The following is a 172,722-nucleotide window of genomic DNA, read 5'->3' as shown; positions in this document are numbered from 1 at the left end:
GCTAAGTGGGAAACGATGTGGGTTTGCTTTGACAACCAGGATGTTGGCTTAGAAGCAGCCATCATTTAAAGAAAGCGTAACAGCTCACTGGTCAAGCGAACCTGCGCGGAAAATGTAACGGGGCTCAAGCCAGACGCCGAAGGTATGGGTGTGCGTAAGCACGCGGTAGCGGAGCGTTCCGTAAGCCGGTGAAGGTGAGGCGTGAGCCTTGCTGGAGGTATCGGAAGTGAGAATGCTGACATGAGTAGCGATAAAGAGTGTGAGAGACACTCTCGCCGAAAGCCCAAGGGTTCCTGCGTAAAGCTAATCTGCGCAGGGTTAGTCGGCCCCTAAGGCGAGGCCGAAAGGCGTAGTCGATGGGAATCAGGTGAATATTCCTGAACCAGTTGGAAGTGACGGATCTGGTAAATTGTCTAGGCTTATTGGATTGCTCTGGGCAGTGAACAGGTCCCTGGAAATAACTCCAACGGAGACCGTACCCGAAACCGACACAGGTGGGCAGGTAGAGTATACCAAGGCGCTTGAGAGAACTATGCTGAAGGAACTCGGCAAATTGCACGCGTAACTTCGGGATAAGCGTGACTCTTATTTGGGCAACCAGATAAGAGTGGCACAGGCCAGGGGGTAGCGACTGTTTATCAAAAACACAGGGCTCTGCGAAGCCGTAAGGCGACGTATAGGGTCTGACGCCTGCCCGGTGCCTGAAGGTTAAAGGGAGTTGTGCAAGCAGCGAACTGAAGCCCAGGTAAACGGCGGCCGTAACTATAACGGTCCTAAGGTAGCGAAATTCCTTGTCGGGTAAGTTCCGACCTGCACGAATGGCGTAACGACTTCCCCACTGTCTCCAGCATAGGCTCAGCGAAATTGAATTCCCCGTGAAGATGCGGGGTTCCCGCGGTCAGACGGAAAGACCCTATGAACCTTTACTGCAGCTTCGCCTTGGCGTTAGCAACAACATGTGTAGGATAGGTGGGAGGCTATGAAACTTGGGCGCCAGTTCGAGTGGAGCCATCCTTGAAATACCACCCTTATTGTTGTTGACGTCTAACCGCGGCCCGTTATCCGGGTCCGGGACATGGCGTGGCGGGCAGTTTGACTGGGGCGGTCGCCTCCCAAAGTGTAACGGAGGCGCGCGATGGTGGGCTCAGACCGGTCGGAAATCGGTCGTCGAGTGCAATGGCATAAGCCCGCCTGACTGCGAGACTGACAAGTCGAGCAGAGACGAAAGTCGGCCATAGTGATCCGGTGGTCCTGCGTGGAAGGGCCATCGCTCAACGAATAAAAGGTACTCTAGGGATAACAGGCTGATTTTGCCCAAGAGTCCATATCGACGGCAAAGTTTGGCACCTCGATGTCGGCTCATCACATCCTGGGGCTGGAGCAGGTCCCAAGGGTTCGGCTGTTCGCCGATTAAAGTGGTACGTGAGCTGGGTTCAGAACGTCGTGAGACAGTTTGGTCCCTATCTGCCGTGGGTGTACGAGACTTGAGAGGATCTGTCCCTAGTACGAGAGGACCGGGATGGACACACCTCTGGTGGACCTGTCATGGCGCCAGCTGTGCAGCAGGGTAGCTAAGTGTGGACTAGATAACCGCTGAAAGCATCTAAGCGGGAAACTAACCTCAAAACAAGGTCTCGCTGAGAGCCGTGGAAGACCACCACGTTGATAGGCCAGGTGTGGAAGCGCTGTGAGGCGTGTAGCTTACTGGTACTAATAGCTCGATAGGCTTGATCGTTCTTCAGCCAAACCTATGCAAACGCTCTTTGTAGCTAAACATTCGATGTCTTCTTCAACTTGATATAACCAGTGTCCCTCACCGGACACTGCACGCATCCTTTTTGCTGACCTGGTGGCTATGCCGGGGGTTCCCCACCCGATCCCATTCCGAACTCGGTCGTTAAGTCCCCCTGGGCCAATGGTACTTCGTCTCAAGGCGCGGGAGAGTAGGTCGCCGCCAGGTCCGCTAAAAGGATGCACTTCAAGTCAATCAAAGTCCAAATCCCTACCTTGCGATAAAATCACTACCCTCTTCGCCGCGGGGTGGAGCAGCCCGGTAGCTCGTCAGGCTCATAACCTGAAGGTCACAGGTTCAAATCCTGTCCCCGCACCCAAGATCAAGAACGGCCTCCTTCGGGGGGCCGTTTTTGTTTGTGCCGTCCGCAAAGCTTCCAAACACAAACGGCGCGCACCTCTCGATGCGCGCCGTTCAAGTCTTCCTGAATGCTCAGGCAATGGGGATCAGACCGCGACCTCAAAGGCCGCTTCGGTCTTGGCCCTTACTTCATCGACCGTCACACCAGGTGCCAGTTCGGTCAGCCGCACCGGAGTCTTGCCGCGATTGATCTCGAAGACGCCCAGCTCGGTGATCAGCAAATCCACAACCCCGGCGCCGGTTAGCGGCAGCGAGCAGGCCTTGAGCAGCTTGGCCGCGCCAGATTTCTCGCAGTGATCCATCACGACCACGACGCGCTTGACGCCAGCGACAAGGTCCATGGCCCCGCCCATGCCCTTGACCATCTTGCCGGGCACCATCCAGTTGGCCAGGTCGCCCTTTTCAGAGACCTGCATGCCGCCGAGGATCGACAGGGCGATATGGCCGCCGCGGATCATGGCAAAGCTGTCGGCACTGGAGAAATAGGAGCTGGAGTCCAGCTCGGTGATCGTCTGCTTGCCGGCATTGATCAGGTCGGCGTCTTCCTCGCCCTCATAGGGGAAGGGGCCCATCCCCAACATGCCGTTCTCGCTCTGCAGCGTGACGCTCATGCCTTCGGGAATGTAGTTGGCGACCAGGGTCGGAATACCGATGCCGAGGTTCACATAAAAACCGTCGCGCAGTTCCTTGGCCGCTCGGGCCGCCATGTCGTCACGGGTCCAGGCCATCAGACGGTTTCCTCGGTCTTTTGCCCTCTGGGGCGCGTGGTGACGCGCTCAATGCGCTTTTCGAACGTCGCGCCCTTCAGCACCCGGTCGACATAGATGCCGGGGGTGTGGATATTGTCCTTGTCGAGCGCGCCAATGGCGACGATGTCCTCGACTTCTACGACGGTGGCCTTGCCGGCCGTCGCCATCATCGGATTAAAGTTTCGGGCTGTCTTGCGATAGACGAGATTGCCTTCGGCGTCGGCCTTCCAGGCCTTGACGATAGCGAGGTCGGCGGTCAGGCCGCGCTCCATCACATAGAGTTCGCCGTCAAACTCGCGGACTTCCTTGCCTTCGGCCACCAGGGTACCGACACCGGTCTTGGTGAAGAAGGCCGGAATGCCCGCGCCGCCGGCGCGAATGCGTTCGGCCAGGGTGCCCTGTGGATTGAACTCCAGCTCCAGCTCCCCACTGAGGTAAAGCTGTTCGAACAGCTTGTTCTCCCCCACATAGGACGAGATCATCTTCCGGATCTGGCGGTTCTCCAGCAGGATGCCGAGACCAAAGCCGTCCACACCGCAATTGTTGGAGACGACCGTGAGGTCCTTGACCCCCGTCTCGCGGATCGCCGCGATCAGGTTCTCCGGAATGCCGCACAGGCCAAAGCCTCCGGCCATGATGGTCATGCCGTCGAACAAAAGCCCTGATAGGGCCTCGACCGCGTCTGTCTGCACCTTGTCGACCATGGATCCTCCGTCACAAGCCTTTGGCAAGCCGGTGTTTGGCGAAGGGTCTCGCCCGGCGACCAAAGAAATTCAACCCTTGATGAATAAAATTTCACCGCCTGGAGTCGACGCGTGAATCCTGACGAAACTGGCGGTGAAGCTAACATCGGTCGGTCGCCGCCTGCTACCTCTGGTGTGTTGCTGGTCCTGGCCCATCCCGCCCTTGAGCGCTCCCGTGCCAATCGTGCCCTGGCCAAGGCTGCAAAGGGGCTGGCCGGGGTTACGCTCCTAGATCTCTATGAGGCCTATCCTGACTTTGCGATCGACATCGAAGCCGAGCAGGCCGCACTGCGGACCCATGACGTCATTGCCCTGCAGTTTCCACTCTACTGGTACTCGACCCCGGCCCTGATGAAGGAGTGGCTGGACCTCGTATGGCTGCACGGCTTCGCCTATGGCGAGGGTGGCACGGCCCTGCAGGGCAAGCGGCTGTTCGTGGCCTGCACGACCGGCGCGAGCGCCAAGGCCTATCATGCCCAGGGCTATAACCGCTTTGCGATGGATGACTTTCTCCGGCCGCTCGAGCAGACGGCTCATCTCTGCGGCATGGTCTGGGAAACGCCGTTTGTGGTCCACGGTGCGGCCGTCAAGGACGACGCGGCGCTGAAAGCCGAGGCCGAGCGCTACCGCGCCCGCCTCGTCTCGCTGATGCCGGCTGAAGTAGAGGTCTGAGCCTTGCAATCCTTTCTCACCCAGACCCTGTTCTATCTCGGGGCCGCCGTCATTTCGGTGCCGATCGCCAAGCGCCTGGGGCTCGGCTCCGTGCTCGGCTATCTGATCGCCGGCGTCATCATCGGGCCTCACGCCCTGTCCCTGATCGGGGCCGAGGCCGATGTGATGCAGTTTGCCGAGTTCGGCGTCGTGATCCTGTTGTTCCTGATCGGTCTTGAGGTACAGCCCTCGACCCTCTGGGACATGCGCAAGGCGATCTTCGGTTTCGGCGGTGCCCAAGTCGTCGCCACCTCGGTCGCGATCGCCGGCGTGGCGGTCCTGCTGGGCCTGCCCTGGCAGACAGCCCTGGCCGTCGGCATGGTCCTGGCCATGTCGTCCACGGCCATCGTGCTGCAAACCCTGGACGAGAAGGGCTTGCGGCAGGGACCGGTCGGTCGGGCAGCCTTCGGCATTCTTCTGCTGCAGGATCTGGCGGTCATCCCGATGTTCGCCCTTCTCCCGTTTCTGGCCACCATTGCTCCGGAAACCCACGGCGAAGCCGCAGGGCATGGGGCGAGCCTGGTCTCTCATCTGCCGATCTGGGCCCAGGGCCTGTCGGTGCTGGCGGCCGTCGGTGCCGTGGTTGGGGGCGGGCGCTATCTGGTGCGGCCGCTGTTCCGCTTCATCGCCAAGGCCCGTCTGCGCGAGATCTTCACCGCATCGGCCCTGCTGATCGTCGTCGGCGTGGCGAGCCTGATGCAGACCGTCGGCCTGTCACCGGCCCTTGGTGCTTTTCTGGCCGGCGTGGTCCTGGCCGAAAGCGAGTTCCGCCGTGAGCTAGAGACCGATATCGAGCCGTTCCGCGGCCTGCTGCTCGGACTTTTCTTCATTACAGTAGGCGCGGGGGTCGACCTGCCCCTGATCGTCCGCCAGCCCCTAACCCTGGCCGGCGTCGTGATCGGCCTTATGGTTCTGAAGTTTCTGGTCATGCTGGGTCTGGCGCGCCTGTTCGGAGCTCCCTTGCGCGGTGCCGCCGCCGTGGCGACGGCCCTGGCCCAGGGCGGCGAGTTTGCCTTCGTTCTGCTGACCTTTACGGTCGGGGCGGGGGTGATTGGTGCTCCGCTGGCGGCCCTTCTGACCGCCGCCGTCGCGATTTCCATGGCGCTCACACCCCTTGCCATGATCCTCTATGAACGGGCCGCTGCCGCCCTCGATGCCGCCATTCCGGATGTGACCCCGGAAACCGGAGATTTCGACGAGGGCGAGCCTGACATCATCATCGCGGGTTTCGGCCGCTTTGGTCAGATCACGGGCCGCCTGCTGACCGCCAACGGCTTTCGTTCCACGGTTCTGGACAGCGATATCGAGCAGATCGACCTGCTGCGCCGCTTCGGTCGCCGGGTGCATTATGGTGACGCGACGCGGATGGATCTGCTGCGGGCCGCCGGGATCGAGCGGGCCCGCATGCTGATCGTGGCGCTCGACGACCGCGAAAAAACCGTCGAACTGGTCGAGACCGCCCGCAAGGCCTTCCCTGATCTGGTCATCCTGGCCCGAGCCTGGGATCGGCGGCATGCCTATGACCTTCTGGCCAATGGGGCGGATGCGGTCGAGCGGGAAACCTTTGAGTCCGCGCTGTCCCTGGGCGAGACGGCCCTGCGCAAGCTGGGCTTCCGGGCCCATCGCGCCCATCGCGCCGCCTCCTTCTTCCGCCGTCACGACCGGCGCACTTTCGAAGAGCTGCGGCCGATGTGGGGCCAGGAGGAGGCCTATATTCTGGCCTCGCGCGATGCCGCAAAGACCATGGACCGGCTGCTGGCCGCCGACCTGTCGCGCATGCGTCCAGGCGATTCCGGGGGCTCCTGGGATACGGCCAGCCTGGAACAGGAGTTGCGTGAACGGGCAGAGCGGGAGGGGGCCGACTAGGCCAGGCCCTCCCCCTGTCGGGGAAGGGCCTGCGAAGCCTGACCCTACTGCGTCACCGGCCGCAGGATGATCTCGACACGCCGATTCTGGCTGCGACCGGCCGCCGTGCCGTTGTCGGCGACGGGCTGGCTTTCACCCAGTCCGGCCACGAAGACCCGACCGCCCAGAACCTGGCCCGTACCGACCAGATAGGCGGCGACCGCACTGGCGCGCAGCTCTGACAGGGTCTGGTTATACGCGTCCGGCCCACTGGAATCGGCATGGCCGACCACGTCGATGGTGGTCTGCGGATAGGCGTTCAGGGTGCGGGCGACGTCGTCCAGAACCCGGGTGAACTGGGGCTGTACGTCCGATTGATCGACGGCAAAGGTCACGTCGCTGGGCATGACCAGAATGATCTGGTCGCCGTTGCGGCGGATCATCACGCCTGAGCCTTCAAGGCTGCGGCGAAAATCGGCCTGCTGCCGGTCCATGTAGTTGCCCACCGCGCCGCCCGCCAGGGCACCGATGCCGGCACCGATCAGAGTATTTTTCCGGCCCTGTTCTCCCGAATTGGTGTTGGTCAGATAGCCCAGGACGGCCCCGACGCCGGCTCCGGTCAGGGCGGCCGTCCCGGTATTGTTGCGTACCGGCATGCCGGTATAGGGGTCGGTGGTGGTGCAGGCCGCCAGGGTGGTGGCGGCTGCCAGCAGGGTCGCAAGGGCGGTCTTCTTCATCGTCATCATGGCCGTGGTGTTCCGTCTTCAGATCCGGCGTGTGTCGTCACGCTTGTACATCGAAGGGGCAAACGCCCACCTCAAGGTCAAGTTCCATCCTTCGACCTGACTGGGCGATGAACGGCCCTTCGCTCACGGCGGTTCCCGGTGTAGTAAGTCGCGACTTACTAGTTTCCGACCGACTTGCTGAAGGCTTGCCCAACGTGTCCACGTCCGCGATCGAACCGGTTTCGTTCACCCTCTATCAAAAAGACTTTGCCGGTTTTGCCCAGGCCCTGGGGGCCTCGTTTGAGCGCTACGGTTTTGCCGTGCTGTCGGACTATGACCTCGACCAGGACCGGATCGATGCGGCCCTCTCCGATGCCAAGGCCTTCTTCGCCCTGCCCGTCGACATCAAGAAGCAATATGCCGGGATCAAGGGCGGTGCCCGCGGCTATATCCCGTTCGGTGTCGAGACCGCCAAGGGCGCGACCCATCATGACCTCAAAGAATTCTGGCACATGGGCCGCGACCTGCCAGCCGGCCACCGGTTCCGCGCCACCATGGCCGACAATGTCTGGCCGGCCGAAATCCCGGCTTTCAAACATGACGTCTCCTGGTTCTACAACGCGCTCGACACCATGGGCGGCAAGGTGCTTGAGGCCATTGCCGTCTATCTGAAGCTGGATCGCAGCTTCTTCAAACCCACCACTGAGAACGGCAACAGTGTCCTGCGGCTGCTGCACTACCCGCCGATCCCGCTCGATGCCACGGGCGTCCGGGCCGGGGCGCATGGCGACATCAACACCATCACCCTGCTGATGGGAGCCGAAGAGGGCGGGCTGGAACTGCTAGACCGCAATGGCCAGTGGCTGCCGATCAATCCGCCGCCGGGCTGTATCGTCATCAATATCGGCGACATGCTCGAGCGCCTGACCAATCACGTCCTGCCGTCGACCATCCACCGCGTGCAGAACCCGCCGCCCGAGCGCCGCCACATCCCGCGCTACTCGACTCCGTTCTTCCTGCATTTCGCATCAGACTATGAGATCAAAACCCTGCCGGGCTGCATCACCGCTGAAAACCCGGACCGCTATCCGGACTCGATCACTGCCGATGAATTCCTTCAGCAGCGCCTGCGCGAGATCAAGCTGGCCTGACGGTCTGCTGATCCAAATCCGAGAAGCCCCGTCCAGACCGGCGGGGCTTTTCTATTTGGATATCCGCAGCGACGAGATCTCCTGGGCGATGGCCTTGAAGGACGTCTTCAGTTCAGAGCCGGTGGCCGGGAAGAAGGCCTTGGAAGAGTCGGAGGCACAATCGGTAAGGAAGGTCTTGGCGGTCGCATCCGAGCCGACGTCAAAGCCGACCGTGTACAGAGTGATGTCATAGGCACTGTTCTTGATTGCCGTGCACAGCGCCCTGGCCTGAGTGAAGGGGTCGCCATTGGTGGCGTTGCAGTTGATGTGGTCTTCGTCGCTGCCGCTGCCGCTGCCGGCGTTGGCCGCGATCACGCCATTGCAGTAGGGCGTGTTGAAGGCACCGTCGGTCATCATGATGACCACCTTCATCAGGTCCTTGGTCTTGTAGGCCGCGGGGCGCTGCGAGGCGCTCGGCCAGAGATAGCCGAAGTTCGGCGCAACCATGTACCAGCCCCAGGCAAGCCCGATCTGACCGGCCGTCGAGCCGCCCGCAGCGAAGCTGTTGATCTGGGCCTTAAGTGCGGTTTTGTCGCTGGTCAGCGGCGTGATCGTGGCGGTAGGGCAGGGGTTCGCGGAATTGGTGTCTGGCCAGACCGACGGATAGTTCGTCCCGACATAGGCGGTGCTGGGTGCCGCGTCTGTATAGGCGTTTGCCCCCGTGCGCTCGCTGACGCAGGTGCTGATGGCGCGAACCTCGTCCGTGTTCCAGTTGCTGACATAGGAAAGCTGCCGACATCCGGGGTTCGTGCTCTGCTCACAGGTCGCCGTGCCGCCACTGGTGTAGGCGGCCGTGCCCAGGCCCGCGACACCCGTGTCAAAGGTTGTACTGGTCAGGCTGGTGATCGAGACGGTCTGGCCGTTCAGCGTCGTCGTGCCGCCGATGCTGGCGAAGCTGACCTGGTCGCCTGTCGAAAAGCCATGTGAAGCGCTGGTCTTCGCCACCAAGCTGCAATCGCTGGTGACGCACTTCTGGATCTTGCCGCCGCTCGCGTAGTTTGACTTGGATCGGGTGTCCGCACCGCCCAGCGACACCTGACTCGAGCTGACACGCGTGACCGTATAGTTTTTCCCGTTCAGTGACGCCATGCCGCTGGTCGCATTGCCGTTGATCCCAGAGATATAGACTCTGTCGCCCGTCACCAGGCCATGGCTCGATGAGGTCACCACCGCTGGCGAGGCCTTGCTCACGCCCGAAATCGAGGTCCCTGTCGCCAGCCAGTCAACGCCACTGATGCTTCGCACCGGGATCGGACCCCGCACGGCGTCCGCATAGGTGTCGACGTTCACCCCGGCGGCATAGGGCACCAATGCGATCTTCGAATAGAACGGCGTCTGCGTATCGCGGACGATGATGTCGACCAGGTCCGAGGCGGCGACCTTCAGATCGCTGATCCGCGTGCCGCTCATCGAACCCGTGATGTCCAGCACCAGCGAGACTTCGAGATCCTTGGACGAGCGGACGACTTCAGACGTCGCGGTGACAGTGAAGTTACCGCTCTGCCACAGGTTGGCGACGATGGGCTTAAGGGTCGCTGTGGCCGAGCCAAGGACCCGATTGTTGGTCCCTGCCGAGAACGTCGAGCTCGACGCCGTAAGGCCGAGGTTCATGCCCGAAACCTCGACCAGGAAAGCCGCGTCGCCCACGGTTTCAAGTTCGGCATTGGTGACCGCCGTCGAGCGCGCCGCGATCAGGGTCGCCGCATCCAGGGCGTCCTGCATTTCGCGGCGCTGCTGGTTGATACGGCTCAGATCGATCAGGCCAAACACCAGGATCGCCAACGGGATAATCAGAAAGGCGAACTGTACGGCGATGGCTCCCCGGTCATCGCGCGCCAGCCGACGGGCGAAGCGGCGAAGGCCATCGCTCAGGCTTTGAAGGGGGCGGCTGTTGGCGGGCATTGACGTTCCGGACGGCAGGCTTTGCCAGACCTTGGCCCATGTTGGTGAAGAAGGTGAAAACAGGGGCCGTAAACCCGCCCGCGGGGCGGCGCGCTTCGACAATTGGCGTTTGCGGCGCTAAAGAGCGGCCATGCCGTTCACTGCCACCGTCATGACCATGTTCCCCGAGGCCTTTCCCGGCCCGCTCGGCGTCTCGATGATCGGGACGGCCTGGAAGGACGAAGACCTGTGGCGATTGGAAACACTGGACATTCGGGCCTTTTCCAAGGATAAGCGCGGCTTCCTCGACGACACCCCTGCGGGTGGCGGCGCGGGAGCCGTTCTGAAAGCGGACGTTATCGCCGCCGCGCTCGACAGCGTGGAGGTCGGTGGACGGCCGCTTTTGTATATGAGTGCCCGGGGTCGGCCCCTGACCCAGGCGCGCGTAAGGCAGTGGAGCGAGGCGCCCGGGATCATAGTCCTGTGCGGCCGTTTCGAGGGGGTGGACCAGCGGGTGCTCGACGCCCGGGGGTTCGAGGAGGTCTCGGTCGGAGACGCGGTCCTTGCCGGTGGCGAGGCGGCGGCGATGGTCGTGATCGAGGCGTGCGTTCGACTTGCCCCGGGGGTTCTGGGGAACATCGAGAGCACGCTGGAAGAAAGCTTCGAGGACGGCCTCCTCGAGCATCCGCAGTACACGCGACCGCGGACGTTTGAAGGGCTGGATATCCCCGAGGTGCTGCTGTCGGGCGACCACAAGCGGGTCGCGCAATGGCGGTCCAGTATGCGTGAAGAGACGACACGCGAGCGGCGGCCCGATCTTTGGGAAGCGCATCTCGCCAATCAACAGGCAAAAGGCGGCCCGAAAACGGGTAAGCCCAAAGGAGACTGAAGACATGGCTATCAACATCATCAAGCAACTCGAGCAGGAAGAATCCTCGCGTCTGCTGGCCGCCCGGGCGATCCCGGACTTCCAGCCGGGCGACACCCTGCGCGTCAATGTGAAGATCAAGGAAGGCGAGCGCGAACGCGTTCAGGCCTACGAGGGCGTCTGCATCGCCCGCGCCGGCGCCGGCATCCATGAGAGCTTCACGGTCCGCAAGATCTCGTTCGGCGAAGGCGTGGAGCGTCTGTTCCCGCTGCTGTCGCCGAATATCGAAAGCATCGAAGTCAAGCGTCGCGGCGTCGTCCGTCGCGCCAAGCTCTACTATCTGCGCGACCGTCGCGGTAAGTCGGCCCGTATCGCCGAGCGCCAGACGATCCGTAAGGAAAAGGGCGCCGCTGAATAAGCCGCCTTTCCTGAAGATCGAACGAGGCCCCGGTGGAAACGCCGGGGCCTTTTTCTTTGGTGATTTTCGGCTGCGCAGTCGCTCAATCCGGGCGACATCGCCCTTAAGTGCGTTCACACGCACCTTGACAGGCTGCCAGTGCGGGAGGACGCTGCCCTCACCCCCGCCGCACAGCGACGGGCTTCCTGACCGCTCCCTCTCAGGGGGTGGCCCGCTTCAGTCGACGTTCGCCGTCACTGGACAAAAAGCGAAACGAGGGCGCGCCCGTCATGCCTGCGGGACCTGGGCGTGCCCTCTGTGCGGGGCAGCTGCATCACAGCGCGCAAGAAATGGCCGCTGGCCCGGTCCAAGGCTGGATTTCAACGCACGATCCGCCCTATATCCCCGCCATGTCCGGCAAAACCCTTTATGACAAGATCTGGGACGCTCACGTCGTCAGCGAGGCTGACGGCGAGGCCATCCTCTATATTGACCTGCATCTGATCCATGAGGTCACCACGCCCCAGGCCTTTGCCGGCCTGCGCGCGGCGGGCCGCAAGGTGCGTCGCCCCGACCGCACCCTGGCCGTGGCCGATCACAATATCCCGACCGAAGGCCAGGCCCTCGGCGTCGATGCCGTGGCTGACGAAGAGGCGAGGCTGCAGCTGCAGACCTTGGGCCGCAACGTCAAGGACAACGGCATCGAGTTCTTCCCGATGGGCGACATCCGCAATGGAATCGTCCACGTGGTGGGGCCTGAGCAGGGCCGCACCCAGCCGGGCATGACCATTGTCTGCGGCGACAGCCACACCTCGACCCACGGGGCCTTCGGGGCCCTGGCCCATGGTATCGGCACCTCCGAGGTCGAGCACGTCCTGGCCACCCAGACCCTGCGCCAGAAGAAGGCGAAGAACATGCTGGTCCGCGTCGACGGCCAGCTCGGCCCCGGCGTCACCGGCAAGGACGTGGCCCTGGCCGTGATCGGCGAGATCGGCACCGCCGGCGGCACCGGCTATGTCATCGAGTTCGCCGGCGAGGCCATTTCGGCCCTGTCGATGGAAGGCCGTATGACCCTTTGCAACCTCACCATCGAGGGTGGGGCAAAGGCCGGCCTGATCGCGCCTGACGACAAGACCTTCGCCTATATCCAGGGCAAGCCCTCCGCCCCCAAGGGCGCGGCCTGGGAGATGGCGCTCAGCCACTGGAAGAGCTTCTCCACCGACCCGGACGCCGTCTTCGACCGCACGGTGACGATCGACGGCTCGGCCCTGGTACCGATGGTCACCTGGGGCACCTCGCCCGAGGACGTCATTCCGGTGACAGGCAATGTGCCGGATCCCGAAAGCTTCGCCACGCCGGACAAGCGTGCCGCCGCTCATCGGGCGCTCGACTATATGGGCCTGACCGCCGGCCAGCCGATCTCCGCGGCCCGCATCGACCGCGTCTTCATCGGCTCCTGCACCAATAGCCGGATCGAGGACATGCGTGCCGCCGCCGCCGTGGTGCAGGAGGCTTTCCTGCATGGCCGCCTGGTCGCTGACCACGTCAAGGCCATGGTCGTGCCGGGCTCGGGCCTGGTGAAGGAACAGGCGGAAGAAGAGGGCCTGGACGCCATCTTCAAGGCCGCAGGCTTTGACTGGCGCGAGCCGGGCTGTTCGATGTGCCTGGCCATGAACCCCGACAAGCTGGCCCCGCAGGAGCGCTGCGCCTCGACCAGTAACCGCAATTTTGAAGGTCGTCAGGGCCGCGCCGGTCGCACCCATCTGGTGTCCCCCGCCATGGCGGCGGCGGCGGCGATTGCGGGCCATCTGGTCGATGTCCGCACCTTTCTGGAGGAGACCGTCTGATGCAGGCCTTCACCCGCCTTGACGGCCGTGCCGTCCCGCTGTCCCTGGCCAATATCGACACCGACCAGATCATCCCCAAGCAGTTCCTGAAGACCGTGGAGCGCGAGGGCCTGGCCAAGGGCCTGTTCTACGACTTCCGCTTCGACGGCGAAGGCAAGGAGATCAGCGACTTCGTGCTGAACCGGCCGGAGTACAAGGGCGCGTCCGTGCTGATCGCCGGCGACAATTTCGGCTGCGGTTCCTCGCGCGAGCACGCCCCCTGGGCCCTGATGGATTTCGGGATCATGTGCGTGATCTCGACCAGCTTCGCCGACATCTTCAACAACAACTGTTTCAACAACGGCTTGCTGCCGGTGGTGCTGGCACCCGAGGAGATCGCCGTCCTGATGGACGAGGCCAAGGGCGGCAACCACATGGTCAGCATCGACCTGGAGGCTCAAACGGTGGTCTCGCCCTCGGGCAAGACCTTCAGCTTCCAGATCGACCCGGTGCGCAAGGACAAGATGCTGCGCGGCCTCGACGCCATCGGCGAGACCCTGCTGCACGGCAGCGACATCGACGTCTTTGAGAGCAAGCGGGCGCTGGACCGGCCTTGGCTGGAAGCTTGAGTTAAGCGCCTGTCATCCCGGACGAGCGCGTCGCGCGAAGATCCGGGACCGACGCCTGAGCGCCGCGTTCCAGGTCGGTCCCGGATCGGCGGCCCTGACGGCCTTGTCCGGGATGACAACCTTTTTTGAGACTGAACCCATGACCCTGATCCTCGCCGGTACCGTCCGTATCGCCCCCGAGCGCCTGGCAGAGCTTCGCCCGCATCTGCGGGCCCAGGTCGAGGCCACCCGGTCTGAGCCGGGCTGCCTGGACTATGCCCTGACCGAAGACCCGCTCGATCCGGGCCTGATCCGGGTCTATGAGCATTTCACTGACGAAGCCGCCCTGGCCTTCCACCGGGAGACGGCGCACATGGCCACCTGGCGGGCCGCCTGCGCTGCCCTGGGCGTCCATGACCGCAACCTGTCGTCCTTCGACGTTTCCGATTACCGCAAGATCTAAGGCAAGTTCCGATGTCCATGCTTCTCCTCCTGCCGGGTGACGGCATCGGCCCCGAGGTCTGCGGCCAGGTGCGTCGCGTTGCGGCCGCCCTGACGCCCGACCTGATCGTCGAAGAGGCCATTTATGGCGGGGCCAGCTATGACGCCCACGGCACGCCCCTGACCGACGAGGTCCGGGACCGAGCCCTGGCCAGCGGTGCGGTCCTGATGGGGGCCGTCGGTGGTCCGAAATGGAAGGACGCACCGCGTCACCTGCGGCCGGAAGCTGGCCTACTGGGCCTGCGCAAGGCGATGGACGTCTATGCCAATCTGCGCCCGGCCTACTGTTTCGAAGCCCTGGCCGGGGCTTCCAGCCTGAAGACAGAGCTGGTCTCGGGCCTCGACATCATGTTTGTGCGCGAGCTGGTCGGCGGCGTCTATTTCGGCGAGCCGCGCGGCATCGTCGACCTGCCGGACGGTCAGAAGAAGGGCTTCGACACGGCCGTCTATACGACCAGCGAGATCGAACGCGTCGGCCGTGTGGCCTTCGAGCTGGCCCGGGGCCGCACCAACAAGGTTCACTCGGCCGAGAAGTCCAATGTCATGGAGTCGGGCCTGCTGTGGAAGCAGGTCATCACCGAGCTACATGCCCGCGAATACCCCGACGTCCAGCTGGAACACATCCTGGCCGACAACTGCGCCATGCAGCTCGTCCGTGCGCCCAAGCAGTTCGATGTCATCGTCACCGACAACCTGTTCGGCGACATCCTGTCGGACGCGGCGGCCATGCTGACCGGCTCGCTGGGTATGCTGCCCTCGGCGGCCCTGGGCGTGGCCGGCAAACCCGGTCTTTATGAGCCCATCCACGGCTCGGCCCCGGACATCGCCGGCCAGGGTGTGGCCAATCCGCTGGCCGCCATCCTGTCGTTCGAGATGGCCCTGCGCTGGTCCCTGGGCCGGGCCCAGGCCGCCGATGTACTGCTGGCCGCCGTCAAGGCGGCGCTGGACGCAGGGGCCCGGACGCGCGACCTCGGCGGTTCGCTGTCGACGGTTGAGATGGGCGACGCGGTACTCAAGGCGCTCTGATTTAGATCCTCCCCCAGAGGGGGGAGCATCTATCGCTTCAACCTCTTCCCCAACCCCCGCACTACGCCCTAGGCTCTTCCCAACGATAAGAGGGAGCGCCGCGCATGTTACCGGGCCTGATGCAGACCACGCCGCTGATGATCAGTGGCATTCTGACCTATGCTCAGCAGGCCCATGGCACACGCGAGATCGTCTCCAAGCTGATCGACGAGCCGATCTGGCGCTATGACTATGCGGGCCTGGCCCGGCGCTCGGCCCAACTCGCCCATGCGCTGCGGCGGCTGGGCGTCCAGCCCGGTGACCGGGTCACCTCCATGGCCTGGAACACCCACCGGCATCTGGAGCTGTTCTATGCCGTGCCCGGTCTCGGCGCGGTGCTGCACACGGCCAATCCCCGCCTGTTCGACGAGCAGATCATCTACACGATCAATCACGCCGAAAGCGGTGTGCTGTTCTTCGACCGCAATTTCGCGGCCCTGGTCGAACGGATCGCCCCGCACCTGACCACGGTGAAGACCTTCGTCATGCTGTCGGATGAAGAGCGCACGCTCCCCGGATCGGTCGGGGCGCTCAGCTATGAGAACCTGATTTCCGGCGAGGCGCAGGCCATCGACTGGCCCAGCTTCGACGAGAATGCCGGGGCCTTCCTTTGTTACACCTCGGGCACCACGGGCGACCCCAAGGGGGTACTCTACTCGCATCGCGCCGTGGTGCTGCACGCCATGGCAGGGGGCCTCAACAGCGCCTTTGGCTTCACCGCCTTCGACGTGGTGATGCCGTGCTCCAGCCTCTATCACGCCACCGCCTGGGGCCTGCCGTTCAGCGCCCCGATCTGCGGAACCAAGCTCGTCCTGCCGGCCGACAAGATGGACGGGGCCTCGCTGCATGCCCTGATCGAGGGGGAGGGCGTCACCTTCACCGGCGGCGTGCCGACCATCTGGACCATGTACCTGACCTGGCTGGAACAGACCGGCCAGCGGCCGGACAGTCTGAAGCGCGTGGTGATCGGCGGCAGCGCGGTGCCGCGTGCCATGGCCGAGACCTTCAAGCGGCTCTACGACGTCAGCGTCCTGCAGATCTGGGGCATGACCGAGACCTGTCCCATCGGCGTGGTCGCCACCCCGACCCCTTCGCTGGCGGCCCTGGGTGAAGAGGCCATGGACGAGGCCATCTGGACCCGCCAGGGCCGGCTGCAGTTCGGCATCGAGCTGAAGGTCGAGGCCGAGGACGGCAGCGACGCCCCGCGCGACGGCGAAAGCTCCGGCGCGCTCAAGGTGCGCGGGCCCTGGGTGGTGAAGCGCTATTTCCGCCAGGAGGCCGACGCCGCCGAGGCCGACGGCTGGTTCGATACCGGCGACATCGCCACCCTCGATGGTCACGGCTTCATGCGCATCACCGACCGCCAGAAGGATGTCATCAAGTCCGGCGGCGAGTGGATCAGCTCGATCGATCTGGAGAATGTCGCGGTCGGCTGTCCGGGCGTGAAGATCGCCGCCGTGATCGGGGTGCCGCATCCCAAGTGGGAAGAGCGGCCGCTTCTGGTCATCGAGCCACATGACGGCGTCCAGGTCTCCAAGGCCGAGGTGCTCGATTACCTGACCCCGCGCATCGTCAAGTGGTGGACGCCGGATGACGTGGTGTTCGCTGCCGTGCCCCTGACCGCGACCGGCAAGATCGACAAGAAGGTCCTGCGCGCCGCGTGGCGCGAGCATCTGCTCGGCCAGACCCCCGCCGGTTCTTGACGAACGGCGGTTTTCCAAGCCTGATTGCCTCGGCTGGACAGTGAGGGGGCACGCCATGCGAAAGGTCTTGTTGGCCTTGGGCCTGAGTGCGGCTGTGGCCTTGCCGGCCATGGCGCAGCAGGTGCCGACTGCCCCGGTCCAGCCCGTTACGGATGTCTATTTCGGTGAAACCGTCGTCGACGGCTATCGCTGGATGGAGGCCCGCCCGCCCGAGTTCGACGCCTGGATGAAGGCTCAGGACGCAGTCACCCGCAGCGAGATCGCCGCCCTGCCCGGGCGCAAGGCCCTGGGGGACGAGATCGCCGCGATCAGCGCTGCGGCGGTCGTGCCGTCGCGGCCCGTGCAGCGTGGCGACCAGCTCTATTTCCAGAAGCGCCCGTCCGGCGCGTCGGTGAATCGGCTCTATGTCCGCAACATTGCCGGGGGACCGATCCGCGAGCTGATCGCTCCCGACAGGCTGTCGGACGAGGGCGGTGCGGCCAGCCTGCAGGCCGTCTCGCCGTCGCCGGACAACCGCTACCTGGCCTATACCATTGGCCGGGGCGGCTCTGAGGATGCGGTCCTTCACGTGATGGAGATCGCCACCGGCAAGGTCCTTGCCGAGGCCATCGACGGGACCCGGTTCGCCCTGCCGGAGTGGGCACCTGACAGTAAGAGCTTTTACTATTCGCGTCTGAAGGCCCCAGGGCCCGGCGACGATCCGGAGGACCGCTTCAAGGACCAGGCCCTCTGGCGGCATGTGGTCGGCGAGGATCCTGCCCGCGACCAGCTGGTATTCGAGGCCAGCCGCCCGGACAGTACACTCGGCCGTGACGGCGGGCCGTTGCTCTACTGGCCGGCCCGATCGAACTGGGTGTTCGCCTTCATCTTCGATGGTGTCTCGCCCTATGGTCTGGCCTGGGTGTCGCCAGCCACTGCGGTTGCGGCCGGCAAGCCGGTCTGGAGAAAGATCGCCGCGGCTGAGGACCGGCTGATGCTGGTGGGCCTGGGCGGTGATCAGGCTGCCCTTCCTGTCGTTCGCGGGGACCGGGCCTGGGTCGCGACGACCCTGAATGCGCCGCTGGGCCGGTTTGTCGACCTTGATCTCAAGGCCCCGGACTTTGCCCGGGCCTCTGAAATCGCCTCCGGAACCGGCGGGGCCCTTGTCGCGGCCACGCCGGCGACGGACGGGCTCTATGTCGTCCGGGCCGAGGGCGGAGCCTATGATGTTCAGCGCCTGGGCTGGGATCGCAGCCTGACACGCCTTGCGACGCCGTTCCCGGCCAGCATCGGCTTCAGCACCAGCGATCCGGACCGGTCCGGAGCGGTCATGGGCCTGGAGTCCTGGGCCCGGCCGTCGGAACTCTTCCAGTTCGCGGGCAATGGCCCGGCGCGCAGCCTGGCCCTCGCCGAGCCCATGCCGGTCGCCCTGTCCGACATCGTCATCGAGCGGATCGAGGGGCGAGCCGCCGACGGGACCCGCATCCCGGTCGACATCATGCGCCTGAAGTCTCTGAAGCTGGACGGTCGGTCTCCGACCATGCTGGAGGGCTATGGGGCCTATGGCGTTTCCAGCGATCCGATCTTCTCGGCCCGCCTGATCCCGTTCGTGAAGCGCGGCGGGATCTACGCCTCGGCCGTGGTCCGGGGCGGCGGCGAATATGGCGAGGCCTGGCACCTGGCCGGCAAGGAGGCCAGCAAGCCCAACACCTGGCGCGACTTCATTGCCGCAGCCGAGGCCCTGATCGACAAGGGCTATACCTCGAAAGACCGCCTGGCCGGATCGGGCACCAGCGCCGGCGGCATCCTGATCGGCCGGGCCGTCACCGAACGTCCGGACCTGTTTGCTGCCGCCTTCATGGGCGTACCGATGACCGACATGCTCCGTTTCGAGACCACGCCCGGCGGTCCGGCCAATGTCGCCGAGTTCGGCTCCATCGCCACGCCGGAGGGCTATCGCGCCCTCAAGGTCATGAGCCCGCTGGTCCATGTCGCTGACGGGGTGCGCTATCCGCCGATCCTGATCACCGCCGGCATGAACGATGGCCGGGTGCCGGCCTGGGTTCCGGCCAAGATGGCGGCGCGGCTGCAGGCCGCCAGCACCGGCGGTCCCGTGCGCCTGCGGGTCGATTTCGACGCCGGCCACGGCATCGGCTCGACCAAGGGCCAGCGCGATGCCCAGGCCGCGGACATCCAGGCCTTCCTGCTACAGGCCCTGGGCGAACCGGATTTCCAGCCGAAACGGCCTTAGGGCGTGGGGGAAAAATTGCCGCACCCGGCCTGTTCTATCAGGGCTCGCAGAAACCCTTGCCTTGCCTCGGGCGCTTTGGGGGCGTAACGGGTCGCCATCTTCCAGGGTCGGAAGACAATCGAATTGGAGACCGCTATGGGTTACCGGGTCGCCGTGGTCGGCGCCACGGGCAATGTTGGCCGTGAGATGTTCAACATCCTCGAGGAGGTGAAATTCCCCGTCGAGAAAATGCACGCCATCGCCTCTCGTAAATCCATCGGCGTCGAGGTCTCGTTCGGCAACCAGATCCTGCGCTGCGAGGACCTGGAGCAGTTTGACTTCTCCAAGGTCGACATCGTGCTGATGAGCGCCGGCGGGTCGATCTCCAAGGCCTGGGGCGAGAAGATCGGTGCGGCCGGTCCGATCGTGATCGACAATTCCAGCCACTTCCGGATGGATCCGGACGTGCCGCTGGTGGTGCCGGAGGTGAACCCCGATGCGGTTGATCACCTGCCCAAGAACATCATTGCCAATCCCAATTGCTCGACCGCCCAGCTGGTCGTGGTCCTGAGCGCCCTGCACAAGGAAGCCAAGATCAGGCGCGTCGTCGTCTCGACCTACCAGTCGGTGTCGGGCGCGGGCAAGGAAGGCATGGACGAGCTCTGGGACCAGACCAAGGGCGTGTTCGTGCTGGGCGCGCCGCCGCCCAAGAAGTTCACCAAGCAGATCGCCTTCAATGTCATCCCCCACATCGACGTCTTCATGGACGACGGCTTCACCAAGGAAGAGTGGAAGATGACCGTCGAGACCCACAAGATCCTCGATCCGGCCATCAAGCTGGTCGCTACCTGCGTGCGCGTGCCGGTCATGGTGGGTCACTCGGAGTCGGTGAACATCGAGTTCGAGACTGCCCTGGACGAAGATGATGTCCGCGAGATCCTGCGCGATACCGACGGCGTCGTGGTCGTCGATAAGCGCGAAGACGGTGGCTACATGACGCCGAAGGAAAGCGCCGGCGAGTTCCCGGTCTATGTCTCGCGCATCCGCAACGACCCGACCGTCGAGCACGGCGTGGCCCTGTGGTGCGTGGCCGACAACCTGCGCAAGGGCGCGGCCCTGAATGCCGTGCAGATCGCCCAGCTTCTGCACGAAAAGGGTCTGATCAAGCAGAAGCTCCCGGCCTAGGATATCGCCCGCTACAATCGGGTGGAAGTTTCAGGGGCTCCCGGGGCAGACCGCTCCGGGAGCCCTTCTCATCTTGGACCTAAGGACGACGCCATGTCGGCGGACTTGAACCCGCGCCCGGACGAAGCCCGGACCGCTCTCATCGCCGCCCTGGGTTGCTACCTGCTGTGGGGCTTCCTGCCGCTCTATTTCCATCTGCTGGCCAGTCTGGGTGTCGGCTCATGGGAAATGATCGCCCATCGCACCCTGTGGTCCGCGCCCTGGGCCTTTCTGGCGGTTCTGCTGGCCCGGCAGGCTGGCCAGGTGGCGTCGGTGCTGCGCCAGCCGCGCACCCTGGCGATTCTGGCCTGCTCGACAGCGGCCATCTTCATCAACTGGTCGATCTATGTGTTCGCGGTGAACGCAGGGCAGGTGATCGAGGCCAGCCTCGGCTATTACATCAATCCCCTGATGAACATGGCCGCCGGGGCCCTGCTGTTCCGTGAACGGATCAGCCGCGAGGGGGGCATCGCCATCGGCCTGGCCGTGATCGGCGTCGCGATCCAGACGGCGGCCCTCGGCCATTTGCCGGTGATCTCATTGGGTCTGGCCTTGAGTTTCTGCGCCTACGCCATCCTGCGCAAACAGGTGAAGGCCGACGCCCAGACGGGCCTTTTCATTGAGTGTGCCTATCTGGCGGTGCCGGGGCTGATCTATGTCCTGCACCTGCAGTCGACGGGAGCCGGCCATTTCGCCGGCGGGGCCAGTGTGACGACCCTGCTGCTGCTGGCCGGTCCGGCTACCGTGGTGCCCCTGGCGCTCTTTGCCTGGTCGGCGCGCCGCATGCCGCTCAGCGCCATGGGCTTTCTGCAGTTCCTGGCTCCCAGCATCCAGTTTCTGGTCGGGATCGCCCTGGGGGAGGCCCTCACACCCTTGCGGGCCCTGTCCTTCCTGTTCATCTGGTTAGGTGTCGCCGTGTTCGCTTACGGGGCCTGGAAGCGGACAAGGGTCGTGCCCAAGGCCTAGGCTCCTATCGCCCCTGATGGCGTCATCAGGGGCGTGCGACCTGGGCTCTAGATCGAGGCGTAAGCCGCCTCGATCAGACGGACGGCGCGGGGATCGCCGATCAGGGCGCTGCCCTGCTTGTTCATCACATAGGCCCCGGACACCCCGCGTGCCGGATCGGCGAAGGCGCAGGAGCCGCCCCAGCCGGAATGTCCGAAGGTCTCGGGATTGGGGCCGTAGAAGAAGTTCGGCGTATTGCGCATGAAACCTGCGCCCCAGCTGATCACGAACGGCAGGACCAGGTCCTGGCCGACGATGCGCTCGGCGGTGGCGGCGCGAATGCCGGCCGGGGTGATCAGGGAGCGCCCGTCGAGCGTGCCGCCACAGGCCAGGGCCCCCATCAGTCGGGCCAAGGCCGGGGCGGTGGCATGGCCGTTGGCCGAGGGGATCTCGACCCGGCGCCAGTCGGCCGTGCCGCGTCCGCCCGGGGCGGCCCACGGAGTCAGGAAGGCGGCCTTCACCGCGTCATTGATCTCACCGAACCTGGGCAGGGCCGAGGGCCGCATCAGCTCGGCGCAGCGGTCGTGCTCGCTGTCGGGCAGGCCGATCCACAGGTCGAGGCCCAGCGGCTCGCAGAGGTCTTCGCGCAGGGCCGTACCCATTGTGCGGCCATCGACCCGGCGGAAGATTTCCCCGGCCAGATAGCCATAGGTCACCGGGTGATAGCCGCTGGCCGAGCCGACCGGAAACAGCGGGGCCATGGCCGCCAGCTTGGCGCAGGTGGCCTCCCAGTCGAACCAGATGGCCGGATCGGTCTCGTCGGGGAAGCCTGACAGGCCGGCCTGATGCGAAAGGGCCTGCTCGACCGTGATGGTGGCCTTGCCGTTCTGGGCGAACTCGGGCCAGACGTCGGCGACGGGCTGGTCATAGGCCAGGCGGCCCTCGTCCACGAGGCGGGCGACCATCAGGGCGGCGACCGCCTTGGTGGTCGAGAACAGGGCCGTCAGGGTGTCGGGGCCGAACGGCTTCGTGCGCTGGCGGTCGGCAAAGCCGCCCATCAGATCGACAACGATCTCGCCGTCGATCGCGAAGGCAAAGCGGGCCCCGAGTTCGCCGCCGTCTGCGAAATTGGCCTCGAAGGTCTCGCGAACCCGGGCGAACCGGTCGGGACAGGTTCCGGAAATCTCGACGGTCATCAGGGGATTCTCTAGGCGAGGCGCTCGATGCGCACCGTGGGCGAGGTCTGCTTGATCCGTGCGCCCATGCCGACGATCGGCAATTCCGGAGCGTTCCAGATATTGGCGGCCGTCACCGTCTCGGCCACTCCGCCGACGGCGCGTGCCAGACCATAGGACAGGGTCTGGCCCTCGAGGATGGAGGCCGCATAGAGGGCGGTCAGAAGGTCGCCGGTTCCGCTGGGCGAGCGATCCATCTTGGCGTGGGCGGCCAGCCAGGCCTCCTTGCGGTCGGCCAGGACGACGCCGATCTCGGCCCCTCTTTGTACGGAGGAGACCAGGGTCGGCTTGCCGAGCAGGCGCGCGGCGCGCATGGCCGACTGCGGATCTCGCGCGTCGGCACCGGTCAGCTTCTGCAGTTCCCAGGCGTTGCAGGCCACGACATCAGCCCGCGGGATCAGTTCGGCGGCGATCGCTTCGGCGACTTCGGGGAGGACATAAAGGCCCTTGCCGGCATCACCCATGGTGGGGTCGACGACAATCGCCGGCTTGCGGCTGGCGGCTCCGTCACGGGGCGCTTCGCGCACGGCGTCTATGGCCCTGGCGGCCGCTCTCACCTGGGCGGCGCTGGCGAAATAGCCGGTGATGACAATGTCGGTCAGGCCGAACAGGCCATTGGCCTCCATGCCGTCGAGCATGCCTTCCAGCACCTCGATCGGCACCGGCGCGCCACCGGGCACACCCCAGCCGGGGTGCCGGCCGAACAGGACGGTCGGGACGACCATCGAGTCGATACGGAACTGCACCAGAGCGGTGGCCTGGGCCGAAGCCCCGACCCGGCTGCCGGCGACATGGCTGGAAATGATCAAGGCAAGCGGCATGGCAAGCGGCTTAGCGGACGATGGCGGCCTTGAACAGGGTGACGTGCTGTCAAAACAAAGGGCCCGCTGCGGTGCAGCGGGCCCTCGTTCGATTTTAGGCGGAAAACGACCTAGTAGCGGTAGTGATCCGGCTTGAACGGGCCGTTTTCCGGGACGCCGATATAGTCAGCCTGATCCTTGCGCAGGGTCGAGAGCTTGGCGCCCAGCTTCTCCAGGTGGAGGAAGGCGACCTTCTCGTCCAGGTGCTTGGGCAGGGTGTAGACCTGGTTCTCGTACGAGGCCTTGTTGGTCCACAGTTCGATCTGGGCCAGGGTCTGGTTGGTGAAGCTGGCGCTCATCACGAACGAGGGGTGACCCGTCGCGTTGCCCAGGTTCACCAGACGGCCTTCGGACAGCACGATCAGCTTCTTGCCGTCCGGGAATTCCACGTGGTGGACCTGCGGCTTGATCTCGTCCCACTTGTAGTTGCGCAGGGCGGCGATCTGAATCTCGCTGTCGAAGTGGCCGATATTGCAGACGATGGCGTTGTTTTTCATCGCCCGCATGTCGTCCAGGGTGATGACGTCCTTGTTACCGGTGGCGGTCACGAAGATGTCGGCCTTGCCGGCGACGTCCTGCAGGGTCTGGACCTCGTAACCTTCCATCGCCGCCTGCAGGGCGCAGATCGGATCGATTTCGGTGACGATCACGCGGGCACCGCCCTGACGCAGCGAGGCGGCCGAGCCCTTGCCCACGTCGCCATAGCCGCAGACCACGGCGACCTTGCCCGAGAGCATGACGTCGGTGCCGCGACGGATGGCGTCGACCAGGCTTTCGCGGCAGCCATAGAGGTTGTCGAACTTGGACTTGGTGACGCTGTCATTGACGTTGATGGCCGGGAACGGCAGGTCGCCCTTGGCCGCCATCTGGTACAGGCGGTGGACGCCTGTGGTGGTCTCTTCCGACACGCCGGTGATGGCTTCGCGGATCGCGGTATAGAAGCCCGGCTTCTCGACCAGGTACTTCTTCATCACCGCATAGAGGGCTTCTTCTTCCTCGTTCTGCGGGTTGTTGAGGATCGAGGGATCCTTCTCGGCCTTGGGGCCCAGCACGCAGAGCAGGGTGGCGTCGCCGCCGTCGTCGAGGATCAGGTTCGGATAGCCGCCGTCGTGCCACTCGAAGATCTTGTGGGCATATTCCCAGTACTCGACCAGGTTCTCGCCCTTGAAGGCGAACACCGGCACGCCCGAGGCGGCGATGGCGGCCGCGGCGTGGTCCTGGGTCGAGAAGATGTTGCACGACGCCCAGCGGACTTCAGCGCCGAGGGCGGTGAGGGTCTCGATCAGGACGGCAGTCTGAATGGTCATGTGCAGGCTGCCGGCGATGCGGGCACCCTTCAGAACCTGAGCCGGGCCATACTCGGCGCGGGTGGCCATCAGACCGGGCATCTCGGTCTCGGCGATGGCGATTTCCTTGCGGCCGTAATCGGCGAGCGAGATGTCCTTGACGATATAGTCGGCCACGGTCGGCTCCTGCGGTCGGTGAATGTCTTGCCGGCCTTATACAGCGCGCGACCCTTCTGGGCAATTAACGCATAAAGATATCTTTATATGCAGCGCAATCACCAGAACGGCCTGGCTTCAACAAAGGCTTTTCGGGCCTTGCAGGCGTCGCGCAGCAAGGCGGCCTCATCAGCGCCGTCCGCCAGGCTGGCGGCGGCCAGCTGGGCTTCGGTATCGCCACTGGCCGAAGCTACGCCTTCGACCAGGCCGCTGCGGACATGCAGGTCGTTGAGGCGGCCCAGGGCGTCCTGAAGGGCCTTTGCAGCCTCGATGAACCGGTCCGCCCGTTTGGGATGCTCCGGGAACAGGGTCGACAGGTCGGCTGCGGCGTAGCGGAGAACCTTGCCCTTCAGGCGCAGGCGGTGCCGGGCCTCGGCGTTCATGCGGTGAAGGTGCTTGCTCCTTTTGACGAGACCCATGCGCAGATGGTCGAGCAGAGCCGCAGCAAAGTCTGTGGCGGCCTGGTCGCGGTCGCTGGCCAGGTCCGGTGTGGCGGTCCAGGCTCCGGCCTCAAGCCAGGCGGCGGTCTCCAGCATCAGGGCGCGAGCGCGCGGGCTGACGAGGGCAGCCTCCATGCGCAGATAGGCCTTGGCCTGGGCCGCCAGCAGGGCCCGGCCGAGGGCTGTCGCGCCATTGGCCTGGAGGTCCTGGCTAGCGGGCTGCCAGACCTCGGTAATGAAAACATCCAGTTCCCGGGCCAGATCCAGCTCGCCCGACAGCCATTTTAGTTCGGCGTCAATCGCCTTGGCGTCAGGTCCTGCAGATAAGGGCCTGAAGGCCTTGAGCAGGGCCCGCATACGTCGCGCGGCCACCCTAAGCTGATGAACCCCTTCGGGGCTCGGCCGCTCCCGCAGGGCTTCGACATTGCCGCAGAGTTGGGCCAGGGCCGCGCGTCCTACCGCCTGCAAGGCCTGAGCGGTGGTGAAGTCAGGGCTCAAGACCGCCGGTGACCGACTCAAGGTCGTTGCGGGTTTGTCCGGCAAGGCCAGATCGTAGCCACGCTCGGCCTTGCTGACCAAGGACAGACGCAACGAAACCCGCCCCGCCAATTCCCGCGCCAGGTCAAACAGGGCGACCGGCGCACCCGCCTTGAGCTCAAGTTCAAGTTCGCAGACCTGGGCGCGCCGCGTTTGGCCAATCAGTTCGCCCCGGTCCACGACGGCCTCGATCAAGGTTTCGCCGCGCCGGATCATGCGCACCTTGCGCTCGACCTGGGTGGTGAAGACCGGACTCAGAGGCTGGCCCTTGACCACGCCGGCGGCCGGTGTGGTCGCCAGGGCTGTGCTGTCCGGCCCCGGGCCGGCGATAGAGGTTTCCCACTCGCCGCGGGAAAAAACGCCCCCGGCCGAGGCCGATTTCAGGGTCTGTTTGCGACCGCCTTCGCCGTCGCGAACCCGGAGGCCAAAACCCGCCTTGCGAAGGGCGTGATCGGCCGTGTCGAAATAGGTGGCGGTCAGCTGGCGAACGTGGCTTTCGCCGTCCAGCAGCGCCAGGATGTCTTCGGCCGCTTCGGGTGCGATCAGGAATTTCAGCTCGATTTCTCGATCCATGTTCCTCAGTTCCAACCCTGCCGGACGCCAGGCGCGCCGATCAGCACCAAAGGCCTATGACGGAGCGGCAGCGACTTGCCAAGCCGTCAGGCCCGGTTCAAACGTGCGCGCCATGACGCGAATCCCTACTGCACAACCCCGTCACGATTGGACCTTGCCGCAGGTCGAGGCTCTTTTCGACCTGCCCTTTATGGAGCTGGTGTACCAAGCCGCAAACGTTCACCGCGCCTGGTTTGATCCCAGCGAAGTTCAGCTCTCGCAGCTTTTGTCGGTCAAGACCGGCGGCTGTGCCGAAAACTGCGGCTATTGCAGCCAGTCGGCTCACTTCAAGACCGGTCTGAAGGCCGAGAAGCTGATGGAGGCCGATGATGTCATCGCCAGGGCCCGTGCGGCGCGGGACGGTGGTGCCCAGCGCTTCTGCATGGGCGCGGCCTGGCGCGAGCTGAAGGACCGCGATCTGCCGAAACTGGCGGCCATGATCGGTGGCGTAAAGGCCCTGGGGGTGGAGACCTGCGCCACCCTTGGCATGCTGACCGCCGATCAAGCCCGCGAACTGAAGGCAGCGGGTCTCGACTACTACAACCACAACCTCGACACCGGTCCCGAGTACTACGCGGACGTCGTGACCACCCGCACCTATCAGGACCGTCTGGATACCCTGGCTCATGTGCGCGATGCGGGCATGAGCACCTGTTGCGGCGGCATTGTCGGCATGGGCGAGACGCGCCGTGACCGGGCCAGCCTGCTACATCAACTGGCCACCCTGCCCAGCCATCCCGACAGCCTGCCGATCAATGGGCTGGTACCGGTCAGCGGTACCCCTCTGGGCGACAAGGTCCTGAAGGCGGGCCAGATCGACTCTCTCGAGTTTGTTCGCACCATTGCCGTGGCGCGCCTGGTCTGTCCCAAGGCGATGGTGCGGCTTTCGGCCGGCCGCGACAGCATGAGCCGGGACCTGCAGGCCCTTTGCTTCCTCGCCGGTGCCAATTCGATCTTCGTCGGGGGCAAGTTGCTCACCACGCCTCTGCCGGGTCAGGATGAGGACAGCGCCCTGTTCCAGGACCTGAACCTGAGGCCGATGGGCGTGCACCCCACCCCGGAGTCGGTGGCCGCGGAATAGGGTTTTCCGCCACGTCCCTGGCCGAAGTCGGGGCCGCTTGGCCGCGCTCGCCGAGTGATGCAGCTCGTCGGCGTTCGAGCATAGGCTCTGAAGGGCCGGGCCTAGTAGGGCAGGTTATCCGCCGGGGGCGAGGTCGATTCCGGGACCTCGGCGCTGGGGCCGTCCGGGGTGGCTGACGGGTCGATCAGTTCGCCGATCGGGTCTTCGCCAACGATCGGCGGCGGCTCGATGACACCGCCCGGGATCGGGGTGGACTTCAGGCGCGGCAGGGCAGCGGTCATGAAGTTGCGCCAGATCTCGGCCGGGGCACCGCCACCGGTGACCCTTTTCATCGGTGTGTTGTCGTCCTTGCCGGTCCAGACTGCCGTGACGAAGCCGCCGCTGTAACCGACGAACCAGGCATCGCGGTAGTCGCTGGTCGTTCCGGTCTTGCCGGCGATGTCATAGCCGGCGACCTTAGCGCGCGTGCCCGTGCCGGAGATCACCACCTGGCGCATCATCTGGTTCATGTACTGCAGGGCCGGCGAGCCGATCACCGCCGGGCGGGCGGTCTTCTCGACACCGTGGTCGTAAAGCACCTTGCCGCTGGCGGTCCGGATACGCTCGATGCCGTAGCCCTTGGCCAGGAAGCCGCCGTTGGAGAAGGGGGCATAGGCCTGGGACATTTCCAGGGGGCTGACCTCGACGGCCCCCAGGGCCATGGAGGGATCGAGCTGGATCTTGCTGGCTATGCCCAGCCGCCGGGCCGTTGAGGCCACATTGCTGGTGCCGACCTCATTGGCCAGGCGGGCCGCAACGGTGTTGATCGACTGAGCCAGCGCCGTCTGCAGGGTAATCGGACCCAGATACTTGTTGGTGTAGTTCTTGGGTTCCCAGTCGCCGATCTTCACCGGCTCGTCGACCACGGTGAGATTGGGCGTGCGGCCCTGCTCCATGGCCGTCAGATAGACAAACGGCTTGAAGGCGCTACCGGCCTGACGACGGGCGGTGGTGGCACGGTCAAACTGGGTTTCGCCATAGTCGGCACCGCCGACATAGGCGCGGATGCGGCCCTCGCCGTCGATGGCGACCAGGGCAGCCTGCTCGACCCCCTGCTTGATATGGCCGTCGACCCCCAGCTTGACCGAACGCTCGGCAGCCACCTGGATCGGCAGGTCGAGGGTCGTCTCAACGACCAGGTCCTCGGTCGGCTCCCCAACGAGGGACCGCACCTGGGCGTCGACATAGTCGGTGAAATACTGGGCACGCTGATTGGCCAGGGTGGCTGAAACCCGCACCGGTTCGCTGATCGCCGCTTCCATTTCGGCGGCGGTGATGGCCTTGATCCGGACCATCTCGTCCAGAACGATGGTGGCGCGGCGGGCCGCACGCTCGCTGGCCGAGACCGGCGAATAGCGGGTCGGGGCCTTCATCAGCCCCGCCAGCAGGGCGGACTCGCCAATGGTCAACTGCGCGGCCGGCTTGTTGAAATAGCGCTGCGATGCCGCCTCGATGCCATAGGCACCGGCCCCGAAATAGACCCGGTTCATGTAGAGGGCGAGGATCTGCTTCTTGGAGAACTTCAGCTCCAGCCAGATGGCCAGGATCAGCTCCTGTCCCTTGCGGCGATAGTTCTGGGCCGGGCTCAGAAACAGGTTTTTCGCCAGCTGCTGGGTAATGGTCGAACCGCCACGCTGCGGCCCGTCATGGGTCAGGTTCCAGGCCATCGATCGGATGATGCCCCAGGGGTTGAACCCGAAGTGATGGTAGAACTGGCGGTCCTCGATCGCGACGAAGGCGGCGGGCACATATTTCGGCAGGGCGTCGATATCGACCGGCGGCGCATACTGGCTGCCGCGAACGGCCAGCAGGGCCCCCGAGCGATCCAGGTAGTTGATCGAGGGCTGGCGCTTGACGTCATAGAGCTTGGACGTGTCGGGCAGGTCGCTGGCGAATACGGCAAAGAAGGCAACGATGAAGATCAGGCCCCAGATGCCGAGCACCGCGCTCCAGTAGAGAGCGGCCTGCAGCGGGGTGCGTTGTGGCTTCGCCGGCCTGTTCCCGCCGAAGGTACCGTTGGCCATGTCGTCTCTATCCCTGGGTGCGTCGAAGGGCGCGCGCCAGCGTCCCGTTTAGCCGAAGCCCACAAAACGCGCGACAAGATTGACGAGAGGTGAACGCCGGGCGCGGCGGGGCATTCCAATCCTGCCTTGGCCATGGCCCATAGTGGGGTATGGGCCCGCACAAGCGCGCGCCGGCTAGGAATGGCTTGGCGCTGACCATCCCCGCTGTCACAAGTCCGCCGTGCCTTCGATTGTTGATTCCTCTCCCCTCGATACAGCGCGCGACGTGTTGCGCCGCACCTTCGGCCATGCCGATTTCCGGGGCCTGCAGTCGGGCGTGATCGGCGAGCTGCTGGCCGGGCGCAGCGCCATGGCCGTGCTGCCGACCGGCGGGGGCAAGAGTCTCTGCTACCAGATCCCGGCCCTGATCCGCCCGGGCCTGGGACTTGTCGTTTCGCCGCTGATTGCGCTGATGGCCGATCAGGTCGCCGGCCTGCAGCAGGCCGGTGTTGCGGCCGAGCGGCTCGACTCCAACACCCTGCCGGACGAGCGACAGGCGATCTGGCGACGGATCGAGGAGGGCCGGCTGGACCTGCTCTACCTGTCGCCTGAAGGTCTGATGCAGCCGTCGATGCTGGACCGCCTGTCGAGACTCAATCTGGCCCTGGTCGCCGTCGACGAGGCCCACTGCGTCAGCCAGTGGGGCCACGACTTCCGGCCCGAATACCGGATGCTGGGGCGCATCGCCGAAGTCTTCCCCGCGGTTCCGCGCCTGGCGGTCACCGCCACGGCCGATGCCCGGACCCGCGATGACATCCGGGCCGAACTGCGCCTGGAGGGCGCGGCCGAATTTGTCGACAGCTTTGCCCGTCCCGAGCTGGCCCTCAGTGCCGAGCGCAAGCGCGGCAAGGGGCACGACCGGGTCGTTGAGCTTGTGCTGGAGCGTCCGGGCCGGGCCGGGGTGGTCTATGCCGGTAGCCGGGATTCCACCGAGAAACTGGCCGAAAAGCTGATCGCCGAGGGCGTTCCGGCGCTCGCCTATCACGCCGGGCTCGACAAGGGCGTGAGGGCCCGCCGGTTGGAAGAGTTCCTGGAGGCCGACGCCGCCGTGATGGTGGCGACCATCGCCTTCGGCATGGGGGTCGACAAGCCCGACGTCCGCTTCGTGATTCATGCCGATCCGCCGGCCGCCATAGAGGCCTACTGGCAGGAAATCGGCCGGGCCGGGCGCGATGGCCAGCCGGCCGAGGGCATTACGCTCTATGGATCGGCCGACATGGCCTGGGCCAGCAAGCGGATCGAGGCCCGCGAGGCCCCCGATGAGGTCCGGCAGGTCCAGAGCCGCAAGCTGCGCCAGTTCTATGCCATGCTCGAGGGGCTCACCTGCCGGGCGGCCGCCGTCCGTCGCTATTTCGGCGAGGAGGGCGTGGCCCGCTGCGGGGTCTGCGACATCTGTACCTCGCCGCCGAAGGGCGTCGATGCCAGCGAGGCCGCCCAGAAGGCCCTGTCGGCGGCTCATCGTCTGGGCGGACGTTTCGGGCGTGGCCGGCTGATCGATCACCTGCTGGGCAAGACCAAGGACGTCACGCCGCAGGAGGCCCAGATGTCGACCTTCGGCATCGGCCGCGAGTTCAGCCCCGCCACCTGGCGCGACCTGCTCGACACCCTGGTCTTCGAGGGCCTGCTGCGCGAGGACCCCAATGATGGCCGGCCCCTGATCGGCCTGGGCGAGGTCGAGGGCGTCAAGGCGGTCTATCGCGGCGAGCGCAAGGTCAGCCTGCGCCAGCAGGTCGAGGCGTCCGATCCGGGCCCGCGCTCCGGTGCGCCGCGCAAGCGCCGCGAGGGCAAGGCCCTGACCGTGCCGCTCGAGAACCAGGCCCTGTTCGAGGCCCTCCGGTCCTGGCGCAAGGAACAGGCCCAGGCCCAGCATGTGCCGCCCTATGTGATCTTTCACGACGCCACCCTGGCCGAGATCGCCGCTGCCCGGCCCTCAAGTCTTCCCACCCTGGCCAAGGCCGGCGGGGTCGGGCAGGGCAAGCTGGACCGTTATGGCGAGGCCGTGCTGAAGGTGGTTCGCGACAATTGATGTTTTCTCGGCCTGTGCGCTGGGGATGAAGTTAGAGCTGGTCGGCCTTGACGCCACTGGCCCGCATGGCGCCCAGCCGCGCAAAGCCCAGGGTCAGGGCCTTGCGCCGGGCCGGGGCCAGGGGCGCGACCGGTGCCTCGCGGACCACGGCACCGCCGAAGCCATCGGCGACGATCAGGCCCGGTTCCTCCGGCAGGACGCCTTCCGGGAAATGCGGGGCGACCGCGAAATAGAAGGCGTCGCAATAGGGCCCATAGTCCGGCCATTTGCGATCGATGCGGAAGTCCTCGAGGCTGGACTTCACCTCGACGATCAGCAGGTCGCCCTTGGGGCCCAGGGCCATCAGGTCGGCGCGCCGGCCATTGGGCAGGGTCACCTCGGCCAGGGGCGCATAGCCCAGCGACACCAGGAACCGCGCCGTCCCGCGGGTGACCGCATCAGTGGTTTCGGGCCGCGAGGGCCGCAGGTCGATCACGACGTCCATGTCGTGATCCTGTTCCAGCTTTGTTCGCAGATCAAGCCCGGGCGCCAGAGCGTCTTCCGATAGGTGTGAAACGGTTATCGGATCGAAAAACGCTCTAAACTTCTGATTCAGAGCCCTTTTCGTCCGACCCTGATGACGCCATCAGGTCGGAAAGGGCTCTAGGGCGCGGGCTGCTTCGTCGGCCGCAGCATCGTCACGTCATAGCCGAGCGCCTTGGCCCGGGCGGTGAGGGCCTCACGTTCAAGGTCGGTCGGCGGCTGTCGGGTCAGGAGCCAGAGATACTGGCCAGAGCCCTCGCCGACGATGCTCCAGCTGTAGTCCTCGGCGTGGTCCATGACCCAGTAGTCGCCCCAGAACGGACCGAAGAACGACACCTTGAGCTTGGCATTGCTGGCCGTATCGACGACCCTGGCCTTGCCCTCGGCGGTCCTGACCGGCCCGTCGACCGCGCCGTCGCGGCAGGTGTTCAGAACCCGGATCAGACCGTCGGGCCGCTTTGAATATTCGGCGGTGACGCCTTCGCAGCCCTTCTGGAACCGCATGTCATAGCGGGCGACCTCGTACCACTTGCCCAGATAGCGATCGAGCACGACGGCCTTGGCCGGCTGGGGCGGGCGGGGATTGCCGACGGGTCCTCCGACGCAGGCGCCGAGAGACAGGAGAAGCGGAAGGGCGATCAGGGCGGCGCGCATGGCGACTCCGGTTGGGGCAGGGCGGACCCGCGACGGTCTGGAACGCCCCCGCAGATGAGGACGCCCCGCCTGAAACGCAACGCGCCCCGCCGCAGTTCCGGCGAGGCGCGTCCAGATCCGGTTGTGTCCGTCGCCTATTCGGCGGCGATGCTGACGGCGGTGACCGGCCGGTCCTTGAAGTTGATGGCCTGCAGGTGGCGGATGCCTTCCTCGGCGATGTCGTCGCCGACCATCCGGTCTCCCTCACCCTTCAGTTCGTCGATGTCGACATACATGGCGTAGAAGGCCTTGGTGCGGTCGGTGATGATGCCGGCATTGAGCAGGGTCTTGACCAGCACGCGGAAGATGTTGGTCTGCTCCTTCATGTTCTCACGACGGACATCGTCGGTCATGATCTTCCCGTATTCCTCGACCACCTTGTTGGGATCCAGGCCAAATTCGGCATAGAGATCCAGCTGCTGGTGCGGTGAGACGAGGTTGAACAGCAGGGTCTGGAAGCAGTGCGCCGCCCAGTCCTCGATGATCGCATGCTCTTCAGGCGACAGCTTGGGCACGGTGCGGTCCGCCCAGATCTTGCCGAACTTGTGGTGGAAGGCCTCGTCGGTCATCACCAGCTGCAGCATCTTCTTACCCACCGGGTCATTGATGTGCATGTAGAAGGTGGCGAAGGCCCCCATGGCCAGACCCTCGACCAGCATCTGCATGCCGATGATCTTCTTGTAGACCTCGGGCGCGCCGATGATCTCGACCAGCAGGGTCTTCAGGGCCGGGCCGCACTCGACCGGCCGGCCCCACCGGGCCTTGATGTATTTGGCGAAGGCCGTGACGTGGCGGGCCTCTTCGCGGGTTTGGTTGGCGGCATATTCCTGCGCGCCCTGATCCTTGAGCACGTGGCAAAGCGAGGCCGAGAGGTTCAGCGCCCCCTGTTCGCCATGCAGGATCGACGAGAAGCTGCGCAGGACCGACTGGTTGATGAAGCGGATGCGCGTCTTGGGATCGCTGAGGTGGTTGGAGACGTAGTCGGTCGACAGGGCGATGACCATTTCTTCGGGAACCAGGGCCTGGTTCTCCATGTCGAAGGGCTCGTCAAAATCGATATAGGCCTTGTCGAGCGGATCCCAGAAATGGTCATGGGTCGCCGAAATGATCTTGTCGAAGGCGGTGGAGCGGTTGTTGTAACGGTCCAGCTCCAGCATCGCTACGAAGTCGTCCGGCGCCACGGCGTCGTACATGGCGTCCTTGGTGATGTTCTTGTCGGTCATGGGAGCTCCTCCGGTGGCCAGGGTCGGGGCGGGTCTTGCGCCGGCTCCCAACGATCTAAACACTGTCAACTCAATCTCGATCAGGGGTCAAATTAAAAGTGACGGGCGCGTCAGGTTCGCTTGGGAGGTGACATGGTCCAGCCGCTGAACATCTTCATCCTCACCGGCGCCGGCATATCCGCCGAGAGCGGCCTGAAGACCTTTCGTGATTCCGACGGTCTGTGGACCCAGAACGATCTGGCCCAGCTGGCGACGCCGGAGGGCTTTGCCCGCAACCCGGCCCGGGTGCGCGACTTTTACTCCGCGCGCCGCAAGATCCTCGAGATCGCTGCCCCCAACCTCGCCCATATCGCCCTGGCGCGACTGGAAAGGGAGATGACCGCCCTGGGCGGCTGGGTCTTTCTCTGCACCCAGAATGTCGACGACCTGCACGAAAAGGCCGGCAGCCGCCGTGTCATCCATATGCATGGCGAGCTGACCCGCACCCGCTGCACCCAGTGCTCGGGCGACTGGAGCGACCGGAAACCACTGACCGCTGACCAGGTCTGTCCGGAATGCGGAACGGTCGGCGCGACCCGGCCGCATGTCGTGTGGTTTGGCGAGTTGCCGATGCACATGGCCCAGATCAACCAGGCCCTGGAAGAGGCCGACCTGTTCGTCGCCATCGGCACCTCCGGCTCGGTCTATCCCGCCGCTGGCTTCGTGGCCGAGGCCCGGGCCCTGGGCATCCCGACCTGCGAGATCAATGTCGCCCGCTCGGACAATGCCCACGCCTTCGACCGGCGGATCTATGGTCCGGCTACGGAAAAGGTCAGCCAGTGGGTGGACGAGGTGCTGGGGGATTGAGGCGGGTCCTTGTTTTCAGGGGCGCCACTCGCCCCCTCCTGACCGCTACGCGGTCGTCCTCCCCCGGAGGGGGAAGATGGGTTCGCGCCTTTCATCTTCCCCCTGCGGGGGAAGACGGCTGCGCAGCAGCCCGTAGGGGGCAAGTCTGGCGGAGACAGCTTCTCGACCCCGCGCCTTCGCTGCGAGGGTGATGGAAAGGGTCGCGGAGCGTCCGGACGACGTCCGGATGAGAGATAGAGATTACCGTTTCGACGAAGCCGTCCGCTCCGCGTGGTCGTTTTCCGTCAGCCTCCCGCCAGGTGGCCCTGTTGAGGCCTTACCGGGACCCGGACCCCGCCGTTTCCAGCGCGTTCCGGCGGTCGAAGAGGACGGGCCTACAGCCAGACACGCCCTTTTGCCTTCAACCACGCCGACGGCGGGCGGGCCTGGCCAGCAACCAGGTCCCCGGACGCGCTTCAGTATCCCCCTGAAGCCCAGCCCCGCTCGATCACCCCCCGCCGCCGCAATGGTCGCTGGCCTTGCGCCCTTTCCTCGCGACGAGGTGGGTTGATTATGCGGCAGGTTTAGGGGCGTCGGACGGGCGCGGTGGTTGTTTTTGCAGGGTGTTGAATGGGCTGGGGTTTGTTCGGGAAGGCGCGAGGATAGAGGGCAGTCTTTCCCCGCACTTGCCCCCTACGGATCGCTTCGCGATCGTCTTCCCCCGGAGGGGGAAGATGTAGGGCGGCGATCTCGTCTTCCCCCCGCAGGGGGCGAGGACGACCGCGAAGCGGTCAGGAGGGGGCCAGCGGCGGTGGCCGGTCGGTCACCAGCCTCACCGCCAGGTCAGGGTCCGGCCCCGCACCTCATAAAACTCCCGCCAGTCCGGAAAGCTCAGACCCCGCCCCTGAAGGCGACCCGTACGCGGTTCGAAACGCCTTCCAGGTCGTCGGCATAGGCGAAGCCCAGGGCCAGGACGGCGACGATGGCACCCCAGATCGCCGCGTGGCGCAGATGCTGGGCGAGCTGCAGCCGGTCGCGAAAGCTGAACAGGCCGGAGCTGACCAGCACCAGCAGGCCCAGGCTGTAGATCACCGAACTCCAGTCCTCGGGCGTGCGCACGGCTTCGGGGAAGGCGCGGGTCATGGCGATGACGATGCCGATGATGGCGGCGATGAAGATCAGCCACAGGACAGGGCGGTCACGCTCCTCCTCGGGCTCCGGGGGATCTTCTGGCGCTGGGGCTTGGTCCGGCTTCGGCATGGGGACTTGCTCTCTGTCTGGTGGAGCCTGGCGCGTCAGGGGCAACACAATCGGAAATCAGAACCCCTGTGCAAGCGTCTGTCGGCGCAGCCGTGGGGTTTCAGTCGTCTCGGTGACCCTCAAGCCCCGCCAGCACATCCGGCCGCGATCGGGCCAGCTCGACCAGCCGCTCGATCAGGGCGTCCTGGGCTTCCAGGGCCAGGCCGTCGCGCAGGCGGGCCAGGCGGGCCTGTGCCTTCTGCAGGCCGGCCGCGTCCAGGCCATTGACGGCGGCCGCGACCCCGACCTGGTGCTTGCAGGCCCCAAACTTCTCGAAGGCCGGGCAGGTACAGGTACCCTCGGCGGGCGACCTGAGTTCGACGACATAGAGCGCGCCGCCCTGGACATGGGCGGTGACGATCTCGTCCTCGACGGCGATCAGGGCGACCGAGCCGTCCTGGGCCAGGTCAAGGCCGTTGGCAAACGCTCCCTCGCTTATCCGGTCGCGCAGGATCTCAAGGTCGAAGCGGGGCGGGCTCATCAGGCGTCATCCTCGATGCGGTGGATGTCGTCGTCGGACAGGCCGAAATGGTGGCCGATCTCGTGGACCAGAACGTGGCGGATCAGGTCGTCGAGGGCGACGTCGCCGCGTTCGCACCATTCGTCGAGGATCGGCCGGCGATAGAGGAAGACCATCGAGGGCTGGACACCGGAGTCCAGCACCGAGCGGCGCGACAGATCGACCCCCTGATAGAGGCCGGTCAGCTCGAACGGATCCTGGATGCCGAGACTGTCGAGCACCTCTTCGGTGGCGAAGTCCTCGATCCGGATCCCGACCTCGGCCGACAGGGCGGCGAACGGCTCGGGCAGGGCTGCCAGGGCGGCCTCGGCCAGGGCGGCGAATTGATCCAGCGAGGGCGCGAGGCGAGCGGTCCAGTCCATGGCTCTGACATAGGGTGATTGGCTGGTTTCGCCAGCCTCTGAAGGGATCCCGTCAATCGGGACCTGCGACAGCCGTGCCGGTCGCGCTCTGGTCACGGCCCGACTAATCTGTGATTCTGATTCGCAGTCCCGTCTCCGCGGGCTGACGGGGGCTTTAGCGACCGGCCTGATGACTTCGCATGAATTAATCCTCGCGGCGGCGGCCGGCGCGGTCTGTCTCGCCATCTGCGCGACGCTTTGGGCCCTGGCCCAGCGCCGCCGGTTCGAGGCCAGGCTCGCCCTGTTGCAGGGCCGACTGTCCAGCCTCGAGACCGGAGCCCTGGCGGCCCAGGCCTCGGCGGAAGCCTTCGACAGCGCCCTGATCTCGGTCGAGGACGGCCGCGCCGCCCTGATTGCCGGGGAGGACAGCCTGTCCGCCTGCGCCGCCGTCCTGGCCTGTGAGCCCCAGGCCCCGGCCGTGGTGGCCGCCCTGATCCTGGCCGATCCCGACCATGCCCTGCGCCTGCGCGGCCTGTTCGAGCGCGGCGAGCCCTGCGCCTTTGAGGCCCGCGGTACCGGCGGCTCGGTCCTGGTCGAGGGCCGGGCGGCGGGTGCCCTGGCCTGGCTGCGTCTGGCCGCCGGGGTGGCGGACGAGGCCGGCCTGCCCTCGGCGGCCCGTTTTGCCGCCTTTGTCGATGGCCTGGTCGAGCCGGCCTGGATCTCGAGCGCTGATGGCGCGCCGGTCTGGGGCAATGCCGCCTATCTGCGCGCCGTCGAGGCCCCGTCGGCAGCGACCGCCGCCCTGGCCGGCAAGACCTTCGACCGCGCCGCCGATGCCCTGGCCGCCGAGGCGGCCAGCTCGGGCGAGCGCCGCGAGGCCCTGCGCTGGGTCAATGTCGACGGTCGACGCCGGGCCTTCCGCGTCGCCGCCAAGTCGCTCGACGGCGGCGGGGTGGGGGTGTTCTGCAGCGACGTGACCGAGATCGAGGATGTCCGCGACGCCCTGCGAAAGCATGTCGAGGCCCATGACGAAACCCTGAACCACATTGCCGACGCCGTGGCGATCTTCAGCCAGACCCGGCGACTGGCCTTCCACAATACCGCCTTTGCCGAACTCTGGGGCCTGGAGCCGGCCTGGCTGGCCGACCGTCCGACCCATGGCGAGATCCTCGATCGCCTGCGTCAGCGTCGCCGTCTGCCCGAGACCATCGACTATGCCCGCTGGAAGGCCGACGAACTGGCCCACTACGAGGATCTCGGGCCCCAGGCCGACGACCTGTGGGGCCTGCCCGATGGCCGGACCCTGAAACTGGTGCGCCAGCCCCACCCGCTGGGCGGCATGCTGCTGCTCTATTCCGACATCACCGGCGAGCTGAAGCTGAAGGCCCAGTACAATGCCCTGATCCAGGTGCAGCAGGCGACGCTCGACAAGCTGAACGACGCCGTGGCCGTGTTCGGGTCGGACGGCCGGCTGCGCCTGCACAATGACGCCTTCGAGAGCTTCTGGAATGTCAGCGCCCAGGCCCTGGAGGCGGCGGTCGATTTCGAGGGCGTGGTCGATCTCTGCGTGCCGCGCCTGCACGACCTGTCCTTCTGGCGCGAGCTGAAGGGCCGGGTGGCCGATCCTGATCCGCAGATGCGGGCCCCGACCTCGGGCGAAGTGCGGACCTCGGACGGCCGCATCGTGCTCTATCAGTCGCGTCCCCTGCCGGACGGCGCGACCCTGATCGGCTTTACTGACGTCACCGACACCCGCGACCTGCAAAGCGCGCTCGCTGACCGCTCCGCGGCCTTGGCCGAGGCCGAGCGCCTGAAGCGCGACTTCGTCGGCAATGTGTCCTACGAGCTGCGGACCCCGCTGACGACGATCATCGGCTATTCGGAGCTGCTCGAGCGGGCGGACGGCCTGCATGAGCGGGGCCGCAACCATGTGGCCGCCGTCCGCGCCGCCGCCACCCAGCTGGCCCGCTCGATCGACGACGTGCTGGACATGGCCCAGATCGATGCCGGGGAAATGGCTCTCGAGATCCAGGACATCCGCGTTATGGACCTGCTGGTCGAGGCTCGCGAGCGCGCCACCAAGGACGCCACCCTCGGCGGGGTCACCCTGAACATTGCCTGCGACGAGGATGTCGGCCTGATCCGCGGTGACCTGAAGCGTCTGTCCCAGACCCTGGACCATCTGGTCGAGAACGCCCTGCGCCAGACCCCGCCGGACGGCATTGTCACCCTCTCGGCCCGCCGGGCCCTGGGCGAGGTGCGGCTGGACGTCAAGGATACCGGCCGCGGCGTGCCGTTCCATGTCCAGGCCCACATCTTCGACCGCTTCGTCGGGCGCGATCGTGGCGGCCCGGGCCTGGGCCTGGCCCTGGTCAAGGCCCTGGTCGAGCTGCACGGCGGCTGGGTGGCGCTGGAGAGCGAGCCGGGCACCGGCTCGACCTTCACCTGTCACCTGCCCGAGACCCAGCAGCCGGGTGCCATGCAGCCGGAACTGTCCTTCTAGACGAGGTCACCCCATGCCACTCGCCGCTGACATCGCCGCCGGCCTCGTCCTGGTGATCCACGTCTATATTGTGCTGCTGGAGACCGTGCTGTTCGACAGCCGCGGCAAGCGGGCGTTCGGCCTGACCGACGAGGCGGCCGCCGTGCTCAAGCCGGCCCTGTCGAACCAGGGCTGCTACAACGGCTTCCTGGTCGCGGCCCTGGCCATCGGCCTCTTCTATCCCGACCCGGTGACCGCCTCGGCCTTCAAGACCTTTGGTCTGGTCTGTGTGACCATTGCCGGGGTCTGGGGCGCTCTGACGGTGAAGAAGTCGATCCTCTTCATCCAGACGGTGCCGGCGGTCGTGGCCCTGGTCCTGGGCTATCTGGCCTGAGGGGCAGGCCTCAAGCCCAGTCCAACATTAAGCACCGTCATTCCCGCCACAAGGGCGGGAATGACGGGAGAAAGAAGAGGGGCGGCCGTCGATACCGCTTACCGCTCACCCTTCGGCTTCGGCGGCAGGCCAGTGACCGGGTCGCGGGGCAGGGGGCGGAAGTCCTCGGCCACGAACAGGTCCATGCGCCGCACATGCTTGCGATCGAGGCGGACGCGGACGATCTCCAGGCCTGAGGTGCGGCCGAAATCCTGCTCGATCTCGGGCCGGTAGTCGCCCTCGAGGCTGGCGATCAGGGCGCGGCGGCCGAACGCGGGGTTCAGCGGGGCCTCGGTCTCGGCCTGGTTCTGCGGCCGGGCCTCATGCACCCACATTTTCAAAGGCGGGGCCCCTGGGACCCGGAAATAGTCACGGCCATAATAGGCGGTGACATTGAACAGGAAGCGGTCGTCCATGGCGATGCTGGTCAGGCCGCCGGCGGCCTGTTCCTCGCGGGCCCGGGCGATGATGGCCTTGGCGCCCTGTTCCCAGCCGCGCACCCGCTTGAAGCTGTTGGCTGCGCCCAGACTGTCGGCGAGACGCGGATTGACCATGCAGGCCATGAAGAGGGCGCAGAAGCCGGTCTGCAGGACCAGGGCGGCGACCAGCCAGCGGCGGGCGTTCCAGCGCAGCAGCCAGGCCGCCGCCAGCACCGAACCGGCCAGATAGGCGACTCCGGCCCAGTTGGCATTGGCGCGCGACACGAAGGCCTGGGCCGTCACGGTCAGCAGGGGCGGCGCGGCCAGGCACAGCAGCAGCAGGTCGGCGGGCTGCAGCCTGCGCTTGACGCCCAGCCAGATCGCTCCGCCGGTCAGGACCGCGAACGGCACCGGACCGAAGACGGCAAACTGCGAGACCAGGAATTCAATCAGCTCACGGATGTTAAACAGCTGGGCCGCATTCCAGTTGGCATTGGAGGCGGTGTGCTCGAGCGTCGCGAACCGGTGTGCCAGGTTCCAGGCGAGGTTGGGCGCAAAGACCACGGCGAGGGCGGCGAGGGCGGCCAGGGCCATCGGCCAGGTCCAGACCTTGCGGGCCCCGGGCGAGGTGGCCAGATGCAGGGCTAGGCCGACCAGGACATAGATGGCGGCATATTTCGACAGGAAGGCCAGGCCGAGGGCCGCGCCGAGCGCTGCCGCGACCGCCAGTCGCCGCCGGCCCTCCAGGGCGGGCAGGCTGACATAGGCCCAGATCGTCAGGGACAGGAACAGCAGCAGGGGGGCGTCGGTGGTGATCACGCCCGAGGACAGCTGGATCGCCGGCATCAGGGCATAGAGGGCCGCCGCCACAAGGCCGGTCCAGCCGCCATAGAGCCGGTCGGCGATGCGGCTGATGACCAGTGCGGTGCCGGCGTGCAGGAACAGGGCCGAGATCCGCACCCAGGCCTCGGAGTCCCCGCCGATGGCGGTGGTGGCCCAGATCAGCCAGGCGATCATCGGCGGCTTGGAGAAATAGCCGAAATCCAGGCTGCGCGACCACAGCCAGTACTGGGCCTCGTCCGGATAGAGCTCGAAGGGCGTGGCGAACAGGGCGGCCAGCCGCAGGATCGTCAGCACGCCCACCAAACAGAGGGTTAGCCGCCAGGCCCGGGCGCTGTCCGTTGGGGTCATGACGTCAGGCACCACGCTGCGATCTCCGGCACAAGTAAGAAAACCCTGACCAAATGTGTTGCAATGGCGCCGATGGCGGACGGTTTCTCGTCACCCGTTGCGATTCCGTCACCAAACCTTCGAAAAGCGAGTCTAAGGAAGCCGCTAACATGGGGCGTGATGTTTCTCTTGTGTGTCGAGAGCGCGCCAGAATCAGGGGATTGCAATGATTTCGATGAAAAGGCTCGCCGGTGGGGCAGCCCTTACCGTGCTCGCGCTCGCTGCGTCCAGCGCGGTCTATGCTCAGGAAACGACGGCCGCTGTTCGCGGTTCGGTGACGGGTGATGGCGGCGTGCCGGTGGCCGGCGCCACGGTCTCGATCCTGCACACGCCGTCGGGCACGCGCTCGACCACGGTTTCCAGCGCCAACGGCACCTATGACGCCCGCGGCCTGCGCGTCGGCGGTCCCTACGAAATCACCGTCCAGGCCGCCGGCCTGGAAGGCAAGAAGGTCACGGACATCTATCTGTCCCTGGCCGACACCCAGCGCGTCGACATCGACCTGGGCTCCACGGCTGTTGAAGCCGTCGTGGTCACGGCCTCGGCCGCCGGCAACACCGAAGCCGGTCCCAAGACCGTCCTGAACCGCGACTCGATCGAAGCCGTTGTCTCTATCAACCGCGACGTCCGCGACCTGGCTCGCCGCGACATCCTGGTCTCGCAGAACGTCCGTGGCGACGGCGGCATCTCGATCGCCGGCTCGAACCCGCGCACCAACCGCATCACCATTGACGGCGTCGCCGCCCAGGACCCCTACGGTCTGGAAACCGGCGGTCTCCCCACCGCCCGCGGCCCGATCTCGCTGGACGCCGTTGAGCAGTTCAGCATCGCCGCCGTCCCGACCGATGTCGAGAACGGCTCGTTCACGGGCGGCGCCCTGAACATCGTCCTGCGTTCGGGTGGCAATGATTTCCACGGCAGCGCCTTCATCAACTATCTGAACGAAGGCCTGATCGGTCGTAACATCGGCAGCCTGCGCGTCACGCCGCTGATCAGCCAGAAGAACTACGGCGGCTTCCTGTCGGGCCCGATCTGGAAGGACAAGCTGTTCTTCGCCGGCTCGTACGAAAAGTACCAAACCCTTGACGTCACCGGCACCGGTCCGGCCGGCGCGGGCTTCGCGAACTCGTTCGCCAACGGCCTGACCCAGGCCACGATCGATCAGGTCGTCGGCATCTACAACAGCAACTACAGCAGCAAGTTCGCGCCCGGCTCGATCCTGCGCTCGACCCCGGTCACCGACGAGAAGTACTCGGCCAAGATCGACTGGAACATCAACGACCAGCACCGCGCCAGCCTCAGCTATCGCCGCGCCGAGTCGCTGTTCACCTCGCGGACCGACCTGGGCACCACCACCGCCGCCCTCGACTCGCACTGGTACGACGCGACCTATCTCGACGAAGGCACCACCCTTGAGATCAACTCGGACTGGACCGACCGTCTGTCGACGACCGTCCGCGCCACCTATCGCGACTGGGTCAAGGGTCAGGATCCCAAGAGCGGTCAGAACTATTCGGACGTGACCATCTGTGCGGCTCCGAACGCTGATACCGCCCCGACCAACTCGACGATCACCAGTTGCGCCAGCGGCTTCTCGTCGGTGCGCTTCGGACCGGACGCCTTCCGTCACGCCAACCGCCTGGACATCCAGGAAGCGGTGTTCCAGGGCACGGCGACCTATTCGCTGAACGATCACGTCTTCAAGTTCGGCTACCAGGGCTCGAAGAAGGAAGTGTTCAACGTGTTCGTGCCGAACTCGCGCGGCACCTACTACTTCGACTCGATCGCCGACTTTGCCGCCGGCCGCGCCAGCTCGCTGACCTACAGCAACTCGGTCACCGGCAATGCGGTCGATGCCGCCGCTGACTTCAAGTACTGGCAGCACTCGCTGTACGGCCAGGACTCGATCGACGTCACCGACGACATCAAGGTCACGGCGGGCTTCCGCTTCGACTGGATCGACATGAAGGACGTTCCGGCGACCAACCCGAACTTCACGGCGCGTAACGGCTTCACCAACACCACGACCCTGGACGGCCTGAGCATCCTGATGCCGCGCCTCTCGGCGACCTGGCGCGTGACCGACACCCTGAAGCTGAACGCGGGCTTCGGTCTGTTCTCGGGCGGCCAGCCTGAAGTGCTGTTCGCCACGCCGTTCTACAACAACGGCTACGAGATCGCCGGCACCACCATCCGTCGCTGCATCACCGCCGCGTCGAACTGCACCGGCGCCAACGGTTATCTGGAATCCTCGACCTCGTCGGCGGTCACCCCGGGCTTCAACGCCGCTGTCGGCGCCGCGGCCCTGGACAACCTGCGCACCTTCTCGGGCTTCGGCTACGAGATCCCGACCATCGTGAGGTCGTTCCAGGAAGGCAAGCTGGCCGGTACCCCGGGCATCAACCCTGCCAACGAAGTCATCGCCCTGAACCCGGCCTTCCAGCTGCCGGCCGAATGGAAGCTGTACTTCGGCGGCAACTGGGAAGTGTATGACGGCTGGAACCTCGACGTTCAGTACGTGGCCACCCAGGCCCAGGACGCCGTGACCTTCGTCGACACCCGCGCCCAGCCGCTGGTGATCAACGGCCAGCGCGCCCTGACCCCGGACGGTCGTCCGCGCTATGACGGTCTGACCCTGTCGGCCGCCGCGCGTGCCGCCCAGGGCGTCTCGTCGGCCAACCCCGGCGACAACCGCGACCTGATCACCAACAATATCGACAAGGGTCAGGCCTTCACCTTCGGCGTCGGCCTGTCGAAGTCCTTCGACTTCGGTCTGGACCTGGGCCTCGGCTATGCCCGTCAGAACATCGACGAGTCCAATGCCGGCCTGCGCTTCGGCACGACCGCCGGCTCGCTGTACAACAGCGTTCCGGCCGGCCTGGATCCGGCTCGCGACGCCTATGGCACCGCCCTGGAAGAGATCAAGGACCGCTACAAGCTGGAAGCCGGCTACCGGAAGAAGTTCTTCGGCGACAACGAGACCCGCATCTCGCTGTTTGCTGAGCGCACCTCGGGTCGCCCCTTCGGCTTCACCATGGGTGACGCCGCTTCGGGCCGCAGCCAGGTGTTCGGCGTGAACCGCGCCGCCCAGCTGCTGTACGTGCCGGACATCAAGGCCGACACCAACACCGCTGACCTGCAGATCGGCAACGTCTTCTTCATCGACGCCGCAAACCGCGACCGGTTCATCGGTTATGTGAACCAGTTCGGCCTCAAGCCGGGCATCCTTGAGAAGTATTCGAACACCAACAAGGACATCAACCGCGTCGACCTGCAGCTGAGCCAGGAACTGCCGACCCTGATCGACGGCCACAAGCTGAAGGTCCAGTTCGACATCCGCAACCTGCTGAACCTGATCGATCGCGACTGGGGCAAGGTCGAGGAATACGGCGATGCCACCACCCTGGCTCGCGCAGCCTGCGTGAGCGCGACGGGCACCGCCCTGGCCGCCACCGCGACCGCCACCTGCCCGGCCTATGTCTACTCGCTGGTTCCGACCTCGATCACGAAGACCCGTGGCGATGTCAAAAACTCGCTGTGGACCATGCAGATCTCGCTGCGTTACGAGTTCTAACGAACCCGTCATCGCGACGAACAGGAAGGGCGGCCCCGCAACGGGCCGCCCTTTTTGTTTTGTCGCAGGGATTTGCTAGAACCCCCGCTTGACCCCCGGCCCGCCAGGGGCCATCTGCGCCACCCCTCATGATCCAGGCCTTCGACACATGACCCCGACTGTTCCCGCCGAATGGGCACCGCACCGCGCGATGTGGGTGGGCTTTCCCAGCCATGCCGAGGTCTGGAAGGACGACCTGCCCGTCGCCCAACAGGAAGTGGCCGATCTGGCCCGTGCCCTGGCCGGCCCCGGCGGAGAGCGCGTGCGGCTGATGGTGGCGGGCGACGAGGCCGAGGCCGCCGCCCGCGCCCTGCTGTCCGACACCGCCGTCGAGATCGTGCGCGGCGTGTTTGGCGATATCTGGCTGCGCGATACGGGCCCGATCTTCATCGAGACCGCCGAAGGGCCGGTGGCCGCCGGCTTCGAATTCAACGGCTGGGGCGGCAAGTATGAAATGGAGGGCGACGAGATCGTCGCCGAGCAGATCGCGGCCGCCTCCGGCACCCCCCTGACCCGCAACGGCTTTGTGCTCGAAGGCGGCTCGCTGGACCACGACGGTCTGGGCACCGTGCTCAGCACCCGCCAGTGCCTGCTGAACGAGAACCGCAACGGCGATTTCGACGAGGCCAAGGCCTTTGCCGCGCTGTCGAAGGCCCTGGGCGTCAAGAAGGTGCTGTGGCTGGGCGATGGCCTGCTGAACGACCATACAGACGGCCATATCGACAACCTGGCCCGCTTCGTCGCCCCGGGCGTCGTGGCCTGTCCGATGGCCTTCGGGACCGATGACCCCAATGCCGAGGTCTATGCCGACACCGCCCGTCTGCTGGCCGGCATGACCGACAGCCGCGGCTCGCCCCTGCAGGTGGTCCGCGTCCCGTCTCCGGGCCGCATCCTCAACGAGGACGGCGAGATCGTGCCGGCCTCGCACATGAACTTCCTGATCGCCAATGAGGCGGTGATCGTGCCGGTCTATGCCGAGGAGTCCGGGGCCTTCGCCGTCGAGGTGATCCAGGGCCTGTTCCCCGAGCGCGAGGTCATCGGCCTGCCGTCGACCGCCATCCTGACTGGGGGCGGATCCTTCCACTGCATCAGCCAGCAGGAGCCCGCATGACCCGGACCCTGAACGTCGCCGCGATCCAGACCTCTTACGGGATGGATCTGCAGGCCAATATCAAGAAGACCGAGGCCTTCATCCGTCAGGCCGCCGCCGGCGGCGCGCAGGTGATCCTGCCCTCCGAGCTGTTCCAGGGCCCCTATTTCTGCGTCACCCAGGAAGAAAGGTGGTTCGCGGAAGCCCATCCGTGGCGTGAGCATCCGGTGGTCAAGGCCATTGCGCCCCTGGCCGGCGAGCTGGGCGTGGTGATCCCGATCTCGATCTTCGAGCGCGAAGGCCCGCACTATTTCAATAGCGTGGTCATGGCTGACGCCGACGGCTCGATGCTGGGCCTCTATCGCAAGAGCCACATCCCCGACGGCCCCGGCTATCAGGAAAAGTACTATTTCCGGCCCGGCGACACCGGCTTCAAGGTCTGGGACACCCGCTTTGGCCGCCTCGGCGTCGGCATCTGCTGGGACCAGTGGTACCCGGAAGCCGCCCGGGCCATGGCCCTGATGGGGGCCGAGGCCCTGTTCTATCCGACCGCGATCGGCAGCGAACCGCATGACCCGACGCTGAACACCACCCTGCCGTGGCAGAGGGCCATGCAGGGCCATGCGGTCAGCAATGTGATCCCGGTGATCGGGGCCAACCGCATCGGTTTCGAGCCCTGGGACAACTATCCCAATGGCGGCCAGCTGTTCTACGGCTCCAGCTTCATCGCCGACCATCGCGGCGACCTGGTCAGTGAGCTGGGCCGGGACGAGGAGGGGCTGGTGGCGGCCTCGTTCGACCTCGACTACCTGCAGACCCACCGCGCGGCCTGGGGTTTCTTTCGCGACCGTCGTTCGGACCTCTATTCGGCCCTGGCCAGCCCGCGCCCGGCCTGACGGGCGGCCTGCCCGGCTTTCAGGCAAGGTGAGGCCGTTGAGCCGGAGCGTCAGTGGACGCTTGACGAGTCGATATGTTATTTCATAACACTTCGCCATTCCGATCGCCGTCGCTGGTCGGAAGCCTGGAGTTTATGATGTCCCGCCGCGCCTGCCTGTCCGCCGTCAGCCTTGTGGCCCTGAGCCTCGCCACCACCGCCCAGGCCTGGGCTGCCCCGGCTGCCCCGGCTGCCCCGGCTGCGCCGGCTGCGCCCCCTGCAGCTGTCGAGGCGGACTCCGAGGTTTCGAAGGTCGTGGTCACCGCCGCCCCCTATGCGGTGTCGGCCGACAACCTGACGGCCAGCGTGGCCATTGTTGACCGCACCGATCTGGACCTGGCCCCGCCCACCGGCCTGGGCGACCTGCTCAGCGGCATGCCGGGCGTCCGCTCGACCGCCTTCGGGGCCGGTGCGAGCCGCCCGGTCGTGCGCGGCCTGGCCGGGCCCCGCGTCCAGGTCCTGACCAATGGCGTCGGCCAGATCGATGCCAGCGCCCTGTCGCCCGACCACCAGGTGGCCACCGATCCGGGCGAGGCCGAGCGTATCGAGGTGCTGCGCGGCCCGGCGGCCCTGGCCTATGGCGGCTCGGCCATCGGCGGGGTGATCAATATCATCGACGACCGCATCGCCAGCCGCGCCCCGGAAGGCGGCTATAGCGGCCGGCTTCTGGCCTCCGGCGCGACCGGCGATGACAGCTATGCCGTCTCCAGTGCCATCCACGCGGCGGTCGGGCCCCTGGTCCTGACCCTGGACGGCCTGAAGCGCCAGGCCGACGACTATGAGATCCCGGTCTATGCGGAATCGCGCCGCCTGCTGGCCGCCGAAGGCGAAACCGCCGAGGGCGGTGGCGGCAAGCTGGCCAATACGGCTGTCGAGCTCGAAGCGATCGGGGCCGGCGTCTCCTATATCGGCGCTGACGGCTTCATCGGGGTTTCGGTCAAGACCACCGACACGACCTATGGCGTCCCCGGCCACGCCCACGAGGACGGCGGAGAAGACCCTGTCACCATCGGCCTGACCCAGACCCGCATCGACCTGCGCGGCGAGTATGACAAGGCCTTCGGTCCGTTCGCCAAGCTGCGCCTCTCGGCCGGCCATGCCGACTATGAGCACACCGAGTTCGAGGGCAAGGCGGTCGGCACCAAGTTCATGTCCGACGGCTATGAGGGTCGGCTGGAGCTGGTCCAGGCCGAGCGCGGTGGCTGGAAGGGCGCGGTCGGCGTCCAGGCCCTGCGCCGCAACTTCGACGCCCAGGGCGACGAGGCCTATGTGCCCAAGACCAGGATCACCGAATTTGGCGCCTTCACCCAGCAACGGGTCGAGAAGGCCGGCTGGGGTTATGAGGGCGGGCTGCGGATCGACTATCGCGAGCTCGACAGCCTGAAGGGCCAGGCCGATTTCACCAACCTCTCCGGCTCGGTCGGCGTCTTTGCCCGTCCGTCCGACGCGGTGTTCTTCGGCATCGCCCTGTCGCGCAACAGCCGGGCCCCGACCGAGGCCGAGCTCTTTGCCGAGGGCCCGCATGCGGCGACGCGCGGCTTCGAGATCGGCGATCCCAAGCTGAGCGAGGAGGTCGCCTGGTCGGTCGAGGCCACGGCCCACTATAGCGGCGAGCGCCTGAGCGCCGACCTGCACCTGTTCACCGCCCGCTATGACGGCTTCATCGACCTGCGCCCGACCGGCGATGAGGAAGACGGCCTGGCGGTCTATCGCAATGTCCAGACCAAGGCCGACTTCCGGGGCTTCGAGGTCGAGACCAGCTACAAGGCCTGGCACAAGGACGACCAGAGCCTGACCCTGGAGGCCTCCGGCGACTTCGTGCGCGGGGCCACCGATCTGGGCCCGCCGGCCCGCATCCCGTCCTATGCTCTGAGCGGCCGTGCGGTCTATGAGGCCCGCTACTGGTCCGCCCGCTTCGAGGCCCGCCGGGTCGGCGAGCAGGACCGGGTCGCCCAGGGCGAACTGGCAACCGACGGCTATACGACCCTGAACGCCTCCGTGGCCTGGAAGCCACTGGGCGACGGCCAGCTGCGCCTCTTCCTCGACGGCCACAACCTGACCGATGAGGAGATCCGCGAGCACGCCTCGTTCCTCAAGGATCTGGCCCCGTCGGCTGGGCGCACGGTCCGCGCGGGCCTGGCCTGGCGGTTCTAGGCTCGCCCGGCAGTGGAATGGACGGGGGCGCTTATCCCCGTTCTGGACGGGTCGATTGCCGGGCTGGCCGGGATCGGCTAGAAGCGCCCAGCCCTCTACGGCCGCTCGCGCGACCGTCCTTTCAGCTTTTTTGTAGAGCTATCAATGGAATCGACTCAGTCCGCCGGCGGCATCACCGGCAACGTTCTGTTCTACGTCTCGCCTGAGCCGCTGAACCGCGAGCAACATGCCAAGCTGGCCCTCGTCCATAACGACAAGCCCTATGGCTTCGCCAAGACCGGAACGGCCGTGCCGCTGACCGTCACCGAGTTCGCCCCGGCCGCCCTGTCCTTCCCGGTGATCTTCGCCGGCGAGGACCGCGTTCCCCTGGCCGTGATGGGCCTGAACAACGGCGAGAACCTGTTCGTCAATGCCGACGGCTCGATCGATCCGGGCGTCTATATCCCGGCCTATATCCGCCGCTATCCGTTCGTGCTGGCCAATGACGAGTCCCAGGACCGTCTGATCGTCTGCATCGACAAGGGCTCCAGCCTGCTGTCGGACACCGGCGACACCGCCCTGTTCGACGACAAGGGCGAGCCCACCGAATACACCCAGAACTGCATCAAGTTCTGCGACGACTTCGAAGCCGAACGCCGCCGCACCGACTCCTTCGTGCAGCTGCTGAAGGACAACGACCTGTTCGAGCTGAAGTCGGCCATCTTCACCCCGACCGACGAAGCCGGCCAGCCGGGCCAGCCCCAGACCGTCGCCGAATATTACGGCGTCTCGGAAGAGAAGCTGAACGCCCTGCCGGTCGAGAAGCTGAAGGAACTGCAGGCCAATGGCGCCCTGGCCCAGATCTATGCGCACCTGGTGTCGCTGGTCGGCTGGGACCGCCTGATCGCCGTCGCCATGGTCCGCCAGGCGGCCGCGGCTGGCGTGGTCGTCAACTAAGCAAGCTTCCTACGGGAGGTTCGAGACCAAGGGCGGCGAGGCTTCGGCTTCGCCGCCTTTTTTCTTGGGCAGGGCTAGCTCGCTCCCCAGCCGTCCCCGCTGGGCGCCGAGCGCCTGGGGATAGGCGACGTAGCCGGCATGGTAGCGCGTGCGGACAGGGCGGACCGCCTCGGGTGAGCGGTCAAGATATCGGAACGGGCCCTTCATCCCCGGCCACCATCGGCTCAAATTGGGGTCCCCGAAACCTGGGCTGCCAATGCCCCTCGGGCTTGCAAGGCCAGCCTGTCGCATCGCCGCCGGATGACGTATCAAGGATGCCTGGGTTCAGAGAGGAACGGCATGAAGGACTGGGTGATCGGCGTCATGGGCGGTTCGGGCCTGTACGACCTAGACGGACTTTCGGATCGGGAGACCCTCCGCCTGGAGTCGCCGTGGGGCGCGCCATCCGACGATCTGGTCACCGGAACCCTTGAAGGGGTCCGCCTGGTCTTCCTGCCGCGCCACGGCCAGGGCCATCGCATTCCACCAAGCGCAATCAATGCCCGGGCCAATATCGATGTTCTGAAGCGGGCGGGCTGTACTGACCTGGTCTCGGTTTCGGCGGTCGGCTCGTTGCGGGAAGACCGGCCGCCCGGGACCTTCGTCGTGGTCGATCAGTTCATCGACCGGACCGTCGCGCGGCCTGCGTCCTTCTTCGGCCCGGGGCTGGTCGCCCACGTCTCGATGGCCGATCCGGTCTGTCCGAGCCTGTCGTCCGCAGCGGCGACGGCGGCGCGCGCGGCGGGCACCGTGACGGTCGAGGGCGGCGTCTATGTCGCCATCGAAGGCCCTCAGTTCTCGACCCGCGCTGAAAGTGAGCTCTACCGCGCCTGGGGATGTTCAGTGATCGGCATGACGGCGATGCCGGAGGCCCGCCTGGCCCGTGAGGCGGAGTTGCCCTATGCCAGTGTTTGCATGGTCACCGACTATGACTGCTGGCGAGCCGATACGGCCCATGTCGAGGTCGCGGGGGTCCTGGCCACCATGAAGGCCAATGCCGAGACGGCGCGGCGGATGCTGACCGAGCTGGCGCGCGGCCTGCCTCAGGCCCGGCCGGCCTCACCGATCGACACGGGCCTCGACCAGGCGATCGTCACCGATCCTTCGACCTGGGATCCGGTCCTGGCCGGCAAGCTGGCGGGGATCTGCCCCAGGCGGTTCAGCCCCGGCGCGCTTGGCTGAGATAGCGCCGAAGCGACGGCCCGTCATCGACGTCCTCCTGAAGCCTTAGCAGGGCGACGGGGAGGGTCTGCATGTTGGCCACGGTGTCGGCGAGGGCGTGCTGGGTCGACCAGCGGACGCCTTCAAACGGCAGATGCATCCGTGGCCGACGGCGAAGACCGATCAGCCAGTAGCCGCCATCGCGGGCCGGGCCGAACACGGCGTCGTGCTGGCCGAGCGCAGCAAAGGCCCTTGCGACGTCCTGACGTGTCACGGTCGGGGTGTCGGCGCCGAGGATGACCACCGGTCCGCGCGGCAGGGCCCGGACGACCCGTTCCAGCTTCTCGCCCAGATGGCCTGGTCCCTGGGGAATGACTCGGGCCGGTGCCGCCCAGTCCGTCGGCCGGTCTGGCGAAACGGCAATCCACAGGGTCCAGCGCGGGTCGCGGCCCAGGGTGCGACGCAGACGCGCCAGAGACGCCCGGGCGAACCGGACAGCCTCCAGGTTCCCGACATCTGCGGCGAGCCGGCGCTTGCCCACGCCGTAGCGCGGCTGCCGGCTGAACAGCACCAGATGCTGCTGGGTTGGTTCAGCGCCCATAGAGCGTCGCGATCCGGGCCGGGGCGACGCCCAGAAAATAGAGCGCCAGGCAGCGCAGGTTCAGGGCGCTCTGGCGGACCCAGCCGCGGCGACGCCAGCGCTCGGCCGAGGTCACGGCTGCGCCGTCGAGCCCGCGAAGTCGGTGGCGGCCCAGGCGGCGCGCCAGGTCGACATCCTCCATCAGGGGCAGGGCGGCAAATCCCCCGACCTCGGCATAGAGGTCGCGATGGATCAGAAGGCCCTGGTCGCCATAGGGCAGGGCCAGGAGGGCGACCCTGAGGCCGACGCCCCATTCCAGCAGTCGAGCCTGCCAGGCGGCGTCGTCGAGCTTGAAACGGAAGGCGCCAGCCCATCCCTGCCGCTGGGGGGCGGCGATATGGTCGGCCAAGGCCACCCAGGCCGCCGCGTCGAGCCGGGTATCGGCATGCAGGAACAGCAGCCATGGGCTGGTGGCGGCCTCGGCACCGAGGGCGAGCTGAAGGCCGCGCCCTGGGGCAGAGTGCAGGACCCGCGCGCCCTGGGCGGCGGCGCGGGCGACGGTGTCATCGACAGAGCCGCCGTCCACGACAATCACCTCACCCACCGCAGGCAGGGTAACCAGGGTCTGGGCCAGGCGTTCGCCAGCATTGAGCACGGGCAGGATCACGGCAAGGTCCTCCAGCCCAGGGCCAGGTGACGTCATGGCGCGCTGCAGCTCGCACCGCCCAGGACGCAAAACTGGGCACAGAAAGGATGGTTCAGCTGAACGGCGCAGGAGGCCTGTGCCAGGGTCCGGCCCAGTTCGAACTGGGGATCGTATGGCGTCAGGGTGCAGGCGACGACGGCGGCCTCGGCCGCGTCCTTGCGGCGCACGACCATGCGGCTTGTGGCGCACATCATCTGGTCGGGTGCCCGATCGAGAATTTGCCAGCAGGCCTCGGTGATCTCCGGCACGGCGCGGTCCGCTTCCATCTCGGGAAACAGCACCAGGGTCGACCGGTCCTCGGCGTCGACAGCCTGGCCGCGTGCGCGAAACAGCTCGCCATAGGCCTGCCGCGCGGCGGCCTCGCTCTCGTCGGCCAGTCGACGACCGGCGATCGCGACACGAAGGCCTTGGTCGCGCAGCCAGTCCAGACCCTCCCAGGCCTTGTCCCAGGATCCTGTCCCGCGCTCGGCGTCGTGGACCGCCTGGGTGTGATGGTCGAGGCTGACCCGGAAGGTCAGGCGGTCGCGATGCGGTCGCGCCAGATCGCTCAGACGCTCGCCCCACCGCAGCATCGGGCGCATGGCATTGGTCAGGACCAGAACCTGATGGCCCGCACCGAGGGCGGCGTCGAGCATGGCCAGGATGTCCGGGTTCATGAACGGCTCGCCGCCGGTAAAGCCGATCTCGCGGGTCGGCAGGCCGGTCTCGGCAATCTCGGCGAGATAGCGGGTGACGTCTTCCAGGCTCAGATAGGCCAGGGCGTCATTGGTCGGGGAACTCTCGATATAGCAATTGACGCAGGCGATGTTGCACAGGGTCCCGGTGTTGAACCACAGGGTTTCCAGCGCGGTCTGGACGACCGAGGCACGGGGCGATCCGTCCGCCGTGACGAAAGGGTCCACGAAGCGGCCGGGCCCGGCGGCGGCACGATGGGTTGCGAAGGGCGAGGCGGTCGTGGTCATGGCGTCCATTGTGCCAGTTTCGAGCCTTTCGTCCCAGAGCCGAGCGGGTCGACCGACCAGATTCAGCCTGGGCGGTGCAAGGGTTTCACCGGGTCGTCTGGAAATCGGGCTCTGGCGTCGCGGCGAGGTTCGTGGAACGGTCGCCGGACAGAGGAGAACCATCATGCTGTCGAGATCGAAATTCGCCGGGATAGCCCTGACCTTGTCCCTGCTGGTCCCCGTCTGGTTCCTGGTCTCCGCCCTGGGGGTGAAGTTTGGCCTCTGGTCCTGGCGCATCGGGCTTGGCGTGCTGATCATTCAGTGGGGACCGCGCCTGCTGCTGGCCGCGGCTGTAATCGCCCTCGTCGCCCTGATCCTGGTTCTGATCCGCCGTCCCCGGGCCGCATGGGCGGCGGCGCTGGTCGCCCTGATCATTCCCGCGAGCGGCCTGGGCTATCTGGGCTGGGTGCGGGCCCAGGCGGCAAACATCCCGCCGATCCACGACGTCACCACCGACATTGCCGATCCGCCGGCCCCGAGCCCGGCCCTGCTGTCCATCCGGACGGCGGCGGAGGCCAATCCCGTCGCGGACCTGCGGGCACCCCTCACCGCCGTAGACCCCTACCGCGATCCCCGGTTCGCCAAATATGGCAGCAAGAGCCTGGGGCAGGTCGGCCATGACGCCTATCCGGGGCTGCGGACGGCCGCTTTGGATGCCGCACCTTCAACAGCCTTTGCGGCAGCGCTCAAGGCGGCCAGTGCCATGGGCTGGACGGTAGTGACCCAGGACCCGAAATCCGGCGTGATCGAAGCAACCGCGGGGACTTTCTGGTTCGGTTTCAAGGATGATGTCGTCGTGCGGGTGCGTTCGGGCACCGGAGGGCAGGGCTCCAGGGTCGATGTGCGCTCCATCTCGCGCGTCGGGTTGAGCGATCTGGGTGCCAACGCCAAACGCATTGAAACCTATCTGGCGCGGGTTTCGGCAGGACTGAAAACCTGAGACGCGCGCCGCGACAGGGCGTTTCCATCTGCGTTCTTGAGGCGCGGCTCGCGTGACGGCGCGATCGGTGACCCTGGTCGGGGCGGGCCACGCCCATCTGCACGTCGTGCGGCAAGCCGCCCGGCTGCGGGCCGCCGGGCTGACGGTGACCCTGATCGCGCCCGAGTTGTTTCACTATTCGGGGCTGGCCAGTGGCGTGCTCTCAGGCGCGCTGGCTCTGGATGAGGCGCAGATCGATGTGGCGGCCCTGGCGGCGGCATTCGGCGTGCGCCATCTGGCCCAGTCCGTTGTGGCGGTTGATCGTGCCGCACGCATCCTGACCCTGGCCGATGGCACCACCGAAACCTATGACCGCCTGTCGCTGAATATCGGCAGCGTAACCGCTGATCCTCACGGCCTGGTCGGCAGCCCTGGCGTCTGGCCGGTCAAGCCTCTGTCGCAGCTGTTGACCCTGCGCGCCCGAATCGAGGCGCAGGCGGCGGCGGGCGCTGCGGCGCCGCGGATCGTGGTCGCGGGGGGCGGCCATAGCGCGCTGGAACTCGCCGCCAGCCTCTGCGGCCTTGTCGCGCGGTGTGACGGACGGCCCCAGGTCACGGTGATTGCGCCCAGCCACGGGGTTGGGCTTCCGCCCGCCGCCTGGTCCCGGCTGTCGGCGGCCCTGGCTGAGCGGGGGACCGTTTTTCGGTCCGGCCTTGTCGTGGCGCGAACGGTCGACAGCGTTCGACTGGCCGATGGCGCGCTCGAGCCCTGTGACATCCTGGTGTTGGCGGCCGGGCTCTCTGCCCCGCCTCTGATCGGCCAGCTCGGACTGCCGCTGGACGGACAGGGCCGGCTGCGGGTCATGCCGACCCTGCAGGCCATTGGCGACCTCGCCATCTTCGCCGTCGGGGACTGCGCCGTGATCGAGGGCTACGCGCGGCCGGCGGCAGGCGTCTTCGGCGTTCGCGCGGCACCGGTCCTGCTCAACAACCTGGCGGCCCAGGGTCATGACCGGCCCACCCGGCCCTACCATCCGCAGGCCCGCTGGCTGGCGATCATGGATCTGGGCGATGGTCAGGGCCTGGCGGTGCGCGGCCGGCTCTGGCTGCTGGGCCGGGCCGCGCTGGGGTTGAAGCGTTATCTCGATCTCGGCTTTATCCGGCGCATGCGGGCACCGCCGGCTTCAAGACCTCAGAGCATTTTCCGATAAGTGTGAAACGGTTATCGGATCGAAAAATGCTCTAAACTTTTGATTTAGAGCCCTTTTCGCCCGACCCTGATGAAGCCATCAGGTCGGAAAGGGCTCTAGCCAAGGCCGCGCGGTCGCGGCCCTTCCATCAGGCGAAATGCTTCAGGATCGCCACCAGCCTGCGTGTGCGGTCAGAGAACAGGGCCGGGGTGTACCATTGGCCGGCCAGACGCTTGCCGATCTCGCCCCGGGTGGGATAGGGCGCAATCATGCTGGTGATCTGGCTGAGCTTGAGCCCCGCCGACATCACCAGCGACCACAGATGGATATGGTCGCCGGCCTGACGGCCCACGAGGGTGACGCCGAGAATCTTGCCCTTTTTCGTCGTGACCAGCTTGCCGAAGCCCCGCGTGTCGCCCTCGGCGATGGCCCGGTCATTTTCAGCAAAGTCGAAGTGCTCGACGCGCAGGTCATCGCCATGGATCGCACGGGCCTCGGATTCGCCCAGCCCGATCGAGGCCAGTTGCGGATCGCAATAGGTGATCCTCGGCGTCTGCAGGGCGTCGGCATTGACCGGCAGGGCGAAGATCGTCCGGCGCACGACCAGCGAGGCATGCGCGCCGGCCAGATGCGTGAACTGACCGCGACCGGCGGCGTCGCCGACCGCATAGACGCGCCGGTTGCTGCTGCGCAGGGACTTGTCGGTGATGATGCCGTTGCGGTCGGTCTCGACGCCCGCCTTGTCGAGGTCCAGTCCGCTCAGGGCCGGGCTGCGCCCGACCGCGACCAGAAGGTGCGAGCCTGTGACCGTGCGGGTCTGGCCATCGGCCTCCACCTCAACCACGGGACCGGACGTGATCCGCGTGGCCTTGCTGCCGGTCATGACCTCGATGCCGTCTGCGCGGAGCTGGGCCAGAACCACAGCGGCGGCCGCCGGGTCTTCGCGTCCCAGCAGGGCATTGGCCTCGATGATCACCACCTCCGAGCCCAGGCGGCGGAAGGCCTGGCCGAGCTCGACGCCGATCGGGCCGCCGCCCAGGACGATCAGGCGTTCGGGCAGGGTCGTCAGGCCAAACAGGGTTTCATTGGTCAGGTAGGGGACGGTGTCGAGGCCGGGAATCGGTGGCACGGCGGCATGGGAGCCGGTGGCCACGATGATCTTTCGCGCCCTGACGCGCAGGCTGTCGCTGGCGACGATCCGATCACTGACGAAGCGGGCGGCCTCGCGCACCACATGCACGCCCAGCCCTTCGAAGCGCGCCTGACTGTCATTTGGCGCGATGGCCGCGATGGCGGCGTGGACATGGGCCATGACCTTGGAGAAGTCGATCGACACCTCGCCGACCTGGATGCCGAGCGCCGAGGCGGCGTGAGCCTGATGAGCCGCGTCGGCCGCTGCGATCAGCGCCTTTGAGGGAACGCAGCCATAGTTGAGGCAGTCGCCGCCCATTTCCCCCTTTTCGAACAGCACCACCTTGAGGCCCAGTTGAGCGGCCCCGGCAGCGACGGACAGGCCACCCGCGCCCGCGCCGATCACGACCATGTCGACCTTGAGGGTTTTGGATGTCACAGGGCGTTTCCGGTTCTGGCGCGGCGGCGTTGATAGAGGGTGGTGCCCAGCGAGAGCAGGCCGAGGCCGATCAGGGGCAGGAGGACTCGGGGCTCGAAGATCGCACCGGCGTTCGGCGTTTCGCCGCGGGCGATCAGATCGCCGATCCCGGCACCGATGCCGCTATAGATGAAGGTGGCGGGCATGATGCCCAGGAAGGTGGCCAGGGCATAGGCACGCAGTGGCGCATGGGCCAGGGCGGCGGCGATATTGACCATCCAGAAGGGTGCCAGGGGCACCAGCCTGAGGGTCAGGATATAGCCGAAGGCCCCGGCCTGAACGCCATCGATGACCGCCTTGAGCGTCCCACCCGAGGCCTCGGCGCGCCGGCGCAACACCTCGCCCAGCGAGGTGCGGACCGCATAGAACACCAGAATAGCCCCGATCGTGGCCCCGACCACGGTCGCCCCGCCGCCGATCCAGGGGCCAAACAGATAGCCGCCCGTGAGGGTCAGGACCAGGCCCCCGGGCAGGCTGATCGCCGTGGCCACGGCATAGACGGCCATGAAGCTGAGCAGGGCCAGGATCAGGTGTTCGCCGACAAAGGCCCGCAAGGCCGCTTCATGGGTCCGCAGGGCCTCGAAATTGAGGTAGCGGGTCACGCCGCTGGCAAACACGGCGACCACCAGGACCGCGAGAAGCAGCAAGGGAAGAAAGCGTCTCAGCAGGCTCATCAGCGGTTTTCCATGGCATTGATCGACCAGTTATAGGTGTCGCCAGCGATCCGGTCGACCTGGAGAAGGCGGGCCTTGAGGGGCGCTGCCGCATAGGCGGCGAGGTGGCCGATGATCCGTGGGTCAGACCCGCCGAAATCACGCGAATACCATTTGTAGATTGAGGACACGGTGAGCGCCGCGCCCTTGAAAGTCACGCCGCGGGGATGATTGACATAGGCGCGCGCGGCGGTGTCCAGCGTCGGACCCAGTCCCGCACCCCGCCAGGCTTTCCGTGGCAGATTGGGGCAACTGAACGAGGCGCAGTTGACCGCATAATGGACGCGCGGATCCGACCATCCCTTGCGCAGAATTCCGTGCTCGATGTCATCCAGCGAGAGGTCGACACCGCGAACCCGGGCGACGGTCTTCTTCCACGGGCCGGCGACCAGCAAAGATGAACGAATGTCCCGGATCGACCTGACCGGCCAGGCGTCGATGACCTCGCGAAGGGTCAGGGCGTTGTAGAGATTGGCCCAGAAGGCGAACTGTTCCGGCCGGTTCAGGGCTCGGGGATCCACGGCCGACAGGCTGTCGATATAGCGGCCTAATCCGGCGCGGTCGGGGTTGGATCGACGCCAGCCGGCATAGTCGACCCGCACCACCCCGTCGTTTGCATCGTGGGTCCAGCGGGCCAGCAGGGCGTCAAACGCGGCATGGTCCACCGTGGCGCGCCCGGCCTGACCGTCTGCGAAGACCGCCAGATCCCGGGCTGCGGCGGGACGGGCGATCAGGCCCGTCGCCAGTCCGGCTCCGGCGATGATCAAGCCGCGTCTCTTCAGGTCGGCCATGCTCGGAACCTCGCAGGTGAAGACTTTAGAGTCGGCCGCCCCGACGCCACAGTCTCCGAGCCTAACTGGACGTTAGACCAGATTAGGCCACCGCGCCTTCAACCTTCGGCGAATGCGATGCTCAGAACCGCCCGCTGATGGTCAGGCGCGCATTCAGCGGCGCGCCTGTCGAGATGTTGGCATTGTTGTGGGCGTCCGGGAAATAGGTCTCATCGAACAGGTTTTCGACATTCAGCTGGACCTGCACGCTGTCTGAAAGATCATAGAAGGCGGCGGCATCGACGCGGACGAAGCCGGGCAGTCGCGTGGTCGCATGACTGGTCCGGATCGCTGCAAACTGGTCGGACTGATGGGTGACGCCCAGGCCGAGACCAAGCCGGTCGGTCAGGTTGAACCGGTTCCAAAGACTGAACTGCTGCTCGGGTACCTGGGCAAGCCGCACGAAGTCATTGCCTGCGAGCACGGCGTCCTGCCACACATAGCCGGCGCTGACCTGCCATCGGCTGTTGATATTCCCCGTCGCGGCGAGTTCCAGCCCTGTCGTCCGGGTCTCGCCCACATTGATGCTCAGCGCGGGGTTGTTCGGGTCGGGGGTCGTGGCGTTTGTCCGGTCAAGTTCGAACACGGCCGCCGTCAGGATCAGGTTCGACCGCACCTGCCATTTCAGACCGAGCTCCCTGTTGTTGAAACGCTCAGGCTCAAGGTTCTGTTGAATTGTCGAGAGGGTGAGAAACTGGTCGCCCGCGCGGGGCAAAAAGGAACGGCTGTAGCTGGCATAGAGTGACATGCCAGGCTTCGGCTTGAAGATCAGGCCAAGACGCGGCGACACCTTCTCGTCCGTGCGCGAAAACGGGCGGTCGACAGCGGGCTGAAGATCGACGCCGTCGATAACGAACCGGTCGAACCGCAGACCGGCGACGATGTCGAACCGGTCTCCAACGCTGACCTGGTCCTGGACATAGGCCGATACGGTCTCGACGGTCGAAACCGTGTCGCGGGTCAGAGCGCCAAAGGTGACAGCCGGAAACACCGGATTGGCGAGGCTGAAGGTGGCGTTTGCCAGGACCCCGTTGCGGCGCTGATTTGCGGAGGTCTGATCGCCGTACTCAAGTCCAAACAGGATGCGGTGGTCCAGGGGCCCGGTGTTCGTATCCCAAAGCAGATTGCTCTGAACGAGAAGGTTCTCGCGGGTCGTCGGGTCGGTATAGGCCGCCAGGGGCACGCCCCCCGTCTGGCTCGTCGCCGGGCCATTGGGGTAGACGTTGGTATAGACCTTGTCGAAATCGCCGAAGAGAACGGTGGTCGAAACCGAAAGGCCCGGGGCAATTTCGCCGTCGATCCGGCCCTTTAGGATATGGGCTTCCAGGCTTGCCTGATTTACGCCGGGCACCCCGAAAAACTGGTCGCGGTACCCCTCGATCGGTCGGCCGTTCAGCGATGGCACACCCCGGTCGGTGACCCGCTCGTCATTGACATATTCGTAGGAGAGGCCGGCGCGCCAGCTGCCACCGAGATCCGCAGCCAGATAGGGGTTTACGGCAAACCTCTGGCCCTCAAAGGCGTCCCTGTGGTTGGCCATTTCCTCGTAAACGGCATTCAGTCGGAAGGCAGCCCTCTCGCCCAAGGGCGTATTGACGTCAGCCGAGATGTCAAAGGCCCCGAAGCTGTTGGTCGACAGCCGGCCACCGGCAAATGGAGCTGCCCCGTTGGGCGTTTTCTGGACCCGGTTGACGATGCCGCCCCCGCCGCCCCGGCCGAAGATCAGAGCATAGGGTCCCTTCAGCACCTCGACACGTTCGAGGTTGTAGAGGCCTCGGTAGTACTGGACGTCGTCGCGCACGCCATCGAGGAAGAAGTCGGCGGTCGTGTTCTGGCCGCGGAGCGTGATCTGGTCACGGTTGCCTTCGCCCTGGCCTATGGTCACGCCGGCGACGTAGCGCAGGACATCGGACAGGCTGTGGGCGGCCTGATCATCCAGCTGTTCTCGCGTGACCACATTGATGCTTTGCGGCACATCGATCAGCGCGGTGTCAGTCTTCGTGGCCGTCACGGAGTTGACCGCGACATAGCCCCGTGTCTTGCCCGTCACGATGATGGTTCCCACCTCCGTGGCCATATCCCGGGCCATGGCGCCTGTCGGCAGGATTGCAGCCATAGCGGCTGAGGCCACAAGAAAACGCATCGCGAGTAGATACCTGACCAAAGAAAGCGCGGCCCTTCTACTGCGACCGATTATCAATATCAATACGAACGCCTGCGTAATTTGTGGCCAGGTCAGGTATCGCAGGGACGAAGAGTAATCGTAGCGAATGGGTCAGCGTGACCCTTGGCAGGGCGCGCGACTGACTTGATCACTGCGTAGAATTTCCGGTTCCCGGAGCGATTCCAGTGTCTGCTGATGGCGCAGCCCCGATCAGCGGCCAGCGCCCATGGCGGGCGGGAATGTTGACCTCCAGGTCGTCAGGACGGGGTGGTTGCAGACCTTTCCGACAACGGCACAGCGGACGCTGATCGCCGTTCAAGACCGCTTCGCGTTCCTAGCCTCAGCGGGCGAGCGGCTTTGAGCTGCGCCCAATCCATCCACGTCGTTTTTCGAGCGCTGTGCACTAACCAGCCCTGGAGCCCGAGGCGGCGGACGCGCCTTCTCGACGGGGGACGGAGATCTCTGACGCCGCCCTATCAGGCCTTGAAAGCAGAAGGCGCGGGAGCGCTCGGCCGTTGCTGTCCCAGGGCGCGTGGCAGGGTCACGCGGAAGCAGCCGCCGCCGCTCGGGTGTTCGACACAGCACACATCGCCACCGTGGCGACCGACGATCTGGCGCACCAGGCTAAGGCCGAGGCCATAGCCGCCGTCAGCTTCGCTGGCGCCGGGTGCCCGATAGAAGGGTGCAAAAATGGCCTCGCGCTCGCTCTCCGCCACGCCGGGTCCCTGATCGCAGATCTGGAGCAGGACACCTGCGGGCGAGCACGACGACAGCCTGGCGCTGATCGGCGTCGAGCCGCCATGACGGCGCGCGTTTTCGAGGAGGTTGCGAACCATCCGCCTCAGCAAGGCTGGATCGCCCTCGACCTCAATGGGCTCGGCGGAGAAGTCTGCTGCAACACGGGCGCATTCCTCGGCCACCAGCGCCGTGAGGTCGACGCACACCACGGACCTGCCTGCATCGGTCGCCGCCTCGAGCCGACTTGCGAGCAGCACCTCTGCGATCAGCTGATCCAGTTCCGCGATGTCGCGCGTCAGCTCAGCGCGGATCCCCTCAGGGGCGCTGTCCTGCAACAACTCAATCGCCATGCGAACCCGCGCGAGCGGCGACCGCAATTCATGGGAGACATTCGCCAGCAGCGTCTTCTGCGCGCCCATCAGCGCCTCCACGCGAGCGGCCGAAAGGTTGAAGCTGATCGCAAGCTGCGCCACTTCATCGCGCCCCTCGACGGCGACCCGAGCTGACAGGTCGCCCGCGCCCCAGACGCCGACGCTCGCCTGCAGACGCTCCAGGCGGCCAGTCAGGCGGCGCACAACGGGATAGGCGGCTGCCGCGACCACCATGGCGATCACCGCCAGCAAGACCAGCATGGCGGCATGGGCGTGGACGCCCAGCAGCAGCACGGCCGGTGGCCGGCCGTAGCGCAGGTGCGCCATCCCGAACAGGACGGCGGCGGCCATCAGGCTGGCCACCAGCGCCAGGTAGATCCGCACGTAAAGGCGCTGACCGAGCTGCGGACGCCGAATCCCGACCGGAGCGTCGCTGGGCTCAACCATCCTGCACCCTCGCAAAGACATAGCCCGAACCGCGCACGGTGATGATCCGCTGAGGATGCTTGGGATCGTCCTCAATAATGGCGCGTAGACGCGCGATGTGGACGTCGATCGATCGGTCAAAGGGTTCGTGCGCCTTTCCCTTCAGCGCGTCGATCAGCTGGTCGCGCGACAGCACGCGTCCGGCCCGCTCGGCGAGAACAGTCAGAAGGTCGAACTGATAGGCGGTGAGCGTACAGGGACGTTCATCAAGCAGAACAGCGCGCGCGCCGCGATCGATCTCGAGGCTGCCGAAGCGAAGCGGTGCTGGGGTCGTCGAGTTTGCCAGCCGCGGCCGGCGCAGGACTGCGCGCAGCCGAGCCAGCAGTTCCCGTGGCTCGAAGGGTTTGGGAAGGTAGTCGTCTGCGCCCATTTCGAGCCCGATGATGCGGTCGAACGGATCCCCCTTGGCGGTCAGCATGACGATTGGCATCGAATCCGCGGGCGGCACGAGCGCGCGGATACGCCGGCAGATGTCGAGACCGTCGCCGTCTGGCAACATCAGGTCCAGCAACACTGCGGCGAAACGCCCGGCTGCATCACCGCTCAGTGCCGCCAGGCCTGCCTCACCGTTCGCGGCATGAACGACCGCATAGCCATTCTGGACGAGATAGGTGTCCACCATTGTCGCAAGGCGCTGATCGTCCTCAATCATCAGAATGCATTGGACCATGAGGGAACTCTCGACCGCGGTAGGGCTGTCTCTCAAGGAGCCTACAGGCTTCGCTCGCCCCGCGAAGCCTGTAGGCCCGTTCCGCTGCCGTGGACGTCCACGGCATGGACTGCGGGTGTGCCTAACGCCCTTTGTGACCTGCGGCCAGCCGCGCGCGCTGATCCGGCGTCAACACCTCGGCTGCATCGGCGAGCGCGCCGAACATGTGCTTGGACAGGCCATCGATCTGACGCACCTGCTCGACACGCAAGCTTTCCAGTGCGGCCCGGTCGATCGTCGGCCGTAGCAGCAAGACGTGGGTTCGCCTGTGCGTCTCCTGAAACTGCTCATGGAGGGCGCTGACATCCGCGTGGACAGTTCCTGCGAGTGCGTTCAGGCGGTCCCTTTGGTCTGGTGTGCCGTCGGGCAGCATCTTGTGAAGATGGCGGTCCATCGCCGCCGGATCGGTCGCCCGACGGTGTTCCGCCATCCCGTGCAGCCCGTGGCGGGTATGGCCCTCCTGGGCCAAACCTGCGCCGGCCAGGCAAGCCGTTGCGCCTGTCGCAGCCAGCAAACCCGCCAGCATCACGCGCCGTCCCAAAGTCCTGTCCATCATCAAAGCCTTTCGGTGGTGAACTGCCGAAGACAGTCCTCCGGCATGACCTGTATGGCGGCGCGCCTTTGCTGGCGGATGTGTGCAGGGTTAAGTTTTGTAAAGTCGGGCAGGCCCGCCGACGACCCTCTACAACCGGTTCCGACGCTGGACGATCAAGGGCGTTTGGCGGTGGCTGTTTGCGGCTCTGGTCGAGTACAGCCCCGACAACCCGATCCGGGAGCCTACAGGCAGCGCCATCTCGTCGAGGGGGTGTTCTGCAGACTCAAGGACCGCACCGCTTCGCCACTCGCGACGACGAGCTTGCAGCGACCTAGGCCAGCACCGTGTCCATCGTCGCCATTATCCTGTGGTGGACCCAGCGAGTCTGGAGCCTAGGCTTGGCGCGACAGGGCTTCGGGCCTGCCGGCATCGGTGTTGGCCGGATCCGTCAGAGCTAAAACTTGAGCCCGAGACTCACGACCAATGCGGCGCTGCTCTGGTTGCTGTCGACGTAACTGGCCGAGGCCTGAACCTGCCCAAGCTGGCGACTCGCCGTCAGCGACCAGTCGATCTTGTCGGAGGCGAAGGCACCGTCTTCCTTGCCAAGCCGCGCTGAGACCGCAACCGGCAGGCCCGAGCCGTCATGGTCCAGGCCCAGCCAAGCATAGCGATTATCCCGATCGAGGGCGTGCTGTTCGGGGCTGTAGGCGAGCCCGACAAGGCCGGTCCACGACCCGAAATCGCGTGAGGCCTGCACCGGGAACTCGAGGTAGTTCACGTCCTGTCCACCGGGGTAGGTGTAGGCGGCTGCGGATATATCGAAATCCAGACCGGCGGCCGCGAAGGTCCAGCCGATCGAATAGTCGAGTTCGACGGTGGCACCCTTCCCTTCGAGGTCTTGGCCGTACTCATCGATGGTCGAGGCAAACACGTTGCCATACACGCCGCTACCGTGGCTGATGGTCAGATTGGCCTGAAGCGCAGGCTTGCGATCGGACAGCGAAAGGCCGCGAAACCGATAATCGGTGACGGTGCCAATCTCGGCCTCGATGTCCAGCGGCCCCGCCAGAACGGGCTCCGCGGCCAGAAAGCCCAGGAGTGCGGCAATCGTCGCGGAGAGTCGAAAAGATGACATGAGAAGCCCGCCCTGTAGCCCTTCTTACCGTAAACAATTAGGGGTCATTGGATAGGATTGGAAAGTCGACGTGCGCCATCTCACCTTAGAGGTTGTTAGATAGTTCGAGCCCTATTGGCTCGTGAGGGGACTATGCCAGACGGAGCCGAGCGAAATCGTTTGCAAGTGCGACGAATTGCGGCTGCCGCCTCTTTGGCGGCCTTGGTCGTGTTCGCAAGTGTGACGGTGTTGGCCGCCTTTGCTGTGAGAGCTGTCGATGACGCACAGCGGGCCAGCGAAACCAGATTGCTCCAGCGTCGAGTGGATCGAACGCTCGAAATCCTGCGTGAAAATGTTGTCTCGGCCAGTGTCTGGAACGACGCTGCAGCGGCAATGGCTCGACGTGACTGGGTCTGGGTCCAGGCCAATTTCGGCGACTACTACGCGGATTACATGAAGCATGACCTGACCTTGGCGTTCGATGCCGATGGTCGCCTGGCCTATGCCTCGCGTTACAGTGAGCAGACTTCCTTGGAGAGCGCGCGCGCGTTCGCCGCTGCGGTCGCGCCCCTCGTGACACAGGTTCGCGCGCGCGGCGCGACGATGAAGCAAGCCAGACGAACGGGGCTCGAAAGTGTTTCCACGCGTGAAGCCTTCATCGTCGCGGAGGGCGCTCTTTACGCGGTTTCGGCCTCGACGATCGTCGCCGAGGACCAGGAACACCAGACGAAGGCCCGGTTCGACCCTGTCGTCGTGTCCGCGCGGAAAATGTCAACTGTAGTCGGTGAGCTTGAGCGGGAGGTATTGGTGCAGGGGGCCCGCCTTTCGCCGGTGGACGCACCCGCTGGCGCTGCCGTCGAACTGGACGGCATAGATGGCCGGCCCCAGGCGAAGATCACCTGGCAGCCCGCCAAGCCGGGCTGGGACACGCTGGCCGACAACGCGCTGATCCTTCTTTTGATCTCCGGCGTGCTGGTTGCGGTCTGTGTCGCGGCGGTCTGGCGCGGCGTAGGCCTGATCAAACAGCTTGAGCGGAATGAAATCGCCCGCGATCTGGCCCTGGCCAAGGCGCAGGAGGCGTTGGCGGCGAAGACCGTGTTCCTGGCCAATATGAGTCATGAGCTGCGCACCCCCCTGAACGGCGTCATCGCCGTCGGTGAGATGTTGCGTGATCGTCAGGCTGCGGACGAAAGCCGGAACATGGCCGAACTCATTGTGGCGTCGGCCCGGGTTCTGGAGCGTCTGATCAATGATGTGCTGGACACCGCCAAGATCGATGCAGGCCATATGCGGCTTGATCCCGCGCCGTTCGTTCTTGAGCATCTGGTCCGCGACGTCGCCGACCTGCATGCTGCTGCTGCAGGCCGGAAGGCGCTGACCCTGACCTGGAAGGTTAGCTCGCGGGCGAAAGGCGTTTATCTCGGTGATCAGACACGCCTTGCCCAGATCCTCTCGAACCTTCTCAGCAACGCCGTCAAGTTCACCCTGACGGGCCAGATTAGGCTGACCGCTCGGCCCACGGCGGACGGCGTGCGCTTCTATGTCTCGGACACTGGTGCCGGCTTCGAGCAATGCGACGCGACACGACTGTTCCGTCCCTTTGAACAGGCCGATGCTTCGACCACCCGCCGTTACGGCGGCACGGGTCTGGGTCTTGCGATCTGTCAATCGCTCGTCTCGCTGATGGACGGGCAGATTGCCGTGCGGTCGGCTCCAGGCCGGGGTGCCGTCTTCGCGATCACCATTCCGATTGCGCGGACCAAGGGTCAGGGAGACGTAGACCAGAATCGACTCGAGGCCGTGAGCCACGGGCCGGGGTCCTTGCGGATCCTGCTGGCGGAAGATCATCCCACCAACCAGAAGGTCGTGGCGATGATCCTGGAGCCCATCGGGGCCGAACTCACCATCGTTGGCGATGGACGCGCGGCGGTGGAAGCGGCCGCCAGCGGAGCGTTCGATCTGATCCTGATGGATATTCAGATGCCTCTGATGGACGGGTTGGAGGCCATGACGCTGATCCGCCAGGCCGAGCGGGCGAAGGGCCAGCGAACGCCGATCATCTGCCTGACGGCTAATGCCGGGGAGTTCCAGGCGCGCGCCTGCCTGGACGCGGGGGGCGATATGCATGTGCCCAAACCCTTCCGCGCGAAGACCCTGCTCGAGGCCGTTGATCGGATGTTGTCGAATGGTCCCGGCGATCAGGTCTAGCGGCAGGCGGTTTGCCAAGGTCCGCCTGCCGGCCAACGGCAGCTCATGCAGCTACCGCGTCATTCAGAGTGGCGAGCCCGTACGACCGTCGCGACCCCGAACGGACTATCCTCACGACCGCCCCCGTTGGCGGCGGAGGGCATGAAGCCAAAACCTGTCTCGTCTCCCTGAACCAGCCCGCCCCCTATCGCGCGAAAATGCTCCGGGTCAGGCACGAGAAGACCAGCCGGCCCGCCTCGTCGAGCAGGTCGTGCTGGGCGATGATCATGCCCTTGCCTTCGCCGACCGGGTCCTTGCCCATCACCGTCATCCGGCCGCGCAGCAGTTCGCCGACCGGCGGATTGCGCATCCAGCGCAGGGCGTCGACGCCCAGGCGCTTGGTCTGGGGCCAGGCGGCGCTGGACTCGGCGTCGAGGCGCGACCAGATGGCGAAGATCATCACATCGGGGGCCCCGTTCTCGACCGGCCAGCCGGGGGCGAAGGCGGCGATGAAGCCCTCCAGCGCCTTGGCCTCCACGGCCCGCGTGCCCAGGGAAACGACCTGGCCAATCTCGATATCGTCGAAGGCGGCGGGCATGGCTGAGGTCTCATGATGAATCGTCATCGACTGTCCATGCTCGCTCGGCGCTTGTCGAGAGCGTGTGGGCGGGCCATGTGTCGCTGACGCGGTTTGGCTCGGGCAGGCTTCATGTTGATCCGGAAACTTCTTGTGGCGGTGCAGGCCGTGTTTCTGGCCGGCCTGATCGCCGGCTCGGGCGGCGGGGCGGCCCTGGCCGGGCCGGTCAATACCGGCCACATCGAAGCCGAACTGGTGGCCCAAGACGCCGCCGCCGTGCCCGGCGCGACGATCTATGTCGCCCTGCGTCAGAAGATCCAGCCCGGCTGGCACACCTATTGGCGCAATCCGGGCGATGCCGGTGCCGCCACCGAGATTGTCTGGACCCTGCCGGCCGGCTGGAGCGCCGGCGACATCGTCTGGGCCACGCCCGAACAGACCCGGGTCGGGCCGCTGCTCGACTATGCCTATAAGGGCGAGGTGCTGCTGCCGGTGCCGATCACCGTGCCGGCCTCGGCCAGGCCGGGCTCCACCGTCACCCTGAAGGCCGCGGCCAACTTTCTGGTCTGTGAGGAGATCTGCATCCCCGAGGATGCGGTCCTGACCCTCGACCTGCCGATCGTGGCCGGAGTGCCCGGTCCCGATCCGACATGGGGCGCGGTGGTGGCCAAGGCCCTGGCCGATGCGCCCAAGCCCGCCGGGCTCAAGGCCGTGTTCAAGCGCGACGGCACCGCCCTGACCCTGGCCGTGACCGGCGCGCCCCTGAAGGGGGCCGACCTGGCCGGGGCCTATTTCTTCCCCTATTCCGGCAAGGTCATCGACCATGCCGCCGCCCAGACCATCGAGCGCGGACCCGAGGGCCTGACCTTGGGCCTGACCCCGGGCTATGACTTTACCAGCGGAACGCCGCCGACCGAGCTGGCCGGGGTTCTGGCCCTCAAGGGTCAGGCCTATGAGATCACGGCGACGCCCGGCGAGCCGCCCGCCACGGCCGCCGGGCTCGGCCCGCCGCCGGCCGCTGCCGGACCCCTGGACGTCAAGGCCCTGGCCACGGCCCTGGTCTTTGCCTTCCTGGGCGGACTGATCCTCAACCTGATGCCTTGCGTCTTCCCGGTGCTGTCGATGAAGGCCGCCAGCCTGGCCGGTCATGCCCATGATCCGGGCAAGACCCGCCTGCAGGGCCTGGCCTTCCTGGTCGGGGTGGTCGCCACCTTCCTGGCCCTGGCCGGACTGCTGATCGCGGTGCGGGCCGGGGGCGCGGCCGTCGGCTGGGGCTTCCAGCTGCAGTCGCCGGTGGTGGTGGCGAGCCTGGCCCTGGTCATGCTGCTGGTGGCCCTGAACATGTCGGGGGTCTTCGAGTTCGGCACCTCCGTCCAGGGCGTCGGCGGCAGCATCTCGGCGCGCGGCGGCGTCACCGGCGCCTTCTTCACCGGGGCCCTGGCCGTCGTGGTCGCGGCCCCGTGCACGGCACCGTTCATGGCCGGGGCTCTGGGCTTTGCCCTGACCCAGCCGCCCCTGATCTCGCTGTCCGTGTTCCTGGCCCTGGCCCTCGGCTTTGCCGCCCCGTTCGTGATCCTGGCCTTCGCCCCGTCGCTGCTGGCCCGCCTGCCGCGACCCGGCGTCTGGATGGACACCCTGAAGAAGGGCCTGGCCTTCCCGATGTATGGCACGGCCGCCTGGCTGGTCTGGGTGTTCAGCCAGCAGGCCGGATCGCTCGCGCTTGGCCAGGTCTTCGCCGCCGCCGTGCTGGTCGGGTTCGGGGCCTGGTTGTGGGGTCATGCCCAGACCCGGCGCGCCGTGGGCAAGCCCAGCCGGGTTTCGCTGGTTCTGGCGATCCTGGCCCTGGCCGGGGCGATCGCCCTGACGGCCCTGACCGTTCAGGCCGCGCCGCCGGTCACGAGCCAGGCCGCCACCGGGGCCGCGTCGGCCCCCAGCGGCCCCGGCCTGACCGCCGAGCCCTGGTCGCCGGAGCGGGTCGCCGCCCTGCAGGCCGAGGGCCGGCCGATCCTGGTCGACTTTACCGCCGCCTGGTGCGTGACCTGCCAGGTCAATGAGAAGGTCGCCCTGTCCGGGGCCGCCGTCGCCCAGGCGTTCCGGGACCGGAATGCCGTCCTGCTCAAGGCCGACTGGACCAATCGCGACGCCACCATCGCCGCCGCCCTGGCCGAGCATGGCCGGGCCGGGGTGCCGCTCTATCTGGTCTATCCGGCCAAGGGCGGCCCGCCGGTGATCCTGCCGCAACTGCTGACCGAGGGCCTGGTCATCGAGGCGATCGAAAAGGCCGCCGGCTAGTTCCAGAGACCGCTGAACCATGGCAGTCTGGCCGGGCGAGGGGGAACTCTGTCTTTTCTGGAGCTCGCTATGTCCAAGATTACCCGCCGTCTCGTGGCTGCCGGTCTGCCGCTGGCGGCCCTGAGCCTGCCCGGTCTGGCCCACGCCCGGCCCGCGCCGGCCTTCACCGCTGTCGATCTCGACGGCAAGACCCGCTCCTTGGCCGAGTTCCGGGGCAAGACCGTGGTCCTCGAATGGGTCAATGAGGGCTGCCCCTATGTGAAGAAGCACTATTCCGGCAACATGCAGGGCCTGCAGCAGGCCGCCACGGCCGACGGTGTGGTCTGGCTGAGCATCGTCTCGTCCGCGCCCGGCAAGCAGGGCCACTTCGCGGACGGCAAGGCAGCCCGCACCTGGATGACCGCCAGGGGCGCGAAGCCGACCACCCTGCTGCTGGATCCGGACGGCGTGGTGGCAACGGCCTACAAGGCCAAGACCACGCCGCACATGTTCGTCATCGATAGGGCCGGGACGGTGGTCTACGAGGGCGCCATCGACGATATCCCCAGCAACAAGGTCGAGGACCTGCCCCGGGCCAAGAACCTGGTGGCGGCGGCCCTCGCCGACGTGAAGGCCGGCCGCAAGGTGGCCACGCCCTATGTCCAGCCCTATGGCTGCGCGGTGAAGTACAAGGACGCCTAGGGGGACGCGTAGGGGATGCCGCTCAGGCCGCCGGTTGCGGCGGGGCGGTGATCACCTCGACATTGTCATTGAGCAGATAGACCATGTCGCGCAGGGCCAGGTCCTGCTCCTTGACGGTCCTGGCGGCGCTCATGGCCGCCAGCTTTTCCGGCAGGTCCTGGCTGATGCCGCGCAGGATGCATTTGAGGTCGTCGACCGCCCCGCGCGCCTTCAGGGTGAGGTGGCCCTTCATGTCGAGGGCCGACAGTTCGGCGATCCCGGTGCCGAAGGCCTCGGCGCCGGGCAGGGCCACGGCCGGGGCGGCGGGGTCGGCGGCAAGCGACTTGCGATAGGCCTCGGCCTGGGCCTTCAGCCCGCCGGCCCGGCGCACGATGTCGGCAAACAGCGGCTCGCCGGCCACCGAGGCGGGTGCGCTGAGGGCCGGCACGGCGTTCGGCGCGGCGGCCGGGCCGGTCGAGGCCAGCCACAACAGGGCGGAAAAGGCGATCGCATCGCAGGACATGGGACTCTCCCCGCGAAAAACGTCATTGGTCTGCATGACGCCGCGGCAGGGGTTTGATAAGTCCGCCCCGGTAAACGCCGATTTACCAAACCCGCAAGGAACTGACCCATGGCCGATCTCGACGCCGCCTGGACCCGCCTGGAAGCCGCCGCCCGGGCCGCCGGTGACAAGCGCATTGTCGAGATGTTCGACGCCGAGCCCGACCGCCTGGCCAATCTGACGCTCGACGTCGCCGGTCTGCATATCGACCTGTCGAAACAGGCCTGGGACGAGGCCGGTCTGGAAGCGGCCCTCGACCTGGCCCATGCCGCCGATGTCGAGCGGGCCCGGGCCCGGATGCTGGCCGGGGAGGCGATCAACAGCTCCGAAGGCCGGGCCGTCCTGCACACCGCCCTGCGCGCCGCCGCAGATGCCGACATCAGGGCCCAGGGCGTGCCGGTCATGGCTGAGGTCGAGACCGTCCGTCAACGGATGAAAGCCTTTGCCGAAGCCGTCCGCTCCGGCGCGATCCGGGGCGCCACCGGCAAGCCGTTCAAGGCCATTCTGCATATCGGCATCGGCGGCAGCGACCTGGGTCCCCGCCTGCTGTGGGACGCCCTGCGCCCGGTGAAACCCGAAATCGACCTGCGTTTCGTGGCCAATGTCGACGGGGCCGAGTTCCTGCTGACCACGGCCGATCTCGACCCGACCGAGACCCTGGTCATCATCGTCTCCAAGACCTTCACCACCCAGGAGACCCTGGCCAATGCCGGGGCCGCGCGGGCCTGGCTGGCTGAGGCCCTCGGCGAGGAGGCGGCCGGCCAGCACCTGGCCGCCATCTCCACCGCCCTCGACAAGACCGCCGCCTTCGGGATCAGCGACGAGCGGGTGTTCGGCTTCTGGGACTGGGTCGGCGGCCGCTATTCCCTGTGGTCCTCGGTCAGCCTGTCGGTGGCCGTGGCCTGTGGCTGGGAGGTGTTCGAAGGTTTCCTGGCCGGTGCCGCCGAGATGGACGCCCACTTCGCCGGCGCCCCCCTGGAGCGCAATGCCCCGGTCCTGCTGGCCCTGGCCCAGATCTTCAACCGCAACGGCCTCGACCGCCGGGCCCGCTCGGTTGTTCCGTACTCGCACCGCCTGCGCCGCCTGGCCGCCTTCCTCCAGCAGCTGGAGATGGAGAGCAACGGCAAGTCGGTCGGCCCCGACGGCCAGCCGGCCAGACGCGGCACGGCCACCGTCGTGTTCGGCGACGAGGGCACCAATGTTCAGCACGCCTATTTCCAGTGCATGCACCAGGGCACCGACATCACGCCGATGGAGCTGATCGGCCTGGCCCGATCCGACGAGGGCCCGGCCGGCCAGCATGAAAAGCTGCTGTCCAACCTTCTGGCCCAGGCCGAGGCCTTCATGGTCGGCCGCACCACCGAGGATGTCCGCGCCGAGCTGGTCGCCAAGGGCGTGCCGGAAGCCGAGATCGCCACCCTGGCCCCGCAGCGCACCTTCGCCGGCAATCGTCCGTCCACCCTGCTTCTGCTCGAGCGCCTGACGCCCCGGACCTTCGGGGCCCTGATCGCCCTCTATGAGCACAAGACCTTCGTCGAGGGGGTGATCTGGGGCATCAACAGCTTCGACCAGTGGGGCGTCGAGCTGGGCAAGGTCATGGCCGGCCGCATCCTGCCGGAGCTGGAAAGCGGTGCCGTGGGCCGCCACGATCCCTCGACGGCAGCCCTGATCGGGCGGCTGAAGGTCTAGGCAACGCCGACCACTCGCCCCCTCCGCGCTGACGCGCTCCTCCCCCGGAGGGGGAAGATGAGAGCGTCTTCCCCCTCCGGGGGAGGACGACCGCGAAGCGGTCAGGAGGGGGCGAGTCTGGCGGTCACAGGTCTCCGTCCTCTCCCGCCCAAGACCGATTGACTCCGGCGCGCCACGGAGGGAGAACAAAGCGCGAACCAAGGAGCCCTTCATGCCCACCCAACGCCCCCGCCGGCGCGTGCGAACCCGCGTGTGCCCGCCATGAGCCCGCGCAACAGCCGCGCCGGGATCGCCGACCCGGAACGCTTCTTCGACGGCCTGCGCCCGGCCCGCCAGGCCTGTATCGACCAGCTGCGCAACCTGCCGCCCACCGGGCCGCACTATGCGATGATGCGGGTGATCATCGCCGCCCTCGACGTCGCCGCCGAGTTCTTCACCCATCGCCGCGACTTCTTCCTCAGCGCCAGCCCGGACATGCTGGGCAGCCGGGCGGGGCGGGGGGAAGCGCCGGAATAAGCCCTTCTCCCCTTGCGGGAGAAGGTGTCCGCGAAGCCGACGGATGAGGGGTTGAAAGTCCGACCGGAAAGACCCGCGCGACCCCTCACCCGACCCCGGACTTCGCCGGGGCCACCCTCTCCCGCAAGGGGAGAGGGGATGCGACCGCCCCCGATCGCCCCAGGTCGGAGCCTGCCTTACAGCTCTTTCAGGCTGTGCTGGCCAAGCTTCGGCAGGCTTGCCATCCGCCACCCCTTCCCCCCCGTCGCCCTATCCGCTATAGCCCGCCCGCAATGACCCGCACGCCGCACCATCACGGCCGCCACCACCATCCGACCTCGCCTCGCGGGATCGGCCGGGTCCGCTCGCTCTAGAAGCAAGCCCCCTGCCTGAGCCCCGCCTAGCGGATGGGGCTTTGCTGCAAGCGCCATCCGTCGAAGCCTTTGAGTATCCAAGGACCGACGATGACTGATCCCGTAAAGACCGACGAAGCCCAGACCTTCCGCCCCGAAGCCCGCGCCCCGCGCGGCTTTGCCGACAAGCGCGCCCGCGACCTGCGGGCCGAGCGGGCCATTCTGGAGGCGGTGTCGAAGGTCTATGAGCGGCACGGCTTCGAGGCCCTGGACACCGGGGCCTTTGAATATGCCGACGCCCTGGGCAAGTTCCTTCCCGACAGCGACCGTCCCAATGAGGGCGTCTTTGCCCTGCAGGACGATGACGACCAGTGGATGGCCCTGCGCTATGACCTGACCGCGCCCCTGGCCCGGTTCGCGGCCCAAAACTGGGAGACCCTGCCCAAGCCGTTCCGCCGCTATGCCTATGGGCCGGTGTGGCGCAACGAGAAGCCCGGCCCCGGCCGCTTCCGCGAATTCATCCAGTGCGATGCCGACACCGTGGGCTCGGCCCGGCCCGAGGCCGATGCCGAGATCATCGCCATGGCCGTGGCCGGTCTGGAAGCCGCCGGCCTGCCAGAGGGGCAATCTGTCATCCGGATCAATCACAGGAAGTTGCTAAACGGCGTTCTGTCAGCAAACGGGATCACAAGTGCTGCTCAAACTACGACGGTGCTTAGGGCCATCGACAAGCTCGACAGGCTAGGGATCGAAGGAGTTAGGCTTCTTCTGGGAGAGGGCAGGAGGGATGAAAGTGGCGACTTCACTCGGGGAGCCCAACTGGGCGCTGCAGCAAGCAATGCAATAGTTGAATTCCTCTCCGTAGCCACATTCGAAACTGCTCAGTTCGAGCCTGCGACGTTCCCAATAGAGACGCATCAGCCTGCGATTTTTTCTTACAATACGTTTGATAAAGTCGCTGCGCTCAATGTTGCCTCGCCCGAGTACGACGCCGCGCTCTCGGAAATTGACAGCATTATGAGTACGCTGAAAATGCTGGGCGTATCCCCGCGTCAAGCTGTGTTCGATCCCTCCATCGTCCGGGGACTGGAATACTATACCGGCGCGGTGTTCGAGGCCGAGCTGTTGCTGTCGACCACCGACGAGAAGGGCAACAAGGTTTCGTTCGGCTCAATCGGCGGCGGCGGCCGTTATGACGACCTGATCGCCCGCTTCACCGGCCAGCCGGTGCCGGCCACGGGCTTTTCGTTCGGGGTGTCGCGTCTGGCCTCGGCCCTGCGGGCGGCAGGACGCGAGCCCGGCGGCACGGCGCGCGGGCCGGTGGTGATCATCAATTTCGACCAGGCCCATATGGGCGAGTATTTCGCGGTCGCCGCCGACCTGCGCAATGCCGGGATCCCGGCCGAGGTCTATCTGGGCACATCCGGCATGCGGCCGCAGATGAAATATGCCGACCGCCGGATGTCGCCGGCCGCCATCATGCTGGGCGGTGACGAGATCGCGGCCGGCACGGTGACGATCAAGGACCTGGACCTGGGCCGGGAACTGGCCGCGGGCGTGGCCGACAATGCCGCCTGGAAGGCCGAGCGTCCCGGCCAGCAGACCCTGCCGCGTGGCGAGCTGGTCGCTGCGGTCCGCAAGATCCTGGAGGGCTAGGTCATGAGGCTTGAACCGTCCCTGCCGGCCGAGGTCCTGGCCGCCATCCGTGCGCCCTTTGCGGGAGCCGGCGCGGTCCTGACCGACGCCCCGGTGCTGCAGCCGCTGGGCCTTCTGCTGGACCTGGCCGGCGAGGCCATGCGCGCGCGGCTGTTTGTGGTGTCCGGCGACGGCGGCGAGGAGGCCTGCCTGCGGCCCGACTTCACCGTGGCCATTGCCCGCGAGCACCTGGCCTCCGATCGGGCCTCGGGCCGCTATCTCTATGAGGGCAAGGCCTTTCGGGTGGCCCCGCGCGGCAGCGACCGGGCCGAGGAGTTCCTGCAGATCGGGGTCGAGGCCTTCGAGGCCGGAGATCCGGTGGCCGCCGATGCCGAGATCGCCGCCCTGGCCTGGGCTGCCGCCGCTGCCGGTGGCCGCGCAGACCTGACCCTGGTGCTGGGCGATGTCGGCCTGTTCGCGGCCTTTGTGGACACTCTTGACCTGGCCGCGCCCCTGGCGGCGCGCCTGAAGCGGGCCTTCACCCGGCCGCGCCAGCTGAAGCTGGAACTGGAGGGCGGCGCGGCCGCCGGGCCGGCAGGAAGCGACGACCAGGGCCGGATCGCCGCTCTGCTGGCCGGCCTGCCCGAGGGCGAGGCCGCCGCCGTGCTGCAGGAACTGTGGTCCCTGGCCGGGATCGAGCCGGTCGGTGGCCGCAAGCCGGCCGAGATCGCCCACCGTCTGGTCGAGCGGGCCGAGGCGGCGCGGGCCGGTCGTCTGTCTACTGAGCAGATTGAGGTCGTGCGGGCCTTCCTGGCGGTTAGTGATCGTCCGGATGCGGCCCTGGAGGCCATTGCCGACTTGGCCGGGCCCCGACGCGGCGCGCTCGAGCTCGCCCTGGCGGGCTGGCGGGCGCGTCTGGCCGGCCTGATCGCCCGGGGCGTGCCCGAGGATCGCCTGGTCCTGACCGCCGCCTTCGGCCGGGCCTTCGGCTATTATGACGGCTATCTGTTCGAGGTGCGCAGCGCCGCCCTCGGCGACGAGCGTCCCGTGGCGGCCGGGGGTCGCTATGACGGTCTGCCGGCCCGGCTGGGCGCGGCCAGAACCACAGGCGCGGTGGGCTGCATGGTCCGTCCGGCCCGAGCCTATGCGGGAGGCGGCGAATGACGGCTCAGATGATCTTCGCCATCCCCTCCAAGGGGCGCCTGAAAGAACAGGTCGAGGCCTGGCTCTCCGAATGCGGCTTCAAGCTGGAAATGACCGGCGGTTCGCGCGGCTATTCGGCCGAGCTGTCGGGTCTGCCGGGCGTCTCGGTACGCCTGCTGTCGGCCGGTGACATCGCCGCCGGCCTCGATGCGGGCGAGCTGCACCTCGGGGTCACCGGCGAGGACCTGCTGCGCGAGCGCGGCGACGACATGGACAGCCGGGTGATGCTGCTGCGGGCCCTGGGCTTTGGCCGCGCCGACCTTGTGGTCACGGCTCCCAAGAGCTGGCTCGATGTCGACACCATGGCCGATATCGATGCGGTCGGGCACGCCCATCTGGCCCGCACCGGCCGACGCCTGCGGGTGGCGACTAAATATGTCACCCAGACCCGGGCCTTCTTCGCCCGCCACGGGGTGGCCGACTATCGCATCGTCGAGAGCAGCGGCGCCACCGAGGGGGCCCCGGCCGCCGGGGCGGCAGAGCTGGTCGTCGACATCACCACCACCGGGGCGACCCTGGCGGCCAATGGCCTGAAGATCCTGGCCGACGGGGTGATCCTGAAAAGCCAGGCCCAGCTGACCGCCTCGCTGATCGCCGACTGGTCGCCCGTCCAACTGGCCTCGCTGCAGAGGCTGCTGGCGGTGGTCGAGGCCAAGGGCCGGGCCCGCACCCTGGCTACCCTGGTCTGGCCCGCCGAGCAGGACGCGGTCGCCCAGACCGCCGTCGCCGGCTTCGTTGCCCGGGGCGGCTCTCGCCGCGCCAATGGCGCCCTGCTGGCCACGGCCGACCTGTTCGACGCCGCCGCGGCCCTGGCCCAGGCCGGGGTCGAGCCGGTCACCGTCTCGCGTCCCGACTATGTGTTCGAGTCGCGGTCGCTGGTGCTGGACCAGCTCGCGGCTCGCCTGGCCGGTAATATTTGACTCTAATGTCAAAAATATTCTGAGAGAACAGTGATAAGTTTGACTTCTGCGTCCAATCTACCGCGTGCCCGTCAAAAAAACGTCCAGCCCGTTACAGAAATGGGTTTGGTTGCGTTGACACTACCCCATTTATGACGTTTCTACAGCCTGCAAGGAAGAACAGAGCCCATCAGAGAGCTCCCTTCCTTCGGCGTTTCGGGGAGGAAACGCCCGCCTAGATCGAATGATCGAGAAATAGCCAGCCCGTCGCGATTATCCCCCGCGGCGGGTTTGGTGTATCTGGGCCCTGCTTCAAAAATTTGACGCGCGAGTCAAAATGTCGTCGGCTCCTGGCCACGGATCTGGCCGCGACTCTTCAGTGCCTTGCGGTCCTGGCCCCCGGGCGGAGATGATCGATCCGCAGCCGAACCGGCCGCCCGTCGATTCGCCCGCATCCGATCCGGAGGGAGCCTGTTGAACCCCTTGGCCCTGCTGATGCCGGCCCTGATCCCGTCCTGGAACTTCTTTGACGTGATCGCGCCCTCGCCGCGCATCGAATATGCCCTGAGGCCTTCGTCCGCCGTGCCGGAAGACGGCTGGCGCGAGTTCCGGCCCCGGCCAGAGCGCCTGACCGTCGCCGAACGGCTGCGGCGGCTGGTCTGGAATCCGCGCTGGAACGAGACCCTGTTCCTGGTCAGCTGCGCTGAGCGGCTGATCCAGGCTCCGACCGACCACAGCCAGGATGAGATCTTCGCCCGCCTGGCCGCCGACCTGAGCGCTGAGGCAGGCCTTACGGGCAATGAGCCCTGGCTGAGCTTCCGCCTGGTCTTTGTCAGCCGCGAGGGCCAGGAGTTGCAGCGCGAGGTGCTGTTCCAGTCTGCTCCGCGCCGCCTGGCTGGGGGCTCGGTCCCATGAGCCTGGACAGCGTCGCCCGCCTGACCGAGGCCCTTCTCGCCCTGGCCCTGATCCAGCAGAGCCTGGAACATCTGGCCGGGCCCCGCCGCGACCGCCCGCTGTTCTGGGGCCGGATCACTTTATGCGGCCTGGTGATCATCGGGGCCGGGGCGGCCTGGCCGGTGGTCGGCCTGATCGGACTGCTGGGTCTGGCCATCGTCTCCCTGCCGATTCTCGACCGGTTCCAGGGCCCCTATAATGGCGGCAGTGACCGGATGGGGCTGCTGGCCCTGTGGTGCCTGGTCCTGTCGCGGGTCATGCCGAGTCAGGCCCTGCAGGAACTGGTCTTTGCCTATTTGGGCCTGCAGCTGATGCTGTCCTATTTCATCTCGGGCTGGGTCAAGGTGGTCAATCCGGACTGGCGCAACGGCCGGGCCCTGGCCGACGTGTTCCGGTTCTCGGCCTATCCGGTCAGCGAGGACCTGCGCCGCTGGGCCGGCCGACCACAGCTGCTGCAGGTCATGGCCTGGGGTGTGATGCTGTTCGAGCTGACCTTTCCCCTGACGTTGCTGTCGCGGGAAAGCCTGATCGTCGGACTGGTCGTGGCCGCGACCTTCCACCTGGCCAATGCCTGGCTGTTTGGCCTCAACCGCTTTTTCTGGACCTGGCTGGCGGTCTATCCGGCCATCCTGTGGCTGCAGGATCGGCTGTTCTAGAGCGGTATTCGGAAGGTGTGTGGCGGCTGCCGGACCGGGCAAGGCTTGGCTCCATGAGGGGCCGGTTGCGATGCTGGTCCCAGGGGGCAGCCACGAAAAAGGGCCGGTGCTTGCGCACCGGCCCTCGGTCGTCTGACGGTTCGTGGAGACTACCAGATCTTCACGCGCTCTTCCGGCGCGACATAGAGCTTGTCGCCCGGCTTGATGTCGTAGGCCTTGTACCAGCCGACCATGTTACGAATGGTGCCGTTGACGCGGTAGTAGCCCGGCGAGTGGGGACCGGCGATGATCTGCTGCTTGAGGGCTTCGTCCCGCTGCTTGCCCCGCCACACCTGGGCCCAGCCGAGATAGACGCGCTGGTCGCCGGTGAAGCCGTCGAGGATCGGGGCCGGCTGGCCCTTCAGCGAGGCATGGTAGGCGTCGAGGCCGAAGGCCAGGCCGCCCATGTCGCCGATGTTCTCGCCCATGGTCAGGGCACCGTTCAGCTTCATGCCGGGCAGGGGCTCGAAAGCACCGTACTGGGCACCCAGACGGTCGGCCTGGGCCTTGAACTTGGCGGCGTCTTCCGCCGTCCACCAGTCGCGCAGCACGCCGTCGCCGTCGGACTTGCGGCCCTGGTCGTCAAAGCCGTGGCCGATTTCGTGGCCGATCACCCCGCCGATGCCGCCATAGTTGATGGCCGGGTCGGCGTCGGGGTGGAAGAACGGGGCCTGCAGGATGGCGGCCGGGAAGACGATCTCGTTATTGACCGAGTTGTAGTAGGCGTTGACCGTCTGCGGGGTCATGCCCCATTCGGTCTTGTCGACGGGCTTGAACAGCCGCTCGACGTCCTTGCGCCAGGCCCAGACGCCGACGCGCTGGGCGTTACCGAAGGCGTCGTCGTCCTTGATCTCGAGCTTGGAATAGTCTTCCCAGACGTCAGGATAGCCGATCTTGACCGTGAACTTGGCCAGCTTGTCCTGGGCCATGACCTTGGTCGGAGCGCTCATCCAGTCGAGGTTGTCGATCCGCACCTTCATCGACGCGCGGATATTGGCCACCAGGTCGAGCATCTTGGCCTTGGACTCGGGCGGGAAGTAGGCCGCGACATAGTCCTTGCCGACCGCTTCGCCCAGCATGCCGTTGACGGCCGAGACGCCGCGCTTCCAGCGGGGGCGCTGCTCGGGCTGACCCGACAGGGTCTTGGCCCTGAACTCGAAATTGGCGTCCACGAAACGCTTCGACAGCAGCGAGGCCGAGCCATCGGTGACCTTGAAGGCCTGCCAGGCCTTGAGGGTCTCAAGCGGGGTTTCCGAATAGATCTTGGCGTACTTCGGGAACGAGGTGTTGGTCGTGACGATGAACCGGTCGACCTTGGGCAGTTCCGAGGTCGCCAGATAGCGGTTCCAGTCATAGCCCGGGGTCAGGGCCTGAAGTTCGGCCAGGGTGGCCGGATTATAGGTCTTGTCCCGGTCGCGGCGCTCGGCACGGGTCCAGGTCGCCTCGGCCAGCAAGGTCTCGAAATCGACGACGGCCTTGGCGCTCTCAGCGGGCTTTTGCCAGCCCACCATGGTCAGCATCTTTTCGACATAGGCCAGATAGGCGGCCTTCTTGTCGGCGAACTTGGGGTCCAGATAGTAGTCGCGATCCGGCAGCGAGGTGCCGCCCGTTCCGACATAGACCGCATAGGCCTTGGGGTTCTTGGCGTCGGTCTGGATGCCCGCCCCGATCAGGCTGGTAAAGGGCGTGGTGCTGCTCTTGCCCATCAGGGCGGTGAAGTCGGCCTTGGTCTTGACTGCCTTGATCTGGGCCAGCCAGGGCGCGAGCGGCTTGGCGTCCAGCGCCTCGATCTGGGCCTCGTTCATGAAGGCGCGATAGGCTGCGCCGACCTTGGCGGTGTCGCCGGTGGCGGCAGTATTGGCGGCCGCAGCCTCGATGATCGCCTTGGTGCGGGCTTCAGACAGTTCCGACAGCTTGTCGAAATTGCCATAGCGGGTGCGGTCCGACGGGATCTCCGTCCTGGCGTCCCAGGCGCCGTTGGCGAACTTGTAGAAGTCTTCGCCGGGCTTGACGCTGGTGTCCATGCCGGAGGTGTCGAAGCCCCAGGCACCATAGCGCGGCGACTCCAGCGAGGTCAGGTCGCCGGCCGCGCCGGCCGAGGCCGAGGCAAACAGGGCCTGGGTGGTGCAGGCGTCATCAAGGCACTGATGGTCATCGTGGGCTTGGACCTGGGCTTGGGCACCGAAGGCCGACAGCGACAGGGCGGCCACAGCGGCAGCAGCGAACCAGACTCGTTTCATGGATCTCGTATCCGTTGGTGTGAGTTGGCGGCAATCTGACTCGCTGTGGGCCTTTTTACTCCCTTACAAATTTGTCATGTAGCCCGAAGGGACCCGATCAGTGATGGTGCGGCTCGGCGGCAGATCCTTGTCCCGCCTGGGGTGCCGCGCTCTGGGCGGTCAGTTCGACCGCAGCGCGCCGGCCATTGTCGAACACCAGGGTCAGGGGCACCTTTTGCCCCTGGGCCAGGGGCTGCTTCAGCCCCAGCAGCATCAGGTGATAGCCGCCGGGCGCAAAGGCGACGGAGCCCCCGGCCGGGATGACCACGCCGTCGTCCTGGCGACGCATGCTCATGACGCCATTGGCCATGGCCGACTGATGGATCTCGACCTTGCCGGCCACCGGGCTTTCGGCGCTGAGCAGCCGAACCGGTCGCGGACCGGCATTGGCGAAGGTCATGAAGCCGACGCCGTTCATGTTGATCAGGGCCGGTCGGGTCCAGGGCGACTTGATGGTCAGGGCCCCGACCTTGTAGTCGCCGGCCAGGGCCGGTGTCGCCAGGGCGAGGGTGAGGGCGGCCGCGAGGCCCAGGAAGCGTGCGCTCGGCATGGAAGGTCTCCTTGGGATCAGTGCTGGTGGGTGGCGGGCTGGGGCTCGACCGGCGTCAGTCGAAGGATAGCGGCGGGACGGGACAGTTTCTCGCCCGGGGTGTCAGGGGAGGTCACCTCGGTCCACTGGCTTTCCCCCTTCTCGCAGGTCTGGATCACCGGAAACACCAGGGTATCGCCGGTGGCGGGGAGTTTCATCAGTAGCGCGAACTCGTCAAAGGCCTCGTCGGGCAGGCGGCCGCTGAAGGTCACGGCCGAGGGCGCGGCCTTGGGATCGGCACCGGCCTCGCGCTCGATCTCATAGGTCCAGCCGGGCTTGGGCTGCGGGCGGGCCGAGACAACGCCCGGCGGGATCTCGATCCGGACCTTCAGGGTGACGTCGCCCGCCGAGCAGGCATGGCCCACCCGGAAGGCGACGGCGGCATAGGAGCCCGCCCGCGCCGTATCCGGCGCAGCGACCACATGGGCCAGGGCAGGCAGGGGGGCGGCGAGCGCCAGCAGGGCGAGGGCGAACCTGTGCATGGGAACTCCTAGAACTTGCCCGAGACGCCGACGAAGACGCTGCGTCCCTCGCCCGGCCAGAAGGCGGCCGTGTTCTGGACAGTCGCCGCCGTGACGGCCGCCGGATTGGCCAGGGGATTGACGGTGGCGACATAGCGCTTGTCGAGCAGATTGCGCGCATCGAGGAACACCGTCACCCCGTCCCGCACATAGCCGGCCCCGAGCGAGGCGATGGCATGGTCCGGGGCGCGGACCTTGTTGCGGTAGTCGACGAACGGGCCACGCGGCGACCATTCGAGGGCCGGGGCCACGAACCAGCCAGCCGGGTGCTCATATTTCAGCTCGGCGCGGTACAGGTGCTCCGGCACGATCGGCAGGCTGTTGTCGCCGTACTGGGGGTCGCCCTCGAAATGGAAGTCCGACCAGGCCCAGGTCTGGCGCAGGCGCAGGCGCTTGGAAAACCGCCAGTCGAGGCCGGCTTCCAGGCCCTGGTGCACCGTCTCGTCGGCGTTGAAGGTGGCGGCCGGGTGGGCGGGATCGACCACGAAGCTCAGCAGCTCGTCCTTCAGCTCGGCGCGATAGAGGGCGAGGTCCCAGGTCAGGGCTCCCTTGCGGCCGCGCGCACCGATCTCACCGGTCCAGGCCGTCTGGGGCACGACCGGCGCAAAGCCCGCCGCTGCGCTGGGCGAATAGGCCCCAAAATTGGGCGGCTCGACCGAGCGGGTCAGGTTGGCAAACATCTGGCTGTCCTGATCCACCTGGAAAAGCAGGCCGAAGCGCGGGGCCAGCCAGTCATAGTCGCGGCGGGCGGTCAGGTCGAAGCTCGAGGCGACCCCGGCCTGCCTGTAGGCGCGATAGTCACGCTCGGCGGTGCCGTAGGTGGCACCGGCCACCAGGGCGACGCGGGGCGTGACAAAGAACCGGCCCTCGGCAAAGACGTCGAGCGCCTGCGCGTTCTGACGGGAAAAGGCCTGGGCCGCGCCCCGGGAGCCGCGCAGGTTCAGCCACTGGCGGGCGTCCAGATCGCCTGCCCGGTAGGACAGGCCGGCGAACAGGTCGGCGGCGTGGCCGGCGATCTGACCGGTCCAGTCCAGCCGGCCGAAGGCCCCGAAGTTGCGGCTTTCCTGATCGATGACCTGGAAGATCGGGTGGTCGAGGTCGCGCCAGGCCCCATAGACCCCGCCTTCGAGGACAGTGGTGTCGGAGAGCCGCCAGGTAGCCTGCAGGCTGGCCCGGGCATTGCGCATGTTGCGGCCGTAATTATTGGCCAGATTGGCAGCGGCGGCCTTTTCCGGGCTGTTCAGCGCCTGGGCCAGGGTCAGGGAGCCGCCGATCTGCTGGCGCAGGTCCGCGCCGCTGACATAGAGCCGAACCTCACGGTCCTCGCCGAAGCTGTGACCGATATTGGCCGACAGCCGGGCGGCGGAGCTATTGCTCTGCTGACGCCAGCCGTCGCCGTTCAACAGGGTGGCCCCGACGAAGAGGTCACTGTCGCCGAACTGGCGGGCGACCTCGCCATGCAGGCGGGCGGTTCCGAAAGATCCGGCCTCGACGCGAACCAGATTGTCAGCACCGGCGGTCTTGCCGGTCGGGGTGACGAAATTGATCGCCCCGCCCAGCAGGGCGCCGCCGAAGCGCAGGGCATTGCCGCCCTTGTAGACCTCGGTAAAGCGGGCCAGCAGCGGGTCGATCAGCTGATAGTCGCCATAGCCGTCGGCGTCGTTCAACGGCACGCCGTCCTGGGTCAGCAGGGTGCCGCGATTATGGTTGGCATTGCCGATGCCCGAACCCCGGATCGACAGGCGCGTATCCTCGCCGAACTTCTTCTGGGCGAACACGCCGGGCACGTCGCGGACGGTGTCGTTGAGGCCCAGGGCGAAGCGGTTGGCATAGGCTTCCGAGGCGATCACCGCCACCGCTCCGGGGGTTTCCGACAGGCGCTTGCGGGCCAGGGCGACGGCGGGTGGATCTTCCGGATCCGGACGGGCAGTGACCAGGACGGAATCGACCTGGGTCTGGTTGGCATCGGACGCCTGGGCGGCGGAGGCCAGGCAGAGGGCGGCGGCACCCAGCAGGAGGGCGCGGCGGAACGGGAGAGGCATCGTGAAAGGAGACCTGAAAACGTGACGAGGCGCGCGACGGCTCCAGCCGTGGCGCGGGCTTTTGGGGGTCAGGCGTTCAGGAAGGCAGGCGGGCCCTGGCCGGGCGGTCGGGGCGGGGCGCGGGCATGGCCGCGAACGCCGAGGACGCGCACAACAGCGACCTCAAGGCGGACGGCATAGCGGACGGGCGCGATGCTGACGGCCGGGTCCGTGACGAGGGCGGCGGGGATGGCGGCCACGCACTGGCCGCACTTGAAGCCGCCGAAGATCTTGGCCGGTGTCGGGGGCTCGTCGCCGCCGAGCCGGACCAGCTTGGCCCCCTCTGCGGTACAGATGATGATCGCTTCGCCGCCCTGGGTCGAACGGGCCATGGCGGCGCTCGGGGCCAGGGTCTGGACCATCACCGCAAACGCCGCCAGCAGGGCGACGAGCAGACCAGGTCCGGAGTGTTCACGACGGGCGAGCATGATCCTGCGTCCCTAGGACCTGGCAGCGACGGGGTCAATCAGCGGTGACCCGGACCGGATCCGGCGCGATTACTTAAGGACGGGCGCAGGCGAGAGGCTCGCGGCCCATCGCTCGCGGGCGATTGGTCTCGCCGGGTCTGAGCTGTTAAGGCTCGCCGCCATGCTGTCCGATCCCTTCTTCTATGCAGTCGCCATCCCGGCCGTGATCCTGCTGGGCCTGGCCAAGGGCGGTTTCTCCGGGATCGGGGTGGTGGCAACCCCGCTGCTGGCCCTGGCCGTCTCGCCGGTTCTGGCCGCCGCCATCCTGCTGCCGATCCTGATCGTGCAGGACGTCGTCAGCGTCTGGGCCTTTCGCAAGATCTGGGACAAGGGCCTGCTGAAGCTGATGTTGCCGGCCGCCGCCGTGGGGATCGGCCTTGGCGTGGCCCTGGCGGCCTTCGTGTCCACGGCCGCCGTCGAACTGGCCGTCGGCCTGATCGCCATCGTCTTTGCCCTGCAACGGCTGTGGGCCGAGCGGGTGGTCAAGGTCTCCGACCAGGTCGGGACCACGGCGGGCCGGCCCTGGCTGGGCGTGCTGTGCGGCCTGGCGACGGGCTTTACCAGTCAGATCGCCCATGCCGGGGGACCGCCGTTCCAGATCTATGTCCTGCCGCTGCGCCTGCCGCGCGACCGCTTCATCGGCACCAGCGCCGTCTTCTTCGCGGTGGTCAACTGGATGAAGGTTCCGGCCTATCTCGCCCTGGGCCAGTTGACGCCCGGCGTCCTGGCTACGGCCGGCGTGCTGCTGCCCCTGGCCATAGCCTCGACCTGGGCCGGGGTCTGGCTGGTGCGCAGGGTCCCGGCGGAGGGTTTCTACCGGGTGATCTATGTCCTTTTGGTCGCGGTCGGCGGAAAGCTGGCCTTTGACGGGGTCCACGGATTGCTTTCCTGACGACCGTCCGCCCTTTCGGCGCCATGATCATCGTCGTTCTTACGTCACTTGCTGCGGTTAGACTGGGCCCATGACCGACATTACCACCCACTACCCGACCGCCGGTGCCAAGTGCGCCGACCTGATCGTTCACCTGGCCGGCCTGGCCTGCGCCCTGCTCGGCGGCGGCATCCTGCTGGGCCTGGCCTTCGGCATGGGCGACCTGCAGCGCGTGGCGGCAGTGTCGGTCTATACGGTCGGCCTGATCCTGATGCTGTCGCTGTCGACGGCCTACAACTTCGCCAAGGCCCGCTGGCGGCCGCTGCTGCGCCGCTTCGACCATGCCGGCATCTTCGTGATGATCGCCGCCTCCTATACCCCCTTCACCACCCAGAACCTGCATGGCTGGTGGGCGATCGGCATGACCTCGGCCGTCTGGACCGTGGCCGGGATCGGCGTTCTGGCCAAGCTGTTCCTGCCGGGTCTCGACAAGCGCTTCTGGGTCGGCCTGTACCTGGCCCTCGGCTGGCTGGTGCTGGTCGCCATCAAGCCGATGATCGACGGCCTGTCCTGGGTGGCCCTGCTGCTGCTGGCCATCGGCGGCGTGGTCTATTCCACAGGCACGATCTTCTATCTGATGCGGCAGCTGAAGTTCCGCCGCGCCATCTGGCATGGCCATGTGATCGGCGGAGCGGGCCTGCACTATGCCGCTGTGCTGGTCGGGGTGGTGCTGGCCGGTTCGCACGCGTGAGGCCCGCTTGAGCCAACCGCCCGAGCCTGCCCGGAACGCGATCCAGGAGCTGTTCCGCGACCTCAAGATGCCCGACCCCCTGAAGGGCAAGCGGCTCAACGCCCCTCCGGCTGAAAGCCTCGCCAGTATTGTCGGCTTTCCAGGGGTGCGCCTGACCGCCGACCAGGCCGACCAGGCCCTGAACGCGGTTGCCGACCGCCTGGCGCCGACCCGCTCCCTGCTGGGCCGCGACGACTTCAACATCCTCGCCCTGTCAGGCGGTGCGTCCGGCGGGGCCTTCGGGGCCGGCGTGCTGACCGGCCTGTCCAAGGCGGGGACACGGCCCGAATTTGCCATCGTCACCGGGGTCAGCACCGGGGCCCTGATTGCGCCCCTGGCCTTCCTCGGCTCGGCCTGGGACGAACGCCTGACCGACGCCTATGTCGGCGGCCATGCGGCTGAACTCCTCAGCCTCAAGGGCTTTGCCGGCGGTCTCGGGCCCAGCCTGTTCAAGGGCGAGGGCCTGGAGGCCCTGGTCGCGCCCTTCATCGACGAGGTGGTGATCAATGCCGTGGCCCGCGAGCACGCCCGCGGCCGTCGCCTGCTGATCGCCACGACCAATCTCGACAACCAGAAGGCCACCATCTGGGACATGGGCGCGATCGCGGCCAAGGGCGGCGAGGCTGCCGTGCGCCTGTTCCGGGACGTCCTGGTCGCCTCGGCGACGGTGCCGGGTCTGTTTCCGCCCAAGCTTTTCGACGTCGAGGCCGGTGGCGAGCGCTATCAGGAGATGCATGTGGACGGCGGGGTGGCCGCGCCCCTGTTCCTGATGCCCGACGCCCTGCTGCACTGGCGCAATCTCGGCCAGCGCCTGCGGCGCGGGCGGGTCTATGTGATCGTCAATACGGTGCTGGAGCCCTTGCCGCGCTCGACGCCGCCGGGTGTGGCCTCGATCATGGGGCGCAGCTTCGAGACCATGCTGCGCTTTTCCTATCGTCAGGCCCTGAGCCTGGCCTCGGGCTTCTGTGCGCGCCACAACCTGCCGCTCAGCGTGACCTCGATCCCGTCGAGCTTCGACGGCCTGAACCTGCTGAAGTTTGATACGGCTGCCATGCGCAGCATCTTCGACGAGGGTGAGCGCCTGGCGGCGGCCAATGCCATATGGGCCAGCCCTTCGGCCGAGCCCAGCGGCTGGCGCGGCCTGTTTCGCCGCCAGCCGGCCCGGGCCGACAGCGATCCGGGACCGACCGACGTTCTGGACTAGGATGGATGGACGAGGGCGGGCCTCTCGCTTCAGGCCTTCTTCAGCCAGCGGGCCCGCAGCTTGTCGACATTCGGCGGTTCGGCGCGGAAATCGGAGGCTAGGCCCAGGCGGGCATTGCACGACGGGCAGCGCACGGAGTCGTCGTCGGCCAGGTCGGGCGAAGGGTCAAAACGTGTCCCGCAGGGCTTGCACTTCCAGTCGCCGACGGCCGGTGGCGGCGGGGGTGGCGGTTCAGGCATGACCGGGCGCGTCGGCCGGGCGATGCGCTCCAGCGGCTTGGGGCCTCCGGGAGCGGCGATGCCGCTCTTGAGGCTCAAGATCTTGCGGCGCGGGGGCTCGCTGTCGCTCATGTCTTCGGACGGCTCGTGGACGGGGTCGAGGCTAGCTGCATGATCGCGGCCGGAAACTCAAGCCTTGGCGCAGGCCGGGCCTACCAGTTCGGCTTCAGGCTGAAGGACAGGGCGACCATCGAGTCCTTTTGGGTGGCCATGCCCATGATCACGTCCTTGGCCTTCATCTCGCGATGGATATAGCCGACGGACGCCTGCATCGGCCCCTTGCGCCAGGCCACGCCGGCCTGGGCGTCACCGATCAGCTTGCTGTTGACGTCGGCGCTCATGCCGGCCCGGCTCCAGTCGCCGTTCTGGCCGCGCAACATGTTCAGACCCACGGCCCGGCCGCTGGCGGCGGCGAAGACGTACCAGCGTCCGCGCGGACCAAAGGCCTCGTCGCCGTCGCGCAGACCCAGGGAGTCGGTCACGCGATCTTCGATATTCTTGCCCAGACGTACCGTTGCCCCGGCTTCGGCCGAACCGCCGGCGTCGCCAAAGCCAAAGCCGGCATGGGGCGAGACATCCAGGGCGAACTTGCCGGCCGCCAGCTTGACCGCCGAGGGCCAGCCCCGGGTCAGGGTGACGTCGATGTTTTCGGCGTCGAAGGCGTGAGCGTCGGGGCGCACCAGGCTGAGCGGAGCGACGGCGGCATTGCGGGCCACTGCCGCGACCGAGACCCGGACCGAGTCCACGGCACCGCCATCGGATTCGCCGACCACGAAGGCATTTGACCGCCAGCTCACCGGGCCGCGGCCGTCGTAATAGCGATCGGCATCCAGCAGGCGCACATCGCCATAGGTGGCGGCGGGCGAGAGGGCGAACTGGCCTTCGACCTTGGCCTCTGGTGAGGCGATTTCACGCGGGGCGAAGCCGGCGGCGTCGGTCGGACGGACCTCGCGCAGGCTCAGCTTCATGGGTTCAGCGGCGACGGGGGAGACCTTGAACCGGTCAGACTCGGTCTGAACGGGCCTGGCGGCCGCGGGCTTGCCCGGCTTTGCAGACTTGGTGGCCTTGGGCGCGGCCTCGGCAACGGACAGGGACGCGGTCGCCGTGACGGCGGTCACGATCGTCAGACAGAGCGAGGAAAGAGACGTTTCCCTGATCCGCACCTGGATTCCCCAATCCCAATTGACAGGAGCCTATCGCGTTATTTCCGGCTGTCTACCGCGACGAAAGCTCACAGGATTAACAGCCTCGTCCCGAAACTGTTCCCGAAAAGTAAACGGCGGCAGGAGATTGCCTCCTGCCGCCGCTGAACTCTGTCCGGAATCCTCTCTGCCTATTGGCAGGCGAGGCATTCCTCGTAATCGGTCTTTTCGGCGACATCGAAGCCGCCGGAGGTCTCTGCCGCGAACTCAGCGCCGGCATAGGAGGCCCGCTGAACTGACTTGGAGCGCAGATAGTAGAGGGATTTGACGCCCCGCTCCCAAGCCTGCCAGTGCAGCATGTGCAGGTCCCACTTGTCGACGTCGCCGGGCAGGAAGATGTTCACCGACTGGCTCTGGCAGATTTCCGGCGTGCGGTCGGCGGCCAGTTCGACCACCCAGCGCTGATCCAGCTCGAAAGCCGTCTTGTAGACGTCCTTGTCGTCCTGGCTGAGGAAGTCCAGATGCTGGACCGAGCCTTCGTTCTCCAGGATCGAACCCCACACCGCATCGGTGTTCTGGCCCTTCTCCTCGAGCAGCTTCTCCAGATAGGGATTCTTGACGGCAAAGGAGCCCGACAGGGTCTTGTGGGTATAGATATTGGCCGGGATCGGCTCGATGCCGGCCGAGGTGCCGCCGCAGATGATCGAGATCGAGGCGGTCGGGGCGATGGCCAGCTTGTGCGAGAAGCGCTCCATCGAGCCCCGGTCGGCGGCGTCGGGGCAGGGGCCCTTTTCCTCGCCGATGGTGATCGACGCCTTGTCGGCCTCGCGGCGCAGGTGCTTGAACATCCGCATGTTCCAGCTCTTGGCCAGGGCGCTCTCGAACGGCACGTTCTGGCTCTGCAGGAAGCTGTGGAAGCCCATCAGGCCCAGACCCACCGAACGCTCGCGCATGGCAGCATAGGCGGCGGTCGAGGCGGCATCGGGTGCGCGGTCGATGAAGTCCTGCAGGACGTTGTCGAGGAAGCGCATGATGTCCTCGATGAACATCGGATGGTCGCGCCACTCGAGGAAGGTCTCGGCATTGACCGAAGACAGGCAGCAGACCGCGGTGCGGTCATTGCCCAGATGGTCGACCCCGGTGTGCAGCATGATCTCGCTGCACAGGTTGGACTGGCGCACCGACAGGCCCAGCTCGCGCTGGTGCTGGGGCATGGCGCGGTTCACGGTGTCGGAGAAGATCAGATAGGGCTCGCCGGTCTGCAGGCGCAGTTCCAGCACCTTCTGCCAGAGGGCGCGGGCATCGACCTCGCGCAGCACTTCATTGGTCTTGGGCGAGCGCAGGCCGAACTTCAGGCCGTCGCGGACCGCGTGCATGAATTCGTCGGTGATCGAGATGCCGTGGTGCAGGTTCAGGGACTTGCGGTTGAAGTCGCCAGACGCCTTGCGGATTTCCAGGAACTCTTCGATTTCCGGGTGGTGGATGTCCAGATAGACGGCGGCCGAGCCGCGGCGCAGGGAGCCCTGGCTGATCGCCAGGGTCAGGCTGTCCATGACTCGGATGAAGGGGATGATGCCGCTGGTCTGGCCCTGGCCCTTGACCTTCTCGCCGATCGACCGGACGCCGCCCCAGTAGGTACCGATGCCGCCGCCATTGGCCGCCAGCCAGACGTTCTCGTTCCAGACGCTGAGAATGCCGTCGAGGCTGTCGGAAACCGAGTTCAGGAAGCAGCTGATCGGCAGGCCGCGCTCGGCTCCGCCGTTGCTCAGCACGGGGGTCGAGGGCATGAACCAAAGCTGGCTCATATAGTCATAGACGCGCTGGGCGTGGTCGGCATCGTCGGCGAAGGCCGTCGAAACGCGGGCGAACATGTCCTGGTAGGATTCTCCGGGCAGCAGATAGCGGTCTTCCAGGGTGGTCTTGCCGAAGTCGGTCAGCAGGGCGTCGCGCGAGCGGTCCACCTGGACCTTGCGCACCAGGGCCAGTTTCGGCCGTTCAGAGACCTTCATGCCCCCGGTGCGGCCCTGGGGGAGCACCGTCGTCTTCGCCGCTTCACTGCCGTTCATGACCAAAATCCATAATCAATCAGCGAGTTCCGGAGAAGGAAACGCCCCGCCCAGCCGCTACATCTTGTGGCTGAGGCGCCCCCTCAGCCCACATATGGGGCCACAGTGGCTAATGACTCGTCAACGCCCCGGAAGCGAGTTTTTCGTTAACAAGCTGTGAACGCCTCCAACTTAGCGGGCAGGATCAAGGGGTTGCCCGGGCGAACTTTTTTTGGCTGCGACAGACCGTCACAAGGCCCTCCAGGCCCTCCGCCCCCTGACATCGTGATCCGTCCACAGGTCAGGCTTTTGCGGACAGGGGCGGTCCCTATGTAGCCTCGGGCGGCGGAGGCCCGGGCGAGGTCCGATGGGCCGGGCCACAGCAGGCCAGCGCCCAGAAGGAAAGGCTGTCGGCACCTGGGTGCTGATTGAGGTGGGGGAGCCGCCCTGGTCCTTCGACAAGCTCAGGGTGAGGACGGCTGCTGGCCCAGGCGCACTCAGAATCCTTCTCCTGAGCTTGTCGAAGGACGAGGACTTCGGTCGGGCCTGCACCGACACCCAAGGTCAAAGCGGCAAAAGAAAAGGGCCCGGCGTTGCCGCCGGGCCCTTCCCAGATCGTATTGATCCAGATCCTAGAACTTGATCGAGATCGTGGAACGGCGGTTCAGCGGTTCCTTCACACCATCGCCAGTGGCGACGGCCGGGGCGCTTTCACCCTTCCAGTCGACGGCCACGGCCGACGAAGCAACGCCGAGACCGACGAGCGCGTCAGCAACAGCCTTCGCACGACGCTCCGACAGGCGGGCGTTGTACTTCGGCGAGCCCGACGTGTCGGTGTGACCGACGATGATCAGGTTGGTCGCCTTGCCGGCGTTGGCGTAGTTCGCAGCTTCCGAAACCACCGACTGGGCTTCCGGCGTCAGAACGGACTGATCGAACGGGAAGTAGACGATGAACTCGCGAGCCTCAAACGCCGGCGGAGGCGGCGGGGGAGGCGGCGGGGGCGGAGGCGGCGGGGGCGGCGGGGGAGGCGGCGGCGGCGGCGGCGGCGGCGGCGGGGGCGGCGGAGCCGCGAAGGAATAGCGGAGACCCACGGTCACCGACTGGTCCTTGTACTCGCCAGAGAACGCGCCGGGCTGCAGAGCGCCCGAACCCTGCGACTGCCAGCCGTGGTCGTTGGCGGCGCCGAGGTAGCGGTAGGTGACGTCGATATTCAGCTTGTCGGTCGCCTTGATCGAGGCACCGGCAATGGCTTGCCACGAGATCGACAGATCATCGTCATCAACGGACAGGTTCTGGATGGCAGCATTGCCAGGACCAACGGTGCCGACGCCGCTGAACTGGCCGAGGGCCTTGACGTCCAGACGGTTCAGGCCGAGGCCTGCGCCGACGAAGGGGTTGATCCACGAACCCGGGGCGAAGTCGTACAGGACGTTCGCGAACAGGGTCCAGGAGTCGATCGAGCCGTCCGGCGAGCCGCACTTGGCAGCGGCCGCGGTGCGGATCACGCCGGGGGTGCAGAGACCGCGGGGCTGCTGACGGGCAGCGTTGCCGCGAACCGAGGTCAGGTCGCCGGGGCGATAGCCGCCTTCGAGTTCAGCGCGCCAGTTCGGGGTGAACTGGTAGCCGAGACGAACGAAACCGGTCCAGTCGCTGTCCGACGCCCACTCGTAGTGGTAGGTCGAGCCGTCCGGAGCGAACGCATCGGACTCGGTCTTCAGACCGGTCGGGAAGTGGTAGCCAAGATCGACCGCGCCATACCAGCCGGTCTCTTGAGCGGAGACGCCCGACGCGGCGCAAACCGCAGCCAGAGCGACTCCCGCCAGGAGTTTGAATTTCATATCAAGAGCCCTCTATTGCCCTGCTCCGGCCGAAAACGACCGAGCATCGTTATACCAAGGCGAACGTCCCGGGAAAGTGTCAGCAAAGCCACACTCGTCAGGTTTCGCTGACCTGGATATACGCTCCAGGAAGCCAAACAAGACCGCCCCACAAAATCAACTTCCGAGCGTATCGGCTGAAATCTTCCGCTGAGAGCGCCAGTCTTTTCGTTCGCACGTGAAACCCGGTCGCGCAAGGGCTTGCAACATGAAAAGGCGGCCCATTGTCGCAGTGCGGCCACAGCTATGCTGTTCTTCGCGCATCAGGCGAGATTTTGCCTCAAGGCGCGCCCCTGGTCCCGGTCGCGTTCAGTTCGCACCCCCGTAGCCGGGTGGAGCGGGGTCGAAAGGACCCCTGGGGTGCCGTCAGGGTGTCTAGCGCAGTGTGGCGTCGCGCAGGCGCCGGCGACGGCCGCCGAGGGCGTCAGGTCGGTTGAGGACCTTGCGGTATTCATCCCGCCGCTCATGAATCGAAGCGATGACCAGACCCATCGGCACGCCGATATCGACCAGAACCGCCTCGGACAGCTGCAGGCTGGCCTCGATGGTCTCGGGTACGGCGTCCGTGGCCCCCAGCTCATAGAGGCGGGCCGCATGGCGCGCGTCGCGGGCCCGGGCGACGATGGCGAGGTCCGGGCGCGCCCCGCGGGCGGCGGCGACCACGGCCTCGGCGGCCTCCGGGGCATCCATGGTCACCACCACGGCTCTGGCCGTGGCCAGGCCGCAGCGCTCGAGCAGCTCCAGCCGGGAGGCGTCGCCATAATAGATTCGATGGCCGTTGCGGCGACCCTGTTCGACCAGGCGGGCGTCGCGTTCGACGGCGATCCAGGCCAGGTCGTGGCGGCTGAGCATGTCGCCGACCAGCTTGCCGACCCGGCCATAGCCGATGACCAGCACCTGGCCCGAAGGCTCGGGGCCCACGCGATCCGGCGCGGCCGGCTGACCGCCGTCCGGCGGGGTTTCGCTGATCCTGGCCGCACCGCCCTTGCGGCCGAGCCGGGCCCCGAGCGCGGCCAGTGCCGGGATCAGGAACATGGTCAGGGTGGCCGACACCAGCACGGCCTGGCCGACATCGCGGGGCACGACCTGGGCCCCCATGGCATTGTCGAGGATCACGAAGGCGAACTCGCCCCCGGCCGCCAGGATCAGCGCCGCCTCGGCCGAGGCCTTGACCCCCAGCTTCATGGTCCATCCCAGGCTGAAGACCAGGCCGGCCTTGATCGCCAGCAGGCCCAGGGCGATGCCGAGGATGACCACCGGCTCGGCGACCAGCAGCGACAGGTCCAGGCGAATGCCGAGCGATACGAAGAACAGGCTGAGCAGCAGGCCCTTGAAGGGTTCGATCTTCACCTCGACCTCGTGGCGATACTCGGTTTCGGCCAGCAGCACCCCGGCGACGAAGGCCCCGAGCGCCATGGACAGGCCTGACAGGGCGCTGACCATGCCGGCACCAATGATCACCAGCAGGCAGGCGGCCATGAACATTTCTTCGCTCTTGGCCTTGGCCACCGATTTCAGCATCGGCCGCAGGGCCAGGCGCCCGACCAGGACGATGCCGCCGAGGCCGAGGGCGGCCGGCACCAGGGCCAGCAGGTCCTTCATGGCAAAGGTCCCGTCGCCCTGGCCCAGAATGGTCAGGGTGATCAGGATCGGGGCGACCGCGAGATCCTGGAACAGCAGCACCGAGAAGGTCGCCCGTCCGCCTTCGGAATGCAGGCGGCGACGCTCGGCCAGCACCGGCACGGCAATGGCGGTCGAGGACAGGGCCAGGGCCGCGCCAATGGCCAGGGCCGAGACTGGCGGCTGACCCAGGGCCATGGCCCCCAGGCCCAGGGCGAGGGAGCAGCCGATCACCTGGGCCGCCCCCAGGCCGAAGACCAGCTTGCGCATCAGGCGCAGGCGTTCCCAGGACAGTTCCAGCCCGATCATGAACAGCAGGAAGACGACCCCGAACTCGGCCAACTGGGCGATCTCGTCCGGATTGTCGACCGTGACATAGTCCAGCCACGGTGCCACGCCGATGAACCGGCCGAGGCCGTAGGGCCCCAGGATGACGCCGGCCAGCAGGAAGCCGAGGATCGGGTTGAGCTTCAGGCGCTTGAAGAGCGGCGCGACGACGCCTGCGGTGGCCAGGAACAGGACCAGGTCCTTGTAGTCCGCTGGTGAAACCTCGTGCGGCACGCTTGCTCCTTCCGATCGCTCTAGGCTGGCCTTTGCAAACGAACGCCTGGACCCGCTGTTTCGGCCACAATCAATTCGACGCCACCGGCCTCCAGGGCCGTGATCAGGAGGCGTTCGGTGCTGGGATGCAACGCATGACGCCCGGTTTCGAAGTCCTTGACCGTGCTGCGCGAGACGCCCGCCTGCTCGGCGAGCTCACCCTGCGACCAGTTGAGCAGTCCGCGGGCACCGCGACACTGGGCTGGCAGAAGCTGTTTTACCTTGAACATAGATGGGCTCCTATGTCACCCATTTTGGCCGATCACAACCTAAAACGCTGACTTGGCTCAGGCCTGCATCCCGGCAGTCCCGACCTGCGAACCGCGAACTACAACCGTCATGTAAAAGCCCATGGCCTCGAACACCTCGAAACCGTGGAAACCGGGCCGGCCTTCGCTCGGATTGATCAAATAGAGAGACTTCGCCAAGAGAGCTTCCCGCAACGCACCAGTCGCACTGGCAATGATGGTGCGCAGGTTCTGGCGGAACGGGCTACAGTCGCGGGAGGGCGCGAGAGAAAGAACCGGCGGGACCGTCGCCGGCGGGAGATTAGCGCTCTTCGTCGAACCGGTTGGCGACCAGCTCGCAGAGCGCTTCCAGGGCGGCCTCGGCCTCGGGGCCTTCGGCGGCGATATCGATGGTTGAACCGATGCCGGCGGCCAGCATCATCAGGCCCATGATCGAGCGGGCATCAACGCAGGAGCCCTCGCGGCTGACCTTGACCTCGGCGTCGAACCCGGCCGCCATCTTCACGAACTTGGCCGAGGCCCGGGCGTGCAGGCCCCGTTCATTGACGATTTCGACCGTCCGCTCCGCCATGCGACTCATTTTTCTCCAGCCAGCACATAGGAGGCCACGGAGATGTATTTCCGTCCAGCCTCCTGGGCATGGGCGACGCAGGCCTGCAGGGTCTCGCGCTGGCGGACGCTGGCCAGCTTGATCAGCATCGGCAGGTTCAGTCCGGCGATCACCTCGGCCCGCGTCTGTTCCATCACCGAGATGGCCAGGTTGCTGGGCGTGCCGCCGAACATATCGGTCAGCAGGATGACGCCGCTGCCGCTGTCCACGGCGGCGCAGGCCTTCAGGATGTCGGAGCGGCGACGCTCCATGTCATCTTCCGGACCGATGCAGATCGCCTTCACCGCGGTCTGCGGGCCGACGACATGTTCCATGGCGGAGACGAACTCCTCCGCCAGACGCCCGTGCGTAACGATCACGAGCCCGATCATGCCTGATTTCTCAAACGGGATCCCCATTACCCTTAACGGCCGGGAGGAGCCGCGCGGGCGGACTTGATACGCTCGTTAGGGAGCGACTCCAAGATGCTCCAGCATGAGTTTGATTTTCGCCGGGGCAGCGGGTTCCAGAGGCCACAGGTCGAAAACGGGAACATCCTGACCGCAAATGCTTGCGAATTGCGGCGGCGGAAGGCGCTCAACGTCGCCAGGGGCCGCAAGGCAGCGCACGACCAGGGTGATTTCGGCGAAGGCGAGAGGCAGAGTCTGGATCACGCCCAGGCCCCGCACCTCGATCAGACCGGCCAGCGAATCAGGGGCCCGGCCATAGGGCCGACCCCCGGAAGCGAAGACCAGGGTGCGATCATCGGCCACCAGATGAAAGCCTTCGGCGAGGGCGCGCAGGGTCAGATCGCTCTTGCCGATCCCCGAGGGGCCCTCGATCAGCACCCCGCGCCAGCGGCCGGCCAGGCGTCGGGCGATCAGGCCGGCATGACGGATCACTCGCGCGATTCCGGCAGGTCGACCGTAAACCGCGCGCCCAGCCGGGTACCGTCGGGGCCCATGCGATTCTCGGCCTTCAGGTCGCCGCCATGGGCCTCGACGATCTGGCGAGCGATGGACAGGCCCAGACCGGAATTGCCGCCGAACGCCCGACCCTTGGGCCGCGAGGTGTAGAAGCGCTCGAAGATGGTCTCGAGGTTCTCGCTCGGTATCCCCGGACCGTCGTCGTCGATTGTGGTGATCAGCCGGCCGCGCGTCCGGGTCAGGTTCACGCGGACCTCGCCGTCGGCGGGGCTGAACGAGCGGGCATTGTCGATCAGGTTGCGGAACACCTGTCCGATCGGGGTCTCGCGGGCCATCAGCCGGGCCGGGGCTCCCAGATCGCCGGTCGAGACGCTGACCCTCACGCTGTCGGGCGCCTCGCCCGGTCGAAGCTGGGCCTCATAGAGGCTGGCGACCTCGGCCAGCAGCCGGGCCAGGTCGAGGGCCTTGGGGGCCTCGCGCGACAGTTCGGCATCGAGCCGCGAGGCGTTGGAGATGTCGGTGACCAGCCGGTCCAGGCGGTTGACGTCATTCTGCAGGATAGCCAGCAGCCGAGCCCGGGCGACGGGATCACTGACCAGGTCCAGGGTCTCGATCGCCGAGCGGATCGAGGTCAGGGGATTCTTGATCTCGTGGGCGACATCGGCGGCGAAACGCTCGATGCCGTCCATCCGCTCCGACAGGGACCGGGTCATCTCCTCAAGGGCGCGGGAGAGGTCGCCGATCTCGTCCTGGCGACGGGCGATGTCGGGCAGGGAGATGGCGCGCGCACCCTGCAGCCTGACGCGGTCGGCGGCACGGGCCAGGCGCAGCACCGGCTGGGCGATCAGGCGGTGCAGCAGGATCGACGAGATCAGGGTTGCGGTGATGGCCACCAGGATGAAGGGCAGCAGAGCCCGCCGTTCGGCGGCGATGATCGCATCGACATCGCCGGCCTCGAGGGTCAGGACCCCCAGGACGGCGCGTACATGCTGGATCGGGATCGAGACCGACACGACCCGGTCGCCGTTCTCCGAAATGCGGGTGCCGGCCACCATGGCTCCGCGACGGGCCTGGGCGACCTCGTCGACCAGGGCCTTGCGGGCCTTTTCGGCCTTGGCCTCGGCGGCCGGATCCTTGTGGGCGGACGGGTCGCTCTGTCCGGGCTTGCGGGCCGGGGGCAGGACCTTCCACTCGACGCGGTCGGCGACCACGAAGCTGTCAGCCAGAACATGCCCCTCGGCGTCGAACAGCCGCGCCCGCTGCGAGCGCGGGATGAACAGCAGCTGGAAGATGGCGCTGGCCGCATAGGGGTCGAGGCCCGGCTCCGGCTCGCCCACCGTCGCCGACTGGTCGATGACATTGGCGATCAGCTCGCCCTGGGTGGTCAGGCTGTCGATCCGCGCATTGACCAGGCCACTGCGCAGCTCGTTGAGCACCAGGGCCCCGATCACCAGGATCGCCAGGGCCATGATGTTCAGGCCGATGATCAGCCGACCCAGGCGCGAGCCGCCAGGCCAGGCCCAGCGACGGCGCGGCGGCGCGGCGGGATCAGGCTTCGCGATAACGGTAGCCAACGCCGTACAGGGTCTCGATGGAGTCAAATTCAGGATCGACCTGGCGGAACTTCTTGCGCATCCGCTTGATGTGGCTGTCGATCGTGCGGTCGTCGACATAGACCTGATCGTCGTAGGCGGCGTCCATCAGGTTGTCGCGGCTCTTCACGAAGCCCGGGCGCTGGGCCAGGGATTGCAGCAGCAGGAACTCGGTGACGGTCAGACGGACAGGCTTGCCGTCCCACAGGCTGTCATGGCGGGCCGGGTCGAGGGTCAGCTTGCCACGCTTCATCATCTTCGAGCCGGCCAGACCGGCGGGGATCGAGGGCTCCTCGTCCTCGGGACGGGCCCGGCGCAGCACGGCCTTGACCCGCTCCAGCAGCAGACGCTGGCTGAAGGGCTTGTGCATATAGTCGTCGGCCCCGAGGTTGAAGCCGAGGATCTCGTCGATCTCGTCGTCCTTCGAGGTCAGCATGATGACCGGGATCTCTGAGGTCTGGCGCAGGCGGCGCAGCACTTCCATACCGTCCATGCGCGGCATCTTGACGTCGAGGATGACCAGGTCCGGGGCCTGGCTCTCTACCGCCTCGAGGCCCGAAGCGCCGTCATAATAGGCCTTGACCGTATGGCCATGGCTTTCGAGGGCCAGGGAGACCGAAGCGACGATGTTTTCGTCGTCGTCAATGAGGGTGATAGCGGCCATGGAGCCTGTCTTGTCCTTAAAGTCCGTCTGCGATGCGATCCTATCGACCGCCCGTCCTGGCTTCAACGCGTTGCGCGGCAAAGCTTTCCAGAACCTTTGAGGCCCCAGAATGGCGCGATTGCGGCTATCGCGCCCCAGGCCGCCCGGGGTCGGGCCGTTACCGGCCTCAACCTCGCTTTAAGGTCTTCTATCCCATAACCGGGGCTCGGGGAGCCCCTAGCCCATGAGCGATGTCCATTACGAGCTTTTCGTGCGCCGCAGGGTCGGTGCCCAGTGGACCCTGGAAATGGCCACGGAAGTTCGCACGGCTGCGCTTCAGAGCGCCGAGGAGTGCCTGATTTCGAACCGCGCGGTCGCCGTTCGGGTCAGCAAGGAAACCCTCGATCGCGAGACTGGCGAGTACAAGTCCATCGCCATCTTCACCAAGGGCATGGTCGACGGCGGCAAGCCGAAGAAAGAGGTCCAGGATCTGGATCCGCTCTGCGTCCAGCCGGCCGATCTCTATACCGCCCATGCCCGTGACCGGATCGGTCGCCTGCTCGAAGGCTGGCTGGCCCGCAACAATGCCACCCCGTTTGAACTCCTGCACCGGCCGGACCTGGTCGAGAAGCTGGAAGCCTCCGGTACCGACCTGCAGCACGCCCTGCAGAAGATCGCCATTCCCGAGGCCGAAGCCCGGGGCATGTCGGTCCATGAACTGATCCGCACCTTCCAGGCCCTGGTCGACCGCACGGTCGCCAACCTGATGAAGGCCTTCAAGAAGGGGCAGCTGCCGGATCTGGACAAGGAAGGTTTCGCCAAGGCCGCCAATCGCCTGGCCGGCGATCCCGACCGCGCCTTCCTGCTGGGTGCCGGCGTGGCCGCCTCGATCGCGCCGGGCGTCAGCTGGTCCGACAAGATTTCCCGCCTGCTCGATCTGGCCGACGCCGCCCCGACCGAGCCCGGTCCCCGCGCCCTGGCCCTGCACGCCATCGAACAGCCCCTGGCCGAGATCATCGGCTCACGCGCCGGCATGGCCGATCTCCTGGGGACGGCCGACGACCTCGGCTCGACCCTGGCGGCCATGACCCGCCTGACCGGCGGGGGGCAGGTCGAGGCCCTGATCCGCATGCAGTCCCAGGTGCGGGCCTGCATGCCCGAGCTGTCGGGCACCGCCAAGCGGCTCAGCGAATGGCTGAATGGCGACCATTTCGCTCCGGTCCGCGCCTCGATCGCGAGGCGGGTCCTGGCCGAACTGAACGGCGTGCGCCGGCTCAAGCCCACCGATGCCGAGGCCGAGATCGAGTTTCTCCGCGCCCTGGCCATGAGCCTGACCGCCGCCGCCGGACGCATCCTGCCGCCGGAAGACATCCAGGCCGCCTTCACCGTCCGCTCCAAGACCCTGCTGAACGGCGAGTTCATCGAGGCCCTGCTCGGTCGTGACCGCTCGGCGCGCGACGAGATCGCCCTGCTGATCCGCCTGGGCGAAAACGTCATGGGCGCGGTCAACAAGCGTCAGGCCGCCCGCTGGCTGAGCGCCAATATCACGGCCCTGAGGTTCGAGAAGGAACTGCGCCAGGGCCCCGACTCGCCGGCCGCCAAGCTGTCCAGCCTAGCCGCCCTGCAAAAATCCATCGTGCGCTCGGGTCTGGTTCGCGAAGACTACGAGCCCCTGTGCAAGAAGCTGGGTGAACTGGGCTCGCTGGTGGAGGCTGACAGCCGGCTGCTGGCCATGCTGGTCCGGGCTCCGGCCCCCCTGGCCCACCGCCTGGCCCTGCTGGTCAAGCTGGCGACGGGCGAGGCGGGTCCGACCGGCCCGGTCGCCGACCGCGCCAAGGTCGAGGCCTTCAAGCTGGCCCGTGACCCGGCGGCCCGCGAGGAACTGGCGGCCTCACCGGCGACCATGGAGCTGCTCAAGGGCCTGATGCAGAGCGCCCAGGCCGCCTGAGGTCCTTGCGACCAGGCCCGCAAGGCCTAAGCTACCCGCCAGACGGCACCGTTGCGGTGTCCGACAGGGGGCGGAACCATGGTGATCCTGAGCGTGCTCTATGCGGCGACCGATGGCGCGCATTTCGACCACGACTATTATAACGCCACCCATATTCCGCTGGTTCACGAGGCCTTCGCGGCCACGGGCCTGACGGGCGTCCAGGTGTTCAGGGGGCTGTCGGCCGGCGATGGTGGTCCCGCGCGCTATATTCTCATGGCCCACCTGGCGTTTCGGGATGCCGCGGCCCTTCAGGCCTCGATGGGCGGGTCGCGCGCTGCCGAGGTGCTGGCAGACGTGGCCCGGTTCACCAATGTTCAGCCGACCACCCAGGTCAGCGCCCTGATCTAGAGCGCCAGAACCCTGGCGAGGGCCTCGACCACCCGGTCGACATCACTGTCGTCCATGGCCGGATAGAGCGGCAGGGTCAGGCAGCGGTCGTACCAGGCCTGGGCACCGGGCAGGTCGAGCGCCCCATAACGCTGCACATAATAGGGCTGCTGGTGGACCGGGATATAGTGAACCTGGCTGCCGATCCCGTGCGCCTTGAGCCCGTCGACCGCCTTCCGGCGGCTGGTGCCCAGGGCGTCGAAGTCGATCAGGACGGTCAGCAGGTGCAGGGCCGGGTCGGAATGGTCCGGGCGGGAGGCCAGCCCCACGTGAGGCGACAGGGTCTGCAGCCGCTCGGCATAGAGGGCGGTCAGGGCGCGACGCCGCGCGACGAAGCGGTCCAGCTTGGCCAACTGCGACAGGCCCAGGGCGCAAAGAATGTCGGGCAGGCGATAGTTGAAGCCGAGCTCCGGCATCTCGTACCACCAGGGATCGCCGCCCGCCGGACGTAGCATGCCGTGCCCACGCAAGGACCTCGCTCGCGCGGCCAGGTCGGCGTCGTTGGTGGTCAGCATGCCGCCCTCGCCGGTGGCCAGGGTCTTGACCGGATGGAACGAGAAGCTGGCAAAGGCCGAATAGGCACCGTCGCCGACCGGGTGGGCGACGCCGTCGAAGGTGGCGATCGAGCCCAGGGCATGGGGCGCGTCCTCGACCAGCACCGCCCCGGCCGCGCTGGCCATGGCCCGCATCGCCGGCAGATCACAGACATCGCCGCGCAGGTGGACCGGCAGGATGGCCCTGACCCGGCGGTCGCCGCAGCGCGCCAGGGCCTGGGCCAGGGTGTCCGGCGTCATCAGGCCCGACTGCGGATCGACATCGGCAAACACCACCTCGGCTCCGACATAGCGGGCACAGTTGGCGGTCGCCAGGAAGGTGATCGACGGCGCGATACAGACATCGCCCTCGCCGATGCCCAGGGCCAGCATGGCCAGGTGCAGGGTGGCGGTGCCGTTGCTGACGGCGATGGCATGGGCGGCGCCGACCTTGTCGCGAAAGGCGGTTTCGAAGGCCTCGACCGTCGGGCCGGTGGTCAGGAAGTCGGCGCGCAGGGCTGCGGCCACGGCGGCCAAATCGTCATCCTCGATGGTCTGGCGGCCGTAGGGGAGGAACGACGTCCCGGTCATGACCCGGCCTTTTCCTCCAGCATGGCCAGCAGGCCCTCGGCCGACAGCCAGTCATCATTGTTGTCGCTGCTGTAGCAGAAGCCCTCCGCCGCCGGCCGGGCACCGTCCTCGGGCCCGAAGCGCTTGCGCGGATATTCGACGAAGGTCGGCTCGATCACATAGCGGTCGGCCAGTTCGACCGTGGCCCGGGCGTCGTCGGCGCTGATCATCATCTCGTGCAGCTTCTCGCCGGGCCGGATGCCGATCACCTTGACCCCGGCGGTCGGCGACATGGCCTTCACCAGGTCGGGCATGGTCATGGACGGGATCTTGGGCACGAAGATCTCGCCGCCGCGCATCAGGTCCAGCGACGAGAGCACGAAATTGACGCCCTCGTTCAGGGTGATCCAGAAGCGGGTCATGCGTTCGTCGGTAATCGGCAGTTCGGTCGCGCCCTGGGACAGCAGGCGCCGGAACAGCGGCACGACGCTGCCGCGCGAGCCGACCACATTGCCGTAACGGACCACCGCGAAGCGGGTGCCGATGTCGCCCGACAGGTTGTTGGCGGCCACGAAGGTCTTGTCCGAGGCCAGCTTGGTGGCCCCATAGAGGTTGATCGGGTTGCAGGCCTTGTCGGTCGACAGGGCGACGACCTGTTTGACGCCATTGGCCAGGCTGGCCCAGACTACATTCTCGGCCCCCAGCACATTGGTATGGATGCACTCGGAGGGATTGTACTCCGCCGCCGGCACCTGTTTCAGGGCGGCGGCGTGGATGACGATATCGACCCCGCGCAGGGCCAGGGTCAGCCGTTCGCGGTCGCGCACATCCCCGAGGAAGAAGCGCATCTTGGCATAGGTCGCGTCGTCGAACTGCTCGCGCAGTTCCAGCTGCATGTCGCTCTGCTTCAATTCGTCGCGGGAGTAGACGATGACCTTTCGCGGGCTCGACAGCTTCAGGACCGTCTCGATGAACCGTCGGCCGAAAGACCCGGTGCCGCCGGTGACCAGGATCACCTTGCCGTCGAGATCCAGGGATTTCGGAGAGAAACGGCTCATGATCAGCCTCCTGTCGCCCCCGCCGCGAAGATCCGCGAGGCGTGCGATTCGTGGTTAACGCCCCAATGTCGCGCGGAGGCGTAAAGAGGACGTCAACCACGTTGCGCTAAGCGTGGGCCATGCGTCGCGCCCTGACCCTTCTTCCGCTCATCCTTGCCAGCGCCCTGATGGTGTTGCCGGCTCCGGCCCTGGCCAATTCCGGCAAGAAGGAGGAGAAGGGCCCCGCCGTTACCTACTTTGCCCTGCAGCCCCTGACGGCGGTCGCCCTGCGGCGCGACGGCCGGCGCGGCGTCCTGACCCTGGAGGCCGGCATCGAGGCCAAGGATCCCAAGGTGATGGAGCGGGCCCAGCAGTCGCAGCCGCGTCTGCGCGCCGCCTTTGCCCAGGTACTGATGACCTATGCCGCCGGCATGCGCCGTGGCGACCCGCCGGATGTCGACTATCTGTCGCGCGAAATGCAGAAGACCGCCGACAGGGTGCTGGGCAAGCCGGGGGCCCGCGTCCTGATCGGCTCGGCGCTGATGAACTAGGCCGACTTCCCGCGCCGGGCGCGGAAGAAGCCCCGCAGCAGGTCGGCGCTCTCCTGCGCCAGCACCCCGCCGGTCACCGCCGGCCGCCAGTGGCAGGTCGGCTGGGCAAAGAACTGCGGTCCATGGACGACGGCACCACCCTTGGCATCCTCGGCCCCGAACACCACCCGGCCGATCCGGGCATGGCTGATCGCCCCGGCGCACATGGCGCAGGGTTCCAGGGTCACGACCAGGGTGAGGTCGGTCAGGCGATAGTTGCCCCGCTTCGCGGCCACCTGCCGCATCACGGCGATCTCGGCATGGGCCGTCGGGTCGTGGGCGGCGATCGGGCCATTGCCGGCCGTGCCCAGAACCTCGCCGGTCGCCGGATCCAGGATCACGGCCCCGACCGGGGTCTCGCCCGCTGCAGCGGCCGCTCGGGCGGCCTCCAGGGCCAGCCGCATCATGGCCTGGTCTTGATCGTCCTGAGGATCGGTGCGCATTTGCCCAAAAGCCCATCGTGAGATGCGCCCAGCCCCCCGAAGGAACGCGAATGACCAGCACGCCCCATGACCCCCTATACGATCCCGGCCAGGACGGCGACCTCGACGATCCGTCGACGGGCGAACGCGTGGCCAAGGCCCTGGCCCGCGCCGGTGTGGCCTCGCGCCGCGAGGTCGAGCGGCTGATCGAGGCCGGTCGTGTCGCCATCAATGGCAAGGTCCTGACCACGCCGGCCGTGAAGATCGGCCCCGGCGACTTTCTGACCGTGGACGGCAAGCTGGTGGCCGAGCGTGAGCCGACCCGGCTGTTCCGCTACAACAAGCCGACCGGCCTGATGACCACCCACAATGATCCCAAGGAACGCCCGACGGTGTTCCAGGCCCTGCCGCGCGAGCTTCCGCGCCTGATCTCGGTGGGCCGTCTGGACCTCAATTCCGAAGGCCTGCTGCTGCTGACCAATGACGGTGAGCTGTCGCGCAAGCTGGAGGCCCCGAACAATGGCTGGGTGCGCCGCTACCGGGTCCGCGCCTTCGGCAATACCGACCAGGCCCGCCTGGATCGCCTGAAGGACGGCGTCACCATCGAGGGCATCCGCTACGGCTCGATCGAGGCCCGGCTCGACAAGGCCCAGGACAAGGCCGGCGGCAAGAATGTCTGGATCACCATCGCCCTGACCGAGGGCAAGAACCGCGAAATCCGCCGGGTGCTCGAGCATCTCGACCTGAAGGTCAATCGCCTGATCCGCCTCTCCTACGGCCCCTTCGCCCTGGCAACCCTGATGCCGGGCCAGGTCGAGGAGGTCGGTCCCCGGGTGATCCGCGAACTGCTGGCCGGCCTGGTGGCCGAGGAAGACATGCCCACGGGCGACAAGCCACAGTTCATCGGCGTGGCCGATCCGCTGCACGCGCCGGGCACGCCCAAGGGCGGTGAGCTGCAGCGCCGGGCCATCAAGTCGGCCCCCCTGCCCAAGGTCGCCGAGCCGGGTGAGCGCACGGTCGAAAAGCCCGTCTACAAGCCGGGCTGGGCCAAGCCGAAGAAGAAGGTCGTGATCGCGGGGGCCAAGCCGGTCAAGCGCGCGCCCAAGTCGATCGAGACCAAGATGATCGGCCCCAAGCCCGATCACCTGGCACCGCGCGGGGCCAAGGGGGCGACGGCCGCCAAGTCGTTCGGGGCCAGGGCCGCTGGGGGCGTGGCGACAGCCAAGCCCTTCGACCGCGCCACGCCCAAGCCTTCCTCGGCCAAGCCCACCACAGCCAAGCCCCTCGCCGGCAAGCCAGACTGGCCCCGGTCTGCCGGCAAGCCGGCCGGGGCCAAGTCCGGTGGCAAGCCGACCCGCTCGGGTCCTGGCGGCTTTTCCGGCAAGCCCGGGCCGAAGGGACCGGCCAAGGGGCCCAAAACGCCACGCTAGCGGTCAGCACGTTCCGGCGGTGAGGCTGTTCAGGAGGTCGCCGGGCTGCTGCCGCCGAAGGCGCGGGTGATGGCCGGCCAGCGCACCACGGCCTCCGCCAGCAGGGCATAGCCGACCCCGAGGCCCAGGGCCCCGATCAGGGCGGCGGCCTGCAGGGGCTGCGCGGTCTCGGGCGTCAGGGACAGGGGCCGGATCAGCAGCAGGATGATGACGTTGTTGGCCGCATGGGCCCCGATTGCCAGTTCGATGCCGCCGGTGCGCAGGGTCATCCAGGTCAGGCCCGCGCCCATGGCCGCCCGGATCAGGAAGGCCCCGGGACTGGGGTCGAAATGGATGGCCGCGAACACCAGGCCGTTGACCGTCATCAGGATCAGCGGATTGCGGGTGAAGGCCCCGCACTGTTTCAGCAGCCAGCCCCGGAACACGACCTCCTCGGCGGCGGCGGCAATGACCAGAAGCGCGATGGCGAAGGCGACATAGGTCGCGCGGCCAAGGCTGGTGGAGGCCAGGTCCAGCACGGGCGGCCTCGGGGGCTCTGCACCCAGCAGCCCGGCGGCCAGGACAAGGACGATCATCACGGTTCCGACCATGACCAGCCCCGCCAGGATCAGGCGGGTACGGAGCAGCGGCGCTCCGGCGGCATAGAGACGGATGGGGCGGTGCATCAGACCGCCGGCGACGCCGATGAAGGCCAGGGCGGCGGCACCATTGGCACCCGCCAGCACCGACAGCAGGAAGAGCGAGGACATCCCCTCGGTGGTCGCCCTCTCCGGATCATCGAACACCGCAAACAGGGCCGCGGCCGTCGGCGCGCCGTCCAGTCCGCTGACCACGACCATGACGATCAGACAGGCCAGGGCCGCTCCCAGCAGGGCCGCGACGAAGCCGGCCAGCAATCCGACCGGCAGGGTCAGGGCCACCAGCCGCCCGTCACGATCACGCGGGGTCAGGTCCGCGAAGAACCGCGATTCCCGCATTGCCTCGAAGATCACGCCCATGGCCATTGCGTCGTCGACATCCCTGCTCCTGAAGCGACTAAGAAAGCGCCCGGGCAGGGTTGTAAAGGCGCCGACCTTGCCCTCCAGCGCGGACAACGGCACACATCGGTCGGAAGTTCAGGGGATGATCATGAGCGGCACTGATCCGGGCGAGGCGCACCTCCATCGACTGGTCCTGTTTTCGGACGCGGTCTTCGCCATCGCCATCACCCTGCTGGCCATTGAGATCCATCCCCCTGAGCACTGGAACGGCATTCCCCACCTGCTGTCTCTGATGGCGCCGAAACTGGCCGCCTACGCTGTCAGCTTCGCGGTGATCGGGATCTACTGGGTCAGCCATCGCCGGATCTTTTCACGCCTGGCCAGCGCCAATGGCATCCTCGACACCCTGAACTTCGTGGTGCTGGGCCTGGTGGCGTTGCTGCCGCTGGCCACTGAACTGCTGTGGGAACAGGTCGGCGGCCAGGCCTATCCCGTCTATGTAGCGCTGGTTGGGGCCATCGGCCTGGCCTTGGCCGCGACCTGGGGCTACGCGGCCTTTATCGGCAAGCTGGCCAAACCGGTGCCCTGGCCCGAGGCTGTCTTCATTCTGGAGCGGGTTGCTGTTCTGCCGGGCCTGATGTGCGGGCTGTCGTTCTTCAGCATCATCTATCCCTGGGGCTGGGCACTGATGGCGGCCCTGGTGGGCGGGTTCTCCCTGCTGGGGCGCTGGATCTCGCGCCTTGCGGCATCGCCGGCACCGGACACCACGACCTGATGCGTATCGTTTCCGGCCAGTATCGCGGCAAGGCCATCATCGCCCCGCCCGGCGACGCCACCCGCCCCACCTCCGACCGCGCGCGCCAGGCGGTGTTCAACATCCTGGAGCACGCCGCCTGGGCCCCGGAGCTGCATGGGGCCCGGGTCCTCGACCTCTTCGCCGGTTCGGGGGGCCTGGGGCTGGAGGCCCTGTCGCGCGGCGCGGCCTTCTGCCTGTTTGTCGAGACGGCCGACCCGGCCCGGGGCGCGATCCGTGAGAATATCGACGCCATGGGGCTGTTTGGCGTCAGCCGGGTGCATCGCCGCGACGCCACAGACCTTGGCCTGCCGCCGTCCAGCGCCGGCGCGCCGTTCGATATCGCCTTCCTCGACCCGCCCTATGCCAAGGGCCTGGGTGAGAAGGCCCTGGCGCAGTTGCTGGCCCATGGCTGGCTCAAGCCGGGCGCGATCGTGATGTTCGAGCGCGGTCGTGACGAGCCCGAGCCCAGCCTTCCCGGCTACACGGTTCTGGACAGCCGGGACTATGGTGCCGCCCGTGTCCTGTTCCTGCGGTTGACCTGAAGACGGCTCTGCCCCGCCCGGCCCGGGGCCCGGCGGACCTGTCTCAAACTGCGCCAGGTCCTGCGCCTTGGCCTCAGGTCCTAGTAGACGATCCCGAGACTGCTGAGGCCAATGGCCGCCACCACGAAGGCCGCAATGGCAAACAGTTCATAGCGCTTGAAGAAGGGCTTGGTCGGCGTACGCATGTGTCAGGATCCCCCGTCCCAATTTGGCTCGTTGCGACAAGAGGCCCGCAAGGTCCAGGCCATGGACGGGGCGGGATTCACGGCTGTTTTCCCGGCCAGACCAGAAAGCCCTGGGCGTCGCGACCGGCCACCCGGTACTCGACGCGATGCGAGGGGCCGGGACTGTAGCGGGTCTCCTGCCGCTCGATCGCCCCGTAGCCAGAGCCGTAGTCGCTAGCGTAGCCGCTGCTGTAGCTGTAGCGGCTGGCCTCATAGGCCTCTGTGTACTGGGATGAGGCGGTTTCGACCTCGAGCGGCTGCCCGCCATAGCCATAGCCATAGCCGTAGCCAGCGCCATAACTAGCGCCATAGTCAGAGCCATAACCAGCGCCATAGCCACCAAGGCCGGAGGCCTGGCTGCCGGGCTCGCATTCGACGCGCTCCCAGCGAGAGGCCCCGCCCGGTCCCGTCATGCGGCGGATCACGCACTGGCCCGGCTGAATGTTGGGCGGCAGCTGTTCGGCCTCCGGCGGCAGGCCCGGCCGCACCAGGGGCGGTCCGCCGCTCAGCCCGTGACCTGGCCCTCCCGCCATGGCGGTGCCGGCGGACAGAAGACTCGCTGCGGCGAGACAGAGAGACAGGCGGGGCAAGGTCATGAAACGGCTCCTGAGCCGTTAGGAAAGCATTAAGGAACATGAACGGCCTGCGGGTTCACCTGCTGGGCGAGCAGGGAGTCGCGGGCGGGGACCCTTGCCTCCCGCCAAGCTGCGCCCTACCGTCGATCAAACGGTTGTTTGAGGGCGGTATGGCGATCGAGGCGGTGATCTGGGACTTTGGCGGGGTGTTCACGACCTCGCCCTTCGAGGCCTTCCGGCGCTATGAAGCCGAACGCGGTCTGCCCGGCGATTTCATCCGCACGGTCAATGCCACCGATCCCGACACCAATGCCTGGGCCCGGTTCGAGCGGTCCGAGATCGATGCAGCCCAGTTCGACCCCCTGTTCCTGGACGAGGCCACGCGCCTGGGCCACGCGGTGCGCGGTGCCGACGTCCTGCCCCTGCTGTACGGCGATCTGCGCCCCCGGGTGCTGGCGGCGATGCGGGCCTGCAAGGCCCGGTTCAAGGTCGGCTGTATCACCAACAATGTCTCGGCCGGACACGGGGCGGGCATGGCCTCGTCCGAGGACAAGGCCGCCGCCGTCAGCGCGATCATGAGTGACTTCGAGGTGGTGATCGAAAGTTCCAAGGCCGGGGTCAGAAAGCCCGATCCGCGCATCTATCTGATGATGTGCGAGGCCCTGAACGTCGCGCCGGAACACTGCGTCTATCTCGACGACCTGGGGGTCAACTGCAAGCCGGCGGCCGCCCTCGGCATGACCGCGATCAAGGTCTCCAGCGAAGATCAGCTGCTCGCCGACCTTGCGAAGGTGACCGGATTGGCGTTCTGAAGAGGGATCATCCCCTTCGCGTCAGGACCTGCCATGTCACGCCCCAAGATCGGTGCCGCCGCCGCTGTTGCACAGCTTTCGGGCTGGAGCGCCGCGCCGGACAAGGACGCCATCACCAAGACCTTCAAGTTCGCCGATTTCAACGCGGCCTTCGGCTTCATGACCCGGGTGGCCCTGATGGCCGACAAGCTCGATCACCACCCTGAATGGTTCAATGTCTACAACCGTGTCGAGGTGTTGCTGACCACCCATGACGCCGACGGGGTGACGGCGCTGGACCTCACCCTCGCGACGTTCATGGACGCGGCGGCTGGGTAGGACAAAACCGGGTCGGATCAGGTTCCCGGTCGGGACCAAAAATCCAGCCGTCACCCGAAGCCGGACCTTCGACCATTGGTCCGGGGGCGAATGTCGGACTAGGAGGCGGGGCTGGCTTGCGGGGGCAGGTCGGCGATGATGTCCGTGCTCATCCGCATCATGCCGTCCGGCTGACGCTTGAAGATCCCGACCCAGTTGCCGATCTCAACGAACGGCTGCTTCGTCTCGGGGTTCGTGAAACTGAACCTATAGGTCGCATGATAGACGGCCAGATCGCCAGATGCCGCGACATCGACAGTCTCGTCCGACACCTCCAGCTTGACGTCCGGCAGCGCCAGTTGCGCCTGCAGCGCCGCCTGAGCGGCTGCCATGCCGACCACGTTCGGCTCACCGTGGAAGAAGGTCTTGATATCGGGTGCCAGGATGCTTGCCGCCTTGGCCTGGTCGCGGGACGCATAGGCATCGACCTGTGCACGGATCGCGGCCTTGACCTCAGCGGCGACGGCTTCCGAAGACGGCGGGGTCGGGGCAGGGGCCGGGGTCGGAGTTTGGGCACTGCATCCTGCCACGGCGATCACCGCGAAGCAGACCAAGGGCACGCTCACAAATCTCTTAGATTTCATCCTGATGGCCCTAACTGCATGCAAAGAAGGTCTGAGTATCTGTTCGCAAAACAGTGATGTCCGCAATGGGTCGAGATGGGCCCGTCGCTCAGCCTCCGAATGCGGATCGTCAGATCGGCTCCAGCGCCACGATCGTTTCCCCCTTCCGCCTCCGCCCCTTCCGGTTCAAACTAATGTTTGAAACATTCGGGAGGACGCCAAATGGCGCAGAACACGGGCCGGGTCGCCGGCAAGAAGGCTTTCATCACCGGTGGAGCCCAGGGTCTGGGCGCGGCGGCGGGGCGGATGCTGGCCAGCCAGGGCGCCAAGGTCAGCCTGGCCGACATCAACCTGGCGGGCGCCCAGGCGGTCGCTGACGAGATCAATGCCGCCCACGGGGCCGGCACGGCTTTCGCCTTCGAGCTGGACGTCACCCAGGAAGACGAATGGATCGCCGTGCTTGAGAAAGCCACCGAGGCCATGGGCGGCCTGTCGGTGCTGGTCAACAATGCCGGAATCGGCGGCGACGGCCCGATCGAGAGCCTGGATTTCGCCCTCTGGAAGAAGGTGATGTCGGTCAATGTCGACTCGGTCTTTCTCGGTGCCAAGCACGCCCTGACCCATATGCGGGCCCATCAGCCCGGCTCGATCATCAATCTCTCGTCGATCGCCGGTCTGATCGCCAACGGCAATTCCCCGGCCTACAACGCCTCCAAGGCGGCGGTCTGGCTGCTGTCCAAGAACATCGCGCTCTACTGCGCCAAGATGAAGCTGGATATCCGCTCCAACTCGATCCATCCGACCTTCATCGACACCCCGATCCTCGACGGCTTCACGGCGCGGTTCGGAAAGGAAGAGGCCCACGCCAAGCTGGCGCGGCAGGTGCCCCTCGGCCGGATCGGCGAGCCCAACGACATCGCCAATGCCGTGCTCTATCTGGCCAGCGACGAGAGCAAGTTCATGACCGGGGCCGAGATCAAGGTCGACGGCGGCATCTCGGCGATGTGATTTAGAAGGGCCAGATCCTCCCCCTTTGGGGGAGGTGGCCCGCAGGGCCGGAGGGGGCTAGCTGAGCCTAGGCCGAGATGGCCCCCTCAGTCGGCTTTGCCGACAGCTCCCCCAGTTGGGGAGCATCCACCCTTCGACTACCGCGGTGCGCGCTTGGCCAGGATGCGCTGCAGGGTCCGGCGGTGCATGTTCAGACGGCGCGCCGTCTCCGAGACATTGTGTCCGCACATCTCATAGACCCGCTGGATATGCTCCCACCGCACGCGGTCGGCGCTCATCGGGTTTTCCGGCGGGGCAGGGGCGGCGTCCTTGGCGGCCAGCAGGGCGCGGGCCACATCGTCGGCGTCGGCCGGCTTGGAGAGGTAGTCGACCACCCCGGCCTTCACGGCCGCGACGGCGGTGGCGATATTGCCATAGCCGGTCAGCATGATGATCTTGGCATCGGGTCGGGCTTCGCGCACCGCCTCGACCACCTTCAGACCGGTGCCGTCCTCCAGCCGCATGTCGAGCACCGCATGGGCCGGGGCCTCGACCCGCAGCACCGCCAGGGCCTCGGCCACCGAGGCGGCGAGGGTCACCACAAACCCGCGCTGCTCCAGGGCGCGGCCCAGGCGCGTGCGCAGGGGCGCGTCGTCGTCGAGCAGCAGTAGCGTCTTGTCGGGCAGGGCCGCGACCAGCTCACTGATATCCGCCATGAATTCAGCGCCTCCCCGCGCCTAGACCCAGCCGTGTACACTCACAAGTTATCATGTCGTCCTTCCGGGCCAGGCTTCAAGCCCCCGTGTAACCAGGGGCTTCAAGTGCTGACCTCGGCCAACGCGCCGAGACCACCGCCCCGCCGCGCCGACCATTGCGAAAATCCACCGTCGCCCCGGTCCGTTCGAGCAGGGTCTTGGCGATGAAAAAGCCCAGGCCCATGCCGATATGGCCCGTACGCGAGCCCTCGGCCCCCGGCCTTGTGGTGACATAGGGTTCGCCCAGCTTGGCCAGCACCTCGGCGGTAAAGCCCGGCCCGTCGTCGCGAACCTCGATGACCACCGAGCGCTGGTCGAAGCGGGCGATGACCAGCACCTCCGCCCGGGCGAAGTCGACGGCGTTTTCGACGATCGAGGTCATGGCGTGGATCACTTCCGGCCGCCGCCAGATGTCGGGGGCGGTTTCCCCTGACGGCCCATTGACCACGGCCTCGACGCGGACCCCGTGCACCAGGTGCGGCTCGATCACGTCCTGGACCAGCTGCACCAGGCTCATCCGTTCGTGCACGGCGTCCTGGGCTTCGGGCATTTCGGTCAGGCGCTGCAGGATCTCGCGACAGCGGGCCGCCTGACCGATCATCAGTTCGGCATCCTCGCGCGTCTGGTCATCCGGCGCATTGCGGGCCATTTCGCGGGCCACGACCGAGATGGTGGCCAGGGGCGTACCGAGCTCATGGGCGGCGGCCGCAGCCAGGGCCCCGAGGGCCGACAGCCGCTGTTCGCGGGCCAGCACCGTCTCGGTGACATTGAGGGCCAGTTCCATCCGGGCGGACTCGCTGGCCGCCTGCCAGGCATAGGCCCCGGTGATGATAATCCCGAGTATCCGGGCCGCCACCATGGCGAACAGCACCGATGGCGGGGGGGGCGGCATGGCCGGGGTCCCCGCCAGGGTCGGCATGGGCATGTGAAAAAAGGCGAGGGCGATTTGGCAGCCTATGGCCAGCAGGGCCAGGCCGAGGGCGAAACGGGCCGGCAGGGTGGCCGCCGCCAGGGTCACCGGCGCAATCAGCAACAGGCAGAAGACGTTCTGCGCGCCCCCGGTCAAATAGAGCAGGCCGGTCATCTGCAGGATGTCGAAGGCGATCTGGGCCGTGGCCTCGCCTTCGCGGGCCATTCTCTGGCCGGTCGAGGCCAGGCCCAGCAGGACATTGAGCCAGGCCGACAGGGCGACCAGCGAGAAACACAGGGCCCAGGGGGCCTGCAGCTTCAGCACAAGCGCGCCGAACAGCAGGGCGGCGGTCTGACCGGCGATGGCCAGCCAGCGCTGGGTCAGCAGGGAGCGTACACGAAGGCGGCCGCGACGCAGCCCGGGTGCGGCCCAGGACCAGTCGTCGTCTTGCGCCGGATCTTCACCCGGCTTATCGAGCCCGTTCGACCGCTGGTCGCTGGGCGTTCTCGCGAACGACACGTCAGCCATACTGCAGGATTGTCCAGATTTTCGCGTCTGGCGAGAGCCAAAGGAAAGATGCCCATGCCTCGTCACCGTATTGTCCTGATCCTGGCCTGTGTTGTCGGGGCGATCTTCGCCACCGGCCTGGCCTTCCGGGCGGGCATGTTCAAGTCGGCCGAGGGACCTGCGGCGGTCGGCGGTCCGTTCGCGCTGGTGGACCAGAACGGGGCCCCGGCGACGGAAAAGGTGCTGAAAGGCCAGTGGAACGCTGTGTTCTTCGGCTTTACCTATTGCCCTGACGTCTGCCCCGGCACGCTGCAGGGCCTGGCGGCGGCCACCGACCTGCTCGGCCCGAAGAAGGCCGAGAATCTGCAGATCGTCTTTATTTCGGTCGATCCGGGCCGCGACGACGTGAAGCAGATGAAAGCCTATCTGTCGGCCGACTATGTGCCCAAAACGACCCTGGGCCTGACGGGCACGCCCCAGCAGGTGGCGGCGGCCGCCCGGGCCTATCGGGTCTATTATGCCAAGGTCGGTGACGGCCCCGGCTATACCATCGACCATTCGACCGCGATCTATCTGATGGACCCCAAGGGCCGCTTCAGGACGGTGATCCCCTACAGCCTGCCACCGGAAGACATTGCCCGCCGGATCAATGACGCCATGCGCGAGGGCTGATCGGGGCCCGGCCGGTGCTCCGCGCGGAACAGCGGGGCGGCGGCCTGTTTCTTCGGTGGACTTTGTTAGGTTTCGGCGTGCTATGCTGCGGCGCAATATATCGGATGCGCCATGCTCTACGCCCTTCATGAAGCGGCCTATTATGCCTCGTCTCCCCTGCGCGAAGCGGCCCGCGTCGCGCGTGACTTCTGGGGCTCGCCGCTAAACCCCGTCTCCGCCACGGATCTTGGTCGCCGGATGCACGCCGGTGCCGACCTGTTCACCAACATCACCCGCCGCTACGGCAAGCCGGCCTGGAACATCAACACCGTCAAGGTCGGCCAGGTCGACGTGCGGGTGCGTCCCACCGTGGTCTGGGAAAGCCCCTGGGCCCGGGTCGTGCAGTTCGACCGCGACATGGCTGACATGCGCCGGGCCGGGAAGTTCAGCCTCGACCCCGCCGTGCTGATCGTCGCGCCCCTGTCGGGCCACTATGCCACCCTGCTGCGCGGCACGGTCGAGGCCTTCCTGCCCGACCATGCGGTGTTCATCGTCGACTGGACCAATGCCCGCGAAGTTTCGATGCTCGAGGGGCGTTTCGACTTCCACGACTATATCGATCACATCATCCAGATGCTGGCCGTGCTGGGTCCGCGTCCCAATGTCGTGGCCGTCTGTCAGCCCGGCCCGCCGGTCCTGGCCGCCGCCGCCCTGATGGCCGAGGACAATCACCCCTCACGCCCGGCCAGCATGACCTTCATGGGCTCGCCGATCGATGCGCGCCTGTCGCCGACCGTGACCAACAACCTGGCGGAGGAAAAGCCCTTCACCTGGTTCCAGTCGAACATGATCTACACCGTGCCGCCGCCCTATGTCGGGGCCGGCCGGCGCGTCTATCCGGGCTTCGTGCAACTGGCCAGCTTCATGAGCATGAATGCCCAGAAGCACCAGGACGCCCATCGCCGCTACTTCCAGGACCTGGTCAAGGGCGACGGCGACGGTGCCGACAAGCACCTGGAATTCTATGACGAGTACCTGTCGGTCCTCGACCTGACCGAGGAATTCTACCTCCAGACCATCGACATCGTCTTCCAGCAGCACCTGCTGCCCAAGGGCGAACTGATGCATCACGGACGGCGGGTGCGGCCCGACCTGATCACCGATATCGGCCTGATGACGGTCGAGGGCGAGAACGATGACATCTCGGGCATCGGCCAGACCCAGGCCGCCCATGGCCTGACCCCCAACCTGCCCGCCGAGATGAAGACCGACTATGTCCAGCCGGGCGTCGGCCACTATGGCGTCTTCAACGGTCGGCGGTTCCGCGAGGAGATCTATCCGCGGGTCCGCTCGTTCATCCGCAAGAGCGATCCCAACTTCGGCGACGAGATCTAGCGCGCCCGCACGGGCGTCAGCCTTGCGCCGGCGCGACTCCGGCGCGATGTAGGGCCCATGGCTTTGTTCACGGCGGCGCAGCGCTTTTCCGACGGAGACCGGCTGGACGTGGCCGGTTGCCCCGTGCGGCTGAAGGTCGACGGCCGGGCGCGGCGGGTGTCGCTGCGGGTCGATCGCACTAAATCCGAAGTGGTGGCCCTGGCCCCCAGCCCGCGACGTCTGAACGAGGCCGTGGCCTTCGCCCACGAAAAATCCGCCTGGATCGCGGGTCAGCTGGCCGCCCTGCCGGGACAGACCCGGATCGCGCCGGGCGGAACCCTGCGACTCCACGGTGAGGCCTATCGTCTCGAGGTCGGACCCGGCCGGGCCCGCATCGACGGCGACCGTCTTGTCGCGCCCGATGACGCCAACTGGGGGCTGAAGATCCTGCGTCTGGCCAAGCGCGAGGCCCTCACGGTCCTGACCGAGCGCACGGCCCTCCATGCCGAGGCCCTCGGCCGGCCGATGCCGACCGTGGCCGTGGCCGATCCCAAGGCGCGCTGGGGCTCCTGCCGCCCGGCCCGGCCGGGAACGCCGGCGGCGATTCGCTACAGCTGGCGGCTGATCCTGGCCCCGGCGGCGGTGGCCGACTATGTCGTGGCCCATGAATGCGCCCACCTGATTGAGGCCAATCACGGTCCGAAATTCTGGGCCCTGTGCGAGCGGCTGGTCGGGGATCCCGCGCCGCACCGCGCCTGGCTGCGGGCCCATGCCGCCACGCTGCACGCCCTGTCGGCCTGACGTCATCCCGGCCCGGCGCGACCGGCCGGGATGACGGTCGCGGGCTCTTATTGCTCCAGCATGACTTCGGCGATCTGCACCGCGTTCAGGGCCGCCCCCTTGCGCAGGTTGTCGCCGCTGACGAACAGGGCGAGGCCGTGGGCCACGGTCGGATCGGGGCGAATGCGACCGACAAAGACCGGGTCCTGACCCGTGGCGGCCAGCGGGTTGGGCACATCGTCCAGCACCACGCCCGGCGCGGTGGCCAGCAGGGCCGTGGCCTGCTCGACCGACAGCGGCCGCTCGAACTCGGCATTGATCGACAGGGAGTGGCCGGTGAAGACCGGCACCCGCACGCAGGTGGCCGAGACCGGCAGGCCCGGGATCTCGAGGATCTTGCGGGTCTCGTCGCGCAGCTTCAGCTCTTCCTCGGTATAGCCGTCCTCGGCCAGCACATAGTTCAGCGGCACGACATTGAAGGCCAGGGGCACGACCCACTTCTCGGGGGCGGGCAGGGGCGCGGCCTCGGGGCTCAAGGCCAGGCCTGCGAGATCACCGCGCGACCCGGCGGCCAGCTGCCTGGCCAGCACCTCGATGCCGGCCACGCCGCCGCCGGAGGCGGCCTGATAGGTGCTGACCGTCAGGCGCTTGAGGCCGGCGGCCTCATGCAGCGGCTTCAGGGCCGGCATGGCGGCCATGGTGGTGCAGTTGGGATTGGCGACAATGCCCTTGGGGATATGGTTCAGGGCGTGCGGATTGACCTCCGACACCACCAGCGGCACCTCGGGATTGCTGCGCCAGGCCGAGGAGTTGTCGATCACGATCGCCCCGGCCGCGGCGGCCTTGGGGGCCAGTTCGCGCGAGGTGTCGCCGCCGGCCGAGAAGAACACCAGGTCGAGGCCCGTGAAGTCGGCGGTTTCGGCGTTCTCGACGGTGATCTCGCGGCCCTGGAACGCGATCTTGGTCCCCGCCGAACGGGGCGAGGCGAACAGGCGCAGGGAAGCCAGCGGGAAGTTCCGCTCCGCCAGCAGCTCGCGCATCATGCCGCCGACCAGACCGGTGGCGCCGACGACGCCGACATGCGGCGGATTGGAACGGGAAAACTTGAAGCTCACGGGGGTACGTCTCCTGGAAAGGGCGGAGGCGCGGGGGAGTTTCAGGATCTCTGGAAGATGAGAGCCGCCCCGCGCATCGGCGGGGCTGAGTTCGGGATGCGGACTAGATCGCGCACAGACCCGAAGACGCCCCACCGAAGCGGGTCGTTTTTGGGGTCATAATAGTGGTCGCGGCGATGTGCATCGGCGGGGTTTCTAGCGGTGAAGGTGGGCGGCGTAAAGGGCTGGGTTTGGGGGAGGGGCGCCCCTTCCTCCGCTCTCCCCGGCGAAAGCCGGGGCCCAGATCGAACCCGCTGACCTCGAAGCGTTTGCGGGGCTGAAGGCGCGAACACCCCGGCCGCTCCGGCTGAATCTGGGCCCCGGCCTTCGCCGGGGAGAGCGGTGGTTTTGAGTTCGCGTGTGGCTGTCCTTCTCCCCAGAGAAGGAGCCCTCCCTAAATCTCACGGCGAGACGATCATCTCCTCTCAAGACCGCCCGCGTCGGCGAGGCCGCGCCTTAGACCCTTGCTGGCGAGCCTGCTCTGGCGCCTGACCGTGTCAAGGACGACGCTCCGCGTCGCCGCGACGCGGCCGCCGGAGGCGGTCCTTGACACGGTCAGGCGCCAGAGCTCCGATCCACTAAGGGTTTAAGGCGTGGCCGGATCCGGGGCGGATGGCGGGGGCGACGAGGACGGTTCTCTGACACTCGCCGTCTGAGCTAGAGTGAGCTGATGAACGATCTCGAAAATGCCTCCTCGGATCTGTTGTCTCTGGAAACTATCGTCGATGGAGCCACGCGCAACGCTCTTGCGCTTCGTCTCGCTGAGGCAAAGGCCGCTGGGGTCGATGAGGTGCTCGTACGCCTGATCCAACGGCCGGATCTAGTCAAAAATCGGGGTACGTTAGTCCACGCGCTTCGACACTACGACTGTGCGCCGCATGTAGCTTTGCTGGTCGATTTAGTTGTCTCGGGGGGCTTCGAGGTGGCCCACGAGGCCTTAGAGGCTATTGAAACAATTGAGCATGTGGAGGGTGACGGCGTGCACGCTGCGTTTGAGAAGGTCGAGTGCGTTCTGAAGGCTAACGACATCGAGGGCTGGCGAAAGCCTCTGTTGGACGACCTATTCGAGAAGTTTGACTGAGTAGCGGTCCGAAAGCGGAATCTAGCCGTGCGCGCCCCCTAACCCGCCTGCTGCCCCAACCGCTCCCACCCGTCAAAAAACGGAAACCGCTCCGCCCAGAACGCCGCGAGCCGAGGATCGGCGTCCACCCGCCGGACCACCTCCGCCATCTTCGGCGCGACCTCGTAGAACCGCACGCGCCGAGGCCCCCAGCGGCTGACGACTGCGACGTAGAGGTCCAGCACGGTCATCTGGTCGCCCAGCAGGTAGCGGCCCGGCTCAAGCTGGCGCTCCATCATCGCCCAGCAGTCGAGGATGCGCTCGGCGGTGGCGGCCTTGACCCGGGCCTGCATCTCGGGGTCGTCGCCGACCAGGCGCGAGGGATCATCGCGCACCCAGAACAGGCTGTAGATCGAGGCCGGGATGAAGGTCATCCAGCGCAGGAACTGCGCGCGGAGCGGTGAATCCAACGCCGGGGACAGGCCGGTCTGCGGGTGGCGGTCGGCCAGCCAGATCAGGATGGCGGCGCTTTCGGTGATCGTCTCGCCCGTCGGGGTGACCAGGGCCGGGATCTGCTTCAGCGGGTTGACCACGGCCACCTTGGCCTGCTCGGCCTCGCCTTCCCAGGTCGGCGCCTCTATGACCGCATAGGGCTGCCCCAGCAGGGTCAAAGTAGCTTCGACCGGCACGGAACCCGAGCCAAGCGCGCCGTAGATGGTGTATGCTGCGTTAACCATCGATTAGTAATCTACCCACAACATGTTGTGTGCTGCGACCAACTGACCACTAGATGAACCTGTTGGCTGCGGTACGAAGAGAGCCTAACTCGTCCGTCCGATTCGTGTCCGCCCGTCCCTGGAGCCGCTGCCGATGTCCGCCAAGCTTATCACCCTTCCTGGCCTCCTGACGCCCTCGGCAGCCTACAAGCCCTTCCGTTATCCGTGGGCTCACGAGTTCTGGAAGAAGCAGCAGCAGGTCCACTGGATGCCCGAAGAGGTGCCGCTGGGCGAGGACCTCAAGGACTGGGCCGTCAAGCTCAATGACAAGGAACGGAACCTGCTGACGCAGATCTTCCGCTTCTTCACCCAGGCCGATATCGAGGTCGCCGACAACTACATGGAACGCTACGGCCGGGTCTTCAAACCCACCGAAGTGAAGATGATGCTGTCGTCGTTCGCCAATATGGAGACCATCCATATTGCGGCCTACGCCCTGCTGCTCGAGACCATCGGCATGCCGGAAAGCGAGTTCGGGGCCTTCCTCGAATATGAGGCCATGCGCGACAAGCACGACTTCATGCAGAAGTTCGGCGTCGAGACCAATGCCGACATCGCCCGCACCCTGGCCATGTTCGGTGGCTTCACCGAGGGCCTGCAGCTGTTCGCCAGCTTCGCGATGCTGATGAACTTCCCGCGCTTCAACAAGATGAAGGGCATGGGCCAGATCGTCTCGTGGTCGATCCGCGACGAGAGCCTGCACTGCGAAGGCATCATCAAGCTCTACCACGCCTTCAACGCCGAGACCGGCGCGGTGACCAAGGCCGTGGCCGACGACATCGTCGACTGCTGCAAGACCGTGGTGGCCCTGGAGGACAAGTTCATCGACCTGGCCTTCGAGGCCGGCGAGGTCCAGGGCATGACCCCGGAAGACATCAAGAGCTATATCCGCTTCATCGCCGACTGGCGCCTGCGCCAGCTGCAGCTGCCGGAAGTCTACGGCATCAAGGAAAACCCGCTGCCCTGGCTACAGAGCCTGCTCAGCGGTGTTGAGCACGCCAACTTCTTCGAAGCCCGCGCCACGGAGTATTCCAAGGCCGCGACCCGTGGCCAGTGGCACGGCGGCGAGGGCGTCTGGTCCAGCTTCGACCAGCTGATGGCCAAGCGCGCGGAGCATTCGCTCCCGGCGGAATGATCTGACGAGCCTTCTCCCCCTGCGGGAGAAGAGCCTGCCCCGGCGAAGGTCGGGGCGACCCTCTCCCGCAACGGGAGAGGGCTTTGTTTTGACGGGAGGTCTCCATGACCAGCCTTGCCCTGATCGGCCCCGGTGCGGTCGGCGGTACGGTGGCCGCCTGGCTGGCCCAGAACCCGGCCCTGTCAGTGACGGTCTGCGCGCGGACGCCGTTCGAGGGGCTGGAGATCGAGACGCCCGGCGGCCTGATTTCGGCCAGTCCCGTCGTGCTGACCGATCCGGCAGCGGCCCATCCTGTCGACTGGGTGCTCATCGCCACCAAGACCTATGACACCGCCTCGGCCGAGGCCTGGCTGGACGCCCTGGTCGGTCCGGAGACCCGGCTGATGGTGCTGCGCAACGGGGTTGAGCATGTCGCGCCGTTCCTGGCGCGCCTGCCGGCGGCCCGCATTGTCCCGGCGGTGGTCGACATTCCCGCCGAGCGCCGCGCCCCGGGCCGGATCCTGCAGCGCCGCGATGGTTCGATCCTGACGCCCGATGACGCGGCCGGCCGGGACGCCGCCGCCCTCTTTGCCCATACCCCCATCGCCGTCTCGACAACGCCGGATTTCACCACGGCGGCCTGGACCAAGCTGGCCCTCAACTGCGCGGGGGCGGTCAATGCCCTGATCCTCAAGCCCTCGGGCGTGGCCCATGACGAGGGGGTGGCCGAGGTCATGCGCACCCTGGTGGCCGAGTGCGTGGCCGTGGGCCGGGCCGAAGGCGCTGACCTGGGCGATGACCTGGCGGATGCGGTCGTGGCCGGCTATCGCGCCGCGGCCCCGGACGGGATCAATTCCCTGCATGCCGACCGCCTGGCCGGCCGGCCTATGGAGCTGGACGCCCGTAACGGGGTGATCGTCCGGCGCGGAGCCGCCCATGGCATTGCCACCCCGGCCAATGCCATGGTTGTGGCCCTGATCCTGGCGGCTGCGGCCTAGAGCGTTTTCCGATAGGTGTGAAACGGTTATCGGATCGAAAAACGCTCCAAACTTTTGATCTAGAGCCCTCGTCCTTCGACACGCTCAGGACGAGGTATTTGCGTCCGGAGGTCGGGCCTAGGGCCTGTCCTTCTTGGGGATCGCGGCGATTTCCTCGGGCGTCAGCTTGGTGATGGTCTTGGCGCGGATCGGCATGTCGATGCCGAAGCCGTCCGAGACGCGCAGGTCCAGGTCGATCGGTGTGCAGATCCGGTCGCTGCCGCGCACGACGCTGACCAGATGGGTGCCCGGCGAGCGCAGCTGGTTGGAGCCGTGGGCCAGGTCGAGACGATAGACGTCCCTGTTGCGGATCTTCATGTAGAGCACGTCGCGGCTGGGCGAGCTCCAGCCATGCCAGTCCGACAGCGAGAAACAGGGCGGGCGGGGCTTGGCGGCGGGGGCCTGGGCCTGGGCCTGGGCTGCGCCGGCGACAGCAGAGACGAGGGCGAAGCCGGCCACGGCCGCGGTCCGCGCAAGGAAGGTGAGCTTGGTCATCGATCCTGTCCTTATGGCCCCCTGGTGCCAGATTGGTCCGGTGCGCGCGCAAGTCAATGGCGCGCCGGCCTCAGGGCTTGGCGCGGCGACGCTGGTGACGGCCGGGAAGGTGGGTCTCGCCGATGGCGGCCTGAGCCGCCGCGTCCAGCTGTTGCAGGCTGGAGACCGGCAGGCTGATGGAAAATCCGGGTGACAACAGGATCCGGGCGTCCAGATCGCCGACCTGGCAGATCTGGGCCGGTTCATGGCTGACCAGGGCCAGATGGGCGGCCGGCGAGCGGATATGCCGGACCGGATGGCTCAGATCGATGCGGTAATAGTCGGTCAGGCGCACGCGCAGCAGAAGGGTTTGATCGCCGAGGGCGGACCAGTCGCGGACCTCGCGGCTGTCGAAACAGGCGCGTTCGGCGGCCTGGCCCGGTCCGGCCTGCAAGGCGAGGGCGGCGATCCCGAGCAGTCCGGCGATCAGGCGGCGCGACAGGGGCAGAGCTCCGGCGGGAGGGAGCTCCGCAAGGGGTGAACCTCTCCCGCCGTCCATGAAGGCATCAGGCCTTGGCGGCCTTCGCGGCCTTGGCCTCGTCTTCGGGCATGTCGTCCAGCTCGCCCTCCCACTTGGCGACCACGGCGGCGGCGACGCTGTTGCCGACGACATTGGTGGCCGAGCGGCCCATGTCGAGCAGGTGGTCAACGCCGAGGACGAGGGCGATCCAGGCTTCCGGCAGGCCGAAATAGGTCAGGGTGGCCATGATCACGACCAGCGAGGCGCGCGGCACGCCGGCAATCCCCTTGGAGGTCACCATCAGCAGCAGCAGCATGAAGATCTGCTGCTCGACGGTCAGATGCACGCCATGGGCCTGCATGATGAACATGGTGGCAAAGGTGCAATAGAGCATCGAGCCGTCGAGATTGAACGAATAGCCCAGGGGCAGGACGAACGAGACGATCCGGCGGCGCACGCCCACCTTGGGCAGGCTGTCGAGAATGCGCGGATAGGCGGCTTCCGAAGAGGCCGTCGAGAAGGCCAGCAGGACCGGGTCGCGGATCACGCCGAACAGCGGGAAGACCCGCTTGCCCAGCACCACGGCCGCAGCGATGAACAGCAGGGCCCAGAGCACGCCCATGGTGGCATAGAAGCCGAGGACAAACTTGCCGTAGGTGGCCAGCATGCCCAGGCCCTGGGTGGCGATGGTCGAGGCCAGGGCCGCGAAGATGGCCAGGGGGGCCAGCTTCATGACGAAGCCCGTGACCTTCAGCATGATCTGGGCGGCCTGTTCGACCAGTTCCAGAACCTGCGGGGCCTTGTCGTCCAGGGCCGCCACGGCGGTACCCACGAACAGCGAGAAGACCACGATCTGCAGGATCTCGTTCTTGGCCATGGCGTCGAAGATCGAGGTCGGCACCAGGTGGGTGATGAAGCCCTTCAGGGTGAAGGCGTCGGTGCTGGCGGCGGTTTTGGTGCCGGCCACGTCCATATGCGCCATGTTCAGGCCCGCGCCGGGATCCAGCAGGTGAACCATCAGCAGGCCGAGAAGCAGCGACACAGCCGAGGCCCCGATGAACCAGGTCATGGTCTTGGCACCGATCCGGCCCACGGCGGCGGCGTCTTCCATATGGGCAACGCCGGCCACCAGGGTCGTGAAGACCAGGGGCGCAATGATCATCTTGATCAGGCGCAGGAAGATGTCGGTGATCATCGACAGGTTGTCGGCCGCGGCCTTGGCACCGGCCGGATCGAGGTACTGGTTGCAGACCCAGCCCACGGAGACCCCGAGGATCATCGATGCGATGATCAGAAAGGCAAAACGCTTGTTCATGACACTCCCCTGGGCCGCCCCCGGCATTAGCAGTCTTTTTGGCCCTGACCGATCCGACGAAGCACGGGCATGAACCCGCCATGGCCGGCCCTGATCTTGAGCCTGTCTGCCCTTGTGGCCGACAGGCGCGGGTTCGTCCATGCCCTTCGCACGGGAAGTGGCGACCGAACGGCCTAAGGCTGAGCAGCGGTGGGATGTCGCCCGGTGGCGATGCAGGCGGCGGCCAAAGCCGCCTGGCGTTGCGCCCTGGCCAGGCACCCTGCTCCGCGATCCGGACCCCGGGCCGTCCAGGGTGGGGCGAAAATAGCGGGGTTCGGCTGAGGGGCGTCACCCCGGTCAGCCTGTCAGAAAGGAGGCTGGGCCCAGCCCCGCCTCAGACACGGCGCTGCGGCTCAAGTAATAGAATTATTATTTAGCGGGGGCGGCGTCTCGCCAAGGTCACAAAACATCGCTATAAGGCGCCATGTCGAACCAAGAAAAAGCCATCGCTGTCGTCGAACAGCTGAACCAAGAATACGAGCGCGCCGTGGGCGCCCTCCGCACCGCCCTCAAGGCCTATCTCGAAACCGGTGCGCGGCCTGATCCCGCCCAGCGTTTCGACGGGACCTTCGCCTATCCCGAACTGCGGCTGATCTATGATCCCGAGGCCCTGCCGCCCAAGCTGGCCCGCTCCTATGCGCGCGTCAGCCGTCCCGGCGTCTATGCGACCACGGTGACCAAGCCGGCCCAGTTCAGGGACTATCTGGTCGAGCAGTTGACCCTGCTGATGAACGACTTCGACGTCGAGATCGAGGTCGACCGGTCGGGCCAGGAAATCCCCTATCCCTATGTCCTGGATGCCAGCATCGACCTCAACCAGGCCGATGTGCGGTCAGAGGATATTGCCCGCTTCTTCCCGACCACGGACCTGGCCTTCATCGGCGACGAGATCGCTGACGGCGTCTGGGACGCAGCCCTGGAAGAGACCCGGCCCCTGGCCCTGTTCGATGGCCTGCGCACCGATTTCTCCCTGGCCCGTCTGCGGCACTATACCGGGGCCCCGGCCGAGGACGTGCAGCAGTTCATCCTGTTCACCAACTATCACCGCTATGTCGATGAATTCGTCCGCTGGGGCATCGAACAGCTGGGCCAGCCGGGCACGCCCTATACCGGCCTGTCCTGTTCGGGCGGCCTGACCATCACGGCCAATACGGTCAATCCGGAACTGGCGGTGGCCGAGTCGACCTGGCGCAAGCACCAGATGCCGGCCTACCACCTGATGGCGCCGGGCGGCACGGGGATCACCCTGGTCAATATCGGCGTCGGCCCGTCCAACGCCAAGACCATCTGCGACCACCTGGCGGTGCTGCGTCCGCAAGCCTGGCTGATGATCGGCCACTGCGGCGGCCTGCGCGACACCCAGACCATCGGCGACTATGTGCTGGCCCACGCCTATCTGCGCGACGACCATGTGCTGGACGCCGTCCTGCCGCCGGAAATCCCGGTGCCCTCGATCGCCGAGGTGCAGCGCGCCCTCTATGACGCCTCCAAGGCCATCAGCGGCGACAGCGGCGACCAGCTGAAGAAGCGCCTGCGCACCGGCACCGTGGTCACCACCGACGACCGCAACTGGGAGCTCCGCCACAGCCTGTCGGCCCTGCGCTTCAACCAGAGCCGCGCGGTCGCCATCGACATGGAGAGCGCCACCATCGCCGCCCAGGGCTATCGCTTCCGGGTGCCTTACGGGACGCTGCTCTGCGTGTCCGACAAGCCGCTGCACGGCGAGATCAAGCTGCCGGGCCAGGCCAATGCCTTCTATGAGCGGGCGATCAGCCAGCACCTGCAGATCGGCATCCTGACCTGCAAGCTGCTGCTCGAGGAAGGCGCCAACCTGCATTCCCGCAAGCTGCGGGCCTTCGACGAGCCGCCGTTCAGGTAGGGGAATCCGGGGGCCATCACTTGCCCCCACCTGACCTGCTTCGCAGGTCGTCCGCCCCCGGAGGGGGCAGATGAGATCGTCTTCCCCCTCTGGGGGAGGACGGCTGCGAAGCAGCCAGGAGGGGGCGAGTGGCTCCTAAGCCTCCTCCACCCAGGCCTTGATCAGCTGATGGGCGATTGCCAGGGCCGGCGGGGCGAAGGTGCCTTCCAGCTCGCCCCGGATCAGGGCCCCGGCCTCTTCCTTGGTAAACCAGCGCACCTCTTCCAGTTCGGTCTGGTCGGGCCGGGCCTCTGCACTGTCGACCTGGGCGATCAGGCCCATCATCAGGGATGACGGCCAGGGCCAGGGCTGGCTGGAATGGTAGCGCACGCTGGTGGCCGTCAGCCCGGCCTCTTCCATCAGCTCGCGGGCGCAGGCCTCCTCGATGGTCTCGCCCGGCTCGAGGAAGCCCGCCAGGGCCGAGAACATGCCGGCCGGCCACATCGCCTGGCGACCCAGCAGGCACTTGTCCTCATGCACCGCCAGCATGATCGCCACCGGATCGGTGCGCGGGAAATGTTCGGCCTTGCAGGCGGGGCAGACGCGCTTCCAGCCCCCGTCACCGACCTCGGAGGCCTGGCCGCAGGCGCTGCACCAGCGGTGGCGGCGACGCCATTCGAACATCGAGCGGGCCGTGGCCAGTATGCCGGCATCGGCCGGTGGCATCGAGGCGGCGATGCCGCGCAGCTCCTCGAACCGGCCCAGCCCCTGCAGGGGGCCCTCGGCCGGATCGGCCGGGCCGTCCAGATCGACCGCGAACACCGCCAGATCCTTCCAGAGCCCCAGGAACAGCAGCTTCTCGGTCCCGGCCGCCAGTTCCTGGGCCATGTCGGCGCGCAGATAGGCGATCTGGACGCCCGTCGGCTTGCCATCCTCGCCCAGGTTGTCCTCGACCAGGGGCTTGCCGTTCCAGATGGCCACGGCCAGGGAGGCGGGGTCGGCCAGCTTTTCGGCCAGCCAGGCGGCATCGCCGCGCCGCTCGCTGGAACGGTCCAGGGGATTGCCGGCGAAGGTGTTGGTGATGATCGAAAGAGCCATGTCCTGTCTCTAACCCAGCGAGGAAGAGTCGTCACGACGTCGCACGGACTTGCATCGTCGGTCATGAGTCGCGATATAGGCCTCGGAGATCGGTGACGGGCGGAGCCCTCGCCAAACTGGTCAGGGCCGAGAGGCAGCAGCCACAACGAGCCAAGCTTCGGGTCGTCCGCCGGTCTCCACCTTTTCTCCTAAAACTGTCAGCAGATGCCCGCCGCGCGCGCGCGAGCCTTTTGCTGGGCGCTCCGGCGCTCTACACTGACGGCCATGGCCGACCACGACGACCTCCAGACTGATTCCGCACCGCCGTGGGACGATGAACCCGCCGAGCGTGACGAGAACACGGCCGACATTTTCGGCGCGGCCCCGGCTGTGGTCGCCCCGCCGGTGGTCCAGCCCTCGCCGGAGCTGGTCCATGACGACGCCGGCGCGGCCTATACCGTCCTGGCCCGCAAGTACCGGCCGCGCAATTTCGAGGACCTGATCGGCCAGGAGGCCATGGTCCGGACCCTGGCCAATGCCTTTTCCAGCGGCCGTATCGCCCATGCCTTCATGCTGACCGGCGTGCGCGGGGTGGGCAAGACCACGACCGCCCGTCTGCTGGCCCGCGCCCTGAACTACGAGACCGAGACGGTCCACCAGCCCTCGGTCGACCTGACGGTCGACGGCCGTCACTGCAAGTCGATCATCGAAGGCCGGCACATGGACGTGCTGGAGCTGGACGCCGCCAGCCGCACCAAGGTCGACGAGATGCGCGAGCTGCTGGACGGGGTGCGCTACGCCCCGGTCGAGGCGCGCTACAAGGTCTACATCATCGACGAAGTGCACATGCTGTCGACGGCGGCGTTCAACGCCCTGCTGAAGACGCTGGAAGAGCCTCCGCCGCACGCCAAGTTCATCTTCGCCACCACCGAGATCCGCAAGGTGCCGGTGACCATCCTGTCGCGCACCCAGCGCTTTGACCTGCGCCGGGTCGAGCCTGATGTGCTGGTCAAGCACTTCGACCGGATCGCGGCCAAGGAGGGCGCGCGGGTCGATGCCGACGGCCTGGCCCTGATTGCCCGTGCCGCCGAGGGATCGGTGCGCGACGGCCTGTCCCTGCTCGACCAGGCCATTGTCCAGGCCGAGCGCGGCGCGACGGTCTCGGCCGCCGTGGTCCGGGACATGCTGGGCCTGGCCGATCGCGGTCAGACCATCGCTCTGTTCGAGTCCGTGATGGGCGGCAAGCCGGCGGAGGCCCTCGAAGGCTTCCGTGCCCTGTGGGGTTTCGGGGCTGACCCGGCGGTGGTCATGCTCGACCTGCTCGACCATTGCCACGGGGCGGCGGTGGCCAAGGCGCTGGGGCCCGACGCCCTGACCCTGCCCAAGGAACAGGCCGCGCGCCTGGCTGCTATCGGGGCCCATACCTCGGCCGGCACGCTGTCGCGGCTCTGGCAGATGCTGCTCAAGGCCCATGACGAGGTGCGCCGCGCGCCCGACGCCATGGCCGCCGCAGAAATGGCCCTGATCCGGCTGTGCTATGCCGCCGACCTGCCCGGTCCGGAGGAAGCCCTCAAGGCCCTGCGGGACGGCAATGCACCCGGCGGCCTCGGCGGCGGCGGTGGCGGGTCTGCGGGTGGCGGCGGGTCCGGCGGCGGCGTCAGCGCCCAGATGGTCTCCATGGCCTCACCGGCCGCCCAGGCCCTGCCGGTCCTGGCCTCGTTCGACGATGTCCTGGCCCTGATCGCCGCCAAGCGCGACATCGGCCTGAGGCTGGATGTCGAACAGTTCGTGCGCCCGATCAGTTTCCGGCCCGGTGCCATCACCTATGAGCCCGCGCCCGGCGCGCCCGGCAATCTGGCCGGACGTCTGGTTCGCGCGCTGAAGGAATGGACCGGCCAGCCCTGGCTGGTGGCGGCCGAGGGCGGCGGCGGGGCCGAGAGCCTGCTGGAGCGCCAGAAGCGCGAAGACCGCGAGGCCCTGGCCGAAATCAAGGCCGATCCTTTCGTGGCCTCGCTGCTGGCGGCCTTCCCCGGTGCCGAACTGGAGGTTCGCAAGATCCCCGGCCCCAGCCTTGCACCGAGCGAGCCGGACGAACTCGAGGACTAAGAGTCACTGCAAGCGGCACCGGTTTCCCGGTACGGCGTCGCTTCGCTCCTGGACCGGGAATGACGGAATTGACGGCATGAAAGACCTCGGCGGCCTGATGAAGCAGGCTCAGGAGATGCAGCAGAAACTGGCCGATGCCCAGGCGCGCCTGGCCGAGACCCTGGTCGAGGGCACCTCGGGCGGCGGCATGGTCACCGTCACCCTCAAGGGCACGGGCGAACTGGCCCGGGTGGTGCTTGACGAGAGCCTGGTCGAGCCGGGCGAGGGCGAGGTCATTGCCGACCTGATCGTCGCCGCCCATGCCGATGCCAAGAAGAAGCTCGACGCCAAACAGGCCCAGATGATGCAGGAGGCCGCCGGACCCATGGCCGGCATGATGGGCGGTCTGCCGGGCATGAAGTTCTAGGCCAGGGAGCCGCCATCCTCGTCCTTCGACAAGCTCGGGATGAGGATGTCTACTGAGTCAAGAATCGCCCTCATCCTGAGCTCGTCGAAGGACGAGGGCGACACCTCACCTTAGCAAGAGACCTGATGGCCGCCTCCGCCGGACCCGAGATCGAGCGCCTGATCGCCCTGCTGTCCAAGCTGCCGGGGCTGGGGCCGCGGTCTGGCCGGCGGGCGGCCCTGGCCCTGCTCAAGAAGCGCGACACCCTGCTGGCCCCGCTGACGGCGGCCATGGTCGATGCCCAGGCCAAGGTGCGGACCTGCACTGTGTGTGGCTCGCTGGATACCACCGAGCCCTGCGCGGTCTGCAGCGACGAGACCCGCGACGGACGGCTGATCTGCGTCGTCGAGGAGGTTGGCTCGCTGTGGGCCATGGAGCGCGGCGGCCAGTTCAAGGGCCGCTATCATGTGCTGGGCGGTCTGCTTTCGGCCCTGGACGGGATTGGACCCGAGGCGCTGCGGATCGCCGAGTTGCTGGCGCGGGTGACCGGAGGCGAGGTGGCGGAGGTCATCCTGGCCCTGCCGGCCACGGTCGACGGCCAGACCACGGCCCACTATCTGGCGGACCGGCTGGCGGCGGCCTCGAATGTTTCGGTGACGATGCTGGCGCGCGGCGTTCCGGTCGGGGGCGACCTGGACTGGCTGGATGACGGCACGATCGCCCAGGCCCTCAGGGCCCGCCGACCGGCCTGAGGTCTAGAAGAGGGCGCGGAAGGCGAAGGCCAGGCCGACCCAGAAGGCCAGACAAACGCCGATCAGGGCGATGCGGCCCCAGGCCAGGCGCGGAGCGGCGACGCGGGGAGCGGCGGAGACGGACGGCGAATGCTCGACGCTGATATAGGCCATGGCTTCCTCCATGCCCCCGTTCCGGAGGCTTGATGCTTGGGCATCCGACCTCACGCAACGCCCTGATCCTTTAACAAGTCCCTACCGCGCGCACGGCGGGCGGTGCGTCAAACCGTCCCATCCTGGCGGGTTTAGCCGGCGTTCGGCCCCTGATTCACGAGTCGCCCAAATGGAGAAATCCTGTGTGTGGTAAACACGCGTCGAGCGAACCAGGCTCCCAGGCGGCAAGCCGTTGCTTGTTAAACGCATTGTCGCGTGATCTTCTCCCGCCAACTGGGGGAGGCGGGGGCAAAACGACCATGGCGGCTGCTCCGACCCCTTATCACGTCAAGGTTAGTGCATGAATATCGTCATCGCCCTGGGCATACTGGTCACGCTCGTGACCGGCATTCCCGTGCTTATCCAGCTTCTCCGAGAGCATCCCAAAGGACTGCTTATCCTGTTCTTTGCCGAAATGTGGGAGCGTTTCTCCTACTATGGCATGCGCGCCATCCTGATCTTCTATCTGACGCAGCACTTCCTGTTCGATCCCAAGGCCGCTTCGGCCCATTATGGTTCCTACACTTCGCTGGTCTATCTGCTGCCCCTGATCGGCGGCTTCCTGGCCGACAAGTATCTGGGCACCCGCAAGGCAGTGGCGTTCGGCGCGATTCTTCTGGTCGCCGGCCACCTGACCATGGCGATCGAGGGCAAGCCCGCCGTCCAGACCCTGACCTATCAGGGCGCGACCTATGACTTCCAGGCCGAGGGCCGGGGTCAGGAACTGGTCGCCAAGCTGGTGGTCGACGGCAAGCCCTATGACGTGGCCGCCACCAAGGCCGGTGATTTCGAGGTCAAGGGCCTGCCCGCCAATGCCCCCCTGCCCAGCGTCCTGCCCAAGGCGGACTACAAGCTGGACGTCAAGGATCGCGATCCGACCTATCTGAACATCTTCTGGCTAGCCCTGTCGCTGATCATTGTCGGCGTCGGTTTCCTCAAGCCCAATATCTCGACCATCGTCGGCCAGCTCTATCCCCAGGGCGATCCGCGCCGCGACCCGGGCTTCACCCTTTACTATTACGGCATCAATCTCGGCTCGTTCTGGGCCTCGATCCTGTGCGGCCTGCTGGGCGTCACGGTCGGCTGGTGGGCGGGCTTCGGCCTGGCCGGCATCGGCATGCTGGCCGGCTTCATCGTCTTCGTACTGGGCAAGCCCCTGCTGATGGGCAAGGGCGAGCCGCCGGAACCCAAGGTCCTGAAGACCAAGGTGGTGGGCCCGATCGATCGCGAGATGCTGATCTATATCCTGTCGCTGATCGGCGTGGCCGGCGTCTTCTATCTGGTGCAGCGCAACCCCGTGGTCGGTGCGGCCCTGATCGCCGGCATCGTCGCCTCGCTGGGCTATATCGTCTGGTTCATGTTCGCCAAGTGCGGCAAGGAAGAGCGCGAGCGCCTGGCCCTGGCCGTATTCCTGATCTTCGGCGCTGTGGTGTTCTGGACCCTGTTTGAACAGGCCGGGTCGTCGCTCAGCCTGTTTGCGGCCACCAATGTCCAGCTCGACCTGGTCAAGGCACCGGTCCAGTGGTTCGGCGGCGCGGTCACCCTGGCCACGCCTGACCAGCTGGTTGCGGCCGGGATCGACAAGGCCTCGACCTTCTGGGTCAATACCAGCTTCAACGCCCCGCAGACCCAGGCTCTGAACGCCGGCTGGATCCTGATCTTCGCCCCGGTCTTTGCCTTCCTCTGGACTTGGCTGGGCAAGCGCGGCCGGGATCTGAACCCCGTCGTCAAGTTCGGCCTGGCCCTGTTGCAGGTCGGGGCCGGCTTCCTGCTGCTGCAGGTCGGGGCCACCTTCGCCGACGGCGCCTTCCGCATGCCCCTGGTGTTCCTGGTGGTCATGTACATGCTGCACACCACCGGTGAGCTCTGCATGTCGCCGGTCGGCCTGTCGCAGATGACCAAGCTGTCGCCGCCGACCGTCGTGTCCTTCATGATGGCCGTCTGGTTCCTGGCCGTGGCCATCGCCCAGTATGTCGGCGGCATCATCGCCGGCCTGACCACCACCGAGACGGTGGGTGGCCAGGTTCTGGACCCCGCTGCGGCCCTGGCCACCTCGCTGCAGGTGTTCAATGTCATCGGCCTGGTCTCGATCGGCATCGGGATCCTGTTCCTGATCCTGTCGCCCTGGCTCAAGAAGTGGTCGCACGGCTCGGACGACACCGACGCCCCGACGACGGCCCACTAGTCGTCAGGCACCAGAAACGACAAAGGCCCCGGAGCGATCCGGGGCCTTTTTTGGTTGGGGGCTCGAGGGGGGCGGACCCACCCATAGGCCTGTCTTCCCGAGGGCCTAAACCGCCGTACCGCCCACGGTCAGGCCGGTGATCTTCAGGGAGGGCTGGCCGACGCCGACCGGCACGCCCTGGCCGGACTTGCCGCAGACACCGATGCCGGGATCGAAGTCGAAGTCGTGGCCGATCATGGTCACCCGGGTCAGGGCGCTGGGGCCGTCGCCGATCAGGGTGGCCCCCTTGACCGGAGCAGTGATCTTGCCGTCCTCGACCAGATAGGCCTCGGTGCACTGGAAGACGAACTTGCCGTTGGTGATGTCGACCTGGCCGCCGCCGAAATTGGCGCAGTAGAGGCCGCGCTTCATCGAGGCGATCATCTCGGCCGGATCGTCGTTGCCGGCCAGCATGCCGGTATTGGTCATGCGTGGCATCGGCATGTGGGCATAGGACTGGCGGCGGCCGTTGCCGGTGGCCTCCATGCCCATCAATCGGGCGCTCATCCGGTCGTGCATATAACCCACCAGGATACCGTCCTCGATCAGGATGGTGCGTTCGGTCGGGGTGCCTTCGTCGTCGATGGTCAGGGAGCCGCGTCGGCCGGGCAGAGAGCCGTCGTCAAAGACGGTGACGCCCTTGGCCGCGACGCGTTCGCCGATGCGGCCGGAGAAGGCCGAAATGCCCTTGCGGTTGAAATCGCCTTCCAGGCCATGGCCGACGGCTTCGTGCAGCAGCACACCGTTCCAGCCCGACCCCAGGACCACGTCCATCTCGCCGGCCGGGCAGGGGACAGCGTCGAGATTGACCAGGGCCATCCGCAGGGCCTCGTCGACCTGGCCCTGCCACTTGTCGGGGCTGATCCAGGCGGCGAAACCGGCGCGGCCACCGGCCCCGGCCGACCCGCTCTCGCGCTTGCCGTCCTTCTCGACCGTGACCTGGACATTGACCCGGACCAGGGGGCGGACGTCGCGGACCAGCTTGCCGTCGGCGCGGAGGATCTCGACCACCCGCCGTTCGCCGGCCAGTGAGGCCATGACCTGGACGACGCGCGGATCGCGGGCCCGGGCGAAGGCGTCGATTTCCTGTAGCAGGGCAACCTTGTCTGAAAAGGCGGGCGAGGCGAGGGGGTCGTCCTCGCCATACAGCCGTTCATTGGTCGAGCGGGGGCCCTCGGCGCTGACGCCGGCATAGCCGCGCTTGGCCAGGCTGGCCGAGGCGGCGGCCCGGCCGAGGGCGGCCTCGGAGATCTCGGCGGCATGGGCGTAGCCGGCGGTCTCGCCGGCCACGACGCGCAGGCCGAAGCCCTCGCCCGAATCATAGGAGGCACTTTTCAGGCGACCGTCATCAAAAACGAAGGCCTCGCTCTCGGAGCGTTCGAGGAACAGCTCGCCGTCATCGGCCCCGGCCAGGGCCTCGCCCAGGATCCTGCGGGCCTGGTCGGGATCGACGCCGGCGGCGTCGAGCAGGGAAGGGGCGTTGAGAAGCGAGGCGGGGATCGGAGCGTTCATGCCCCTATAGCTAGGCGCTTGCAGCGCTTTCGTCACCCCGCCCCTTTGGTCTTGGCCGTTACTCGTAGTCGTGCTGCACGGTGCCCGAGCCGCTGGTATTGGCCGTGAGGCTGGCCGGCTGGGCCTGCAGGCTGACATCGCCGCTGCCCGACAGGGCTATGGTGACGACGTTTTTCGCCGTGACCACGGCATTGCCGCTGCCCGAGATCATCAGGTCGGCATTCTTGGCGGCCAGGTCGTCCAGTTGGGCTTCGCCCGATCCGGCCGAGGTCAGGGACAGGACCGCGACCTTGCCCTCGGCGGAGACATCGCCGCTGCCATTGATCGCCAGGCTCAGGGTCGGCTGGTCAAAGGCCTGGATCTCGAGATCGCCGGACCCGTCCAGCTTGATCTGGCTGATGTTTGGCGCGGTGACGACGATCCTGGTCTGGTCGGCATAGCTGTGAACGCGGATGCCGTTGCGGTCGATGGTCAGGCTGTCGGCGTTCAGGTTGCCGTCACCGTCCGCCAGACTGATCCGGCCGGCATCGACCCGCAGGCGGTCGACGACGGCGGCAGGACCGCTGACCTCGATCCGGGCGACCGGGCCCTGGACATAGGTGACGTCGATCGGCAGGTCGAGGGTCAGGGTGTCACCGGTCCAGGCCAGCTGTCGGGAGACGATCGGTGAGGCCTGCTTGCCGACCGAGCCCAGATGACGGCTATGGATCTGCCCTCTGTCTTGGCTGTCGAACGGAATGGTCCAGCCGTCCTTCAGGATGACGGGTCCGGCCAGGGCGGCGACGCCGGCGGCGCTGCCGAGCATCAGCACAAAGCTGGCCCCGCCGATGATGAGCGCATTACGGATCATGACGGGCCCCTCAGCCTTGATTGTTGATGGCCGGCTTCAGCAGCCGGAAGTGCAGGCGGCCGAACCAGACCACTGCGTTGAAGATGCCAACCGTGGCGATGGTCAGCAGCGAGCCCAGGAAGGTCGCGCCGGCCATCAGGGCCACACCGGCCAGGAAGGCGGTCATGGGGCCGCCCGGAGGTGCCGCCAGCGGACCCATGGCGAAGACGAAGCCGCCCGAGACGAACAGGGCCACCACAGCGACCAGGAAGCCGAACAGGGCCGCAAGAACGCCCATCAGCATCGGCAGCAGGAACATGATGTCGATGGCACCCAGGCCGATCAGGGCAATGATCGCTGCCCCGGCCGCAGCCGGATTCTTGGTCTCCTCCCAGCGCCGGAGCCCGGCATCGGCACGCAGTTCGCGGGCCAGACGGTCGGGATCGCCGAGGGCGGCGGCTGCGTCCGACTCGCTGCGGCCTTCGGCCATGGCGTCGGCGAAGTGGGCCTCATGATCGGCGACGATGTCGGCGATCGTGGTGGCGGGCAGGCCGGCCAGGCCCCGGCGCAGCCGGGTCATGAACTCGAGACGGGTCATGCGGCAGCTCCCAGTATGTCTTCGACGGCCGTGGTGAAGGCGGCCCATTCGGCCTTCTGCTGCGTGAAGCTGGCGCGGCCAGCCGAGGTCAGGCGGTAATATTTACGCGGCGGGCCGCTCTGGGATTCGACCAGATAGGTCTCCACCAGCCCGTCCGACTGCATGCGGCGCATCAGCGGATAGATTGTTCCCTCCCCCATATCGATGTCCTTCGCGAGCTTGCTGGCAATCTCATAGGCATAGCTGTCGGCGCGTGAGAGCAGGGCCAGCACGCAGAGCGCCAGCACGCCCTTCTTCAGTTGAATTTCAATGGCTTCCGGCACGTTGTCCTCGCCGCGGTTGATGCACTCTTCTATCGCACGGTACTGATCGGTACAAGGTACCTGTCAATGAATGTTACGTAATGAACCGGAGCGCCGGGAGCGGCCTTTTTGAAACTGGTTCGCAGCTGGGAACCCAAACCGTTGTGCCGACGGGTTTGGCGGGGGTTTGAGGCGCTTGGCAACCGCTGGCGATGCGCGTATGCAGCCAACAGAATGGTCAGTTGGGCGGGCGCGACCGCGACTCTCTCTATCGAGTCGATTGCGCGATACCGCGAGCCTGACTGTAATGTGCATGTCGGCGCGGCGTGACGTTGATCAAGGTCAAATGATCGACGGCAGGTCGCCGCTGAAACGGGCCGTGAGGAATATGAAGGCGCAATTTCAGGGGATTCGGCGGATTTTGACGGGCGCTGGCGCCCTCGCCGCCACGATGATGTTCGCGGGGCAAGCCCTTGCTGACGATCTGATGGGCCAGCCGACGCCGGGGGCGATCGACCTCCAGCCGGCCGCCTCGTCGCTCAAGCACGATGCGATCTGGTTCCACAATGTGATCCTGATGCCGATCATCACGGTCATCACCTTGTTTGTGCTGGCGCTGATCATCTGGATCGCGATCCGCTATAACAAGAAGGCCAACCCGGTCCCGGCCAAGTTCAGCCACAACACCACCATCGAGATCATCTGGACGGTCGTTCCGGTGATCATCCTGATGGTGATCGCGATCTTCTCGTTCCGGCTGCTGTTCGCCTATAACGACATGCCCAAGCCGTACATGACCGTAAAGGCCACCGGCTATCAGTGGTACTGGGGTTATGAGTATCCCGACCAGAAGATCAGCGAAATCATCTCGGTCGGCCTCTCGGAAGCCGATTCCAAGGCCAAGGGCGTGCCCTATCGCCTGGCGGCCGACAACGCCCTGGTCGTGCCGGTCAATCAGGTGGTCCGCGTCCAGGTCACCGGTGCCGACGTGATCCACGCCTTCGCCCTGCCGGCCTTCGGCCTGAAGACCGACGCCATTCCCGGCCGCCTGAACGAAACCTGGTTCAAGGCCGAGAGGACCGGCGTCTTCTACGGCCAGTGCTCGGAGCTGTGCGGCGTCGACCACGCCTTCATGCCCATCGAGATCAAGGTCGTGACCCAGGCCGAGTTCGACGCCTGGGTGCAGTCCAAGACCGCTCCGCCGGCGGCCGCCCCCGTCGCTGACGCCGCCGCTCCGGCTGCCGCTGTCGCGACCCCGGCCGCCGCTCCCGCCACCGCCCCGGCCGCGGCTCCCGCCGCGCCGGCGGTTTAAGATACGATTGCAGGATTAGTCCGATGGCTCACGCCGCTGACACCCACCACGACGACGCCCACGGCGCCGACGACAAGCCGCCCTTCTTCCAGCGCTGGTTCTTCTCGACGAACCACAAGGACATCGGCACCCTCTACATCCTGTTCGCCATCATGGCGGGCCTGGTGGGCGGGGCCCTGTCGGGCCTGATCCGCTGGGAGCTGATGGAGCCGGGCATCCAGGTGTTCTCCGACACCGGCGTCCTGGCCCAGATGGGTCTGTTCAAGGGCAAGCACGGCTATAACGCCGTGGTCACCGCCCACGCGCTGATCATGATCTTCTTCATGGTCATGCCGGCGATGATCGGCGGATTCGGCAACTGGTTCGTTCCGATCATGATCGGCGCGCCGGACATGGCCTTCCCGCGGATGAACAACATCTCGTTCTGGCTGCTGATCGCTGCCTGGGTCCTGCTCTGCGTCTCGATGTTCGTCGACGGCGGTCCGGGCCACGGCTTCGGGGGTGGCTGGACCATCTATCCGCCGCTGTCGACCATCGGTCACAAGGGTCCGGCCATGGACCTGGCGATCCTGTCGCTCCACCTGGCCGGTGCCTCGTCGATCCTCGGCGCGATCAACTTCATCACCACCATCTTCAACATGCGCGCGCCGGGCATGACCCTGCACCGCATGCCGCTGTTCGCCTGGTCGGTGCTGATCACCGCCTTCCTGCTGCTGCTGTCGCTGCCCGTTCTGGCCGGCGCCATCACCATGCTGCTGACCGACCGTAACTTCGGCACCCACTTCTTCGATCCGGCCGCCGGCGGCGACCCCGTCATGTTCCAGCACCTGTTCTGGTTCTTCGGTCACCCGGAAGTGTACATCCTGATCCTGCCAGGCTTCGGCATCATCAGCCACATCGTCTCGACCTTCTCCAAGAAGCCGGTCTTTGGTTATCTGGCGATGGCCTATGCCATGGTCGCCATCGGCTTCGTCGGCTTCGTCGTGTGGGCGCACCACATGTACACTGTCGGCATGAGCATCAATCTGCGTGCCTATTTCGTGGCCGCCACGATGATCATCGCCGTTCCGACCGGCGTGAAGATCTTCTCCTGGATCGCCACGATGTGGGGCGGGTCGATCAGCTTCAAGACGCCCATGCTGTGGGCGATCGGCTTCATCTTCCTGTTCACGGTCGGCGGCGTCACCGGCGTCGTCCTGTCCAATGCCGGCATCGATTACAGCCTGCATGACACCTATTACGTCGTCGCCCACTTCCATTACGTGCTGTCGCTGGGCGCGGTGTTCGCCATCTTCGCCGGCTTCTTCTACTGGTTCGAGAAGATGTGGGGCGTGAAGTACAACGAGTTCCTGGGCTGCGTGCAGTTCTGGATCATGTTCGTCGGCGTCAACCTGATCTTCTTCCCGCAGCACTTCCTGGGCCTGCAGGGCATGCCGCGTCGCTATGTCGACTATCCGGACGCCTTCGCGAAGTGGAACTATGTCTCGACCGTCGGCTACCTGATCACGGTCGTTGGCGTGGTGGTCTTCCTGATCATCCTGATCGAGGCCGCTGTCCGTCGCCGCAAGGCCGAGGACAATCCGTGGGGCGAAGGTGCCACCACCCTGGAATGGACCCTGTCCTCACCGCCGCCGTTCCACCAGTTCAGCGAGCCGCCGGTGATCAAGGAAGACGATCACCACTGATCGCCGACCTGACGACAGACTGAAACGCGGGGGCGCGGTCTGGACCACTTAAGGGTCCGGGCCGCGCCCTTCGCCCATAAAGACCGCTATAAACAGACGCCGATGCCCAAAACCGCCGCCCTGACTCCAGAAACCGACCAGACGCCCACGGCCCCGGCCGCGGCGCGCTGGCAGGATTTCTTCCAGCTGCTGAAGCCCCGCGTCATGTCGCTGGTGGTCTTTACGGGCCTGACCGGCCTGCTGGCGGCGCGCGCGCCCGTGCATCCGGTTCTGGCCGCCGTAGCGGTGCTGTGCATCGCCGTAGGTGCCGGGGCCTCCGGGGCCCTGAACATGTGGTTCGACGCCGACATCGACAGGCTGATGCGCCGCACCCGCGGCCGCCCCGTACCCTCGGGCAAGGTGCGCGGCGACGATGCCGCGGCCCTGGGCGTGGTCCTGAGCCTGCTGTCGGTCATGCTGCTGGGCATGGCGGTCAACTGGCTGGCCGCCGGCCTGCTGGCCTTCACCATCGTCTTCTATGCCGTGGTCTACACCATGTGGCTCAAGCGCTGGACGCCGCAGAACATCGTCATCGGCGGCCTGGCCGGGGCTCTGCCCCCCGCCATCGGCTGGGCGGCCGCAACCGGCTCGGCCCCGCTCAATGCCTGGCTGATGGTCGCCATCATCTTCTTCTGGACCCCGCCCCACTTCTGGGCCCTGTCGCTGTACATCACCACCGACTATGCGAAGGCCGGTGTGCCGATGCTGCCGGTGGTCAAGGGTGCCAAGGCCACCCGCCTGCAGATCCTGATCTACAGCCTGATCCTGATCCCGATCTGCCTCTCGCCGGTCCTGACCGGCCTGGGCGGGCCGCTTTATCTGGCGGTCGCCGGCCTGGGCGGCGCGGTGTTCCTGCTGCTGGCTGTCCGCGTGTTCCTGAGCAAGGCCGGCGATGCGGCAGATCCGCGCGCCGCCGACCGCGACCTCTACGAGGTGACCGAAGACATGAAGGCCGCCGGTGCGAAGGCGGCCCGCAACCTGTTCGCCTTTTCGATCCTGTATCTGTTCGCCCTGTTCGCCGCCCTGCTGGGTGAGGCGGTCTTGGGCGTCAAAGCATTGGAGCTTCTGCGATGAACAAGCTTGTCGAGGACGATGCCGCGCGGGCCCGAAAAGGGCGCAATATCGCTCTGGGCCTGGGATTGCTGGCCTTTGTCATTCTGGTTTTTGTTGTCACTGTCGTGAAGCTTGGTGCCAATGTCGCAAACCGTCCCTTCTGATTCCGGCCAGACCCCGGCCCCCGCCAGGGCGCTCAAGTCGGTCAAGGACCTCACGGCCCGGCGCAATGCCCGTGTCGGCCTGCTGTGCGCAGCGGCCTTTTTCGGCATGGTCGGCGCGGCCTATGCCTCGGTGCCGCTCTACAAGCTGTTTTGCCAATTGACCGGCTTTGACGGCACGGTCCGCAAGGCGGATCTGGCCCCGACTCGCATCCTCGATCGCAAGGTCACCATCCGATTCGATTCCAACATCCGCGAACTGCCCTGGACCTTTTCGACCGAGCAGGTCAGCCAGCAGGTCCGGATCGGCGACACGGGCCTAGCCTTCTTCAAGGTCACCAATAACAGCGACCAGCCGATGACCGGCCGGGCCATCTACAATGTGGTCCCCGAACAGGCCGGGCCCTATTTCCAGAAGCTGGAGTGTTTTTGCTTTAGCAATCAGACGATTGCGGCCGGCCAGACGGTCGAATTCCCGGTCGTTTACTTCGTCGATCCCCAATATGCGGACGATCCGGAGACCAAGGGCAAGGGCGAGATCACGCTGTCCTACACCTTCTTCCCGGCGGTTCTCGACGATCCGAAGCAAAAACAGACGGCTTCGACGACGCCGCGCATCGTGCAACCCCTTGGCGGCGCGCCGTCTAGGGGGCTATAGCGTTTCATCAAGACGCGCGAGGGCGGGGGGACCGGCCATCGCGACCAGAGGGATATAAGGGTTAGCACCACCATGGCCCACGGCGCCGTCAAACACGACTACCACATCCTGCCACCCAGCCCGTGGCCCCTCGTGGGCTCGGTCGCCGCCACCGTCATGGCTCTCGGCCTGATCGGCTGGCTCAAGGGCGGCGTGCTCGGCATCGAAAAGGGCAACTGGGCGATCTTCGCCGCAGGCTTTGCCGGCATCCTCTACACCTTCTTCGGCTGGTGGTCGGATGTCGCCAAGGAAGCCAAGGCCGGCGATCACACCCCGGTCGTCTCGATCGGCCTCCGCTACGGCATGATCCTGTTCATCGCTTCGGAAGTGATGTTCTTCGTCGCCTGGTTCTGGATGTTCTTCGAGATGGCGCTCTTCCATGAGCACCGCACCCTCTCGTCCATCGAGGAAGTCCGCACCGCCTGGGCCGCCTGGCCGCCCGCCGGTGTCGAGACCGTCTCGCCCTGGCACCTGCCGCTGATCAACACCCTGACCCTGCTGCTGTCGGGCACGACCGTCACCTGGGCCCACCACGCCCTGCAGGTCGGCGACCGCAAGGGAGCCAAGTGGGGCCTGATCCTGACCATTCTGCTGGGGGCCCTGTTCACGGCCATCCAGGTCTATGAATATGCCCACATCAACCACGAGCAGCTGTTCTATTCGGAAGCGGCCGTGAACTCGGGCCTGTACGGCTCCACCTTCTTCCTGGCCACGGGCTTCCACGGTTTCCACGTGTTCGTCGGCACCCTGTTCCTGCTGGTCTGCCTGATCCGCCTGATGAACGGTGCCTTCACGCCCAAGCAGCACTTCGGCTTCGAAGCCGCCGCCTGGTACTGGCACTTCGTCGACGTGGTCTGGCTTTTCCTGTTTGCCTTCATCTACGTGATCTTCGGCGCCTCGGCGCACTAGGTCACACGCTTCGAGGGGGCCCGGAACGCCAGACGGTGTTCCGGGCCTTTTTCATTTCCGGGAGGCCGCATGGCCCAAGTGAACCCCTATCTCGCCGGCGCGACCGGGCACTGTCCCAAATGCGGCGAGGGCTTTCTGTTCGAGGGCTTCCTGAAGATCGCCCCGGCCTGCGAGGCCTGCGGTTTCGAGCTGGGCCGCCACGAGACCGGCGACGGGGCCTCGACCTTCATCATCCTGATTGGCGGCGGTGTCGGGGCCTTCGGGGCGCTGTTTTCGATGTTCGCCTGGCACTGGCCGATCTGGCTGCTGTTGCTCGTCTGGCTGCCGGTGACCCTGGGCCTCAGCCTGGGCCTGATGCGACCGGCCAAGGGCCTGATGGTCGCCGCCCAGGTCGCCAACAAGGCCTCTGAAGCGGGCCGTCGCGATGTCTGAGGTCCCTGCCGCTGCGAAGAAGGCCGGCTTTCCGTTCGGCCTGACGATCGCTGTTGCGATCAGCTTTGTCATTCTCTGCGGCCTCGGCGGCTGGCAGATCCAGCGCATGGCCTGGAAGGAAGACCTGCTGGCGCGGATCGAGACCCTGAAGACGGCCTCGCCGACCCCGATCGGACCCGTCCTGGCCGAAGCGGCCGGCGGCGGCAATGTGGCCTGGACGCGGGTCCAGGTCGACTGCCGCCCCCTGGCCCTGCCGGCCTTGCCCCTGGCCTATGGCGTCCGCGATGGCGACATGGTCTGGCGGGCCCAGGCCCTCTGCGGCCTGACGGGCGGGCCCTATGACCTGATCCTGATCGACCGCGGCGTCGTCCCCGCCCTGACCGGCCAGGTCAAGGCCCCGGAGCGCCGTTTCGGCGAGCCTGGCCAGGTAACGGGCATCCTGATCCCCCTGGCCCAGCTGGGCGGCGATCGGGCCCGGGCCGTGACCGGCCTAGCCGGTCAGAAGCCGGCCCCCCTGGCCCTGATGGCCGAGCGCGAAACCCCGGCTCCTGCTGACATTGTCCCGGCCCCGCTTCCGGCAGAAATTTCCAATCGGCACCTCGAATACGCCCTGACGTGGTTCGGTCTTGCCGTAACCCTGCTCTTTATCTATGCCGCCATGCTCTGGCGGAGACTGAGACCCTGATGCGCTACGTTTCGACCCGCGGCGAGGCCGCGCCGATCGGATTCCTCGATGCCGTGCTGGCGGGCCTGGCCCCGGACGGCGGCCTCTATGTCCCGTCAGAGTGGCCGAGCTTCACCAAGGCCGAGATCGCCGCCTTTGCCGGCCAACCCTATGCCAAGGTCGCCGCGGCCGTGATGGGCAAGTTCGTCGGCAATGACATCCCCGCCGAGACCCTCGCCGACATGTGCGAGGAGGCCTATGCCACCTTTGCCCACAGCGCCGTTACGCCCCTGAAGCAGCTGGGCCCCAACCGCTTCCTGCTGGAGCTGTTCCACGGTCCGACCCTGGCTTTCAAAGATGTTGCGATGCAGCTCTTGGGGCGGCTGTACGACTATGTGCTGGAGCGCCAGTCGCGCAAGATGACCATCATCTGCGCCACCTCGGGTGACACCGGCGGCGCGGCCGTCGAGGCCTTCCGGGGTCGCAAGAACGCCCGCATCGTTGCCCTGTTCCCCGAGGGCCGGATCAGCGAGGTCCAGCGCCGGTTCATGACCACGGCCACCGACGACAACGTGGCCTGCGTCTCGATCCTTGGCTCGTTCGACGATTGCCAGGCCATCGTCAAACAGGCCTTCCAGGATGACCAGTTCCGCCACGCGGTCGACCTGTCGGGCGTCAACTCGATCAACTGGGCGCGGATCGCGGCCCAGAGCGTCTATTATTTCACCGCCGCCGTGGCCCTGGGCGGACCGGAGCGGCCCGTGGCCTTTGTGGTGCCGACCGGCAATTTCGGCGACGCCTATGCCGCCTTCGTGGCCAGCAAGCTCGGTTTGCCGATAGCCCAGATCACCTGCGCCACCAATTCCAACGACATCCTGGCCCGAACCTTCGAGGAGGGCCGTTATGCCCGGGGCGCGGTGGCCGCCACCCAGAGCCCGGCCATGGATATCCAGGTCGCCTCCAATTTCGAGCGCCTCTATTTCGAAGCGGTGCGTCGTGACGGGGTCGAGACCGGCCGCGCCTTCCGCGGATTTGGCGACAGTGGCCTGATCGACATCCCGCCCAGCGCCTTTGCCCTGATGCGCGAGCTGTTCCGTGGCGCGGCGGTCAGCGAGGCCGACACCGCCAAGACCATGCTCTCGACTTTGAACGAGACCGGCGAGGTCATCGATCCTCATACCGCCGTGGGCGTGGCGGCAGCGGCCCGCGTCCAGCTGGACGACCCGACCATCCCGGTGGTGGTGCTGTCGACCGCCCATCCGGCCAAGTTCCCCGAGGCCGTGGCCGCCGCCTGCGGCCTGACCCCGGCCACGCCGCGGGCCACGCCGGACCTGTCGCAGAAGCCCGAACGTTTCGAGCGCCTGCCGGCCAGCGGCGAGACGGTAAAGGCCTTCGTTCGCACCTTCGCGGCCCAGGGCTAGCGCTTTGCCCTATTGGGCTGGGTTCTGCGCGAGCAGGCGCGCGATCTGTTCAGGCTCGATGTAGACGGGCGGACGCAGGCCGTAGTTGACCACAATCGGATGACCCGCGCCCGTCGCGAGCGCCTGACGGCCGGAGAGTGATAGCCAGGGCCATTCACTTTCGTTGTGCAGGCTTTGACGAAGACGAGCCTGGCTGGTGTAGACGACCATGGCATTGGGGCGTCCCGTTTCGATCGGCAATCTCAAGAAGGTCACTTTTGTTGGGTCAGCCTTCGTCTCTGCAACGCCTTCCCTAGTGGTCGGCAAATAGACCTTGGATGATAGTAGGGCGATCTCGAAGGCGCGTTCGGTCTCTTTTGAAGGTTCACGCGCGAGGGCGACCATGGCTTCTTCGAGATCATTCGCGGGCGCGATGAAGGGCTGCTCGGTCAGGATGATCGCGTTGAAGGCCATGCCGTAGCGTCGGCTCTCAGCATCTTTCATCCTCTCGGGCGGCTTCATGCGATAGTCGCCTCGCGCGATGGCTGCACGGGCGTCGCGACGAGCAACACTTTCAGGTCCGGCGCAGGCAGCGGTGAGGCCAGCCACCGCCAGAATCGCTATCAACGAACCCCGCATTACCGCTCCCCGAACAGCACCAGGACGCTAACGTCGTCTGCCTGCTTGTCTAGGTAGCATTGGCGAGACGTTGACCCCCCGCCCGGTCCCGCGTATCGCCGGAGGCTTCATGAACACCTCCGCATCCCTCCACACCCTCCCCAACGGCGTCCGGGTTGTCTGCGACCCGATGCCGGGCCTCGAAACCCTGGCCTTGACCGTGGTCGCCGGGCGCGGCGCGGCCAATGAGGATCCGGCCCGGTCGGGCTGGGCCCACCTGCTGGAGCACATGGTCTTCAAGGGGGCCGGTTCGCGCAGCTCGCGCGACATCGTCGAGGTCATCGAAAGCCAGGGCGGCTCGATCAATGCCGCCACCGGCTATGAGCGCACCAGCTTCCAGGTCCGGGCCCTGAAGGGTGGACTGGACCTGGGCATGGACGTCATCGCCGACCTGCTGCTGCGCCCCACCCTCGACGAGGCCGATCTGGTCCGCGAGAAGCAGGTGGTGGCCCAGGAGATCGCCGAGGCCGCCGATGCGCCCGACGACTATGTCTTTGACCTGATCCAGACCGCCGCCTGGGGCGAGCATCCGGTGGGCCGGCCGATCCTCGGCTCGGTCGAGACGGTCAATGCCGCCACCAATGCCGCCCTGTCCGACTGGCGGGGCGCGCTCTATGCCCCCGACCGGCTGGTGATCAGCGCCACCGGTGCGGTGGACGAGGCCCAGCTGATGGCCGCCGCCGAGCGCGCCTTTGGCGGCGTGCCCGTCGGCGAGTGCCTGGCCGAACCCGTCGCTGCGCCCTTCATCGGCGGCCATGCCGGCGAGGTGCGCAAGCTCGAACAATCGCATCTGGTGTTCATGCTGCCGGCCTGCGGCGCGCGGGAGCAGGACTATTTCGCCCTGCGGATCTTTGCCGAGTGCCTGGGCGGCGGGATGTCCTCGCGCCTGTTCCAGGAAGCCCGCGAGAAACGCGGTCTGGCCTACAACATCGACGCCTATTCCGACACCTATGCCGACCACGGGGCCCTGGGCATCTATGCCGGCTGCGCGGCCAAGGATGCGGTCGAGACCGCAAAAGTCTGTGCCGAGCAACTGGTCGCCCTGGCCCGCCACATCGAGCCGGCCGAACTGGCCCGGGCCAAGGCCCAGCTCAAGGCGCACATGTTCATGGCCCGCGAGCAGCCCCTGTCTCGGGCCGAGCAGGCCGCCGGCCAGGTGCTGCTGTTTGACCGTCTCTATCCGCCGGCCGAGCTGGCCCATGAGGTCGACGCCGTGACCCCGGCCGACATCGTGCGCCTGGGCGAGCGCCTGCTGGGCTCACGCCGTTGCGCCACGGCCATACTCGGGGCCAAGTCGGCGCTTAAGGCCGGTCCCGCCTTCGAGGCGGCCCTGTTCGCGGCGGCCTGATCGCCCCTTCGCCCCGCCCGGAGTCTGCTGGAGTGCCTGTGCCGACCCTACTGCAGCTGTTTCGCAGCCGGCCTGGCCTGAAGCTCCAGGGCAGGGGCGTCTATCTGCGTCCCCCGCGCCTTTCGGACTATCGGGACTGGGCGGACCTGCGGCGAGGTTCGCGCAGCTTCCTGGAGCCCTGGGAGCCGACCTGGCCGGAGGACGACCTGGGGCGGCGGGCCTTCCGCGCCCGCCTCGGGGCCTATGCCCGTGAGCTGGAGACCGGCGAGGCCTGGCCCTTCTTCGTGTTCCGCAAGAGCGACGACGCCCTGATCGGGGCCGTGAGGCTGTTTCACGTCCGGCGGGGGGTCTCGCTGAGCGGCACGATCGGCTACTGGCTGGGCCAGCCCTATGTCCGTCAGGGCCATATGAGCGACGCGGTTTCCGCCGTCATTCGCTTTGCCTTCGACGGCCTGGGCCTTCATCGCCTCGAGGCCGCCTGCATGCCGGAAAACACCCCTTCGGCCGCTCTTCTGCTCAAATGCGGTTTTTCCGAAGAAGGTTACGCCCCGGCTTATTTGAAAATTAACGGCGAGTGGCGAGATCATCGTCTGTTCGGACTGGTCGCGCGATCCTAGCGCACGGTCCGTGCAGAAGCGCCGGTGTGGCGTTGGGATCGAGTATGTCGTTTCGGGCTACGGACCGCAGGATCTGGGACACGACCGCCACGCTGGAAGCGTTGGGCGCGGCCGATGTTGCCCTGTGGGTCTGGGAGCCCGAGGCCGACCGCCTGAGGATCAATGGCGCGGCCCGCGCCCTGGGCCTCGGCCCCCTGGCCCCGGAATGCTCCTCCGCCGCCTTCCGCGCCCTGGCCCTGCCGCAGGATCGCGCCCAGGCCGAGGACGTGCTGAAGGTCCGCGAGCCGGGCTCGGAAGTCATGGCCCGTCTGCGCCTGCGCGGGTCCGAGACCTGCATCTGGCGGGGCGTCTGGCTGGAGGAGGGGGTCCGCGCCGCCGGCGTCGTCGCTCCCGAAGTGAAATTCGCCGCCTCGGGCCGCTGTGACCTGACCGGCCTGCTGGATCGGCGCAGCTTCATCGCCCGCGCCCGCGAACGTCTGCGCCATGAGGGTGTGCATGAACTGGTGGTCGCCGATGTCGATCGCCTGCGCCGCCTGAACGAGGCCCTGGGCCACGAACGCGCCGATCTGGTGCTGGCCGCCCTCGGCTCGCGCCTGGCCGCCGCCTTTCCAACCGGCTCGATCCTGGGCCGGATCGGCGAGGACGAGTTTGCCGTGCTGTGCGAGCCGCGGGGCTTCGAGCCCGCCGAGCTGCTGCGCAATGCCCTGGAACAGCCGCTGCGGGTCGCCGGCTTTGATATCCATCCGACCCTGTCGATCGGGGCCGTCAATGCCGAGGGCGGCGAGGATGCGCCCGAGGCGACCGAGCTTCTGCGTCGCGCCGAACTGGCCGTCGAGGCCGCCTCGGCCGCCGGTCGCGGCGGGGCCGCCGCCTATGGCCGGTCGATGGAAACCGACGGCCTGTCGCGTCTGGCGCTCGAGGCCGATCTGCGCGGAGCCATAGCCCGCGGCGAGATCACCCCCTATTTCCAGCCGGTCGTACGCCTGTCGACCGGGGCCCTGTCGGGCTTCGAAGCCCTGGCCCGCTGGCTGCACCCGCGCCGGGGCATGCTGCCGCCCGACGAGTTCCTCCCGCTGATCGAGGAAATGGGCCTGATGAGCGAGCTGGGCGAGCACATGATGCGCACCGCCGGCGCGCAGCTGGCCGCCTGGCGTCGCAGCCATCCGGCCGTCGGGGCCCTGACCGTCAGCGTCAACCTGTCGACTGGCGAGATCGACCGTCCCGGCCTGGTCCATGACGTGGCCCAGGTGCTGAAGACCAACAACCTGCCGCGCGGGGCCCTGAAGCTCGAGGTCACCGAAAGCGACATCATGCGCGATCCGGAACGGGCTGCCGTGATCCTCAAGACCCTGCGCGACGCCGGCGCCGGCCTGGCCCTGGATGACTTCGGCACCGGCTTCTCGTCGCTGCAATATCTGACGCGCCTGCCGTTCGACACCCTGAAGATCGACCGCTATTTCGTCCGCACCATGGGCGGCAATCCCGGCTCGGCCAAGATCGTCCGCTCGGTGGTCAAGCTGGGCCAGGACCTCGATCTGGAAGTGGTGGCCGAAGGCGTCGAGAACGCTGAAATGGCCGCCGCCCTGCAGGCGTTGGGCTGCGACTACGGCCAGGGCTTCGGCTATGCCCCGGCCCTGTCGCCGCAGGAAGCCGAGGTCTATCTCAATGAGGCCTATGTCGATGGCGCGGCGCCGGTGAAGGCGCGGGGCTGATCGGCGACTACTGGCCCCCTCCGGGCCTTCGGCCCTCCTCCCCCGTAGGGGGAAGATGAGGTCATCCGCCCCCTACGGGGGCGGACGGTCGCGAAGCGACCCGGTGGGGGCAAGTCGACAGACCCCCTAAGCTCTACCCGCCTGGCTCGACAGGTGATCGGCCGAGATCCCCAGCTTGGCCAGGGCCCGCGTCCATTTGTGGGCGTGGTCGTCGTCGAACAGCAACTCCTCGTCGGCGTCGCAGACCAGCCAGATATTGTCGCGCACCTCCTGCTCCAGCTGGCCGGGGCCCCAGCCGGCATAGCCCAGGGCCAGGATCGCCCGGCGCGGCTGGCGCTCATGGCTGCCCAGGGCGTCGAGGACGTCGCGGGTGGCGGTCAGGGCCAGGCCGTCGTGCAGGGCCAGGGTCGAATCGGGCGAGTTGAAATCGTCGGTGTGCAGGACAAAGCCCCGCTCCAGCTCCACCGGCCCGCCCATCAGGACGAGATGGCCCGGAGTCCTGATCTCGGACCGGACCCCCAGCTTGTCGAGCAGTTCAAACACCGTCAGGCCCTCGACCGGGCGATTGACGGTAATGGCCATCGCCTGGTCTTCGTCATGGGCGCACATATAGAGGACCGCGCGCTCGAAGCGCTCATCCTCAATGCCCGGCATGGCCACCAGCAGCCGGCCGGTCAGGAAGTCCGCCTCGTCAGGGGTGTCGCGGTTCATGGCCTCAGGATCGTGACAGAACGCGACGGTTTCAAGTCGAACCTTTGGCTTGGCGCGTTGTCTTCCGACCTATATTCGAATTCCCACCCCCAAAAGGACAGGACCAGACCCATGACGATCAAGGTTGGCGACACGCTTCCCGCGGCGACTTTCATGACCAGCACGGCCGAAGGGCCTGCACCGGTCACCACCGATGACCTGTTCAAGGGCAAGACCGTCGCCCTGTTTGCCGTTCCCGGCGCCTTTACCCCGACCTGTTCGGCCAAGCACCTGCCGGGCTTCAAGGAGCACGCCGCCGAGTTCAAGGCCAAGGGCGTCGACACCATCGCCTGCGTCTCGGTCAACGACCTGTTCGTGATGAAGGCCTGGGGCAAGGACCAGGGCATCGACGGCGAAGTGCTGCTGCTGGCTGACGGCAATGGCGACTTCACCCGCGCCGTGGGCCTCGACTTCGACGGCTCCAAGTTCGGCATGGGCTCGCGCTCGCAGCGCTATTCCCTAATCGCCAAGGACGGCGTGGTCACCGCGCTGAACGTCGAGGAAGGCGGAGAGTTCAAGGTCTCGTCGGCCGACTACATGCTGGGTCAGCTCTAATTTTTTAGCCACTCGCCCCCTCCTGGCTGCTGCGCAGCCGTCCTCCCCCGCAGGGGGAAGACGGGATCATCTTCCCCCTACGGGGGAGGAGCGCCGCAGGCGCGGAGGGGGCCAGTCTTCGCCTACGCCCCCAGCATCTCCGGCGTCGTCGCGGCCAGATCCGCCGCGCCCAGGGTGACACCCGCAGCCTGGCCCGGGACCTGGGCCAGGACCGTTTCGGCATAGATCCGCGCCAGGGCCAGTTTGGTTCCCAGCCAGCCGGCATCGCCCTCGCCCGCCGCGATCGCGGCCGAAGCGGCCAGGGCCCCCTTGGCCAGCATCCAGCCGCCGACCACATCGCCCAGCAGTTTCAGATAGGCCGTGGCCCCTGACAGGGCGTCAGGCATGGCCCGCGCCCGACGCTCGATCAGCCAGGCCGTGGCGGTGCTGGCGGCGTCCAGGGCGGTCTCCAGGCGTCTGGCCAGGGTGCCGAAGGCCGGATCGCCCGCTGCATTGAGGGCGTCGATCGTGTCGCGCATGTCGTCCATCAGGTCGCCGATCGCCTGGCCCTCGCCGAGGCCCAGCTTGCGGCCGACCAGGTCGATGGCCTGGATGCCGTTGGTGCCCTCATAGATCGGGGCGATCCGGGCGTCGCGATAGTGCTGGGCCGCGCCGGTTTCCTCGATGAATCCCATGCCGCCGTGGATCTGGACCCCCTGGGATGCGACCTCGACCCCGATGTCGGTCGACCAGGCCTTGGCGATGGGGGTCAGGAGTTCCTCGCGCAGGCGGGCGGCAGAGCGGTCGGCCTCGGTCGCGCCATGGCTGGCCAGGTCGGCGGCGACGGCGGTCGACAGGCAGATGCCACGGGCGGCCTCGATCCTGGCCTTCATCAGCATCAGGGTCCGGCGCACGTCCGGATGGTCGAACAGCCGGGCCGAGGCCTCGCCGGTCCAGGCCGAACGGCCCTGGCGGCGCTCCAGCGAGAAGGCGAGGGCCTGCTGATAGGCGCGCTCGGCAATGGCCACGCCCTGGGTGCCGACCTGCAGGCGGGCGGCGTTCATCATCGTGAACATGTGGGCCAGGCCCGAGCCCAGCTGGCCGACCAGCTCGGCCTTCGCGCCCTCGAACAGCATCACGCAGGTGGGCGAGCCGTGAATGCCCAGCTTGTGCTCCAGCCCGCCGGCCCGCAGGGCATTGGCCGCGCCCAGAGTGCCGTCAGCCTCGACCAGGACCTTCGGGGCCAGGAACAGGGAGATGCCCTTGACGCCGGGCGGGGCATCGGGCGTGCGGGCCAGGACCAGATGGACGATATTGTCGGCGACGTCGTGATCGCCCCAGGTGATGTAGATCTTCTGGCCGGTGATCGACCAGCCGCCGTCTCCGTCCGGCGTGGCCAGGGTGGTGATCGTGCCGAGGTCCGAGCCCGACTGCGGTTCGGTCAGGTTCATGGTGCCGGTCCACTCGCCCGAGACCAGGCGGGGCAGGTAGAGGGCCTTCTGGTGGTCGGAGCCGTGATGGGCCAGGGCCTCGATGGCTCCCAGGGTCAGCATCGGGCACAGGCCGAAGGCCATGTTGGCGGCATGGACCATCTCGAAGACGCCGATTTCCAGGCTCTTGGGCAGGCCCTGGCCGCCATGGTCGGGATCGGCCGCCAGGCTGTTCCAGCCGCCTTCGGCGAACTGACGATAGGCCTGGCCAAAGCCCGGTGCGGCGCGGACCACGCCGTTTTCCAGGGTCGCCCCAACCAGGTCGCCCTGGCGGTTCAGGGGGGCCAGGATGTCGCCGGCCAGGGCCCCGGCCCCTTCAAGCACCGCCTCGACCGTGTCGGAATCCGCGTCCGGAAAGGCTCCGGCCAGGCGCTCGAAGCCGGCCGCGTGCCGCAGGGAGAAGGCGATGTCGCGAACGGGCGCTCGGAAAGTCATGGGGGCAGGGCTCCGGAGGATCGGTGTTCTGTTTAGGCGCGTGACGCCGTAGCGCCAAGTCGGCGGCGAGTCATGTCCTCGCCTCACGACTTCGTGATCCCTCGGCCCTTTTTCGCGCCCAAGGGGTTCCTACCTAGGCCTAACCGTAACCGCTTCGATGACAGTTTGGAGATCTAACCGATGATCCGTCCCTTCGCCTATGCCGCGCTCGCCGCCGCCCTGCTTTCGGCCCCCGCCGCCATGGCCGCTCCGGGCGTGACCTCGACCAAGCCCGCTGATCTGCCGGCCGGCGAATACAGCCTCGACAAGACCCATGCCGTGCTGACCGCCAAGCTCAAGCACATGGGCTTTTCCAACTACACCCTGCGCTTCACCCGCCTCGATGCCAGCTTCACCTATGATCCCAAGGCCCCGGAAGCCTCGAAGATCAATGTCACGGTCGACCCGGCCTCGATCGACACCTCGACCGGTGCCGACGCCTTCGGTCTGAAGTTCAACAAGGAACTGGCCGGCGACGGCTGGCTGGAAACCGCCAAATATCCGACCATCACCTTCGTCTCGACCAAGGTCGATGTGGGCAACGGCCAGACGGGCAAGGTCACCGGCGACCTGACCTTCCACGGCGTCACCAAGCCGGTGGTGCTGGACGTCACCTTCAACGGTGTCGGCGGCGGCTTCATGCCTGGCAGCGTCAAGACCGGCTTCTCGGCCTCGACCACGATCAAGCGTTCGGAATTCGGCGTTTCCAAGTATGTTCCGCTGGTCGGCGACGACGTGACGCTGAACATCGAAGTCGAGTTCAACAAGAAGTAAGACCGTCAATTCGGATCTGGAGACCCTGATGGCCGCGACACGCACGCGCTACACCACGGTGGCGATCGTTCTTCACTGGCTGATCGCCGCGGCCATCATCTTCCAGATCATTCTCGGCTGGAGGGCGGGGGACGGTCCCAAGGGACCGACGACCTTCGCCCTCTTCCAGCTGCACAAGTCGATCGGCATCACCATCCTGCTGCTCAGCCTGGCGCGGCTGGGCTGGCGGCTGTCCAATCCGCCGCCGCCCGCACCCGAGGGTCAGCCGAACTGGGAAAAGACCGCGTCGCACGTCGTGCATATCGGCTTCTACGTGATCATGATCGGCCTGCCGCTGACGGGATGGATCCTGGTCTCGGCCAGCAAGACCAATATCCCGACCCTGCTGTTCGGGACCATTCCCTGGCCGCATCTGCCGCTGATCCCCGACCTGGCGCCGGCGGCGAAGCATGTCTGGCACCAGATCGGCCTGATCGGCCACGAGGTGATGGTCAAGCTCACCTATCTGCTGCTGCTCCTGCACCTGGGCGCGGTGGCCAAGCACCAGGTGCTCGATAAGGACGGGGTGTTCGGCAACATGGCACCGGGGGCCATGCCGGGCCTGAAGGAGCCGCGCGCCTGGCTGGCCGCCGCCGGTCTCGCGGCGGTGATCGCCGCCGGCTATCTCTACATGCCCAGCGCGAAGCCTGCCGCCAAGCCGGCCGTGGCCGCAGAGCCCGCGCCGGTTCCCGCCCTCGTCCCGGCCGCGCCGGTGGCGACAGCGCCGGACACTGCTGTCGCCGTCCCGGCAACAGCCCCGGCCCCGATCCTGAAGGATCCCGTCGCCTGGACCGTGAGCAAGGGTTCGACCCTGGGCTTTACGGCCTCCTGGTCCGGCGAAGCCCTGGAGGGCAGCTTCACCCGCTGGAGCGCCGACATCCTGTTCTCGCCTGAGGCCCTGGACCGCTCGAAGCTGACGGTCAGCATCGACATGGCCTCGGCCAAGACCGGCGATGACCAGCGCGACGCCAGCCTGCCCGGCGAGGATTTCTTCGCCACGGCCGCCCATCCCAAGGCGGTGTTCAGCGCCAGCAAGTTCCGCAAGACCGGCGAGGGCCGGTTCGTCGCCGACGGGACTCTGGACCTGCGCGGCGTCAAGAAGCCACTCAGCCTGCCGTTCAGCCTCAAGATCGACGGCGACACGGCCACGGCGCGCGGTGTAACCACCCTCGACCGGACGACGTTCGGGGTCGGACAGGGTGAATGGGCGAGTACGGATCAGATCGCGGCGAAGGTGAAGGTCAGCTTCGCCCTGACGGCCAAGCGGAAATAGGCCCTCAAGCGGCGATAGAGGGGGCCGCGCGCGCCCTCGCGGCCGGTGAGCTGGTGCTGCTGCCGACTGAGACCGTCTATGGCCTGGGTGCCGATGCCGCCAACCCGACCGCCGTGGCGGCGATCTTCGCGGCCAAGGGCCGACCGCGCTTCAATCCGCTGATCGCCCATGTCGCCGACCTGGAGACGGCCGCCCGTATCGCCGTGCTGGATGACCGCGCCCTGGCCCTGGCCCAGGCCTTCTGGCCCGGCCCCCTGACCCTGGTCGCGCCGATCCGGGACACAGAGGCGGTCTGCGACCTCGCCCGGGCGGGGCTCGACACCGTGGCCATCCGCCTGCCGGGACATCCCCTGGCCCGTGCCGTGCTGGCGGCGTTCGGCGGAGCGGTGGTGGCCCCCTCAGCCAATCGCTCGGGCCGGCCCAGTCCGACCACCCATGCCGACGCCGTCTCCGAGACCGGCGAGGCCTGCACGGTCACCCTCGATGGCGGGCCCTGCGAGGTCGGCCTGGAATCCACCGTCGTCGCCGTGCTCGACGGCCCGCCGCGCCTGCTGCGCCCCGGGGCCGTGACCCGGGCCCAGCTCGAGGCCGTGGTCGGGCCCCTGGCGGAGGCCGCAGACGACGCCAGGCGCTCACCCGGCCGCATGGCCCTGCACTATGCCCCCGATGCCCCGGTGCGGATCGACGCCGTCGGGCCGCAGATGGGCGAGGCCTTCCTGGCCTTCGGTCCGTGGCCGGACGGGGAGGGCGTGTTCAATCTCAGCCCGACCGGCGATCTCGCCGAGGCCGCGGCCAAGCTGTTCTCTTATCTCCGAGCCGCCGACCGGACCCGTCCGGTGGGCATCGCCGTGGCCGCCATTCCCGATCAGGGCCTGGGCGAGGCGATCAATGACCGTCTGCGCCGCGCCGCCGGGTTCATAGGATAGACCGATGAAGTTCCGGATCATGTACCTTGAGGACAAGTCGAAGGGGCTGAACGGCCCGGCGCGGATCGGGCGGGTGCGGTCGTCGAAGACCGGTGAGACCCTCTATTATGCCGGCCGCACTTTCGAGGCTTTGCGCAATTCGGGCCTGAAGGCCAATTTCCGCGACCTCGAAACCGGCCAACCGTTCTGGATCGCCAGGGCCCGCAAGGACGGCGGCGACCGGCTCTACAAGGGCGCGGGCGATCCGGCGGTGATCGATGATGACGTGCGCGAGGAATACTGGGCCAAGATCCGGGGCATCCCCGATCCGGCGGTCGGCTAGGCGTCCAGCGCCGAACGCACGTCGGTCAGCGGAAAGTCGTCGCCCTTGTACAGCAGGGGCGCATCCAGCGATTTGGCCAGGGCATAGGCGAAGCAGTCGGCGAGATTGAGCCTGGCCGGGTGGTGGCCCTTGCCGAAGCGAAGATAGGCGTCGAGGGCGACGGCGTCGACGACGGGCTCGGACGCGATCATTACCCGATAGTCGGCAAGCCAGGCGTCGAAACTGTCCCGCGACACGAACACACCTTTCCCCGTCAGGACGATGCCGGCTTCGACATAGTTCATCGGCGAGATCAGGATCTCGGCGGCGGCCTCCATGGCCTGCATGTAGACGGCCCTGTCCGCCTCGAAGGTGGCGATCGCCACAAGCACCGAGCTATCGACGACAATCCTCACGTTTCAGAGCCGTCGTAGCCGGGGATTTCGTTGAGGTCGTCGAAGTCGGTCTTGGTGATGGGCGGCAGCAAGCCCGCCAGAGCTTCAGGTGTCAGGTATTTGCGGGTGATCGCGTCCATCTCGGCGGCGCTGCGCGGACGATGCGGCCTGGCCTCGCGCCGCTTGGCCGCCAGCCGTTCCCGCACGGCGATCTCGACCGCTGTGGTCAGGCTTTCGCCGGTCAGTTCCGCCAGTTCCCGCACCGCGCGTTCGGCGTCGGGATTCTTGATCAGGATGCCCACGTTTGTCTCCGTATAGACTTCAGTATATACTGACAGGGGCGCCTCATAAAGCGTATCCTCCTGTCCCATGACCAAGCCCGTTCCCGCCGATACCCTGTCCCGCCTGAAAGCCGTGCTCGGCGAGGGCGGGTGGAGCCAGGACCCTGAGCGCCTCGAGCCCAAGCTGCTGGAGTGGCGCGGTCGCTGGCGGGGCGAGACGCCGTTGCTGGTGTTGCCGCGCACCACGGGCGAGGTGGCCGCCGTGGTCGGCATCTGCGCCGCCGACGGCGTGGCGATCACCCCGCAGGGCGGCAATACCGGTCTGGTGGCCGGCCAGATCCCCCAGGGCGAGATCCTGCTGTCGACCGAAAAGCTGCGGGCCGTGCGCGATGTCGACGGGCTGGATGACGTCATGGTGCTGGAGGCCGGGGTGACCCTGTCGGAAGCCCATGCCCGGGCGGCTAGCGTCGGGCGTCGCTTCACGGTCGGGGTGGCCTCGGAGGGCTCCTGCACGATCGGCGGCCTGGTCTCGACCAATGCCGGCGGCACGGCCGTGCTCCGCTACGGCATGATGCGCGAGCAGGTGCTGGGTCTTGAGGCGGTACTGCCCAATGGCGAGATCTGGAACGGCCTCAAGCGGCTGCGCAAGGACAATACCGGCTATGACCTCAAGCAGCTCCTGATCGGGGCCGAGGGCACGCTGGGCGTGGTCACCGCCGCCAGCCTGAAACTGCATCCGCTGCTCGCCTCGCGGGCCGTGGCCATTGTCGGCCTGGGCTCGCCGGAAGACGCCATCCAGCTTCTGGCGCGGGCCAAGGACGAGACCGGCGGGGCCGTGGAGGCCTTCGAGCTGATGGGCCGGCTGGGTTTCGAGCTGACCGTGCGCAACGTGCCGGGTCTGCGCGACCCGCTGCCGTCCATCCATCCCTGGTACGTGCTGATCGAGATCGCCAGCGGCGAGCCCGGCGCAGCCGAGGCCGCCCTGGAGCGCCTGCTGACCAGCGCCCTTGAGCGCGGCCTGATCAGCGACGCCGCCGTGGCCCAGACCCAGACCCAGATGAAGGCGTTCTGGCACATCCGCGAGGGGCACTCGGCCGGCCAGAAGCCGGAAGGCGCGGCCTGGAAACACGATGTCAGCGTGCCGGTCTCCAAGATCCCGGTCTTCATCGCGCGCGCCAATGCCGCTATCGCTGCGGCCTATCCGGGCACGCGGATCGTCGCCTTCGGCCATGTCGGTGACGGCAATGTCCACTATGACGTGATCAAGCCCGCCGGCGGCGATGACGACGCCCATGACGCCCAGCGCGACGCCGGGGCGAGCATCGTCCACGACATCACGGCCGATCTGAACGGCTCGATCAGCGCCGAGCACGGTCTGGGGGCGATGAAGACGATCGAGGCGGTGGGCTACAAGGATCCGGTCGAACTGACCGCTCTGAGGGCGATCCGCTCGGCGCTGGATCCGCAGCGGATCATGAACCCCCGGGTTTTGTTCTAGACCGCCAGGCCAGGGTCAGGGCGACGATCGCCCCGATCGGGATCGTGGCCTTGAGCAGGCCCGCAGCGTGGCCGGGGCCCAGCAGGTTGACGGCCATCGGCACGAAACCCCAGCGTCCGCTCCCGAGGTCCATCCAGAAGGCACCGACCCCGACGAAACAGGCGGCGGCCCAGGCCAGGCGATAGGGCAGGCCGCGGCTGCTGGCGACCACGGCGGCGGCCAGCAGCATGGCGAGGGTCCAGGGGAACTGGGCGAGGAGAGCGAGGGTTTGCGGGGTCATGCCACGCTGCCTTCGGCCCCGGCCATCAGGGCCCGTAGCGCCGCCAGGTGCCCCTTCAGGGCCTTGCGGCCCGGGCCGGTCAGGGACAGCCAGGTTCGAACCCGGCCGTCGGACGGGGTCTTGCGGATCTTCAGATAGCCGGCCTCTTCCAGGGTCTTGATGTGCTTGCTGAGCACCGACTCGCTGACATCCAGGGCCTCGCGGACCGTGGCGAAGTCGATGGTGTCGACCGCGGCCAGCATGCAGCACATCTGCAGGCGGTTGGGCGCGTGGATGGCGGGGTCGAGGCCCGCGCTCACAGGCCGCTCTCGTCGCGCAGGTCGCGGCGGAAGGCCGCCTCCCAGACGAAGCCGCCGACGGTGGTGATCACGGCCACGATCGCGCCGCCGATCAGGGGAGCCGAGACCATGCCGGCCGTGCGTTGCAGCCAGAGCGAACCCAGCGCCACCATCGTGCACGTCGCCGCCAGTCCGATCGCCACGACGCGGGTGCGACCGGCGCGGTAGCCATTGACCCAGAGGCCCGTGTGTTTCTTGTAGGCCGCGACCAGCATGACCAGGGCGATGCTGAACAGGGCATAATAGGCTCCCATGAACGGCAGGGAGGCCCCCTGAAGGCCGATCAGGCCGCCGAGCAGCAGGCCCAGAGCCGGATGATACCAGACCGGCGCCACGGCGCGCCGGGCCAGGTCTTCATTGGCGGCGCGAAGTTCGGCCAGCAGGTCAGTGGGGTCAGGAGGCGACATCTCAGGCTCTTTGGTTTCCATAGTGGAAAGTTACCTGTGACTTTCCGGTCTGGCAAGTGACAAGTTTCCGATGTGGAAAGTCTGTGACTTGCCTGCCTCTGTACCGGGACCGTCGCGGTGACGCGGTCGGCGGTGTTTTCCCGGCCGACGCCGCAGGCCCCCTCCTGACCTGCTGCGCAGGTCGTCCTCCCCCCTGCGGGGGGAAGATGAAACGCGCCAACCCCATCTTCCCCCTTCGGGGGAAGACGATCGCGAAGCGATCCGTAGGGGGCAAGTGCGGGGATAGAGACCAATCAATCCCCGGGGCTTTCAAGGAAAAGCTCAACCCGATCAGCACCCTGCAAAAACAACCACCGCGCCCGTCCGACGCGCCCAAACCGGCCGCATAATCAACCCACCTCGTCGCGAGGAAAGGGCGCAGGGCCAGCGACCATTGCGGCGGCGGGGGGTGATCGAGCGGGGCTGGGGTCGAGGGGGATACTCGACCGGTCCGGGGACCTGGTTGCTGGCCAGACCCGCCCGCCGTCGGCGTGGTTGAAGGCAAAAGGGCGTGTCTGGCTGTAAGCCCGTCCTCTTCGACCGCCGGAGCCCGCCGGAAACGGCGGGATCCGGGTTCCGGTAAGGCCTCAACAGGGCCACCTGGCGGGAGGCGGACGGAAAACGGTGACGCGGAGCGGACGGCTTCGTCGAAACGGTATTTTCTATCTCTCATCCGGACGTCGTCCGGACGCTCCGCGACCCTTTCCAGAACCTCAGCGAGAGATCGCGTGAGGTTGAAAGCCTGTGTCCGCCAGACTTGCCCCCTACGGGCTGCTGCGCAGCCGTCTTCCCCCGCAGGGGGAAGATGAAACGCGCCAACCCCATCTTCCCCCTCCGGGGGAGGACGACCGCGTAGCGGTCAGGAGGGGGCCAGTGCGGGCCAATCGCCAACCTCCCGCTAGCGAACCCCCTTCGGACCCTCTATCTCCCCGGGTATGTTGATGGTCATCTCCCCCGCCAAGTCGCTGGACTACACCGCGCCCGAACAGGTGCTGCCGCTGACCACGCCCGAACTGAAGGGCAAGATCGGCGAGCTGGCCAAGGTGACGCGCAAGCTGACCGCCGCCGATCTGCGCCGGCTGATGCACATCTCCGAAAAGCTGGCCGACCTGAACCGTGAGCGGTTCCAGGCCTTTGATCCCGAGGTCGAGGAAGGCCTGCAGGCCGTGATCGCCTTCAATGGCGACGTCTATGCCGGCCTGGCGGCCCGCGAGCTCGACCGGGCGTCCCTCGACTGGGCCCAGGACCGCCTGCGGATCTTGTCGGGCCTCTATGGGGTGCTGCGTCCGCTGGACGCGATGCAGCCCTATCGCCTGGAAATGGGCACCCGCCTGAAGACCAAGCGCGGGTCCAATCTCTATGATTTCTGGGGCGAGACCATCGCCCAGACCCTGAACGCGGCCGCCGAGGGCCATGCCGACCGGACCCTGGTCAACCTGGCCAGCCAGGAATATTTCGGGGCCGTCGATGCCAAGGCCCTGAAACTGCCGGTCGTCACCTGCCACTTCAAGGAAGAGAAGGCGGGTCTGCTGAAGGTGCTGGGCTTCTTCGCCAAGAAGGCGCGCGGACGAATGGCGCGCTACATCATCGATAATCGCCTTGAGCAGTCGCGGGACCTGAAGGGCTTCAATCTCGACGGCTACCAGTTCCGGCCGGCGCTCTCTACGGACACCGACTGGGTTTTTTCTCGCCCACAACCCTGAATTCATCTATCGATGAATTTATAAAAGCTCGCCCTTCGCGGAAGCGAGCTGTATGTTGCATTGCAGCATAGATTAGGGCGTAGAGCAGGGAGCGCGTCGTCATGGCCGTTGATTTCGGGTTGCAGGGTCAGGTCGCCATCGTCACCGGCTCGACCAGCGGTATCGGCCACGCCTTGGCCGAGGCCCTCGCCGCCCAGGGCGTCAATATCGTCCTCAACGGGCTGGGCGAGATGACCGCCATCGAGCGCACCCGCGCCGAACTGGCGGAAAAGCATGGCGTCGAGGTGCTGTACAACGGTGCCGACATGACCAAGCCCGATCAGATCGCCGACATGGTGCGGGCCGCCAAGGCCGAATTCGGCGAACTGGACATCCTGATCAACAATGCCGGCATCCAGTATGTGGCCCCGGTCGAGGACTTTCCCACCGACAAGTGGGACCAGATCATCGCCATCAACCTGACCTCGGCCTTCCACGCCACCAAGGCCGCCGTGCCGATCATGAAGGACCAGGGTCGGGGCCGGATCATCAATATCGCCTCGGCCCACGCCCTGGTCGCCTCGCCGTTCAAGGCCGCCTATGTGGCCGCCAAGCATGGTGTCCTGGGCCTGACCAAGACCGTGGCCCTGGAAGTCGCCACCTTCGGCATCACCTGCAACGCTATCTGCCCGGGCTTTGTGAAGACCCCGCTGGTCGAGGCCCAGATCGCCGACCAGGCCAAGGCCCGCGGCATCAGCGAGGAGGCGGTCATGCGTGACGTCATCCTGGCCAGCCAGCCGACCAAGCAGTTCGTCAGCTTCGACCAGCTTTCGGGCATGCTGCTCTATCTGGTCTCCGATGCGGGAGCCTCTGCCAATGGCGCGGCGTTCCAGATCGACGGCGGCTGGACCGCGCAATAGGGGAAGCGGGCCATGCCCATAGGCCCGTTTCGGAAAAAGCCTGCCGGTCCCCGGCCCCTGAGCCTGGCCCTGCAGGGCGGCGGGGCCCACGGGGCCTTTGAATGGGGCATTCTCGACCGTCTGCTCGAGGAAGATGACCTCGAAATCCGGGCGGTGACCGCCGCTTCGGCCGGGGCGATGAACGCGGTTTGCCTGGCCCATGGCCTGGCCCTGGGCGGGCCGGGTGACGGCGGGCGCAGCAAGGCCCGCGAGACCCTGGAGGCCTTCTGGCGCGGGGTGAACCGGGCCGGCGGCCAGAACGTGTTCGGCGATTCCAGCATCTGGACCAAGGCCTTTGCCGGTCCCGACTGGCTGAAGAATACCCCCGGCTGGCGCATGGCCGAGACCCTGGCCATGAGCCTGAGCCCCTACGAGTTCAATCCGTTCAATCTCAATCCGCTGCACGACGTGCTGGAAGAGACCGTGGACTTCACGGCGATCCGCGAGCGTTCGCCGATCAAGCTCTATATCGCCGCCACCGCCGTGCGGCTCAGCAAGGCCAAGATCTTCCGCGAGGGCGAACTGACGGCCAAGCACATCATGGCCAGCGCCTGCCTGCCGCAGGTGTTCCAGGCGGTCGAGATTGACGGCGAGCCCTACTGGGACGGCGGCTTTCTGTCGAATCCGCCCCTGTGGCCGCTGTTCTATGACGACACGCCCGACGACATCCTGATCGTCAGCCTCAACCCCTTTGTCCGCGACGAGACGCCCAGATCGCCGGGCGAGATCATGGACCGGCTGAACGAGATCACCTTCAACGCTTCCCTGGCCTCGGAACTGCGGGCCATCGGCTTCGTCCAGAAGCTGCTCGATGAGGGGCTTCTGAAGGACACCGCCAAGGGGCGCTATCGCCGGATGCTGGTCCACGCGATCACCGCTGACGGGCCCCTGGCGGACCTGTCGCTGTCGACCAAGTTCAATACCGAGTGGAGTTTTCTGCAGGATCTCAAGGCGCGCGGCCGCACTGCCGCCCAGACCTGGCTGGACGATTGCGGGACCTGTATCGGGGTCAAGTCGAGCCTCGACCTGAAGGCCGGATTCCCATGAGCCAGCCCGTGCCGACGGTCGGCGTCGTCTGCCTGCGCGGCGACCAGGTGTTGCTGATCAAGCGGGGCACGCCGCCCAGGCTGGGCCAGTGGAGCCTGCCCGGTGGCCGGATGGAGCTGGGCGAAACCACGGTCGCGGCCGCCCTGCGGGAACTGAAAGAGGAGACCGGGATCGAGGCCGAGATCCTCGGCCTGATCGACGTCGTCGACGGGATCTTCCCCGCAAGGCCTGGCCCGGACGGTACGGCCGGCGAGATTACCCGCCACTATGTCCTGATCGACTATGCCGCCCGCTGGGTCGCCGGCGAGCCGGTGGCCGGCGACGATGCGGCCGAGGCCCGCTTCGTCTCCCGTGACGAGGCCATGGTCCTGGTCGACTGGGACGAGACCCGGCGGATGATCACCGAAACCTATGAGCGGTTCGGCCTCTAGGAGCCGCACGTCACGGCACCCTTGACGCCGGCCCTGGCTACGCCTCTCATTCAAACAAACGTTCACGGGAGAAACGCCATGGCCTATGCGCCGTTCAATCTGGCCGGCAAGGTGGCCCTGGTCACCGGCGGCAATCGCGGCATCGGCCTGGGCATGGCCACGGCCCTGGCCCAGTCGGGGGCCGACATTGTCATCTGGGGCTCCAATGCCGAGCGCAACCAGGCCGCCGAAGGCGAACTCCTGAAACACGGTGTGCGGGTCAAGGCCCAGACCGTCGACGTGTCCGACGAGTCCCAGGTCGCCGAGGCCATGGTCGAAGCCGTGACGGCCATGGGCCGGATCGACTCGGTGTTCGCCAATGCCGGGGTGGGCTTTGGGTCGCCGTCCTTTGTCGACATGCAGACTGAGACCTATCGCAAGATCCTGGCAGTCAATCTGGACGGCGTGTTCTTCACCCTGCGCGAGGCCTGCCGGCACATGGTTGACCGGGCCAAGTCGGGCGATCCCGGCGGCTCGCTGGTCGGCGTCGCTTCGCTGGCGGCCATCGAGGGGGCGGCCCGCAACGAGGCCTATGCGGCCACAAAGGGGGCGGTGATCTCGATGATCAAGTCCGTCGCGGTCGAGCATGCCCGCTACGGCGTCCGCGCCAATGCCATCCTGCCGGGCTGGATCGCTACCGACATGACTGCCGGTGCCCAGAGCGCCCCCGCCTTCGCCGAGAAGGTCATCCCCCGGGTTCCGGCCCGTCGCTGGGGCGAGCCGGCCGATTTCGGCGGCATGGCGGTCTATCTGGCCTCCGACGCCTCAACCTATCATTCGGGCGACACCCTGGTGATCGACGGTGGCTATTCGATCTTCTGATTCCGGATTGATTTCTGGACTCAATCGTCGAAGAAAACCCTATCGAAATAAGGGTCTTGCGTGAGGGCAGGGCGGGTGAGAAGCTTTCCTCGAAGGTAGGCTGGACGTCAGATCCGGGTGCCTTTCGAGGAAACGCAACGATGACCCCGCAAGACGTCGTCACCCTGGCTCCGCCCCGTGGCATGCTGGCCCTGATCGCCATGATGCTGACCGCCATGGCCGCCTGCTTCTTCACGACCGAAGCCACGGCCGAGGCCGTCCGGACCGACCGGATCTGAGGGCCCTGCCCTCGCGGCACGCTTGCTAGGGCCGCGACCCGACGCCCATCCTGCCGGAAAATTACGGGAGGACGGGTTCCATGGCACTGCATACGCCCCTTTGCGATCTACTGGACATCGAGCACCCGATCCTGCTGGCCGGCATGGGCGGGGTCTCCTATGCGCCCCTGGCGGCGGCCGTCTCCAATGCCGGCGGCTATGGCGTTCTGGGCATGGCCGGCACGACGCCGGACTTCATCCGCGACCAGATGCGTCAGGTCCGCGCCCTGACCGACCGTCCGTTCGGCGTTGACCTGCTGGCCGCGACCCCGGACGCCCTGACGGCCAGCGTAGAGGTCATCATCGCCGAGGGCGCATCGGCCTTCATCGCCGGCCTCGGTGTTCCGATGCCGATCATCGAACGCCTGAAAAGCGCCGGCCTGAAGGTCATGGTGGTCTGCGGAGCCGTGAAACATGCGGTCAAGGCCGAGCAGGCCGGCTGCGACGCAGTGATCTGCCAGGGCGGCGAGGGCGGTGGCCATACCGGTCTGGTCGGGACCCTGCCCCTGGTCGCCCAGGCCGTGGATGCGGTGAAGATCCCGGTGGTCGCCGCCGGTGGCCTGCACGATGGTCGCGGTCTGGCGGCGGCCCTGGCCCTGGGCGCCCAGGGCGTCTGGATGGGCACACGGTTCATCGCCTCCACCGAAGCCCATGCCGGTGATCTCTATCGCCAGGCGGTGGTCGAGGCCGCCGACGAGGATACGGTCCGCACCCGCTGCTATTCGGGAAAGCCGATGCGGGTGAAGAAGAACCCCTATGTCGAGGACTGGGAATCCCGCCCCGGTGACATCCAGGGCTTCCCGCAGCAGGCCATGGTCTCGTTCCGCAATGGGGCCATGGGCGGCATCGGTGGCCAGATCGAGGGCCTCGATGCGGAAAGGTCCTGCTTTGCCATGGGCCAGAGCGCGGGCGGCATCCGCGAGGTGCTGCCGGCGGGCGTTATCGTCGAGCAGCTGGTCACCGAGGCCCAGGCCGCGATCCGCCGCATCTCGGCCCTGAACGCCTAGGTTCCGGGCGTCCAGACAGAGGGCTGTCCCACAGGTCCCGCTGGCCCAGTTTCCCGTCGACGCGGCCGGGCTTCCGAGGCAGGCTCACCGCCGGCACGGGGAGAATGGCATGAGCACCGGCGAAATCCTGAAGACGCGGCTCAGCGAATACAGCGCGCTCTGGCTGGCCTCGTTCGTCCTGGTCCTGGCCGGCGCGGGGTTTGTCAGTGTGGCGCTTGGACGGGATCTTGTGGAGGTCGCCGACAAGGTGCTTCCGGTCAGCTTTGCCCTGCTGGGCGTTGCGGTGGTGATCGGTGTGGGGGTCACGGTGGTGTCCCGGGCCAGCTTGATCGCCAAGTGCCTGGTCACCCTGCTGGCCCTGCTGCTGGTCCTGCCGCTGCTGTGGTCGCCGGTCCTGGCGGTCCTGATCCTCGCGACGATCGGCCGGGTCACGATCGAATACTCCGAGGCCTATGCCCAGTTCCGGATCATCGTCAGCCAGTTGATCTATCCGGTGGTCTCGATGGTCGTGGAGGGCCCGCTGGTCGCGGCGGTCTGGAATGCCTTCCAGATCATCGCCTCGATCGTCGGCTTCGTGGCCTCAGCTCTTCAGGTCTGGCGGGTGGTCAAATCCTGGATGGCCGGCCAAGGCACCGAAGCCTGAGGGCGTTCAGCCCAGCCGGGTCGGCGCGGGCAGGGTGAAGTCCTCGTGCTGCACCGCCAGCAGAACGGACATGCCGACGCCGGTCGATTGCTCGGCCAGCCGCGCCGCTGCCTTGCTGGCCAGGGCCTGGCTGGCATAGCGCCCAAAGCGCAGGTGTTCGCCCACGATGGACCAGTGATCTTCGACGCGCACGACGCCATAATGCACTTCAGTCATGATCGACCTCCTTGCAGCCGGCCCAGCCTTGCTGCCGACCCGTGGCGGTAACAAGGCCGGATTGGCTTTCCGGTTGCCAAGGACTCGCGTGCCGGGCGCGTGATCGTGACATTGGCCCGTCGTTTGGGAATAGTGGGCTCATGCTTCGCTTGCCTGTTGCCGCCCTGATCATCGCCAGTCTGGCCACCGCCGCCCTCGCCCAGGAGCGTGAGCCGGAAGAGCGCCAGCGCCTGCTGGACCTGGCCTATACGCTCGGTGAGAGCCATGCCCTGCGGCAAACCTGCGAAGGCCTCAATGACCAGTTCTGGCGCTCGCGCATGGTCCGCCTGACCGAGGTGGAACAGGCCGAGCAGGCCTTTGACGCCCAGCTGCGCGAGCGGTTCAACACCGGCTTTGCGGCCCGCCAGGGCGAGTTTCCGCTGTGCGATGCCGCCAGCCGCAAGGCCGAACAGCAGTCAGCCCGCAAGGGCCAGGCCCTGGCCCTGAAGCTCTCGCAATCGGTCCGACTGGTGCCGCGCGGCGAGATCGTACCGGAACCGATGGCGGAGGTCGCCGCACCGCGCTAACCTGCGCCTCTCGGTTGTGCAGGGAGCGTCGTCTTGGCCTCGTATCTGGTTCCTCTGGTTCTCCTGGTCCTGGCCCTGCTGCTGGTCATCAGCGTTATCAAGATCGTGCCCCAGGGGCGTGAGTTCACGGTCGAGCGCTTTGGTCGCTACACCCGCACCCTCAAGCCCGGCATCACCATCCTGATGCCTTTCGTCGAGACGATCGGGCGCAAGGTGAACATGATGGAGCAGGTCCTCGACGTGCCCCAGCAGGAGGTCATCACCAAGGACAACGTGTCGGTGAAGGTCGATGCCATTGTCTTCATCCAGGTGATGGATGCCGCCCAGGCGGCCTACAAGGTCGACAACCTGATGTACGCCATTACCCAGCTGGCACAGACCAATCTGCGCACCGTGGTCGGCTCGATGGAGCTGGACGAGGTGCTGAGCCAGCGCGACCAGATCAATACCCGCCTGCTGTCGACCATCGACCACGCCACCGGGCCCTGGGGCGTCAAGATCGCTCGCATCGAGATCAAGGACCTGACCCCGCCGGCTGACATCACCAATGCCATGGCCCGGCAGATGAAGGCCGAGCGCGAGCGCCGTGCCGTGATCACTGAAGCTGAAGGCGAGAAGCAGGCCCAGATCGCCCGGGCCGAGGGCCAGAAACAGGCTGCCATCCTTCAGGCCGAGGGCCGCAAGGAAGCCGCCTTCCGCGACTCCGAGGCGCGCGAGCGGGAAGCCGAGGCCGAGGCCAAGGCGACGGCCTTTGTCTCGGAGGCCATCTCCAAGGGCGACGTCAACGCCATCAACTATTTCATCGCTCAGAAATATGTCGAAGCCTTCGGCGATCTGGCCCGCTCGCCCAACGCCAAGACCGTCATCGTGCCCGCCGACTTCGCCGGCCTGACCGGCACGGTCGCGGGGGTGGCCGAACTGATCAAGACCCTGGGCAGCGGCGGTTCTGTGGCCCCCACACCGCCGGTTCCGCGCACCAATACGCCGACGGGTGGCGTCAAGAAGGTCTGAGTCGATGGAAGCCCTGGCGACCTTCTATGCAATGCACCCCTTCTGGGTCTGGCTCTCGGTGGCAGCCTTGTTCCTGGCCGTAGAGGTCGGGACCGGCAGCGGCTGGCTGCTCTGGCCTGCCGCCGCCTCGGCCCTGGTCGGTGTCCTGAGCCTGATCCTGCCGACGAACCTGCCCGTCGAGATCGCGCTGTTCGCGATCCTGACCATTGCCGCCACCTATCTGGCCCGGCGTTATCTGAAGCCGGTCCTCGAGGGCGACGCCCCGGACCTGAACGATCCCCTGCTGCGCCTGATCGGTCGCGATGGTGAAGTGCTGTCGACCTTCGAGGCGGGCATGGGCCGGGTGTTTGTCGACGGCAAGGAATGGCAGGCGCGGCTGGACGGCGGTCCGCCCCTGCCGGGTCAGCGCATCCAGGTGGTGGGCGTCGAGGGGGCGACCCTGACGGTGCGGGCCTACTAGATCATTTCCGGGCGCGCCGGTCGCGTCTGGCGCCAGGTCGGGAACGTCCCTATCTGGCCCATGCCCCGCCGCTTGCATCGCGCGGGGTCTGCGAGGGGGACCCGTGAAGGGCATTATTTCGGTATCGGGTCTGACCAAGACCTATGCTTCAGGCCATCAGGCCCTGAAGACGGTGGATCTGGACATCCGCCAGGGCGAGATCTTCGCCCTGCTGGGGCCTAACGGGGCGGGCAAGACCACCCTGATCAGCATCATCTGCGGGATCGTCAATCCCAGCACCGGAACCGTTCTGGCCGACGGCCATGACGTGGTGACGGACTACCGCGCCGCCCGGTCCAAGATCGGCCTGGTGCCGCAGGAGCTGAACACCGACGCCTTCGAGACCGTCTGGGCGACTGTGCGCTTTTCCCGCGGCCTGTTCGGCAAGCCGCGCGATGACGCCCATATTGAAAAGGTGCTCCGCGACCTGTCCCTTTGGGACAAGAAGGACGCCAAGATCATGACGCTGTCGGGCGGCATGAAACGGCGGGTGATGATCGCCAAGGCGCTCAGCCATGAGCCGTCCATCCTGTTCCTCGATGAACCCACCGCCGGCGTCGACGTCGAGCTGCGCCGGGACATGTGGGAGATGGTGCGGGCCCTGCGGGCCAGCGGCGTCACCATCATCCTGACCACCCACTATATCGAGGAGGCCGAGGAGATGGCCGACCGGATCGGGGTGATCAGCAAGGGCGAGATCATCCTGGTCGAGGACAAGGCCGTGCTGATGCGCAAGCTGGGCAAGAAGCAGCTGACCCTGCAGCTGCAGAACCCCCTGGCCACCGTGCCCGCCGCCCTGTCCGACTATGCTCTCGAGCTGGCGGCCGACGGTCATGAACTGATCTACAGCTTCGACGCCCAGGCCGAGGAGACCGGCATCGCCGAACTGCTGCGCCGCCTCGGCGACCAGGGCATCGACTTCAAGGACCTGCGCACCAGCCAGAGCTCGCTGGAAGACATCTTCGTCAGCCTGGTGAGGGACGCGGCATGAACCTCTTTGCGATCAAGGCCATCTACCGCTTCGAGATGGCGCGGTGGTTCCGGACCCTGGCCCAGAGCATCGTCTCGCCGGTGCTGTCGACCTCGCTCTATTTCGTGGTGTTCGGCTCGGCCATCGGCTCGCGCATGCAGGCCATCGACGGGGTCAGCTACGGAGCCTTCATCGTGCCCGGCCTGATCATGCTGTCGCTCCTGGGTGAAAGCATCTCCAACGCCTCGTTCGGGATCTACATGCCCAAATGGGCCGGCACGATCTATGAGCTGCTGTCAGCTCCGGTCTCGTGGCTCGAGACGGTAATCGGCTATGTCGGTGCGGCGGCCACCAAGTCAGTCCTGCTCGGCCTGCTGATCCTGGCCACGGCCCGGATCTTCGTGCCGTTCGAGATTGCCCACCCGTTCGTGATGCTGCTCTTCCTGGTGCTGACCGCCATCACCTTCAGCCTGTTCGGCTTTGTGATCGGGGTCTGGGCCGACGACTTCCAGAAGCTGCAGATCGTGCCCCTGCTGGTGGTCACGCCCCTGACCTTCCTGGGTGGCAGTTTCTACTCGATCAACATGCTGCCGGAGGTCTGGCAGAAGATCACCCTGTTCAATCCGGTGGTCTATCTGGTCAGTGGCTTCCGCTGGAGCTTCTACGGCGTCTCCGACGTCGGGGTGGGTGTCAGCCTGGCCATGACCGTAGCCTTCCTGGCCCTTTGCCTGACGGCTGTGTGGTGGATCTTCAAGACGGGCTATCGGCTGAAGAGCTGAGGCGGGCGCTCTCAGGCTTCCGGGGCGGTCGTCGGAAGCCCCCTGGCGACCATAGACGCCTCGGCGCTGCGGACCATGGCGCGCTCGCCATTGAAGGTCGCCAGGGTCTGCCAGGCCTCGAACAGGCCCGGATCAGTGCGGGTGTCGATCGCGGGCTGCACGACGACCAGATGCAGGTCGCGGGCCTTCAGCTGCTGGATCACGTCCAGCAGGTCAACCATGGAGCCGGCCAGGGCATGGAGGCTGGGCACGGCCAGCACGCCGCCTGGGACCAGGGCGGCCAGGGCCCGCTCCAGGCCGGTCCGCAGGACTGCGCCGGCCAGACAGCGGTCGCTGAAGACCTCTTCGCAGCCCAGCAGCAGGAGCCGCTCCTCCTGGGCCGGACTGAAATAGACCCCGCGCACGGGCGGCAGGCGATAATAGCCGACGAAGTTCATACCCGGGGTCGCCCTAGCCCCGCCGCTCGCTCAGACCCTGATTGGCCAGTTCATCGGCCCGCTCATTGAGGGGATGGCCGGCATGGCCCTTGACCCAGCGCCAGTCGACCTCGTGGCGGTTGCGGGCGGCGTCGAGGCGTTTCCACAGGTCGTCGTTCTTGACCGGGCTCTTGTCGGCCGTGCGCCAGCCGCGGGCCTTCCAGCCGTGGATCCACTGGGTGACGCCCTTCATCACATACTGGCTGTCGGTATGCAGCTCGACCTTGCAGGGCCTGTTCAGCGTTTCCAGGGCCTGGATCGCCCCCATCAGCTCCATGCGGTTATTGGTCGTATGGGCCTCGCCGCCGCAGATTTCCTTCTTCTTGTCGCCATAGAGGAGGATGGCCCCCCAGCCGCCGGGGCCAGGGTTCCCCTTACAGGCGCCGTCCGTATAGACGACCACCTTCGGGGTCATGCAGGGGCACCGAACAGGGTCAGGCCTTCGCGGTGCACCGCCAGCTTGCGTTCGTACTCCATCGGGTCATGGGGCTTGACCAGGGCACCGGCCGGGGTCGCCTTCCAGTCGGCCAGACGGGTCAGGAAGAACCGCATCGCCGCGCCGCGCGCCAGGATCGGCAGGGCCTGCTTCTCGGCGGGGCTCAGCGGCCGCCGGCGCTGATAGCCGGTCAGCAGGGCAGCGGCGGCGGTGGCATTGAAGCTGCCGTCCGGCTCGAAGCACCAGGCATTGAGGGTCACCGCCACGTCATAGGCGTAAGCGTCGTCACAGGCGAAATAGAAGTCGATGGCGGCGGCGAACTTGCCGTCCGGCCGGAAGAAGACGTTGTCGGGGAAATAGTCGGCGTGGATCACGCCTGACGGCAGGCCGCGCGGCCAGGCCAGGGCCAGCTCGGCCAGGTCCTTGTCGATCGTCGCCGACAGCCCGGGCTTGAGGTCGTCGGCACCCTTGCGGTGCTTTGAGAACAGCGGGGCCCAGTAGGGCTGGCCCAGGTCATTGACCCGGCGACCGGCATAGCCTTCGCCGGCCAGGTGCAGCTGGGCCAGGCCCTCGCCGGCTTCACGGCAATGGGCGACGGTGGGCCGACGGACCGACAGGCCGGACAGGAACTGCACCAGGGCGGCGGGCTTGCCGCGCAGGGTCTTCAGGGTGCGACCCGCGCGATCCGCGATCGGCGTAGCACTGGGAAAGCCGCGATCCGCCAGCCAGCGCATCAGGTTGAGGAAATAGGGCAGGTCTTCCGGCGCGGCGCGCTTTTCGTAGACCGTCAGGATGAAACGCCCGGCCTCCGTCTCCAGCAGGAAGTTGGAGTTCTCCACGCCTTCGGCGATGCCCTTGAACGCCAGGGCTTGCCCCAGGTCGAAGTCGGCCAGGAAGGCGGACAGTTCTTCGTCGGTGATGTCGGTATAGACGGCCATGACCGGGGGATGCGGGACCCGGCGCTGGCGGTCAAGAGGTCGCCTAGGTCGTCAGCAGCCTTGGCAGCTTGAAGGTCACCGTTTCCCGGGCTTCGACCAGGTTCTCGAGGGTGACGTCGAAGCGTGCGGCGATGGCGTCTATGACTCCCTGGACCAGGTCTTCCGGCGCCGAGGCCCCGGCGGTTAGGCCGATGCGCGAGACCCCTTCGAACCATGACCAGTCGAGGCCGCTGGCGTCATCGATCAGCCGGGCGTCCCTGGCACCGGCCTTCAGGCCGACCTCGGCCAGGCGCACCGAGTTGGAGGAATTGCGCGAGCCGACCACCAGCACCAGTTCGGTGCCCTGGGCCAGGGTCTTGACCGCATCCTGCCGATTGGTGGTGGCGTAGCAGATGTCTTCC

The 172,722-nt window shown here is 66.8% G+C and carries 168 protein-coding genes, 1 tRNA gene, 2 rRNA genes, 1 other RNA gene and 1 pseudogene (2 of these 173 cut by a window edge); 95 read left to right on the top strand and 78 right to left on the bottom strand.

Annotated elements, in window-relative coordinates:
* From ACW17U_RS16315 to ACW17U_RS16305, 3 genes are all read left to right on the top strand, one after another.
* A 23S ribosomal RNA gene (locus ACW17U_RS16315) occupies positions 1–1,735 on the top strand (it extends 1,051 nt beyond the left edge of the window).
* 110 nt (positions 1,736–1,845) lie between these two features.
* Positions 1,846–1,960: ribosomal RNA gene (gene rrf / locus ACW17U_RS16310) — 5S ribosomal RNA — on the top strand.
* 74 nt (positions 1,961–2,034) lie between these two features.
* Positions 2,035–2,111 (top strand) — tRNA-Met (locus ACW17U_RS16305).
* A gap of 127 nt (positions 2,112–2,238) precedes the next feature.
* On the opposite strand, the gene ACW17U_RS16300 is transcribed toward ACW17U_RS16305, so the two are convergent.
* Together ACW17U_RS16300 and ACW17U_RS16295 are read right to left on the bottom strand one after the other, a co-directional pair.
* Entirely contained in the window at positions 2,239–2,880 is a 642-nt protein-coding gene (locus ACW17U_RS16300; RefSeq protein WP_492053829.1) for a 3-oxoacid CoA-transferase subunit B, read from the bottom strand.
* Positions 2,880–3,605 carry a CoA transferase subunit A gene (locus tag ACW17U_RS16295; RefSeq protein WP_062142837.1) on the bottom strand — a complete coding sequence of 242 codons (726 nt, stop codon included), beginning with the start codon at positions 3,603–3,605 and terminating at the stop codon, positions 2,880–2,882. Before ACW17U_RS16295 ends, ACW17U_RS16300 begins: the two co-directional genes overlap by 1 nt.
* Before the next feature lie 144 nt (positions 3,606–3,749).
* Between ACW17U_RS16295 and kefF the strand changes: the two genes are divergently transcribed.
* Positions 3,750–4,316, top strand: a complete 567-nt coding sequence (kefF, locus tag ACW17U_RS16290) for a glutathione-regulated potassium-efflux system oxidoreductase KefF (RefSeq protein ID WP_062151086.1) — start codon at positions 3,750–3,752, stop codon at positions 4,314–4,316.
* 3 nt (positions 4,317–4,319) lie between these two features.
* Positions 4,320–6,221 (top strand): monovalent cation:proton antiporter-2 (CPA2) family protein, encoded by a 1,902-nt coding sequence (locus ACW17U_RS16285; protein WP_492053826.1) that lies wholly within the window; start codon positions 4,320–4,322, stop codon positions 6,219–6,221.
* Between the two features lie 44 nt (positions 6,222–6,265).
* Here ACW17U_RS16285 and ACW17U_RS16280 read toward each other — a convergent pair whose 3' ends face one another.
* Positions 6,266–6,946: a YiaD family glycine zipper/OmpA-like lipoprotein gene (locus ACW17U_RS16280; RefSeq protein WP_492053824.1), complete on the bottom strand. Its 681-nt coding sequence runs from the start codon at positions 6,944–6,946 to the stop codon at positions 6,266–6,268.
* A gap of 194 nt (positions 6,947–7,140) precedes the next feature.
* Between ACW17U_RS16280 and ACW17U_RS16275 the strand changes: the two genes are divergently transcribed.
* Entirely contained in the window at positions 7,141–8,076 is a 936-nt protein-coding gene (locus tag ACW17U_RS16275) for an isopenicillin N synthase family dioxygenase (RefSeq protein ID WP_492053822.1), read from the top strand.
* 51 nt (positions 8,077–8,127) lie between these two features.
* Here the strand turns inward: ACW17U_RS16275 and ACW17U_RS16270 are convergent, their stop codons facing one another.
* Positions 8,128–10,017 carry a ubiquitin-activating E1 FCCH domain-containing protein gene (locus ACW17U_RS16270; protein WP_492053820.1) on the bottom strand — a complete coding sequence of 630 codons (1,890 nt, stop codon included), beginning with the start codon at positions 10,015–10,017 and terminating at the stop codon, positions 8,128–8,130.
* A 130-nt stretch (positions 10,018–10,147) separates the two neighbouring features.
* Between ACW17U_RS16270 and trmD the strand changes: the two genes are divergently transcribed.
* The 10 genes from trmD to rarD all read left to right on the top strand — a co-directional run bounded on the left by trmD (position 10,148) and on the right by rarD (position 21,363).
* Positions 10,148–10,885, top strand: a complete 738-nt coding sequence (trmD, locus tag ACW17U_RS16265) for a tRNA (guanosine(37)-N1)-methyltransferase TrmD (protein WP_062142850.1) — start codon at positions 10,148–10,150, stop codon at positions 10,883–10,885.
* A 4-nt stretch (positions 10,886–10,889) separates the two neighbouring features.
* On the top strand, positions 10,890–11,282 hold the full coding sequence (gene rplS / locus ACW17U_RS16260) for a 50S ribosomal protein L19 (RefSeq protein ID WP_492053818.1): 393 nt from the start codon (positions 10,890–10,892) through the stop codon (positions 11,280–11,282).
* 389 nt (positions 11,283–11,671) lie between these two features.
* Complete coding sequence (leuC, locus tag ACW17U_RS16255; protein WP_492053816.1) at positions 11,672–13,108, top strand: 3-isopropylmalate dehydratase large subunit; 1,437 nt, start codon at positions 11,672–11,674, stop codon at positions 13,106–13,108.
* On the top strand, positions 13,108–13,716 hold the full coding sequence (gene leuD, locus ACW17U_RS16250) for a 3-isopropylmalate dehydratase small subunit (protein ID WP_492053814.1): 609 nt from the start codon (positions 13,108–13,110) through the stop codon (positions 13,714–13,716). Before leuC ends, leuD begins: the two co-directional genes overlap by 1 nt.
* A gap of 139 nt (positions 13,717–13,855) precedes the next feature.
* Positions 13,856–14,158, top strand: a complete 303-nt coding sequence (locus ACW17U_RS16245; RefSeq protein WP_492053812.1) for a putative quinol monooxygenase — start codon at positions 13,856–13,858, stop codon at positions 14,156–14,158.
* A gap of 11 nt (positions 14,159–14,169) precedes the next feature.
* On the top strand, positions 14,170–15,222 hold the full coding sequence (leuB, locus tag ACW17U_RS16240; RefSeq protein WP_492053810.1) for a 3-isopropylmalate dehydrogenase: 1,053 nt from the start codon (positions 14,170–14,172) through the stop codon (positions 15,220–15,222).
* A gap of 104 nt (positions 15,223–15,326) precedes the next feature.
* Complete coding sequence (locus ACW17U_RS16235; protein ID WP_492053809.1) at positions 15,327–16,964, top strand: long-chain fatty acid--CoA ligase; 1,638 nt, start codon at positions 15,327–15,329, stop codon at positions 16,962–16,964.
* A gap of 55 nt (positions 16,965–17,019) precedes the next feature.
* Complete coding sequence (locus ACW17U_RS16230) at positions 17,020–19,194, top strand: prolyl oligopeptidase family serine peptidase (RefSeq protein WP_492053807.1); 2,175 nt, start codon at positions 17,020–17,022, stop codon at positions 19,192–19,194.
* A 135-nt stretch (positions 19,195–19,329) separates the two neighbouring features.
* Positions 19,330–20,358, top strand: a complete 1,029-nt coding sequence (locus ACW17U_RS16225; RefSeq protein ID WP_062142870.1) for an aspartate-semialdehyde dehydrogenase — start codon at positions 19,330–19,332, stop codon at positions 20,356–20,358.
* A gap of 93 nt (positions 20,359–20,451) precedes the next feature.
* Positions 20,452–21,363 (top strand): EamA family transporter RarD, encoded by a 912-nt coding sequence (rarD, locus tag ACW17U_RS16220; protein WP_492053805.1) that lies wholly within the window; start codon positions 20,452–20,454, stop codon positions 21,361–21,363.
* 47 nt (positions 21,364–21,410) lie between these two features.
* Here the strand turns inward: rarD and ACW17U_RS16215 are convergent, their stop codons facing one another.
* The 4 genes from ACW17U_RS16215 to ACW17U_RS16200 form a co-directional block, all read right to left on the bottom strand.
* Complete coding sequence (locus ACW17U_RS16215; protein ID WP_492053804.1) at positions 21,411–22,538, bottom strand: serine hydrolase domain-containing protein; 1,128 nt, start codon at positions 22,536–22,538, stop codon at positions 21,411–21,413.
* A gap of 11 nt (positions 22,539–22,549) precedes the next feature.
* Entirely contained in the window at positions 22,550–23,398 is an 849-nt protein-coding gene (locus tag ACW17U_RS16210; protein ID WP_062142876.1) for a pyridoxal kinase, read from the bottom strand.
* A gap of 110 nt (positions 23,399–23,508) precedes the next feature.
* Positions 23,509–24,900, bottom strand: a complete 1,392-nt coding sequence (gene ahcY, locus ACW17U_RS16205; protein ID WP_062142878.1) for an adenosylhomocysteinase — start codon at positions 24,898–24,900, stop codon at positions 23,509–23,511.
* Positions 24,901–24,998: 98 nt separating this feature from the next.
* The gene (locus ACW17U_RS16200) at positions 24,999–26,489 is read right to left on the bottom strand and encodes a CYTH and CHAD domain-containing protein (RefSeq protein ID WP_492053802.1); all 1,491 of its coding nucleotides are present in this window, start codon (positions 26,487–26,489) and stop codon (positions 24,999–25,001) included.
* Between the two features lie 112 nt (positions 26,490–26,601).
* Here ACW17U_RS16200 and bioB point away from each other — a divergent pair, with 112 nt between their 5' ends.
* On the top strand, positions 26,602–27,609 hold the full coding sequence (gene bioB, locus ACW17U_RS16195; RefSeq protein ID WP_492053800.1) for a biotin synthase BioB: 1,008 nt from the start codon (positions 26,602–26,604) through the stop codon (positions 27,607–27,609).
* Positions 27,610–27,710: 101 nt separating this feature from the next.
* Here bioB and ACW17U_RS16190 read toward each other — a convergent pair whose 3' ends face one another.
* Positions 27,711–29,672, bottom strand: a complete 1,962-nt coding sequence (locus tag ACW17U_RS16190) for a transglycosylase domain-containing protein (protein ID WP_492053798.1) — start codon at positions 29,670–29,672, stop codon at positions 27,711–27,713.
* Positions 29,673–29,892: 220 nt separating this feature from the next.
* On the opposite strand from ACW17U_RS16190, the gene recQ reads away from it, so the two are divergent.
* The gene (recQ, locus tag ACW17U_RS16185; protein ID WP_492053796.1) at positions 29,893–31,737 is read left to right on the top strand and encodes a DNA helicase RecQ; all 1,845 of its coding nucleotides are present in this window, start codon (positions 29,893–29,895) and stop codon (positions 31,735–31,737) included.
* A gap of 31 nt (positions 31,738–31,768) precedes the next feature.
* On the opposite strand, the gene mmcB is transcribed toward recQ, so the two are convergent.
* The 3 genes from mmcB to ACW17U_RS16170 all read right to left on the bottom strand — a co-directional run bounded on the left by mmcB (position 31,769) and on the right by ACW17U_RS16170 (position 34,175).
* Positions 31,769–32,221, bottom strand: coding sequence for a DNA repair putative endonuclease MmcB (gene mmcB, locus ACW17U_RS16180; protein WP_062142893.1), 453 nt, complete (start codon positions 32,219–32,221; stop codon positions 31,769–31,771).
* 158 nt (positions 32,222–32,379) lie between these two features.
* Positions 32,380–32,913 carry a lipocalin family protein gene (locus tag ACW17U_RS16175; protein ID WP_062142895.1) on the bottom strand — a complete coding sequence of 178 codons (534 nt, stop codon included), beginning with the start codon at positions 32,911–32,913 and terminating at the stop codon, positions 32,380–32,382.
* 134 nt (positions 32,914–33,047) lie between these two features.
* Positions 33,048–34,175 carry a ferritin-like domain-containing protein gene (locus ACW17U_RS16170; protein ID WP_062142899.1) on the bottom strand — a complete coding sequence of 376 codons (1,128 nt, stop codon included), beginning with the start codon at positions 34,173–34,175 and terminating at the stop codon, positions 33,048–33,050.
* Positions 34,176–34,307: 132 nt separating this feature from the next.
* Here ACW17U_RS16170 and ACW17U_RS16165 point away from each other — a divergent pair, with 132 nt between their 5' ends.
* Positions 34,308–35,021, top strand: coding sequence for an NAD-dependent deacylase (locus ACW17U_RS16165; protein ID WP_492053794.1), 714 nt, complete (start codon positions 34,308–34,310; stop codon positions 35,019–35,021).
* Positions 35,022–35,891: 870 nt separating this feature from the next.
* Here ACW17U_RS16165 and ACW17U_RS16160 read toward each other — a convergent pair.
* The 3 genes from ACW17U_RS16160 to ACW17U_RS16150 all read right to left on the bottom strand — a co-directional run bounded on the left by ACW17U_RS16160 (position 35,892) and on the right by ACW17U_RS16150 (position 37,181).
* Positions 35,892–36,260 carry a hypothetical protein gene (locus tag ACW17U_RS16160; protein ID WP_492053792.1) on the bottom strand — a complete coding sequence of 123 codons (369 nt, stop codon included), beginning with the start codon at positions 36,258–36,260 and terminating at the stop codon, positions 35,892–35,894.
* A gap of 100 nt (positions 36,261–36,360) precedes the next feature.
* A complete protein-coding gene (locus tag ACW17U_RS16155) occupies positions 36,361–36,780 on the bottom strand; it encodes an SWIM zinc finger family protein (RefSeq protein WP_492053790.1) in 420 nt (139 codons plus the stop codon).
* The gene (locus ACW17U_RS16150; RefSeq protein ID WP_062142911.1) at positions 36,780–37,181 is read right to left on the bottom strand and encodes a metallopeptidase family protein; all 402 of its coding nucleotides are present in this window, start codon (positions 37,179–37,181) and stop codon (positions 36,780–36,782) included. Before ACW17U_RS16150 ends, ACW17U_RS16155 begins: the two co-directional genes overlap by 1 nt.
* 169 nt (positions 37,182–37,350) lie before the next feature.
* Between ACW17U_RS16150 and divL the strand changes: the two genes are divergently transcribed.
* Together divL and ACW17U_RS16140 are read left to right on the top strand one after the other, a co-directional pair.
* The gene (divL, locus tag ACW17U_RS16145) at positions 37,351–39,663 is read left to right on the top strand and encodes a cell cycle protein kinase DivL (RefSeq protein WP_492053787.1); all 2,313 of its coding nucleotides are present in this window, start codon (positions 37,351–37,353) and stop codon (positions 39,661–39,663) included.
* Between the two features lie 13 nt (positions 39,664–39,676).
* Positions 39,677–40,036: a DUF1304 domain-containing protein gene (locus ACW17U_RS16140; RefSeq protein WP_062142917.1), complete on the top strand. Its 360-nt coding sequence runs from the start codon at positions 39,677–39,679 to the stop codon at positions 40,034–40,036.
* 98 nt (positions 40,037–40,134) lie between these two features.
* On the opposite strand, the gene ACW17U_RS16135 is transcribed toward ACW17U_RS16140, so the two are convergent.
* A complete protein-coding gene (locus tag ACW17U_RS16135) occupies positions 40,135–41,685 on the bottom strand; it encodes an ArnT family glycosyltransferase (protein ID WP_492053785.1) in 1,551 nt (516 codons plus the stop codon).
* Positions 41,686–41,890: 205 nt separating this feature from the next.
* Here ACW17U_RS16135 and ACW17U_RS16130 point away from each other — a divergent pair, with 205 nt between their 5' ends.
* The 6 genes from ACW17U_RS16130 (at position 41,891) to mtnP (ending at position 51,672) form a co-directional block, all read left to right on the top strand.
* A complete protein-coding gene (locus tag ACW17U_RS16130) occupies positions 41,891–45,298 on the top strand; it encodes a TonB-dependent receptor (RefSeq protein ID WP_492053783.1) in 3,408 nt (1,135 codons plus the stop codon).
* A 148-nt stretch (positions 45,299–45,446) separates the two neighbouring features.
* On the top strand, positions 45,447–46,448 hold the full coding sequence (locus ACW17U_RS16125; protein WP_492053780.1) for an agmatine deiminase family protein: 1,002 nt from the start codon (positions 45,447–45,449) through the stop codon (positions 46,446–46,448).
* Positions 46,445–47,323: an N-carbamoylputrescine amidase gene (gene aguB / locus ACW17U_RS16120; protein ID WP_492053778.1), complete on the top strand. Its 879-nt coding sequence runs from the start codon at positions 46,445–46,447 to the stop codon at positions 47,321–47,323. The genes ACW17U_RS16125 and aguB overlap by 4 nt, the downstream gene beginning before the upstream one ends.
* 137 nt (positions 47,324–47,460) lie before the next feature.
* Positions 47,461–49,515, top strand: a complete 2,055-nt coding sequence (locus ACW17U_RS16115) for a TonB-dependent receptor (RefSeq protein ID WP_492053776.1) — start codon at positions 47,461–47,463, stop codon at positions 49,513–49,515.
* 144 nt (positions 49,516–49,659) lie between these two features.
* The gene (locus ACW17U_RS16110) at positions 49,660–50,451 is read left to right on the top strand and encodes a SapC family protein (RefSeq protein WP_062142929.1); all 792 of its coding nucleotides are present in this window, start codon (positions 49,660–49,662) and stop codon (positions 50,449–50,451) included.
* A 339-nt stretch (positions 50,452–50,790) separates the two neighbouring features.
* Positions 50,791–51,672 carry an S-methyl-5'-thioadenosine phosphorylase gene (mtnP, locus tag ACW17U_RS16105; protein WP_492053774.1) on the top strand — a complete coding sequence of 294 codons (882 nt, stop codon included), beginning with the start codon at positions 50,791–50,793 and terminating at the stop codon, positions 51,670–51,672.
* Here mtnP and ACW17U_RS16100 read toward each other — a convergent pair.
* From ACW17U_RS16100 to ACW17U_RS16090, 3 genes are read right to left on the bottom strand one after another with little or no spacing between them, the layout of a single operon-like run.
* A complete protein-coding gene (locus tag ACW17U_RS16100; RefSeq protein ID WP_492053772.1) occupies positions 51,650–52,252 on the bottom strand; it encodes a TIGR04282 family arsenosugar biosynthesis glycosyltransferase in 603 nt (200 codons plus the stop codon). The genes mtnP and ACW17U_RS16100 overlap by 23 nt on opposite strands.
* On the bottom strand, positions 52,242–52,934 hold the full coding sequence (locus tag ACW17U_RS16095) for a TIGR04283 family arsenosugar biosynthesis glycosyltransferase (protein ID WP_492053770.1): 693 nt from the start codon (positions 52,932–52,934) through the stop codon (positions 52,242–52,244). The genes ACW17U_RS16100 and ACW17U_RS16095 overlap by 11 nt, the downstream gene beginning before the upstream one ends.
* Positions 52,931–53,899, bottom strand: coding sequence for a radical SAM protein (locus tag ACW17U_RS16090; RefSeq protein WP_492053768.1), 969 nt, complete (start codon positions 53,897–53,899; stop codon positions 52,931–52,933). Before ACW17U_RS16090 ends, ACW17U_RS16095 begins: the two co-directional genes overlap by 4 nt.
* A gap of 163 nt (positions 53,900–54,062) precedes the next feature.
* Between ACW17U_RS16090 and ACW17U_RS16085 the strand changes: the two genes are divergently transcribed.
* Together ACW17U_RS16085 and ACW17U_RS16080 are read left to right on the top strand one after the other, a co-directional pair.
* A complete protein-coding gene (locus ACW17U_RS16085; RefSeq protein ID WP_492053766.1) occupies positions 54,063–54,878 on the top strand; it encodes a DUF1499 domain-containing protein in 816 nt (271 codons plus the stop codon).
* A gap of 52 nt (positions 54,879–54,930) precedes the next feature.
* Entirely contained in the window at positions 54,931–56,067 is a 1,137-nt protein-coding gene (locus ACW17U_RS16080; protein WP_492053764.1) for an NAD(P)/FAD-dependent oxidoreductase, read from the top strand.
* Between the two features lie 127 nt (positions 56,068–56,194).
* On the opposite strand, the gene ACW17U_RS16075 is transcribed toward ACW17U_RS16080, so the two are convergent.
* From ACW17U_RS16075 to ACW17U_RS16040, 8 genes are all read right to left on the bottom strand, one after another.
* Positions 56,195–57,616, bottom strand: a complete 1,422-nt coding sequence (locus ACW17U_RS16075; RefSeq protein WP_492053762.1) for a dihydrolipoyl dehydrogenase family protein — start codon at positions 57,614–57,616, stop codon at positions 56,195–56,197.
* Positions 57,613–58,329 (bottom strand): TVP38/TMEM64 family protein, encoded by a 717-nt coding sequence (locus tag ACW17U_RS16070; protein WP_062142948.1) that lies wholly within the window; start codon positions 58,327–58,329, stop codon positions 57,613–57,615. The genes ACW17U_RS16075 and ACW17U_RS16070 overlap by 4 nt, the downstream gene beginning before the upstream one ends.
* The gene (locus ACW17U_RS16065; RefSeq protein WP_492053760.1) at positions 58,329–59,135 is read right to left on the bottom strand and encodes a DUF547 domain-containing protein; all 807 of its coding nucleotides are present in this window, start codon (positions 59,133–59,135) and stop codon (positions 58,329–58,331) included. Before ACW17U_RS16065 ends, ACW17U_RS16070 begins: the two co-directional genes overlap by 1 nt.
* 145 nt (positions 59,136–59,280) lie before the next feature.
* Positions 59,281–61,287 carry a TonB-dependent receptor gene (locus tag ACW17U_RS16060; RefSeq protein WP_492053758.1) on the bottom strand — a complete coding sequence of 669 codons (2,007 nt, stop codon included), beginning with the start codon at positions 61,285–61,287 and terminating at the stop codon, positions 59,281–59,283.
* A gap of 551 nt (positions 61,288–61,838) precedes the next feature.
* Positions 61,839–62,918 (bottom strand): sensor histidine kinase, encoded by a 1,080-nt coding sequence (locus tag ACW17U_RS16055; protein WP_492053756.1) that lies wholly within the window; start codon positions 62,916–62,918, stop codon positions 61,839–61,841.
* Positions 62,911–63,609 (bottom strand): winged helix-turn-helix domain-containing protein, encoded by a 699-nt coding sequence (locus ACW17U_RS16050; RefSeq protein WP_492053754.1) that lies wholly within the window; start codon positions 63,607–63,609, stop codon positions 62,911–62,913. Before ACW17U_RS16050 ends, ACW17U_RS16055 begins: the two co-directional genes overlap by 8 nt.
* A gap of 139 nt (positions 63,610–63,748) precedes the next feature.
* Positions 63,749–64,222, bottom strand: a complete 474-nt coding sequence (locus tag ACW17U_RS16045; protein WP_492053752.1) for a Spy/CpxP family protein refolding chaperone — start codon at positions 64,220–64,222, stop codon at positions 63,749–63,751.
* 433 nt (positions 64,223–64,655) lie between these two features.
* Entirely contained in the window at positions 64,656–65,336 is a 681-nt protein-coding gene (locus ACW17U_RS16040) for a TorF family putative porin (RefSeq protein WP_492053750.1), read from the bottom strand.
* A 132-nt stretch (positions 65,337–65,468) separates the two neighbouring features.
* Here ACW17U_RS16040 and ACW17U_RS16035 point away from each other — a divergent pair, with 132 nt between their 5' ends.
* Complete coding sequence (locus tag ACW17U_RS16035; RefSeq protein ID WP_492053748.1) at positions 65,469–67,523, top strand: hybrid sensor histidine kinase/response regulator; 2,055 nt, start codon at positions 65,469–65,471, stop codon at positions 67,521–67,523.
* A gap of 184 nt (positions 67,524–67,707) precedes the next feature.
* On the opposite strand, the gene ACW17U_RS16030 is transcribed toward ACW17U_RS16035, so the two are convergent.
* Positions 67,708–68,100: an acyl dehydratase gene (locus ACW17U_RS16030; RefSeq protein WP_492055752.1), complete on the bottom strand. Its 393-nt coding sequence runs from the start codon at positions 68,098–68,100 to the stop codon at positions 67,708–67,710.
* Between the two features lie 111 nt (positions 68,101–68,211).
* Here ACW17U_RS16030 and ACW17U_RS16025 point away from each other — a divergent pair, with 111 nt between their 5' ends.
* Both ACW17U_RS16025 and ACW17U_RS16020 read left to right on the top strand, forming a co-directional pair.
* On the top strand, positions 68,212–70,371 hold the full coding sequence (locus ACW17U_RS16025) for a protein-disulfide reductase DsbD family protein (protein ID WP_492053746.1): 2,160 nt from the start codon (positions 68,212–68,214) through the stop codon (positions 70,369–70,371).
* A gap of 69 nt (positions 70,372–70,440) precedes the next feature.
* A complete protein-coding gene (locus tag ACW17U_RS16020) occupies positions 70,441–71,052 on the top strand; it encodes a redoxin domain-containing protein (RefSeq protein ID WP_492053744.1) in 612 nt (203 codons plus the stop codon).
* A 22-nt stretch (positions 71,053–71,074) separates the two neighbouring features.
* On the opposite strand, the gene ACW17U_RS16015 is transcribed toward ACW17U_RS16020, so the two are convergent.
* Entirely contained in the window at positions 71,075–71,554 is a 480-nt protein-coding gene (locus ACW17U_RS16015) for a hypothetical protein (protein ID WP_492053742.1), read from the bottom strand.
* A 108-nt stretch (positions 71,555–71,662) separates the two neighbouring features.
* Here ACW17U_RS16015 and pgi point away from each other — a divergent pair, with 108 nt between their 5' ends.
* The 7 genes from pgi (at position 71,663) to ACW17U_RS15980 (ending at position 79,477) form a co-directional block, all read left to right on the top strand.
* On the top strand, positions 71,663–73,282 hold the full coding sequence (gene pgi, locus ACW17U_RS16010) for a glucose-6-phosphate isomerase (protein WP_492053740.1): 1,620 nt from the start codon (positions 71,663–71,665) through the stop codon (positions 73,280–73,282).
* 261 nt (positions 73,283–73,543) lie between these two features.
* On the top strand, positions 73,544–73,798 hold the full coding sequence (locus ACW17U_RS16005; RefSeq protein WP_062142969.1) for a hypothetical protein: 255 nt from the start codon (positions 73,544–73,546) through the stop codon (positions 73,796–73,798).
* A 443-nt stretch (positions 73,799–74,241) separates the two neighbouring features.
* Positions 74,242–75,786: a histidine--tRNA ligase gene (hisS, locus tag ACW17U_RS16000; protein ID WP_492053738.1), complete on the top strand. Its 1,545-nt coding sequence runs from the start codon at positions 74,242–74,244 to the stop codon at positions 75,784–75,786.
* 3 nt (positions 75,787–75,789) lie between these two features.
* Positions 75,790–76,929 carry an ATP phosphoribosyltransferase regulatory subunit gene (locus ACW17U_RS15995; protein ID WP_492053737.1) on the top strand — a complete coding sequence of 380 codons (1,140 nt, stop codon included), beginning with the start codon at positions 75,790–75,792 and terminating at the stop codon, positions 76,927–76,929.
* Positions 76,926–77,888 (top strand): ATP phosphoribosyltransferase, encoded by a 963-nt coding sequence (gene hisG, locus ACW17U_RS15990; RefSeq protein ID WP_492053735.1) that lies wholly within the window; start codon positions 76,926–76,928, stop codon positions 77,886–77,888. Before ACW17U_RS15995 ends, hisG begins: the two co-directional genes overlap by 4 nt.
* A 453-nt stretch (positions 77,889–78,341) precedes the next feature.
* Positions 78,342–78,782, top strand: coding sequence for a hypothetical protein (locus tag ACW17U_RS15985; RefSeq protein WP_492053733.1), 441 nt, complete (start codon positions 78,342–78,344; stop codon positions 78,780–78,782).
* Complete coding sequence (locus tag ACW17U_RS15980; protein ID WP_492053731.1) at positions 78,779–79,477, top strand: HTTM domain-containing protein; 699 nt, start codon at positions 78,779–78,781, stop codon at positions 79,475–79,477. The genes ACW17U_RS15985 and ACW17U_RS15980 overlap by 4 nt, the downstream gene beginning before the upstream one ends.
* Positions 79,478–79,626: 149 nt before the next feature.
* On the opposite strand, the gene ACW17U_RS15975 is transcribed toward ACW17U_RS15980, so the two are convergent.
* The 5 genes from ACW17U_RS15975 to ACW17U_RS15955 all read right to left on the bottom strand — a co-directional run bounded on the left by ACW17U_RS15975 (position 79,627) and on the right by ACW17U_RS15955 (position 85,414).
* A complete protein-coding gene (locus ACW17U_RS15975; RefSeq protein ID WP_062142983.1) occupies positions 79,627–81,756 on the bottom strand; it encodes a M13 family metallopeptidase in 2,130 nt (709 codons plus the stop codon).
* A gap of 97 nt (positions 81,757–81,853) precedes the next feature.
* The gene (locus ACW17U_RS15970; RefSeq protein ID WP_492053729.1) at positions 81,854–82,345 is read right to left on the bottom strand and encodes a copper chaperone PCu(A)C; all 492 of its coding nucleotides are present in this window, start codon (positions 82,343–82,345) and stop codon (positions 81,854–81,856) included.
* Between the two features lie 17 nt (positions 82,346–82,362).
* Complete coding sequence (locus tag ACW17U_RS15965; RefSeq protein ID WP_492053727.1) at positions 82,363–82,866, bottom strand: YcnI family protein; 504 nt, start codon at positions 82,864–82,866, stop codon at positions 82,363–82,365.
* A gap of 8 nt (positions 82,867–82,874) precedes the next feature.
* On the bottom strand, positions 82,875–84,947 hold the full coding sequence (locus ACW17U_RS15960) for a TonB-dependent receptor family protein (RefSeq protein ID WP_492053725.1): 2,073 nt from the start codon (positions 84,945–84,947) through the stop codon (positions 82,875–82,877).
* 68 nt (positions 84,948–85,015) lie between these two features.
* A complete protein-coding gene (locus ACW17U_RS15955) occupies positions 85,016–85,414 on the bottom strand; it encodes a DUF2946 family protein (RefSeq protein ID WP_492053723.1) in 399 nt (132 codons plus the stop codon).
* A gap of 160 nt (positions 85,415–85,574) precedes the next feature.
* Here ACW17U_RS15955 and ACW17U_RS15950 point away from each other — a divergent pair, with 160 nt between their 5' ends.
* The 3 genes from ACW17U_RS15950 (at position 85,575) to ACW17U_RS15940 (ending at position 88,318) form a co-directional block, all read left to right on the top strand.
* Positions 85,575–86,345, top strand: a complete 771-nt coding sequence (locus tag ACW17U_RS15950; RefSeq protein WP_492053721.1) for a sulfite exporter TauE/SafE family protein — start codon at positions 85,575–85,577, stop codon at positions 86,343–86,345.
* A 70-nt stretch (positions 86,346–86,415) separates the two neighbouring features.
* Positions 86,416–87,075: a PAQR family membrane homeostasis protein TrhA gene (gene trhA / locus ACW17U_RS15945; protein WP_492053719.1), complete on the top strand. Its 660-nt coding sequence runs from the start codon at positions 86,416–86,418 to the stop codon at positions 87,073–87,075.
* A 7-nt stretch (positions 87,076–87,082) separates the two neighbouring features.
* Complete coding sequence (locus tag ACW17U_RS15940) at positions 87,083–88,318, top strand: patatin-like phospholipase family protein (protein WP_492053718.1); 1,236 nt, start codon at positions 87,083–87,085, stop codon at positions 88,316–88,318.
* A 29-nt stretch (positions 88,319–88,347) separates the two neighbouring features.
* Here ACW17U_RS15940 and ACW17U_RS15935 read toward each other — a convergent pair whose 3' ends face one another.
* The 3 genes from ACW17U_RS15935 to ACW17U_RS15925 form a co-directional block, all read right to left on the bottom strand.
* Positions 88,348–88,668, bottom strand: a complete 321-nt coding sequence (locus tag ACW17U_RS15935; protein ID WP_062143003.1) for an FmdB family zinc ribbon protein — start codon at positions 88,666–88,668, stop codon at positions 88,348–88,350.
* 80 nt (positions 88,669–88,748) lie between these two features.
* On the bottom strand, positions 88,749–89,759 hold the full coding sequence (locus tag ACW17U_RS15930; RefSeq protein ID WP_492053716.1) for a lipid A-modifier LpxR family protein: 1,011 nt from the start codon (positions 89,757–89,759) through the stop codon (positions 88,749–88,751).
* A 170-nt stretch (positions 89,760–89,929) separates the two neighbouring features.
* Positions 89,930–91,810: a ribonucleoside-diphosphate reductase subunit alpha gene (locus tag ACW17U_RS15925; RefSeq protein ID WP_166504106.1), complete on the bottom strand. Its 1,881-nt coding sequence runs from the start codon at positions 91,808–91,810 to the stop codon at positions 89,930–89,932.
* Between the two features lie 420 nt (positions 91,811–92,230).
* Here ACW17U_RS15925 and ACW17U_RS15920 point away from each other — a divergent pair.
* Positions 92,231–92,317: pseudogene (locus ACW17U_RS15920) on the top strand (hypothetical protein); the annotation flags it as partial.
* Positions 92,318–92,415: 98 nt separating this feature from the next.
* On the opposite strand, the gene ACW17U_RS15915 reads toward ACW17U_RS15920, so the two are convergent.
* The 9 genes from ACW17U_RS15915 to chvI form a co-directional block, all read right to left on the bottom strand.
* Positions 92,416–93,624: an OmpA family protein gene (locus tag ACW17U_RS15915; protein WP_062143008.1), complete on the bottom strand. Its 1,209-nt coding sequence runs from the start codon at positions 93,622–93,624 to the stop codon at positions 92,416–92,418.
* A gap of 414 nt (positions 93,625–94,038) precedes the next feature.
* Positions 94,039–95,844: a cation:proton antiporter domain-containing protein gene (locus ACW17U_RS15910; protein WP_492053713.1), complete on the bottom strand. Its 1,806-nt coding sequence runs from the start codon at positions 95,842–95,844 to the stop codon at positions 94,039–94,041.
* Between the two features lie 20 nt (positions 95,845–95,864).
* A complete protein-coding gene (locus ACW17U_RS15905) occupies positions 95,865–96,113 on the bottom strand; it encodes a helix-turn-helix domain-containing protein (RefSeq protein WP_062143014.1) in 249 nt (82 codons plus the stop codon).
* A 57-nt stretch (positions 96,114–96,170) separates the two neighbouring features.
* Positions 96,171–96,311, bottom strand: a complete 141-nt coding sequence (locus ACW17U_RS15900; RefSeq protein ID WP_492053710.1) for a hypothetical protein — start codon at positions 96,309–96,311, stop codon at positions 96,171–96,173.
* A 121-nt stretch (positions 96,312–96,432) separates the two neighbouring features.
* A complete protein-coding gene (locus ACW17U_RS15895) occupies positions 96,433–96,711 on the bottom strand; it encodes an HPr family phosphocarrier protein (protein ID WP_062143017.1) in 279 nt (92 codons plus the stop codon).
* Entirely contained in the window at positions 96,708–97,112 is a 405-nt protein-coding gene (locus ACW17U_RS15890; RefSeq protein WP_062143021.1) for a PTS sugar transporter subunit IIA, read from the bottom strand. Before ACW17U_RS15890 ends, ACW17U_RS15895 begins: the two co-directional genes overlap by 4 nt.
* A gap of 75 nt (positions 97,113–97,187) precedes the next feature.
* Positions 97,188–97,622 carry an HPr kinase/phosphorylase gene (locus ACW17U_RS15885; protein WP_492053709.1) on the bottom strand — a complete coding sequence of 145 codons (435 nt, stop codon included), beginning with the start codon at positions 97,620–97,622 and terminating at the stop codon, positions 97,188–97,190.
* The gene (gene chvG / locus ACW17U_RS15880) at positions 97,619–99,220 is read right to left on the bottom strand and encodes a two-component sensor histidine kinase ChvG (protein ID WP_492053707.1); all 1,602 of its coding nucleotides are present in this window, start codon (positions 99,218–99,220) and stop codon (positions 97,619–97,621) included. The genes ACW17U_RS15885 and chvG overlap by 4 nt, the downstream gene beginning before the upstream one ends.
* Positions 99,195–99,902 (bottom strand): two-component response regulator ChvI, encoded by a 708-nt coding sequence (chvI, locus tag ACW17U_RS15875; RefSeq protein ID WP_062143030.1) that lies wholly within the window; start codon positions 99,900–99,902, stop codon positions 99,195–99,197. The genes chvG and chvI overlap by 26 nt, the downstream gene beginning before the upstream one ends.
* 223 nt (positions 99,903–100,125) lie before the next feature.
* On the opposite strand from chvI, the gene ACW17U_RS15870 reads away from it, so the two are divergent.
* Together ACW17U_RS15870 and ACW17U_RS15865 are read left to right on the top strand one after the other, a co-directional pair.
* Positions 100,126–101,829: a hypothetical protein gene (locus tag ACW17U_RS15870; RefSeq protein ID WP_492053705.1), complete on the top strand. Its 1,704-nt coding sequence runs from the start codon at positions 100,126–100,128 to the stop codon at positions 101,827–101,829.
* A 78-nt stretch (positions 101,830–101,907) separates the two neighbouring features.
* The gene (locus ACW17U_RS15865) at positions 101,908–102,219 is read left to right on the top strand and encodes an EthD family reductase (RefSeq protein WP_492053704.1); all 312 of its coding nucleotides are present in this window, start codon (positions 101,908–101,910) and stop codon (positions 102,217–102,219) included.
* On the opposite strand, the gene pseC is transcribed toward ACW17U_RS15865, so the two are convergent.
* The gene (pseC, locus tag ACW17U_RS15860; protein ID WP_492053702.1) at positions 102,216–103,382 is read right to left on the bottom strand and encodes a UDP-4-amino-4,6-dideoxy-N-acetyl-beta-L-altrosamine transaminase; all 1,167 of its coding nucleotides are present in this window, start codon (positions 103,380–103,382) and stop codon (positions 102,216–102,218) included. The two genes, ACW17U_RS15865 and pseC, sit on opposite strands and share 4 nt — an antisense overlap.
* The gene (pseB, locus tag ACW17U_RS15855; protein ID WP_062143042.1) at positions 103,379–104,419 is read right to left on the bottom strand and encodes a UDP-N-acetylglucosamine 4,6-dehydratase (inverting); all 1,041 of its coding nucleotides are present in this window, start codon (positions 104,417–104,419) and stop codon (positions 103,379–103,381) included. The genes pseC and pseB overlap by 4 nt, the downstream gene beginning before the upstream one ends.
* A 119-nt stretch (positions 104,420–104,538) precedes the next feature.
* Here pseB and ACW17U_RS15850 point away from each other — a divergent pair, with 119 nt between their 5' ends.
* A complete protein-coding gene (locus tag ACW17U_RS15850; RefSeq protein WP_062143044.1) occupies positions 104,539–104,949 on the top strand; it encodes a hypothetical protein in 411 nt (136 codons plus the stop codon).
* Here ACW17U_RS15850 and ACW17U_RS15845 read toward each other — a convergent pair.
* Positions 104,946–105,431, bottom strand: coding sequence for a nucleoside deaminase (locus tag ACW17U_RS15845; RefSeq protein ID WP_166504107.1), 486 nt, complete (start codon positions 105,429–105,431; stop codon positions 104,946–104,948). The two genes, ACW17U_RS15850 and ACW17U_RS15845, sit on opposite strands and share 4 nt — an antisense overlap.
* Positions 105,432–105,481: 50 nt before the next feature.
* Between ACW17U_RS15845 and ACW17U_RS15840 the strand changes: the two genes are divergently transcribed.
* Positions 105,482–106,840 (top strand): pseudouridine synthase, encoded by a 1,359-nt coding sequence (locus ACW17U_RS15840; protein WP_492053700.1) that lies wholly within the window; start codon positions 105,482–105,484, stop codon positions 106,838–106,840.
* A 29-nt stretch (positions 106,841–106,869) separates the two neighbouring features.
* On the opposite strand, the gene ACW17U_RS15835 is transcribed toward ACW17U_RS15840, so the two are convergent.
* The gene (locus tag ACW17U_RS15835; RefSeq protein WP_492053698.1) at positions 106,870–107,844 is read right to left on the bottom strand and encodes a CPBP family intramembrane glutamic endopeptidase; all 975 of its coding nucleotides are present in this window, start codon (positions 107,842–107,844) and stop codon (positions 106,870–106,872) included.
* A gap of 124 nt (positions 107,845–107,968) precedes the next feature.
* Between ACW17U_RS15835 and ACW17U_RS15830 the strand changes: the two genes are divergently transcribed.
* On the top strand, positions 107,969–108,595 hold the full coding sequence (locus ACW17U_RS15830) for a TMEM175 family protein (RefSeq protein ID WP_492053696.1): 627 nt from the start codon (positions 107,969–107,971) through the stop codon (positions 108,593–108,595).
* Positions 108,595–109,158: a 16S rRNA (guanine(966)-N(2))-methyltransferase RsmD gene (rsmD, locus tag ACW17U_RS15825; RefSeq protein WP_492053694.1), complete on the top strand. Its 564-nt coding sequence runs from the start codon at positions 108,595–108,597 to the stop codon at positions 109,156–109,158. The genes ACW17U_RS15830 and rsmD overlap by 1 nt, the downstream gene beginning before the upstream one ends.
* 262 nt (positions 109,159–109,420) lie before the next feature.
* Here rsmD and ACW17U_RS15820 read toward each other — a convergent pair whose 3' ends face one another.
* A complete protein-coding gene (locus ACW17U_RS15820) occupies positions 109,421–109,978 on the bottom strand; it encodes a hypothetical protein (protein ID WP_492053692.1) in 558 nt (185 codons plus the stop codon).
* A 149-nt stretch (positions 109,979–110,127) separates the two neighbouring features.
* Between ACW17U_RS15820 and ACW17U_RS15815 the strand changes: the two genes are divergently transcribed.
* Positions 110,128–110,769 carry an HAD-IA family hydrolase gene (locus ACW17U_RS15815; protein ID WP_492053691.1) on the top strand — a complete coding sequence of 214 codons (642 nt, stop codon included), beginning with the start codon at positions 110,128–110,130 and terminating at the stop codon, positions 110,767–110,769.
* Positions 110,770–110,802: 33 nt separating this feature from the next.
* Positions 110,803–111,087 (top strand): 4a-hydroxytetrahydrobiopterin dehydratase, encoded by a 285-nt coding sequence (locus ACW17U_RS15810; protein ID WP_492053689.1) that lies wholly within the window; start codon positions 110,803–110,805, stop codon positions 111,085–111,087.
* A gap of 98 nt (positions 111,088–111,185) precedes the next feature.
* On the opposite strand, the gene ACW17U_RS15805 is transcribed toward ACW17U_RS15810, so the two are convergent.
* Positions 111,186–111,692 (bottom strand): YybH family protein, encoded by a 507-nt coding sequence (locus ACW17U_RS15805; protein WP_492053687.1) that lies wholly within the window; start codon positions 111,690–111,692, stop codon positions 111,186–111,188.
* 219 nt (positions 111,693–111,911) lie between these two features.
* Here ACW17U_RS15805 and ACW17U_RS15800 point away from each other — a divergent pair, with 219 nt between their 5' ends.
* The gene (locus tag ACW17U_RS15800) at positions 111,912–112,697 is read left to right on the top strand and encodes an SDR family oxidoreductase (RefSeq protein WP_419253071.1); all 786 of its coding nucleotides are present in this window, start codon (positions 111,912–111,914) and stop codon (positions 112,695–112,697) included.
* A gap of 137 nt (positions 112,698–112,834) precedes the next feature.
* Here ACW17U_RS15800 and spdR read toward each other — a convergent pair whose 3' ends face one another.
* Positions 112,835–113,392, bottom strand: a complete 558-nt coding sequence (gene spdR, locus ACW17U_RS15795) for a stationary phase response regulator transcription factor SpdR (protein ID WP_062143065.1) — start codon at positions 113,390–113,392, stop codon at positions 112,835–112,837.
* 76 nt (positions 113,393–113,468) lie between these two features.
* Entirely contained in the window at positions 113,469–114,869 is a 1,401-nt protein-coding gene (locus ACW17U_RS15790; RefSeq protein WP_062143068.1) for an ActS/PrrB/RegB family redox-sensitive histidine kinase, read from the bottom strand.
* Positions 114,870–114,923: 54 nt separating this feature from the next.
* On the opposite strand from ACW17U_RS15790, the gene ACW17U_RS15785 reads away from it, so the two are divergent.
* The 3 genes from ACW17U_RS15785 (at position 114,924) to ACW17U_RS15775 (ending at position 117,674) form a co-directional block, all read left to right on the top strand.
* On the top strand, positions 114,924–115,520 hold the full coding sequence (locus ACW17U_RS15785) for an SCO family protein (RefSeq protein WP_492053684.1): 597 nt from the start codon (positions 114,924–114,926) through the stop codon (positions 115,518–115,520).
* Positions 115,521–115,631: 111 nt separating this feature from the next.
* Positions 115,632–116,894 carry a polyhydroxyalkanoate depolymerase gene (locus tag ACW17U_RS15780; RefSeq protein ID WP_062143073.1) on the top strand — a complete coding sequence of 421 codons (1,263 nt, stop codon included), beginning with the start codon at positions 115,632–115,634 and terminating at the stop codon, positions 116,892–116,894.
* A 57-nt stretch (positions 116,895–116,951) separates the two neighbouring features.
* Positions 116,952–117,674, top strand: coding sequence for a M48 family metallopeptidase (locus ACW17U_RS15775; protein WP_492053682.1), 723 nt, complete (start codon positions 116,952–116,954; stop codon positions 117,672–117,674).
* Between the two features lie 47 nt (positions 117,675–117,721).
* Here the strand turns inward: ACW17U_RS15775 and ACW17U_RS15770 are convergent, their stop codons facing one another.
* Entirely contained in the window at positions 117,722–118,768 is a 1,047-nt protein-coding gene (locus tag ACW17U_RS15770; protein WP_492053680.1) for an aspartate-semialdehyde dehydrogenase, read from the bottom strand.
* Positions 118,769–119,477: 709 nt separating this feature from the next.
* Here ACW17U_RS15770 and ACW17U_RS15765 point away from each other — a divergent pair.
* Entirely contained in the window at positions 119,478–119,888 is a 411-nt protein-coding gene (locus ACW17U_RS15765; protein WP_492053678.1) for a hypothetical protein, read from the top strand.
* Between the two features lie 38 nt (positions 119,889–119,926).
* On the opposite strand, the gene ACW17U_RS15760 is transcribed toward ACW17U_RS15765, so the two are convergent.
* A complete protein-coding gene (locus tag ACW17U_RS15760) occupies positions 119,927–120,604 on the bottom strand; it encodes a glutathione S-transferase family protein (RefSeq protein ID WP_492053676.1) in 678 nt (225 codons plus the stop codon).
* A 133-nt stretch (positions 120,605–120,737) separates the two neighbouring features.
* Here ACW17U_RS15760 and ACW17U_RS15755 point away from each other — a divergent pair, with 133 nt between their 5' ends.
* Both ACW17U_RS15755 and ACW17U_RS15750 read left to right on the top strand, forming a co-directional pair.
* On the top strand, positions 120,738–121,778 hold the full coding sequence (locus ACW17U_RS15755; RefSeq protein ID WP_492053675.1) for a ribonucleotide-diphosphate reductase subunit beta: 1,041 nt from the start codon (positions 120,738–120,740) through the stop codon (positions 121,776–121,778).
* Positions 121,779–121,882: 104 nt separating this feature from the next.
* A complete protein-coding gene (locus ACW17U_RS15750; protein ID WP_492053673.1) occupies positions 121,883–122,755 on the top strand; it encodes a 2-dehydropantoate 2-reductase in 873 nt (290 codons plus the stop codon).
* Between the two features lie 117 nt (positions 122,756–122,872).
* On the opposite strand, the gene ACW17U_RS15745 is transcribed toward ACW17U_RS15750, so the two are convergent.
* From ACW17U_RS15745 to ACW17U_RS15735, 3 genes are all read right to left on the bottom strand, one after another.
* Positions 122,873–123,289, bottom strand: a complete 417-nt coding sequence (locus tag ACW17U_RS15745; RefSeq protein ID WP_492053672.1) for a DUF6491 family protein — start codon at positions 123,287–123,289, stop codon at positions 122,873–122,875.
* Between the two features lie 70 nt (positions 123,290–123,359).
* Positions 123,360–123,827, bottom strand: a complete 468-nt coding sequence (locus ACW17U_RS15740; protein WP_492053671.1) for a hypothetical protein — start codon at positions 123,825–123,827, stop codon at positions 123,360–123,362.
* Positions 123,828–123,834: 7 nt separating this feature from the next.
* Positions 123,835–125,103: a dicarboxylate/amino acid:cation symporter gene (locus ACW17U_RS15735; protein ID WP_492053670.1), complete on the bottom strand. Its 1,269-nt coding sequence runs from the start codon at positions 125,101–125,103 to the stop codon at positions 123,835–123,837.
* Between the two features lie 463 nt (positions 125,104–125,566).
* Between ACW17U_RS15735 and ACW17U_RS15730 the strand changes: the two genes are divergently transcribed.
* Positions 125,567–127,021, top strand: a complete 1,455-nt coding sequence (locus ACW17U_RS15730; protein WP_492053668.1) for an AMP nucleosidase — start codon at positions 125,567–125,569, stop codon at positions 127,019–127,021.
* 135 nt (positions 127,022–127,156) lie between these two features.
* On the opposite strand, the gene nudC is transcribed toward ACW17U_RS15730, so the two are convergent.
* Positions 127,157–128,098 (bottom strand): NAD(+) diphosphatase, encoded by a 942-nt coding sequence (gene nudC, locus ACW17U_RS15725; protein WP_062143102.1) that lies wholly within the window; start codon positions 128,096–128,098, stop codon positions 127,157–127,159.
* An 87-nt stretch (positions 128,099–128,185) separates the two neighbouring features.
* Here nudC and ffs point away from each other — a divergent pair.
* The 4 genes from ffs (at position 128,186) to recR (ending at position 131,320) form a co-directional block, all read left to right on the top strand.
* Positions 128,186–128,276: signal recognition particle sRNA small type (gene ffs / locus ACW17U_RS15720), an RNA gene on the top strand.
* An 86-nt stretch (positions 128,277–128,362) separates the two neighbouring features.
* The gene (locus tag ACW17U_RS15715) at positions 128,363–130,183 is read left to right on the top strand and encodes a DNA polymerase III subunit gamma/tau (RefSeq protein ID WP_492053665.1); all 1,821 of its coding nucleotides are present in this window, start codon (positions 128,363–128,365) and stop codon (positions 130,181–130,183) included.
* A 76-nt stretch (positions 130,184–130,259) separates the two neighbouring features.
* The gene (locus ACW17U_RS15710; protein ID WP_062143107.1) at positions 130,260–130,589 is read left to right on the top strand and encodes a YbaB/EbfC family nucleoid-associated protein; all 330 of its coding nucleotides are present in this window, start codon (positions 130,260–130,262) and stop codon (positions 130,587–130,589) included.
* A gap of 125 nt (positions 130,590–130,714) precedes the next feature.
* The gene (recR, locus tag ACW17U_RS15705; protein WP_492053663.1) at positions 130,715–131,320 is read left to right on the top strand and encodes a recombination mediator RecR; all 606 of its coding nucleotides are present in this window, start codon (positions 130,715–130,717) and stop codon (positions 131,318–131,320) included.
* 3 nt (positions 131,321–131,323) lie between these two features.
* Here the strand turns inward: recR and ACW17U_RS15700 are convergent, their stop codons facing one another.
* Positions 131,324–131,473, bottom strand: coding sequence for a hypothetical protein (locus ACW17U_RS15700; RefSeq protein WP_492053661.1), 150 nt, complete (start codon positions 131,471–131,473; stop codon positions 131,324–131,326).
* Positions 131,474–131,813: 340 nt separating this feature from the next.
* Between ACW17U_RS15700 and ACW17U_RS15695 the strand changes: the two genes are divergently transcribed.
* Positions 131,814–133,697 carry a peptide MFS transporter gene (locus ACW17U_RS15695; protein WP_062143112.1) on the top strand — a complete coding sequence of 628 codons (1,884 nt, stop codon included), beginning with the start codon at positions 131,814–131,816 and terminating at the stop codon, positions 133,695–133,697.
* A gap of 105 nt (positions 133,698–133,802) precedes the next feature.
* Here ACW17U_RS15695 and tldD read toward each other — a convergent pair whose 3' ends face one another.
* Genes tldD through ACW17U_RS15675 form a run of 4 tightly spaced genes read right to left on the bottom strand, consistent with a single transcriptional unit; the run spans position 133,803 to position 136,998 of the window.
* Positions 133,803–135,248 (bottom strand): metalloprotease TldD, encoded by a 1,446-nt coding sequence (tldD, locus tag ACW17U_RS15690; protein WP_492053659.1) that lies wholly within the window; start codon positions 135,246–135,248, stop codon positions 133,803–133,805.
* Between the two features lie 58 nt (positions 135,249–135,306).
* Positions 135,307–136,098: a GIN domain-containing protein gene (locus ACW17U_RS15685; RefSeq protein WP_492053657.1), complete on the bottom strand. Its 792-nt coding sequence runs from the start codon at positions 136,096–136,098 to the stop codon at positions 135,307–135,309.
* A gap of 10 nt (positions 136,099–136,108) precedes the next feature.
* A complete protein-coding gene (locus ACW17U_RS15680) occupies positions 136,109–136,675 on the bottom strand; it encodes a DUF1700 domain-containing protein (RefSeq protein WP_062143123.1) in 567 nt (188 codons plus the stop codon).
* Positions 136,672–136,998 (bottom strand): PadR family transcriptional regulator, encoded by a 327-nt coding sequence (locus ACW17U_RS15675; protein ID WP_062143126.1) that lies wholly within the window; start codon positions 136,996–136,998, stop codon positions 136,672–136,674. Before ACW17U_RS15675 ends, ACW17U_RS15680 begins: the two co-directional genes overlap by 4 nt.
* Before the next feature lie 367 nt (positions 136,999–137,365).
* Between ACW17U_RS15675 and coxB the strand changes: the two genes are divergently transcribed.
* From coxB to thrC, 9 genes are all read left to right on the top strand, one after another.
* Positions 137,366–138,289: a cytochrome c oxidase subunit II gene (coxB, locus tag ACW17U_RS15670; RefSeq protein ID WP_062151142.1), complete on the top strand. Its 924-nt coding sequence runs from the start codon at positions 137,366–137,368 to the stop codon at positions 138,287–138,289.
* A gap of 23 nt (positions 138,290–138,312) precedes the next feature.
* Positions 138,313–139,974 carry a cytochrome c oxidase subunit I gene (gene ctaD / locus ACW17U_RS15665; protein WP_492053654.1) on the top strand — a complete coding sequence of 554 codons (1,662 nt, stop codon included), beginning with the start codon at positions 138,313–138,315 and terminating at the stop codon, positions 139,972–139,974.
* Positions 139,975–140,076: 102 nt separating this feature from the next.
* Positions 140,077–141,087 (top strand): heme o synthase, encoded by a 1,011-nt coding sequence (cyoE, locus tag ACW17U_RS15660; protein ID WP_062143132.1) that lies wholly within the window; start codon positions 140,077–140,079, stop codon positions 141,085–141,087.
* A complete protein-coding gene (locus ACW17U_RS15655; RefSeq protein ID WP_166504109.1) occupies positions 141,084–141,230 on the top strand; it encodes a cytochrome c oxidase system small membrane protein in 147 nt (48 codons plus the stop codon). The genes cyoE and ACW17U_RS15655 overlap by 4 nt, the downstream gene beginning before the upstream one ends.
* Positions 141,208–141,885 (top strand): cytochrome c oxidase assembly protein, encoded by a 678-nt coding sequence (locus ACW17U_RS15650; RefSeq protein WP_492053651.1) that lies wholly within the window; start codon positions 141,208–141,210, stop codon positions 141,883–141,885. The genes ACW17U_RS15655 and ACW17U_RS15650 overlap by 23 nt, the downstream gene beginning before the upstream one ends.
* Before the next feature lie 72 nt (positions 141,886–141,957).
* On the top strand, positions 141,958–142,833 hold the full coding sequence (locus tag ACW17U_RS15645; protein ID WP_062143137.1) for a cytochrome c oxidase subunit 3: 876 nt from the start codon (positions 141,958–141,960) through the stop codon (positions 142,831–142,833).
* 69 nt (positions 142,834–142,902) lie between these two features.
* Positions 142,903–143,265 carry a DUF983 domain-containing protein gene (locus tag ACW17U_RS15640; RefSeq protein ID WP_492053649.1) on the top strand — a complete coding sequence of 121 codons (363 nt, stop codon included), beginning with the start codon at positions 142,903–142,905 and terminating at the stop codon, positions 143,263–143,265.
* Entirely contained in the window at positions 143,258–143,950 is a 693-nt protein-coding gene (locus tag ACW17U_RS15635) for an SURF1 family protein (RefSeq protein WP_492053648.1), read from the top strand. The genes ACW17U_RS15640 and ACW17U_RS15635 overlap by 8 nt, the downstream gene beginning before the upstream one ends.
* On the top strand, positions 143,950–145,350 hold the full coding sequence (thrC, locus tag ACW17U_RS15630) for a threonine synthase (protein ID WP_492053646.1): 1,401 nt from the start codon (positions 143,950–143,952) through the stop codon (positions 145,348–145,350). Before ACW17U_RS15635 ends, thrC begins: the two co-directional genes overlap by 1 nt.
* A gap of 9 nt (positions 145,351–145,359) precedes the next feature.
* Here thrC and ACW17U_RS15625 read toward each other — a convergent pair whose 3' ends face one another.
* The gene (locus tag ACW17U_RS15625; protein ID WP_492053644.1) at positions 145,360–145,968 is read right to left on the bottom strand and encodes an SseB family protein; all 609 of its coding nucleotides are present in this window, start codon (positions 145,966–145,968) and stop codon (positions 145,360–145,362) included.
* A 109-nt stretch (positions 145,969–146,077) separates the two neighbouring features.
* Between ACW17U_RS15625 and ACW17U_RS15620 the strand changes: the two genes are divergently transcribed.
* Genes ACW17U_RS15620 through ACW17U_RS15610 form a run of 3 tightly spaced genes read left to right on the top strand, consistent with a single transcriptional unit; the run spans position 146,078 to position 149,684 of the window.
* On the top strand, positions 146,078–147,355 hold the full coding sequence (locus tag ACW17U_RS15620; protein WP_492053642.1) for a M16 family metallopeptidase: 1,278 nt from the start codon (positions 146,078–146,080) through the stop codon (positions 147,353–147,355).
* Positions 147,356–147,393: 38 nt separating this feature from the next.
* Positions 147,394–147,972 (top strand): GNAT family N-acetyltransferase, encoded by a 579-nt coding sequence (locus tag ACW17U_RS15615; RefSeq protein ID WP_492053640.1) that lies wholly within the window; start codon positions 147,394–147,396, stop codon positions 147,970–147,972.
* Positions 147,973–148,016: 44 nt separating this feature from the next.
* Positions 148,017–149,684 (top strand): putative bifunctional diguanylate cyclase/phosphodiesterase, encoded by a 1,668-nt coding sequence (locus ACW17U_RS15610; protein ID WP_492053639.1) that lies wholly within the window; start codon positions 148,017–148,019, stop codon positions 149,682–149,684.
* A 126-nt stretch (positions 149,685–149,810) separates the two neighbouring features.
* Here the strand turns inward: ACW17U_RS15610 and ACW17U_RS15605 are convergent, their stop codons facing one another.
* A complete protein-coding gene (locus ACW17U_RS15605; protein ID WP_062143158.1) occupies positions 149,811–150,395 on the bottom strand; it encodes a YqgE/AlgH family protein in 585 nt (194 codons plus the stop codon).
* 111 nt (positions 150,396–150,506) lie between these two features.
* On the opposite strand from ACW17U_RS15605, the gene ACW17U_RS15600 reads away from it, so the two are divergent.
* Positions 150,507–150,989, top strand: a complete 483-nt coding sequence (locus ACW17U_RS15600) for a peroxiredoxin (protein ID WP_062143161.1) — start codon at positions 150,507–150,509, stop codon at positions 150,987–150,989.
* 122 nt (positions 150,990–151,111) lie between these two features.
* On the opposite strand, the gene ACW17U_RS15595 is transcribed toward ACW17U_RS15600, so the two are convergent.
* Positions 151,112–152,893: an acyl-CoA dehydrogenase family protein gene (locus ACW17U_RS15595; RefSeq protein ID WP_492053636.1), complete on the bottom strand. Its 1,782-nt coding sequence runs from the start codon at positions 152,891–152,893 to the stop codon at positions 151,112–151,114.
* Positions 152,894–153,073: 180 nt separating this feature from the next.
* Between ACW17U_RS15595 and ACW17U_RS15590 the strand changes: the two genes are divergently transcribed.
* The 4 genes from ACW17U_RS15590 to ACW17U_RS15575 are packed head-to-tail and all read left to right on the top strand — an operon-like array spanning position 153,074 to position 156,266.
* Positions 153,074–153,706 (top strand): YceI family protein, encoded by a 633-nt coding sequence (locus ACW17U_RS15590; RefSeq protein ID WP_492053634.1) that lies wholly within the window; start codon positions 153,074–153,076, stop codon positions 153,704–153,706.
* Positions 153,707–153,734: 28 nt separating this feature from the next.
* Positions 153,735–155,018 carry a YceI family protein gene (locus tag ACW17U_RS15585; RefSeq protein WP_492053632.1) on the top strand — a complete coding sequence of 428 codons (1,284 nt, stop codon included), beginning with the start codon at positions 153,735–153,737 and terminating at the stop codon, positions 155,016–155,018.
* Positions 154,949–155,944 carry an L-threonylcarbamoyladenylate synthase gene (locus ACW17U_RS15580; RefSeq protein ID WP_492053630.1) on the top strand — a complete coding sequence of 332 codons (996 nt, stop codon included), beginning with the start codon at positions 154,949–154,951 and terminating at the stop codon, positions 155,942–155,944. The genes ACW17U_RS15585 and ACW17U_RS15580 overlap by 70 nt, the downstream gene beginning before the upstream one ends.
* Before the next feature lie 4 nt (positions 155,945–155,948).
* A complete protein-coding gene (locus ACW17U_RS15575) occupies positions 155,949–156,266 on the top strand; it encodes a 1-deoxy-D-xylulose-5-phosphate synthase (protein ID WP_492053629.1) in 318 nt (105 codons plus the stop codon).
* On the opposite strand, the gene ACW17U_RS15570 is transcribed toward ACW17U_RS15575, so the two are convergent.
* Both ACW17U_RS15570 and ACW17U_RS15565 read right to left on the bottom strand, forming a co-directional pair.
* The gene (locus tag ACW17U_RS15570; protein WP_492053627.1) at positions 156,263–156,661 is read right to left on the bottom strand and encodes a type II toxin-antitoxin system VapC family toxin; all 399 of its coding nucleotides are present in this window, start codon (positions 156,659–156,661) and stop codon (positions 156,263–156,265) included. The genes ACW17U_RS15575 and ACW17U_RS15570 overlap by 4 nt on opposite strands.
* A complete protein-coding gene (locus ACW17U_RS15565; RefSeq protein ID WP_166504110.1) occupies positions 156,658–156,942 on the bottom strand; it encodes a type II toxin-antitoxin system VapB family antitoxin in 285 nt (94 codons plus the stop codon). The genes ACW17U_RS15570 and ACW17U_RS15565 overlap by 4 nt, the downstream gene beginning before the upstream one ends.
* A 67-nt stretch (positions 156,943–157,009) precedes the next feature.
* Here ACW17U_RS15565 and ACW17U_RS15560 point away from each other — a divergent pair, with 67 nt between their 5' ends.
* Complete coding sequence (locus ACW17U_RS15560; protein WP_492053626.1) at positions 157,010–158,419, top strand: FAD-binding oxidoreductase; 1,410 nt, start codon at positions 157,010–157,012, stop codon at positions 158,417–158,419.
* Here the strand turns inward: ACW17U_RS15560 and ACW17U_RS15555 are convergent.
* The 3 genes from ACW17U_RS15555 to ACW17U_RS15545 are packed head-to-tail and all read right to left on the bottom strand — an operon-like array spanning position 158,394 to position 159,444.
* Complete coding sequence (locus ACW17U_RS15555; protein ID WP_492053624.1) at positions 158,394–158,699, bottom strand: hypothetical protein; 306 nt, start codon at positions 158,697–158,699, stop codon at positions 158,394–158,396. The two genes, ACW17U_RS15560 and ACW17U_RS15555, sit on opposite strands and share 26 nt — an antisense overlap.
* Positions 158,696–158,998, bottom strand: a complete 303-nt coding sequence (locus tag ACW17U_RS15550; RefSeq protein WP_492053622.1) for a transcriptional regulator — start codon at positions 158,996–158,998, stop codon at positions 158,696–158,698. Before ACW17U_RS15550 ends, ACW17U_RS15555 begins: the two co-directional genes overlap by 4 nt.
* Entirely contained in the window at positions 158,995–159,444 is a 450-nt protein-coding gene (locus tag ACW17U_RS15545) for a hypothetical protein (protein ID WP_492053620.1), read from the bottom strand. The genes ACW17U_RS15550 and ACW17U_RS15545 overlap by 4 nt, the downstream gene beginning before the upstream one ends.
* Positions 159,445–160,418: 974 nt before the next feature.
* Here ACW17U_RS15545 and yaaA point away from each other — a divergent pair.
* From yaaA to ACW17U_RS15505, 8 genes are all read left to right on the top strand, one after another.
* Entirely contained in the window at positions 160,419–161,186 is a 768-nt protein-coding gene (gene yaaA / locus ACW17U_RS15540; RefSeq protein ID WP_492053619.1) for a peroxide stress protein YaaA, read from the top strand.
* A gap of 101 nt (positions 161,187–161,287) precedes the next feature.
* Positions 161,288–162,085 carry a 3-hydroxybutyrate dehydrogenase gene (locus ACW17U_RS15535; RefSeq protein WP_062143198.1) on the top strand — a complete coding sequence of 266 codons (798 nt, stop codon included), beginning with the start codon at positions 161,288–161,290 and terminating at the stop codon, positions 162,083–162,085.
* A 12-nt stretch (positions 162,086–162,097) separates the two neighbouring features.
* Positions 162,098–163,171 (top strand): patatin-like phospholipase family protein, encoded by a 1,074-nt coding sequence (locus ACW17U_RS15530; protein ID WP_492053616.1) that lies wholly within the window; start codon positions 162,098–162,100, stop codon positions 163,169–163,171.
* The gene (locus tag ACW17U_RS15525; protein ID WP_062143205.1) at positions 163,168–163,602 is read left to right on the top strand and encodes an NUDIX hydrolase; all 435 of its coding nucleotides are present in this window, start codon (positions 163,168–163,170) and stop codon (positions 163,600–163,602) included. The genes ACW17U_RS15530 and ACW17U_RS15525 overlap by 4 nt, the downstream gene beginning before the upstream one ends.
* Positions 163,603–163,680: 78 nt before the next feature.
* Positions 163,681–164,463: an SDR family NAD(P)-dependent oxidoreductase gene (locus ACW17U_RS15520; RefSeq protein WP_492053614.1), complete on the top strand. Its 783-nt coding sequence runs from the start codon at positions 163,681–163,683 to the stop codon at positions 164,461–164,463.
* Between the two features lie 140 nt (positions 164,464–164,603).
* On the top strand, positions 164,604–164,741 hold the full coding sequence (locus ACW17U_RS15515; protein ID WP_492053613.1) for a hypothetical protein: 138 nt from the start codon (positions 164,604–164,606) through the stop codon (positions 164,739–164,741).
* Positions 164,742–164,821: 80 nt separating this feature from the next.
* Complete coding sequence (locus ACW17U_RS15510; RefSeq protein ID WP_492053611.1) at positions 164,822–165,787, top strand: NAD(P)H-dependent flavin oxidoreductase; 966 nt, start codon at positions 164,822–164,824, stop codon at positions 165,785–165,787.
* 109 nt (positions 165,788–165,896) lie between these two features.
* A complete protein-coding gene (locus tag ACW17U_RS15505; RefSeq protein ID WP_492053609.1) occupies positions 165,897–166,430 on the top strand; it encodes a hypothetical protein in 534 nt (177 codons plus the stop codon).
* Positions 166,431–166,436: 6 nt separating this feature from the next.
* Here ACW17U_RS15505 and ACW17U_RS15500 read toward each other — a convergent pair whose 3' ends face one another.
* A complete protein-coding gene (locus ACW17U_RS15500) occupies positions 166,437–166,646 on the bottom strand; it encodes a hypothetical protein (RefSeq protein WP_062143217.1) in 210 nt (69 codons plus the stop codon).
* A gap of 140 nt (positions 166,647–166,786) precedes the next feature.
* On the opposite strand from ACW17U_RS15500, the gene ACW17U_RS15495 reads away from it, so the two are divergent.
* From ACW17U_RS15495 to ACW17U_RS15475, 5 genes are all read left to right on the top strand, one after another.
* Positions 166,787–167,212: a TIGR02301 family protein gene (locus tag ACW17U_RS15495; RefSeq protein WP_062143220.1), complete on the top strand. Its 426-nt coding sequence runs from the start codon at positions 166,787–166,789 to the stop codon at positions 167,210–167,212.
* 33 nt (positions 167,213–167,245) lie between these two features.
* Positions 167,246–168,223, top strand: a complete 978-nt coding sequence (locus ACW17U_RS15490) for an SPFH domain-containing protein (protein ID WP_062143228.1) — start codon at positions 167,246–167,248, stop codon at positions 168,221–168,223.
* Positions 168,224–168,227: 4 nt separating this feature from the next.
* Positions 168,228–168,683, top strand: coding sequence for an NfeD family protein (locus ACW17U_RS15485; RefSeq protein WP_062143230.1), 456 nt, complete (start codon positions 168,228–168,230; stop codon positions 168,681–168,683).
* A gap of 88 nt (positions 168,684–168,771) precedes the next feature.
* Positions 168,772–169,713 (top strand): ABC transporter ATP-binding protein, encoded by a 942-nt coding sequence (locus ACW17U_RS15480; RefSeq protein ID WP_492055751.1) that lies wholly within the window; start codon positions 168,772–168,774, stop codon positions 169,711–169,713.
* Complete coding sequence (locus tag ACW17U_RS15475) at positions 169,710–170,471, top strand: ABC transporter permease (RefSeq protein WP_062143236.1); 762 nt, start codon at positions 169,710–169,712, stop codon at positions 170,469–170,471. The genes ACW17U_RS15480 and ACW17U_RS15475 overlap by 4 nt, the downstream gene beginning before the upstream one ends.
* Before the next feature lie 11 nt (positions 170,472–170,482).
* On the opposite strand, the gene ACW17U_RS15470 is transcribed toward ACW17U_RS15475, so the two are convergent.
* The 4 genes in view from ACW17U_RS15470 to ispH are tightly spaced (at most 43 nt apart) and all read right to left on the bottom strand, a layout consistent with a single transcriptional unit that may run on beyond the window.
* Entirely contained in the window at positions 170,483–170,908 is a 426-nt protein-coding gene (locus tag ACW17U_RS15470; RefSeq protein WP_062143239.1) for a recombinase family protein, read from the bottom strand.
* Positions 170,909–170,921: 13 nt separating this feature from the next.
* Entirely contained in the window at positions 170,922–171,362 is a 441-nt protein-coding gene (gene rnhA, locus ACW17U_RS15465; RefSeq protein WP_492053605.1) for a ribonuclease HI, read from the bottom strand.
* The gene (gene thrB / locus ACW17U_RS15460) at positions 171,359–172,321 is read right to left on the bottom strand and encodes a homoserine kinase (RefSeq protein ID WP_492053604.1); all 963 of its coding nucleotides are present in this window, start codon (positions 172,319–172,321) and stop codon (positions 171,359–171,361) included. Before thrB ends, rnhA begins: the two co-directional genes overlap by 4 nt.
* Positions 172,322–172,364: 43 nt before the next feature.
* Positions 172,365–172,722: the 3' portion of a 4-hydroxy-3-methylbut-2-enyl diphosphate reductase gene (ispH, locus tag ACW17U_RS15455; RefSeq protein WP_492053602.1), read on the bottom strand. The gene runs 602 nt beyond the window's last position; the window shows 358 of its 960 coding nt (coding positions 603–960); its start codon lies beyond the right edge, outside the window; the stop codon is at positions 172,365–172,367.

This window comes from Caulobacter sp. AVps16 (genome assembly GCF_058681455.1).
The sequence above is the reverse complement of the archived record's forward strand: the minus strand, read 5'-3'. Positions and strand labels throughout refer to the sequence as shown.

What these genes read in the sequence shown, in the direction of transcription:
- ACW17U_RS16230 (WP_492053807.1), top strand. Translation starts at nt 17,020, where the DNA reads ATGCGAAAGGTCTTGTTGGCCTTGGGCCTGAGTGCGGCTGTGGCCTTG.
- pgi (WP_492053740.1), top strand. Translation starts at nt 71,663, where the DNA reads ATGGCCGATCTCGACGCCGCCTGGACCCGCCTGGAAGCCGCCGCCCGG.
- ACW17U_RS15730 (WP_492053668.1), top strand. Translation starts at nt 125,567, where the DNA reads ATGTCGAACCAAGAAAAAGCCATCGCTGTCGTCGAACAGCTGAACCAA.
- aguB (WP_492053778.1), top strand. Translation starts at nt 46,445, where the DNA reads ATGACCCGGACCCTGAACGTCGCCGCGATCCAGACCTCTTACGGGATG.
- ACW17U_RS15700 (WP_492053661.1), bottom strand. Translation starts at nt 131,473, where the DNA reads ATGGCCTATATCAGCGTCGAGCATTCGCCGTCCGTCTCCGCCGCTCCC.
- ACW17U_RS15715 (WP_492053665.1), top strand. Translation starts at nt 128,363, where the DNA reads ATGGCCGACCACGACGACCTCCAGACTGATTCCGCACCGCCGTGGGAC.
- rplS (WP_492053818.1), top strand. Translation starts at nt 10,890, where the DNA reads ATGGCTATCAACATCATCAAGCAACTCGAGCAGGAAGAATCCTCGCGT.
- ACW17U_RS15640 (WP_492053649.1), top strand. Translation starts at nt 142,903, where the DNA reads ATGGCCCAAGTGAACCCCTATCTCGCCGGCGCGACCGGGCACTGTCCC.
- ACW17U_RS16015 (WP_492053742.1), bottom strand. Translation starts at nt 71,554, where the DNA reads ATGTCCTGCGATGCGATCGCCTTTTCCGCCCTGTTGTGGCTGGCCTCG.
- ACW17U_RS15585 (WP_492053632.1), top strand. Translation starts at nt 153,735, where the DNA reads ATGGCCGCGACACGCACGCGCTACACCACGGTGGCGATCGTTCTTCAC.
- ACW17U_RS16060 (WP_492053758.1), bottom strand. Translation starts at nt 61,287, where the DNA reads ATGGCCCGGGATATGGCCACGGAGGTGGGAACCATCATCGTGACGGGC.
- ACW17U_RS15775 (WP_492053682.1), top strand. Translation starts at nt 116,952, where the DNA reads ATGGCTTTGTTCACGGCGGCGCAGCGCTTTTCCGACGGAGACCGGCTG.
- ACW17U_RS16245 (WP_492053812.1), top strand. Translation starts at nt 13,856, where the DNA reads ATGACCCTGATCCTCGCCGGTACCGTCCGTATCGCCCCCGAGCGCCTG.
- ctaD (WP_492053654.1), top strand. Translation starts at nt 138,313, where the DNA reads ATGGCTCACGCCGCTGACACCCACCACGACGACGCCCACGGCGCCGAC.
- rnhA (WP_492053605.1), bottom strand. Translation starts at nt 171,362, where the DNA reads ATGACCCCGAAGGTGGTCGTCTATACGGACGGCGCCTGTAAGGGGAAC.
- mmcB (WP_062142893.1), bottom strand. Translation starts at nt 32,221, where the DNA reads ATGGACGTCGTGATCGACCTGCGGCCCTCGCGGCCCGAAACCACTGAT.
- ACW17U_RS16165 (WP_492053794.1), top strand. Translation starts at nt 34,308, where the DNA reads ATGGTCCAGCCGCTGAACATCTTCATCCTCACCGGCGCCGGCATATCC.
- rsmD (WP_492053694.1), top strand. Translation starts at nt 108,595, where the DNA reads ATGCGTATCGTTTCCGGCCAGTATCGCGGCAAGGCCATCATCGCCCCG.
- ACW17U_RS15680 (WP_062143123.1), bottom strand. Translation starts at nt 136,675, where the DNA reads ATGACCCGTCTCGAGTTCATGACCCGGCTGCGCCGGGGCCTGGCCGGC.
- ACW17U_RS15620 (WP_492053642.1), top strand. Translation starts at nt 146,078, where the DNA reads ATGAACACCTCCGCATCCCTCCACACCCTCCCCAACGGCGTCCGGGTT.
- ACW17U_RS16115 (WP_492053776.1), top strand. Translation starts at nt 47,461, where the DNA reads ATGTCCCGCCGCGCCTGCCTGTCCGCCGTCAGCCTTGTGGCCCTGAGC.
- ACW17U_RS15905 (WP_062143014.1), bottom strand. Translation starts at nt 96,113, where the DNA reads ATGTTCAAGGTAAAACAGCTTCTGCCAGCCCAGTGTCGCGGTGCCCGC.
- thrC (WP_492053646.1), top strand. Translation starts at nt 143,950, where the DNA reads ATGCGCTACGTTTCGACCCGCGGCGAGGCCGCGCCGATCGGATTCCTC.
- ACW17U_RS16020 (WP_492053744.1), top strand. Translation starts at nt 70,441, where the DNA reads ATGTCCAAGATTACCCGCCGTCTCGTGGCTGCCGGTCTGCCGCTGGCG.
- ACW17U_RS15710 (WP_062143107.1), top strand. Translation starts at nt 130,260, where the DNA reads ATGAAAGACCTCGGCGGCCTGATGAAGCAGGCTCAGGAGATGCAGCAG.
- ACW17U_RS15575 (WP_492053629.1), top strand. Translation starts at nt 155,949, where the DNA reads ATGAAGTTCCGGATCATGTACCTTGAGGACAAGTCGAAGGGGCTGAAC.
- ACW17U_RS16300 (WP_492053829.1), bottom strand. Translation starts at nt 2,880, where the DNA reads ATGGCCTGGACCCGTGACGACATGGCGGCCCGAGCGGCCAAGGAACTG.
- ACW17U_RS15765 (WP_492053678.1), top strand. Translation starts at nt 119,478, where the DNA reads ATGAACGATCTCGAAAATGCCTCCTCGGATCTGTTGTCTCTGGAAACT.
- ACW17U_RS15935 (WP_062143003.1), bottom strand. Translation starts at nt 88,668, where the DNA reads ATGAGCGACAGCGAGCCCCCGCGCCGCAAGATCTTGAGCCTCAAGAGC.
- ACW17U_RS16085 (WP_492053766.1), top strand. Translation starts at nt 54,063, where the DNA reads ATGCTGTCGAGATCGAAATTCGCCGGGATAGCCCTGACCTTGTCCCTG.
- ACW17U_RS15560 (WP_492053626.1), top strand. Translation starts at nt 157,010, where the DNA reads ATGACCAAGCCCGTTCCCGCCGATACCCTGTCCCGCCTGAAAGCCGTG.
- nudC (WP_062143102.1), bottom strand. Translation starts at nt 128,098, where the DNA reads ATGGCTCTTTCGATCATCACCAACACCTTCGCCGGCAATCCCCTGGAC.
- ACW17U_RS15800 (WP_419253071.1), top strand. Translation starts at nt 111,912, where the DNA reads ATGGCGCAGAACACGGGCCGGGTCGCCGGCAAGAAGGCTTTCATCACC.
- divL (WP_492053787.1), top strand. Translation starts at nt 37,351, where the DNA reads ATGACTTCGCATGAATTAATCCTCGCGGCGGCGGCCGGCGCGGTCTGT.
- ACW17U_RS15580 (WP_492053630.1), top strand. Translation starts at nt 154,949, where the DNA reads ATGGGCGAGTACGGATCAGATCGCGGCGAAGGTGAAGGTCAGCTTCGC.
- ACW17U_RS16135 (WP_492053785.1), bottom strand. Translation starts at nt 41,685, where the DNA reads ATGACCCCAACGGACAGCGCCCGGGCCTGGCGGCTAACCCTCTGTTTG.
- ACW17U_RS15815 (WP_492053691.1), top strand. Translation starts at nt 110,128, where the DNA reads ATGGCGATCGAGGCGGTGATCTGGGACTTTGGCGGGGTGTTCACGACC.
- ACW17U_RS15555 (WP_492053624.1), bottom strand. Translation starts at nt 158,699, where the DNA reads ATGACCCCGCAAACCCTCGCTCTCCTCGCCCAGTTCCCCTGGACCCTC.
- coxB (WP_062151142.1), top strand. Translation starts at nt 137,366, where the DNA reads ATGAAGGCGCAATTTCAGGGGATTCGGCGGATTTTGACGGGCGCTGGC.
- ACW17U_RS15845 (WP_166504107.1), bottom strand. Translation starts at nt 105,431, where the DNA reads ATGCGCACCGATCCTCAGGACGATCAAGACCAGGCCATGATGCGGCTG.
- ACW17U_RS15780 (WP_062143073.1), top strand. Translation starts at nt 115,632, where the DNA reads ATGCTCTACGCCCTTCATGAAGCGGCCTATTATGCCTCGTCTCCCCTG.
- ACW17U_RS16050 (WP_492053754.1), bottom strand. Translation starts at nt 63,609, where the DNA reads ATGATTGAGGACGATCAGCGCCTTGCGACAATGGTGGACACCTATCTC.
- ACW17U_RS15790 (WP_062143068.1), bottom strand. Translation starts at nt 114,869, where the DNA reads ATGGCTGACGTGTCGTTCGCGAGAACGCCCAGCGACCAGCGGTCGAAC.
- ACW17U_RS16200 (WP_492053802.1), bottom strand. Translation starts at nt 26,489, where the DNA reads ATGGATCGAGAAATCGAGCTGAAATTCCTGATCGCACCCGAAGCGGCC.
- ACW17U_RS15475 (WP_062143236.1), top strand. Translation starts at nt 169,710, where the DNA reads ATGAACCTCTTTGCGATCAAGGCCATCTACCGCTTCGAGATGGCGCGG.
- ACW17U_RS15605 (WP_062143158.1), bottom strand. Translation starts at nt 150,395, where the DNA reads ATGAACCGCGACACCCCTGACGAGGCGGACTTCCTGACCGGCCGGCTG.
- ACW17U_RS15850 (WP_062143044.1), top strand. Translation starts at nt 104,539, where the DNA reads ATGCGTCGCGCCCTGACCCTTCTTCCGCTCATCCTTGCCAGCGCCCTG.
- mtnP (WP_492053774.1), top strand. Translation starts at nt 50,791, where the DNA reads ATGAAGGACTGGGTGATCGGCGTCATGGGCGGTTCGGGCCTGTACGAC.
- ACW17U_RS16150 (WP_062142911.1), bottom strand. Translation starts at nt 37,181, where the DNA reads ATGGACTGGACCGCTCGCCTCGCGCCCTCGCTGGATCAATTCGCCGCC.
- ACW17U_RS15495 (WP_062143220.1), top strand. Translation starts at nt 166,787, where the DNA reads ATGCTTCGCTTGCCTGTTGCCGCCCTGATCATCGCCAGTCTGGCCACC.
- ACW17U_RS16155 (WP_492053790.1), bottom strand. Translation starts at nt 36,780, where the DNA reads ATGAGCCCGCCCCGCTTCGACCTTGAGATCCTGCGCGACCGGATAAGC.
- ACW17U_RS16100 (WP_492053772.1), bottom strand. Translation starts at nt 52,252, where the DNA reads ATGGGCGCTGAACCAACCCAGCAGCATCTGGTGCTGTTCAGCCGGCAG.
- ACW17U_RS16160 (WP_492053792.1), bottom strand. Translation starts at nt 36,260, where the DNA reads ATGCCGAAGCCGGACCAAGCCCCAGCGCCAGAAGATCCCCCGGAGCCC.
- yaaA (WP_492053619.1), top strand. Translation starts at nt 160,419, where the DNA reads ATGTTGATGGTCATCTCCCCCGCCAAGTCGCTGGACTACACCGCGCCC.
- ACW17U_RS15835 (WP_492053698.1), bottom strand. Translation starts at nt 107,844, where the DNA reads ATGGCCATGGGCGTGATCTTCGAGGCAATGCGGGAATCGCGGTTCTTC.
- ACW17U_RS15865 (WP_492053704.1), top strand. Translation starts at nt 101,908, where the DNA reads ATGGTGATCCTGAGCGTGCTCTATGCGGCGACCGATGGCGCGCATTTC.
- ACW17U_RS15510 (WP_492053611.1), top strand. Translation starts at nt 164,822, where the DNA reads ATGGCACTGCATACGCCCCTTTGCGATCTACTGGACATCGAGCACCCG.
- ACW17U_RS16270 (WP_492053820.1), bottom strand. Translation starts at nt 10,017, where the DNA reads ATGCCCGCCAACAGCCGCCCCCTTCAAAGCCTGAGCGATGGCCTTCGC.
- pseC (WP_492053702.1), bottom strand. Translation starts at nt 103,382, where the DNA reads ATGACCGGGACGTCGTTCCTCCCCTACGGCCGCCAGACCATCGAGGAT.
- ACW17U_RS16030 (WP_492055752.1), bottom strand. Translation starts at nt 68,100, where the DNA reads ATGCCCGCCGCCTTCGACGATATCGAGATTGGCCAGGTCGTTTCCCTG.
- ACW17U_RS15600 (WP_062143161.1), top strand. Translation starts at nt 150,507, where the DNA reads ATGACGATCAAGGTTGGCGACACGCTTCCCGCGGCGACTTTCATGACC.
- ACW17U_RS16095 (WP_492053770.1), bottom strand. Translation starts at nt 52,934, where the DNA reads ATGACGTCACCTGGCCCTGGGCTGGAGGACCTTGCCGTGATCCTGCCC.
- ACW17U_RS15820 (WP_492053692.1), bottom strand. Translation starts at nt 109,978, where the DNA reads ATGACCTTGCCCCGCCTGTCTCTCTGTCTCGCCGCAGCGAGTCTTCTG.
- ACW17U_RS15530 (WP_492053616.1), top strand. Translation starts at nt 162,098, where the DNA reads ATGCCCATAGGCCCGTTTCGGAAAAAGCCTGCCGGTCCCCGGCCCCTG.
- tldD (WP_492053659.1), bottom strand. Translation starts at nt 135,248, where the DNA reads ATGAACGCTCCGATCCCCGCCTCGCTTCTCAACGCCCCTTCCCTGCTC.
- ACW17U_RS15760 (WP_492053676.1), bottom strand. Translation starts at nt 120,604, where the DNA reads ATGGTTAACGCAGCATACACCATCTACGGCGCGCTTGGCTCGGGTTCC.
- ACW17U_RS16280 (WP_492053824.1), bottom strand. Translation starts at nt 6,946, where the DNA reads ATGATGACGATGAAGAAGACCGCCCTTGCGACCCTGCTGGCAGCCGCC.
- ACW17U_RS15995 (WP_492053737.1), top strand. Translation starts at nt 75,790, where the DNA reads ATGAGGCTTGAACCGTCCCTGCCGGCCGAGGTCCTGGCCGCCATCCGT.
- ACW17U_RS15745 (WP_492053672.1), bottom strand. Translation starts at nt 123,289, where the DNA reads ATGACCAAGCTCACCTTCCTTGCGCGGACCGCGGCCGTGGCCGGCTTC.
- ACW17U_RS15610 (WP_492053639.1), top strand. Translation starts at nt 148,017, where the DNA reads ATGTCGTTTCGGGCTACGGACCGCAGGATCTGGGACACGACCGCCACG.
- ACW17U_RS15810 (WP_492053689.1), top strand. Translation starts at nt 110,803, where the DNA reads ATGTCACGCCCCAAGATCGGTGCCGCCGCCGCTGTTGCACAGCTTTCG.
- ACW17U_RS15590 (WP_492053634.1), top strand. Translation starts at nt 153,074, where the DNA reads ATGATCCGTCCCTTCGCCTATGCCGCGCTCGCCGCCGCCCTGCTTTCG.
- ACW17U_RS15650 (WP_492053651.1), top strand. Translation starts at nt 141,208, where the DNA reads ATGTCGCAAACCGTCCCTTCTGATTCCGGCCAGACCCCGGCCCCCGCC.
- ACW17U_RS15840 (WP_492053700.1), top strand. Translation starts at nt 105,482, where the DNA reads ATGACCAGCACGCCCCATGACCCCCTATACGATCCCGGCCAGGACGGC.
- ACW17U_RS15635 (WP_492053648.1), top strand. Translation starts at nt 143,258, where the DNA reads ATGTCTGAGGTCCCTGCCGCTGCGAAGAAGGCCGGCTTTCCGTTCGGC.
- ACW17U_RS15785 (WP_492053684.1), top strand. Translation starts at nt 114,924, where the DNA reads ATGCCTCGTCACCGTATTGTCCTGATCCTGGCCTGTGTTGTCGGGGCG.
- ACW17U_RS15960 (WP_492053725.1), bottom strand. Translation starts at nt 84,947, where the DNA reads ATGCCTCTCCCGTTCCGCCGCGCCCTCCTGCTGGGTGCCGCCGCCCTC.
- ACW17U_RS15735 (WP_492053670.1), bottom strand. Translation starts at nt 125,103, where the DNA reads ATGAACAAGCGTTTTGCCTTTCTGATCATCGCATCGATGATCCTCGGG.
- bioB (WP_492053800.1), top strand. Translation starts at nt 26,602, where the DNA reads ATGACGCGAATCCCTACTGCACAACCCCGTCACGATTGGACCTTGCCG.
- ACW17U_RS15625 (WP_492053644.1), bottom strand. Translation starts at nt 145,968, where the DNA reads ATGCGGGGTTCGTTGATAGCGATTCTGGCGGTGGCTGGCCTCACCGCT.
- ACW17U_RS16125 (WP_492053780.1), top strand. Translation starts at nt 45,447, where the DNA reads ATGACCCCGACTGTTCCCGCCGAATGGGCACCGCACCGCGCGATGTGG.
- leuC (WP_492053816.1), top strand. Translation starts at nt 11,672, where the DNA reads ATGTCCGGCAAAACCCTTTATGACAAGATCTGGGACGCTCACGTCGTC.
- ACW17U_RS16225 (WP_062142870.1), top strand. Translation starts at nt 19,330, where the DNA reads ATGGGTTACCGGGTCGCCGTGGTCGGCGCCACGGGCAATGTTGGCCGT.
- ACW17U_RS16110 (WP_062142929.1), top strand. Translation starts at nt 49,660, where the DNA reads ATGGAATCGACTCAGTCCGCCGGCGGCATCACCGGCAACGTTCTGTTC.
- ACW17U_RS16295 (WP_062142837.1), bottom strand. Translation starts at nt 3,605, where the DNA reads ATGGTCGACAAGGTGCAGACAGACGCGGTCGAGGCCCTATCAGGGCTT.
- ACW17U_RS16210 (WP_062142876.1), bottom strand. Translation starts at nt 23,398, where the DNA reads ATGCCGCTTGCCTTGATCATTTCCAGCCATGTCGCCGGCAGCCGGGTC.
- ACW17U_RS15515 (WP_492053613.1), top strand. Translation starts at nt 164,604, where the DNA reads ATGACCCCGCAAGACGTCGTCACCCTGGCTCCGCCCCGTGGCATGCTG.
- recR (WP_492053663.1), top strand. Translation starts at nt 130,715, where the DNA reads ATGGCCGCCTCCGCCGGACCCGAGATCGAGCGCCTGATCGCCCTGCTG.
- ACW17U_RS16040 (WP_492053750.1), bottom strand. Translation starts at nt 65,336, where the DNA reads ATGTCATCTTTTCGACTCTCCGCGACGATTGCCGCACTCCTGGGCTTT.
- ACW17U_RS15470 (WP_062143239.1), bottom strand. Translation starts at nt 170,908, where the DNA reads ATGAACTTCGTCGGCTATTATCGCCTGCCGCCCGTGCGCGGGGTCTAT.
- ACW17U_RS15525 (WP_062143205.1), top strand. Translation starts at nt 163,168, where the DNA reads ATGAGCCAGCCCGTGCCGACGGTCGGCGTCGTCTGCCTGCGCGGCGAC.
- ACW17U_RS15870 (WP_492053705.1), top strand. Translation starts at nt 100,126, where the DNA reads ATGAGCGATGTCCATTACGAGCTTTTCGTGCGCCGCAGGGTCGGTGCC.
- ACW17U_RS16055 (WP_492053756.1), bottom strand. Translation starts at nt 62,918, where the DNA reads ATGGTTGAGCCCAGCGACGCTCCGGTCGGGATTCGGCGTCCGCAGCTC.
- ACW17U_RS16190 (WP_492053798.1), bottom strand. Translation starts at nt 29,672, where the DNA reads ATGGCCAACGGTACCTTCGGCGGGAACAGGCCGGCGAAGCCACAACGC.
- ACW17U_RS16140 (WP_062142917.1), top strand. Translation starts at nt 39,677, where the DNA reads ATGCCACTCGCCGCTGACATCGCCGCCGGCCTCGTCCTGGTGATCCAC.
- ACW17U_RS15980 (WP_492053731.1), top strand. Translation starts at nt 78,779, where the DNA reads ATGAGCCTGGACAGCGTCGCCCGCCTGACCGAGGCCCTTCTCGCCCTG.
- hisS (WP_492053738.1), top strand. Translation starts at nt 74,242, where the DNA reads ATGACTGATCCCGTAAAGACCGACGAAGCCCAGACCTTCCGCCCCGAA.
- ACW17U_RS16045 (WP_492053752.1), bottom strand. Translation starts at nt 64,222, where the DNA reads ATGATGGACAGGACTTTGGGACGGCGCGTGATGCTGGCGGGTTTGCTG.
- hisG (WP_492053735.1), top strand. Translation starts at nt 76,926, where the DNA reads ATGACGGCTCAGATGATCTTCGCCATCCCCTCCAAGGGGCGCCTGAAA.
- ACW17U_RS15890 (WP_062143021.1), bottom strand. Translation starts at nt 97,112, where the DNA reads ATGATCGGGCTCGTGATCGTTACGCACGGGCGTCTGGCGGAGGAGTTC.
- ACW17U_RS15740 (WP_492053671.1), bottom strand. Translation starts at nt 123,827, where the DNA reads ATGGACGGCGGGAGAGGTTCACCCCTTGCGGAGCTCCCTCCCGCCGGA.
- rarD (WP_492053805.1), top strand. Translation starts at nt 20,452, where the DNA reads ATGTCGGCGGACTTGAACCCGCGCCCGGACGAAGCCCGGACCGCTCTC.
- ACW17U_RS15655 (WP_166504109.1), top strand. Translation starts at nt 141,084, where the DNA reads ATGAACAAGCTTGTCGAGGACGATGCCGCGCGGGCCCGAAAAGGGCGC.
- ACW17U_RS15505 (WP_492053609.1), top strand. Translation starts at nt 165,897, where the DNA reads ATGAGCACCGGCGAAATCCTGAAGACGCGGCTCAGCGAATACAGCGCG.
- ACW17U_RS16005 (WP_062142969.1), top strand. Translation starts at nt 73,544, where the DNA reads ATGAGCCCGCGCAACAGCCGCGCCGGGATCGCCGACCCGGAACGCTTC.
- pseB (WP_062143042.1), bottom strand. Translation starts at nt 104,419, where the DNA reads ATGAGCCGTTTCTCTCCGAAATCCCTGGATCTCGACGGCAAGGTGATC.
- ACW17U_RS16035 (WP_492053748.1), top strand. Translation starts at nt 65,469, where the DNA reads ATGCCAGACGGAGCCGAGCGAAATCGTTTGCAAGTGCGACGAATTGCG.
- ACW17U_RS15975 (WP_062142983.1), bottom strand. Translation starts at nt 81,756, where the DNA reads ATGAAACGAGTCTGGTTCGCTGCTGCCGCTGTGGCCGCCCTGTCGCTG.
- ACW17U_RS15645 (WP_062143137.1), top strand. Translation starts at nt 141,958, where the DNA reads ATGGCCCACGGCGCCGTCAAACACGACTACCACATCCTGCCACCCAGC.
- ACW17U_RS16070 (WP_062142948.1), bottom strand. Translation starts at nt 58,329, where the DNA reads ATGAGCCTGCTGAGACGCTTTCTTCCCTTGCTGCTTCTCGCGGTCCTG.
- spdR (WP_062143065.1), bottom strand. Translation starts at nt 113,392, where the DNA reads ATGGCGGATATCAGTGAGCTGGTCGCGGCCCTGCCCGACAAGACGCTA.
- ACW17U_RS15695 (WP_062143112.1), top strand. Translation starts at nt 131,814, where the DNA reads ATGAATATCGTCATCGCCCTGGGCATACTGGTCACGCTCGTGACCGGC.
- chvI (WP_062143030.1), bottom strand. Translation starts at nt 99,902, where the DNA reads ATGGCCGCTATCACCCTCATTGACGACGACGAAAACATCGTCGCTTCG.
- ACW17U_RS16130 (WP_492053783.1), top strand. Translation starts at nt 41,891, where the DNA reads ATGATTTCGATGAAAAGGCTCGCCGGTGGGGCAGCCCTTACCGTGCTC.
- ACW17U_RS15750 (WP_492053673.1), top strand. Translation starts at nt 121,883, where the DNA reads ATGACCAGCCTTGCCCTGATCGGCCCCGGTGCGGTCGGCGGTACGGTG.
- ACW17U_RS15895 (WP_062143017.1), bottom strand. Translation starts at nt 96,711, where the DNA reads ATGAGTCGCATGGCGGAGCGGACGGTCGAAATCGTCAATGAACGGGGC.
- thrB (WP_492053604.1), bottom strand. Translation starts at nt 172,321, where the DNA reads ATGGCCGTCTATACCGACATCACCGACGAAGAACTGTCCGCCTTCCTG.
- trhA (WP_492053719.1), top strand. Translation starts at nt 86,416, where the DNA reads ATGACCGACATTACCACCCACTACCCGACCGCCGGTGCCAAGTGCGCC.
- ACW17U_RS16025 (WP_492053746.1), top strand. Translation starts at nt 68,212, where the DNA reads ATGTTGATCCGGAAACTTCTTGTGGCGGTGCAGGCCGTGTTTCTGGCC.
- ACW17U_RS15535 (WP_062143198.1), top strand. Translation starts at nt 161,288, where the DNA reads ATGGCCGTTGATTTCGGGTTGCAGGGTCAGGTCGCCATCGTCACCGGC.
- leuD (WP_492053814.1), top strand. Translation starts at nt 13,108, where the DNA reads ATGCAGGCCTTCACCCGCCTTGACGGCCGTGCCGTCCCGCTGTCCCTG.
- ACW17U_RS15485 (WP_062143230.1), top strand. Translation starts at nt 168,228, where the DNA reads ATGGAAGCCCTGGCGACCTTCTATGCAATGCACCCCTTCTGGGTCTGG.
- ACW17U_RS15965 (WP_492053727.1), bottom strand. Translation starts at nt 82,866, where the DNA reads ATGCACAGGTTCGCCCTCGCCCTGCTGGCGCTCGCCGCCCCCCTGCCT.
- ACW17U_RS15500 (WP_062143217.1), bottom strand. Translation starts at nt 166,646, where the DNA reads ATGACTGAAGTGCATTATGGCGTCGTGCGCGTCGAAGATCACTGGTCC.
- ACW17U_RS15955 (WP_492053723.1), bottom strand. Translation starts at nt 85,414, where the DNA reads ATGCTCGCCCGTCGTGAACACTCCGGACCTGGTCTGCTCGTCGCCCTG.
- ACW17U_RS16235 (WP_492053809.1), top strand. Translation starts at nt 15,327, where the DNA reads ATGTTACCGGGCCTGATGCAGACCACGCCGCTGATGATCAGTGGCATT.
- ACW17U_RS15915 (WP_062143008.1), bottom strand. Translation starts at nt 93,624, where the DNA reads ATGAAATTCAAACTCCTGGCGGGAGTCGCTCTGGCTGCGGTTTGCGCC.
- ACW17U_RS16170 (WP_062142899.1), bottom strand. Translation starts at nt 34,175, where the DNA reads ATGACCGACAAGAACATCACCAAGGACGCCATGTACGACGCCGTGGCG.
- ACW17U_RS15520 (WP_492053614.1), top strand. Translation starts at nt 163,681, where the DNA reads ATGGCCTATGCGCCGTTCAATCTGGCCGGCAAGGTGGCCCTGGTCACC.
- trmD (WP_062142850.1), top strand. Translation starts at nt 10,148, where the DNA reads ATGCCGTTCACTGCCACCGTCATGACCATGTTCCCCGAGGCCTTTCCC.
- ACW17U_RS16215 (WP_492053804.1), bottom strand. Translation starts at nt 22,538, where the DNA reads ATGACCGTCGAGATTTCCGGAACCTGTCCCGACCGGTTCGCCCGGGTT.
- ACW17U_RS16090 (WP_492053768.1), bottom strand. Translation starts at nt 53,899, where the DNA reads ATGACCACGACCGCCTCGCCCTTCGCAACCCATCGTGCCGCCGCCGGG.
- ACW17U_RS15755 (WP_492053675.1), top strand. Translation starts at nt 120,738, where the DNA reads ATGTCCGCCAAGCTTATCACCCTTCCTGGCCTCCTGACGCCCTCGGCA.
- leuB (WP_492053810.1), top strand. Translation starts at nt 14,170, where the DNA reads ATGTCCATGCTTCTCCTCCTGCCGGGTGACGGCATCGGCCCCGAGGTC.
- cyoE (WP_062143132.1), top strand. Translation starts at nt 140,077, where the DNA reads ATGCCCAAAACCGCCGCCCTGACTCCAGAAACCGACCAGACGCCCACG.
- ACW17U_RS15685 (WP_492053657.1), bottom strand. Translation starts at nt 136,098, where the DNA reads ATGATCCGTAATGCGCTCATCATCGGCGGGGCCAGCTTTGTGCTGATG.
- ACW17U_RS15950 (WP_492053721.1), top strand. Translation starts at nt 85,575, where the DNA reads ATGCTGTCCGATCCCTTCTTCTATGCAGTCGCCATCCCGGCCGTGATC.
- ACW17U_RS15545 (WP_492053620.1), bottom strand. Translation starts at nt 159,444, where the DNA reads ATGTCGCCTCCTGACCCCACTGACCTGCTGGCCGAACTTCGCGCCGCC.
- ACW17U_RS15970 (WP_492053729.1), bottom strand. Translation starts at nt 82,345, where the DNA reads ATGCCGAGCGCACGCTTCCTGGGCCTCGCGGCCGCCCTCACCCTCGCC.
- ACW17U_RS16175 (WP_062142895.1), bottom strand. Translation starts at nt 32,913, where the DNA reads ATGCGCGCCGCCCTGATCGCCCTTCCGCTTCTCCTGTCTCTCGGCGCC.
- ACW17U_RS15595 (WP_492053636.1), bottom strand. Translation starts at nt 152,893, where the DNA reads ATGACTTTCCGAGCGCCCGTTCGCGACATCGCCTTCTCCCTGCGGCAC.
- ACW17U_RS15830 (WP_492053696.1), top strand. Translation starts at nt 107,969, where the DNA reads ATGAGCGGCACTGATCCGGGCGAGGCGCACCTCCATCGACTGGTCCTG.